Annotated in this window: 195 protein-coding genes, 1 other RNA gene and 7 pseudogenes (1 of these 203 running past the window's edge); 123 read left to right on the forward strand and 80 right to left on the reverse strand. The window is 60.8% G+C overall.

All coding sequences use genetic code 11. The features are described from left to right. Positions 1–139 precede the first annotated feature (139 nt). The 12 genes from ccmA to AB7M23_RS13595 all read left to right on the forward strand — a co-directional run bounded on the left by ccmA (position 140) and on the right by AB7M23_RS13595 (position 9,464). Positions 140–772 carry a cytochrome c biogenesis heme-transporting ATPase CcmA gene (gene ccmA / locus AB7M23_RS13540; RefSeq protein WP_330523238.1) on the forward strand — a complete coding sequence of 211 codons (633 nt, stop codon included), beginning with the start codon at positions 140–142 and terminating at the stop codon, positions 770–772. Further along, a complete protein-coding gene (gene ccmB, locus AB7M23_RS13545) occupies positions 769–1,437 on the forward strand; it encodes a heme exporter protein CcmB (protein ID WP_065759853.1) in 669 nt (222 codons plus the stop codon). The genes ccmA and ccmB overlap by 4 nt, the downstream gene beginning before the upstream one ends. Positions 1,438–1,482: 45 nt before the next feature. Then, a complete protein-coding gene (locus tag AB7M23_RS13550; RefSeq protein ID WP_065759849.1) occupies positions 1,483–2,259 on the forward strand; it encodes a heme ABC transporter permease in 777 nt (258 codons plus the stop codon). Next, positions 2,256–2,432, forward strand: coding sequence for a heme exporter protein CcmD (gene ccmD, locus AB7M23_RS13555; protein WP_102052421.1), 177 nt, complete (start codon positions 2,256–2,258; stop codon positions 2,430–2,432). The genes AB7M23_RS13550 and ccmD overlap by 4 nt, the downstream gene beginning before the upstream one ends. Then, complete coding sequence (gene ccmE, locus AB7M23_RS13560; protein WP_065759847.1) at positions 2,429–2,893, forward strand: cytochrome c maturation protein CcmE; 465 nt, start codon at positions 2,429–2,431, stop codon at positions 2,891–2,893. Before ccmD ends, ccmE begins: the two co-directional genes overlap by 4 nt. Beyond that, complete coding sequence (locus AB7M23_RS13565; protein WP_454241046.1) at positions 2,890–4,878, forward strand: heme lyase CcmF/NrfE family subunit; 1,989 nt, start codon at positions 2,890–2,892, stop codon at positions 4,876–4,878. Before ccmE ends, AB7M23_RS13565 begins: the two co-directional genes overlap by 4 nt. After that, on the forward strand, positions 4,875–5,411 hold the full coding sequence (locus AB7M23_RS13570; RefSeq protein WP_454241047.1) for a DsbE family thiol:disulfide interchange protein: 537 nt from the start codon (positions 4,875–4,877) through the stop codon (positions 5,409–5,411). The genes AB7M23_RS13565 and AB7M23_RS13570 overlap by 4 nt, the downstream gene beginning before the upstream one ends. Continuing rightward, positions 5,408–5,884, forward strand: coding sequence for a cytochrome c-type biogenesis protein (locus AB7M23_RS13575; RefSeq protein ID WP_330523241.1), 477 nt, complete (start codon positions 5,408–5,410; stop codon positions 5,882–5,884). The genes AB7M23_RS13570 and AB7M23_RS13575 overlap by 4 nt, the downstream gene beginning before the upstream one ends. Then, positions 5,877–7,085 carry a c-type cytochrome biogenesis protein CcmI gene (ccmI, locus tag AB7M23_RS13580; RefSeq protein WP_454241048.1) on the forward strand — a complete coding sequence of 403 codons (1,209 nt, stop codon included), beginning with the start codon at positions 5,877–5,879 and terminating at the stop codon, positions 7,083–7,085. Before AB7M23_RS13575 ends, ccmI begins: the two co-directional genes overlap by 8 nt. Positions 7,086–7,097: 12 nt before the next feature. Continuing rightward, positions 7,098–7,511: a hypothetical protein gene (locus AB7M23_RS13585; protein ID WP_454241049.1), complete on the forward strand. Its 414-nt coding sequence runs from the start codon at positions 7,098–7,100 to the stop codon at positions 7,509–7,511. Between the two features lie 48 nt (positions 7,512–7,559). Further along, on the forward strand, positions 7,560–8,498 hold the full coding sequence (locus AB7M23_RS13590; protein ID WP_454241050.1) for a 2-hydroxyacid dehydrogenase: 939 nt from the start codon (positions 7,560–7,562) through the stop codon (positions 8,496–8,498). Between the two features lie 99 nt (positions 8,499–8,597). Beyond that, entirely contained in the window at positions 8,598–9,464 is an 867-nt protein-coding gene (locus AB7M23_RS13595; RefSeq protein WP_454241051.1) for a TylF/MycF/NovP-related O-methyltransferase, read from the forward strand. 14 nt (positions 9,465–9,478) lie between these two features. Here AB7M23_RS13595 and AB7M23_RS13600 read toward each other — a convergent pair whose 3' ends face one another. Next, on the reverse strand, positions 9,479–10,372 hold the full coding sequence (locus AB7M23_RS13600; protein WP_454241052.1) for a LysR substrate-binding domain-containing protein: 894 nt from the start codon (positions 10,370–10,372) through the stop codon (positions 9,479–9,481). A gap of 159 nt (positions 10,373–10,531) precedes the next feature. Between AB7M23_RS13600 and AB7M23_RS13605 the strand changes: the two genes are divergently transcribed. The 10 genes from AB7M23_RS13605 to AB7M23_RS13650 all read left to right on the forward strand — a co-directional run bounded on the left by AB7M23_RS13605 (position 10,532) and on the right by AB7M23_RS13650 (position 20,918). Further along, positions 10,532–11,464: a DMT family transporter gene (locus tag AB7M23_RS13605; protein ID WP_409278252.1), complete on the forward strand. Its 933-nt coding sequence runs from the start codon at positions 10,532–10,534 to the stop codon at positions 11,462–11,464. Between the two features lie 426 nt (positions 11,465–11,890). Beyond that, a complete protein-coding gene (locus tag AB7M23_RS13610; RefSeq protein WP_065759838.1) occupies positions 11,891–12,232 on the forward strand; it encodes an FKBP-type peptidyl-prolyl cis-trans isomerase in 342 nt (113 codons plus the stop codon). Positions 12,233–12,464: 232 nt separating this feature from the next. Then, positions 12,465–14,558 carry a putative bifunctional diguanylate cyclase/phosphodiesterase gene (locus AB7M23_RS13615; RefSeq protein ID WP_454241053.1) on the forward strand — a complete coding sequence of 698 codons (2,094 nt, stop codon included), beginning with the start codon at positions 12,465–12,467 and terminating at the stop codon, positions 14,556–14,558. A gap of 19 nt (positions 14,559–14,577) precedes the next feature. Next, complete coding sequence (locus AB7M23_RS13620; RefSeq protein ID WP_102052423.1) at positions 14,578–14,988, forward strand: hypothetical protein; 411 nt, start codon at positions 14,578–14,580, stop codon at positions 14,986–14,988. 205 nt (positions 14,989–15,193) lie between these two features. Beyond that, positions 15,194–15,820, forward strand: a complete 627-nt coding sequence (locus AB7M23_RS13625; protein WP_099773944.1) for a CDP-alcohol phosphatidyltransferase family protein — start codon at positions 15,194–15,196, stop codon at positions 15,818–15,820. 8 nt (positions 15,821–15,828) lie between these two features. Beyond that, positions 15,829–17,583 carry a bifunctional alpha/beta hydrolase/class I SAM-dependent methyltransferase gene (locus AB7M23_RS13630; RefSeq protein WP_454241054.1) on the forward strand — a complete coding sequence of 585 codons (1,755 nt, stop codon included), beginning with the start codon at positions 15,829–15,831 and terminating at the stop codon, positions 17,581–17,583. After that, positions 17,583–18,908, forward strand: a complete 1,326-nt coding sequence (locus tag AB7M23_RS13635) for a phosphatase PAP2/dual specificity phosphatase family protein (RefSeq protein ID WP_454241055.1) — start codon at positions 17,583–17,585, stop codon at positions 18,906–18,908. Before AB7M23_RS13630 ends, AB7M23_RS13635 begins: the two co-directional genes overlap by 1 nt. Further along, positions 18,898–19,353, forward strand: coding sequence for a hypothetical protein (locus AB7M23_RS13640; protein WP_454241056.1), 456 nt, complete (start codon positions 18,898–18,900; stop codon positions 19,351–19,353). Before AB7M23_RS13635 ends, AB7M23_RS13640 begins: the two co-directional genes overlap by 11 nt. Positions 19,354–19,363: 10 nt before the next feature. Continuing rightward, positions 19,364–19,987, forward strand: coding sequence for a lysophospholipid acyltransferase family protein (locus AB7M23_RS13645; protein WP_065759831.1), 624 nt, complete (start codon positions 19,364–19,366; stop codon positions 19,985–19,987). Position 19,988: 1 nt separating this feature from the next. Then, entirely contained in the window at positions 19,989–20,918 is a 930-nt protein-coding gene (locus AB7M23_RS13650; protein WP_454241057.1) for a phosphatidate cytidylyltransferase, read from the forward strand. Between the two features lie 16 nt (positions 20,919–20,934). Here AB7M23_RS13650 and AB7M23_RS13655 read toward each other — a convergent pair whose 3' ends face one another. Next, positions 20,935–21,372 carry an Lrp/AsnC family transcriptional regulator gene (locus AB7M23_RS13655; RefSeq protein ID WP_065759829.1) on the reverse strand — a complete coding sequence of 146 codons (438 nt, stop codon included), beginning with the start codon at positions 21,370–21,372 and terminating at the stop codon, positions 20,935–20,937. 131 nt (positions 21,373–21,503) lie between these two features. Here AB7M23_RS13655 and AB7M23_RS13660 point away from each other — a divergent pair, with 131 nt between their 5' ends. Together AB7M23_RS13660 and AB7M23_RS13665 are read left to right on the forward strand one after the other, a co-directional pair. Continuing rightward, positions 21,504–22,412, forward strand: coding sequence for a DMT family transporter (locus AB7M23_RS13660; protein WP_454241058.1), 909 nt, complete (start codon positions 21,504–21,506; stop codon positions 22,410–22,412). A gap of 31 nt (positions 22,413–22,443) precedes the next feature. Next, positions 22,444–23,373, forward strand: a complete 930-nt coding sequence (locus tag AB7M23_RS13665) for a class I SAM-dependent methyltransferase (RefSeq protein ID WP_454241059.1) — start codon at positions 22,444–22,446, stop codon at positions 23,371–23,373. On the opposite strand, the gene AB7M23_RS13670 is transcribed toward AB7M23_RS13665, so the two are convergent. The 4 genes from AB7M23_RS13670 to AB7M23_RS13685 form a co-directional block, all read right to left on the reverse strand. Next, positions 23,370–23,693, reverse strand: coding sequence for a DUF3077 domain-containing protein (locus AB7M23_RS13670; protein ID WP_454241060.1), 324 nt, complete (start codon positions 23,691–23,693; stop codon positions 23,370–23,372). The genes AB7M23_RS13665 and AB7M23_RS13670 overlap by 4 nt on opposite strands. 437 nt (positions 23,694–24,130) lie before the next feature. Beyond that, positions 24,131–25,129: a sulfate ABC transporter substrate-binding protein gene (locus tag AB7M23_RS13675; protein WP_065759825.1), complete on the reverse strand. Its 999-nt coding sequence runs from the start codon at positions 25,127–25,129 to the stop codon at positions 24,131–24,133. Between the two features lie 92 nt (positions 25,130–25,221). Then, positions 25,222–26,046, reverse strand: coding sequence for an ion transporter (locus AB7M23_RS13680; RefSeq protein WP_454241061.1), 825 nt, complete (start codon positions 26,044–26,046; stop codon positions 25,222–25,224). A 135-nt stretch (positions 26,047–26,181) separates the two neighbouring features. Then, on the reverse strand, positions 26,182–26,784 hold the full coding sequence (locus AB7M23_RS13685; protein WP_409278245.1) for a class I SAM-dependent methyltransferase: 603 nt from the start codon (positions 26,782–26,784) through the stop codon (positions 26,182–26,184). A gap of 398 nt (positions 26,785–27,182) precedes the next feature. On the opposite strand from AB7M23_RS13685, the gene AB7M23_RS13690 reads away from it, so the two are divergent. Both AB7M23_RS13690 and AB7M23_RS13695 read left to right on the forward strand, forming a co-directional pair. Then, positions 27,183–34,436, forward strand: a complete 7,254-nt coding sequence (locus tag AB7M23_RS13690; protein ID WP_454241062.1) for a hypothetical protein — start codon at positions 27,183–27,185, stop codon at positions 34,434–34,436. A gap of 82 nt (positions 34,437–34,518) precedes the next feature. Next, entirely contained in the window at positions 34,519–36,354 is a 1,836-nt protein-coding gene (locus tag AB7M23_RS13695; protein ID WP_454241063.1) for an O-linked N-acetylglucosamine transferase, SPINDLY family protein, read from the forward strand. A 63-nt stretch (positions 36,355–36,417) separates the two neighbouring features. Here AB7M23_RS13695 and AB7M23_RS13700 read toward each other — a convergent pair whose 3' ends face one another. From AB7M23_RS13700 to gcl, 9 genes and pseudogenes are all read right to left on the reverse strand, one after another. Continuing rightward, complete coding sequence (locus AB7M23_RS13700) at positions 36,418–37,746, reverse strand: TolC family outer membrane protein (protein ID WP_454241064.1); 1,329 nt, start codon at positions 37,744–37,746, stop codon at positions 36,418–36,420. Beyond that, complete coding sequence (locus tag AB7M23_RS13705) at positions 37,743–39,077, reverse strand: HlyD family type I secretion periplasmic adaptor subunit (protein ID WP_454241065.1); 1,335 nt, start codon at positions 39,075–39,077, stop codon at positions 37,743–37,745. The genes AB7M23_RS13700 and AB7M23_RS13705 overlap by 4 nt, the downstream gene beginning before the upstream one ends. Before the next feature lie 7 nt (positions 39,078–39,084). After that, positions 39,085–40,806, reverse strand: coding sequence for a type I secretion system permease/ATPase (locus tag AB7M23_RS13710; protein WP_454241066.1), 1,722 nt, complete (start codon positions 40,804–40,806; stop codon positions 39,085–39,087). 128 nt (positions 40,807–40,934) lie between these two features. Beyond that, on the reverse strand, positions 40,935–41,906 hold the full coding sequence (locus AB7M23_RS13715; protein ID WP_454241067.1) for an urea transporter: 972 nt from the start codon (positions 41,904–41,906) through the stop codon (positions 40,935–40,937). A 111-nt stretch (positions 41,907–42,017) separates the two neighbouring features. After that, on the reverse strand, positions 42,018–43,433 hold the full coding sequence (gene pyk / locus AB7M23_RS13720) for a pyruvate kinase (RefSeq protein ID WP_065759822.1): 1,416 nt from the start codon (positions 43,431–43,433) through the stop codon (positions 42,018–42,020). Beyond that, on the reverse strand, positions 43,423–44,703 hold the full coding sequence (locus AB7M23_RS13725; protein ID WP_099773952.1) for a glycerate kinase type-2 family protein: 1,281 nt from the start codon (positions 44,701–44,703) through the stop codon (positions 43,423–43,425). Before AB7M23_RS13725 ends, pyk begins: the two co-directional genes overlap by 11 nt. 143 nt (positions 44,704–44,846) lie before the next feature. Further along, entirely contained in the window at positions 44,847–45,740 is an 894-nt protein-coding gene (locus tag AB7M23_RS13730) for a 2-hydroxy-3-oxopropionate reductase (protein ID WP_102052434.1), read from the reverse strand. Between the two features lie 66 nt (positions 45,741–45,806). Continuing rightward, positions 45,807–46,589 (reverse strand): hydroxypyruvate isomerase, encoded by a 783-nt coding sequence (hyi, locus tag AB7M23_RS13735; protein WP_099773954.1) that lies wholly within the window; start codon positions 46,587–46,589, stop codon positions 45,807–45,809. 57 nt (positions 46,590–46,646) lie between these two features. After that, a pseudogene (gene gcl, locus AB7M23_RS13740) lies at positions 46,647–48,423 on the reverse strand (glyoxylate carboligase). A 257-nt stretch (positions 48,424–48,680) separates the two neighbouring features. Between gcl and AB7M23_RS13745 the strand changes: the two are divergent. Beyond that, a complete protein-coding gene (locus tag AB7M23_RS13745) occupies positions 48,681–49,121 on the forward strand; it encodes a GlcG/HbpS family heme-binding protein (protein WP_065759817.1) in 441 nt (146 codons plus the stop codon). 57 nt (positions 49,122–49,178) lie between these two features. Here AB7M23_RS13745 and AB7M23_RS13750 read toward each other — a convergent pair whose 3' ends face one another. Next, complete coding sequence (locus AB7M23_RS13750) at positions 49,179–49,799, reverse strand: TetR/AcrR family transcriptional regulator (RefSeq protein ID WP_065759816.1); 621 nt, start codon at positions 49,797–49,799, stop codon at positions 49,179–49,181. Positions 49,800–49,953: 154 nt separating this feature from the next. Between AB7M23_RS13750 and AB7M23_RS13755 the strand changes: the two genes are divergently transcribed. Next, a complete protein-coding gene (locus AB7M23_RS13755) occupies positions 49,954–50,862 on the forward strand; it encodes a DUF808 domain-containing protein (RefSeq protein WP_102052436.1) in 909 nt (302 codons plus the stop codon). A 36-nt stretch (positions 50,863–50,898) separates the two neighbouring features. On the opposite strand, the gene AB7M23_RS13760 is transcribed toward AB7M23_RS13755, so the two are convergent. The 9 genes from AB7M23_RS13760 to puuE all read right to left on the reverse strand — a co-directional run bounded on the left by AB7M23_RS13760 (position 50,899) and on the right by puuE (position 61,269). After that, positions 50,899–52,845: an LTA synthase family protein gene (locus tag AB7M23_RS13760; protein WP_454241068.1), complete on the reverse strand. Its 1,947-nt coding sequence runs from the start codon at positions 52,843–52,845 to the stop codon at positions 50,899–50,901. Positions 52,846–53,134: 289 nt separating this feature from the next. After that, positions 53,135–53,920, reverse strand: coding sequence for an outer membrane protein OmpK (locus AB7M23_RS13765; RefSeq protein WP_065759812.1), 786 nt, complete (start codon positions 53,918–53,920; stop codon positions 53,135–53,137). 506 nt (positions 53,921–54,426) lie between these two features. After that, on the reverse strand, positions 54,427–55,212 hold the full coding sequence (locus tag AB7M23_RS13770; protein ID WP_454241069.1) for an outer membrane protein OmpK: 786 nt from the start codon (positions 55,210–55,212) through the stop codon (positions 54,427–54,429). 127 nt (positions 55,213–55,339) lie between these two features. Then, a complete protein-coding gene (locus tag AB7M23_RS13775; protein WP_454241070.1) occupies positions 55,340–56,695 on the reverse strand; it encodes a nucleobase:cation symporter-2 family protein in 1,356 nt (451 codons plus the stop codon). Between the two features lie 88 nt (positions 56,696–56,783). Further along, positions 56,784–58,094: a urate hydroxylase PuuD gene (locus tag AB7M23_RS13780; RefSeq protein WP_454241071.1), complete on the reverse strand. Its 1,311-nt coding sequence runs from the start codon at positions 58,092–58,094 to the stop codon at positions 56,784–56,786. A 47-nt stretch (positions 58,095–58,141) separates the two neighbouring features. Further along, complete coding sequence (locus tag AB7M23_RS13785) at positions 58,142–58,645, reverse strand: ureidoglycolate lyase (protein ID WP_102052438.1); 504 nt, start codon at positions 58,643–58,645, stop codon at positions 58,142–58,144. A gap of 96 nt (positions 58,646–58,741) precedes the next feature. Then, positions 58,742–59,737, reverse strand: a complete 996-nt coding sequence (gene alc, locus AB7M23_RS13790; RefSeq protein WP_065760394.1) for an allantoicase — start codon at positions 59,735–59,737, stop codon at positions 58,742–58,744. Between the two features lie 90 nt (positions 59,738–59,827). Continuing rightward, complete coding sequence (gene uraD / locus AB7M23_RS13795; RefSeq protein WP_065760393.1) at positions 59,828–60,343, reverse strand: 2-oxo-4-hydroxy-4-carboxy-5-ureidoimidazoline decarboxylase; 516 nt, start codon at positions 60,341–60,343, stop codon at positions 59,828–59,830. After that, positions 60,343–61,269, reverse strand: a complete 927-nt coding sequence (gene puuE, locus AB7M23_RS13800) for an allantoinase PuuE (RefSeq protein ID WP_099773962.1) — start codon at positions 61,267–61,269, stop codon at positions 60,343–60,345. Before puuE ends, uraD begins: the two co-directional genes overlap by 1 nt. Before the next feature lie 386 nt (positions 61,270–61,655). Between puuE and uraH the strand changes: the two genes are divergently transcribed. Both uraH and AB7M23_RS13810 read left to right on the forward strand, forming a co-directional pair. Then, positions 61,656–62,009, forward strand: coding sequence for a hydroxyisourate hydrolase (gene uraH, locus AB7M23_RS13805; RefSeq protein ID WP_065760391.1), 354 nt, complete (start codon positions 61,656–61,658; stop codon positions 62,007–62,009). Positions 62,010–62,181: 172 nt separating this feature from the next. After that, positions 62,182–67,407, forward strand: coding sequence for a hypothetical protein (locus AB7M23_RS13810; protein ID WP_454241072.1), 5,226 nt, complete (start codon positions 62,182–62,184; stop codon positions 67,405–67,407). 45 nt (positions 67,408–67,452) lie between these two features. Here the strand turns inward: AB7M23_RS13810 and AB7M23_RS13815 are convergent, their stop codons facing one another. Together AB7M23_RS13815 and AB7M23_RS13820 are read right to left on the reverse strand one after the other, a co-directional pair. Beyond that, positions 67,453–68,079, reverse strand: a complete 627-nt coding sequence (locus AB7M23_RS13815; protein WP_454241073.1) for a LysE family translocator — start codon at positions 68,077–68,079, stop codon at positions 67,453–67,455. A gap of 65 nt (positions 68,080–68,144) precedes the next feature. Continuing rightward, a complete protein-coding gene (locus AB7M23_RS13820) occupies positions 68,145–69,494 on the reverse strand; it encodes an NCS2 family permease (protein ID WP_065760388.1) in 1,350 nt (449 codons plus the stop codon). A 358-nt stretch (positions 69,495–69,852) separates the two neighbouring features. Between AB7M23_RS13820 and AB7M23_RS13825 the strand changes: the two genes are divergently transcribed. Continuing rightward, positions 69,853–70,620 (forward strand): GntR family transcriptional regulator, encoded by a 768-nt coding sequence (locus AB7M23_RS13825; RefSeq protein WP_454241074.1) that lies wholly within the window; start codon positions 69,853–69,855, stop codon positions 70,618–70,620. A gap of 155 nt (positions 70,621–70,775) precedes the next feature. Further along, the gene (gene aqpZ / locus AB7M23_RS13830) at positions 70,776–71,474 is read left to right on the forward strand and encodes an aquaporin Z (protein WP_454241075.1); all 699 of its coding nucleotides are present in this window, start codon (positions 70,776–70,778) and stop codon (positions 71,472–71,474) included. Positions 71,475–71,478: 4 nt separating this feature from the next. Here aqpZ and guaD read toward each other — a convergent pair whose 3' ends face one another. From guaD to xdhA, 4 genes are read right to left on the reverse strand one after another with little or no spacing between them, the layout of a single operon-like run. After that, the gene (gene guaD / locus AB7M23_RS13835; protein ID WP_102052440.1) at positions 71,479–72,783 is read right to left on the reverse strand and encodes a guanine deaminase; all 1,305 of its coding nucleotides are present in this window, start codon (positions 72,781–72,783) and stop codon (positions 71,479–71,481) included. A 10-nt stretch (positions 72,784–72,793) separates the two neighbouring features. Then, on the reverse strand, positions 72,794–73,639 hold the full coding sequence (gene xdhC / locus AB7M23_RS13840) for a xanthine dehydrogenase accessory protein XdhC (protein ID WP_454241076.1): 846 nt from the start codon (positions 73,637–73,639) through the stop codon (positions 72,794–72,796). Between the two features lie 49 nt (positions 73,640–73,688). Further along, entirely contained in the window at positions 73,689–76,085 is a 2,397-nt protein-coding gene (xdhB, locus tag AB7M23_RS13845) for a xanthine dehydrogenase molybdopterin binding subunit (RefSeq protein WP_454241077.1), read from the reverse strand. After that, positions 76,078–77,532, reverse strand: a complete 1,455-nt coding sequence (gene xdhA / locus AB7M23_RS13850) for a xanthine dehydrogenase small subunit (RefSeq protein WP_454241078.1) — start codon at positions 77,530–77,532, stop codon at positions 76,078–76,080. The genes xdhB and xdhA overlap by 8 nt, the downstream gene beginning before the upstream one ends. Before the next feature lie 239 nt (positions 77,533–77,771). On the opposite strand from xdhA, the gene AB7M23_RS13855 reads away from it, so the two are divergent. The 15 genes from AB7M23_RS13855 to recR all read left to right on the forward strand — a co-directional run bounded on the left by AB7M23_RS13855 (position 77,772) and on the right by recR (position 97,391). Beyond that, positions 77,772–78,431, forward strand: coding sequence for a GntR family transcriptional regulator (locus AB7M23_RS13855; RefSeq protein ID WP_102052444.1), 660 nt, complete (start codon positions 77,772–77,774; stop codon positions 78,429–78,431). Between the two features lie 2 nt (positions 78,432–78,433). Next, on the forward strand, positions 78,434–81,922 hold the full coding sequence (gene smc / locus AB7M23_RS13860; protein ID WP_454241079.1) for a chromosome segregation protein SMC: 3,489 nt from the start codon (positions 78,434–78,436) through the stop codon (positions 81,920–81,922). A 204-nt stretch (positions 81,923–82,126) separates the two neighbouring features. Next, a complete protein-coding gene (gene zipA, locus AB7M23_RS13865) occupies positions 82,127–83,005 on the forward strand; it encodes a cell division protein ZipA (protein ID WP_454241080.1) in 879 nt (292 codons plus the stop codon). Positions 83,006–83,245: 240 nt separating this feature from the next. Beyond that, the gene (gene ligA, locus AB7M23_RS13870) at positions 83,246–85,612 is read left to right on the forward strand and encodes an NAD-dependent DNA ligase LigA (RefSeq protein ID WP_454241081.1); all 2,367 of its coding nucleotides are present in this window, start codon (positions 83,246–83,248) and stop codon (positions 85,610–85,612) included. 111 nt (positions 85,613–85,723) lie between these two features. Continuing rightward, an RNA gene (gene ffs / locus AB7M23_RS13875) (signal recognition particle sRNA small type) lies at positions 85,724–85,820 on the forward strand. Positions 85,821–86,016: 196 nt separating this feature from the next. Continuing rightward, positions 86,017–88,077 carry a DNA polymerase III subunit gamma/tau gene (gene dnaX, locus AB7M23_RS13880; protein ID WP_454241082.1) on the forward strand — a complete coding sequence of 687 codons (2,061 nt, stop codon included), beginning with the start codon at positions 86,017–86,019 and terminating at the stop codon, positions 88,075–88,077. 70 nt (positions 88,078–88,147) lie between these two features. Further along, a complete protein-coding gene (locus tag AB7M23_RS13885; RefSeq protein ID WP_065760970.1) occupies positions 88,148–88,474 on the forward strand; it encodes a YbaB/EbfC family nucleoid-associated protein in 327 nt (108 codons plus the stop codon). A gap of 292 nt (positions 88,475–88,766) precedes the next feature. After that, complete coding sequence (locus AB7M23_RS13890; RefSeq protein WP_454241083.1) at positions 88,767–89,234, forward strand: CS1 type fimbrial major subunit; 468 nt, start codon at positions 88,767–88,769, stop codon at positions 89,232–89,234. Between the two features lie 781 nt (positions 89,235–90,015). Continuing rightward, positions 90,016–90,480 (forward strand): CS1 type fimbrial major subunit, encoded by a 465-nt coding sequence (locus AB7M23_RS13895; RefSeq protein WP_454241084.1) that lies wholly within the window; start codon positions 90,016–90,018, stop codon positions 90,478–90,480. Between the two features lie 169 nt (positions 90,481–90,649). Beyond that, positions 90,650–93,187: a CS1-pili formation C-terminal domain-containing protein gene (locus AB7M23_RS13900; RefSeq protein WP_454241085.1), complete on the forward strand. Its 2,538-nt coding sequence runs from the start codon at positions 90,650–90,652 to the stop codon at positions 93,185–93,187. A 31-nt stretch (positions 93,188–93,218) separates the two neighbouring features. Beyond that, the gene (locus AB7M23_RS13905) at positions 93,219–94,433 is read left to right on the forward strand and encodes a hypothetical protein (RefSeq protein WP_454241086.1); all 1,215 of its coding nucleotides are present in this window, start codon (positions 93,219–93,221) and stop codon (positions 94,431–94,433) included. Positions 94,434–94,472: 39 nt separating this feature from the next. Then, complete coding sequence (locus AB7M23_RS13910) at positions 94,473–95,213, forward strand: fimbrial biogenesis chaperone (protein ID WP_256587581.1); 741 nt, start codon at positions 94,473–94,475, stop codon at positions 95,211–95,213. A gap of 4 nt (positions 95,214–95,217) precedes the next feature. After that, the gene (locus tag AB7M23_RS13915) at positions 95,218–95,754 is read left to right on the forward strand and encodes a CS1 type fimbrial major subunit (protein WP_454241087.1); all 537 of its coding nucleotides are present in this window, start codon (positions 95,218–95,220) and stop codon (positions 95,752–95,754) included. 206 nt (positions 95,755–95,960) lie between these two features. After that, positions 95,961–96,689 carry a pilus assembly protein gene (locus AB7M23_RS13920; protein ID WP_065760961.1) on the forward strand — a complete coding sequence of 243 codons (729 nt, stop codon included), beginning with the start codon at positions 95,961–95,963 and terminating at the stop codon, positions 96,687–96,689. Positions 96,690–96,788: 99 nt separating this feature from the next. Beyond that, positions 96,789–97,391, forward strand: coding sequence for a recombination mediator RecR (recR, locus tag AB7M23_RS13925; RefSeq protein ID WP_065760962.1), 603 nt, complete (start codon positions 96,789–96,791; stop codon positions 97,389–97,391). A gap of 1,715 nt (positions 97,392–99,106) precedes the next feature. On the opposite strand, the gene AB7M23_RS13930 is transcribed toward recR, so the two are convergent. From AB7M23_RS13930 to ccoN (AB7M23_RS14010), 17 genes are all read right to left on the reverse strand, one after another. Continuing rightward, complete coding sequence (locus AB7M23_RS13930; RefSeq protein WP_454241088.1) at positions 99,107–99,562, reverse strand: REP-associated tyrosine transposase; 456 nt, start codon at positions 99,560–99,562, stop codon at positions 99,107–99,109. A 150-nt stretch (positions 99,563–99,712) separates the two neighbouring features. Then, a complete protein-coding gene (locus tag AB7M23_RS13935; protein WP_065761554.1) occupies positions 99,713–100,261 on the reverse strand; it encodes an adenine phosphoribosyltransferase in 549 nt (182 codons plus the stop codon). 56 nt (positions 100,262–100,317) lie between these two features. Continuing rightward, on the reverse strand, positions 100,318–101,052 hold the full coding sequence (gene fnrA, locus AB7M23_RS13940; RefSeq protein WP_330523892.1) for a Crp/Fnr family transcriptional regulator FnrA: 735 nt from the start codon (positions 101,050–101,052) through the stop codon (positions 100,318–100,320). A 110-nt stretch (positions 101,053–101,162) separates the two neighbouring features. Then, complete coding sequence (gene hemN, locus AB7M23_RS13945) at positions 101,163–102,545, reverse strand: oxygen-independent coproporphyrinogen III oxidase (RefSeq protein ID WP_330523893.1); 1,383 nt, start codon at positions 102,543–102,545, stop codon at positions 101,163–101,165. 82 nt (positions 102,546–102,627) lie between these two features. Next, positions 102,628–103,311 carry a sulfite exporter TauE/SafE family protein gene (locus tag AB7M23_RS13950; protein WP_330523894.1) on the reverse strand — a complete coding sequence of 228 codons (684 nt, stop codon included), beginning with the start codon at positions 103,309–103,311 and terminating at the stop codon, positions 102,628–102,630. After that, positions 103,304–103,531 (reverse strand): cbb3-type cytochrome oxidase assembly protein CcoS, encoded by a 228-nt coding sequence (ccoS, locus tag AB7M23_RS13955; RefSeq protein WP_065761558.1) that lies wholly within the window; start codon positions 103,529–103,531, stop codon positions 103,304–103,306. The genes AB7M23_RS13950 and ccoS overlap by 8 nt, the downstream gene beginning before the upstream one ends. Before the next feature lie 13 nt (positions 103,532–103,544). Next, on the reverse strand, positions 103,545–105,995 hold the full coding sequence (locus tag AB7M23_RS13960) for a heavy metal translocating P-type ATPase (RefSeq protein ID WP_454241089.1): 2,451 nt from the start codon (positions 105,993–105,995) through the stop codon (positions 103,545–103,547). 78 nt (positions 105,996–106,073) lie between these two features. Beyond that, the gene (locus AB7M23_RS13965; protein ID WP_099773978.1) at positions 106,074–106,613 is read right to left on the reverse strand and encodes a FixH family protein; all 540 of its coding nucleotides are present in this window, start codon (positions 106,611–106,613) and stop codon (positions 106,074–106,076) included. Between the two features lie 12 nt (positions 106,614–106,625). Continuing rightward, the gene (ccoG, locus tag AB7M23_RS13970) at positions 106,626–108,041 is read right to left on the reverse strand and encodes a cytochrome c oxidase accessory protein CcoG (protein ID WP_454241090.1); all 1,416 of its coding nucleotides are present in this window, start codon (positions 108,039–108,041) and stop codon (positions 106,626–106,628) included. A 273-nt stretch (positions 108,042–108,314) separates the two neighbouring features. Further along, positions 108,315–109,295: a cytochrome-c oxidase, cbb3-type subunit III gene (gene ccoP, locus AB7M23_RS13975; protein WP_454241091.1), complete on the reverse strand. Its 981-nt coding sequence runs from the start codon at positions 109,293–109,295 to the stop codon at positions 108,315–108,317. Continuing rightward, entirely contained in the window at positions 109,292–109,489 is a 198-nt protein-coding gene (locus AB7M23_RS13980; protein WP_065761563.1) for a CcoQ/FixQ family Cbb3-type cytochrome c oxidase assembly chaperone, read from the reverse strand. The genes ccoP (AB7M23_RS13975) and AB7M23_RS13980 overlap by 4 nt, the downstream gene beginning before the upstream one ends. Before the next feature lie 5 nt (positions 109,490–109,494). After that, positions 109,495–110,103 (reverse strand): cytochrome-c oxidase, cbb3-type subunit II, encoded by a 609-nt coding sequence (gene ccoO, locus AB7M23_RS13985; RefSeq protein WP_065761564.1) that lies wholly within the window; start codon positions 110,101–110,103, stop codon positions 109,495–109,497. Next, positions 110,103–111,542: a cytochrome-c oxidase, cbb3-type subunit I gene (ccoN, locus tag AB7M23_RS13990; protein WP_099773980.1), complete on the reverse strand. Its 1,440-nt coding sequence runs from the start codon at positions 111,540–111,542 to the stop codon at positions 110,103–110,105. The genes ccoO (AB7M23_RS13985) and ccoN (AB7M23_RS13990) overlap by 1 nt, the downstream gene beginning before the upstream one ends. Before the next feature lie 495 nt (positions 111,543–112,037). After that, a complete protein-coding gene (ccoP, locus tag AB7M23_RS13995) occupies positions 112,038–112,973 on the reverse strand; it encodes a cytochrome-c oxidase, cbb3-type subunit III (RefSeq protein ID WP_065761967.1) in 936 nt (311 codons plus the stop codon). Beyond that, a complete protein-coding gene (locus tag AB7M23_RS14000) occupies positions 112,970–113,167 on the reverse strand; it encodes a cbb3-type cytochrome oxidase subunit 3 (protein WP_454241092.1) in 198 nt (65 codons plus the stop codon). The genes ccoP (AB7M23_RS13995) and AB7M23_RS14000 overlap by 4 nt, the downstream gene beginning before the upstream one ends. A gap of 5 nt (positions 113,168–113,172) precedes the next feature. Beyond that, positions 113,173–113,781, reverse strand: a complete 609-nt coding sequence (gene ccoO, locus AB7M23_RS14005) for a cytochrome-c oxidase, cbb3-type subunit II (protein ID WP_065761969.1) — start codon at positions 113,779–113,781, stop codon at positions 113,173–113,175. A gap of 10 nt (positions 113,782–113,791) precedes the next feature. Further along, on the reverse strand, positions 113,792–115,228 hold the full coding sequence (gene ccoN / locus AB7M23_RS14010) for a cytochrome-c oxidase, cbb3-type subunit I (RefSeq protein WP_454241093.1): 1,437 nt from the start codon (positions 115,226–115,228) through the stop codon (positions 113,792–113,794). Positions 115,229–115,277: 49 nt separating this feature from the next. On the opposite strand from ccoN (AB7M23_RS14010), the gene AB7M23_RS14015 reads away from it, so the two are divergent. After that, complete coding sequence (locus tag AB7M23_RS14015) at positions 115,278–116,009, forward strand: alpha/beta family hydrolase (protein ID WP_454241094.1); 732 nt, start codon at positions 115,278–115,280, stop codon at positions 116,007–116,009. On the opposite strand, the gene ppnP is transcribed toward AB7M23_RS14015, so the two are convergent. Together ppnP and AB7M23_RS14025 are read right to left on the reverse strand one after the other, a co-directional pair. Further along, positions 116,006–116,290, reverse strand: coding sequence for a pyrimidine/purine nucleoside phosphorylase (ppnP, locus tag AB7M23_RS14020; RefSeq protein ID WP_454241095.1), 285 nt, complete (start codon positions 116,288–116,290; stop codon positions 116,006–116,008). The genes AB7M23_RS14015 and ppnP overlap by 4 nt on opposite strands. Before the next feature lie 70 nt (positions 116,291–116,360). Beyond that, entirely contained in the window at positions 116,361–116,912 is a 552-nt protein-coding gene (locus tag AB7M23_RS14025; protein ID WP_330523899.1) for an exonuclease domain-containing protein, read from the reverse strand. A 224-nt stretch (positions 116,913–117,136) separates the two neighbouring features. On the opposite strand from AB7M23_RS14025, the gene AB7M23_RS14030 reads away from it, so the two are divergent. Further along, positions 117,137–117,883, forward strand: coding sequence for a substrate-binding periplasmic protein (locus AB7M23_RS14030; protein WP_065761240.1), 747 nt, complete (start codon positions 117,137–117,139; stop codon positions 117,881–117,883). 163 nt (positions 117,884–118,046) lie between these two features. On the opposite strand, the pseudogene AB7M23_RS14035 reads toward AB7M23_RS14030, so the two are convergent. After that, positions 118,047–118,812: pseudogene (locus AB7M23_RS14035) on the reverse strand (methyl-accepting chemotaxis protein); the annotation flags it as partial. Further along, a pseudogene (locus AB7M23_RS14040) lies at positions 118,786–119,880 on the reverse strand (cache domain-containing sensor histidine kinase); the annotation flags it as partial. The pseudogenes AB7M23_RS14035 and AB7M23_RS14040, both read right to left, overlap by 27 nt. A gap of 729 nt (positions 119,881–120,609) precedes the next feature. On the opposite strand from AB7M23_RS14040, the pseudogene AB7M23_RS14045 reads away from it, so the two are divergent. The 3 genes and pseudogenes from AB7M23_RS14045 to AB7M23_RS14055 form a co-directional block, all read left to right on the forward strand. Beyond that, positions 120,610–121,581: pseudogene (locus tag AB7M23_RS14045) on the forward strand (GlxA family transcriptional regulator); the annotation flags it as partial. A gap of 238 nt (positions 121,582–121,819) precedes the next feature. Further along, positions 121,820–123,031 (forward strand): M24 family metallopeptidase, encoded by a 1,212-nt coding sequence (locus tag AB7M23_RS14050; protein ID WP_065761236.1) that lies wholly within the window; start codon positions 121,820–121,822, stop codon positions 123,029–123,031. A gap of 114 nt (positions 123,032–123,145) precedes the next feature. Further along, a complete protein-coding gene (locus AB7M23_RS14055; RefSeq protein WP_454241096.1) occupies positions 123,146–124,483 on the forward strand; it encodes an MFS transporter in 1,338 nt (445 codons plus the stop codon). Between the two features lie 422 nt (positions 124,484–124,905). Here AB7M23_RS14055 and AB7M23_RS14060 read toward each other — a convergent pair whose 3' ends face one another. Further along, entirely contained in the window at positions 124,906–125,919 is a 1,014-nt protein-coding gene (locus AB7M23_RS14060; RefSeq protein WP_454241097.1) for a GlxA family transcriptional regulator, read from the reverse strand. 258 nt (positions 125,920–126,177) lie between these two features. Here AB7M23_RS14060 and glyA point away from each other — a divergent pair, with 258 nt between their 5' ends. The 6 genes from glyA (at position 126,178) to pssA (ending at position 134,229) form a co-directional block, all read left to right on the forward strand. Further along, positions 126,178–127,431, forward strand: a complete 1,254-nt coding sequence (gene glyA, locus AB7M23_RS14065) for a serine hydroxymethyltransferase (RefSeq protein WP_454241098.1) — start codon at positions 126,178–126,180, stop codon at positions 127,429–127,431. A gap of 21 nt (positions 127,432–127,452) precedes the next feature. After that, positions 127,453–128,703: a sarcosine oxidase subunit beta family protein gene (locus AB7M23_RS14070; RefSeq protein WP_099773990.1), complete on the forward strand. Its 1,251-nt coding sequence runs from the start codon at positions 127,453–127,455 to the stop codon at positions 128,701–128,703. A gap of 15 nt (positions 128,704–128,718) precedes the next feature. Then, positions 128,719–129,048, forward strand: a complete 330-nt coding sequence (locus AB7M23_RS14075; protein WP_099773991.1) for a sarcosine oxidase subunit delta — start codon at positions 128,719–128,721, stop codon at positions 129,046–129,048. Continuing rightward, positions 129,045–132,062 (forward strand): sarcosine oxidase subunit alpha, encoded by a 3,018-nt coding sequence (locus AB7M23_RS14080; RefSeq protein WP_454241099.1) that lies wholly within the window; start codon positions 129,045–129,047, stop codon positions 132,060–132,062. The genes AB7M23_RS14075 and AB7M23_RS14080 overlap by 4 nt, the downstream gene beginning before the upstream one ends. A gap of 83 nt (positions 132,063–132,145) precedes the next feature. After that, complete coding sequence (locus AB7M23_RS14085) at positions 132,146–132,778, forward strand: sarcosine oxidase subunit gamma (RefSeq protein WP_099773993.1); 633 nt, start codon at positions 132,146–132,148, stop codon at positions 132,776–132,778. 107 nt (positions 132,779–132,885) lie between these two features. Next, positions 132,886–134,229 carry a CDP-diacylglycerol--serine O-phosphatidyltransferase gene (gene pssA / locus AB7M23_RS14090; RefSeq protein WP_099773994.1) on the forward strand — a complete coding sequence of 448 codons (1,344 nt, stop codon included), beginning with the start codon at positions 132,886–132,888 and terminating at the stop codon, positions 134,227–134,229. 80 nt (positions 134,230–134,309) lie between these two features. Here pssA and AB7M23_RS14095 read toward each other — a convergent pair whose 3' ends face one another. The 4 genes from AB7M23_RS14095 to dsbD all read right to left on the reverse strand — a co-directional run bounded on the left by AB7M23_RS14095 (position 134,310) and on the right by dsbD (position 138,345). Beyond that, positions 134,310–134,858 (reverse strand): L,D-transpeptidase family protein, encoded by a 549-nt coding sequence (locus tag AB7M23_RS14095; RefSeq protein ID WP_176717477.1) that lies wholly within the window; start codon positions 134,856–134,858, stop codon positions 134,310–134,312. 165 nt (positions 134,859–135,023) lie between these two features. Further along, the gene (gene dsbG, locus AB7M23_RS14100; protein WP_454242174.1) at positions 135,024–135,788 is read right to left on the reverse strand and encodes a thiol:disulfide interchange protein DsbG; all 765 of its coding nucleotides are present in this window, start codon (positions 135,786–135,788) and stop codon (positions 135,024–135,026) included. Positions 135,789–135,790: 2 nt separating this feature from the next. After that, a complete protein-coding gene (locus tag AB7M23_RS14105; protein ID WP_454241100.1) occupies positions 135,791–136,633 on the reverse strand; it encodes a prolipoprotein diacylglyceryl transferase family protein in 843 nt (280 codons plus the stop codon). Continuing rightward, complete coding sequence (gene dsbD / locus AB7M23_RS14110) at positions 136,633–138,345, reverse strand: protein-disulfide reductase DsbD (RefSeq protein ID WP_099776581.1); 1,713 nt, start codon at positions 138,343–138,345, stop codon at positions 136,633–136,635. The genes AB7M23_RS14105 and dsbD overlap by 1 nt, the downstream gene beginning before the upstream one ends. 189 nt (positions 138,346–138,534) lie before the next feature. On the opposite strand from dsbD, the gene AB7M23_RS14115 reads away from it, so the two are divergent. From AB7M23_RS14115 to AB7M23_RS14175, 13 genes are all read left to right on the forward strand, one after another. Next, complete coding sequence (locus AB7M23_RS14115; RefSeq protein ID WP_454241101.1) at positions 138,535–139,218, forward strand: response regulator; 684 nt, start codon at positions 138,535–138,537, stop codon at positions 139,216–139,218. After that, positions 139,215–140,537: an ATP-binding protein gene (locus AB7M23_RS14120; protein WP_454241102.1), complete on the forward strand. Its 1,323-nt coding sequence runs from the start codon at positions 139,215–139,217 to the stop codon at positions 140,535–140,537. The genes AB7M23_RS14115 and AB7M23_RS14120 overlap by 4 nt, the downstream gene beginning before the upstream one ends. Positions 140,538–140,559: 22 nt before the next feature. Beyond that, positions 140,560–141,621, forward strand: coding sequence for an RNA methyltransferase (locus AB7M23_RS14125; protein ID WP_330523991.1), 1,062 nt, complete (start codon positions 140,560–140,562; stop codon positions 141,619–141,621). Between the two features lie 330 nt (positions 141,622–141,951). After that, positions 141,952–142,179 (forward strand): hypothetical protein, encoded by a 228-nt coding sequence (locus AB7M23_RS14130; RefSeq protein ID WP_065761686.1) that lies wholly within the window; start codon positions 141,952–141,954, stop codon positions 142,177–142,179. A gap of 304 nt (positions 142,180–142,483) precedes the next feature. Continuing rightward, complete coding sequence (locus AB7M23_RS14135) at positions 142,484–144,520, forward strand: type VI secretion system Vgr family protein (protein WP_454241103.1); 2,037 nt, start codon at positions 142,484–142,486, stop codon at positions 144,518–144,520. Then, the gene (locus tag AB7M23_RS14140; protein WP_454241104.1) at positions 144,517–145,365 is read left to right on the forward strand and encodes a DUF4123 domain-containing protein; all 849 of its coding nucleotides are present in this window, start codon (positions 144,517–144,519) and stop codon (positions 145,363–145,365) included. Before AB7M23_RS14135 ends, AB7M23_RS14140 begins: the two co-directional genes overlap by 4 nt. Further along, positions 145,362–148,691, forward strand: a complete 3,330-nt coding sequence (locus AB7M23_RS14145) for a toxin VasX (RefSeq protein WP_454241105.1) — start codon at positions 145,362–145,364, stop codon at positions 148,689–148,691. Before AB7M23_RS14140 ends, AB7M23_RS14145 begins: the two co-directional genes overlap by 4 nt. Then, positions 148,688–149,632 carry a hypothetical protein gene (locus AB7M23_RS14150; RefSeq protein WP_454241106.1) on the forward strand — a complete coding sequence of 315 codons (945 nt, stop codon included), beginning with the start codon at positions 148,688–148,690 and terminating at the stop codon, positions 149,630–149,632. The genes AB7M23_RS14145 and AB7M23_RS14150 overlap by 4 nt, the downstream gene beginning before the upstream one ends. After that, positions 149,625–150,581 (forward strand): hypothetical protein, encoded by a 957-nt coding sequence (locus tag AB7M23_RS14155; protein ID WP_454242175.1) that lies wholly within the window; start codon positions 149,625–149,627, stop codon positions 150,579–150,581. Before AB7M23_RS14150 ends, AB7M23_RS14155 begins: the two co-directional genes overlap by 8 nt. Continuing rightward, positions 150,574–151,524, forward strand: coding sequence for a hypothetical protein (locus tag AB7M23_RS14160; protein ID WP_454241107.1), 951 nt, complete (start codon positions 150,574–150,576; stop codon positions 151,522–151,524). Before AB7M23_RS14155 ends, AB7M23_RS14160 begins: the two co-directional genes overlap by 8 nt. Positions 151,525–152,044: 520 nt before the next feature. After that, positions 152,045–152,911, forward strand: coding sequence for a hypothetical protein (locus tag AB7M23_RS14165; RefSeq protein ID WP_454241108.1), 867 nt, complete (start codon positions 152,045–152,047; stop codon positions 152,909–152,911). A 260-nt stretch (positions 152,912–153,171) separates the two neighbouring features. Beyond that, on the forward strand, positions 153,172–153,657 hold the full coding sequence (locus AB7M23_RS14170; RefSeq protein WP_099776585.1) for a histidine kinase: 486 nt from the start codon (positions 153,172–153,174) through the stop codon (positions 153,655–153,657). 77 nt (positions 153,658–153,734) lie between these two features. Continuing rightward, positions 153,735–155,045, forward strand: coding sequence for an MFS transporter (locus AB7M23_RS14175; RefSeq protein ID WP_065761842.1), 1,311 nt, complete (start codon positions 153,735–153,737; stop codon positions 155,043–155,045). 67 nt (positions 155,046–155,112) lie between these two features. Here the strand turns inward: AB7M23_RS14175 and AB7M23_RS14180 are convergent. Continuing rightward, positions 155,113–156,778 (reverse strand): annotated as a pseudogene (locus tag AB7M23_RS14180) (electron transfer flavoprotein-ubiquinone oxidoreductase). Between the two features lie 554 nt (positions 156,779–157,332). Here AB7M23_RS14180 and AB7M23_RS14185 point away from each other — a divergent pair. The 9 genes from AB7M23_RS14185 to AB7M23_RS14225 all read left to right on the forward strand — a co-directional run bounded on the left by AB7M23_RS14185 (position 157,333) and on the right by AB7M23_RS14225 (position 164,362). Then, entirely contained in the window at positions 157,333–158,082 is a 750-nt protein-coding gene (locus tag AB7M23_RS14185) for an electron transfer flavoprotein subunit beta/FixA family protein (RefSeq protein WP_099774007.1), read from the forward strand. Continuing rightward, positions 158,083–159,012 (forward strand): electron transfer flavoprotein subunit alpha/FixB family protein, encoded by a 930-nt coding sequence (locus AB7M23_RS14190; protein WP_099774008.1) that lies wholly within the window; start codon positions 158,083–158,085, stop codon positions 159,010–159,012. A 134-nt stretch (positions 159,013–159,146) separates the two neighbouring features. Beyond that, positions 159,147–159,953 (forward strand): substrate-binding periplasmic protein, encoded by an 807-nt coding sequence (locus AB7M23_RS14195; protein ID WP_454241109.1) that lies wholly within the window; start codon positions 159,147–159,149, stop codon positions 159,951–159,953. A gap of 9 nt (positions 159,954–159,962) precedes the next feature. Further along, positions 159,963–160,316, forward strand: coding sequence for a DUF4398 domain-containing protein (locus tag AB7M23_RS14200; RefSeq protein WP_454241110.1), 354 nt, complete (start codon positions 159,963–159,965; stop codon positions 160,314–160,316). Then, a complete protein-coding gene (locus tag AB7M23_RS14205) occupies positions 160,313–161,122 on the forward strand; it encodes an OmpA family protein (protein WP_065761904.1) in 810 nt (269 codons plus the stop codon). Before AB7M23_RS14200 ends, AB7M23_RS14205 begins: the two co-directional genes overlap by 4 nt. A gap of 218 nt (positions 161,123–161,340) precedes the next feature. Then, positions 161,341–162,786, forward strand: a complete 1,446-nt coding sequence (locus tag AB7M23_RS14210) for an aminotransferase-like domain-containing protein (protein ID WP_065761905.1) — start codon at positions 161,341–161,343, stop codon at positions 162,784–162,786. A 66-nt stretch (positions 162,787–162,852) separates the two neighbouring features. Beyond that, positions 162,853–163,341 (forward strand): translation initiation factor 2, encoded by a 489-nt coding sequence (locus AB7M23_RS14215; RefSeq protein ID WP_454242176.1) that lies wholly within the window; start codon positions 162,853–162,855, stop codon positions 163,339–163,341. A 127-nt stretch (positions 163,342–163,468) separates the two neighbouring features. Further along, entirely contained in the window at positions 163,469–163,723 is a 255-nt protein-coding gene (locus tag AB7M23_RS14220; RefSeq protein WP_454241111.1) for a YkgJ family cysteine cluster protein, read from the forward strand. Positions 163,724–163,756: 33 nt separating this feature from the next. Further along, positions 163,757–164,362 (forward strand): START domain-containing protein, encoded by a 606-nt coding sequence (locus AB7M23_RS14225; RefSeq protein WP_102053748.1) that lies wholly within the window; start codon positions 163,757–163,759, stop codon positions 164,360–164,362. A gap of 66 nt (positions 164,363–164,428) precedes the next feature. Here AB7M23_RS14225 and gltA read toward each other — a convergent pair whose 3' ends face one another. Then, a complete protein-coding gene (gene gltA / locus AB7M23_RS14230; protein ID WP_065759455.1) occupies positions 164,429–165,718 on the reverse strand; it encodes a citrate synthase in 1,290 nt (429 codons plus the stop codon). A gap of 350 nt (positions 165,719–166,068) precedes the next feature. Between gltA and sdhC the strand changes: the two genes are divergently transcribed. From sdhC to AB7M23_RS14285, 11 genes are all read left to right on the forward strand, one after another. Further along, a complete protein-coding gene (gene sdhC, locus AB7M23_RS14235) occupies positions 166,069–166,455 on the forward strand; it encodes a succinate dehydrogenase, cytochrome b556 subunit (RefSeq protein ID WP_176717419.1) in 387 nt (128 codons plus the stop codon). Further along, positions 166,449–166,817: a succinate dehydrogenase, hydrophobic membrane anchor protein gene (gene sdhD / locus AB7M23_RS14240; protein ID WP_065759454.1), complete on the forward strand. Its 369-nt coding sequence runs from the start codon at positions 166,449–166,451 to the stop codon at positions 166,815–166,817. The genes sdhC and sdhD overlap by 7 nt, the downstream gene beginning before the upstream one ends. Positions 166,818–166,820: 3 nt before the next feature. Continuing rightward, positions 166,821–168,593 carry a succinate dehydrogenase flavoprotein subunit gene (gene sdhA / locus AB7M23_RS14245; RefSeq protein WP_454241112.1) on the forward strand — a complete coding sequence of 591 codons (1,773 nt, stop codon included), beginning with the start codon at positions 166,821–166,823 and terminating at the stop codon, positions 168,591–168,593. An 11-nt stretch (positions 168,594–168,604) separates the two neighbouring features. Further along, positions 168,605–169,309 (forward strand): succinate dehydrogenase iron-sulfur subunit, encoded by a 705-nt coding sequence (locus AB7M23_RS14250; protein WP_065759452.1) that lies wholly within the window; start codon positions 168,605–168,607, stop codon positions 169,307–169,309. 245 nt (positions 169,310–169,554) lie between these two features. Beyond that, positions 169,555–172,386, forward strand: a complete 2,832-nt coding sequence (locus AB7M23_RS14255; RefSeq protein WP_099774012.1) for a 2-oxoglutarate dehydrogenase E1 component — start codon at positions 169,555–169,557, stop codon at positions 172,384–172,386. 42 nt (positions 172,387–172,428) lie between these two features. Beyond that, positions 172,429–173,646, forward strand: coding sequence for a 2-oxoglutarate dehydrogenase complex dihydrolipoyllysine-residue succinyltransferase (gene odhB / locus AB7M23_RS14260; RefSeq protein WP_454241113.1), 1,218 nt, complete (start codon positions 172,429–172,431; stop codon positions 173,644–173,646). A gap of 93 nt (positions 173,647–173,739) precedes the next feature. Beyond that, a complete protein-coding gene (gene lpdA, locus AB7M23_RS14265) occupies positions 173,740–175,176 on the forward strand; it encodes a dihydrolipoyl dehydrogenase (protein WP_065759449.1) in 1,437 nt (478 codons plus the stop codon). A gap of 176 nt (positions 175,177–175,352) precedes the next feature. Beyond that, on the forward strand, positions 175,353–176,519 hold the full coding sequence (gene sucC / locus AB7M23_RS14270) for an ADP-forming succinate--CoA ligase subunit beta (RefSeq protein WP_065759448.1): 1,167 nt from the start codon (positions 175,353–175,355) through the stop codon (positions 176,517–176,519). Then, complete coding sequence (gene sucD / locus AB7M23_RS14275; protein ID WP_065759447.1) at positions 176,519–177,400, forward strand: succinate--CoA ligase subunit alpha; 882 nt, start codon at positions 176,519–176,521, stop codon at positions 177,398–177,400. Before sucC ends, sucD begins: the two co-directional genes overlap by 1 nt. 315 nt (positions 177,401–177,715) lie before the next feature. Continuing rightward, entirely contained in the window at positions 177,716–179,029 is a 1,314-nt protein-coding gene (gene brnQ, locus AB7M23_RS14280; protein WP_099774013.1) for a branched-chain amino acid transport system II carrier protein, read from the forward strand. 195 nt (positions 179,030–179,224) lie between these two features. Continuing rightward, positions 179,225–179,965: a DUF599 domain-containing protein gene (locus tag AB7M23_RS14285; RefSeq protein WP_099774014.1), complete on the forward strand. Its 741-nt coding sequence runs from the start codon at positions 179,225–179,227 to the stop codon at positions 179,963–179,965. A 107-nt stretch (positions 179,966–180,072) separates the two neighbouring features. Here AB7M23_RS14285 and AB7M23_RS14290 read toward each other — a convergent pair whose 3' ends face one another. Further along, entirely contained in the window at positions 180,073–180,345 is a 273-nt protein-coding gene (locus tag AB7M23_RS14290; RefSeq protein ID WP_454241114.1) for a hypothetical protein, read from the reverse strand. A 156-nt stretch (positions 180,346–180,501) separates the two neighbouring features. Here AB7M23_RS14290 and AB7M23_RS14295 point away from each other — a divergent pair, with 156 nt between their 5' ends. The 4 genes from AB7M23_RS14295 to AB7M23_RS14310 all read left to right on the forward strand — a co-directional run bounded on the left by AB7M23_RS14295 (position 180,502) and on the right by AB7M23_RS14310 (position 184,245). Beyond that, positions 180,502–180,978, forward strand: a complete 477-nt coding sequence (locus tag AB7M23_RS14295) for a PaaI family thioesterase (RefSeq protein ID WP_454241115.1) — start codon at positions 180,502–180,504, stop codon at positions 180,976–180,978. Continuing rightward, positions 180,975–181,436 (forward strand): PaaI family thioesterase, encoded by a 462-nt coding sequence (locus AB7M23_RS14300; protein WP_102052599.1) that lies wholly within the window; start codon positions 180,975–180,977, stop codon positions 181,434–181,436. The genes AB7M23_RS14295 and AB7M23_RS14300 overlap by 4 nt, the downstream gene beginning before the upstream one ends. 109 nt (positions 181,437–181,545) lie before the next feature. Beyond that, the gene (gene htpG / locus AB7M23_RS14305; RefSeq protein WP_454241116.1) at positions 181,546–183,450 is read left to right on the forward strand and encodes a molecular chaperone HtpG; all 1,905 of its coding nucleotides are present in this window, start codon (positions 181,546–181,548) and stop codon (positions 183,448–183,450) included. Between the two features lie 69 nt (positions 183,451–183,519). Next, positions 183,520–184,245 carry a dienelactone hydrolase family protein gene (locus AB7M23_RS14310; RefSeq protein ID WP_454241117.1) on the forward strand — a complete coding sequence of 242 codons (726 nt, stop codon included), beginning with the start codon at positions 183,520–183,522 and terminating at the stop codon, positions 184,243–184,245. A gap of 45 nt (positions 184,246–184,290) precedes the next feature. Here AB7M23_RS14310 and AB7M23_RS14315 read toward each other — a convergent pair whose 3' ends face one another. The 5 genes from AB7M23_RS14315 to AB7M23_RS14335 form a co-directional block, all read right to left on the reverse strand. Beyond that, the gene (locus AB7M23_RS14315) at positions 184,291–185,151 is read right to left on the reverse strand and encodes a pirin family protein (protein WP_454241118.1); all 861 of its coding nucleotides are present in this window, start codon (positions 185,149–185,151) and stop codon (positions 184,291–184,293) included. A gap of 155 nt (positions 185,152–185,306) precedes the next feature. After that, the gene (gene fabB, locus AB7M23_RS14320; protein ID WP_409277801.1) at positions 185,307–186,527 is read right to left on the reverse strand and encodes a beta-ketoacyl-ACP synthase I; all 1,221 of its coding nucleotides are present in this window, start codon (positions 186,525–186,527) and stop codon (positions 185,307–185,309) included. 11 nt (positions 186,528–186,538) lie between these two features. Beyond that, positions 186,539–187,054: a 3-hydroxyacyl-[acyl-carrier-protein] dehydratase FabA gene (fabA, locus tag AB7M23_RS14325; protein ID WP_065759437.1), complete on the reverse strand. Its 516-nt coding sequence runs from the start codon at positions 187,052–187,054 to the stop codon at positions 186,539–186,541. Between the two features lie 202 nt (positions 187,055–187,256). Beyond that, positions 187,257–189,188 (reverse strand): ATP-binding protein, encoded by a 1,932-nt coding sequence (locus AB7M23_RS14330; protein WP_454241119.1) that lies wholly within the window; start codon positions 189,186–189,188, stop codon positions 187,257–187,259. Next, the gene (locus AB7M23_RS14335; RefSeq protein WP_454241120.1) at positions 189,185–190,075 is read right to left on the reverse strand and encodes an ABC transporter substrate-binding protein; all 891 of its coding nucleotides are present in this window, start codon (positions 190,073–190,075) and stop codon (positions 189,185–189,187) included. The genes AB7M23_RS14330 and AB7M23_RS14335 overlap by 4 nt, the downstream gene beginning before the upstream one ends. A 308-nt stretch (positions 190,076–190,383) precedes the next feature. Here AB7M23_RS14335 and AB7M23_RS14340 point away from each other — a divergent pair, with 308 nt between their 5' ends. The 14 genes from AB7M23_RS14340 (at position 190,384) to AB7M23_RS14405 (ending at position 204,384) form a co-directional block, all read left to right on the forward strand. Beyond that, positions 190,384–191,409: an NAD(P)H-dependent glycerol-3-phosphate dehydrogenase gene (locus AB7M23_RS14340; RefSeq protein ID WP_065759434.1), complete on the forward strand. Its 1,026-nt coding sequence runs from the start codon at positions 190,384–190,386 to the stop codon at positions 191,407–191,409. Between the two features lie 16 nt (positions 191,410–191,425). Further along, entirely contained in the window at positions 191,426–191,773 is a 348-nt protein-coding gene (locus tag AB7M23_RS14345) for a DUF4389 domain-containing protein (RefSeq protein WP_454241121.1), read from the forward strand. Beyond that, complete coding sequence (sixA, locus tag AB7M23_RS14350) at positions 191,770–192,225, forward strand: phosphohistidine phosphatase SixA (RefSeq protein WP_102052594.1); 456 nt, start codon at positions 191,770–191,772, stop codon at positions 192,223–192,225. The genes AB7M23_RS14345 and sixA overlap by 4 nt, the downstream gene beginning before the upstream one ends. 35 nt (positions 192,226–192,260) lie before the next feature. Beyond that, complete coding sequence (locus tag AB7M23_RS14355) at positions 192,261–192,704, forward strand: hotdog fold thioesterase (RefSeq protein WP_454241122.1); 444 nt, start codon at positions 192,261–192,263, stop codon at positions 192,702–192,704. 139 nt (positions 192,705–192,843) lie between these two features. Then, on the forward strand, positions 192,844–193,638 hold the full coding sequence (locus AB7M23_RS14360) for an alpha/beta fold hydrolase (protein ID WP_454241123.1): 795 nt from the start codon (positions 192,844–192,846) through the stop codon (positions 193,636–193,638). After that, positions 193,635–194,489 carry an alpha/beta hydrolase gene (locus AB7M23_RS14365; protein ID WP_454241124.1) on the forward strand — a complete coding sequence of 285 codons (855 nt, stop codon included), beginning with the start codon at positions 193,635–193,637 and terminating at the stop codon, positions 194,487–194,489. Before AB7M23_RS14360 ends, AB7M23_RS14365 begins: the two co-directional genes overlap by 4 nt. Positions 194,490–194,604: 115 nt before the next feature. Further along, positions 194,605–195,393 carry a DUF4892 domain-containing protein gene (locus tag AB7M23_RS14370; protein WP_454242177.1) on the forward strand — a complete coding sequence of 263 codons (789 nt, stop codon included), beginning with the start codon at positions 194,605–194,607 and terminating at the stop codon, positions 195,391–195,393. Between the two features lie 12 nt (positions 195,394–195,405). Further along, positions 195,406–196,455: an AI-2E family transporter gene (locus tag AB7M23_RS14375; protein WP_102052592.1), complete on the forward strand. Its 1,050-nt coding sequence runs from the start codon at positions 195,406–195,408 to the stop codon at positions 196,453–196,455. 130 nt (positions 196,456–196,585) lie between these two features. After that, positions 196,586–196,675 carry a K(+)-transporting ATPase subunit F gene (kdpF, locus tag AB7M23_RS14380; RefSeq protein ID WP_065759426.1) on the forward strand — a complete coding sequence of 30 codons (90 nt, stop codon included), beginning with the start codon at positions 196,586–196,588 and terminating at the stop codon, positions 196,673–196,675. 8 nt (positions 196,676–196,683) lie between these two features. Then, on the forward strand, positions 196,684–198,378 hold the full coding sequence (kdpA, locus tag AB7M23_RS14385) for a potassium-transporting ATPase subunit KdpA (RefSeq protein WP_454241125.1): 1,695 nt from the start codon (positions 196,684–196,686) through the stop codon (positions 198,376–198,378). A gap of 10 nt (positions 198,379–198,388) precedes the next feature. Next, positions 198,389–200,443 (forward strand): potassium-transporting ATPase subunit KdpB, encoded by a 2,055-nt coding sequence (gene kdpB, locus AB7M23_RS14390; protein WP_454241126.1) that lies wholly within the window; start codon positions 198,389–198,391, stop codon positions 200,441–200,443. A gap of 15 nt (positions 200,444–200,458) precedes the next feature. Further along, entirely contained in the window at positions 200,459–201,019 is a 561-nt protein-coding gene (gene kdpC / locus AB7M23_RS14395) for a potassium-transporting ATPase subunit KdpC (RefSeq protein WP_454241127.1), read from the forward strand. A 15-nt stretch (positions 201,020–201,034) separates the two neighbouring features. Continuing rightward, the gene (locus AB7M23_RS14400; RefSeq protein ID WP_454241128.1) at positions 201,035–203,689 is read left to right on the forward strand and encodes an ATP-binding protein; all 2,655 of its coding nucleotides are present in this window, start codon (positions 201,035–201,037) and stop codon (positions 203,687–203,689) included. Next, positions 203,686–204,384 (forward strand): response regulator, encoded by a 699-nt coding sequence (locus AB7M23_RS14405; protein ID WP_454241129.1) that lies wholly within the window; start codon positions 203,686–203,688, stop codon positions 204,382–204,384. Before AB7M23_RS14400 ends, AB7M23_RS14405 begins: the two co-directional genes overlap by 4 nt. Before the next feature lie 30 nt (positions 204,385–204,414). Here AB7M23_RS14405 and AB7M23_RS14410 read toward each other — a convergent pair whose 3' ends face one another. Then, entirely contained in the window at positions 204,415–205,452 is a 1,038-nt protein-coding gene (locus AB7M23_RS14410; protein ID WP_454241130.1) for a patatin-like phospholipase family protein, read from the reverse strand. Between the two features lie 161 nt (positions 205,453–205,613). Between AB7M23_RS14410 and AB7M23_RS14415 the strand changes: the two genes are divergently transcribed. Beyond that, the gene (locus AB7M23_RS14415) at positions 205,614–205,892 is read left to right on the forward strand and encodes a hypothetical protein (RefSeq protein WP_454241131.1); all 279 of its coding nucleotides are present in this window, start codon (positions 205,614–205,616) and stop codon (positions 205,890–205,892) included. A gap of 17 nt (positions 205,893–205,909) precedes the next feature. Further along, positions 205,910–206,677, forward strand: coding sequence for a CHAD domain-containing protein (locus AB7M23_RS14420; protein ID WP_454241132.1), 768 nt, complete (start codon positions 205,910–205,912; stop codon positions 206,675–206,677). A gap of 23 nt (positions 206,678–206,700) precedes the next feature. Here the strand turns inward: AB7M23_RS14420 and AB7M23_RS14425 are convergent. The 3 genes and pseudogenes from AB7M23_RS14425 to AB7M23_RS14435 all read right to left on the reverse strand — a co-directional run. Next, positions 206,701–206,934, reverse strand: a pseudogene (locus tag AB7M23_RS14425) (terminase); the annotation flags it as partial. 83 nt (positions 206,935–207,017) lie between these two features. Next, on the reverse strand, positions 207,018–208,496 hold the full coding sequence (locus tag AB7M23_RS14430) for a methyl-accepting chemotaxis protein (RefSeq protein WP_454241133.1): 1,479 nt from the start codon (positions 208,494–208,496) through the stop codon (positions 207,018–207,020). Between the two features lie 86 nt (positions 208,497–208,582). Then, entirely contained in the window at positions 208,583–209,389 is an 807-nt protein-coding gene (locus AB7M23_RS14435) for a TatD family hydrolase (RefSeq protein WP_102052586.1), read from the reverse strand. Between the two features lie 402 nt (positions 209,390–209,791). On the opposite strand from AB7M23_RS14435, the gene AB7M23_RS14440 reads away from it, so the two are divergent. Beyond that, positions 209,792–210,100 (forward strand): hypothetical protein, encoded by a 309-nt coding sequence (locus tag AB7M23_RS14440; protein WP_065759414.1) that lies wholly within the window; start codon positions 209,792–209,794, stop codon positions 210,098–210,100. Positions 210,101–210,144: 44 nt separating this feature from the next. On the opposite strand, the gene greB is transcribed toward AB7M23_RS14440, so the two are convergent. From greB to AB7M23_RS14455, 3 genes are all read right to left on the reverse strand, one after another. Beyond that, entirely contained in the window at positions 210,145–210,642 is a 498-nt protein-coding gene (greB, locus tag AB7M23_RS14445; RefSeq protein WP_409277821.1) for a transcription elongation factor GreB, read from the reverse strand. Between the two features lie 69 nt (positions 210,643–210,711). Then, the gene (locus AB7M23_RS14450; protein ID WP_454241134.1) at positions 210,712–213,219 is read right to left on the reverse strand and encodes an ABC transporter permease; all 2,508 of its coding nucleotides are present in this window, start codon (positions 213,217–213,219) and stop codon (positions 210,712–210,714) included. Beyond that, on the reverse strand, positions 213,219–213,902 hold the full coding sequence (locus tag AB7M23_RS14455; RefSeq protein WP_099774037.1) for an ABC transporter ATP-binding protein: 684 nt from the start codon (positions 213,900–213,902) through the stop codon (positions 213,219–213,221). Before AB7M23_RS14455 ends, AB7M23_RS14450 begins: the two co-directional genes overlap by 1 nt. Before the next feature lie 10 nt (positions 213,903–213,912). Here AB7M23_RS14455 and AB7M23_RS14460 point away from each other — a divergent pair, with 10 nt between their 5' ends. The 3 genes from AB7M23_RS14460 to AB7M23_RS14470 all read left to right on the forward strand — a co-directional run bounded on the left by AB7M23_RS14460 (position 213,913) and on the right by AB7M23_RS14470 (position 215,943). Further along, complete coding sequence (locus AB7M23_RS14460; RefSeq protein ID WP_099774038.1) at positions 213,913–214,518, forward strand: arylesterase; 606 nt, start codon at positions 213,913–213,915, stop codon at positions 214,516–214,518. 56 nt (positions 214,519–214,574) lie between these two features. Continuing rightward, entirely contained in the window at positions 214,575–214,856 is a 282-nt protein-coding gene (locus AB7M23_RS14465; RefSeq protein ID WP_065759409.1) for a hypothetical protein, read from the forward strand. 115 nt (positions 214,857–214,971) lie between these two features. Next, complete coding sequence (locus tag AB7M23_RS14470) at positions 214,972–215,943, forward strand: L,D-transpeptidase family protein (RefSeq protein ID WP_454241135.1); 972 nt, start codon at positions 214,972–214,974, stop codon at positions 215,941–215,943. A gap of 123 nt (positions 215,944–216,066) precedes the next feature. Here the strand turns inward: AB7M23_RS14470 and oprI are convergent, their stop codons facing one another. Beyond that, positions 216,067–216,318: an outer membrane lipoprotei OprI gene (gene oprI / locus AB7M23_RS14475; RefSeq protein ID WP_037058464.1), complete on the reverse strand. Its 252-nt coding sequence runs from the start codon at positions 216,316–216,318 to the stop codon at positions 216,067–216,069. Between the two features lie 511 nt (positions 216,319–216,829). On the opposite strand from oprI, the gene AB7M23_RS14480 reads away from it, so the two are divergent. Continuing rightward, positions 216,830–217,111 (forward strand): GNAT family N-acetyltransferase, encoded by a 282-nt coding sequence (locus AB7M23_RS14480; RefSeq protein ID WP_065762041.1) that lies wholly within the window; start codon positions 216,830–216,832, stop codon positions 217,109–217,111. Between the two features lie 69 nt (positions 217,112–217,180). On the opposite strand, the pseudogene AB7M23_RS14485 reads toward AB7M23_RS14480, so the two are convergent. Together AB7M23_RS14485 and AB7M23_RS14490 are read right to left on the reverse strand one after the other, a co-directional pair. Beyond that, positions 217,181–218,259 (reverse strand): annotated as a pseudogene (locus AB7M23_RS14485) (3-deoxy-7-phosphoheptulonate synthase). Positions 218,260–218,429: 170 nt separating this feature from the next. After that, entirely contained in the window at positions 218,430–218,885 is a 456-nt protein-coding gene (locus AB7M23_RS14490) for a PilZ domain-containing protein (RefSeq protein WP_099774043.1), read from the reverse strand. A 112-nt stretch (positions 218,886–218,997) separates the two neighbouring features. Between AB7M23_RS14490 and AB7M23_RS14495 the strand changes: the two genes are divergently transcribed. The 4 genes from AB7M23_RS14495 (at position 218,998) to cysB (ending at position 222,563) form a co-directional block, all read left to right on the forward strand. Further along, positions 218,998–219,948 (forward strand): putative 2-dehydropantoate 2-reductase, encoded by a 951-nt coding sequence (locus tag AB7M23_RS14495; RefSeq protein WP_454241136.1) that lies wholly within the window; start codon positions 218,998–219,000, stop codon positions 219,946–219,948. 18 nt (positions 219,949–219,966) lie between these two features. Next, the gene (locus AB7M23_RS14500) at positions 219,967–220,875 is read left to right on the forward strand and encodes a 5'-nucleotidase (RefSeq protein WP_065759498.1); all 909 of its coding nucleotides are present in this window, start codon (positions 219,967–219,969) and stop codon (positions 220,873–220,875) included. A gap of 92 nt (positions 220,876–220,967) precedes the next feature. Further along, entirely contained in the window at positions 220,968–221,465 is a 498-nt protein-coding gene (locus tag AB7M23_RS14505; protein WP_065759497.1) for a universal stress protein, read from the forward strand. Between the two features lie 123 nt (positions 221,466–221,588). Beyond that, positions 221,589–222,563, forward strand: a complete 975-nt coding sequence (cysB, locus tag AB7M23_RS14510; protein ID WP_454241137.1) for an HTH-type transcriptional regulator CysB — start codon at positions 221,589–221,591, stop codon at positions 222,561–222,563. A gap of 347 nt (positions 222,564–222,910) precedes the next feature. Here the strand turns inward: cysB and AB7M23_RS14515 are convergent, their stop codons facing one another. The 5 genes from AB7M23_RS14515 to rloA all read right to left on the reverse strand — a co-directional run bounded on the left by AB7M23_RS14515 (position 222,911) and on the right by rloA (position 228,299). Next, positions 222,911–223,645 (reverse strand): phosphoadenylyl-sulfate reductase, encoded by a 735-nt coding sequence (locus tag AB7M23_RS14515; protein ID WP_065759495.1) that lies wholly within the window; start codon positions 223,643–223,645, stop codon positions 222,911–222,913. 126 nt (positions 223,646–223,771) lie between these two features. After that, positions 223,772–225,118, reverse strand: coding sequence for an aminodeoxychorismate synthase component I (pabB, locus tag AB7M23_RS14520; protein ID WP_454241138.1), 1,347 nt, complete (start codon positions 225,116–225,118; stop codon positions 223,772–223,774). Between the two features lie 129 nt (positions 225,119–225,247). After that, complete coding sequence (locus tag AB7M23_RS14525; RefSeq protein WP_454241139.1) at positions 225,248–226,228, reverse strand: alpha-L-glutamate ligase-like protein; 981 nt, start codon at positions 226,226–226,228, stop codon at positions 225,248–225,250. After that, positions 226,228–227,757 carry an osmotic stress tolerance membrane protein RloB gene (rloB, locus tag AB7M23_RS14530; protein ID WP_099774047.1) on the reverse strand — a complete coding sequence of 510 codons (1,530 nt, stop codon included), beginning with the start codon at positions 227,755–227,757 and terminating at the stop codon, positions 226,228–226,230. The genes AB7M23_RS14525 and rloB overlap by 1 nt, the downstream gene beginning before the upstream one ends. A 5-nt stretch (positions 227,758–227,762) precedes the next feature. Then, entirely contained in the window at positions 227,763–228,299 is a 537-nt protein-coding gene (rloA, locus tag AB7M23_RS14535; protein WP_099776593.1) for a retropepsin-like aspartic peptidase RloA, read from the reverse strand. Between the two features lie 287 nt (positions 228,300–228,586). Here rloA and AB7M23_RS14540 point away from each other — a divergent pair, with 287 nt between their 5' ends. The 3 genes from AB7M23_RS14540 to prpC all read left to right on the forward strand — a co-directional run. After that, complete coding sequence (locus tag AB7M23_RS14540; RefSeq protein WP_065759490.1) at positions 228,587–229,297, forward strand: GntR family transcriptional regulator; 711 nt, start codon at positions 228,587–228,589, stop codon at positions 229,295–229,297. Beyond that, complete coding sequence (prpB, locus tag AB7M23_RS14545; protein WP_065759489.1) at positions 229,294–230,184, forward strand: methylisocitrate lyase; 891 nt, start codon at positions 229,294–229,296, stop codon at positions 230,182–230,184. The genes AB7M23_RS14540 and prpB overlap by 4 nt, the downstream gene beginning before the upstream one ends. Positions 230,185–230,248: 64 nt before the next feature. After that, on the forward strand, positions 230,249–230,686 hold the start of the coding sequence (gene prpC, locus AB7M23_RS14550) for a bifunctional 2-methylcitrate synthase/citrate synthase (RefSeq protein WP_065759488.1). The gene runs 690 nt beyond the window's last position; only the first 438 of its 1,128 coding nucleotides appear in the window; its start codon is at positions 230,249–230,251; its stop codon lies off the right edge, out of view.

A 230,686-nucleotide genomic window follows, 5' to 3' on the forward strand; every position in this document is an offset into this window, starting at 1 on the left:
GCGGCCCGAACTTTCGGGGAGCCTTGAGCTCGCGGTCTGGTGCTCTTTTGAACAGACCAGTCGGCCGCGTCACCGTTCCAGTATAACGGCCGCGCCGGGACCGACTTGAGACAGTCATCCGAACCAATAAGGCAAACCTGTGACCCCTCAACTCGAAGCGGTGGATCTGGCCTGCGAGCGCGACTGGCGAATGCTCTTCGAGCATCTCGATCTGCAGTTGGCCGCCGGCGACATGCTCCAGATCAGCGGCCCCAACGGCAGCGGTAAAACCAGCCTGTTGCGGTTGCTGGCCGGTTTGATGCGCCCGACCAGTGGCCAGATCCTGGTTCAAGGCAAGCCCTTGGCTGAGCAACGCGGCGAACTGGCCCGGCTGCTGCTGTGGATCGGCCATGCGGCGGGGATCAAGGACCTGCTGACGCCAGAGGAGAACCTTGCCTGGTTGTGTGCCTTGCACCGCCCGGCCGGGCGCGAGGCGATCTGGCAGGCACTGGCGGCGGTTGGCCTGCGTGGCTTCGAGGACGTGCCTTGTCATACCTTGTCGGCCGGTCAGCAGCGTCGCGTAGCCCTGGCCCGGTTGTACCTGGACAGCCCGCCGTTGTGGATCCTCGATGAACCGTTCACCGCACTCGACAAGCAGGGGGTGGCCCAGCTCGAAGCGCATCTGGCACACCACTGTGAAACGGGTGGCATGGTGATCCTCACCACGCACCACACGCTGGAGCGCAAACCCTCCGGTTACCGTGAACTGAACCTGGGGCAGTGGGCCGCATGAGTGTATTTGTCCTGTTGCTGAGCCGCGAAGCGCGGCTGCTGTGCCGTCGTCCGGCCGAGCTGGCCAACCCCTTGGTGTTCTTCGCCATCGTCATTGCACTGTTTCCTTTGGCGGTCGGTCCTGAGACACAATTGTTGCAAACCTTGTCACCTGGGTTGGTGTGGGTGGCTGCACTTTTGTCCGTCCTGCTCTCGCTGGACGGGCTTTTTCGCAGTGATTTCGAGGATGGATCACTGGAACAGTGGGTCCTTTCGTCGCACCCCCTGCCTCTTCTGGTTTTGGCCAAGGTGCTGGCACACTGGGCCTTTTCCGGCCTGGCACTGGTATTGTTGGCACCGCTGCTGGCCTTGATGCTCGGCTTGCCAAGTGCCAGCCTGCCCGTGCTGCTGGCATCACTTTTGCTCGGCACCCCGGTGTTGAGCCTGTTGGGCGCTGTGGGTGCGGCCCTGACAGTCGGCTTGAAACGTGGTGGCCTGCTACTGGCGCTGCTGATTCTGCCGTTGTATATCCCGGTGTTGATTTTGGGCAGTGGCGCGTTGCAGGCGTCGCTGCAAGCGATGCCGGCGACCGGTTATCTGCTCTGGCTTGGTAGCCTGACCGCCCTGGCAGTAACGTTGGCACCCTTTGCAATAGCGGCTGGCCTGAAGATCAGCGTCGGCGAATAATGAGGTCTGGGCTCGCTGCCCAGCAAAGACCCTGGATGTACCGTGATGAAAAGCAGCGCAATCAGCTGGACGTGGTTTCATAAACTGGGTTCGCCCAAGTGGTTCTATTCCATCAGTGGGCGGATGCTGCCGTGGCTGGCGATCGCCGCCGTGCTGCTGTTGACGGTCGGTGTGGTCTGGGGCCTGGCCTTTGCCCCTCAGGATTACCAACAGGGCAACAGTTTTCGCATCATCTACATCCATGTGCCCGCCGCCATGCTGGCACAGTCCTGCTATGTGATGCTGGCAGTGGCCGGCGTGGTCGGCCTGGTCTGGAAAATGAAGATCGCCGACATTGCATTGCAGTGCGCCGCGCCCATTGGCGCCTGGATGACCGCCGTGGCGCTGGTTACCGGCGCCATCTGGGGTAAGCCGACCTGGGGCAGTTGGTGGGTCTGGGATGCCCGACTGACGTCGATGCTGATCCTCCTGTTTCTGTACTTCGGTCTGATTGCCCTGGGGCAGGCGATCAGCAATCGTGAGAGCGCGGCCAAGGCCTGTGCAGTGCTGGCGATTGTCGGGGTGATCAATATCCCGATCATCAAGTATTCGGTGGAGTGGTGGAACACCCTGCACCAGGGCGCAACCTTTACCTTGACCGAAAAACCGGCGATGCCGGCGGAAATGTGGTTGCCGTTGCTGCTCACGGCACTGGGTTTCTACTGCTTCTTCGGCGCGGTACTGCTGATGCGCATGCGCCTTGAAGTGCTCAAGCGCGAAGCCCGCAGCAGTTGGGTAAAAAGTGAAGTCATGAATACCCTGGGTCGGGAGTTGGCACGATGAGTTTCACCTCCTTCAGCGATTTTCTCGCCATGGGCCACCACGGCCTGTATGTCTGGTCGGCCTACGGCATTAGCCTGTTAGTGCTGGCGATCAACGTCGCGGCGCCGATCCTGGCCCGTCGCCGTTACCTGCAAGAAGAGGCGCGCCGTCTGCGCCGGGAGAGCAATCAGTGAATCCGCAACGCAAGAAGCGCCTGTTCATCATTCTCGGCCTGCTCGCCGGCCTCGGCGTTGCCGTGGCACTGGCATTGAGTGCCTTGCAGCAGAACATCAACCTGTTCTACACCCCAACCCAGATCGCCAATGGCGAGGCGCCCCTGGATACCCGTATCCGTGCGGGTGGCATGGTTGAAAAAGGTTCCCTGCAACGTTCCGGTGATTCGCTGGACGTGCGTTTCGTGGTCACCGACTTCAACAAGTCCGTGCCCATTACCTACCGCGGCATTCTTCCGGATCTGTTTCGCGAAGGGCAGGGCATTGTCGCCCTCGGCAAACTGAATGCCGAAGGTGTGGTAGTGGCGGACGAAGTGCTGGCCAAGCACGATGAAAAGTACATGCCGCCAGAAGTGACCAAAGCCCTTAAGGAAAGCGGTCAGGCTGCGACTGACGCTGGCCAGGCCGGAGGCAAACCATGAACGCTGCGTTGGTAATCCCCGAACTGGGCCAATTGGCCATGATCCTGGCGCTGTGCTTTGCTTGCGTCCAGGCCAGTGTGCCATTGCTAGGCGCCTGGCGCGGTGACAGCTTGTGGATGGGCCTGGCACGGCCTGCGGCCTGGGGCCAGTTCGCATTCCTGGCCTTCGCCTTCGCCTGCCTGACCCACGCCTTCATGACCGATAACTTCTCGGTTGCCTATGTCGCCAGCAACTCCAACAGCGCCCTGCCTTGGTACTTCAAGTTCAGCGCGGTGTGGGGCGCTCACGAAGGATCGTTGCTGCTCTGGGCACTGATTCTCGGCGGCTGGACCTTTGCCGTGTCGATCTTCTCCCGGCAGTTGCCACAGGTGATGCTCGCCCGCGTGCTGGCGATCATGGGCATGATCAGCGTGGGCTTCATGTCGTTCCTGATCGTCACCTCCAACCCGTTCCAGCGGCTGTTGCCGCAGGTGCCGACCGATGGTCGTGACCTCAACCCGCTGCTGCAGGATGTGGGCCTGATCGTTCACCCACCCATGCTCTACATGGGTTATGTCGGTTTCTCGGTCGCGTTTGCCTTCGCCATCGCCGCCTTGCTCGGCGGTCGTCTTGATGCGGCCTGGGCGCGCTGGTCGCGGCCCTGGACCATCATCGCCTGGGCCTTTCTCGGCATTGGTATCACCCTGGGCTCCTGGTGGGCCTACTACGAGTTGGGTTGGGGCGGCTGGTGGTTCTGGGACCCGGTAGAGAACGCCTCGTTCATGCCGTGGCTGGTCGGCACTGCCCTGATCCACTCCCTGGCCGTGACTGAAAAACGCGGCGTGTTCAAGAGCTGGACGGTACTGCTGGCCATTGCCGCATTCTCGTTGAGCTTGCTGGGTACCTTCCTGGTTCGCTCGGGCGTGCTGACTTCGGTGCATGCCTTCGCTTCCGACCCGGAGCGCGGTGTGTTCATCCTGATGTTCCTGCTGTGCGTGGTCGGCGGCTCGCTGACCCTGTTCGCGCTGCGTGCGCCAGTCGTCAAGAGTCAGGTTGGCTTTGCCCTGTGGTCGCGTGAAACCCTGCTATTGGCCAACAACCTGATACTGGTGGTCGCGGCCTCGATGATCCTGCTCGGCACGCTGTATCCGCTGGTGCTCGACGCGTTGACCGGGGCGAAGCTGTCCGTCGGCCCACCGTACTTCGATGCGCTGTTCCTGCCGCTGATGGCCCTGTTGATGGTGGTGTTGGCCATAGGCGTTCTCGTGCGCTGGAAAGACACCCCCGGCAAATGGCTGCTGGGCATGCTCACCCCGGTACTGGTCGGCAGCGCCATTCTTGCGCCGATCGGCGGGCTGATCGTGGATGACTTCGATTGGCCAGTACTGACCACTTTTGCCCTGGCGGCCTGGATCGTGCTTGCCGGCGTGCGTGACCTTCTCGACAAGACGCGCCACAAGGGTGTGTTCAAGGGCATGCGAAGCCTCACCCGCAGCTACTGGGGGATGCACGTCGCTCACTTCGGCCTGGCGGTTTGCGCGCTGGGTGTGGTGCTGTCGAGCAACAACAGTGCCGAGCGCGACCTGCGCCTGGCGCCGGGCGAGTCAGTGGAACTGGCGGGCTACCACTTCATTTTCGAGGGCGCCAAGCATTTCGAGGGGCCTAACTTCACCTCCGACAAGGGCACGGTTCGGGTGGTCAAGGAGGGTCGCGAGATCAGCGTCCTGCACCCGGAGAAACGCCTCTATACCGTGCAGCAATCGGTGATGACCGAAGCGGGCATCGATGCTGGCTTCACTCGCGACCTCTATGTTGCTCTCGGCGAACCGCTGGACAACGGCGCCTGGGCTGTACGGGTTCATGTCAAACCGTTCGTGCGCTGGATCTGGCTGGGCGGTCTGCTGACTGGCCTGGGTGGCCTGCTGGCCGCGTTGGATGGGCGTTATCGGGTCAAGGTGAAAAGCCGTGTACGTGAAGTACTGGGCATGTCTGGAGCAACTGCATGAAGCGTTGGATCATGGTGCTGCCGCTGGCGGTGTTTCTGCTGGTGGCGGTCTTCCTCTATCGCGGGTTGTACCTGGACCCGGCTGAACTGCCTTCGGCAATGATCGGCAAGCCGTTCCCGCATTTCTCCCTGCCAGCCGTGGAGGGCGAGAGCACCCTGACCCAGGCCGACCTGCTGGGCAAGCCGGCACTGGTCAACGTCTGGGGTACCTGGTGCGTGTCCTGCCGGGTCGAGCACCCGGTGCTGAACAAGCTGGCCGAACAGGGCGTGCGGATCTACGGGGTCAATTACAAAGACGACAATGCGGCGGCGCTGAAGTGGCTGAAGGACTTTCACAACCCATACCAGCTGAATATTCGCGATGAGCAGGGCACCCTGGGCCTGGACCTGGGCGTGTACGGCGCGCCGGAAACCTTCCTGATCGATGCCAAGGGCATCATCCGTCACAAGTTCGTGGGTGTCGTCGACGAGACTGTCTGGCGCGAGCAACTGGCCCCGTTGTACCAAGGCCTTGTCGACGAGGGCCGGCCATGAAGCGCTGGCTAGCAGCGGCCGTACTGGGCCTGAGCCTGGCCGGTGTGGCCCAGGCGGCAATTGATACCTATCAGTTTGCCGATGATGCTGAACGTGAGCGTTATCGCGACCTGACCAAGGAACTGCGTTGCCCCAAATGCCAGAACCAGGACATCGCAGACTCCAACGCCCCCATTGCCGCCGACCTGCGTCGGGAGATTTTCCGGATGCTGGGCGAGGGCAAGAGTAACCAGCAGATCATCGACTTCATGGTTGACCGTTACGGTGATTTCGTTCGTTACAAACCGGCCCTGACTGCGCGTACCTGGTTGCTGTGGTTCGGCCCCGGTGCACTGCTGCTGGGCGGCGTCGTGGTGCTTGCGGTGATCGTGCGCAAGCGCCGCACGCCGGTTGTCAACGGCACCGCCGACCTTTCTCCCGAGGAGCGTGAGCGCCTCGCCAAACTGTTGGAAAAAGAACAGACCCATGACTGATTTCTGGCTTGCTGCAGGCCTGCTGTTACTGGTAGCCCTGAGCTTTTTGCTGATCCCGGTGCTGCGCGGACGTCGTGCGCAACTGGAAGAAGACCGTACCGCACTGAACGTTGCCCTGTATCAGGAGCGCGTCGCCGAGTTGCAGGCGCAACAGGCTGCCGGTGTACTTAGCGCCGAACAACTGGCGAGTGGGCGTGACGAAGCGGCCCGCGAGCTGCTCGACGATACCGAAAATGCCGAGCCTGCACGGCTGGCTCGCCTTGGCAAACCGCTGCCACTGCTGGCTGCGGTATTGGTGCCATTGATGGCCCTGGGCCTGTACCTGCATTTTGGCGCCAGTGACAAAGTGGCCCTGACCCAGGAATTTGCCCAGGCACCGCAGTCGCTGGAAGAAATGACCGCACGCCTGGAGCGCGCCGTTGCTGCCCAGCCTGATTCGGCCGAGGGCCTGTATTTCCTTGGTCGTGCCTACATGGCGCAAGAGCGTTCTGCCGATGCCGCCAAGACCTTCGAGCGTGCCGTGGGCCTGGCCGGGCGCCAGCCCGAGTTGCTCGGTCAGTGGGCGCAAGCACTCTACTTTGCCAACGGCAAGCAGTGGACCCCGCAGCTGCAGGGGCTGACCGACGAAGCCCTCAAGGCTGATCCGCAGGAAGTCACCAGCCTTGGGCTGTTGGGTATTGCCGCGTTCGAAGGTCAGCGCTATCAACAGGCCATTGATTACTGGAACCGCCTGTTGGCGCAACTGCCTGCCGGTGATGCCTCCCGTGCGGCGCTGGAAGGCGGCGTGGCACGTGCTGCCGACAGGCTCAAGGCCAGCGGTGTTGAGCCCGTAACAACCGCTGCCGTTAGCGACAAGGCACCGGCGCGGCTCAAGGTACGGGTCGAACTGGCGGCAGCGCTGAAGGACAAGGTTCAGCCAGGTGACAGCGTGTTTATCTTTGCCCGTGCGAGCGAAGGCCCGCCGATGCCGTTGGCAGTGAAGCGGGTGACGGTGGCCCAGTTGCCCATCGAGGTCGAATTGGCGGATAGCGACGCAATGATGCCGAGCATGAAACTGTCGAACTTTCCTGAAGTCCAACTGGTTGCGCGCGTCTCTCGCGCAGGCCAGCCGACCAAGGGCGAGTGGATCGGCCGCAGTTCGCCGCTGGCCAGCAGTACCGAGGCGCAGCAGCACCTGACCATCGACAGCCCGGATCCTTAAGCGAGTAGCCTCATGAACAGCACCGTACGCCTCACCCTGATTACCCTGTTTCTGGGCCTGAGTGCGTGTACGGTGCAGCAGCCTTCGACTTACCCTGAACCGCCCATTGAGCGCCAGCCACCAGGGCCGGTGATCAAGCCGACGCCGCGCCCGGGCACAGTGCCGAGCAAGCCGACCGTTACCCCTTCGCAGAAACCGATGCCGCGCACCTCGGCCAGCTTCGCACCGCCGCCAGGCGGTGCCAGCCACTGGGACCCGCGCCTCGGGGTTTACGTGCTCGAAGGCCAGACCAACACCTTCTACCGGCAGCGCACCTACTACCGCTGGAATAACGGCTGGAGCTGGTCGACCAGCCTCCAGGGGCCTTGGCAGGAAACCGACAGCAGCGGTGTTCCGGGTGGTCTGGGACGGGCCTTTTCCAACTAGTCCGTGCTGGCGCACAATGCGCCCTCGCGGACAGTTCTGGAGCAAGGCATGACAAAGACGGTATTGGTGCTGGTAGAAACGGTCGACGACTACCTGCACCTGCTGCGCAACAACGGTTTCAACCTGATTCTTGCGCAGACACCGGCGCTACGGCGCGAGGCCATTGCTCGCCATGGCAGTGAAATCGATGCGGTGCTCACGCGCGGGCCGCTGGGCCTGCATGCCGATGAAATGGCGGCATTGCCACACCTGAAAATCATCTGCGTGATTGGTGCCGGCTATGAGCAGGTTGACCTTGCGGCAGCGGCAGCACGCGGTATCACCGTCACCAATGGGGCGGGCGCCAATGCATCGACGGTGGCTGACCATGCCATGGCCCTGCTGTGTGCGGTGGTTCGCGATATCCCCCGTGCCGATGCTTCAACCCGTCGTGGCGAGTGGAACCGGGTAATCAGCCCGTCGCTGGCCGGCAAGCGCCTGGGCATTCTCGGCTTGGGGGCGATTGGCCAGGCCATCGCCAAGCGTGGCGCTCTTGGTTTCGACATGCAGGTCAGTTACCACAGCCGCCAGCCACGTAGCGGCGTGCCCTACACCTATTGCGACAGTGTACTGGCGTTGGCACAGGCATCGGATTTTCTGGTGGTCGCCACGCCGGGGGGTGCCAGTACCCGGCACCTGATCGGCGCCACGGTGCTGGAGGCATTGGGTGAAGCGGGCTTCCTGGTGAACATCGCCCGGGCCAGCGTGGTCTGTACCGCCGACCTGGTCGATGCGTTGCAGCGAAAGCGCATCGCCGGTGCTGCGCTGGACGTTTTCGATGAAGAGCCTGCGGTACCTGAAGCGCTCAAGGCACTGCCGAATGTGGTGTTGACCCCGCACGTGGCCGGGCAGTCGCCGGAAGCAGCGGGTGATACGGTGCAACTGGTGCTGCGAAACCTGCAGGCGTTCTTTGCTGGCGAGCCCGTGCTGACCCCGGTCACTGCGTGATCATTGCCGGCGGATGGGCCGTCGCTTAAGGTTTTCTGGCGATAGCCGATACGCTCTATGCCTTGATATTCAACGAGTTTTAGACTGGAGTGTCTGCTGATGTTGCCGGATGATTTTTCGCCCGAAGTATATTTGGAGCTGCATGCCGATGTTCGGGCCGCTGGCATGGATCCCACTCAGCACTACCTTAAGTTTGGCAAGAATGAAGGTCGTCCCTATAAGCATGGCGCTGCTGTCACGCGTGACAAAAGCCTGCTTCACCCTAAGCTCGATAGCCCTTATCAGTACGATGGACTGGCCTCCAAGCACAACCATGACTTCATGATTGACCCGTCCTACGTCGCGGCCTACCAGCGAGGCATCGAAGCGACGGGTTGTGATTACAAGTGGTACTGGCGCGTCCATATCGGGCTGTGGGCCGCTCGCTCGGCAGCCAAGCACGAAGGCGATTTTGTCGAGTGCGGTGTCAACTATGGCTTTCTGAGTTCTGCAATCATGAAGGACCTGGATTGGGATACGACCGGCAAGCAGTTCTACCTGCTGGATACGTTTACCGGGCTGGATGAACGCTACCTGTCCGATAATGAAAAAAACGGCGGGGTCATCGAACGCAATCAGAGCGAAATCAAATCGGGCTTTTACACCACCAACCTCGATTCGGTGAAAAAGAATTTCTCCGAGTGGCGCAATGTGCGCATCGTCCCGGGAAGCATTCCTGATACGTTGGAGCACATCGAAGCCACCCGTATTGCGTTTCTGCACATCGATCTTAACTGCACGATACCTGAAGTGGCGGCTATCGATTATCTTTGGGACCGCCTGGTCCCCGGTGCCTTTGTACTGCTCGACGATTACGCCTACTTCGGCTATCAGCCGCAGAAGGAAGGGATGGATGCCTGGGCAAAGAAAATGGACCTTTCTATTGCCAGTTTGCCGACCGGTCAGGGCCTGCTCATCAAGCCTTGATGCCTTAGGCGGGGTCAACCGTTCGCCATCAGCCAGTCCGCAAAGACCTTCGCCGCAGGCGAAGGCATCACCTGTTTGTCGTGCACCAGGTAGTCAGCCTGCCCGGTATGCACGACAAAGTCCGAAACCGTGCGGATCTGCCCACTGTCGATCCGCTCGCGCGCCATGAACTCCCAGCCCAATCCCACACCCATGCCCTGCATCACTGCATCGAACACCAGATTGACCTGGTTGAACGTCACTGCGTCAGCCGGTGCTTTGTAGCGCACGCCCTGATGGTTGAACCAGTCGTGCCAGTCCAGGCAGTTCCAGGCCGAGGCGTCCAGTTGAATCAGGGGCAAGGCCTGCAGCTCACTGAGTGAGTGCACCGCTGGCAGTGGGCGTTGGGCACTGACAATCGGATAGATACATTCGTCAAACAGCTTGCTGGCCTGCAGCGAGCGCCAACGGCCATGACCGTAGAGGATGCCGAAGTCGTAGTCGGCGATCACGCTCTCGCTGATCTCGTTGCTGGCGTGAATGTTCACCGTCAGTTCGGGGTGTTGTTCGTTGAAGCGCAACAGGCGCGGGAACAGCCAGTACTGCGCCACAGCGTGCGTGCAGATAACGCTGACATTGCGGCTGCCATGGCCGCTCTTGAGCCGCAGCACATTAGCCAGCAGGCTCTCCAGCATAGGCTCGACGATGGCATTGAAGGCAGTACCGGCCTGGGTCAAGGCAATACCGCGTGCGCGCCGCTCGAACAACGGCGCCGACAAGTGATCCTCCAGCACCTTGATTTGCTTGCTGACTGCGCTTTGCGTCAGGCATAGCTCGCTGGCGGCGCGGGTAAAGCTGCCGGTGCGGGCGACCGCTTCAAAGGCAATCAGGGTGTCGAGAGGTGGCAAGTGTCGGTTGAAGCGGCTCATGTTCCAGGCCTGCGTTTACGGAATGCCCTGATCATAAGATCGAAGGCTGTAGGGGGGAAAGGTATTCCGTATGGGAATGGCTGCATGCCGAATGATCTTTTGTCGAGGGGCGTGTGAGCGGCTAGCCTGCGCGCATCAATCCATCAAGAGGTGTGTGCGGTGAAACGGGGTGTGGCCTATGCCGGCGTGGCCGGAGCGATGTGGGGAATGGTACTGATGGTGCCGCAGTTGTTGCCGGAGTTCAGCCCGGTGCTGCTCAGCTGCGCACGCTTCGTACTGTTCGGGGTGATTTCGCTGGTGCTTGCCATTCCCCTGCGTCAGGCCTTGCGCAAATTGACCCTGAGCGACCTGTGGATGCTCACGCGGCTATCGGTGATCGGCAACCTGATCTACTTCATCTGCCTGGTGGCCGCGATTCAGCGCCTGGGTGTGGCGCCAGCTTCGCTGATTGTCGGGGTACTGCCCTTGACCATCACCCTATACGGTCGCCATGACAGCGGCGCAATTGCCTTGTCGCGGCTGGCCGGCCCGTTAGGTTTGATCCTCGCCGGCATGCTCTGTATCAACCTGCAAACCTTCGCCGTAGAGCCGGGCGCCATGGCTGACAAGTTTATTGGTGTGCTGTACGCCTTGGGTGCGCTGCTGAGCTGGACCTGGTACGCCGTCCACAACAGCCGCTACCTGAAGCAGTCCGGGCATTTCGACAGCCACCAGTGGTCGGTGTTCTGTGGTGTGGCCACGGGCTTGTTCAGCTTGCTGCTGGTCGCTGCGATCTGGCTGTGGCAACCGGCTCAGTTGCACGTCGAGGCGCCGGCTGGTCGTTGGAACCTGTTCTGGCTTTACAGCCTGGGCAGCGCCTTGTTTGGCTCGTGGTTGGCCGCCTTGCTATGGAACGCCGCGTCCAAGCGGATGCCGTTGACCATGAGCGGCCAGTTGATCGTATTCGAAACGCTGTTTGCCCTGCTGTATGCCTTCATCTGGCGGCACAGTGGCCCGAGTGTGCTGGAAGCTGCCGCGATTGTGCTGGTGATTGGTGGCGTGTGCTGGTCGATGCGTCAGCATGAGCCCCAGCGGGCGGTAAGCGTTGCCTGAACTGAGGGTGTTGCCGGTTTACAGATTGCCGAGATCGGCTGGGACAATGGGGGATGGTGGCACTCGTGCAGAGCGTGGATTTCCTGCGTGGGCTTTGTTTTTCAGTGCGCGAAGTAGCAAGTGCTGATGGGCCATGGATGGCGCGTCCACGCGGGAGCGATGGCATAAGGAAGGAACCCGAAGCGCAGCGTAGGGCCGGATGTCGGGACAGGGCGTTTTGCCCACTTTTGTGCCGTTCAAAAGTGGGTCGCCGTAAAAGGCGAAACCAGCCGGTGGTGCCACTGCAGGGAATGGATAAGTTCACGAGGCAAGTGCCACAAATTACAAACCTGTATCGCCCCTGGTTTTTGTCGGTGCTTGCCAAACGCGCACATTCCTGAGAAAAGGCTGCGGCAATAGCGTACGTACGTTTCAACGAGGACAAGCATGAGCAGCGAACTGCAAATTACCGATATCCAGGTGGGCGAAGGCAAGGCCGTGGTCAAGGGGGCCTTGATCACCACCCAGTACCGCGGCTTTCTCGAAGACGGCACACCGTTCGATTCTTCCTATGAACGGGGCAAGCCGTTCCAGTGTGTTATCGGCACCGGGCGCGTGATCAAGGGCTGGGACCAGGGCCTGATGGGCATGAAGGTTGGCGGCAAGCGCAAGCTGTTCGTGCCATCGCACCTGGCCTATGGCGCACGCAAGATGGGCCCGGTGATCAAGCCTCACTCGAACCTGGTCTTCGAGATCGAATTGCTGGAAGTACTGACCCGCGACGATTGACCGCGGCCCCAGGCTGGCACGGCCATTACCCACCCGGCTGTGCCAGTGCGCGCCCACTCTACCAGCCATCTGTTTTTAGGTTTCCTGCCCCTCCTTTGCGCTGATTTTTTGTCTGTCTGTAGGACAAGATTGGTAGCATAGTGCTATCGACTTGGTCTCGTTGCTCGCGTCTTCGGACACTGGGTTCTTGCTCGGTCGACGTGTTAATGGACGATTGGCGGCAATGAGTGCAATGACCCTAGATAATTCAGATGTGATGTACAGGTTGCTGGTGCAGGGTGTGGTCGATTATGCGATCTACATGCTAAGCCCAGAGGGTACCGTGGCGAACTGGAACGCCGGTGCCGAACGCGCCAAGGGGTATCGGCAAGAGGAAATAGTCGGTCGGAATTTCGCGTGCTTTTACTCCCCGGAGGAACAGGCCGCAGGTGTGCCTCAGCGAGGGCTTGAGATCGCACGTCGTACGGGCCGCTTCGAGGCCCAGGGTTGGCGTTTTCGCAAAGACGGAAGCGCGTTCTGGGCGAACGTGGTCATCGACGCCATTTACGATGAACAGGGCGCGTTCATCGGCTTCGCCAAGGTCACCCGTGATATCACGGAGTTGCGTAACCGAGAGCAGCAACTGCTCGAGGCCAAGGAGCTGGCTGAACGTTACAGTGAACAGATGGCATCAATGTCGATGTTCCTGGATACGGTGATTGCCAATATCCCCTCCAGCGTTGTGGTTCAAGATGCCGTGACGCGGCAAATCCTGTTGGCCAACCGACAGGCTGAAACACTGTTCGATTGCCCGCACGCAGACATGGTCGGTAAGCGCAGTGAGGAATGCCTGGCCCCGCAGATAAGCGAATATTTTGAGCAGCTAGCGGACATAGCCCTGCTTACCGAGGTTGCACACCGTTCTGAGGACCAGCTTGAGACGCCGCGAGGTACTCGCACGCTGCGCTCACGAGCACTGAGCATTCATGGCCATGAGTCAGGCAAGCGCTACTTGATGTTGATTGCCGATGACATTACCGAAGAGAACGCTGCCAATGAAAAGATTCGCTTTCTGGCGCATCACGACATCCTGACGGGCTTGCCCAACCGCGTGCAACTGCGCCAGCGGCTGCATGACGCGTTGCTCCTCGATAACCTGATGTCATGTGTGACAGCAACCCTTTGTCTGGACCTGGACAACTTCAAGAACGTCAATGACGCCCTCGGGCATCAATACGGCGATGAACTGCTGCGCCAGCTTGCCGAGCGATTGCGCAAGGTGTTGCGCGGCCACGACACCCTGGCCCGTCTGGGTGGGGATGAGTTTGCGGTAATTCTTCCGGGCCTTTCAAAACCTGCTGATGCAGCGGAAGCGGCTCAACGGCTGATCGAGGCGGTAGAGCCGGAGTTCCTGATCGATGGGCATCGCGTATCGGTGGGGATCAGTGTGGGGATCGCCTTGGCTCCGAGTGATCACACCACCCCGGAAAAGCTGCTGCGTTATGCCGACATGGCGTTGTATGAAGCCAAGCGCAATGGGCGTAACTGCCATGCGTTTTTCCGGTTGGATATGGATGAGGCGGCGCGTAACCGGCGCACCATCGAACTGGAACTGCGCGATGCGATTGCCAACGAACAGTTGCAGTTGTACTACCAGCCGATCACGGATCAGGACCACACCGAGGTGGTGGGATACGAAGCGTTGATGCGTTGGCGTCATCCTGTCAACGGTCTGGTCGGGCCCCTGGATTTCATACCGATTGCCGAAGAGTCCGGCCTGATTCACGAAGTGGGAGCATTGGCGCTGAAGGAGGCATGTCGTGAAGCCGCCAGTTGGCCGGGCCAGCAGACGGTTGCGGTAAACCTGTCACCCATGCAGTTCAGAAACAGCCAGTTCGTCGCGCTGGTTGAACATGCGCTGAAGAGCTCGGGCCTTGAACCTCATCGGCTGGAACTGGAAATCACCGAATCCGTGTTGTTGGAAAATTCGCTGGGCAACATTGAAGCCCTGCGGCAGATCAAAGCCTTGGGCGTACGTATTGCCCTGGATGATTTTGGTACGGGTTATTCGTCATTGGGCTATCTGCGCTCGTTCCCGTTTGACAGAATCAAGATCGACAAAACCTTTACTCAGGATATGGAGCGCAGCCGTGAGGCGCTGGCCATTGTCAGTGCAATCACCGGTATTGGCAGGAGCCTCGACATCCAGACCACCGCTGAAGGTGTCGAAACCCGTACCCAGTTCAAGGGCCTCGTAGAGCAAGGCTGTTCTCACTTCCAGGGTTATCTGTTTGGCCGGCCTGAGCCTGCCGAGCGGCGCCTGGAGAGCATTTCCTCACTGATCTGACGCAATGGAGACGTATCGCATGGATGCTGTTGTACAGCAGGAACCTACCGGATGCGGCATTGCCGCCTGTGCCGCCCTGGCACAGATTGATTATGGCCAGGCGCGGCAGGTGGCCAATGCGCTGGGTATCTTTGCCGAGGACCGCGCGCTGTGGTCGGACACCCACTATGTTCGCCGTCTGCTCGGCGAACTGGGTATCGTTGCGGCCCCTGAGCAGCACCCCTTTGACGGGTGGGAGGCGTTGCCCGACCGCGCCCTGTTGGCGATCAAGTGGCGGCTGGTGGCTGGCCGGCCTTTTTGGCATTGGGTTGTCTTCGTGCGCGATGCAGAGGGCTGTTTTGTGCTGGACTCAAAAAAAGCCCTCAAGCACAACCGGCGTCAGGATTTCGGGCGCATGAAGCCCAAGTGGTACATCGCCGTGCCTCGTTGAGGTTGATGGCCCTTTGCCTGTTCTGTGACCGTTAGTGTGTCAGGAATGTCGAATGGGGGAATTGTTTCCCTTGTTCGCGATCTCGCCAGGTTAGTCGGGCGTGAAACAACACCCTGTGCGGCATTACGGGCAGTTGCCATGAGGGCAGCGTACGGCCGAGGCAGGGTTCCAGGGTCGTTTTGCATCAGTTAAAGGATGAGTGTTGATGCTTTCGATTTACCACCTCAAACCGCGCTTCCAGCGCGTACTGCGTCCGTTCGTCACCCGCTTGCACCAGCGCGGTGTGACGGCCAATCAGGTCACCGTGACTGCGGCAGTGGTTTCCTTGCTCATTGGGTTGCTGGTGGCACTGTTTGCCAGCCGGGCCTGGCTGTTTGCCCTGATACCGGTATGGATGTTCCTGCGCATGGCCCTCAATGCCGTGGATGGCATGCTGGCCCGTGAGTTCGGTCAGCAGTCCAGGCTGGGGGCTTACCTCAATGAGCTGTGCGATGTGATCGCCGACAGTGCCTTGTACCTGCCGTTTGCCCTGCTGGTTGGGGTGTCGCCATTGCTGGTGGTGTTGGTGGTGGTGTTGGCCGTGATCAGTGAATACGCCGGGGTACTGGGCCTGATGGTCGGGGCTGAGCGCCGTTACGACGGGCCAATGGGCAAGAGTGACCGCGCCTTTGTTTTTGGCGTGCTGGGCGCAGGTGTCGCCAGCGGCCTGTTGAGCAGCGTCTGGATCAACGGCCTGTTGGCCCTGGTATTGGCCCTGCTCGTGTACACCATCGTCAACCGTGTCCGCCAGGGGCTGGCACATCCTTGCACCTCCATCAATCCAACGGAATGAATCAATTGATGCGCGAAGCCCTGCAGCAGTCCTTCAGTACCCATGACAACGTCAGCCTGTTTTACCGCCACTGGCCGGCGGTTCAGCGCGATGAGGCCACGCCTCGCCGAGCGCTGGTGCTGTTCCACCGAGGGCATGAACACGGTGGCCGGATGGCTCACCTGGCCGACGAACTGGACCTGCCGGGCTTCGATGTGTTTGCCTGGGATGCACGCGGTCATGGCGAGTCGCCAGGTGCGCGGGGCGACAGCCCTGGCTTTGCCACCAGCGTGCGCGATGTACAGACCTTCATCGAGCATATCCGTGACCAGTACTGTATTGCGGTTGACCACATGGCGGTGGTTGCGCAAAGCGTCGGTGCGGTATTGATTGCGACCTGGGTTCACGACTACGCGCCGCCAATACGTGCACTGGTTCTGGCTTCGCCGGCCTTCAAGGTCAAGCTGTATGTACCGTTTGCCCGCACGGGCCTGAAGCTGATGCGCGCCTGGCGCGGCAACTTCTTCGTCAACAGCTACGTCAAGGCCCAGTTCCTCAGCCATGACCCGCAACGCATTGCCTCTTACGAGAGCGATCCCCTGATTACCCGGCCGATTTCGGTCAACATGCTGCTGGGGCTGTATGACGCCGCCGAGCGGGTGGTGGCTGATGCGCAGTCGATCCAGACACCGACCCAACTGCTGATCTCCGGTGCCGACTTTGTCGTGCACCGCAAACCGCAGGAGCAGTTCTTCGACCGGCTGGGCAGCGTGTGCAAGGAAAAACACATCCTGCCAGGCTTTTTCCACGACACCCTGGGTGAGCGTGAGCGCGCACAGGCTACCCAGCGTATGCGCCGTTTCATCCTGCGCAACTTCGCCGAGCCCATCGTCAGGCCGTCATTGCTCGACGCCGACCAGATCGGCTGGAGCTGCGCCGAGTCCGAAGCCCTGGCTGCACCCCTGCCGCTGAACTCGCCGCGTGAACTGTATTGGCGGGCGACTCGCGCCGGGCTGAAACTGGGTGCCACGCTCAGTGCCGGGGTCAAGCTGGGTTTCGACACCGGTTTCGATTCGGGCAGTACCCTGGACTACGTCTACCGTAACCAGCCCACCGGCAACTCGCCGCTGGGCCGCCTGATCGACCGCAACTACCTGAACGCTATTGGCTGGCGCGGTATCCGTCAGCGCAAGGTGCACGTCGAGGAGCTGTTGCGCCAGGCGATGGCATCGTTGCGCGAACAGCAGCGTCCCGTGCATATCGTCGACATTGCTGCCGGGCATGGCCGCTATATCCTCGAATCGTTGGAACAGGGCGCGCAACGGCCTGAGTCGATCCTGCTGCGCGACTACAGCGACCTGAACGTACGTGATGGTTCGGCCCTGATCGAGCAGAAAGGGCTGGGTGATATCGCCCGCTTCGTCAAAGGCGATGCCTTCGACCGCGAGGACCTGGCCGCGCTGGAACCCAAGACCCTGGCCGTGGTTTCCGGGCTCTATGAGCTGTTCGCCAGCAATGCCATGGTGAGTGATTCGCTGGCCGGTCTGGCCGCTGCAGTGGAAGCGGGGGGTTACCTGGTGTACACCGGGCAGCCTTGGCACCCGCAACTGGAATTCATTGCCCGCGCCTTGACCAGCCACCGTGAAGGGCAGGCCTGGGTGATGCGTCGGCGCAGCCAGGTTGAAATGGACCAATTGGTTGAGCGTGCCGGTTTCCGCAAGGTGACTCAGCGTGTGGACGAGTGGGGTATCTTCACCGTGTCTCTGGCTCAACGGGTGTCGTGATGGCGCCTGTTGAGGCAAGGGAGGCCGGGCTGTGGAAGCGCGGTGTGCTCTGGCTGTTACTGCTCGGGCCGCTGTTTTTCGCCAGTTACGGCTTCGCCAACCGGTTTACCGGCCAGCGTGATGATGTTGGCAGCCTGTTCTTTGCCTGGGAACAACACCTGCCGTTATGGCCCTGGACAATCGTGCCTTACTGGTCGATTGACCTGCTGTACGGGTTGTCATTCCTGCTACCGGCCAGTCGCCGCGAAATGGACCGGCATGGTCTGCGGCTGCTCAGCGCGCAGGTGATCTGCATTGCCTGTTTTCTTCTCTGGCCCCTGCGTTTCACCTTTGAGCGCCCGCCACTGGAGGGGACGTTCGGGCTGATGTTCGACCTGCTGATGGGCTTCGATAAACCCTTCAATCAGGCGCCTTCGCTGCACATCACCTTACTGGTCGTGCTCTGGGCCTGCTTTGCCCGCTATGCCCGTGGCGTCTGGCGCGTTCTGTTGCACGGTTGGTTCGTGCTGATTGGTCTGTCGGTCCTGACTACCTGGCAGCACCATTTCATTGATGTGCCGACCGGTGTAGCCGCAGGCTTGTTCTGCCTGTGGCTCTGGCCCAGCGAGGGGCAAAGCCCCTTGCGTACGCTGCAACTGGCGACCGACCCGAAACGCCGGCTGTTGGCTGTGCGCTACGGTCTGGGCTGCGCGGTGCTGGTGGCGCTGGCCTTGACCCTGAAAGGCAGCGCGCTGTGGCTACTGTGGCCGGCGCTGTCGTTGCTGTTGGTGGCGCTGAACTATGCCCTGTTCGGTGCCGAAGGCTTTCAGAAGCGTGCGGACGGGCGCCTGTCAGCCGCTGCGCAAGGGTTGCTGGCGCCTTACTTGCTGGCTGCCTGGGTCAACTCCCGGGTATGGACGCGGCAGCACCCACATCCCGTTCAGGTCGCTGACAACGTCTGGCTTGGGCGAATTCCAGCCGCCGGGCAGGCCCAGCCGTTTGCCGCGATCGTAGACCTGTGTGCGGAATTGCCGGTCGACAGCCGTGGCAAGGCCTATCGCAGCTTCCCGGTGCTCGACCTGACGGCGCCAAGCGCAGCCCGCTGCGAGGCGGCGGCGCAGGCCATCGAGGCCTTGCGCCAACAGGGGCCGGTACTGGTGTGCTGTGCGCTGGGTTACTCGCGCAGCGCAACGGCGGTGGCGGCCTGGTTGTTGTACACCCGCCGTTGCCGCGACATCGACAGCGCCCTGGCCTGTGTGCGCAAGGCGCGACCGCAGGTGGTGCTGGCCCAGGCTCAGCGCCAGGCCCTTATGCCTCTTGCAACGGTGGTGTCCGATGGCTACTGAGATGCACCTGAAGCTGGTCGTCAACCTGCTGCGCCGGGGGCGTGACCTGGACCGGTTTTCCACGGTGCTGACGGGGGTGGCGTTGCTTGTCGGGTTGGCGCCGTTGTTTGGGGTTGCACCTTCGTTGTTTGCTGCGCTGCTGGCCTCAGCCTTGCTGTTCTGTGGGTTGGTACAAAAGTACTTCGCCCTGCGGGTTGCCTTGGATGCCGACCTGTTCACCTGCCTGGCACAGCCGCCACAGGCCTTTGACCTGAAGGCCGAGGCCCTTGATAGCGCACTGCACGAGCTGGGCTTGCAGCCCGCGGCAACGGGTTCCAGAAGCCTGTTTGAACGTAGCCGGGGTGCATTGCGCTTGCTTCGGTTCCAGGCGTTATGGGTGTGTGCGCAATGCCTGATCGTGCTCCTGGCGTGCCTGTGCATGCCGTGGCTTTCCCTCATCGCGTAAGGAATTCTCGATGCTTGTTTCTCTGGTTGCCTTCGCCATAACCTCCGGTGCGCGGCTGCTGACCGGCGCACGTGCACTGTGGCTGGGGTGTAGCCCTGAGCCGGTGCAACGTATCTATTTTGCCAACCACAGCAGCCACGGTGACTTCGTGCTGTTCTGGGCCTCGCTGCCCGCCCATTTGCGTCAGCGTACCCGCCCTGTGGCCGGTGCCGATTACTGGCTAACCGGGCGGTTGCGGCGTTTCCTGATCCAGCGGGTGTTCAACGGCGTGCTGATCGACCGCCAGCATGCGCTTCCAGACAGCCAGCCGTTGCAGGCGATGCTCGATGCGCTGGAGCAGGGTGACTCACTGATCCTGTTCCCTGAGGGCACGCGCAACCTCAGCGATGAAACCTTGCTGCCGTTCAAAAGTGGCCTGTACCACCTGGCGCGGCAACGGCCAGACATCGAGATCATTCCGGTGTGGATCGCCAACCTCAACCGTGTGATGCCCAAAGGCCGGGTGTTGCCGTTGCCACTGTTATGCACCTTGAACTTCGGCGAACCGATTTCGCTGGCGGCGGATGAGAGCAAGGCCATGTTCCTTGAACGATCACGGGACGCCTTGTTGGCCCTGGCAAAGGAGGGGGTCTGAAATGGACAGCACAACACTGCAACTGTTTGCCGGTATTGGCGGTATTCTGGTCCTGGCCACGGTCGTCGGCCAGCTCCTCAAATGGCGCGCCTCGGCACCGAACCCGGTGATCGACAATCTTAATGCCCGCATCAATGCCTGGTGGGTGATGGTCGCGGTGATCGGCATCGCCTTCATGATCGGTCAGGTCGGCGTGATCCTGCTGTTCTATGGCGTGTCGTTCTATGCCCTGCGCGAGTTCATGACCCTGACACCTACCCGGCGTAGCGACTATCCGGCGCTGGTGGCCGCGTTCTACTTTGCCTTGCCGGTGCAGTACCTGTTGATCGGGATGGACTGGTACGGGCTGTTCTCGATCTTCATCCCGGTCTACCTGTTCCTGCTGATGCCGATCCTGTCGTCACTGGGCGGTGACACCACGCACTTTCTGGAGCGCACCTCGAAAGTCCAATGGGGCCTGACGATTGCGGTCTACTGCGTGTCTGCCGTGCCCGCGTTGCTGACCCTGAATATTCCAGGCTATGAAGGGCGCAACCTGTTGCTGATCGCCTGGCTGATCCTGGTGGTGCAGCTGTCGGACGTGTTGCAGTACGTCTGCGGCAAGCTGTGGGGCAAGCACAAGATTGCGCCTAACCTGTCGCCGTCGAAAACCACCGAGGGCTTCTTCGGCGGCATCGCGCTGGCGACCCTGATCGGTGCGGCGCTGTACTGGATTACCCCGTTTGCGCCCTGGCAGGCCGCGCTGCTTGCGTTGGTGGTGTGCCTGCTGGGCTTTGCCGGTGGCCTGGTGATGTCGGCCATCAAGCGTGATCGTGGCGTCAAGGATTGGGGGCACATGATCGAAGGCCACGGCGGCATGCTCGACCGGCTGGATTCCGTCTGTTTTGCCGCCCCGGTGTTTTTCCACCTGGTGCGCTACGGCTGGAGTTGAACCGGCCATTGGCTATTCAGTTCATCGGCGGTAAACGGCGCTTGACCGGGGTCTTCTTGACGATGGCGGTGTTGGTCTCGGCATGGCTGTTGAGGCGATCGAGCAGGGTATCGAGCTGTTCCATCGAGCGCACATGCAGGCGGGCAATGAAGCAGTCGTCACCCGTGACCTTGTCGCATTCAGTGAACTCGGGGATGGCCTGGATCTGCCGTTCGACCTCCTGCAACTGGCCCGGCAGGGGGCGGATACGCACGATGGCCTGCAACTGGTAGCCAAAACTGCGTGGGTCGACGTCCACCGTGTAGCCCTTCAGTACACCGCGCTCCTCCAGGCGGCGCAGGCGCTCACTGACACTCGGCGCCGACAGCCCGCTGAGCTGGGCCAGTGCCTTGAGCGAGCGTCGAGAGTCTTCCATCAGGGCGTTGATCAGCAGTTGGTCGATGTCGTCAGTCATATCCGCCTCGTTAGGCAAAAAGGAAAAAGTGCCTTGATAAAAAAGGTTAACGCCAAGTTTAGCCTGCTTTTTCCGCTGGAATGGCCACCTCGGCGCTCGTCATACTTTGTCCATCGTATCGGAGGTGAGTGATGGACAGTTCAATACGTCGTGGGTCGCTGGAAATGGTCGCCGCCATGTTGATTTCGGGGACCATCGGTTGGTTTGTGCTGGTGTCCGGGCAACCGGTGCTGGATGTCGTGTTCTGGCGTTGCGTGTTCGGTGCCGGCACCTTGCTGGTGATTTGCGCGCTGTTTGGTTTCCTGCGCCCGGGTATCCTCAGCTGGGCTACCTTCGCCTTGGCGGTGCTCAGTGGCGTGGCCATCGTCGGCAACTGGGTGTTGCTGTTCGCCTCCTATTCACGGGCGTCGATTGCCATTGGTACAGCGGTGTACAACGTCCAGCCGTTCATGCTGGTGGCACTGGCCGCAGTGTTTCTCGGCGAGAAAATTACCCTGCCGAAAGTGTTCTGGTTGAGCATTGCCTTTGCCGGCATGCTGGCGATTGTCAGCGCTCATGGCGCTCAGCAAGGTTCGGGGGATGACTACCTGGCGGGGATTGGCCTGGCCTTGGGGGCTGCATTCTTGTATGCCGTTGCCGCGTTGATCATCAAGCGTCTGAGCGGCACGCCACCGCACCTGATCGCGTTGATTCAGGTCGGCACCGGCGTGTTGCTGCTGGCGCCCTGGGCCAACAGCAGCGGGTTGCCGCACGAAGCGAGCGAGCTGGCCAGCCTGGTGACATTGGGCATGGTTCACACCGGGTTGATGTACGTGCTGCTGTACGGCGCCATTCAAAAACTGCCAACCGCCCTGACCGGTGCCTTGTCGTTCATCTACCCGATTGCGGCGATCTTCGTCGACTGGCTGGCCTTTGACCATCGCCTGAGCCTGCTGCAGTGGCTGGGTGTCGCCGCGATCTTGCTGGCGGCGGCCGGTATGCAGCAGGGCTGGTGGTTCAAGCCGGCAAGGCCAGCGCCCAGGGTGGGGGAGTCGGGTTAGAATAGGCCGCTTTACAGCCTCGATCCTTGCCATGACTTCTGTTATCGACACCCTGCGCGAACACCTGCTCGACGCCCTCAACCCCGCTCCGGCGGAAACCCGGCGCTTGTTCCATGGCCGCGGTCGCTGCTGGCCGGGGCTTGAGCAGATCACCGTCGACTGGTTGCAGGGCGTGTTGTTGGTGTCATTGTTTCGCGAACCGCCTGAGGGCCAGTTGCCGGCCCTCGAGCAGATGCTGCTGGCGCTGGCGGCAGGCCCGCAGTGGCCCGGGCAGGCGATTCTTATTCAACACCGCTATCTGCCGGACAGCCCGGGGCATTGGTTGTTGGGTACACCGAGCGAGCATTGGCTGATCGACGAAGACGGCCTGCGCTACAAGCTCGACCTGGGCCTGAAGCAGAACACCGGGCTGTTTCTCGACATGCGCCATGGCCGTCGCTGGGTACGTGAACAGGCGGCGGGCAAGCGTGTATTGAACCTGTTTGCCTACACCTGCGGCTTTTCCGTGGCGGCGATTGCTGGTGGCGCCGAACAGGTGGTCAACCTCGACATGGCCAAGGCCGCCTTGAGCCGTGGGCGCGAGAACCACCGGTTGAATGAGCATGAACTGGCGCGGGTAAGTTTCCTCGGCCATGAGTTGTTCAAGTCCTGGGGCAAGGTACGCAAGGGTGGCCCCTATGACCTGATCATCATCGACCCGCCGACCTTCCAGCGTGGCAGCTTTGTCCTGACCCACGACTACAGCAAGATCCTGCGCCGCTTGCCGGAACTGCTGACAGAGCAGGGCGTGGTGTTGGCGTGCGTCAACGACCCGGCCATTGGCCCTGAGTTTCTCATCGAGGGCATGGCCGCCGAAGCGCCACACCTGCATTTCGTCGAGCGCCTGAGCAACCCGCCGGAGTTTCCCGACAACGATCCGGCGGGCGGCCTCAAGGCACTGGTGTTTACCCGAGGGGTCTAGTGGTTTTGCGCGTCACGGTGCGCGTTCAGGTTGTGGGTTTCGATGCCGTCTAGCACGGCATCGACCAGCCCTTTGGCCATTTGCACGGAATGCAGCGTGCTCCAGGCAAAGCCACGGCCCGTTTCGTCGGTGTACTGCACGGCCTGAGGGCACGTGTCGATGGCGCACTTGAGGAAAAGCGCCGCATGGACCAGTGCGTCTTCAGCACTGATGCCCGGTCGCACGGTGAACAACGGTGGGTGGCCTTCGCACTCGCCAAAGGTGGTTTCGGCTGTTTTGGCGAAAAGAAACGCGGGGGGATCGGGGACGATTTTTTTCATGCTGCACTCCTGGAGTCGTAATGGAGCTGCCACATGCTCGTCGCCAAACGAAATGGGTGGCAGCCGTGTGCAGGTTGGCGAACCGGGACGACACCAGGATAACCCGGCAGGGCCGAAGCCCTCCCACACACGGCCACCATAAAAAATGCACTTATGCCTGCTGGCATCTGCGCGCTCTAATGGTTGCTCGTTGGTATCGTTTCCCAGGTCGCCAAACCCGATCGCTGAAACGTCAGCGACCGTTCGAGACTACGTGCGAAGCGCTTCCCCGTGCAATCATTCGAGGTGGACAGAGGTTGTAGGATAATTCCTATGGCTGGGTTCGGCCAATAAGGTGAGAGGGTATATGCGCACCCTGTAGGAGCCGGGCTTGCCCGCGATGCAGGCGCCGCGTACTTGCAGGCAAGCCTGCTCACACAGAATGCAGTGTTCTTCGCTTACTGCCCGGTGTAGATCTGGTCGAAGACGCCGCCGTCATTGAAATGGGTCTTTTGCACGGTACGCCAGTCGCCGAAGGTCTTCTCTACCGAGAGGAAGTCGACTTTCGGGAAGCGGTCGGTGTATTTGGCCAGTACGGCAGGGTCGCGTGGACGCAGGTAGTTGTTGGCGGCGATTTCCTGAGCCTCGGGCGACCACAGGTACTTCAGGTACTCTTCGGCGGCGGCACGGCTGCCTTTCTTGTCGACCACTTTGTCGACCACGCTCACCGGTGGCTCGGCTTCGGCGGAAACGCTCGGGTAGATCACTTCAAACTGATCGCGCCCAAACTCACGGGCAATCATCTCGGCTTCGTTCTCGAAGGTCACCAGCACGTCGCCAATCTGGTTGGTCATGAAGGTGGTGGTGGCGGCACGGCCGCCGGTGTCGAGCACTGGCGCCTGTTTGAACAGTTTGCCGACAAAGGCCTTGGCCTTGTTCTCGTCGCCACCGTTCTTCAGCACATAGCCCCAGGCCGAAAGGTAGGTGTAGCGGCCGTTGCCCGAGGTTTTCGGGTTGGGCACGATCACTTGTACGCCGTCCTTGAGCAGGTCTGGCCAGTCTTTCAGGGCTTTCGGGTTGCCCTTGCGGACGATGAACACGGTGGCCGAGGTAAAGGGCGCACTGTTGTTCGGCAGGCGGGTCACCCAGTTGTCCGGGACCAGTTTGCCGTTGTCGGCCAAGGCGTTGATGTCGGTGGCCATGTTCATGGTGATGACATCGGCAGGCAGGCCATCGATCACCGAGCGTGCTTGTTTGCTCGAGCCGCCGAAGGACATCTGTACGGCGATTTTCTCTTTGTGCTCGGCTTCCCAGTGCTTCTGGAAGGCGCTGTTGTAGTCCTTGTAGAAGTCGCGCATCACGTCATAGGAGACGTTGAGCAGGGGCGGCGCGGCCTGGGCCAGGTTGCCCAAGGCCAGGCCTGCGGCGAGAAGCGAGGCACTGAAGAGTTTTTTCACTGCGCATTCCTTGTTCTAGTGGGGTTAGCGGCATTATGCCTGCGACTATAGCGGTTCGGCCTTAGTCGATAAAAGATTAAAAAGTGATTTGTTTATTCGTTTTTCTTGAACAGTGCATTGCCGCAGCGGGAGCAGAACGCGGCGCTGTTTTCATGGCTGTCCTTGCGGCATACCGGGCAGGGGTGCTGCAGCTTTTCACCGCGCATGGCGTTGGCCAGCTCGGCAGTGAAGATGCCGGTGGGCACGGCAATGATCGAGTAACCGGCAATCATCACCAGTGATGAGAGCATCTGCCCTAACGGGGTCTTCGGCACGATATCGCCGTAGCCGACGGTGGTCAGTGTGACGATGGCCCAGTAGATGCCTTTCGGGATGCTGGTAAAGCCACGGTCCGGCCCTTCAATCACGTACATCAGGGTGCCGAACACTGTCACCAGGGTCGATACGCTGAGCAGGAACACAATGATCTTCTGGCGGCTGCCTTGCAGGGCCGCGAGCAGGTAGTTGGCCTGCTTGAGGTAGGGCATCAGTTTGAGTACCCGGAAAATCCGTAGCATTCGGATCACGCGGACAATCAACAGGTACTGCGCATCGCTGTAGTACAGGGCAATGATGCCGGGCACGATCGCCAGCAGGTCTACCAGGCCGTAGAAGCTGAAGGCATAGCGCAGCGGTTTGGGCGAGCAGTACAGGCGCAGAATGTATTCGACCAGGAATATCGCGGTGAAGCCCCACTCGAGCGTCGTCAGCAGCCCAACGTAGTCGCGATGTATCTCGTCGATGCTGTCCAGCACCACGGTCACCAGGCTGGCGAGGACGATCAGCAGCAGGATGCTGTCGAAGCGCCGGCCAGCGAGGGTGTCGGTTTGGAAAACAATGATGTAGAGCCGCTCTCGCCAGCTCACGGGGGTGTCCATAGGCTCGTTCCGGTAATTAACGGAGCAGAGCCTAGGGGTTGGGTCTTAGCTGTGCAAGCGACGTGAGCCGTGGGCAAGCGGTTGGCGCAGGGTGGTTCTGTATGCCGGACCCACTGCGAACAGGCTCAATGTGGCTTAACCCGGGAAGTGCTGTTTGGCGATCTCTACCACTTCCTGTTCGGTGATTGGAGCAAGTGCCGCCACCGCCCACAGATCGTAGGATGGATGGGCACGCTGTATTGGCAGCACCATGTCGAAGCCGGCCGCTTGAAGGGAGCCGGTCAGTACCTTTTTAGTAAAACCACAACGGTGCGCCATGAACAGGTTGCCGTTGGCCATGGCCGGGCGATGGCCGTAGAGGATGTCGATCGGTGCGATCGGTCCTGCCGGCGAAAGGTAGGCTTCGTCGGTCAACTTGTCTTCGGCAACCAGGGCGCACACCGACTGCAGGTCCGGGCAGGTGATGATCAAGAAGCCGCCAGGCTTGAGGACGCGCTTGAACTCGGCCAGGGCTACCGGCACTTCATGGGGATAGAGATGCTCGATGTTGTGGCTGGAGAACAGCGCATCCACCGAAGCGTCCTTGACTTGGGACATGTCTGTCATGGTGCCGACGATGTCCGGGTTGACACTCTCATCAATGTCGAAGCGCAGCTCTTGCCACTGCTCCGAGGCGAAGCCCTTGGTCGTGCTGTTCTTTCTTTTTGGACCACAACCTACATGGAGGAAGGTTTTCACAATCAGTTACTCGATCAAGGCCCTTGCCGAATGGCAAAAGGGGGAATGGGTGCATGCTTCGCTGGTCAATCCCTGTCGACAGACGAAGTGTCCCGCGCACACTAGGGGAAGTGCAGGGGAGGGGTCAAGGTCATGGCTGCTACAGCCGCGTACGGCTGTATCTTCAGCGCTCAAATAAACGGTTGATGGCGATGTAGCGCTATTGCGTTGCGGCTCAATCCTATAAAGCTTTTGTTTTTTATAACTAAAAGATATTTAAGGGCAAAGAGCCATCAAAAAAGATTCTTAATGTTTCTCCGGATTGTGTCGCTAAAGACTGGTGGGCTACCAAAATTTCCGCCCAAGGCTACGGCGACAACGCTGGCAGCGCAGTTAATGACCCCAGACAGGATGCGTTCATGAGCTTTATCTCTTCGTTGACCCCAGCGCAAGTCGCTGCCTTGAGTACAACAACCATTGCGGGGCTTGCGACTCAGGATATTGCAGCCCTGAGCACCGCGCAGATCGCCCAGATGACGACCGCACAGATTGCGGTTATCACCAAACCGAACATTGCCGTGCTATCGACAGTGCAAGTACCGGCGCTGACGACCGCACAAATCGCTGCCTTGACTACTGCTCAAGTCACCGCACTGAAAACCACCCAGGTTGCCGCATTGACCACTACCCAGGTGGCGGCCATCGAAACAGCTGACATCGCGGCCTTGCCAGTGACTAGCGTCGCTGCTTTGACTACCGCGCAGACGGCTGCCCTGACCACTGCTCAGGTCGTGGCGCTGACTACTGCCCAGGTTGCTGCACTGAAAACCACCCAGGTTGCTGCCTTGACTACCACGCAAGTGGCAGCCCTCGAAACCGCTGATATCGGCGCGCTGACCACCGCGGGCGTCGTCGCCCTGACCACCGCCCAGGTGGCTGCCCTGACCACGGCCCAAGTGGCGGCGCTGAAGCCGGCCCAGATCGCTGCGTTGGAAACTGCCGACGTGGCAGCCTTGACCACTGCTCAGGTGGTAGCACTGACCACGGCTCAGGTCGCGGCGCTGAAGCCGACCCAGATCGCAGCCTTGACCACCACGCAAGTGGCCGCTATTGAAACGGCTGACATTGCTGCCTTGCCAGTGGCCAGCGTTGCGGCCCTGACCACGGCCCAGACGGCCGCGCTGACCACCGCTCAGGTTGTGGCGCTGACCACCGCCCAGGTTGCCGGGCTGAAACCGGCTCAAGTGGCCGCGCTGACCACCACGCAAGTGGCGGCCATGCAGCCTGCTGATGTCGCGGCACTGTCTACCGCTGGCGTTGTCGCGTTGACCACCGACCAGGTGGCGGCCCTGACCACGGCCCAAGTGGCGGCGCTGAAACCGACCCAGATCAGTGCCATGCAGACTGCCGATGTCGCGGCGCTGACCACCGCTCAGGTCGTAGCCTTGACTACCGCTCAGGTTGCTGCGCTGACCACGGCTCAAGTGGCTGCCCTGACCACCACGCAAGTGGCGGCCCTCGAAGCCGCTGATGTCGGTGCGTTGACCACCGCAGGTATCGTAGCCCTGACCACCGCCCAGGTGGCGGCCCTGACCACCGCCCAAGTGGCGGCGCTGAAGCCGGCCCAGATCAGTGCCATGCAGACTGCCGACGTGGCAGCCCTGACCACCGCCCAGGTCGTAGCGTTGACTACCGCTCAGGTTGCAGCGCTGACCACGGCCCAAGTGGCTGCGCTGACCACCACGCAAGTGGCCGCTATTGAAACGGCTGACATTGCTGCCCTGCCAGTGGCCAGCGTTGCGGCCCTGACCACGGCCCAGACCGCTGCCCTGACCACCGCTCAGGTCGTTGCGCTGACCACCGCCCAGGTTGCCGGGCTGAAACCGGCTCAAGTGGCCGCGCTGACCACCACGCAAGTGGCGGCCATGCAGCCTGCTGATGTTGCGGCGCTGACCACTGCGGGTGTTGTTGCGTTGACCACCGCCCAGGTGGCCGCACTGACCACGGCCCAAGTGGCCGCACTGACCCCGACTCAGATCGGTGCGCTGGAAACCGCTGATGTGGCGGCCCTCACTACCGCTCAGGTCGTGGCTTTGACCACTGCCCAGGTCGCGGCGCTGAAGCCGGCTCAGATCGCAGCCCTGACCACCACGCAAGTGGCGGCCATGCAGCCTGCTGATGTTGCGGCACTGTCTACCGCTGGCGTTGTCGCGTTGACCACCGCCCAGGTGGCTGCGCTGACCACGGCCCAAGTGGCGGCGCTGAAGCCGACCCAGATCAGTGCCATGGAAACTGCCGACGTGGCAGCCTTGACCACCGCCCAGGTCGTAGCCCTGACCACGGCTCAAGTGGCGGCCCTGACCACGGCTCAAGTAGCAGCGCTGACCACCACGCAAGTGGCCGCTATTGAAACGGCTGACATTGCTGCCCTGCCAGTGGCCAGCATTGCGGCCCTGACCACGGCCCAGACCGCTGCCCTGACCACCGCTCAGGTCGTAGCGCTGACCACTGCCCAGGTGGCGGCGCTGAAGCCGACCCAGATCGCGGCCCTGACCACCACACAAGTGGCGGCCATGCAGCCTGCTGATGTTGCGGCGCTGACCACTGCGGGTGTTGTTGCGTTGACCACCGCTCAGGTTGCAGCGCTGACCACAGCCCAAGTGGCCGCCCTGACCCCGACTCAGATTGGTGCGCTGGAAACCGCTGACGTGGCGGCCCTGACTACTGCTCAGGTCGTGGCTTTGACCACTGCCCAGGTCGCAGCGCTGAAGCCGACTCAGATCGCAGCCTTGACCACCACCCAAGTGGCGGCCCTCGAAACCGCTGATGTCGGCGCGTTGACCACTGCGGGCGTCGTCGCCTTGACCACCGCCCAGGTGGCGGCCCTGACCACAGCCCAAGTGGCGGCGCTGAAGCCGACCCAGATCGCTGCCCTGGAAACTGCCGACGTGGCAGCCTTGACCACTGCCCAGGTCGTAGCCCTGACCACGGCTCAGGTCGCGGCGCTGAAACCGACCCAGATCGCAGCCTTGACCACCACGCAAGTGGCCGCTATTGAAACGGCTGACATTGCTGCCTTGCCAGTAGCCAGCATTGCGGCCCTGACCACGGCCCAGACCGCTGCCTTGACCACCGCTCAGGTCGTGGCGCTGACCACCGCCCAGGTTGCCGGGCTGAAACCGGCCCAAGTGGCCGCGCTGACCACCACGCAAGTGGCGGCCATGCAGCCTGCTGATGTTGCGGCGCTGACCACTGCGGGTGTTGTCGCCCTGACCACCGCCCAAGTTGCTGCGCTGACCACGGCCCAAGTGGCCGCACTGACCCCGACTCAGATCGCAGCGCTGGAAACCGCTGACGTGGCGGCCTTGACCACTGCCCAGGTCGTAGCCTTGACCACTGCCCAAGTGGCGGCGCTGAAGTCGACTCAGATCGCAGCCCTGACCACCACGCAAGTGGCGGCCCTCGAAACCGCTGATGTCGGCGCGTTGACCACTGCGGGCGTCGTCGCCTTGACCACCGCTCAGGTGGCTGCCTTGACCACGGCCCAGGTGGCGGCGCTGAAACCGACCCAGATCAGTGCCATGGAAACTGCCGACGTGGCAGCCTTGACCACCGCTCAGGTGGTGGCGCTGACCACGGCTCAGGTCGCGGCGCTGAAGCCTACCCAGATCGCAGCCTTGACCACCACGCAAGTGGCCGCTATTGAAACGGCTGACATTGCTGCCTTGCCAGTGGCCAGCATTGCGGCCCTGACCACGGCCCAGACCGCTGCCCTGACCACCGCTCAGGTCGTAGCGCTGACCACTGCCCAGGTTGCAGCGCTGACCACGGCTCAAGTGGCCGCGTTGACCACCACGCAAGTGGCGGCCATGCAGCCTGCTGATGTTGCGGCGCTGACCACTGCGGGTGTTGTTGCGTTGACCACCGCTCAGGTTGCAGCGCTGACCACGGCCCAAGTGGCCGCCCTGACCCCGACTCAGATCGGTGCGCTGGAAACCGCTGATGTGGCGGCCCTGACTACCGCTCAGGTCGTCGCCTTGACCACGGCCCAGGTAGCGGCGCTGAAGCCGACTCAGATCGCAGCCTTGACCACCACGCAAGTGGCGGCCCTCGAAACCGCTGATGTCGGCGCGTTGACCACTGCGGGCGTCGTCGCCTTGACCACCGCTCAGGTGGCAGCCCTGACCACGGCCCAAGTGGCGGCGCTGAAGCCGACCCAGATCGCTGCGCTGGAAACTGCCGACGTGGCAGCCTTGACCACCGCTCAGGTGGTGGCGCTGACCACGGCTCAGGTCGCGGCGCTGAAGCCGACCCAGATCGCAGCCTTGACCACCACGCAAGTGGCCGCTATTGAAACGGCTGACATTGCTGCGTTGCCAGTAGCTAGCATTGCGGCCCTGACCACGGCCCAGACCGCTGCCCTGACCACCGCTCAGGTCGTTGCGCTGACCACCGACCAGGTTGCCGGGCTGAAGCCGGCTCAAGTGGCCGCGCTGACCACCACCCAAGTGGCGGCCATGCAGCCTGCTGATGTTGCGGCGCTGACCACTGCGGGTGTTGTCGCCCTGACCACCGCCCAGGTGGCCGCGCTGACCACGGCCCAAGTTGCCGCACTGACCCCGACTCAGATCGGTGCACTGGAAACCGCTGATGTAGCGGCACTCACTACTGCCCAGGTCGTAGCCTTGACCACTGCCCAAGTGGCGGCGCTGAAGTCGACTCAGATCGCAGCCCTGACCACCACGCAAGTGGCCGCTATTGAAACGGCTGACATTGCTGCCTTGCCAGTAGCCAGCGTTGCGGCCTTGACCACGGCGCAGGCGGCTGCCCTGACCACCGCGCAGGTCGTAGCGTTGACTACCGCTCAGGTTGCAGCGCTGACCACGGCCCAAGTGGCCGCGTTGACCACCACGCAAGTGGCGGCCATGCAGCCTGCTGATGTTGCGGCGCTGACCACCGCTGGCGTTGTCGCCTTGACCACCGCCCAGGTTGCAGCACTGACCACGGCCCAAGTCGCAGCACTGACCCCAGCCCAGATCGGTGCGCTGGAAACCGCTGATGTGGCGGCCCTGACTACCGCTCAGGTCGTCGCCTTGACCACGGCCCAGGTAGCGGCGCTGAAGCCGGCTCAGATCGCGGCCCTGACCACCACGCAAGTGGCGGCCCTCGAAACCGCTGATGTCGGCGCGTTGACCACCGCGGGCGTCGTCGCCTTGACCACCGCTCAGGTCGCTGCCCTGACCACCACGCAAGTGGCGGCGCTGAAGCCGACCCAGATCAGTGCCATGGAAACTGCCGACGTGGCAGCCTTGACCACCGCCCAGGTCGTAGCCCTGACCACGGCTCAAGTGGCGGCCCTGACCACGGCTCAAGTGGCCGCGCTGACCACCACGCAAGTGGCCGCTATTGAAACGGCTGACATTGCTGCCCTGCCAGTGGCCAGCATTGCTGCCCTGACTACGGCCCAGACGGCTGCCCTGACCACCGCTCAGGTGGTGGCGCTGACCACCGCCCAGGTTGCCGGGCTGAAACCGGCCCAAGTGGCCGCGCTGACTACCACGCAAGTGGCGGCCATGCAGCCTGCTGATGTCGCTGCGCTGACCACCGCAGGTGTTGTTGCGTTGACCACCGCCCAGGTGGCTGCGCTGACCACGGCCCAAGTCGCAGCCCTGACCCCGACCCAGATCGCAGCGCTGGAAACCGCTGACGTGGCGGCCTTGACCACTGCCCAGGTCGTAGCCCTGACCACGGCTCAAGTGGCGGCCCTGACCACGGCTCAAGTGGCCGCGCTGACCACCACCCAAGTGGCGGCCCTCGAAACCGCTGATATTGGCGCGTTGACCACTGCGGGCGTTGTGGCCTTGACCACTGCCCAGGTGGCGGCCTTGACCACTGCTCAGGTAGCGGCGCTGAAGCCAAGCCAGATCGCTGCGCTGGAAACCGCCGATGTGGCAGCCTTGACCACGGCCCAAGTGGTAGCACTGACCACTGCACAAGTTGAGGCGCTGAAGCCGACTCAAATCGCAGCCCTGACCACCACGCAAGTGGCGGCCATGGAAACTGCCGATATTGGCGCACTGACCGCTGACCAACTGGCAGCGTTGACCACTGCTCAGGTGGCAGCTCTGACCACCACACAAGTGGCAGCGCTGAAGCCTGCTCAGATCAGCGCACTGGAAAATGCCGATGTGGCTGCGCTGACCACCGCACAAATCGTAGCGCTGACCACGGCTCAGGTTGCGGCCTTGACCACGGCACAAACTGCGGCATTGACCACCACTCAATTGGCGGCCATGGAAACCGCGGACATCGCCGCTCTGACGGTGACCGACGTTTCGAGCCTGACAACTGCGCAGGTGTCTGCACTGACCACCGCTCAAGTGGTTGCCCTGACCACTGCACAAGTTGAGGCGCTGAAGCCGACTCAAATCGCAGCCCTGACCACCACGCAAGTGGCGGCCATGGAAACTGCCGATATCGGCGCCCTGACCGCTGACCAACTGGCAGCGTTGACCACTGCTCAGGTGGCGGCCCTGACCACGGCGCAGATCGTGGCCCTCAAGCCAACCCAGATCAGCGCTCTGGAAACCGCTGATGTAGCGGCCCTGACCACCGCCCAGATCGTGGCAATCGAAACCACAGACCTGGCGGCGTTGACCACTGCCCAGGTAGCGGCCTTGACCACTGCGCAAGCTGCGGTCCTGACCACGGCGCAACTGTCTCATCTGTCGATGACCCAGGTTGACGCGTTCACCACTCCGCAACTGCAGGCGATGAGCGCTACTCAGCTGGATGCGCTGGCCTTGTCCACGCCATTGGTCCTGGACCTTAACGGTGATGGCGTGCAGACCGCGCACCTGAGCACCGGCGTCAAGTTCGACCTCAATGCCGATGGCCTCAAGGAAACGACCGGCTGGGCGACTGGCGGTGACGGCCTGCTGACGCTCGACCTCAATGGCGATGGCAAGGTCAACGATGGCTCCGAGTTGTTTGGTTCCTCGTTCCACCTGCCGGACGGTTCGCTGGCCAAAGACGGCTTCGAGGCGCTCTCCAGCCTGGACAGCACCCATGACGGCGTGGTCAACGCGGCTGACCATCTGTTCGCGGCGCTGCAAGTCTGGGTCGATGCCAACAACGATGGTGTCAGTGATCAAGGCGAGCTGCACAGCCTCTCGGATCTTGGCATCACCCAGTTCAACCTGGATGTGGCCAAGACAACCGAGCTCAACAACGGCAACCTGATCGGTCTGAACAGCAGCTACGAAACCAGCGATGGCCAGACTCACACGATCGCCGACGTCTGGTTCCGCACCGACGGCAATGGCAATCAGTCCATTGACCTGACCAAGCTGGATTCGCAGGCGGTCGATGCTCATTCTCTGGGTGCGATCGATCTGGCGGCTGATGGCGGCAAGGCAAGCGTACTGACGGTTGATGCCCAGGCAGTCAGCAAGCTCGGTCAGGCCGGTCAGGTTGATCTGGCGAGCGGCGCTGCGGCACCGGTGCAGATGATCATCAACGGTGACCACAACGATACGGTCAACATCACTGGCGACAGTGGCGAGTGGCATGCGGCCGGTACCACGACGGTCGATGGCGCCAGCTACAACGTGTTCAACGATGGCGACGTACAATTGTTGGTTGCAACCGATGTGCAGACTTGGATTCACTGATTTTCAGTGGTAAACCTTGACTGACCCGATACCGGGCTCGAAAGAGCCCGGTATTTTTTTATTGGTGGAGACCTTCGCGTAAATGCTTAGAGAGAATCTTGAGAGCCCGGACCTCGATGTCATGCTGGCAGCAGCCCTGCAGCTGGCCGAGGGTGTCGCTCTTGAACCGATGAAGTTGCTCGAAACCGCAGACCGGCTCAATGGCGCGCAACGTATCACTGATGTGGCGGCGCTTTACCAGCGTTGGCTGCAGCACTGCCATTCGTCGGTCAATTACATTATCCAGTTCAACCTGGGTGTCACGCTTTCTCAACTGGGGCAGGTCCAGGCCGCAGAAAATGCCTATCGCGCCGCTATTGCCCAGAACCCGGAGTTCGCCCAGGCCTGGTTCAATCTTGGGACGTTGCTGGAACGTCAGCACAAGCCGCAGGAAGCCTTGGCCACCTGGCAGTCGATGCTCGATAACCGCTTGGTCGACACCGCGCAAAGCCGCGAGCTGTACCTGATGACCTGCAATAACCTGGGTCGCCTGCTGGAAGAAACCCGTCAGTTGCAGGCCTCAGAAGCCATTCTGCGCGCCAGCCTGGAGGCTGACCCAGCCCAACCCAAAGTCATTCAGCACTGGGTGCATTTGCGCCAGAAACAGTGTGTCTGGCCAGTCTATGAGCCGCCGGCAGGCCTGAGCCGTGGTGACCTGCTCAAGGCTTCGTCGCCCTTGGCGCTGCTCGCCGGCAGCGACGACCCCGGGCTGCAACTGGCCGCTGCGGTGCACTTCGTCAAGGAGCGGGTAAATGTGCGGGTACCCGCACTGGCCTCGGCCCAAGGCTATGGTCACCAAAAGCTGCGCATCGGTTTCCTGTCTTCGGACTTCTGCCTGCATGCGGTGTCGTTGCTGACTGTGGAGTTGTTCGAGTTGATCGATCGTCAGCGCTTCGAGGTGTACGGTTTTTGCTGGAGCCGTGAAGATGGCTCGGCCTTGCGCGAGCGGGTCAAGCAGGCCATGGATCACTTTGTGCGTATCGCCGATATGGATGATGCGGCCGCCGCACAATGCATTCGCGACCATGAAATTGACATTCTCATAGACCTTCATGGCCTCACGTCCGGAGCGCGTCCGGACATTCCGGCGTATCGTCCGGCTCCGGTGCAGATGACTTACCTGGGTTTTCCAGGCTCGACTGGCCTGCCTGGCATCGATTACGTGATTGCCGACCGCTACCTGATCCCCGACAGCGAGAAGGCGTACTACAGCGAGACGCCTCTGTACCTGGCGCAGATCTACCAGTGCAGTGACCGGCAGCGGCCGGTTGCGGCATTGCCGACCCGCGCCGAGTGCGGCTTGCCGCAAGAGCGCTTTGTATTCTGCTCGTTCAACAACAACTACAAATTCAACGAAGAGGTGTTCGACTGCTGGATGCGCATTCTAAAGCGCACTCACGACAGTGTGTTGTGGCTATTGGCCGACAATCCCTGGGCGCAGGAGAATCTCTGCGCCAGGGCGCAGGCACAGGGTGTGGATACGTCGCGCCTGTTCTTCGCCCCGCGCGTCGCGCCGGCGCAATACCTGGCTCGTTACAGCGCGGCGGATCTGTTCCTGGACGCGTATCCGTTCAACGCCGGTACCACGGCCAACGATGCCTTGTGGATGGGCTTGCCGGTGCTGACCCGTTCGGGACGTACCTTTGCCTCGCGCATGGCGGGCAGCCTGCTGACTTCGCTGGGGTTGCCGGAGCTGATCACCACCACGCTGGCAGAGTACGAAGAGCGTGCCGTTGAACTGGCGACGCAGGCGGACCTGTTGCGCGGCTTGCGTGAGCGGCTGCGCCAGGGGCGCGAGCATTCTGTGCTGTTCGACACGCCGCGCTTCGTCAGGGATTTCGAAACCGCAATCAGCAGTGTGGCGCCTGGCAGGGTTTAGCCAGGTCGTTCGCGGCTGACGCCCGCCGGATGCCCTCGGGCGGTGGGAGAGCGAAAGGGGTTGTCAGAACAACCCCTGGACCTTTTCAAGCTCGCTGCGGGTCATCTGGCCGGTGCGGGTGTGCAGGTTGACGTAGCTTTGCAGCATCGCCAGCTTGGTATCGAGCAGGTCACGCTTGGCGGAGAACAGGCGCTGCTGGGCGTCGAGGATGTCGACCGTCGAGCGCACGCCGCCCTCATAGCCTTTTTCAGCGGATTTCAGGGCGATCTGGCTGGAGCGTACGGCGGTCACCAGGGCCTTGATCTTCTCGAATCCTGCCACCACACCCAGGTAGTTAAGCTCGACGTCTTCGTTCAGTTGCTGGAACTGGGCATCATAGTTGGACCGGGCGCTGTCCAGGGCGGCTCGGGCTTTTTCGGATGAAGCACTCACTCCGCCGCCTTGGTACAGCGGGATATCGATCACCACACCCAGGTAGTACGTCGACTGCCGCTGGGACATTTCGTTGACGTAGCTCTGGTCGATCTGTGCGAGTCGGCCGCTCAGCGCAACGGTCGGGTAGTGTCCGGCCTTCTGCTGTTTGAGGTTGGCTTCGGCCAATTTGATCGAAGCACGGCTGATGCCCAGTGTAGATGCGGCCTGATCAGCCTTGAGCATCCAGTAATCCAGGTCCTGTTCGGGGGCCAGCAAGGCAGCACGCGGTGCCTGTTCCTGCATCTCTGGGATCTCGCTGACGGCGATACCCGCGCGACCTGCCAGCTTGCGCAAGGCCGCGCGATGCTGGGCCTGCAGTTGGATCTCCAGAGCGAGGATCGAATCGAGCCGGGCCTGCGCTTCTTCGCGGTCGGTGATGGTGCCTTCACCAGCTTCAAACAGGCGCTGGGATTGCTTGGCCAGGGCTGCGATCGAGGCTTTCTGCTGGGTAGTCAGCTTGAGTTCGTTTTCCACCTGTGCGAGGTCGAAATAGGCTTGCACTACGCGGTTGAACAGTTCTTGATCGGCCCCCTCGTGCTGGACTTCGCCGAGTTGCCCGCGAGCCTTGGCCTGCTCATAGGCCGCCCAGCGGGCTTTGTCGAACAGCGGCTGGGTGACCGACAGGGCAGCGCTGTCGGAGGAGTACTGATCGTTCTGGCTGCTGGCCTGGGACTGTTTTTCAAACTGGCCGCCATGGCCATAGCGAGCGTTGATGGCTACCTGCGGCAGCAAGCCGCTGCGGCCGATCGCTTCTTCCTGGCGCGATGCTTCGTAGTCGTGGCTGGCGACCTTGTAGGTCGCATCGTTGAGTCGCGAAGCATCATAGAGGTCGACCAGCGACAACGGCTGCTCACCCGCCATCAGCCGGCACGAGCAGAACATAGAGAGCAGCAAGGCTATGCGTACGGGCACGGTCATTCTTCCTTGAACGCGCCGGCCATACGCTCGGCCACCGGCTGCATCAGGTAATTGGCGAGGGTGCGCTCACCCGTTTTGACCAGGACTTCGGCTTGCATGCCCGGCTTGATATCCAAGCCCAGCTCGCGCAGTTTGATGATGGCCTCGGGGCTGACCGAGACCTCCACCGAGAAGTAGGGCGACCCGGTGTGTTCGTCGATCAACTGGTCGGCCGATACTGTGGTCACCTTGCCGACGATCACAGGGGTGTGTACCCGCTGCAATGAACCGAAGCGCAGGTCAACGGGTAGTTCCGGCTTGAGCCGGTCGGCCATCATCGGCGGAAACTGCGCCTTGACCACCCAGCTGGAGCCTTGCGGGACAATGTCCATCAGGCGCTGGCCCGCCGGTGCGATACCGCCGACGGTATGCACGGTCATGCCCATCACCTGGCCGGCAACGGGCGCGACGATGGCGGCGCTGTTGACCTCGAATTCCAATGACTTGATCTGGTCGATCAGGCTTGAGGTCTGCGCCACGACCTGGGTCAATTGCGACTCTGCCTCGCTGCGAAAGATCTGGCCCTGTTGCAGGGCCTTGAGTTTGCTTTCATTGATCGCCTGGCGCGTGCGGCCGATATCGGAAATGCTCGAGGCCAACTGGGCCCCCAACTGGGCTGCATTGCTTTCCGCTTCAAACAGCCGGTTGCGTGGCAGGTAACCTTCACGGGCCAGTTCGCGCAGGCCGTTGAGCTCTTGCTGCTGGAATTGCAGTTGGGCGGCGTGGTTGCGCTTGATCTCTTCAAAGCCTTTGAGCTGTTCGTTGAGCGAGGCAATTTCGTGCTGGCTGATTTGCATGCGGCTGGCCAGCTCGGCGCGGCGAGTGGCGAACAGATAGCCTTGCAGCTCCATCGCGGCGACGGCACGTGGGTCGCTTGAGCGGGCCAGCAAGGCTGCGGACCACTGCACGCTGTCGCGGCCCATGCGTTCGGCCATCAGACGATCTTCGACCGCACGTGCACTGAGCCATTGGGCCAGGGCAATTTCCAGTTGTGACTTGGCCTGGACGGTATTGAGCTGCACGACAACCTGACCTTGCTGCACTTGGTCGCCTTCGCGTACCAGGATGCTGTCGATCATGCCGCCGGTGCGCGACTGAACGGTCTTGCGTTCGCCGGAAACCACCACGGTGCCGCTACCGACCACGCCGCGGTCAAGCGGTGCCAGGCAGGCCCAAAGCAGGAACCCGCCCAGGCCCAGGAGCAAGAACCAGACACCGATCCGGGCAATGCCTGCGGCATCTGCATCGGGCTTGTTCTCGGGGGGCGAAACATCGCTCGGACTAGCTTGCATTGATGCCTCAGGCTTCTTGATTGCGGGGTTCTACGGCTTTTGGCGGCGCCGGTGGCACCAAGGTCTTGAGCACCTGGTCACGCGGGCCGAACAGGTGTTGTACGCCGTCTTTGAGGAATAACAGTTTGTCGACCGCGCCGAGAATGCTTGGCCTGTGGGTGACCAGCACGACGGTGCAGCCTTCGGCCTTGAGCTTGCGCACGGCCTGCACCAGCGCCGCCTCACCGGCATCGTCCAGGTTGGAGTTGGGCTCATCGAGCACCACCAGTGCTGGGTGGCCATACAGCGCACGGGCCAGGCCGATGCGCTGCTTCTGGCCGCCGGACAGCCCCAGCCCGCCGGTCCCGAGCAAGGTGTCATAGCCTTTGGGGAAGTGCAGGATCATCTCGTTGATGCCGGCCAGTTGCGCCGCGTCGATGACCTTGTTGGCGTCCACCTCGCCAAAGCGTGCGATGTTTTCGGCGATGGTGCCATCGAACAATTCGATGTCCTGCGGCAGGTAACCCAGATAAGGGCCGAGGGCTTCACGTGACCACTGGCTGATTTCGGCGCTGTCCAGGCGTACCGAGCCATGTTTGGCGGTCCAGATGCCGACCATGGCGCGCGCCAGGGAGGACTTGCCCGAAGCGCTCGGGCCGATGATTGCCAGCACTTCGCCCTTGGCCAGGTTGATGGTCACACCGTTGACGACGGGCTTGTGCATGCCTGGTGGGATGATCACCAGGCGGTCGATGCTCAGGGCTCCGGTTGGCGGTGGCAGTGGCATGCGCAGTGCGGTCTTGGGAAATTCGGTGAGCAGGCGGTTCAAGCGTTCGTAGCTGCTCTTGGCGTTACCCATTTGCTTCCATGAACCGATCAGGGCTTCGGCGGGCGCCATGGCACGTCCCAGCAGCACGGACACGGCGATCATCACCCCGGCGGAAATCTGGTTCTCGATCACCAGAATAGCGCCCAGGCCAAGGGCCAGAGATTGCCAGGTCATGCGCACAAAGCGTGACAACGCGGCGATCCGCGAGCTGCGGTCACTGGCTTCGCCCTGCTCGGTAATGACCCGTTGCTGCACGTTGTACCAGCGTCGGCGCAAGGGCGTGAGCATGCCCATCGCCTGAATCACTTCGGCGTTCTGCAAGGTACTGTTCACGTAGCTGGAAGACGAGACGGACAACCGGTTGGCTTCGCTCATGCTTTTGCGGGTGGTCAGTTCGTTCCAGACTGCCAGCCCGGCCAGAATCAGCGAGCCGACAACGGTGAACACCCCGAGCCACGGGTGGAACAGGAACGTCGCGATGATGTAGATCGGCAGCCACGGGGCATCGAAGATGGCAATCAGTGCCGGACCGGTCACGAACTGCCGAATGCTGTTCAGGTCGCTCAACACCTGTGCCGGGTTGGCGCTGTGTTCCTTGAGGCTGCGTTCGAACGCGGCATCGAATACCCGTTCGCCCAATTGGGTGTCCAGGCCGGCGCTCATCTTGATCATGACCTGGCCGCGCACCCATTCCAACGCACAGCTGAGGGCAAAGAACCCGAGCAGTATCAGGCTCAGCATCAGCAGGGTGGTTTCATTTCGGCTGGTGAGGACGCGGTCGAAAACCTGCATCATGTAGATGGACGGGACCAACATCAGCAGGTTGATCACCCCGCTGAACAGTGCCAATACGCCGAAAAGGCGACGATAACGTAGCAGCGCTGCATCGATATCCCGCTGGGGATCTAGGAAAAATCGCATAAGGTCCGAAAGATGAAAAAACATTAGGGAGGAGCGACGGTTGTGCTGATGCCCAGGGTGCATCGCGCGGCGGCAGATGCTAGCACCTTGCCCCTAACTAATGAACTGCTTGAAGCCAGTCAACACCTCTATTCCATCGGCTTTAATGAACCGTTCTTGAACCTGTTTTCAATGTCCCGACGAGCAGTAACCGTGTCTGCTCCTCCGAACGTTGGCATGACCGCCACCGGAGCACCGGGATCAAGCGGTTGGCGCAGTACACGAGTACCGATATGCAGCAGCCAGCACGCCAAAATGAACGGTGCAGTCAGGCTCGGTATGGCGAGGTGGGTGAAGCACGGTTGCAGCAGAATCGCCAGGGCGATGGCCAGCAGTGGGCGCCAGGGCTGGCTTCGGGTCTGGCTGAAGGCGAGCGCGGCGAGTGCGGCGTTGAAGCCATGGAGGCCGCTGAAGGCCGCATGGGGTTCATCGCCAACCAGCAGTGCCACGCTGCCGCCCAGGGCTGAGCCGAGCAAGGCCCAGGCTGCGGCGTAACGGTTGGCGATCAGCAAGCCGAGGGCAATCAGCAGGCCGGCCAGGGGATGATCGAGGAGGAATATCTGGCCCAGGCCACGGACGAGGGCGAACAACGGGTTGCTATCGACCGCGGTGCTGCTTGCGGTCGGTTCACTGATTGCCAGGGCCGCCCAGCCTAACAGTACGAACGGTGTGGTATAGGCCGGCAGCCAGCTGTTGGGGCCCGAGCGCTTGAGCCACTGGTGGACGAGCATGCTACTCAAGCCACCTGCGGCAATGATCAGTGGCGGCAGGATCGCCGTCCAGGGTAGTGCGTAGCTGAGCAGCAGGCCAATCAGGACGCCGTTGTAGCTGTACAGGCCCGCTTGGCGGTCGCTGCGGGTGTAGCCACGGCGCTGGGCAGTGAGCAGCCCGGCCAGCGCTCCCAGCAGGGCGCCGCCAATCAGATCGGGGGCCGTCAGCAGGATGGCCAGCAGGCAGAACAGGCCGCACAGCGGGTTGCGCTGCAGCAGTACCTGGCTGAAGCCGTTGAGCAAGGCCGTGGCCCAGTCGGGGCACGGGTTCACGAAATTCTTGGTGTACATGGCAGTCGGTCTGGGGTGAAACGTATTTTGGGGTTGCCCTATCGCAGACAAGCCTCGCAGGCAATCCAGCGCCAACACACAGGTAGGCGCTGGATTGCCTGCGATTTGTTGTCAGATCAGTGTTTCGATCCGCAGTGAGTTAGTCGATCCTGGCTTGCCGAAAGGCACACCGGCGGTGATCAACAGGGTGTCGCCACGCTCGGCCATGCCCTGCGCCTGGGCGATTTCCAATGCGGTGGAGCAGACTTCGTCAACCTGGCGCAAGCGGTCGTTGACCACCGAATGCACGCCCCAGGCAACGGTCAGGCGGCGTGCGGTGTTCAGGTTCGGGGTCAGGTTGAGAATCGGTGAGCGTGGCCGCTCGCGGGCCGTGCGCAGGGTCGAGTTGCCCGACTCGCTGTAGTTCACCAGGACGGCAATCGGCAGGATGCTGCTGATGCGCCGGATTGCGCAGCTGATGGCATCGGACACGGTCGCCTCGGCCTGGGGCCGGCCAACATCGAGCTGGGCCTGGTAGTCCGGGCCGCTTTCCACCTGGCGGATGATCTTGCTCATCATCTGCACGGCTTCGAGTGGGTAGTCGCCCGATGCGGTCTCGGCGGAGAGCATCACCGCATCGGCGCCTTCGGCTACCGCATTGGCAACGTCGGTGACTTCCGCACGGGTCGGTGCCGGAGAGAAGCGCATCGACTCGAGCATCTGCGTGGCCACAACTACGGGTTTGCCCAGTTGTCGGCAGGTGCCGATGATGCGTTTCTGGATGTGCGGCACGCTTTCGGCGGGCACTTCTACACCCAGGTCTCCCCGGGCAACCATGATCGCGTCACTCAGTTCGGCGATGGCCTGCAGTTGGGTGACTGCCGAGGGTTTTTCGATCTTGGCCATCAGGTAGGCGCGGTCGCCGATCAGTTCGCGGGCTTCGCGGATGTCCTCGGGACGCTGTACGAACGACAGGGCCACCCAGTCCACACCCAGGTCGAGGCCGAAGGCCAGGTCGCGGCGGTCTTTGGCGGTCAGCGGGCTCAGGTCCAGCACGGCCTGTGGCACGTTGACGCCCTTACGGTCGGACAACTCGCCACCGTTGAGCACTTGGGTTTCGATGGCGTCGGCGTGCTTGGCGGTTACTTGCAGGCGCAATCTGCCGTCGTCGACCAGCAGGTCCATGCCCGGCTCCAGCGCGGCGATGATTTCCGGGTGTGGAAGGTTGACCCGGCGTTGATCGCCCGGGGTTGGGTCCAGGTCCAGGCGCAGGGCCTGGCCGCGTTGCAGCTGGACCTTGCCTTCGGCAAAGCGGCCAACACGCAGCTTGGGGCCCTGCAGGTCCATGAGGATGCCCAGCGGGTAGTTCAGTTGTTGCTCGACTTCGCGGATCCACTGGTAGCGTTGAGCGTGGTCGGCATGTTCACCGTGACTGAAGTTGAGACGGAAGATATTCACCCCGGCCTCGACCAGTTGACGAATGTCGTCGATGCCATTGGTCGCAGGGCCGAGGGTGGCGAGGATTTTGACTTTTTTGTCAGGCGTCATGTTGGGCAGTCTCAAGAATCAGGATGGCGCGGAAGTCGTTGACGTTGGTCCGGGTCGGTTCGGTAACGATCAAGGCATCGAGCGCGGCGAAGTAGCCGTAGCCGTTGTTGTTGTCCAGCTCGTCGGCAGCCGACAGGCCCAGGGCCTCGGCGCGGGCATAGCTGTCGGGGGTCATGAAGGCCCCGGCGTTGTCTTCCGAGCCGTCGATGCCGTCGGTGTCGCCCGCCAAGGCGTAGACGCCAGGCAAGCCCTTCAGGCTTTCGGTCAGGCTCAGGAGGAACTCGGCATTGCGCCCGCCACGGCCATTGCCGCGCACGGTCACGGTGGTTTCACCGCCAGAGAGGATCACGCACGGCGCCGGCAATGGCTGACCATGCTGGACGATCTGCCGGGCGATACCGGCGTGAACCTTGGCCACTTCCCGCGACTCGCCTTCAAGGTCGCCGAGGATCAGTGGGTTGAAACCGGCCTGGCGGGCTTTGACCGCCGCCGCTTCCAGCGACTGCTGGGGGCGCGCGATCAACTGGAAGTGGCTGCGGGCCAGGGCGGGGTCACCGGCTTTGACGGTTTCCGAGGCGGGGTTGTTCAGCCAGTCGATGACCGCGGCCGGTGCCTGGATGTTGTAGCGCTTGAGAATCGCCAGCGCTTCTGCCGAGGTGCTGGGGTCGGCCACGGTGGGGCCGGAGGCGATGACCGTGGCCAGATCGCCCGGTACATCGGAAATCGCATAGGTGTACACCGTGGCCGGCCAGCAGGCCTTGGCCAGGCGGCCACCCTTGATCGCCGAGAGGTGCTTGCGCACGCAGTTCATCTCGCCAATGGTGGCGCCGGATTTGAGCAGGGCCTTGTTGATCTGTTGCTTGTCGGCCAGGGTCAGGCCGTCTGCTGGCAGGGCGAGCAGGGCCGAACCACCGCCAGACAGGAGAAATATCACCCGGTCGTCGGCACTCAGGTCACTGACCATCGCCAGCACACGCTTGGCCACTGCCAGGCCGGCGGCATCGGGTACCGGGTGGGCGGCTTCGACTACTTCGATTTTCGAGCAATTGGCGCCATGGCCGTAACGGGTGACGACCAGGCCTGAGACGTCGCCTTGCCAGTTTTTTTCGACCACTTCGGCCATGGCGGCGGCGGCTTTGCCAGCGCCGATGACGATGACGCGACCGCTGCGATCGCTGGGCAGGTGGGGCTCAAGGACATGGCGGGGGTGGGCGGCTTCGATGGCCGTGGCGAACAGTTCGCGCAGAAAGTGTTGCGGATCGACCGACATGGCAGGCTCCCAATCGTGTTGTTCTGTGTCTGTCTGAGAGGGCGGTGTCGTCTGCAATCGCCGCCAGGGCCGGCGCCAGTAGGGCGGCCTTGGCGGCGGTGAGGGCCGTAGTGACGACACCTCATCTCACGGTAGAGCAGGTCTTACTTGTCGCCACGGATCGAGAAGTTGGCCATGTGCTCCAGGCCTTTGATCAGTGCCGAATGGTCCCAGTTTGCACCACCGATGGCGGCACAGGTGCTGAACACCTGTTGGGCGTTGGCAGTGTTGGGCAGGTTGATCGACAGCTCTTTGGCGCCTTGCAGGGCCAGGTTCAGGTCTTTCTGGTGCAGGCTGATGCGGAAGCCTGGATCGAAGGTGCCCTTGATCATGCGCTCGCCATGCACTTCGAGGATCTTCGAGGAGGCAAAACCGCCCATCAGCGCTTCACGCACCTTGGCAGGGTCTGCGCCGTTCTTGGCGGCGAACAGCAGCGCTTCGGCAACGGCCTGGATGTTCAGGGCGACGATGATCTGGTTGGCAACCTTGGCGGTCTGGCCGTCACCGTTGCCGCCGACGCGGGTGATGTTCTTGCCCATGGCCTGGAACAGTGGCAGGGCGCGCTCGAAGGCATTCGGGCAACCGCCGACCATGATGCTCAGGGTCGCGGCTTTGGCACCGACTTCGCCGCCGGAGACCGGTGCGTCGAGGTAGGTGGCGCCGGTGGCCTTGATTTTTTCTGCGAAGACTTTGGTTGCGGTCGGCGAGATAGAGCTCATGTCGATGACGACTTTGTTCGGGCCAACACCCTGAGCCACGCCGTTTTCACCGAACAGCACGGCTTCGACCTGCGGGGTGTCCGGCACCATGACGATGATGAATTCAGCTTCCTGGGCCACTTCTTTCGGGTTGGCCAGGGCGACGGCGCCAGCGGCGAGCAGTTCAGCCGGGGCTGCGTCGTGGTGGGTGGAGACGAACAGGCTGTGGCCCGCTTTCTGAAGGTTCTGAGCCATTGGCAGGCCCATGATACCCGTGCCGATAAATCCGATTTTAGCCATGAAAAATGCCTCTTGTAGTTGTATGCATGCGGCCGGCGCGCAACGCCTCTGGGGCGTGAGTGCGCGTTAGAGTGCGTTGTGGGTCTTCAGCCAGACCAGGCCTGCTTCAGTGGTGGTCAGTGGCTTGTACTCAGCGCCGACCCAGCCCTGGTAGCCAATACGGTCCAGGTGTTCGAACAGGAAGCGGTAGTTGATTTCACCGGTACCCGGTTCGTGACGGCCCGGGTTGTCGGCCAACTGGATGTGGTTGATGCGCGACAGGTGGGTTTCCATCGTGCGCGCCAGGTCACCTTCCATGATCTGCATGTGGTAGATGTCGTACTGCAGGAACAGGTTGCTGCTGCCCACGGCGTCCTGGATTTCCAGAGCCTGTTGAGTGGTGTTCAGGTAGAAACCGGGGATGTCGCGGGTGTTGATCATCTCCATCACCAGCTTGATGCCCTCGGCCTGGAGTTTGTCGGCCGCGTACTTCAGGTTGTCGATGAAGGTTTTCTTCACCGTGGCGCAATCCGGGCCTTGTGGGCGAATGCCGGCCAGGCAGTTGACCTGGGTGTTGCCCAGTACCTTGGCGTAAGCGATGGCCAGGTCGACACCGGCACGGAATTCTTCAACACGGGCCGGGTCGCAGGCGATTCCGCGGTCACCCTTGGCCCAGTCGCCGGCCGGCAGGTTGAACAGCACCTGGGTCAGGCCGTTGGCGTCCAGTTGCTGCTTGATTTCAGCCGAGCTGTAATCGTACGGGAACAGGTATTCGACCCCGGTGAACCCGGCATCGGCGGCCGCTTTGAAGCGGTCGAGGAAGTCCTGTTCGGTGAACAGCATGGACAGGTTGGCGGCGAAACGTGGCATGGTTGTCTCCTTGCAAAGTAGGGCCCGCTGCCACGAGGGCAGGGGCCGCTTGTGCGATCAGTCGAGCAGCGAAATCGCAGTCGGTGCATCGTTGCCGACCAGCGCCAGGTCTTCGAATTCGTTGACGGCGTTGATTTCGGTACCCATGGAAATATTGGTCACACGCTCGAGAATCACCTCGACCACAACCGGTACCCGGAACTCTTCGGCCATCTTCCTGGGCCTTGAGCAGGGCTGGTGCAATCTCGCCCGGCTCAAAGACGCGGATCGCCTTGCAACCCAGGCCTTGAACCACAGCAACGTGGTCAACACCGTAGCCGTTGAGCTCCGGCGCGTTGAGGTTCTCGAACGCCAGCTGTACACAGTAATCCATCTCGAAGCCACGTTGGGCCTGACGGATCAGCCCCAGGTAGGAGTTGTTCACCAGTACGTGGACGTAAGGCAGATTGAACTGCGCGCCGACGGCCAGTTCTTCGATCATGAACTGGAAGTCATAGTCGCCGGACAGTGCGACCACCTTGCGGGTCGGATCAGCCTTGACCACACCCAGCGCGGCCGGAATGGTCCAGCCCAGTGGGCCGGCCTGGCCACAGTTGATCCAGTGACGTGGCTTGTAGACGTGAAGGAACTGGGCGCCGGCGATCTGCGACAGACCGATGGTGCTGACGTAGCAGGTGTCTTTGCCGAACACCTGGTTCATTTCCTCGTATACGCGCTGTGGCTTGACCGGCACGTTGTCGAAGTGGGTCTTGCGGTGCAGGCTGGCTTTGCGCTGTTGGCAGTCTTTCAGCCACTCGCCACGGCACTTGAGCTTGCCGGCGGCTTTCCACTCGCGGGCCACTTCCAGGAACATGTCCAGCGCGGCGCCCGCGTCCGAGACGATACCCAGGTCCGGGTTGAACACGCGGCCGATCTGAGTGGGCTCGATGTCGACGTGGATGAAGCGACGACCTTCGGTGTAGACGTCCACGGAACCGGTGTGGCGGTTGGCCCAGCGGTTACCGATACCCAGCACCATGTCGGACTTCAGCAGGGTGGCGTTGCCGTAGCGGTGCGAGGTCTGCAAACCGACCATGCCGACCATCTGTGGGTGATCGTCAGGGATGATGCCCCAGCCCATCAGGGTTGGAATCACGGGAATGCCGGTCAGTTCAGCGAACTCAACCAGTTTCTCGCTGGCGTCGGCGTTGATGATGCCGCCACCGGCGACCAGCAGTGGGCGCTCTGCGCTGTCGAGCATGGCCAGGGCCTTCTCGATCTGCACGCGGTTGGCCGCAGGCTTGTGCACGGGCAGTGGCTGGTAGGCCTCGATGTCGAATTCGATTTCGGCCATCTGCACGTCGAACGGCAAGTCGATCAGTACCGGGCCTGGGCGACCGGAACGCATTTCATAGAAGGCTTTCTGGAAGGCGTAAGGCACTTGGCCGGGTTCCAGAACGGTGGTCGCCCACTTGGTTACCGGCTTGACGATGTTGGTGATGTCGACGGCCTGGAAGTCTTCCTTGTGCAGGCGAGCGCGAGGTGCCTGGCCGGTGATGCAGAGGATCGGGATCGAGTCTGCCGAGGCGCTGTACAGGCCGGTGACCATGTCGGTACCGGCTGGGCCGGAGGTGCCGATGCACACGCCGATGTTGCCGGCCTTGGTACGGGTGTAGCCCTCGGCCATGTGCGAGGCGCCTTCAACGTGGCGAGCGAGGACGTGATCGATACCGCCGACTTTTTTCAACGCCGAGTACAGCGGGTTGATCGCTGCGCCCGGGATGCCAAAAGCGGTTTCAACACCTTCGCGGCGCATCACCAGAACGGCTGCATCAATTGCTCTCATTTTGCTCATGGTTTTGTGCCTCATTGGTTTTGTAATTGTATACAAATGGCTTTGCGTCAGAGTGTATTCACGGTATGTGGCTCTGGTCAATCCATTTTCATCGGCTGCCAGTGCTTTGCTCGTCGTGCCGCTAGAAAAGGCATTTTGTCCGATTGTGATCATCTGGCGAAAATTATTGTATACAAAAATATTCTCCATTGTGTTCTATTTGTCGTATTGGATTTTCACTTGCCCCTCTGGGCTTCTAACAACAAGAGGACCTGTCCATGAACGCTCTGACCTTGAAAGTCGCTGTCAGCCTGGTAAACGGCGCCATTGCCGCCGGGCGCAAGATCTCGGCTGCACCTTTGACCATTGCGGTGCTCGACAGCGGTGGTCATCTGCTGGCCCTGCAACGTGAGGACGGTGCCAGCCTGCTGCGTCCGCAGGTGGCAATGGGTAAAGCCTGGGGCGCCATTGCCCTGGGCAAGGGCTCGCGCTTGCTGGCGCTGGACGCGCAGCAGCGCCCGGCGTTTTTCGCCGCGCTCAATGGCCTGGGCCAGGGCGCCGTGGTTCCGGCGCCGGGTGGGGTGCTGATCCGTGATCAGAGGGGCGTGGTGCTGGGAGCTATCGGTATCAGTGGTGATACCTCGGACATCGACGAACAGTGCGCGATCAGTGCGATCGAGGAGGTTGGGCTGACCGCGGATGCGGGCGTAGCAGCCTGAGGGTAGCGGCGGGTTGTCAGCGCGTGCGCGGCGCCGGTCTGGTGAACTGCTCCCAGATCAACCGGTGGTGTGCGCGTCGGGGGCGCAGCCCTTGAGTACCAGGCGAATGATGGTCTGTGCCGCGGCTTCATAGTCGGCATCGTCCAGCTTGGCTTTGCCGGTGACGACGGAGATCTGCCAGTCGAAATCGGCGTAGGTCTGGGTTGCGGCCCAGATGCTGAACATCAGGTGGTGTGGGTCGAGCGGGGCGATCTGGCCGCGGTCGATCCAGCGCTGAATGCACGCGATGTTGTGCCGGGCCTGCAGGTTGAGTTGCTCGACCTGTGTCGGGCTCAGGTGCGGCGCACCGTGCATGATTTCACTGGCGAAGACCTTTGAGGCAAAGGGCAGGTCGCGTGATATGCGGATTTTTGAGCGAATGTAGGCGCTCAGCACCTCCTCAGGCTCACCCTCGGCATTGAACGGGGTGGAGGCCTGCATGATCGGCTCGATGATGCTTTCCAGCACCTCGCGGTAGAGGTTTTCCTTGGACTTGAAGTAGTAGTAGACGTTGGGCTTGGGTAGCCCAGCCTTGGCCGCGATGTCGCTGGTCTTGGTGGCGGCGAAGCCTTTTTCGGCGAATTCTTCGCTGGCTGCGCGCAGGATCAGCTCTTTGTTGCGCTCGCGAATGCTGCTCATGATTGGCGCTGTTCCTTGTGTCGGGCCGCAGGCGGCCCAGGCCTGGGCAGGCGGTGGCGCATGGTAGCACCGGGTTTGCGCGAGGCTCAAGGCTGCCACTTTCACGCACAGTCACGCTATGCTTTGGGCCTTTCAACTCTCTGGATACGCAAGCATGGCAGGAAGCAGTCTACTGGTGCTGATCGACGATATCGCCACCGTATTGGACGATGTCTCGGTGATGACCAAGGTAGCGGCGAAAAAGACCGCCGGAGTTTTGGGTGACGATCTGGCGCTCAATGCTCAGCAGGTCAGTGGCGTGCGCGCCGACCGGGAGTTGCCCGTGGTATGGGCCGTGGCCAAGGGCTCGCTACTGAACAAGGTGATTCTGGTGCCTGCGGCGTTGGCAATCAGCGCCTTCATTCCGTGGGCGGTGACCCCATTGTTGATGGTCGGCGGCGCCTACTTGTGTTTTGAGGGGTTCGAGAAGCTGGCGCACAAGTTTCTTCACAGTGCAGCCGAGGACGATGCCGGGCATGCCGCCCTGAGTGAAGCGGTGGCCGACCCTTCAGTCGACCTGGTGGCCTATGAGAAGGATAAGATCAAAGGTGCCGTGCGTACCGACTTCATCCTGTCGGCAGAAATCATCGCCATCACCCTGGGTGCGGTCGCTGGCGCGCCGTTGTCACAGCAAATCGTCGTGTTGTCGGGTATTGCCTTTGTCATGACCGTAGGGGTGTACGGGCTGGTTGGCGGTATCGTCAAGCTGGATGACTTTGGCCTGTGGCTCACGCACAAAACCGGGCGTGCCGCCCAGACGATCGGCAACGGCATTCTGCAGGCCGCACCGTACTTGATGAAGGGGCTGTCGGTCGTTGGCACGGCGGCGATGTTTCTGGTGGGTGGCGGGATTCTGGTGCATGGCGTTGCGCCGCTGCATCACGCTGTCGAAGCCTTCAGTGAAGGGCGGGGCGGGGTACTGACCTCAAGCCTGCTCAATGCGGGCATCGGTATTCTTGCTGGTGCCGCCGTACTGGCCGTGGTATCGCTGGCCAGCAAGCTCTGGCGGGCTGCAAGAGGCTAAGGCGGCGCCCTGTTCACGGGCGCCGCGTCAGCTCAGTCAGTTTTTACCGGCTGTCTTTTCGCTGTCTTCAGGCACCCAGTCGAGCAGGTGGTGCTTGAAGCCGTAGCTGGCTGCCTGGTAGTAGGTAATGGCGCGCTTGATCAGCGGGTTGTTGCTGTCCCCCACCACCTCGCGGCTTTCGCCCAGGGCCTGCTCATGAAGGCGCAGGCCATCGCGAGGGCTTAGGATGGCCAGGTCCTGGCCATCGAACAGGCCCAGGTGCTGGTAGTTACCAATCAGTACGCGCGGTGGCAGTTTGTCTTCAAGCATCAGGTTACGGCCGAAGAACGTCGAGGTGTAGCTCATGTTCAACAGGCCAAGCAGGGTAGGCGCCAGATCGATCTGGCTGGCCAGTTTCGATTCCTCACGCGCTTCGATCAACTTCGGCCCGTAGATGAATAGCGGGATCTGGTAGTTGCGCACCGGCAGGTCCTCTTTACCTGCGCTGCCAGCGGTATGGTCGGCAACGAAGATGAACAGGGTGTTGTCGAACCACGGCTTGCTGCGGGCCTGCTCAAGGAAACGACCGATGGCGTAGTCGGTGTATTTCACTGCACCTTCACGGCCATCGCCAGAGGGGATATCGATACGGCCGTCAGGGTAGGTGTACGGGCGGTGGTTGGAGGTCGTCATCAGTTGCAGGAAGAACGGCACCTGATTGGCGAAATCGGCGTCTGCCAGCTGCATGGCCTGGTTGTAGAGGTCTTCGTCGGACATGCCCCAGGCGTTCTTGAAGCTGATGTCGCTTTCTTTTACGCTGCTCTGGTCAACAACCCGATAGCCGTTGCCGCTGAAGAACGCGTTCATGTTGTCGAAGTAGCCACGGCCACCATAGACGAACACGCTGTCGTAGCCCGCTTCACTCATGTGCTGACCGAGGCTGGCGAAGCCGCTTTCACGGCCCACGCGCTTGACGATCGAGCGGCCAGGGGTTGGCGGAATCGACAGGGTAATGGCCTCCAGGCCACGGTCGGTGCGGGTGCCAGTGGCATAGAAGTTGTCGAAGTACAGGCTCTGTTTGCGCAGGGCATCCAGGTTTGGGGTCAGGTTGCGGTTATCGCCGTTGCTGCCCATGTACTTGGCGCTGAAGCTCTCAATGGTCACCAGGACCACGTTGGGTGTACGCGCCGGTGCGTTGCTGGTGATGGTGCGGCGAATATCCAGGGGTTCCTTGCCGACGAAACTCGCATCGGGTTGGCGCAGCTCGCTCTGGATCTGCGCGTTGACATCCTGCTCAGGCAGGCTGCTATAGAACTGCGGGTAATCGAGTTCGTTGTTGCGGAACGCGGCGAAGAACTGGTAAGGGCCGTTGCTGGCCAATTCATGTTGGTAGGCATTGCCGCCTTGGCCACGCGGGCGGTCCTGGTCGATCACCTGCACGCACAGCCCTGCCAGCACGACCAGTACGGCAAAGCTCATCAGGCGCTGGCGAAAAGCGGGCACCGGTGCATTCAGGGCCCGCTTGAGCGGTGCGCGCAGTGCCAGGCTCAGGGCAATGGCGATAACGGCCAGGATGCTCAGCAGCAGGCCGATCGGGTAGGATTCGAGGATGTTGTTCAACACTTCATCGGAATAGACCAGGTAGTCGACAGCAATGAAGTTGAAGCGCACGCCGAACTCGTCCCAGAACAGCCATTCGGCGACAGCAGTGAACAGCATCACGAACACGCTCAGCACCATGATGCCCTGCAGGAACCCCTGATGTGCTCGCGAGCGCCACAGCCGCGCAGGGCACAGCAGCAGGTAAAGGCCCAGTGGCAGTGCGGCATAGAGCAGGAAGCTCAGGTCGTACAGCAGCCCGATACCGAAGATCGAGAAGACATTGCTCCCGGCCTCGTTCAAGTGGCTGAAAAACAGCACGCCTCGGGTGAGCAGAAAAACCGCCAGCCATACTGAGGTCAGTAGCAAGAGGTAGCGTTGGGGCGCTGATTGTGGAACGCGCATATGAATTCCTTTTGTCTCTCTTCATGCCTGGCCACTACAGGCACAGCAGTGGTGCACCCGCTGTAAATACATTGTGGTGTCGAGTGTTTGTGGTCGCGGCGAAAAGTAGCGACTGCGAAGAGAAAAAAACGTCAAAGCAATGCTAGGCGCGTGTGAAAAGCTGAACGACGACGCGTTAGGCGTAACAAGCACACATCGCTTGCACGCTCTGTTTGTATAGCAGTGACATCGATGCGTGCCAGGGCTGCGCTGTTAAACGCTTTGGCCCTGGCTGTCGCGGCTCAACCGATCAGAAGTGCACTTTGACCAGCAGGCTGGTGGTGTTCTGGTTGGTGTCGAAGGCTGGGGTGTCTTCGATACCGTACTTGTCTTTCCAGTAGTCGTATTCGACACCCACGTACAACTGCTTCTCACCCAGGCTCAAGGCCTTGCCCAGGTCGTATTTGATCTGTGGGTTGAAGTGCAGGTTGGCGTGGTAGGTGCCACGGTTGCGGGTTTCGTCGTTGTCCACGACCCAGTCCATGTAGCCGTCAATCAGAACGTCGGATTTGCCCATCGGGATGGTGTAGGACCATACCGGGGTAATTTGCCAGACGTTATCGCCTGCGCGGCTGCCTTCGGTGTTGCGCTGGTAGAAGTTCAACTGGAAGTAGTCGAAGCCTGGAATCGCCAGGTCGAAGCCCGGGCCGATCAGGTACGACTCGTTGTCGCCTTCACCGAACTCGTAGGTCATGGCCAGCAGCACATCCTTCACTGGGCCGAACTCAAGTTTCTGGTCGAAGATCTTGCCGAACGACAGGCGAGGGGTGAATTCGCCGTAGTAGGTGTTAGGGCCGGCGTTCGAGTCTTTCTTGCCGTTGTAGAAGATCTTGTCGATGAACAGGAAGTTGTCGCCGTACTTCCAGGCGTCCGCATGTTCAAAGGTAAAAGTTTGCTGGATCTCCGGGTTAACGGTGAAATCTTTGCCGTACAGGTAGGTCAGGCTGTTGTTCTGCCATTGCAGCAGGTCGCCGGCCATGGCGCTGCTGGCAGCCAGCAGGCCACCGGCGAGGATCAGGCTATTACGGGTACGCATGGTGTGCTCCAAAGGTTGATTTCTCGTTGTTCTGTTGTCGGCATTCTCGAGTGATGCCGTTTGTTGACTTAATGGTCGGTTTTTCGGTTCGGTGCAGCGACACAGCAAGGGTTGCGCCAACCTTTCGGGGCACGCGCAATCAGCGTGTTCGACCGTGCTGTGAACCGATGGAAAAGAGGCGCTTCAAGCGGGCAAGGCGTCTGTCGAGCGCCTGTATTCGTTGACGGGTGGGTCAGCAAACCCGGGCGCATGCCGTCTTGCCCTGTATAAAAGGGCGCGCAGATTACTGGCTGGGCGGATAGCTGTCCACGCTGAAGTGATGGATGCCGCGAGGAGGAGGTGCGCAGAGGCGCCGACTGACGGCGATATTGACTGAGCCGTCAGCAAACGAGGGCAGGATGCGGCCTGCCCTCGATCGAAGGGCGCGCAGCGTGGGGCTGGCGCGCCGGCCCTTGAGTGCCCTGTTCAGGGGCGCAAGGGGTTGATACTGTGCACTCAGTCAGCTTTTAGAAGTGCATTTTCACCAGGAAGCTGGTGACGCTCTCGTTGGTGTCAAAGCGCTGAGTGTCCTCGATGCCGTACTTGTCTTTCCAGTAGCTGTACTCCACGCCCACGTAAAGCTGCTTGGCGCCCAGGTTCAAGGCTTTGCCCAGGTCGTATTTGACCTGTGGGTTAAGGTGCAGGTTGGCGTGGTAGGTGCCACGGCGAGTGCTGTCGTTGTCAACGACCCAGTCCATGTAGCCGTCGACGAGGATGTCGGACTTGCCTGCGGGGATGGTGTAGGAGAACGTCGGTGTGATCTGCCATACGCGATCGCCTGGGCGGCTGCCCTCGGTGTTGCGCTGATAGAAGTTCAAGGTGAAGTAGTTGAAGCCGGGAACTGCCAGGTCAAAGCCCGGGCCGATCAGGTAGGCCTCGTTATCACCTTCGCCAGACTCATAGGTCATGGCCAGCAACACGTCCTTGATTGGGCCGAACTCGAATTTGCGGTCGAAGATCTTGCCGAACGACAGGCGAGGGCTGAATTCGCCATAGTAGGTGTTGTTGCCTTTGTTACGGTCGGTTGCGCCGTTGTAGAAGGTCTTGTCGACGAACAGGAAGTTGTCGCCGTATTTCCATTTGTCGGCGTGCTCGAAGGTCACCGTTTGCTGGATGGCGGGGTTGACGGTGAAGTCTTTGCCGTAGAGGTAGCTGATGCTGTTGGTTTGCCAGAGCAGCATGTCTCCCGCGACTGCAGGCAAGGTTGCCAGCAGTCCGCCGCCCAGCAGGAGAGATGAAGTGATCCGTTTCATGGTGTGATTCCCGGCTGTTGTTATTGTTTGTTTGCGGTTTTTCGGCGCAAAGCGCCCCGATCGACCCGCTTCTACGGGTCGACGGTCGTGCTCGAGGTATGCCGGGCGGCGAGCGCCGCCCGCTGGTTCAATGCTGGTGGGCGGTTTCGTTATGGGCTGCGCGCTCGACACCACCGAGGATGTTGAACAGCAGGTTCAGGATCAGCGCACTCACGGTGGCCATGGCGATTCCGCTGTGGGTGATGGGCTCCATCCACTGTGGCATTTGTGCAAAAAACTCCGGACGTACCACCGGGATCAAGCCCATGCCGACGCTGACGGCCACCAGCAACTGGTTGCGGCGGTCGCCGATGTCGGCTTCCTGGAGAATCTTGATACCCGTGGCGGCTACCATGCCGAACATGGCAATGGAGGCCCCCCCCAGAACGGCAGGCGGGATCGAGGCAATCAGGAATGCAGCTTTGGGCAGCAGGCTGAGCATGATCAGGAAGGCGCCTGCAACGATGGTGACGTACCGGCAGCGCACACCGGTCATTTGCACCAGACCGATGTTCTGGGCAAACGAGGAGTGGGTGAAGGTGTTGAAGAAGCCCGCGATGAAGGACGCGCCGGCATCACACAGCAGGCCGCGACGAAGCATGCCCGGGGTGACTTCACGGTCGGTGACCTTGCCCAGTGCGAGGAACATGCCGGTGGACTCAACGAAAATGATCACCACCACCAGGCACATGGACAGGATTGGCGCCAGGCTGAATGTGGGCATTCCAAAGTGCAGGGGCGTGACCACCTGCAGCCACGGCGCTTGGTCCAGCCCGGAAAGGTCGACCATGCCGATGGAACCGGCCAGCATGTAGCCAACGCCCATGCCGATCAGCACTGACACATTGACCCAGAAACCACGCATGAAGCGGTTGATCAGCAGGATGATTGCCAGCACCAGGCCAGCAACCATCAGGTAGACCGGTGAGCCGAAGGGTGCGGCACTGGCGCCGCCACCGGCCCAGTTCACCGCGACCGGGAACAGCGACAGGCCGATGGAGGTGATCACGGTACCGGTTACCAGCGGCGGGAAGAACCGCACCACCTTGGACATGAACGGCGCGATCAGCATGCCGAAGAAGCCGGCAGCGATGGTCGCACCGAATATTCCCTGCAGGCCTACACCGGGCATTCCGGCCATGGCGACCATGCTGCCGACGGCGGCGAAGCTGGCGCCCATCATGACCGGCATGCGGATACCCACGGCACCAATGCCGAACGACTGAATGACGGTAGCGACACCGGCAACCAACAGATCGGCATTGATCAGAAAGGCGACTTCTTCACGGGACAGGCCACAGGCCTGGCCAATGATCAGCGGCACCGCGATGGCGCCCCCATACATCAGTAATACGTGTTGCAGACCCACCAGGATGAGTTGCGGCAGTGGCAGTGGCTGTCGTGGGGGCGCAACGGGTATGGACGCCTTGCGTGACTTTGACATGCAACACCTCGGTTTTGTTTTTATTGTTCATTGTTCTGCGACGCCGAGCAGGACGCCGGTGGGCGGCTCTTGCGAGCCGCCCGGTGCATCAGTTGGTTGGAGCGCCCTTGGCGATCCAGGCGCCGACCAGTTCACGTTCTTGCTGGGTCATCTGAGTGATGTTGCCCAACGGCATGATCTGGCTGGCGACGGCCTGGGCCTGGATGCGCGGTGCCAGTTGCTGGATTTGTTGCGGGGTATCGAGCATCACGCCCGCAGGCGCAGTGCTGAACAGTGGGCTGGTCGGCTTGGCCGAGTGGCACACGGTGCAGCGTTCCTGGATGACATTGTGGATCTTGTCGAAGTTCACGCTGTCGATCGACGCAGTGGCAGGCTTGGCCGCTTCCTCGGCTTTGGCCGGAGCCGGCTCTGCGGCTTTCTCTGCAGCAGTCTTGCCGCCCAGTGCGGTTTCCGGCAGCGGTTGGTACTCGATTTTCGCTGCCGCCTGCTCAGGCGCTTTCGGCATCGGCGAAGGGCCGGTGACATAGGCCAGGCAGATCATTGCCAGGGCGCCGACAGGCAGGGTCCAGGCGAACTTGTTGCTGTCGTGACGGGTGTTGAAGTAGTGACGTACCAACACCGCAGCCACCGCGATACCCGCCAGGATCAACCAGTTGTACTGGCTGCCGTAGGTGCTCGGGAAGTGGTTGCTGATCATGATGAACAGCACCGGCAGGGTGAAGTAGTTGTTGTGACGCGAGCGCAACAGACCCTTGGCCGGCAGCACTGGATCGGGGGTGCGGTTCTGCTCGATGGCCGCGACCAGCGCACGCTGGGCCGGCATGATGATGCGGAACACGTTACCGACCATGATGGTGCCGATGATCGCACCGGTGTGCAGGTACGCACCACGGCCGCTGAACACCTGGCTGAAGCCGAAGCAGGCCGCGATAACCAGCACGAACAGTACCAGGCCCAGCAGGGCAGGGCGTTTGCCCAGTGGCGAGTCGCAGAGGAAGTCGTAGATGAACCAGCTGGCGATCAACGAGCCGACACCAATGGCCACGCCTTCTGCGCCACTCAGGCCGCTGCCCGGTGCCAGCAGGTACAGGGTTGGGTTGGAGTAGAACACCACGCACAGCAGGGCCACGCCCGACAGCCAGGTGAAATACGCTTCCCATTTGAACCAGTGCAGGTTCTCCGGCATTTTCGGTGGAGCCAGCTTGTATTTCTCCAGGTGGTAGATACCACCGCCGTGGATGGCCCAAAGGTCACCCGACAGGCCCTCGCGCGGGTTGGCGCGGTTAAGGTTGTTTTCCAGCCAGACGAAGTAGAACGATGCACCGATCCAGGCGATACCGGTGATCATGTGAACCCAGCGCACGCTCAGGTTTAGCCACTCGAACAGATGTGCTTCCACAGTATGTACCTCTTTCCGATCACCGATTTCCGATGATCAGTCTTCTCTTATTGGTGGGGGTTGAGGATCAGCAGCTCATCCTCATTGAAGAAATGTTCGTCGCAGTTGTTGCCGGAACCACTGCGATCAACCACCAGGAAGTCATCCCGCTTTTCGATCGTCAGCACCGGGTGGTGCCAGACGCCGCGATGGTAATTAATGCCCTGCCTGCCATTACTGGCAAAGGCACGGACCAAGCCCGATACAGGTGCATCGCCAAGTGGCGCGACCACGATCAGAAAGGGATTGCCGAGCAGCGGAATGAACGCTTGGCTGCCCAGCGGATGGCGCTCCAGCATGCGGACGGTCAGGGGCATTTCCAGCGCGTCGGCGCGGAAGATGCTGATGATCGCCTTGTCGTCGGGCTGCGCGGTTTCTACCGTGGCCAGACGATGGAAGCGCATGGTCGAGCCGTTGTTGATCATGAAGTGGTCGCTGCCGTCGGTTTCGATCACGTCACCGAAGGGGGCGAAGGCTTCTTTGGTCAAGGGCTCAATCACTAAAGTGCGCATGCGGATCTGTCTCTAATTCTATGTTGTTGGGGCTGTCGCTCTTGCCCACAACGCCGGCTCTCGGGAGCCGGCGTTGTGGGTGATCAGGGCCAGCGCTTACTTCGCGACTTTGCCCAGTACGCGCAGACGGCTGATACCGCCATCCGGGAACACGTTGATCCGGATGTGGGTGATCGGCCCCAGGTCATTGATCTGCTCCTGGAAGCTGTGCTCGGCGTGCATCTGCAGCTTCTGGCTTGGCAGCAGTTCGCGCCAGAACAGGCTCTGGGTTTCGATCTGGCTGTCGGTACCGCCCTTGACGAATGCGCCCTGGATCGAGCAGCTGTCGGGGTAGTTGCCTTTGAAGTGCAGGGTGTCGACGACAACCTGCTCGACCACGCCGGCATGGCCGAGGGCAACGATGACCCAGTCATTGCCTGGGGTGCGGCGGCGCGCGGTTTCCCAGCCGTCGCCCATGTTGATGCCACGGCCCGGGTTGAGGATGTTGCTCATGCGGCCGAAGTGTTCGTCGGAGCAGGCCAGGGCACGGCCACCGTTCAACGCTGCTGCCAGGTCGACTTGCTCGTTGTCGCCTACTGCCGACCAGTCACGGAATGGCACGCCGTAGACACGCAGACGGGCAACACCGCCGTCCGGGTAGATGTTGAAGCGCAGGTGGCTGAAGGCCTGGTCGTTGTTGATTTCGTGGTAGTGGTGGCTGTTGCCTTGCAGCTCGACGGCCGACAGCACTTCAACCCACTGGGTTTGTTCGGTCGGGTCGCCTTCAGCGACGAAGCAGCCTTCCAGGGACGCCGAAGGTGGGAAGTTGCCGGTGAAGAACGAGGTGTCGATGTCGACGCCCTTGATGGTGCCGGGAACGCCCAGGCGGATCACCGCGCTGTCGAAGCCTTCGAAACGCTTGCGGCGCGTTTCCCAGCCGTCCATCCACTTGCCGTTGTCGTCGAACACACCCTCCTTCCACACGGCCGGAGTCGGCTGGAACAGGCGCTCGGCAGCGGCGAACCACTCATCGGTGACCGAAACGATCTTGGTGCCCAGGCGCGCGTCGGCCAGGTTGACGAATTTCTCGAAGGGTACGGCGTATGCTTTCATTTTTTCTTGTCTGCCTTGAATGGGTGGCTGGGGATGCTTGCAAGGCCCTGGGTACGCGCTGCGTTCATGAGCGCACTCGGGCCACGCTCACTAAAGCTGCAGTAATCGGAACAGGGCGATCAGGTTGATCTGCGCCAGCGCTTCCTTGAACTCGGCCTCGACCGAGTTATGGATGCGCGTTTCGAACGCGGCGAGGATCTGATGCCGGTTGCTGCCTTTTACCGCCATGATGAAGGGAAACTTGAACTTGGCTTTGTAGGCGTCGTTCAGCTCGGTGAAGCGTTGGAACTCTTCGGCCGTGCATTGGTGAATACCGGCGCCAGCCTGTTCGTGAGTACTGGCTTCGGTCAGTTGGCCCTGGACGGCTGCTTTGCCGGCCAGGTCCGGGTGAGCGTTGACCAGTGCCAGCTGGCTGGCAGGGTCGGCGCTCAACAGGATATCGCTCATGCGTTGGTGCAGATTTTCGATCTGGTCCAGCTCCTGGCGCTGGCCCAGGTCGAATGCCTTCTCGGCAACCCATGGCGAATGTTCGTAGATATCGGCGAAAGCTTCGACGAACGCGGTGCGGTCGAGGGTCGAAGGCTTCAGCGTCTTGAAGTCGGTCATTATGCGTTCTCGGCGTTGAAAGGGTGGGTGGCATGCCAGTGGCGGGCGATGTCCACGCGCCGGGCAAACCAGACCTGCTCATGGCTTTGTGCGTATTCGACAAAGCGCTTGAGGGCTGCCAACCGGGCAGGGCGGCCGACCAGGCGGCAGTGCAGGCCGATGGAGAGCATCTTCGGCGCCTCGGCACCTTCGGCATACAGCACGTCGAACGCGTCCTTGAGGTACTGGAAGAACTGCTCGCCACAGTTGAAACCCTGAACCTGGGTGAAGCGCATGTCATTGGTGTCCAGGGTGTAGGGGATCACCAGGTGTGGCTTGCCGGTCGGGTTGTTGGGTTCCCAATAGGGCAGGTCGTCGTCATAGGTGTCGCTGTCATAGAGGAAGCCACCTTCCTCCATCACCAGGCGGCGGGTGTTTGGCCCGGTGCGGCCGGTGTACCAGCCCAATGGGCGCTCGCCGGTCAGTTCGGTGAGGATGCGGATCGCTTCGAGCATGTGCTCGCGCTCCTGGGCCTCGTCCATGTACTGGTAGTCGATCCAGCGGTAGCCGTGACTGCAGATCTCATGGCCGGCTTCAACCATGGCACGGATCACGTCCGGGTGGCGCTGGGCGGCCATGGCCACGGCAAACACGGTCAGCGGAATGCCGGTGTCCTTGAACAGTTTGAGCAGGCGCCAGACGCCTGCGCGGCTGCCGTACTCGTAGAGCGATTCCATGCTCATGTTGCGTGCGCCCTGCAGCGGCTGGGCAGCAACCATTTCAGACAGAAATGCTTCCGACTCTTTATCGCCGTGGAGGATGTTGCGTTCGCCACCTTCTTCGTAATTGAGCACGAAAGACAAAGCGATGCGGGCGTTCCCCGGCCAGCGCGGATGGGGTGGAGTATTGCCGTAACCGATCAGGTCGCGAGGATAATCAGCGCTCACTGCAGTCTTCCTTCTTGTACGTGAAAACGGGGGTAGAGTGGCCTGTGTGGTGTATCGACCACGCTGATGGGGTGATTGTATACAACTTTATTGTCAGTTTGTAAGCCTGTTTTTTCGCATTTCTTTCCTGGCCAGCCACCCCATGCCCCTGCAATAAATCTGCCTGAATGGTCAGATAATGACGTGCTCGTCATTGTTCTGCTTGGGTTTGCGACTGATGGCCTGTTTGCTGGGCGAGGCGGCTAAGCTAACAAAGAAGCCGGAATTATTGTGTACAATTTTCAATAAAAATGTCTTAATAATCCAACAGCCGTACGCTGCCGTGCTTGCATGCGGTGCGATACGGGTATTTTTTGCCCACAGATCAAGAAGAGGCGAGCAACCTTATGGGACGTTTGACCACGCATGTACTGGACGCCGCGCATGGCTGCCCTGGCAGCTCGATCAAGGTCGAGCTCTACCGCGTCGAAGGCCAGCAGCTAGAGCTGGTGACCACTGCCCTGACCAACAGCGATGGTCGTTGCGACGCACCGTTGCTGCAGGGTGACGATTACCGCAGCGGTGTCTACCAGCTGCAGTTCAGTGCCGGTGACTACTACCGTGCACGTGGCGTGAAGTTGCCAGAGCCTGCGTTCCTCGATGTGGTCGTTCTGCGTTTTGGCATCAGTGCCGAGCAGGATCATTACCACGTTCCATTGCTGATTTCGCCTTACAGCTACTCGACCTACCGCGGAAGCTAGCAGGTCACCCGACAGAATCTTCGTAGGTCCTTGCCCGCTCACACTGCGGGCTTTTTTTTGCCTGAAGGAAAAGCATTATTTATCTCACATGGTTTGAGCGGCTGTTTTGAAATGTCGGCTGGGTCGCTTGCGCAGGGTGTGCAGGCGCCATTCGATAGCAGGGACACAGACCATGGATGTAGCAATTCCTCCTCACTTGCTCAGCAACACTGAGGCGTTGGCAGCGTTGGAAAAGGCTGCGGCGCTCTGGACACAACAGGGCAGCGCGCTGCCGGACATCGTGCCGCTGCTCGCAACGGCCTTTGATGATGAGCTCAAGCGTCAATACCCGCAGCTTGAACTGGATGCGCGAAACACCTGGGTAAAAACCTTTTCGCTCACGGATAACCCGGAGCACTGCACCTTGCAGACGAACAAGACCCTCGAGCAGGTAATGCGCGAGCGTCTGGTGGGTGCCGCAACGGTGTATGACGAGGGCTTGTCAGGGATTTACGCCGATGGTCGCGAGGATGATCAACCCGGAACGCGCATGGCCGGCACGCGCGGGCTGGAGGGGGCCATCGACACGTTGACGCTCAAGCTGGGTTATCTGTATCGGGATGCAGTTACTGCCTACTGGAACGCCGCGACAGCGGAGCACACCTCACGCGACCAGCAACTGGCTGATGCCCTGTCGCAGGCGTTGCACCTCGACGCGGCACGGCGCTTGAGTAAAGACGAGCAGGCGTTGTTGAGCAGCGCGCTGTCGACCCCGGCGGACAGCCGCAGGGCTTTTTTTGCCTACAGCCTTAGCCTGTTGTTCGAGGGCGCAGAGGCCGCGCACCTGGCCGGTGCATTCATTCTTCGCAGGCAACCGGTGGCCGATGCATCGCAGGCGGACGCTGTTCCGACGCTGCTGTACCTGCCGGGTGAAGGGGTTTCCAGCCATGGCTCATTGGGCGAACTGTTCGATGCACTCTTGCCGCGCCGTGAACAATGGTCGGGCTTGCTGAGCTTGAGCCATCAACGCGCACTGGACGGCCAGCGTCGTATCGAATGGCAGTGCCGGGAGATCGTCGGCCACCTGCTGACTGACGTTGTACAGGCCCAACTGAAGTGTCAGCAGACAGATATCATCGACATTCTGCAAACCCGTCGCACGACCTTCGCGTCGTATCAGGTGCTGTTCGAAGGGCTGGCAGCGGCTACCCAGCGGATCATCGTTAACGGCCCACCCGGCATGGCCGTGGTGTGGCACGCAGAGCACGCGGCCTATGAGGCGTACCGGCAGTTACCGTATTGGATGAAACTGTGCAGTACCGAAGAGCGGCAGCGCTACGTCGACAAATTGCAGGCCTATCAATACGCTCAGGAGGATCTGTGTCAGGCGCTGGGCAAGGCCGAGTCGCCAGAGCAATTTGCCCGTGTCACGGTGGCGTTGCGTCTGCGCGAAGCGCTGGGTGTTGACCTGGACCCCGATCAACTGTGGGTCACCACCGAGCGTCGTTTGCCGGTAACCCGTGAGGTCTATACCGAGCAGGCATCGTTGAGCAGCCTGGCCCTGTACGGGCTGCACCCTGGGGATGAAGCCCAGGCTTCTGATTTCATCACGGGCAGCACCTTGCAGTATCAAGGCCTGCCGGTTGAGCAGGTGTTCGAAGGGTTGACCCCTGCAACGCTTGCCCCAGTGCTTGCCCCGCTGCAACTGAGGAGCACATTTTCTCAACAGTGGCGTGAAGCGATCACGCCAGGTGTTCTCCAGCGCATGCAGGTCGTGATGTCGCTACGGCTACAGGCCTCGCTCTGCGCTGCGGGTTTTCAAGGCATCCTGGCCGAGGATCAGGTTCAGGCAGTCGGGGTGTTGCACACACCGTTTGTCGAGCAGACGGCGCTTCGTGCGACGGCTTACCTGTTAAAGATCAACGGCGCCGAGTTGGCGGATGTCATGGTCTTTTGCTTGACCCAGGCCGATGGCGAAGCTGCCGGCCTGTTGCTTTATGCCCCAGATGTGCCTGGCCGCGAGCCGTGGCTGAAGGTGCTGGATGAGCGCCGCTTGTTGCACGAGATTGTCGGTTGGACCGCTGTGCCGGCACTGCGCGACTACCTGTTGGCACGCGTTCCGCAAGCCGCGCGTAACGCCTTGGGCAACGTGTTGAGTGCCCTGGCGCAGAAGCCGGCTGCCGAGGCCGATTTTCTTACGCTCTCGCCTCAGGTCGACTATCCGACTGCCTTGCAACGCCTGGTCGCGCTAGATGTCGAGCTCACCCAGGCGCGCTTTGACGCTCACACGCCGGCCTGGTACCGCGATGCGCCGCTGGCTGAGCGGCAGCAGTTGCATGCACTGGAGACTCAGGTCGCCGCTGCCTCGCAACGGTTTACCGAGCAGTCCTTGCTGCAGGTTCCGGATTTTGAAAGCTTCGTCAAAGCCCAGGCCACGGAAAAAATCAATCAGCTGCTGGGTACACCCGCGGGCACGGTCGACCCGGACACGATCATTATCACCTCGCCCCGGGAGCGGGCTACGTTCACCCACTTGTTGCGCAATGGCTATGACGACTCGATCAGCCTGACGCAAGCCACGCTGGACACTTCTGCGACGTTTGAAGGCCCGGAAGGTGTTGACCTCTCGCCCCTGCGGCCGGAGAACGTCTCGGGCGCTATTCGCGGCCAATGGGTGGCGGACCGCTACATTCAAGTGCTGCGCGATACGCTGCTAAACCCTGAGCACGAGGGCTATGCCACCCGCCGACAGGCCAGTGTCACGCTGACACAGTTGCAGATGTCGGTTGCAGCCCTGCGCAGCAAGCTGATGGGGCAGATCACTGGCGAGCAGTACGCCTGGTTGAGTCAAACGTTGAGTTCTTTTCAACGCGAGGATGCGCCGACACGCCTGGCGCATCCGGTGCATCTGCTGAACTTCAATCTTGAGGCGGTATTCAATACCGCTGAGTACCCCTGGCTGGCGTACCTGGGCCATCTGTCGTGGATGAACGAGCACTTGGGGACGGTGGAAACCGTCGAAGGCAACTACGTCATGCTGGCGCCGGAGAACACCGGTCAGCCCGCCTTGTTGTACACCCCCGATGCGCCGGATGGCCTGGCATTCCGTGAGTTCCAGTCATTCGAGGCGTCCCTGGCCCATGCCGGCATGGGGGATTATTACAAGGACCGCATGCGCCACAAGCTGGGTCGCTGGATGTCCTACAGGCTGCACGCCGTCAGGCGTGGCGCTGCTGCGGGGCCGGTGCTGTCGAGTGCGCCGATCATGAGCCTGCAGAAGGCCTTCCATGACCAGCGAATCGAACGCAAGATGACCGATGTGGCGGACCTGGAGCTCGGTCGGGCCGACATGATCAGCCGTATTACCTGGACTGGGGTCGAGTTGGTTGCCACGGCAGTCACACTGCCATTTCCACCGGCCAGCTTTGCGGTGGGTGCGTTTTTTGCCCTCAAGGAGTCGGCCTCGGCGATCAAGGCACTGGCCGATGGTGATCGCGCCAAGGCCGTGCAGCACGCACTGTCGTCGGCCTTCAATACCTTGGGGGCCTTGGGCGACATGAAGCACGGGTTCAAGGGGCTGGGCAAGCTCTGGAAAATGCTGCCTCATGCCTCTGACGTCAGCACCACGCGGATCGCCTTGGCGGGTAACGATGCGCTGCACGGTGTTGCGCCGCCGTTGTCGAACAGGGTCATTGATCGCGCGTTTGCGCTCAAGCAGCGGCCTAAAGACCTGACCTTGCGCACCGATGGCGATTTTAACGGCGTGTATGAGGGAGAGGTTGGCGCGGACGGCTTCCCGCACTACTACATTACCGATACGCGGGGCCGCTACTATCAGGTCCAGTACAAGGGTGGCGTGGCCCTTGAACCCTGGCGCATCGTCGAAACGCGACGCCGTGGCTACGGTCCTGCGGTGCGGCGCAATATCTTGGGACACTGGGAAGTGTCGTTTGACGTGGGGTTGCGCGGCGGTGCACCGCAAACTCCGGCTGAAGTTATCCAGCAAGGTTTGCAGACGGTGACGCGCGAAGACGTGCAAGTGCTTGCAAACCAGCTCGGGCTGCCATCGCAATGGACGCTGGAGGCGATCCTGGAGGTTTTCCGTCGCTTTACCCTTGATGAGGCCGCGCAGGTCTTGCGGCGTTTCAGCCTGCCGGCCGATGATCCCGACCTGGCACGTTTGCTGGCCGATCAGTTTGTTCAGCACAAACGCTTTCCTGAGTGGGCCTTGCAGTTCCTGCCAGGTCGCACACCGGACCCGGCCTGGAAGATGATTCAGCGCGCGGAGCCCGGGCAATCGCAGGCAGCAGCCGAGGCGTTCCTGCGTCGTTTCAATTTCACCGAGGGCGAGCGAGCCGCAAAGGAGTGGGCGCTTGCGCTGCACTTCGAAAGCCGAGGCTACTTGCCATTCTGGAGCATCGAGCATCTGCCGCCAGCGACAGGCGCGACAGTACCCGTCATTGCACCCCTTCACGGGGTTTCCAGGGTTCAACAGATGTTCGACTGGCGCAGTTGGAGCACCCCGGTTGATGGCCCGCTGATTGAAACTGCCAGCAACTCGGGCATTTTCGTGAGCGCTCAAAACACAGCGCGGCGTGTGATCCAGGTGGATAATGCGTACTACGAGGTGCTCGACGACGGGGTTGAGCTCGTGGCCGACTGTGCGGTACTCAAGCCGCCTCCGAGCCTGGACGGCGTTCTGCCGCGTTATCATCGGATGCAGCGCGTCAATGGCGTCTGGTCGCTCGGTTCAGGGCTTCGCGTTGATCACATGATGTACACCATCAAGCGCCGTTTCCCGCAATTGACCGATCAGAGCACCAAGCAGTTCTCTCGGCGCCTGATGGAGTCGGCCAGCATAAACGGCAAGCTGACCGCTGCCGGCGTCCTCAAGCTGGACCTGTTGTTGGGTGTGCTGGATAACCCGCTGACTAAAAATGGCGCGTCCGTCGTCGACCCGTTCGGGTGGCTGCGCGGTCGTCCGGAGGTGGCAGCAGGGGCAGGGTTCAGTTTGCACAGTGAAACGGCCCGGTTTACCGCGGTGGAGTTTGTGGTTTCAGAGGAACAGTTTGCACGGGCCCCGCTGCATGCGGTTGTCCGGGATGTGCTGACGGCAAACTATTACACTGTGGGTCAGGTCTTCAGTGACCAGGCCTTCGGGCCGGGGCAACTGCTGGTGCGTTGCAACGGCTCAGACCGGCTCTACCTGGTGATCGTCAGGCCAACGCACGCGTCGCATGTGTACCCGCTCTCGTCCAGCACGCTGAAACGACTGATGACGTCGATGGATGCCGAGACGCGCCAGGCGTTGCGTCAGGCCCGGGCGGCGAAAGAGCTGGTCGTGCTGATGGCGGGCAAGCGCGTCAGTGCTTCTGGCAGGGATGAAGGGCTGGTCTTTATCAGGCCGCAGTTCGCCTGAGGTTCTGCCCCGTTGCCGCCAGGCGGCAGCGGGGCAGGCAGTGGTTTAGCGGCTCAGCAGTGCGGCGACGCCCGCGCCGCCGAACAGCCCGGCGCTGATCCGGTTGAATCCACTCTGCCCCTTGCCGGAGCGCAGGTAGCGGGCCGCACCTTGCGCACCCAGGCCGTAGGCCAGCTTGCACCCCAGGTCGAGCACCGTCCAGGTGGCGATCAAGACCAGCAATTGACTGAGCAATGGCTGCTCTGCACTGAGAAACTGCGGCAGGAAGGCGGCGAAGAACAGGATGTCTTTCGGGTTGCTCGCGCCCAGTGCAAAGGCGCGCAGGAACAGGCCACGAAAGCCTGGCTTCGGCATGGCCTCAGGCACATTGGCGCCCTGCGAGGGTTGGCGCGATTGCTGCCAGCTTTGCCAGGCGAGGTAAAACAGGTAAAGGCCACCGACAATCTTCAAGACGCTGAACAGCTGCTCCGAAGCCATCAACAGCGCCCCCAGCCCCAGTGCCGAGGCGCTGAGCAGGCAGATCGAGGCAATGACACCGCCGAGAAACGCAGGGTAGGAGCGACGCAGGCCATAGTTCAGGCTGTTGCTGATCATCAGCAAGGACAACGGGCCGGGGATCGCAATGACGATCAGTGCCGCGCCACAGAACAACAGCCAGGTTTCCACACTCATTTATTTTCTCCTTATGTGCGAAGGCCTCACCCGAAGGCGAGGCCGTTTTTACTGCGGTACAACCGTTACAAAAACATGAACTTGGCGATGAAAATGGCGCACAGCACCCACAGGCTCGCCGAGATTTCCCTGTATCGCCCTGTGCCGGCCTTGAGGGCGACATAGGTGATGAAGCCCAAGGCAATGCCGTCGGCAACCGAAAAGGTCAGGGGCATCATGATTGCGGTGACGATCGCCGGGATGCTGTCGGTGGCTTCATCCCAGTTGATGTGGGCCATGCTGCCCATCATCAGCATGGCCACGTAGATCAGGGCACCAGCGGTGGCATAGGCCGGGATCATGCCCGCCAGGGGGGCGAAGAACATGGCCGTGATGAACAGCAGGCCAACGACCACGGCCGTCAGGCCGGTGCGCCCGCCTGCGGCCACCCCGGCCGCGCTCTCCACGTAGCTGGTCACCGGTGGCACACCCACCACCGCGCCGAAGACGCTGGAGGCGCTGTCGGCTTTCAGTGCGCGGGAAAGGTTTTCGATGCGGCCCTCGGCGTTCACCAGGTTGGCGCGCTGCGCGACGCCCATCAGGGTGCCGGCGGTGTCGAACATGTGCACGAACAGAAACGCCAGGACCACGCTGATCATGCTGACGTTGAACACCCCGGCCACGTCCATGGCCATCCAGGTGGGGGCGAGGCTGGGAGGCAACGAGAAGACGCCGCCGTATTCGACCAGCCCCAGGCCCCAGCCGGCCAGCGTGACAGTGATGATGCTGATCAGGATGGCGCCGAACACCCGCCGATAGCTGAGTATCGCGATCATCAGGAAGCACACTGCGGCCAGCAGGGGGGCGGGTTCGTGCAGCGAGCCGAGCTTGATCAGGGTGGCAGGGCTGTCGACGACAATGCCGGCGGTTTTCAGGCCGATCAACCCGAGAAACAGCCCGACCCCGGCACCCATGGCGTGGCGCAGGCTGACCGGGATACTGTTGAGCAGCCACTCGCGCACGCGTGACAAGGTCAGCAGCATGAACAGCACGCCGGAAACGAACACCGCCCCCAAGGCCGCTTCCCAGGTGTAGCCCATGGTGCCGACGACCGTGTAGGTAAAGAATGCATTGAGGCCCATGCCCGGTGCCAGGCCGACCGGCCAGTTGGCGTACAGGCCCATCAACAGGCAGCCCAGGGCGGCGGCGATGCAGGTAGCAACGAACGCCGCACCATGGTTGATCCCGGCATCGGCCATGATGTTCGGGTTGACGAAAATGATGTACGCCATGGTGATGAAGGTAGTCATGCCGGCAATCAGCTCGGTCTTGACGGTGGTGCCATGCAGCTTGAGTTTGAAAATCCGCTCCAGCCAGCTCGTTTCGAGCGGTGGGGCAAGATCCAGCGTAGGGGCTTCGGATTTGCGGCTTTCCACAGCATGTACTCCTCAAGTCTTTTCTTGTTTTGCAGAGCCAGGGCCTGCGCACGCACTGGGGGGCTCTGTGAGAGGGTAGGGTGGCAGGCGACCGGACTGCTTTATTGACCTTGAAGTCAGGAAGTTGCACGCTGCGATTATGCTTTTGTATACAAATAAATCAAATAATGTTTTATATGGTGTGTGCATATTATTTGGCAATACAGCTATAAAGGCTATCGCTACCTGCAGAATTGCTGCTGGCTGTGTACAATGTGGCAGTACCGATTCCCTTAAATTTTCTATTCACGGCTTGCCAACGACCTACTGTGCGGTATTACAGTTCGGATCCAATTGCCGGTTATCTGCCCGAGAATCCATGAACGAACAGCTGCAACCCCTCAAGAAACCCGCGCGTGTTGGCAAGGCCGGCCGCAGCGGCACCCAGGACGACATCGTTTACGCACATATTTTCGAGGCTATCCTCGAGCAGCGTCTGGCGCCGGGTACCAAGTTGAGCGAGGAAGCCCTGGGCGAGATTTTCGGTGTCAGCCGCACCATCATTCGCCGCGCCCTGTCGCGCCTGGCCCATGAAAGCGTGGTGCTGCTGCGGCCCAACCGGGGTGCCGTGGTTGCCAGCCCCACGGTAGAAGAAGCCCGCCAGGTGTTCTTTTCCCGGCGTCTGGTCGAGCGGGCGATCACCGAGCTTGCCGTCGAACACGCTACCGCCGAGCAGTTGAACGAACTGCGGCAAATGGTGCGCGATGAGCGCGACAGCTTTTCCCGGGGCGACCGCGGCGCCGGTATTCGTCTGTCTGGCGAGTTTCACCTCAAGCTGGCCGAGGCTGCTGGCAATGCCCCGCTGATCAGCTTCCAGCGCAGCCTGGTGTCGCAGACCTCGCTGATCATTGCCCAGTATGAAAGCGGCAACCGCTCGCACTGCTCCTATGACGAGCACATGCAGTTGATCGATGCCATCGAAGCCCGCGATGCGACGCTTGCGGTCAACCTGATGATGCACCACATGGACCATATCGACAGCAAGCTCAACCTCGATGAGGACAGCGCGTCCGATGACCTGCATGCGGTGTTCTCGCACCTGTTGCAGACCAAGAAACGTGGCAGCGCGGCCTCGACCAAAGGCTGATGCGCCTGCCAGGGTGGGCGCCAGTGATTTCAGCACGCCTGTGATCACTGGCGCTCACGCCATCCTCTGCTAGATTCTCAACTGAACTTCACCGCAAACCTTCATCAAGCAGTTGGGCTTGCGCTTTACGCGTGCAACTACTTGAGGATTGATCTATGTCGATGCCCCTGAGCAAACGCATGGGTGCTGAACTGGTTGGGACGTTCTGGCTGGTTTTGGGTGGGTGTGGCAGTGCTGTGCTTGCTGCGTCTCTTCCCAGCGGTATCGGTCTGGTCGGTGTCTCCATGGCCTTCGGGCTCACCGTGCTGACCATGGCCTTCGCTATCGGTCACATTTCTGGCTGTCACTTGAACCCCGCCGTGTCGGTCGGGCTGGTGGTGGGCGGGCGATTTCCGGCCAAGGAACTGCTGCCCTACATCATTGCCCAACTGATTGGTGCCGTCATCGCGGCCGCGCTGATCTACTACATTGCCAGTGGAAAGGCCGGGTTTGATGTGGCATCGGGCCTGGCTTCGAACGGCTATGGCGAACATTCGCCTGCCGGCTACTCGCTGGCTTCCGGTTTTGCCAGTGAAGTGGTGATGACCGCGATGTTCATCCTGATCATCATGGGCGCGACCGACTCACGGGCACCGGCGGGTTTTGCGCCCATTGCCATTGGCCTGGCATTGACGCTGATTCACCTGATCTCGATTCCCATCACCAACACCTCGGTCAACCCGGCACGCAGTACCGGGCCGGCGTTGTTCGTCGGCGGTTGGGCACTCCAGCAGCTCTGGCTGTTCTGGGTGGCGCCGCTGATCGGTGCAGTGATCGGCGGCGCGCTGTATCGCGGCCTGGCGCGCGAGCCTTAGCGGCTCAGCGTTGATGCACGCTGCGACCGGCCGCAAAGGTTTCGCGGACGGTGCGATCGTCGCCCAGGGTCATCAGCACGAACAGTGTCTCCTCGATGCTGTTCGACTGCTGCAGGCGGTAGGACAGCAGCGGTGTCGCGTTGTAGTCGAGCACCACGAAGTCGGCATCACGGCCCGGCGTGAGGTTGCCGATGCGCTCCTCCAGGCACAGGGCCCTGGCGCCGCCCAGGGTGGCCAGGTACAACGATTTGAACGGGTTGAGCCGTGCGCCCTGAAGCTGCATGACCTTGTAGGCTTCGTTGAGGGTGTTGAGCAGCGAGAAACTGGTGCCGGCGCCCACGTCAGTGCCCAGGCCGACCTTCACCTTGTGCTGTTCGGCTTGCGGCAAGTTGAACAAGCCACTGCCGAGAAACAGGTTGGAGGTCGGGCAGAAGGCCACGGCAGAGCCGGTTTCCGCCAGGCGCTTGCACTCGTCGTCGCACAGGTGCACGCCATGGGCAAAGACGGAGCGCTCGCCCAGCAACTGGAAGTGATCATAGACATCCAGGTAGCCCTTGCGCTCCGGGAATAGTGCCTTGACCCACTCGATTTCCTTGAGGTTTTCGCTCAGGTGGGTGTGCAGGTACAGGTCGGGATACTCGCCCAGCAGTTGCCCGGCCAAGGCCAGTTGCTCTGGCGTGCTGGTCGGGGCGAAACGCGGGGTAACCGCATAGTGCAGGCGACCCTTGCCGTGCCAGCGCTCGATCAGGGCCTTGCTGTCCAGGTAGCTGGACTCGGCGGTGTCGGTCAGGTAATCCGGTGCATTGCGGTCCATCATCACCTTGCCGGCGATCATCCGCAGGTCCAGGCGCTGCGCCTCTTCAAAGAAGGCGTCCACCGATTCGGGGTGGACACTGCCGAACACCAGCGCCGTGGTGGTGCCGTTACGCAGCAGTTCCTTGATGAAACGCTTCGCGACCTGCTCGGCATGGGCCTTGTCGGCGAACTGCCGTTCGCAGGGGAAGGTGTAGGTATTGAGCCAGTCCAGTAGCTGCTCGCCGTAGGAGCCGATCATGCCGGTCTGCGGGAAATGGATATGGGTGTCGATAAAGCCCGGGGTGATCAGGGCATTCTCGTAGTGCACCACGTTCAGGTCGGCCGGCAGTGTAGGCAGCAATTCACTGGCGTGGCCAATGGCGCTGATCTTGCCATCTTCGACCACCAGCAGGCCGTCTTCAAAGTACTGGTAGGACGCGTCCACACCGACTTCGGCGGGGTCGTCGAGGCTGTGCAGGATGGCGGCACGGTAGGCGTTGGGTTTTGCGCTCATGAGGCTCTCGTCAATGGGCTTGGCTGCGCCGCGAGGGCGGCAGCAGTTGGGCAATGGGGCCAGCATTGGCGGCAGCGTCGTGCTGGCCAAAGCTGGCGTTGTAGGTGGCAATGATTTCGGCGGCGATGGACACGGCGATCTCGATCGGCAGCTTGCCCTTCACCTCGGCAATCCCCATCGGGCAGCGCATCCGCTGCAGCCGCTCCGGGGTGAAACCACGTTCATGCAGGCGGTGCTCGAACTTGGCCCGTTTGGTTTTCGAGCCAATCAGCCCGAACCAGGTGAAGTCATTGCGTTTAAGGATGGCCGCCGTCAGCTCCAGGTCCAGTTGATGATTGTGGGTCATGACGATGCAGTAACTGCCGACCGGCAGCTCGTCGACTTCATCGACCGGGTCTTCACTGACGATTTTGCTGACCCCCGCAGGGATCGCCTCGGGGAACTCCTGCTCGCGTGAGTCGATCCAGCGAACCCGGCACGGCAAGGCGGCCAGCAAGGGTACCAGCGCCCGACCGACGTGGCCTGCACCAAATACCGCGATCTGCGCCTGAACCCGGCCCATCGGTTCGAACAGCAACACCGTGGCGCCGCCACAGCATTGGCCGAGGCTGGCGCCGAGGCTGAAACGCTCCAGATGGGGCGCCTGGCGCCCCTCGGCGAGCATCTGCCGGGCGATGTGCAGGGCTTTGTATTCCAGGTGGCCGCCACCGATGGTGTCGAACAATTGCTCGGCACTGACCACCATTTTGGAACCGGCGTTGCGCGGTGTCGAGCCGCGCTCCTCGATGATGGTGACCAGTATGCAGGGTTCACCGCGTGCCTGCAGGTCGGCGAGGGCGTTGATCCAGGTGTGCATGCTCAGTGACCTCCTGGGTGACCGTAAGGCTGTGCGGGCGATAGGGCGTTCATGGTGCTGCTGTCTCGGCTTCGGTGCGCGGGTGCGCCGCCATCGCCTTGCGCATTTGCTCGCAGCCCCAGAGCACGCGCTCCGGTGTGGCCGGGGCGTCGATCAGCGGTTGCTCACGGTAATCGGCCAGGCTGGCCACGGCATCCTTGATGGCACACCAGACGGCGATACCGAGCATGAACGGCGGCTCGCCTACGGCCTTGGAGTGGAACACCGTGTCTTCCGGGTTCTTGCGGTTCTCGACCAGGCGCACCCGCAGGTCGATCGGCATGTCGGCCACGGCCGGAATCTTGTAGCTGGCCGGGCCGCTGGTCATCAGTTTGCCCTTGGCGTTCCACACCAGCTCTTCGGTGGTCAGCCAGCCCATGCCCTGAACGAAGCCGCCTTCCACCTGCCCGATGTCGATGGCCGGGTTCAGTGACGCGCCGACGTCATGCAGGATGTCGGTGCGCAGTACCTTGTACTCGCCGGTCAGGGTGTCGACGATCACCTCGGCGCAGGCCGCGCCAAAGGCGTAGTAGTAAAAGGGGCGGCCACGGGCCTGGCTGCGGTCGTAGTAGATTTTCGGGGTCTTGTAGAAGCCGGTGCTCGACAGTGAAACCTGAGCGAAGTAGGCCTGCTGCACCAAGGCGTCAAAGGTCAGGATCTCATCGCGCACACGCACATGGCCATTGTGAAACACGACGTCCTCCGCGCTGACCTTGTACTGCCGCGCGGCAAATTCGATCAGGCGTTGCTTCAGGATTTCAGCCGCGTTCTGCGCGGCCTTGCCGTTCAGGTCTGCGCCGCTGGACGCCGCAGTCGGCGAAGTGTTGGGCACCTTGTCGGTGTTGGTCGCGGTGATCTGGATACGCGAGATATCGACCTGGAATACTTCGGCCACCACCTGGGCAACCTTGGTGTTGAGGCCTTGGCCCATCTCCGTGCCGCCGTGGTTCAGGTGGATGCTGCCGTCGGTATAGAGGTGTATCAGCGCACCGGCCTGGTTAAGGAAGCTGGCGGTAAAGGAAATACCGAATTTCACCGGTGTCAGGGCCAGGCCTTTCTTCAATATCGGGCTGTTGGCGTTGTAGCGACGAATCGACTCGCGGCGCTCGGCGTAGTCGCTGCTGGCTTCCAGTTCTGCGGTAATCTCTTCGAGCATGTTGTGCTCGACGGTCTGGTGGTAGTGGGTGACGTTGCGTTCGGTCTTGCCGTAATAGTTGGCCTTGCGCACCGCCAGCGGGTCGAGCACCAGATGGCGGGCGATACGGTCCATCACTTCCTCGATGGCGACCATCCCCTGTGGGCCGCCGAAGCCCCGGTAGGCGGTGTTTGAGGCGGTGTTGGTCTTGCAGCGGTGGCCGTTGACCGTGGCGTCGCCCAGGTAATAGGCGTTGTCGGCGTGGAACATGGCGCGGTCGACGATGGACGCCGACAGGTCGGGCGAGCAGCCGCAGTTACCGGCCAGTTCGAAATTGATGCCCTGCAGGCGTCCGCGGTCATCGAAACCGACATCGTATTCGACGTAGAAGGGGTGACGCTTGCCGGTCATGACCATGTCTTCCATGCGAGGCAGGCGCATCTTGGTCGGCTGGCCGGTCAGGTGCGCGATCACCGCGCACAGGCAGGCCGGGCTCGCCGCCTGGGTTTCCTTGCCGCCAAAGCCACCGCCCATCCGGCGCATGTCGACCACCACCTTGTTCATCGGCACATCGAGCACTTCGGCGACCAGCTTCTGCACTTCGGTGGGGTTCTGGGTCGAGCAGTAGACGATCATGCCGCCGTCTTCGGTGGGCATCACCGAAGAGATCTGGGTTTCCAGGTAGAAGTGCTCCTGGCCGCCGATGTGCAGGGTGCCCTGCAAGCGATGGGGCGCATCGCGCAATGCGCTGGCCGAGTCCCCGCGTCGGTGGGTGTGGCTGTCGAGGACAAAGTGCTTTTTGCGCAGCGCTTCGACCACATCGAGCACCGGCTCCAGGTCTTCGTAGGTGATGATCGCTGCCAGCGCGGCGCGGCGCGCGGTGTCGAGGTCGCGTGCGGCCACAGCCACCACCGGCTGGCCGACGAACTGCACGGTGTCGATGGCCAGCAAGGGGTCACCCGGCAGCAGCGGGCCGATGTCTTTCAAGCCCGGTATGTCTTCGTGGGTAATGGCAATGCGCACGCCCTCGAAGGCGTAGCAGGGCGCGGTGTCGATACTGACAATGCGTGCATGGGCGCGGTCGGACAACCGGGCATACACATGCAACTGGTTCGGGAACTCCAGGCGGTCATCGATATACACCGCTTCGCCGGACACATGCTTATCGGCGCTGTCATGCTTGACGCTGCGGCCTACACCGCTGGTCATGTCCTGGCTGAACAGGTCGGCCAGCTCTGCCTGGCTCTTGGCGACGTGAGGATGGTTAGACATAAGCGGTCACCCGAGTCTCGATGTGCGGTGTTTGCAGTTCGATGAAGTATTTGCGCAGCAGGTTCTGCGCACTGAGCAAGCGGTACTCCTTGCTCGCGCGAAAATCCGACAGCGGTGTGAAGTCTTCGCTCAAGGCTTGGCAGGCCTGTTCAATCAGTGCCTGGCTCCAGTGCTTGCCTGTCAGCAGCGTTTCACAGGCCTGGGCGCGTTTCGGGATGGCCGCCATGCCGCCGAAGGCGATGCGTGCCTCGTGGATGACGCCGCCTTCGATGCGCAGGTTGATTGCCGCGCAGACCGCCGAGATATCGTCGTCCAGGCGCTTGGACAGCTTGTAGGCGCGGAACGCCCAACCGGGCGAAGCCTTCGGCACGATGATCTTCTCGATGAACTCGCTCTCCTGGCGGGCGGTGATGCGGTAATCGATGAAGTAGTCTTCCAGGGCCAGGGTGCGCTGGCTGTCGCCTTTGCGCAGGACGATCTGGGCGCCCAGGGCGATCAGCAGGGGCGGGGCGTCGCCAATCGGTGATGCGTTGCCAATGTTGCCGCCCAAGGTGCCCTGGTTGCGGATTTGCAGCGAGGCGAAGCGGTGCAGCAGCTCGCCAAAGTCGGGGTACTCGGCGCTCAGCGCGTCATAGCAGTCGGTCAATGGCGTGGCGGCACCAATCTCGATGCGCTCGTCGACGTGCTCGATGCGCTTCATCTCGGCGACGTTACCGACGTAGATCATCACCGGCAGGGTCTTGTGGAACTGGGTTACCTCAAGTGCCAGGTCGGTACCACCGGCCAGAAGGCGCGCTTCCGGGTGCGAGCCATAGAGCTCGGCCAGGTCGGCCACGGTCAGTGGAACCAGGCAGCGTTTATCGCCGCTGTTGAGCTCGCCGGTTTCTTTGGGCGCAATCGCCTTGAGCCGGGCGATGGTTTGCGCCTCGGCGGCATCGAACGGGTCGGCTGGCGGCTGGCAGCAGGCCTGTTCTGCGGCTGCCAGAATCGGCCGGTAACCGGTGCAGCGGCAGAGGTTGCCGGCCAGCGCCTCCTGGGCCTTGTGCAGGTCCGGGGCGTCGCTGTTCTTCTGCAGGGCGAACAGCGACATCACCACGCCGGGCGTGCAGAAGCCGCATTGTGAACCGTGGCAGTCGACCATTGCCTGTTGAACGCTGTGCAACTGCCCTTGGTGTTTGAGCCCTTCAACGCTGATCAGTTGTTTGCCATGCAGCGCCGACACAAAGGTCAGGCACGCATTCAGGCTGCGATAGCGCAGGCGTTCGAGGCCGTCCTGATCCGTATGGCGCTCAGCGACCACGACAGTGCAAGCGCCGCAGTCGCCGCTGGCGCAGCCTTCCTTGGTGCCGGGTTTGCCCAGGTGTTCGCGCAGGTATTCAAGCACTGTCAGATTGGGGTCCAGGGCGTGCTCACTGCGCAGCTCCTGATTAAAGAGAAACTGGATCACGGAAGGCCTCACAAGCGAATTATTGTTGTTGAGCGGGGTTGTGCTGACTCTAAGCAGGCCTGACTTTTCGGTCAACATCTTTCTGACTTGTGGGTCAGGAAAATGATCGAAATGGCGCCTGGTACGCTCTACACCTGACTTTTTAAGCATAGAACGGGCCGAGAGGCCCTGCGCGAGTGGGGGGCAAGTGCGCTACAATCCCGCCCTTGTGCACCGTTCAAAGAGTTTGAAGGAAAACCATGACGTTCAAGGCGCCGGACAGCCTCTCCGAGCAAATTGCCCATTACCTGGCCGAGCGGATCATTCGCGGCGAGCTCAAACCCGCCGAGCGTATCCAGGAGCTGAAGGTCACCCAGGCGCTGAATGTCAGCCGCGGCTCCGTGCGTGAGGCGCTGCTGATTCTCGAACGCCGGCATCTGGTCACGATCCTGCCGCGTCGCGGCGCGCACGTTACCGAGCTAAACGAGCACAATGTACGCAGCCTCTGCACGCTGATGAGCGAGCTGTACATCCTGTTGGGCAATGCCGTTGCCACGCACCTGCGCAGCGACAGCGAGCTTGCTCCGTTTCTGGTCATTCAGCAGCGTTTGCGCGCTGCCTGCGAGCGCAAGGACATCAAGGCATTCGTTGAAGACAGCTTCGCGGTGATGCGCGCGGCCTATCCGTTTGCCAACAATCCTTACCTGCAGGAAACCGTCGAAAACCTGCAGCCGGCCATGAGTCGCACGTATTACCTGGCGCTGGATCAGCGCAAGGCCGAAATGGATGACTTCCTGGTGCTGTTCGCGCAATTGCTCGAGGCCGTGGTTGCACGTGACCTGCCGCGCATCCGCAGTGTGCTGGTCGAGTATTGTCAGCGCAGTTGCGACCTTGTGCTGACGGCGCTGGTACCTGCCTGAGCATGCGCCTCAAGTGCATTCGCCTGGCCGGGTTCAAGTCCTTCGTCGACCCGACCACCGTCAACTTCCCCAGTAACATGGCGGCCGTTGTCGGGCCCAATGGCTGTGGCAAGTCCAACATCATCGACGCGGTGCGTTGGGTGATGGGCGAAAGCTCGGCCAAGAACCTGCGCGGCGAGTCGATGACCGATGTCATCTTCAATGGTTCGACCAGCCGCAAGCCGGTCAGCCAGGCGAGTATCGAGCTGGTCTTCGACAACAGCGACAACACCTTGGTCGGCGAGTACGCCGCCTATGCGGAGATCTCCATTCGCCGCAAGGTCACCCGAGACGCCCAGAACACCTATTTCCTCAATGGCACCAAATGCCGGCGCCGTGACATTACCGATATCTTTCTCGGCACTGGCCTGGGGCCACGCAGCTACTCGATCATCGAACAGGGCATGATCTCCAAGCTGATCGAAGCCAAGCCCGAAGAGCTGCGCAACTTCATCGAAGAAGCCGCCGGTATCTCCAAGTACAAGGAGCGCCGCCGCGAAACCGAGAACCGCATTCGCCGCACCCATGAAAACCTCGAGCGCCTGACCGACCTGCGCGAAGAGCTTGAGCGCCAGCTTGAGCGCTTGCACCGCCAGGCCCAGGCTGCCGAGAAGTACAAGGAATACAAGGCCGAGGAGCGGCAGCTCAAGGCGCAACTGGCGGCACTGCGCTGGCGCGCACTGAACGATCAGGTGGGCCAGCGTGAAGCGATCATCGGCGATCAGGAAGTGGCCTTCGAGGCATTGGTCGCGGAACAGCGCAATGCCGATGCCAGCATCGAGCGCCTGCGTGACGGTCACCATGAGCTGTCTGAACGGTTCAACCTGGTTCAGGGGCGCTTCTATTCGGTGGGCGGTGATATCGCCCGGGTCGAGCAGAGCATCCAGCATGGCCAGCAGCGCTTGCGCCAATTGCAGGACGACCTCAAGGAGGCCGAGCGTTCGCGTCAGGAAACCGAGTCGCACCTGGGGCATGACCGCACGTTGCTGGCAACCCTGGCTGAGGAGCTGGAGATGCTCGAGCCCGAGCAGGAAATGACCCTGGCCGCTGCCGAAGAGTCTGCCGCGACGCTGGAAGAAGCCGAAGGCACCATGCATGGCTGGCAGGAGCAATGGGACAGCTTCAATACCCGTTCGGCCGAGCCGCGCCGTCAGGCCGAGGTGCAGCAGTCGCGCATTCAACAGTTGGAACACAGCCTGGAGCGTCTGGCCGAGCGTCAGCGCAAACTGGGCGAGGAGCGTGACCAGCTCAGTGCCGACCCTGAAGACGCAGCGATACTGGAGCTGGGCGAGCAATTGGCCGGCAGTGAACTGCTCCTTGAAGACTTGCAACTGGAAGAGCAGCAGGCTGTCGAGCGGCTTGAGGCGCTGCGCGAGCAGTTGCAGCAGGTTGGCAGCGCTCAGCAGCAAGCCCAGGGCGAGTTGCAGCGCCTGGGTGGTCGTCTGGCCTCGCTGGAAGCCTTGCAGCAGGCCGCACTGGACCCAGGCAGCGGCACCGCTCGCTGGTTGCAGGCGCAGGGCCTGGCGCAGCGTCCGCGACTGGCCGAGGGCTTGCGCGTCGAGCCGGGCTGGGAACTGGCGGTCGAGACCGTGTTGGGCGCTGACCTGCAGGCCGTGCTGGTCGATGCGTTCACCGGCCTGGACCTGGCCAGCTTCGATCAAGGCGCATTGCGCCTGCTCGATGTACGCGGCACTGCGGCGAGCCTGCCGGGCAGTTTGCTCGACAAGGTTCAAGGCCGTGTCGACCTGGCCCCGTGGCTGGGGCAGGTACGCCCGGTGGAAGATCTCGATGCGGCGCTGGCGCTGCGTGGCCAACTGGCCGAAGGGCAGAGCCTGGTCAGCCGTGACGGTTATTGGGTCGGGCGGCACTTCTTGCGGGTGTCGCGTGCCAGTGATGCCGAAGGCGGGGTGCTCGCCCGAGGGCAGGAGCTTGAGCAACTGCGCCTTGAGCACGAAGCCTTGCAGGCCGAACTGGAGCGGCTGGACGAGCAACTGCTCACGCTGCGCGAGCAACAGCGCAGCCTGGAGGACGGCCGCGAGCAGATCCGTCGTCGAGCACAGGACGAAGCGCGCCAGCAGGGCGAGCTCAAGGCACAGTTGTCGGCGGGCAAGGCGCGTGCCGAGCAGCTGGCGCTGCGCCGTCGCCGTCTTGACGAGGAATTGAGCGAGCTGCTTGAGCAGCGTGCCATCGAGCACGAAAGCCTCGGTGAATCTCGCTTGCAGTTGCAGGAAGCGCTTGACCTGATGGCCCAGGACACCGAGCAGCGTGAGCTGTTGCTGGCCCAGCGCGACAACCTGCGCGAGCGGCTTGACCGGGTGCGCCAGGAAGCACGGCAGCACAAGGACCACGCACACCAGTTGGCGGTGCGTTTGGGCTCGCTGCGTGCCCAGCACGACTCCACGCGTCAGGCGCTGGAGCGCCTTGAGTTGCAGTCCGAGCGGCTGACGGAAAAGCGTGAGCAGTTGACGCTGAACCTGGAAGAGGGCGAGGCGCCGCTGGAAGAGCTGCGGCTCAAGCTCGAAGAGCTGCTGGAAAAACGCATGAGCGTCGATGACGAAATGCGTCAGGCGCGCCTGCACATGGACGAAGCCGACCGCGAGTTGCGCGAGGCCGAGAAACGTCGCAGCCAGGCGGAGCAGCAGTCCCAGCTGCTGCGCGGCCAGCTTGAGCAGCACCGTATGGAATGGCAAGGGCTGAGCGTTCAGCGCAAGGCCCTGCAGGAGCAACTGCACACCGATGGCTATGACCTGCACGGCGTGCTCGAAACCCTGACCGAGCAGGCCAGCGAGCAGGAAGCGGCGCTTGAGCTGGAACGTATCGACGGGCGTATCCAGCGCCTGGGCGCCATCAACCTGGCGGCCATCGATGAGTACCAGCAGCAGTCCGAGCGCAAGCGCTACCTGGACGCACAGAACGACGACCTGGTCGAGGCGCTGGAGACGCTGGAAAACGTCATTCGCAAGATCGACAAGGAAACCCGTAATCGCTTCAAGGATACCTTTGATCAGATAAATGCCGGTTTACAGGCACTTTTCCCAAAAGTTTTCGGTGGCGGCAGCGCTTACCTGGAACTGACGGGCGAAGATTTACTCGATACAGGGGTGACGATCATGGCGCGCCCGCCCGGGAAGAAAAACAGCACCATCCACCTGTTGTCCGGTGGGGAGAAGGCGTTGACTGCCCTGGCGTTGGTGTTCGCGATCTTCAAGTTGAACCCGGCACCGTTCTGTATGCTCGACGAAGTCGATGCACCACTGGACGATGCCAACGTGGGGCGTTATGCCCGGCTGGTAAAAGAAATGAGCCAGACCGTGCAATTCATCTATATCACCCACAACAAGATCGCCATGGAAATGGCCGATCAATTGATGGGGGTGACTATGCACGAGCCCGGTTGCTCGCGCCTGGTGGCGGTTGATGTGGAGGAGGCGATGGCCATGGTCGACGCCTGATTGGGTGTCATAAGGCGTGAACCTGCGCTTAATGGACCTGTCAGTTGCGACAGACGGTGTAAAGTTATCTTTGGTCGTGCTAGCTTAATGGCAATTTTTATTACGCGTGGGCAAAACGCCTGTCAGAACATAGAGTTGGCGCCACGTTTTAAAGGGCTTTAAGCCCTTTATTTATCAGCATTTTTTACAGAGGCACGGGATTACATGGAAATCGGTCTGCGCGAGTGGCTGATCGTCATCGGCATTATTGTCATCGCCGGTATTCTTTTTGACGGCTGGCGTCGTATGCGTGGTGGCAAGGGTAAGCTGAAATTCCGTCTGGATCGCAGTTTCTCCAACCTGCCTGACGAGGAGAGCAGCCCTGATGTGCTGGGGCCTTCCCGTGTGCTGGACAATCACAAGGAGCCGGAGCTGGATGAGCAGGACCTGCCATCCATGAGTGCGCCGCTGCGTGAGCGTGAACGTGAGAGCAAGCCGAAGTCTTCCAAGCGCAACAAGCGTAACAGCGAGCCGCAACAGGGCGACCTGAACCTGGCCGCTGAGCCGCGTGAGCCGGACCTGTTCGCCGATGCGTCCGATGACTTCCCGGACGAAACGCGCACCAAGAGCACCGGCTTTGGCGCTGCCAATGCAGGCAAAGAGTTGCCACCGGTAGAAGAAGTGCTGGTGATCAGCGTGATTTCCCGTGACGAGGGCGGCTTCAAGGGCCCGGCGCTGCTGCAGAACATTCTTGAAAGCGGTTTGCGTTTTGGCGAAATGGACATTTTCCACCGTCATGAAAGCATGGCCGGTAACGGCGAAGTGCTGTTCTCCATGGCCAACGCAGTCAAGCCAGGTGTATTTGATCTGGACGACATCGACCACTTCAGCACGCGTGCAGTGAGCTTCTTCCTGGGCCTGCCGGGCCCGCGTCATCCGAAGCAGGCATTCGACGTGATGGTGGCGGCTGCACGCAAGCTGGCCCACGAGCTCAATGGTGAGCTCAAAGATGACCAGCGTAGCGTCATGACCGCGCAGACCATCGAGCACTACCGCCAGCGCATCGTCGAGTTCGAGCGTCGGGCGCTGACCCAGAAGCGTTGATCCCAAGCACCCTAAACACTCAAAGAGCAGCCACGGCTGCTCAGGTTGCTGACAGCCCCCCTGTGTGATCTTCGTGGGAGCAGGCGTGCCTGCGAAGCGATCGATGGGGTGCCCGTGAATTCGCGGCGCCTGCATCGCAGACAAGCCTGCTCCTACCGTGAGAAAACCGCTGAAAAGCGGGGGTGTGTCAGCAGCCTGGGCAGCCAGGGTTGCTCTTTTGCATGGCAAGAGAACACGAACATGACCGTCGAAACCCGAATCCTCGCACTACGTGCCGAACTCCAGCAGCACAACCGGCGCTACTACGAGCAGGATGCCCCGAGCATTCCGGATGTCGAGTATGACCGCCTGTTCCGCGAACTGCAGGCCCTGGAAGCCGAACACCCCGAACTGGTGACGGCCGACTCGCCCACCCAGCGGGTCGGTGGCGCAGCGCTGTCGGCCTTCAGCCAGGTGCGCCATGAAGTGCCGATGCTGAGCCTGGGTAACGCTTTCGAGGAAAGCGACCTGCGTGACTTCGATCGACGGGTGGTCGAAGGGCTGGAGCTGCCAGCGGGCGACCTGTTCGGTGGCGGTGCGGCCGTGGAGTACAGCTGCGAGCCGAAGCTCGATGGCCTGGCGGTCAGCCTGCTCTATCGCGATGGCCTGCTGGTGCAAGGCGCAACCCGTGGCGATGGCACCACCGGCGAAGACATCAGTGTCAACGTGCGTACCGTGCGCAACATTCCGCTCAAGCTAGAGGGGGCAGGGTGGCCGGCCGTTTTGGAGGTGCGCGGTGAAGTGTTCATGTCCAAGGCGGGCTTCGATCGGTTGAACGCCAGCCAGATCGAAAACGGCGGCAAAACCTTCGCCAACCCGCGTAACGCCGCCGCAGGCAGCCTGCGTCAGCTCGACTCGAAAGTCACCGCGAGCCGGCCGCTGGAGTTCTGCTGCTATGGCCTGGGGCAGGTCTCGGCAGACATTGCCGACACCCATGTCGGCATTTTGCAGCAACTCAAGGCCTGGGGCTTGCCGATCAGCCACGAACTGAAACTGGCCGTGGGCGTGGCGCAATGCCTGGACTACTACCGCGACATCGGCCGTCGCCGCAATGACCTGCCCTATGAAATCGACGGCGTGGTGTTCAAGGTCAATAGCCTGGCCTATCAGCGCGAGTTGGGTTTTCGCGCGCGTGAGCCGCGTTGGGCGATTGCCCACAAGTTCCCGGCCATGGAAGAGCTGACCGAAGTCCTCGACGTGGAATTTCAGGTGGGCCGTACCGGCGCGGTGACGCCCGTGGCGCGCCTGAAGCCGGTGAAGGTCGCCGGGGTCACGGTGGCCAACGCGACCTTGCACAACATGGACGAAGTCGACCGGCTGGGGTTGCGGATCGGAGACACGGTGATCATCCGCCGTGCTGGCGACGTGATTCCTCAGGTCATGCAGGTGGTGCTTGAGCGGCGCCCGGCAGATGCACGCCCGGTTCACATTCCGCACACCTGCCCGGTGTGTGGTTCGCACGTCGAGCGTACCCAGCTGGTCAAGCGCAGCAAGGGCAAGGAAACCGTCAGCGAGGGCGCCGTCTACCGCTGTGTCGGGCGCCTGGCGTGTGCCGCGCAGGTCAAGCAGGCGATCATCCATTACGTCTCGCGCCGAGCCATGGACATCGACGGGCTGGGTGAGAAAAGCGTCGAGCAACTGGTCGACGAAGGCCTGATCCGTTCGCCTGCCGATCTCTACAGCCTGACCTTCGAACAGATCGTCGACCTGGAAGGGTTTGCCGAGTTGTCCAGCAAGAACCTGCTGGCGGCCATCGAGCAGAGCAAACAGCCCGCGTTGGCGCGGTTCATTTATGCCTTGGGTATTCCCGATGTCGGCGAAGAAACCGCCAAGGTGCTGGCACGCTCCCTGGGTTCGCTGGCGCGGGTGAGGGTGGCGTTGCCTCAAGTGCTGACCTACCTGCCGGACATCGGCCTGGAAGTGGCCCATGAGATCCACAGTTTCTTTGGCGACGCCCACAACCAGGTGGTCATCAACCAATTGCTCGGCGCCGGCATCGCCTTGCAGGATGAAGGCGAGGTGCATGCCGAGTTCGCTGCCAGCACCACCCTGGCAGGCCTTATCGAAAAACTGAACATCCCGGGTATTGCCGCGACCGGCGCCAGGAACCTGGCCGAAAAAGCCGGCAGCCTCGAGCAGGTGATTGCGCTAAGCCGCGACTGGCTCGAACTGAGCGTCATGAAAGGCCTTAACGAAAAGGCCAAGCAGGGCTTGCGTGAATTTTTCGCCGTACCGGACAACGTAGCCCAGGCGCTTGCTATCGAGGCGCAATTGTCTGAGTTCGGCATGCACTGGGCCAGTGAGAAAAAAGTCGCCGAAGGCTTGCCGCTGGCCGGCCAGACCTGGGTGCTCACCGGTACCCTGGAGCGCATGAGCCGCGACGTGGCCAAGGTCAAGCTGGAAGGGCTGGGTGCCAAGGTTGCCGGCTCGGTCTCGGCCAAGACCCACTGCGTGGTCGCCGGCCCCGGCGCAGGTTCCAAGCTGGCCAAGGCCAATGAACTGGGCCTTCAGGTGATGGATGAGGACGCCTTTGTCGTCTTCCTTGCCAGCCGCGGCATCGAGGCATGAAGCCAAGTCCTTGAGAAACGTTGGTTTTTTCTTGAGGCAGAGGTTGTAACTTGGCGCAAGACCGGTACAATGACGCGGCTCGTCGCTTGATGAGCCGCGTAGTGGTGGCCCCATCGGTCCCCCCGCAACGATTACCCGTCAACCTGGTCAGGCCCGGAAGGGAGCAGCCATAGCGGGAACATCGTGTGCCGGGGTGTGGCTGGTGGGGTCGCCTCCATTTAGAAAGTCCCCCTCCTTTTATTTATTCTCTCAGACAGCGCTTTTGCTGTGTGAGCGGTCGGCTTTTCGACGATTGAGCCGCCTGTTGCCTGTCCTCTTGCACAGCGTAGACGACACCGGATGCAATTTTGCCCCCGCTCCGCTAGCATTAGCCCTCTTCAGCTTCTGGATCGCGACGGTTTTCGATGAGTTATCAGGTTCTTGCACGTAAATGGCGTCCGCGCTCGTTCCGCGAAATGGTCGGCCAGACCCATGTGCTCAAGGCCCTCATCAACGCGCTGGACAACCAGCGCCTGCACCACGCCTACCTGTTTACCGGTACCCGGGGTGTGGGCAAGACCACCATCGCGCGCATTATTGCCAAATGCGTTAACTGCGAAACCGGCATCACTTCGACCCCGTGCGGCACCTGTTCAGTCTGCCGGGAGATCGACGAAGGGCGTTTTGTCGACCTGATCGAGATCGACGCCGCCAGCCGGACCAAGGTCGAGGACACCCGCGAACTGCTCGACAACGTGCAGTATGCCCCCAGCCGTGGGCGCTTCAAGGTCTACCTGATCGACGAAGTCCACATGCTCTCCAGCCACTCGTTCAACGCCTTGCTCAAGACGCTGGAAGAGCCGCCGCCTTACGTCAAGTTCATCCTCGCCACCACCGATCCGCAGAAACTGCCAGCCACGATTCTGTCGCGCTGCCTGCAGTTCTCGCTGAAAAACATGACCCCGGAGCGCGTCGTCGAACACCTGAGCCATGTGCTGGGTGTCGAGAACGTACCGTTTGAAGACGATGCGCTGTGGCTGCTCGGCCGCGCCGCCGACGGTTCGATGCGCGACGCCATGAGCCTGACCGACCAGGCCATCGCCTTTGGTGAAGGCAAGGTGTTGGCCGCCGATGTCCGGGCGATGCTCGGTACCCTTGACCACGGCCAGGTCTACGGAGTGCTCCAGGCACTGCTTGAGGGCGATGCCAGGGCATTGCTCGAGGCGGTTCGGCAATTGGCCGAACAGGGCCCGGACTGGAGCGGTGTGCTCGCTGAAATGCTCAATGTGCTGCACCGCGTGGCCATTGCCCAGGCCTTGCCCGAGGCGGTCGATAATGGCCAGGGTGACCGCGAACGCGTGCTGGCACTGGCGCAGGCACTGCCTGCCGAAGATGTGCAGTTTTACTACCAGATGGGCCTGATTGGCCGCCGTGACCTGCCGCTGGCACCCGACCCGCGCAGTGGTTTCGAGATGGTGCTGTTGCGGATGCTGGCCTTCCGTCCGGCCGATACCCCGGACGCACCCAGGCCAACGCTAAAGCCAGTGGGGATCAGCCAGGCCACAGCTGATTCCACGGTAGCAGTGGCTGCGGCCACCGCTATGCCGCCGGTACAGGCGCCCGTGGCTGTGGCCGAGTCACCAGCCCCTGTGCCGGTCTTGCCCGCTGAGCCTGAGCCTGAGCCTGAGCCTGAGCCGGTTGCAGAACCCGCTCCCGTTGTGTCGGTACCGGCTGAGGCCGAGATCGATCTGCCGTGGAACGACCCGCCCATGGCGCAGCCTGCTGTAGAGCCAGAGCCAGAGCCAGAGCCAGAGCCAGTCGCTGAAGCGGACGTGGTCGAGGCCGTGCAGCCTGTTGTTTCAGTAGCGGCGCCGGTGCAGGAAGCGCCACCACCGCATGATGATGCCAGCTACAGCCCGGCGGGCATGGAGCGTGACGACGAGCCGCCGCTGGACGAGGATTACTACGAACCTGAGCTGGACCCAATGGGCTACAGCTACCTGGACGAGCTGGCCAGCGAAATGGTGCCCGCCGTTGCCGAGCCTGAACCGGTAGTCTTGCCGGCCGCCCAGCCGGCCACCGGGCTTGCGCTGCAATGGTTGGAAATGTTCCCTGCGTTGCCGGTTTCCGGCATGACCGGCAATATCGCCGCCAACTGCACCCTGATGGCCGCTGAGGGCGACAATTGGCTGCTGCATCTGGACCCAGGGCAGGGCGCGTTGTTCAACGCCACCCAGCAACGTCGCCTTAACGACGCGCTGAACCAGCACCTGGGGCGCAGCATCAACCTGGTCATTGAACTGATCCAGCCCCAGCAGGAAACCCCGGCCCAGGCCGCTGCGCGTCGCCGTGCCGAGCGCCAGCGTGATGCTGAAGCGTCAATTCATGCTGATCCGTTCATCCAGCAGATGATCCAGCAGTTCGGTGCCGTGGTGCGTGAGGATACTATTGAACCTGTGGACGCTTTGGTTGGCCAAAGCGAGTAACTGAATGACACTGGCGGCTTGGAGCGTGCTCCTGGCCGTATTCCGTAATGTGATACTTGAGGTGATCCCCATGATGAAAGGTGGCATGGCCGGCCTGATGAAGCAGGCACAGCAGATGCAGGAAAAAATGGCCAAGATGCAGGAAGAACTGGCCAATGCTGAAGTGACCGGTCAATCCGGTGCAGGCCTGGTCAGCGTGGTGATGACCGGGCGTCACGACGTCAAGCGCATCAGCATCGACGACAGCCTGATGCAGGAAGACAAGGAAGTCCTCGAAGACCTGATCGCCGCCGCCGTCAACGACGCGGTACGCAAGGTCGAGCAGAACAGCCAGGACAAAATGGGCAGCATGACCGCCGGCATGCAACTGCCGCCGGGCTTCAAAATGCCGTTCTAAGGCATCAGTCGCAAAAAAATGCCAGGCCAATGCCTGGCATTTTTTTGTTTGAACATTAGAGATTGCTTGTAGGCAAATGATGCGAAATTGAAAATCCTGAGGAAAATTCCTACTTCCTTCAAGCTCTGCGCCTACATAAGTGCGGCAGAAGGATGTCGATAATGTGCGCATTGGTTGGCAGCGACTGCGATCTGAATGATAGCGCTGCAGGCCATGAACAGGGGGCGCCGGTTGGCGTTTCTGTTAAGCCTTACTAACCGCTTGAATTCGTACATTATCAAAGGTGCACATCATGAAATACTGGATCATCCCGTTCGCCATGCTCGCTGCCGGCAGTATTTTTGCCAGTAACACCGTTCGCAAGCAAGTTGAAGTCATTGCCCATATTCCGGCCGCTGCGTTTTATGTTGTGGCTGAAAACGGCTGGGATACTCGGGCGCAAGAGTTGAGCTACAACGTTGTAACCGAAACGCTGAGGCCAGTGACTCAGCGCCTGATTGCCAAGAGCACCACCGGTGCCATTGAGGCCCGGCTTGAAGGCCCGGCCCAGATCAATAGTGGCGCTGATGCAATCAACCTTAATGTCAGCATCAATGGGGTTGATCTGGACAGTACCGCCAAGGTTGTGGTGCCTGATAGTCAAAGGGGCAACCAGGTGTTCATTCCGATCGAAATCTCTGCCCAGGCGGGCCCTTATGCGCCGGGTAGTTACTCGGGCATGGTCAACATGACCTTTGAAACACCGCTTGTTTCGCGCTGATTGCTCAGCATATAGCGCTTCTGCCAAACCCGGGGTTCGCACTTGATGCAGTGCGAACCCCAGGTTTTTTCGTTTAGGTCTACGGCACCCCACCGAAGCCATCGTCCTGTAGGAGCCGGGCTTGCCCGCGATGCAAACGCCGCGCACTCACTGACATCCCCGCCGAAGCCATCGCAGGCAAGCCTGCATCCTGTAGGAGCCGGGCTTGCCCGCGATGCAAACGCCGCGTACTCACTGACACCCCACCGACGCCATCGCAGGCAAGCCAGCTCCAACAGAGCCCGCGCCAGCCTGTAGGAGCCGGGCTTGCCCGCGAGGCAGGCACCACGCACTCGCTGACACCCCACCGACGCCATCGCAGGCAAGCCAGCTCCAACAAAAACCGCGCTTGCCCCCGATGCAGGCACCACGGACTCACTGAAACCCCACCGAAGCCATCGCAGGCAAGCCTTGCTCCTACAGAATGACCGTGTTGCCAACAAGTGTGGCAGGCGCTGCGTGCGTGCTGATACCCCACTGATCCTATCGTAGGCAAGGCCTGCTCCTACAAAGGTGTAGTCACGGCTTATGCGCTTATCGCGGGCTTTAGTAAGAATATTCCTACATTTTCTGAGCTTAGTACCTACATCTTGCGTGTAAAGCAATCGCCATACTGTGCGCATTGGTTAGCAGTGATGAATGTCTGACAGAAAGCGCTGTAAGCCATAGACAGAAACTTGCTTATGTAAGGCTGTCGATTGCATCAAACACATCGTTTCTCGAAATTCCCTGTGGAGTTCAAATGAAAAAGTTTATGGTTGTTCCTTTCGCCATGCTCGCTGCTGGTAGCGCCTTTGCTGTTCAGACGGAAAGCAAGGCAGTTGATATCACTGCTAATATTCCAACCGTTGCATTCTATGTTCAGGCCGACACGGGCTGGGATACTGCCCCTCAAGCATTGCCTTATAACGCGATTACGCAGACTTTGACGCCAGTTCAGCAGCGTTATGTTGCCAAGAGCACCACGGGTGCCATTAGCGCCAAACTCGACGGTGTGCCGCAAATCAACAGCGGCGCAGACGCCATTCTCCTTGATGTTGAGTTTAACGGCATCAGACTGACTACTACCAGCACGGAAGTTATCCCGGCTGCTGCTGCCGCTACAGAATCGATCGTGGGGTTCAAAGTTGCTGCCCAGCCCGGTCCATATCAGCCTGGTAACTACAGTGGCACTATCAACATGACGTTTGAAACTCCAGATCCTTGATGTTCTAGTTGTAACCGCTACACCGTCTCTAGTTTGAATGCCTGGGGGTATTGTGTTCCCCCTCGTGCCCCCAGGCTGCTGTTGCGCTTTTCCCGTTTAAACCTCCCCATCTTTAATTGTTCGCGCTTGTTTTTGCGCGAGCCGGGGACTTATTGCCCGAGAGATGATCATGACAACTTTTCCGTACGCCAAAAGTTTGTTAGCGCTTGCACTTGCCGGTGCATTGAGCATTGGGCTGGGTACGGCTCAGGCCAACCAGCAGCCCTCGAGCGCAATCTCGCTGCTGACTCAGGCCCAGGGCCTGCCGGCGGAGTTTCGTGATCATTTCTTTGATGTACCCCTGGCCGTACGGGTCGACCTCGACGGCCGTTTCATGGCAGAAGCCATGCTGATTCTCACCCGTGACGAGAAGGTTCAACTGCTTGAGTACACCGATACCCACGAGTCGGAGGTTTCGGCGCAGGTGTTACAACAGTGGTTGGCCACTTTGAACGAACCGCAGCTGTTGGGCGATTGCACCAAAAAATGCGCCAATGGCCTCTTGGCCCTGCATTACAGCCTGGCCAACTCGCAGCTGTCGATTCTGACCCAGGCCGCCGAGCGTGATGCCAGCCTGGCGCGTTTTCATGCCTTGCCCGAGCAGGGCAGCCACGGCGTGCTGCTGCGCAACCAGTTGAACCTTTCCGGCGGGGAGCGTGACGTGCATGGCACCTACACTCTGGAAGGTGTAGGCAGTGTAGGGCAGTGGACCACCACGGCCCGTGGCCAGGTGGACCGCAGTTCGGGCACCGGCGGCCAGATGCAACGCTACCGGGTCAGTGACCTGCACGCCGACCGCCTGGTCGATGACCGGTTCTACCGTTTGGGCTACTTTGCCCCGAGCGCTCAAGGGCTTACCCGTCAGCCGAACACCCTGGGCAGTCGCCCGGAGGGCATCGTAGGGTTCATGTTCGGCTCGAACGACAGCCTGGTGATCAATGACGGCCAGGCCAGCACCACCCCGATCTACGTCACGCCCAACCGCCCGGCCACGGTCGAGGTGTACCGTGATGGCTCGTTGATCTACACCCAGGCCGTGCAACCAGGCCTGCAAACCCTCGACACGCGCAGCCTGCCGGGAGGTATCTATGAAGTGGAAGTGCGCCTGATTGAAGATGGCGAGATCACCTCGCGTAGCGAAGAGTTCGTGTACAAGCCACGCAACTGGTCGAACCCGGACCAGCGCTGGCGCTACAACGCCTACCTGGGGCAAAGCCAGGACCTGTTGAGCAATTGGCAGGATGACCGGGCCAAAAGCCTTGGCGCCGGGGTGATGGCCAACTACCTGCTGCACCCGCGTGCCGTGCTGGGGCTTTCTACCGAGCGCGTCAACGACGCCATGCAGTACGGCACCTCGCTCGACTGGGACATCAAAGACAACGTCAAGCTGTACGGTAACCTGCATCACACCGAAAACCAGGGCAATGGCTACGACCTGCAAAGCATCTATGCCCACAAAGGCGGCAGCGTGGTCCTCAGCCACAGCCGTTCCTGGATAGAGACCACCACCGGTAACTCGGTAGACCGCCTGAACAGCCGTGCCAAGCGTGAAGTGCGCGAAACACAACAGAATTCGCTCAGCCTGCAGCAGCGCCTGGACGACAAGAACAGCGCCAACCTGCGGGTTAACCACAGCACGGGTGCCAACTCGGGTGTGGGTGTCGACCTGTCCTGGGTGCGCCGTGGCATGGTCATGGGCTCGGATGCGACCTGGCGTTTCTCGGTATTCGACCGCCCCGGCAGTGCCAGCAGCGGTGGGGCGCGTAACCGCGGCGTCGATGTCAGCCTGACCATGAGCCTGGGCAGCGATGGCAGCCGTGCCTATGGCAGCCTTGGCAGCCGCACCGGCCGTGACGGCAGCCGCGAGCACAACGCCTCGCTCAGCTATCAGCAGCAACTCGACCACGGCGTGCTGCGCAGTGTGACCGGTACGCTGAACGCCGACAGCTTCGGCGTGGGCGTTGGTTCCAGTGCAGAACTGCAGGGCCGTGCGATGTCCGGTTCTGCCCACCTGCAAACCTCATCGTTCAACAACGAACTGAGTGGCGGCCTGAACCTGCAAAGCACCGTGGGCATTGGTGGCGGCTCAGTGGCCATGAGCGGCGACACCGGCCTGATGCAGTCGGCCATGGTGGTGGATGTCGAGTCCGACTTCACCGACCTGGAAATGCAGGCCTACGACCAACAGGGCTTGGCCAGCACCCTTAAACCGGGGCGCAACCTGGTCCCGGTGTCGGCGTACAAGTCCGGCAACCTGCAGTTCGACTTCAACGGCGCTGCGGCGCCTGCGGCGGTAATTCAGCCGGCCTCGGCCAGCTACCACCTGAACAAGGGCGGTGTGGCATACCAGAAAGTGCGGATCATGCGCACCGTGACCGTGATCGGTCGGTTGCTCGACAAGAGCGGCGAGCCGCTGCGTGGCGCGATGGTAATCAACCATGCCAGCCGCAGTGTCAGTGAGGCCGATGGGTTCTTCTCGGTGGAAATGAGCGAATCCACGCCTACGCTGGAAGTGCGGCACAAAGGTGGCCAGCAGTGCTTCCTGCGCCTGGACAAAGACCGCTACGAGCGTGAGCACGATGTGCTGCTGGTCGGCGACCAGACCTGCACGCCTGAGCGGGTGGCAGCGGCAGAACCCGCCAAGGCGCCAAGCGCCAAGCGTGGCTAACCTTGACGACAACGACGATGGAGAGGTCGGTATGAAACCGATGAAAACAATGCGCCTGGCGGCGCTTTCGCTGGCGCTGCTGGGTGGCGCCGAGGCCGCGTTCGCATCCGTGGTGACGATTACGGCGGAGTACCGGCCTTCTTCTACAAATACGCGGTTTAAGAATACGACGCCGATTAGTGGGTTTTGTAATGCTTGGCCAAGTTATCCGCAGTGCACGAATGATAATCACTCGATAGCGTTAGGTATTGATTATATTAAAAAAAATTTCAGGCTTGCACCTGATATTCTAGATCGGTTCTATGTTTCTCTGCCCGGGGCAGTGGATTTTCAGGTTAGAAATACTGCTTCCAATGAAACGCATGCATTGAATTTTTCAATAACTAACTTTAGTGCTCATGTTGCTGGTGGGGCTGATGATCTTCCTTCGCCAATTTTAACTGCCTATGTAGATGGGGGGTGTGGTTATATTATGGCGGTAGGTTATTCCGTTTGGGGGCGCGCGCTTTGGAGTGTAAGTAATCCTGCTAACCCGACGCCCTGTCACTCAACTTCTCTTCATGGAGTTGAGGGTGCTGAATTGAATTCACCCGTTACTGAATTTTCTGTCGGCTATGCGCTGACGACACCCAACCCCCTTGCCATGGGTGCCGGTATCTATGAAGGGCAAATTCAATTCAGTGTTGGCAGCAACGGGCAGCCAGGGGATATTGGCCTTGGTAATGGCGTCTCGGGCAGCCCGCCCTCTACCGTGACACTTAACTTTGTGCTCGATGTACAACATGCCTTCGAACTGCAGTTTCCGGCCAACTCCGACAAGGTCATCCTCGAGCCGCCAGGTGGCTGGATGCGCTGGCTGAATGGCGGGCCTGCTCCCGAGAAGTTGGTGCGCGACCTGCCGTTCCGGATTACCAAAACCGGGCCGATGTCTGTTTTCATGGAATGTGAGTACCCAGTCGGCCTCTCATGTGGTGTTCGAAACCCCCGCAATAATCACATTGCTGCGTTGGATATAAAAATGTCGCTGCCCGGAGGCCTTCAGCTCCATAACGGCCAGGCGGTAGAGCGCCACCCGATCCCGACCGGGCGCATGCAGCGGCTGCGTGTCGAGACGGCGACGCCGGTGTTCAACCAGCCCGGGGCGCTACATTTTGCGACGGCCCCCGGTGAGGCGGCAGCGATGGTGCAACACCCGGGAGACACGTACCGGGGGAATGTCACGGTGGTGTTCGATGCCTTGCTCTAGCACCTGGGGTGCGAGGTGAGGCGGCTCAAGAGGAGCGTAATGGCAATGATCAAACGTCAGTTGTGGGCAGCGCTGCTGCTTGGCCAGGCCTGTGTGGCGCAGGCCATGCCCGAGCTTTACGTCGGCACGTTGTATGACTACCTGGGCGCAGAGCGCAGCACGATGCAAAAGCGCTTGAACAACATCGGCAGCTCAACGGCCTTTGTCAGCGTGTCGGTGGCCGAGATGCATTTCGATCACGACGATAAGGTCAAGGAAACCCCGCTGGATGGCCAGGACAGCGGGCAACGGGCGCTGGTGGCAACGCCTTCGCGGTTGATCATTCCGGCGCAGGGCATGCAGAACGTGCGCCTGCTGTTTCGCGGTGACCGGACGGTGGAGCGCTACTTTCGCCTGCGCTTCAAGCCGGTGTTGCCCAAAGGCGAGGATGAGTTTGCCCTGAGTAAAGAAGAAGCCGCCCAGTACCAGAAAACCCTTGCAGCGGACGTCAGTGTGCTCAAGGGCTTTGGCACGGTACTGCTGGTGGCACCGCGTAACGTCCGCTATGCCACGGTGCTGGATGACCAGCCGCGTATGTTCCGGGTGCGTAACAACGGCACGGCGTCGGTGGTGTTGGAGTCGTTCAAGGACTGTGACAGCAAGGGCGAGCAGTGTACTGCCCCGTATACCTACCATGTGCGGCCCGGGAAGGTGCGTGAGTTCACCAAGCAGGCCGGGCGCACGTACCAGTTCGAGCTGCGCGAAGGCGAGGCCCTTAAACCCTACGCGCTTAAAGGCTGAGTGAGTGTTGTTGGCCGGTTATGCAGTGGCCTGGGGTTGGCATTGCCGGGCCTGTATCTGTGAATTTTTTAGTGAGCCTATTATGAAAAAGTACTTGGCTATCCCGTTAGCATTGCTCGTCGCGGGCAGTGCAATGGCAGTGGATGTTCGGAAACAGGTTGAGGTCATTGTTCAGGTTCCGTCGCAGTCGTTTTATGTTCAAGCTGAAGGCGGTTGGGACCAGCGCAGCCAGGCGCTGAGCTATAACGTGATGCAGCAGCGCCTGCGACCGTTGACCAAGCGCTATATCGCCAAGAGCGTTTCGGGGGGCATCCAGGCCAGGTTGGTCCAGCAGCCGGTGATTACCAGTGGTTCGGATTCAATTCCGCTCACTGTGAAGGTGAACGGCAGAGAGCTGAACCTGATCGCTCAAGAGGTGCTTTCGGCCGCCGACAGCAGCGTGCAGGCGTACATGCCGGTGCAGATCTCTGCCGCTGACGGGCCCTATGCGCCCGGCCAGTATCAGGGGTTTGTCAATCTGATCTTTGAAACACCCTTGTGAGTGATGTGGCGCCGGGTGCTGAGCGTGGAATGTGTGGTTTGGCAGTGTCTTTGGTAGTGCCCTTGGTAGGAATAGTCCTACACCTCTAGCGGAATAGCCCGGTATGTCCGCGGCTGTTTGTTTGGAAGAATCTGCCTCGCCGGTTAGGGATCATTGCATGCCGGTTAGTTGGTTGTTTCCAAATACCATTAACAAGGGTTTATGCCATGAAAAAACTACTGATCATTGCCGCTGCGCTGTTGTTGCAACCCTGGGCTGCCCAGGCGATGCCACGCCTGAACATCGGCGCCCTGAACGATTATCTCGATGCCTCCAAGACCACTCAGGTCAAGCGTATCTACAATGGCGGCACCTCAACGGCGTTCGTCAAGGTCAGCGTCTGGGAACTGGTGCGTGGGCCGGACGGCAAGTTCCGTGAAGTGTCCCTCGATGGCCAGGACAGTGCCAGCCGCTCACTGGTGGTAAGCCCCGCTCGGTTGATTATCCCTGCCTCTGGCATGCAGTCGGTGCGTTTGTTGTACCGAGGTGAGCGCGACCGCGAGCGTTACTACCGTCTGCGCTTCAACCCCGTGGTGCCTGAGGTTGGTGATGGCTTTGAGGTGAATGCCGACGGTGCCAAGGACTACAAGGACAGCCTGGAAGCCGGTGTGCAGGTCATGGCGGGTTTCGGTTCGCTGTTCTACGTGCGCCCAACGAACACCCAGTTCAAGGTCGATATAGATGAGCGCCAGGGCAAGCTGGTGGTGCGTAACAATGGTAACGCGACCGTGGAACTGGACCGTTTCCGTGCCTGCGAAAGCAAGGGCAAGAACTGCGCCTCGGCTGTTGTGCACCGTTTGCTGCCAGGGGCTGTGCTTGAGTTCGATAAAACCGGCGGGCGCAGCTATGCCTTCGACCTGATCGAAGGCGAGAAAAAGACCGAAATCGAACGCTAAGTAACCCTTGGGCAGGGTGGCGGGGGGCGTTGCCGTGGATTTGACGCCACCCCGGCAGCCGGGTATAAACCGCGTTTAGTCGCGTTCAGGCCTTTTCCCATGAGCTTCAGCCCACTCATCCGACAGTTGATCGACGCCTTGCGTACCTTGCCGGGTGTCGGTCAGAAAACGGCGCAGCGTATGGCGCTGCACTTGCTGGAGCGTGACCGCAGTGGCGGTGCGCGCCTGGCGCTGGCACTAAGCCAGGCCATGGATGGGGTTGGGCATTGCCGCCAATGCCGAACCCTGACCGAGCAAGAGCTCTGCCCACAATGTGCCGACCCGCGTCGTGACGACAGCCTGCTGTGTGTGGTTGAAGGGCCGATGGACGTGTATGCGGTGGAGCAGACCGGTTATCGGGGGCGTTACTTTGTGCTCAAGGGCCATTTGTCGCCGCTCGACGGTTTGGGCCCTGAGGCTATCGGCATCCCGCAGTTGATGGCCCGCATTGCCGAGCAGAGCAGCGTGCGTGAAGTGATCCTGGCCACCAACCCGACGGTGGAAGGGGAGGCGACTGCTCATTACATCGCCCAGTTGCTGGCTGACAAAGGCGTCGTCGCATCGCGCATTGCCCATGGCGTGCCGCTGGGTGGTGAGCTGGAACTGGTCGACGGCGGTACCTTGGCGCATTCGTTCGCCGGGCGTAAACCAATCTCGCTATAGTCGCTGTACGAAAAGCATCGCACTCACTGGTACCCCACCGACGCCATCGCAGGCAAGCCAGCTCCAACAGGGCCCGCGCAACCTGTAGGAGCCGGGCTTGCCCGCGATACGGACGCCGCGCACTCACTGGTACCTCACCGACGCCATCGCAGGCAAGCCTGCTCCAACAGAGCCCGCGCCAGCTGTGGGATTGGGTCTTGCCCGCGATACAGACGCCGCGAACTCGCTGGCACCCCACCGAGGCCATCGCAGGCAAGCCAGCTCCAACACGGCTCGCGCTGTAGGAGCGGGTCTTGCCCGCGATGCAAACGCCGCGCACTCACGGGCACCGCGCCGAGGCCATCGCAGGCAAGCCAGCTCCAACAGGGCCCGCGCTGTAGGAGCGGGTCTTGCCCGCGATGCAAACGCCGCGCACTCACGGGCACCCCACCGACGCCATCGCAGGCAAGCCAGCTCCAACAGGGCCTGCGCCAGCTGTAGGAGCCGGGCTTGCCCGCGATGCAGACGCCGCGCACTCGCTGGCACCGCGCCGACGCTATCGCAGGCAAGCCAGCTCCAACAGAGCCCGCGCCAGATGTAGGAGCGGGTCTTGCCCGCGATGCAGACACCGCGCACTCACTGGCACCCCACCGACGCTATCGCAGGCAAGCCAGCTCCAACAGGCCCCGCGCCAGCTGTGGGAGCCGGGCTTGCCCGCGATGCAGACGCCGTGAACTCACGAGCACCGCGCCGAGGCCATCGCAGGCAAGCCAGCTCCAACAGAAAGTGCAACCTGTAGGAGCCGGGCTTGCCCGCGATGCAAACGCCGCGAACTCACTGGCACCCCACCGAGGCCATCGCAGGCAAGCCAGCTCCAACAGGAACCGGGCTTGCCCGCGATGCAGACGCCGCGAACTCGCGGATACCCCACCGAGGCCATCGCAGGCAAGCCAGCTCCAACAGGAACCGGGCTTGCCCGCGATGCAGGCGCCGCGAACTCGCGGACACCGCGCCGACGCCATCGCAGGCAAGCCAGCTCCAACAGATCTCGCGCTGTAGGAGCCGGGCTTGCCCGCGATGCAGACGCCGCGCACCCACTGGCACCCCACCGAGGCCATCGCAGGCAAGCCAGCTCCAACGGAGCCCGCGCAACCTGTAGGAGCGGGGATTGCCCGCGATGCAGACACCGCGCACTCACTGGCACCGCGCCGACGCCATCGCAGGCAAGCCAGCTCCAACAGGCCTTGCGCCAGCCTGTAGGAGCCGGGCTTGCCCGCGATGCAGGCGCCGCGAACTCGCTGGCACCGCGCCGAGGCTATCGCAGGCAAGCCAGCTCCAACAGGGCCTGCGCCAGCTGTGGGATTGGGTCTTGCCCGCGATGCAGACGCCGCGCACTCGCTGGCACCGCGCCGAGGCCATCGCAGGCAAGCCAGCTCCAACAGAGCCCGCGCAGCCTGTAGGGGCCGGGCTTGCCCGCGATGCAGACGCCGCGAACTCACGGACACCCCACCGAGGCCATCGCAGGCAAGCCAGCTCCAACAGAGCCCGCGCAGCCTGTAGGGGCCGGGCTTGCCCGCGATGCAGACGCCGCGCACTCGCTGGCACCGCGCCGAGGCCATCGCAGGCAAGCCAGCTCCAACAGGCCCCGCGCCAGCTGTAGGAGCGGGTCTTGCCCGCGATGCAGACGCCGCGCACTCACTGGCACCGCGCCGAGGCCATCACAGGCATTCAGTGGTTCAGAGCCAGACGGCATCCCAGTGAGGGTAGTCGCCAATTTTTTGAACCAGCCCGGCGCGCAGTGGGTTGGCGATGATATAGCGGGCAATGGCCCGAACATCTTCTTCGTGGCGTAACGCGCGGTCATGGACGCCTGCTTGCCATAGCCGGCCCGAACGTAGGCAGGCCTTGTTTATTGTGCAGGTGCTTCGCGATTTGAGCTGCCGCATCACACTGCTCAAGGTTGTCTGTCGCAGTTCCATCAGCCAATGGAAGTGATCGGGCATTACCACCCAGGCGAGTGATCGCGCAGTGCTTGCCTGTTGTGCATGGCGGAACTCAGCGACCAACAGTCGTGCGAGCCTCAGGTCTGTGAGGATAGGTGTTCGATGCTCTGTGACGCTGGTCAACAGATACAGCCTGCCAGGTTCGGAAAACCTGCCCCGACGAAGGCGATGGGCGCTTGGACGGTCCATGTCTGTCTCCTTGGAATTCATGATTCAAAGTAGATGGACGATGGGATACGGGGGTTATATCAATGGCACTGGATGTGTCTGGAAAAGGTATCGCAGGCAGCCTGCTGCCCGGGCTCCTGTGGCAACAGGCTTGCCTGCGAGGGTGCGGGGCTACTGTTCGCTCAGGGAGAAGGTGGTCAGGCAGAACGTCGGAATGCCCGCCGCTTGCAGGCGCTGTGAGCCGCCCAGTTCGGGCAGGTCAATGATCGCTGCGGCTTCAAACACCTGGGCGCCGGTGCGGCGTATCAGGTTGGCCGCGGCCAGCAGCGTGCCACCCGTGGCGATCAGGTCGTCGAAGATCAGTACCGAGTCACCTTCGCACAGGCTGTCGGCATGCACTTCCAGAAAGGCTTCGCCGTATTCGGTCTGGTAGCCTTCGGTCAGCACATCCGCAGGCAGTTTGCCTTGTTTGCGGAACAGGATCAGCGGTTTGTTCAACTGGTGGGCAATGATCGCGCCGATCAGAAAGCCACGCGCATCCATGGCGCCGATATGGCTGAACTCAGCTTCGACGTAGCGTTCGATAAAGGCGTCGGCGACATGGCGCAGGCCTCGGGGCGATTGAAACAGCGGGGTGATGTCGCGAAACACGACGCCGGGCTTGGGGAAGTCCATTACCGGGCGGATCAAGGCCTTGAGGTTGAAAGTGTCGCTGGGCATGGTGCGGGTATCCTGAGGAACAAATGCCCATCAGTATACCCGCTTATACGCGGTGTTCAGCCTTCCAGGGCGCCGCCCGCCAGTGCACACAGCTGGATCGGGTCCACGATGCGCACTTCCTTGCCTTCGGCTTCGATCAGGCCGTTCTGCTGGAAGCGGGTAAACACCCGGGACACGGTTTCCACCGCCAGGCCCAGGTAGTTGCCGATTTCGTTGCGCGACATGCTCAGGCGGAACTGGTTGGCCGAGTAGCCGCGAGCACGGAAGCGCGCCGACAGGTTGACCAGAAAAGTGGCGATACGCTCGTCGGCGGTTTTCTTCGACAGCAGCAGCATCATTTGCTGGTCGTCACGGATTTCCCGGCTCATGACGCGCATCAACTGGCGACGCAATTGCGGCAGTTGTACCGAGAGTTCGTCCAGGCGCTCAAAGGGAATCTCGCACACCGATGTGGTTTCCTGGGCCTGGGCTGATACCGGATAGGCCTCGGTGTCCATGCCGGAAAGCCCGACCAGCTCACTGGGGAGGTGGAAGCCGGTGATCTGTTCTTCGCCGCTGTCGCTCAGGCTGAAGGTCTTCAGTGCGCCTGAGCGTACGGCATAGACCGAGCCGAAGTTTTCGCCCTGTCGAAACAGAAACTCGCCTTTCTTCAACGGACGCCCGCGTTTGACGATGTCGTCCAGTGCGTCCATGTCTTCCATGTTGAGTGACAGGGGGAGACACAGGGGCGCCAGGCTGCAATCCTTGCAATGGGCTTGGTTGTGAGCGCGTTGTTTAACTGGCTCAGACATTTCATCAGTCCTTGTGGTAAAGCACACATAAGCCATAAGGGTAACTCAGCAAATTCCCTGAAGCCAGCGCGCTATACAGGCTGTTGATCGGTGTCTGTGGCCACTCATCGTCAAATGACCCGCGAGAAACGCTGGCGGTTGTGCAGGTCCAGGTAGGCGTCGAAGACCATGCACACCGAGCGCACCAGCAAGCGGCCCGCTGGCAGTACCGTGATGCCTTGGGCGTCGAGGCTGATCAGGCCGTCCTTGGCCATGCCTTCCAGTGCTGGCCATTGGTCCTTGAAGTAGCCGCGAAAGTCGAGGGTGAATGCTTGTTCGATGGTCTCGAACTTCAGCTCGAAATGGCAGATCAACTGCTGGATCACGGCGCGGCGCACGCGGTCGTCCTGGTTGCAGATCAGCCCGCGGCTGGTGGCCAGTTGTGACAGGGTCAGGCTGTTCTGGTATTCGTTCAGGTCGCTGCTGTTCTGGCAGTACAGGTCGCCGATCTGGCTGATCGCCGAAACACCCAGGCCAATCAGGTCGCAGTGCCCGTGGGTGGTGTAACCCTGGAAGTTGCGCTGCAAGGTCGACTCTTCCTGGGCGATGGCCAGTTCGTCGTCCGGCAGGGCGAAGTGGTCCATGCCAATGTAGCGGTAGCCGGCAGCGGTGAGCTGTTCGATGGTGTTGTGCAGCATCTCTAGTTTGGCCGCAGGGGCCGGGAGGTCGTTGGCGTCGATCCGCCGTTGCGGCATGAAGCGCTCGGGCAGGTGTGCGTAGTTGAACACCGAGAGCCGGTCTGGTTGCAGTTTGATCACTTCCTCGACCGTGCGGGCAAAACCCTCCGGGGTCTGCTTGGGCAGGCCATAGATCAGGTCGAGGTTGACTGAACGGAACTGCAGGGTGCGTGCGGCCTCCATGATCGCACGGGTCTGCTCCAGGCTTTGCAGGCGGTTGATGGCCCGCTGTACTTGCGGGTCGAGGTCTTGTACGCCAAGGCTGACGCGGTTAAAGCCCAGTTCGCGCAGCAGGCCCATGGTCGACCAGTCGGCTTCGCGCGGGTCGATTTCGATGCCGTAGTCGCCGGAGTCGTCGTCCAGCAAGTTGAAGTGCTTGCGCAGGTGAGCCATGAGCTGGCGCAGTTCTTCGTGGCTGAGGAAGGTGGGAGTACCGCCTCCCAGGTGCAACTGCTCGACCTGTTGGTTAGGGTCGAGGTGGCAGGCAATCAGCTGGATTTCCTGCTCCAGGCGCTGCAGGTAGGGCTGGGCGCGACCACGGTCTTTGGTGATGACTTTGTTGCAGGCGCAGTAGTAGCAAATATTGGCGCAGAAGGGCACATGCACATACAGCGACAGCGGGCGCACCGCTCGACGGCTGTCACGCAGGGCGTGCAGCAGGTCGAAGGCGCCCACCTGGCTGTGCAGTTGCACGGCAGTTGGGTAGGAGGTGTAGCGTGGGCCTGCCAGATCGTAACGGCGAATCAGGTCAGAGTCCCAACGAAGTACGTCGAGCATGGAGGCAGTCCCTAGAGATGCGGCAATGTCTGAAGTCTAGGGAGCGATTCGCAACGGGGTGTTGATTTGCATCAACGCCGCTTCAGTGGCCCATCAGCCAATGCTGGTGCGGGCCGGGCAGGGTCCAGAGGCCGAAGAGGATCACCAGCAGGCCGCCCGCGATGCGCACGCCCCGTTTACGCAGTACCGCGCGGGTGCGTTCAGCGGCAAGGCCGGTGGCAAGCAGGACCGGCCAGGTGCCGAGGCCGAAGGCGAGCATCAGCAGGGCGCTGTCGAGGGCATTGCCTTGGCTGGCGGCCCACAGCAGGGTGCTGTAGACCAGGCCGCACGGCAGCCAGCCCCAAAGCGCGCCGAGCAGCACGGCGCGTGGCGCGCTGGACACTGGCAGCAGGCGGTTGGCAATCGGCTGGATATGCCGCCACAGGCCACGGCCAAGGCCTTCGATACGGGTGAGGCCGCTCCACCAGCCCGCCAGGTACAAGCCCATGGCAATCAGCAGCAGTGCTGCCACGACGCGCATGCCGGTGGCGAGCGGGCTATTGCCCAGTGCCCAGCCTGCCAGGCCGAGCAGCAGACCGGCGGTGGCATAACTGAGGATGCGGCCCAGGTTGTAGGCCAGCAGCAGGCGCAGGCGACGGCTGCGTTGCTCCTGCGGGATCGCCAGGGTCAGGGCGCCCATCAGGCCACCGCACATGCCCAGGCAATGGCCGCCGCCGAGCAAACCCAGAATCAGCGCCGAACTCAGCAGGGGCAGCAGGTCAGCCACGGGGTGGGGCGCCTTCGTCGTCGGGGCTGGCGGTTTTTTGAGCCGCTTGCGTGGTGTCTACGGCCGCCTGGTGTTTTGGGTCCTGGTCGTCGAACAGGATGCTATGGGCCGGGCCTTCGAGGTCGTCATACTGGCCGCTGTCGACCGCCCAGAAAAAAATGTACACGGCAATGGCAACGATCAGCAGCGCAGCAGGAATCATGACATAGAGCGCGGGCATGGAAATCTCCTGGTCAGGCCGTCGCGGGGCGAGAGGTGGCAGGCGCGGCCTGGGCCGAATCACCGGCGACGCGGGTCAAGCGCAGTGCGTTGAGCACCACGATCAATGAGCTGATCGACATGCCGACCGCCGCCCAGACCGGTGTGATCCAGCCCAGTGCCGCGAACGGCAGCATCAGGCCATTGTACAGGCTTGCCCAGAGCAGGTTCTCGATAATAATACGGCGGGTGCGCCGGGCCAGGGCGAAGGCATGCACCAGTGCGTCCAGCCGATTGGACAGCAACACGGCATCGGCGCTGGTCTTGGCCAGGTCGGTGGCGGAGCCCATGGCAATGCTGATGTCGGCGGCTGCCAGTACCGGCACGTCGTTGACGCCGTCGCCGAGCATCAGCACCTTGTGCCCCTCGCGTTGCAATGCCTTGAGTTTCTCCAGTTTGTCGTCCGGGCGCAGGCCGCCGATGGCCAGGTCGATGTTCAGTTCTGCCGCGACGCTGGCGACCATGGGGGAGCTGTCCCCGGAGAGCAGCAGGGTTTTCCAGCCTCGGGCCTTGCACGCCGCCACCAGGTCGCTGGCGTCATGGCGCAGGCGGTCGTCCAGGCCAAACCAGGCCAGCGGGCCCTCGGTGTCGCCGAGCAGTAGCCATTGCCCGGCCTCATTGGGCATCGACGGCACGGTACTGCCGCTGAGAGCGCAAACAAAGGCGGGCTGACCGATGCGCAGCCGCTGCCCGTCAACCTGGCCCTCAAGGCCGAGGCCGGGTGAGGCCTGGACTTCGTCAGCGACGTGTTGGACGCGACCGAAGGCGCGGGCAATCGGGTGCTCGGAGCGGTTTTCGAGGGCGGCGGCCAGTTTCAGGCAGTGATCGGCATCGGCGTTGCCAAGTGGGCGAATGCTGCGCAGGGTCAGGCGGCCTTCGGTCAGGGTGCCGGTCTTGTCGAAGATCACCGTGTCGATCTGGTTCAGGCCTTCCAGCACATGGCCGCGGGTGAGCAGCAGGCCCAGCTTGTGCAGGGTGCCGGTGGCGGCGGTGAGTGCCGTGGGTGTGGCCAGCGACAGGGCGCACGGGCAGGTGGCAACCAGCATGGCCAGCACGATCCAGAAGGCCCGGTCGGCATCCAGTTGCCACCAGAGCAGGCCGATTGCAACCGAAGCGATCAGGGTGAACAGCAGGAACCACTGTGAGGCGCGGTCGGCGATTACCGCCAGCCGGGGCTTCTCCGACTGTGCCCGCTCCAGCAGGCGGACAATGGCAGACAGCCGGGTGTCATGGCCCAGTGCCTGCACCTCGACGGTGAGTACGCTCTCCACGTTCAGGGTGCCGGCGGTCACGGCATCGCCGGGTTGGCGCGGTTGTGGCAGGTACTCGCCGGTGAGCAGCGATTCATCGACGCTGGACTGGCCGTCAAGGATGCGCCCATCGGCGGGCAGCACGGCGCCCGGGTGGACCAGCACGCGGTCACCCACGTGCAGTTCGCTGAGCAGGATGCGCTCACTGTTGCCCTGTGTATCCAGGCGCAGGCAGGAAGCCGGGAGCAGGTTGACCAGTTGTGCGGTAGCCGCTGCGGTTCGTTCGCGGGCCCGTCGCTCCAGATAGCGGCCGGCCAGCAGGAACAGGGCGAACATGCCGACCGCGTCGAAGTACAGCTCGCCGCTGCCGGTGATGGCCGTCCAGATACCGGCGCCGTAGGCCAGGCCAATGGCCAGTGACACCGAGACGTCCATGGTCAGGTGGCGTGTACGTAGATCACGGGCGGCGCCGCGGAAGAACGGCGCACAGCTGTAGAAGACAATCGGGGTGGTCAGGAACATCGCCACCCAACGCAGGATGGTGTGCAGTTCCGGGCTGAGGTCAATGTTGAACTCCGGCCAGGTGGCCATGGTTGCCATCATCGCCTGGAACCACAGCAGCCCGGCAACGCCCAGTTGGCGCAGGGCTGTACGGTTTTCATTGGCCAGTTGCTCGGCGGCGCGGTCGGCCTGGTAGGGGTGCGCGGCGTAGCCGATCTGGCGCAGTTCGGCGAGCAGTTTTGACAGGGGGAGTTGGCTGTCGCTCCAGTGCACTTGCAGGCGGTGGTTCGACAGGTTCAGCCGGGCCTCGGCCACGCCGGGCAGGTTGCGCAGGTGCTTTTCGATCAGCCAGCCACAGGCGGCGCAACTGATGCCCTCGATCAGCAGGGTGGTCTCGGCCTGTTCGCCGGTGTGGCGCACGAATGGTTTCTGGACGTCGGGACGGTCGTACAGGGCCAGTTCATCGACCAGTTGCAGGGGCAGTGCATCAGGGTTGGCGCTGGCTTCGCTGCGGTGCTGGTAGTAGCTTTCCAGGTTGCCGGCGACGATGGCTTCGGCGACTGCCTGGCAGCCCGGGCAGCAGAACTGGCGCGGTTCACCCAGTACCACAGCGGTGAAGTGGCTGCCGCCAGGGACGGGCAGGGCGCAGTGGTAGCAGGGGGTGGGGCTGGTCATGGTGTCTATCGCAGGCAGTTCAGGACGGGCACGGCCGGCCCCCGCAGGGGCCGAGCGTGCCAGCGATGATGGCGAAACTCATTGTTCCAGGTGTTCGGCGCCCTGAAGGGCTTCATCGCCCAGTACCAGGGTTTTGTCGTGGCCGACCTGCTCTTCCTCGAACAGGCGCCAGACGTGCTCGTCCTGGCTGCCCAGCAATTCCACGAAACGCCGACCTTCTACCTTGTCATTGAGCTGGCCAAGGTAGCGGCCGGGTTCGCTTTCACTGCGTACCAGTTCAATCTTGCGGTCTTTCTCGGGCTGCGTTGGCGAGATCAGGTTCAACTGCAGGCGTTGCGGCTGGCTGTCGCCCTGCAGGCGCAGGTCGACTTCGCCGGTGAGCTCGTCCAGGTGCACGCTGGCCTTGAGCTTGAGCGTCTGCGCCAGCAACTCGCGGTCGAGTGAGCGGTTGATGCCTTTGCCGGCCTCGTAGTAGTTGTCGTTGACCAGGTTGTCCGGGTTGTTTACCGCGATGCCAACCATGGTCAGGCTGAGGGTCACCGATGTGGCCAGGATGCCAATGATGATCCAGGGCCAGAGGTGCTTGTACCAGGGGCTTGCGGCAGTTGCTGAACGCATTGGCAGACTCTCTTATCGAATTTGCGGGCCGATGAATCGGCTCTTGGCTTCAACCTGGACGTTGCTGTCATCGGCGTCGCGCAGGATGAAGGTGACTTCGTTGGTGGTCGAGGGCAGTTGTTCCGGTGCCATCGACAGTTGCACGGGCAGGCTGACGATATCGCCGGCAGCGACGCTGACTTCACGCACGGCTTCAAGCTTGAGGCCTGGCAGGCCGGCGGCATCGAGCACGTACACGTGATCGCGCTGGTCCTTGTTCATGACTTTCAGGCTGTAGACGTTTTCGATCCGGCCCTGGGCGTTTTCACGGTACAGGACGCGGTCTTTGCTGACGTCGAAGCCAACCAGCGAACGCATGACGAAGGCGCTGGTCAGCAGGCCTATCATGGTCAACAGCACAATGGCGTAGCCGATCAGGCGTGGGCGCACCATGTGGGTTTTCTGCCCCGACAGGTTGTGCTCGGTGGTGTAGCTGATCAGCCCGCGTGGGTAGTTCATCTTGTCCATGATGGTGTCGCAGGCGTCGATACAGGCGGCACAGCCGATGCACTCGATCTGCAGGCCGTCACGGATATCAATGCCGGTCGGGCACACTTGAACGCACATGGTGCAGTCGATGCAGTCACCCAGGCCTTTGGCCTTGTAGTCGATATCCTTTTTACGCGGGCCACGGGTTTCGCCCCGGCGCGGGTCGTAGGAGACGATCAGGGTGTCCTTGTCGAACATGACGCTCTGGAAGCGGGCGTACGGGCACATGTAGATGCACACCTGCTCGCGCAGCCAGCCGGCGTTGCCGTAGGTGGCCAGGGTAAAGAAACCCACCCAGAAGTAGGCCCAGCCATCGGCCTGGCCGGTGAAAAACTCTACCACCAGCTCGCGGATCGGCGAGAAGTAGCCGACGAAGGTCATCCCGGTGACAAAACCGATCAGCAGCCACAGGCTGTGTTTGGCCAGTTTGCGCAGGAATTTGTTGCCGTTCATCGGGGCCTTGTCGAGTTTCATCCGCTGGTTGCGGTCGCCTTCGGTGACCTTTTCGCACCACATGAAGACCCAGGTCCAGACGCTTTGCGGGCAGGTGTAGCCACACCACACCCGGCCGGCGAAGACGGTGATGAAGAACAGGCCGAAGGCCGCCACGATCAACAGGCCAGAAAGCAGGATGAAATCCTGCGGCCAGATGGTCGCGCCAAAGATGTAGAACTTGCGCTCGGGCAGGTTCCACCAGACGGCCTGGTGGTTGCCCCAGTTCAGCCAGACGGTGCCGAAATAGAGCACGAACAGGACTGCGCCGCCAACCATCCGCAGGTTGCGGAACAGGCCGGTGAAAGCGCGGGTATAGATTTTGTCACGAGAGGCATAGAGGTCGACGCTGTTGTCGGCTTTCTTGGCAGGCGGTGTGACGTCGTGTACCGGAATCTGGTTGCTCATCATTGAGTCCCACGGCAGTGGAAAAGTGCCACGACCCGTACATGCAGGCCGCAGTCAAAAGCTTGATGCTCTAGGGCGCATGATACGCCTGTACTGGCATTACGGGGGAGGGGTGCGACTTTTGGCCGCGTTGGGTAAAGCTTTGCGATAGTGTAATGGCATGTGTCAATTGACGCAGGTCACGAAGCCGGTGATCGCACAATCCGTCACGCCTCATGGGTGTAAAAAAGCCCCGCCAGCGCAGGCTGGCGGGGCTTTTTTCAGCCGATCGAATTACTTCGCGTCGGTCGCCTTGTCGGCTTGGTGCGACAGGCTGTAGACGTAGGCTGCCAGCAGGTGAACCTTGTCGTTACCCTGCAGGTCCTGCTGGGCAGGCATCTGGCCCTGACGGCCATAACGGATGGTCTGCTGCAGTTGAGCAAAGCTCGAACCGTAGATGAACGCCTGTGGGTGAGTCAGGTTCGGTGCGCCCATGGCCGGGGTACCTTTGCCTTCAGGCCCGTGGCAGGCCACGCAGTTGGCAGCGAAGAGCTTCTGGCCATTGGCCGGATCGGCTTTCGCGCCTTCTGGCAGGGTGCGGCCATCGAGGTTGGTCAGGACAAAGGCCGCCACGTCGGCTACGCCTTGTTCGCCAATCACTTCAGCCCAGGCCGGCATCACACCATGACGACCGGCCATGATGGTGGTCTTGATGGTTTCCGGCTCGCCGCCCCAGCGCCAGTCGTTGTCGGTCAGGTTCGGGAAACCGTAGGAGCCCTTGGCGTCGGAACCGTGGCACACCGAGCAGTTGGAGGCGAACAGGCGGCCACCCATTTTCAGTGCTTGTGGGTCCTTGGCGACTTCCTCAATCGGCATGGCAGCAAATTTGGCGAAGATCGGCCCAAACTTGGCTTCCGAACGCGCCATTTCCTTTTCCCACTCGTGAACGCCGGTCCAGCCAGGCTGGCCGTTGGCGAACTCGGTTTTCTTGTCGTTATCCAGGTACTGATAACCTGGCAACATGCCTTTCCAGTTGCCCAGGCCTGGGTACAGCACCAGGTAGCCCAGGGCAAAGATGATGGTGCCGACGAACAGCATGAACCACCATTTCGGCAGTGGGTTGTCGTACTCCTCGATACCATCGAAGGAGTGGCCCACGGTTTCATCGGTGGCTTCGCTGCGCTGGCCCTTGCGGGTGGACAGCAGCAGCCAGGTCAGGGCGAAGATGGTGCCCAGACTCAAAACGGTGACGTACAGACTCCAGAAGGTAGTCATTCGTTGTTACTCCTAGAAGCTCTCGCTTGCGCTTGCTCGACGTGCTTGATGGCCTCGGGATCATCCGCGAAAGGCAGCAAGGTCGCTTCGTCGAACTCAGACTTGCGTCGAGAACTGAATACCCACAACGCCAGGCCAATGAAGGCCACCATCACCACGACGGTGCCCAGGCCACGAATCATCCCGATATCCATCAAGGTCACCGTTTGCTTTTGATGATGGTGCCCAGCCCTTGCAGGTAGGCAACCAGGGCGTCCATTTCAGTCTTGCCCTTGACCGCGTCGCGGGCACCGGCGATGTCTTCGTCGGTGTACGGCACGCCCAGGGTGCGCAGGACTTCCATCTTCTTGGCGGTTTCCTTGCCGTCGAGCTTGTTCTCTACCAGCCATGGGTAGGAAGGCATCTTCGACTCAGGCACGACGTTGCGCGGGTTGTACAGGTGCGCACGGTGCCAGTCGTCGGAGTAGCGACCGCCGACACGGGCCAGGTCCGGGCCGGTACGCTTGGAACCCCACAGGAACGGGTGGTCCCAGACGCTTTCACCGGCAACCGAGTAGTGGCCGTAGCGCTCGGTTTCAGCACGGAACGGGCGGATCATCTGCGAGTGGCAGCCGACGCAGCCGTTGGCGATGTATACATCACGGCCTTCCAGTTCCAGTGCGGTGCGCGGCTTCATGCCTTCGACCGGCTTGTTGGTGACGTCCTGGAAGAACAGCGGGACGATCTGGGTCAGGCCGCCGATACTGACGGCGATGACCATGAAGAAGGCCAGCAGGCCGATATTCTTCTCGACTACTTCGTGCTTCATCAGTGAGCTCCAACTACGATCTGAGCGGCGGCTTCAGCTTCTGCCGGCTTCGAGGCGCGTACGGTACGGTAGACGTTGTACGCCATCAGCAGCATGCCGGAGGCGAAGAACGCACCGCCCAGTGCACGGACGATGAAGCCCGGGTGGCTGGCTTGCAGCGCTTCGACGAAGGAGTAGGTGAGGGTGCCGTCATCGTTGATTGCACGCCACATCAGGCCCTGGGTGATGCCGTTGACCCACATCGAAGCGATGTACAGCACGGTACCGATAGTGGCCAGCCAGAAGTGGGCGTTGATCAGGCCGATGCTGTGCATCTGCTCGCGACCGTAGACCTTCGGAATCAGGTGGTACAGGGCGCCGATGGAGATCATCGCTACCCAGCCCAGAGCGCCGGCGTGTACGTGGCCGATGGTCCAGTCGGTGTAGTGCGACAGCGAGTTGACGGTCTTGATGGCCATCATCGGGCCTTCGAAGGTCGACATGCCGTAGAACGCCAGCGATACCACCAGGAAGCGCAGGATCGGGTCGGTGCGCAGCTTATGCCAGGCGCCCGACAGGGTCATCATGCCGTTGATCATGCCGCCCCAGCTTGGTGCCAGCAGGATGATCGACATCGCCATGCCCAGCGACTGGGCCCAGTCTGGCAGGGCGGTGTAGTGCAGGTGGTGCGGGCCGGCCCAGATGTACAGGGTGATCAGTGCCCAGAAGTGCACGATCGACAGGCGATAGGAGTAGATCGGACGCTCGGCCTGCTTGGGTACGAAGTAGTACATCATGCCCAGGAAGCCGGTGGTCAGGAAGAAGCCCACGGCGTTGTGGCCGTACCACCACTGGATCATTGCATCGGTGGCGCCGGAGTAAGCCGAGTAGGACTTGAACAGGCTGACCGGCAACGACATGTGGTTGACGATGTGCAGCATCGCGGTGACCACGATGAAGGCGCCGTAGAACCAGTTACCGACATAGATGTGCTTGGTCTTGCGCTTGACGATGGTGCCAAAGAACACAATACCGTAGGTCACCCAGACAATGGCCAGCAGAATGGCGATCGGCCACTCCAGCTCTGCGTATTCCTTGGTCGTGGTGTAGCCCATCGGCAAGGTGATGAGTGCACCGACGATCACGGCTTGCCAACCCCAGAAGGTGAAGGCCGCAAGGCTGTCAGAGATCAGTCGCGTCTGGCAGGTACGCTGCACGACGTAATAGGAGGTGGCAAACAGCGCACATCCACCAAAGGCGAAAATCACCAGGTTGGTGTGCAGCGGGCGAAGGCGTCCAAAGGTCGTCCAGGGCAGGTCCAGGTTCAGCTGGGGCCATACCAATTGCGAGGCAATGAAGACACCAAGCCCCATGCCAAGGATCCCCCAGACCACCGTCATGATGGCGAACTGGCGGACTACCTTATAGTTATAAGCAGTCGGACTGATTGCTGTGCTCATTCTAAGGTTCCACGGTTTGGGTGTTTTTTTAGGGTAAAAATCGGCGCAAGTATGTATAAACCGTGTGGTTATTGCAACGCGATGGCATCCGCGCCGATCCTTGCCAGAGCGTGTGTTGCGGCCCTTTCGAGCTTTTCTGGCGCGAAAATTGTACACAGTTAATTTACTTTTATGTGTACGATTTTTCGGTTTTTATTACCGGACAATCGCGCTGGTACACCGTTTGTCGAAACGGCTGTCGGGTCGAGGATGGCTGACATGAGCCGCCCTATCAGCCTTTGCGCCGAATCGTTGGCGGTGAGTGCCCCAGGAAAGTGCAGCAGGACCGCTCATTCCACCCACTGTGGCAACAAGCTTAGTTCCAATTGATGGCGGTGCAAGGCGAGGGCGTGCTTGGCTGCGACACTTGGTCGCAAGGCGGGAGGGGGAGGGGGATAAGCCGCCGCACCCCTGAAGGTGCGGCGTTTTTAGTCAAGCCTCAGTTACAAAATCATTTCACTTGGCAGAGGCCTGTTCGTTCCCCTTGGACAGGCTGTAGACGTAGGCGGCCAGCAGGTGAACCTTGTCGTTACCCTGGATTTCCTGCTGGGCAGGCATCTGGCCCTGGCGGCCGTAACGGATGGTCTGCTGCAGTTGGGCAAAGCTCGAACCGTAGATGAACGCCTGTGGGTGAGTCAGGTTCGGTGCGCCCATGGCTGGGGTACCTTTGCCTTCAGGCCCGTGGCAGGCCACGCAGTTGGTTGCGAAGAGCTTCTGGCCATTGGCCGGATCGGCTTTCGTGCCTTCTGGCAGGGTGCGGCCATCGAGGTTGGTCAGGACAAAGGCCGCCACGTCGGCTACACCTTGTTCGCCAATCACTTCAGCCCAGGCTGGCATGATGCCGTGACGGCCATTCAGGATCGAGGCCTTGATGGTCTCCGGCTCGCCACCCCAGCGCCAGTCATTGTCGGTCAGGTTAGGGAAGCCATAGGCGCCCTTGGCGTCGGAACCGTGGCACACCGAGCAGTTGGAGGCGAACAGGCGGCCACCCATTTTCAGGGCTTGTGGGTCCTTGGCCACTTCCTCCACTGGCATGGCGGCGAATTTGGCGAAGATCGGTCCGAACTTGGCGTCCGCCTTGTCCATCTCTTTCTGCCATTCGTTAACGCCGGTCCAGCCGTCCTTGTAGCCAGGCAGCATGCCTTTCCAGTTGCCCAGGCCAGGGTAGAGGATCAGGTAGCCGACCGAGAACATCAGGGTGCCAACGAACAGCCAGAACCACCACTTGGGCAGCGGGTTGTCGTATTCCTCGATGCCGTCGAAGCTGTGGCCCATGGTCTGGTCGGTGGAACCTTTGCTTTCGCCCTTGCGTGTGGCCAGTAGCAGCCAGGTCAGGCCAACCAGGCTACCGATTGTCAGTACGCAGATATACGTACTCCAGAAGGTGGTCATTGCCGGGTACTCCTCAAGGCGGGTTCATTGGCGGTAGGGGGCAGGCGATCATCGGCGAACGGCAGCAGGCGTGCCTCGGCAAAGTCACGGTCGCGGCGGGCGTTGAACACCCAGAAGGCCAGGCCGATGAAGGCGATCATCACCAGCAGTGTGCCCAGGCCGCGTAGCTGGCCGATATCCAGTGTGAAGTCCATGGGGCTTACCTCTTGTTCTTGATCGCGGTGCCGAGCACCTGCAGGTAGGCGACCAGCGCATCCATTTCGGTCTTGCCCTTGACTGCGTCGCGGGCACCGGCGATGTCGGCATCGCTGTACGGCACGCCAAGGGTGCGCATGGTGCGCAGCTTGGCCTCGGTGTGCGTGCTGTCGACCTGGTTGGCCACCAGCCATGGGTAGGCGGGCATCTTCGACTCAGGCACGACGTTGCGCGGGTTGTACAGGTGCGCACGGTGCCAGTCGTCGGAGTAGCGAGCGCCGACACGGGCCAGGTCCGGGCCGGTACGCTTGGAGCCCCACAGGAACGGGTGGTCCCAGACGCTTTCACCGGCAACCGAGTAGTGGCCGTAGCGCTCGGTTTCAGCACGGAACGGGCGGATCATCTGCGAGTGGCAGCCGACGCAGCCTTCGCGGATGTAGATGTCACGGCCTTCCAGTTGCAGTGCGGTGTAGGGCTTCATGCCCTCGACCGGCTTGTTGGTGACGTCCTGGAAAAACAGCGGGACGATCTGGGTCAGGCCACCGATGCTCACGGCGACCACCATCAGCAGCACCAGCAGGAAGACGTTCTTCTCAATAGTTTCGTGTTTCATTTCGCTTTCCTCAGGCCAGCTGGGTGGCGGCGTCGGCGTCGGCTTCGGTTTTGGCCGGAGCGGCGACGGTCACGGTGCGCCAGGTGTTCCAGGCCATCAGCAACATGCCAGTCAGGAAGATGGCACCGCCGACGAAGCGCACGATGAAGCCAGGGTGGCTGGCGACCAGGGTCTCGACGAAGGAGTAGGTCAGGGTGCCGTCGGCGTTGACCGCGCGCCACATCAGGCCTTGGGCGATACCGTTGACCCACATCGAGGCGATGTAGAGCACGGTGCCGATGGTGGCCAGCCAGAAGTGGGCGTTGATCAGGCCGATGCTGTGCATCTGCTCACGACCGAAGACTTTCGGGATCATGTGGTACAGCGCGCCGATGGAGATCATCGCGACCCAGCCCAGGGCGCCCGCATGTACGTGGCCGATGGTCCAGTCGGTGTAGTGGGACAGCGCGTTGACGGTCTTGATGGCCATCATCGGGCCTTCGAAGGTCGACATGCCGTAGAACGCCAGCGATACCACCAGGAAGCGCAGGATCGGGTCGCTGCGCAGCTTATGCCAGGCGCCCGAGAGGGTCATCATGCCGTTGATCATGCCACCCCAGCTTGGCGCCAGCAGGATCAGCGACATGACCATGCCCAGCGACTGGGCCCAGTCGGGCAGGGCGGTATAGTGCAGGTGGTGGGGGCCGGCCCAGATGTACAGGGTGATCAGTGCCCAGAAGTGCACGATCGACAGGCGATAGGAGTACACCGGACGTTCGGCTTGCTTGGGCACGAAGTAGTACATCATGCCGAGGAAGCCTGCGGTCAGGAAGAAGCCTACGGCGTTATGGCCGTACCACCACTGGACCATGGCGTCAGTGGCGCCACTGTACAGTGAGTAGGACTTGGTCAGGCTGACCGGCACTTCCAGGTTGTTGACGATGTGCAGGATGGCCACGGTAATGATGAATGCACCGAAGAACCAGTTGCCCACGTAGATGTGCTTGGTGGTGCGTTTCATCAGCGTGCCGAAGAACACCACGGCGTAAGCGACCCAGACGATGGTGATCAGCAGGTCGATTGGCCATTCCAGCTCAGCGTATTCCTTGGAGCTGGTGAAGCCCAGCGGCAGGGATACGGCAGCCAGGACGATGACCAGTTGCCAGGCCCAGAAGGTGAACGCGGCCAGACGCGGCGAAAACAGCGTGGTCTGGCAGGTGCGTTGCACCGAGTAGTAGGAACTGGCGAACAATGCACAACCACCGAAGGCGAAGATCACCGCGTTGGTGTGCAGCGGGCGCAGGCGCCCGAAGCTGGTCCAGGGGAGGTCGAAGTTGAGTGAAGGCCAGACGAGTTGCGCGGCAAGAAAAACGCCGAGTCCCATCCCGACTATCCCCCACACCACCGTCATAATGGCGAATTGGCGGACCACCTTGTAGTTGTAGGCGGTACTGCTGGTTGTGTTCATGTATGGGTTCCCATCCACGGTTATAGGCAGACTTATTAGCGAGGCAAGCATGAGTAATGGGCAATTGGCCGGTATTGACGGGGATCAATGGGCGCAACGGGTGGCGGCACGTGGCTGGCGCTGGAATGCCCCGCAGAATCAGGGGGATAAACCCTGTCGCGACGTGTTGATTCTGGCCCATGGCGCAGGTGCCCCCATGGACAGCGCGTTCATGGAAGACATGGCGCAAAGGCTTGCGGGGCAAGGGTTGGGGGTGTTGCGCTTTGAGTTTCCCTACATGGCTCAGCGGCGGCTGGATGGCGGCAAAAGGCCGCCGAATCCGCAGGCGGTACTGCTCGAATACTGGCGCGAGGTGTACTGTCAAGTGCGACCATCGGTCGCTGGGGTGTTGGCAGTCGGTGGCAAGTCCATGGGCGGGCGCATGGCGAGCTTGCTGGCCGATGAACTGGGCGCCGATGCACTGGTTTGCCTGGGGTATCCGTTCTATGCGACGGGCAAGCCGGAAAAACCGCGGGTAGCGCATCTGGCGGCGCTGAAGACGCCGACCTTGATCATTCAGGGCGAGCGTGACGCCTTGGGCAATCGCCAAACAGTGGAGGGGTATGCGTTGTCGTCAGCCATCGAGCTGTGCTGGCTGCACGCCGCTGACCATGACTTGAAGCCACTCAAGGCGTCGGGATTCAGTCATGCCGATCATTTACAGACGGCGGCAGACCGGGTTGTGCGCTTCATTGATGAAGTGAGTGCCGGGGTCAGGGCAACCCCGGCGACGATTGCTTAACCGCGGTACTCGCAAAGGTAGGCGGTGTCGACAGCGACTTTCAGTTGGAACTTGCTGTTGGCCGGTACATTGAACTGGCTGCCAGCGCTGAAGGTTTCCCAGTTGTCGCTGTCTGGCAGCTTGACGGTCAGGGCGCCGGAGACCACATGCATGATTTCGCGCTGGCTGGTACCGAACTCGTATTCGCCCGGAGCCATCACGCCAATCGTGGCCGGAGCTTCGGCGGTGCCGAATGCGATGGATTTGACCGTGCCATCAAAGTACTCGTTGACTTTAAACATGGGCGACTCCTGAAAAGGGGGGAAAAAGGTTGGCCAGTATGCCCAAGCGCCCGGTTGCCGTCATCCGCTTTCAAATGCCGCTGGCAGGCAGGGTCAACGGTAGCAGGCGCGCCGTGTTGCGGGCATCTTCCAGGGCGCGGTGCTGCTGCCCGCAAAACTGCAGGCCGGCCAGTTGCAGCGCACCATTCAGGCCGAGTGGACGTTGCAGGTGTCGGGCCTTGGCGAAGTGCTGTTTCAGGTTGATATGGGGAATGTTGGCCAATAGGCTGTCGACCTCATGCTGTTGCCATTCCTGCAGCAACTGCTTGCGGTCGTAGTCCCCCCAACTGACCCACCCCTCAAGGTGCGGCTGATGGTGGCTGAGCCAGCGCTCGAATTGCGCCCAGACCTCCATGAACGAGGCTGCTGTATCGACATTGGTCTGGCTGATATGGGTCAGCTCGCGGCAGAACGTGGTCAGCTGGGGGCGACGCCGTGGCCGTATAAACCGCTGGAAGTGGTCCACCTCGCGGCCGTCGCGGTTGACCAGGCTGGCACCGATTTCAATGATTTCCATTTCCGCGACTGGCCAGCCACCGTCGTCAGTGGTGGCTTCCAGGTCGATTACCAGCCAATGCCCCATCATCCGCTTCCCATCCAATATGCTGGCTAGAGCGTAGCCAATGCGCGGCGTTTAGGATATCCCCTGTTTTGGCAGCGGTGGCGCCCTTGCTGGCCTACTCTTTGGTTGTGCAAACGTGGTAAAACGCCTAGCTTAAAGGGCGTCCACGTCCCGTCCCTCGAGAGTGTGTAGCCTTGAAGTCCGTGCCATTGCCGCCGCTGTTGTCTGCTCTGCTGCTGTTTGCCATGGCGTGGCTCGCTCCGTCGGCAAGTGCCTTCGAGGATGTTGAGGTCCGGGTGGGCGCCGCGCATTTCCCTCCTTACACGGTACGCCCCGAGCAAGGCGCTGATACAGGCTTGTTGCCGCAACTGATCGATGCTCTCAACCAACTGCAGCAGCAGTACCGCTTCGTTCTGGTGCCCACGTCGATCCCGCGACGCTTTCGCGACTTCCAGCACGGTCGCATCGATATGGCGATCTTCGAGAACCCTGAATGGGGCTGGCAACAGATTCCTCATGCCAGCGTCGACATGGGGCTTGAGGATGCCGAGGTGTTCGTTACCCATCGCCTGCCTGGCCGTGATCAAGCGTATTTTGCCGACCTTCAGGGCAAGCGGCTGGCACTGTTCAGTGGCTATCACTACGCCTTTGCCAAGTTCAACTCAAACCCACGCGACCTGGCTGAGCTTTACAACGCCACGCTGACCTATTCCCACGACAGCAACCTGTTGATGGTTCAGCGCGACCGGGCGGATATTGCCTTGGTTACCCGTTCGTACCTGTCGGATTACCTGGCGCGTAATCCTGGCAGCGCTGAACAGCTGTTGGCCTCCGAACGAGTGGATCAGGTTTACCATCACTTCGCCCTGTTGCGCCCCGGTGCACCGATCAGCGGCGAAGCGTTCCAGGGGCTGCTGCAGCAACTGCGCGACAATGGAAAACTGGCGGGTATTTTCAAGCCGTATCAAATCCACGTCGCGAAGTCGCGTTGACGCCGTTGCAGGCCTAGCCTGCCAACACACCTGTACAGCACTCAATCGGTGCGGAAGCGCCCCACCAAGGTGTTCAACTCGCTTGAGATCTGGGTCAGCGAGCGCGTGGTGGTCCTGGACACACTGGATACTTCACTGATACGACTGGCATCGCTGTGAATGTCGGCGATATGGCGGTTGATGTCTTCGGCCACGGCATGTTGTTCTTCGGCGGCGGTGGCAATCTGGGTATTCATATCCTTGATCGTCGTCACGGCCTCATGCACACCGGCAAATGCTGCCTCCACCTGAGCCGTAAATTCGACCGATTCGTTTGACTGCACCAGGCTGTGATGCATTTCCATCGCCACGCTCTGGCTGCTGCTGACCAGTTTGCCGAGCAAGCCGTTGATCTGTTCGGTTGAATCGGAGGTGCGCTTGGCCAATGCCCGCACTTCGTCGGCCACTACCGCAAAACCACGTCCCTGATCGCCTGCGCGTGCGGCCTCGATGGCGGCATTGAGCGCCAACAGGTTGGTCTGCTCAGCGATACCGCGGATGGTGTCGAGAATGGCGGTGATACCCTGGGTATTGTGCTCCAGTTGGCTGATCGACTCCGCGGCCTGACGAATACGGTCCCCCAGGCTGCCGACCTGGCTGACCATGAGCCCGATAACCTGCTGGCCTTTGTGCGCCTGGTCCTGGCCGTGCTGTGCGGCTTCAGCGGCGCGATTGCAGTTGATCGCCACTTCATTGGCGGTGGCGACCATTTCATGGAACGCAGTAGACACCATGTCCACCGCCGTCGACTGACGTTGTGCCGTATCGTCGAGCTGGCTGGCCTGGACACCGATAGCCGCAGCGCCTTGTTCGACCTGCGCGCTGGACGCGCGAATATCCTTGATCAAGTTCTGGATACTGTCGACAAAGCCATTGAAGCCCTTGGCCATTTGCGCGGTTTCATCGTTGCCCTTGATCTGTAAACGGCGCGTCAGGTCGGCCTCGCCGCTGGCAATATCGCGCAAGCCCGCTGAGGTTGTGTTGATCGGTGCAATCAGCACGTGGGACAGTGCTACGCCGCACAGCCCGAAGATCATCACCAGGACAGCGCCCAGCAATGTGATCACCCACACCAGGTGCCAGCCGCCAGCGTTGATTTCGCTGCTCTCGATCAGGGCAATGTAGGTCCAGCCCAAGGTTTGCGACTTGTACACGCTGGCGTTGTAGTCTTTGCCATCCAGTTGCACGGTGTAGAAACCTGCTGGTTGGTTGGCAAGAAAGGCATACCCGTCACCCAGGCTCGCCAGGGCTTTGAAATTGTTGGTGGGGTGCATTGGGTCGGCCAGCACGTTGCCATCACTCTCCACTAACAACAGATAGCCGTTGTTACCAAAACGGATCTTTCCGGCCACTTCGGTCAACTTGTTCAGCGAAACGTCCAGCGACACGACACCCGTTCCGCCATCGGCATCGATAAAGGTCTGTGCCGTGGAAACAATAACGGCGTTATCCTCGGCAAACGTATAAGCCTGCGTGCGAACAGGCTTGCCATTGCCCGTAAGGGCGGCCTTGAACCAAGGCCGTTCACGTGGGTCGTAGTGGGCGCGGATATCTGACTCTGGCCAATGCAGAAAATGCCCCTGGCTCGTGGCCGCATAGACGTAGGCGTAACTGGGGTGCGATTTGCCCATCAGTGCGAACAACTCATAGATCGCAGCGCCCACCCCGCTATCAGGGGCGTGCATTTTCGTCACGTGTGATGTTTCGATATAACGCTGAAGGGTGTTGTCGGCGGACTTCAATACTTGCGTCTGACTCAACAGCGTGACGTTTTCTGCAACACTTTCAAGGAAAAAAGAAAAGGCATTATCCACTTCATGGATTTGTTTAACACTGCTCTGGTTGAACTGCTCGTGTTCCCTGTTCATCGCCTGGTTGGCGACAAATAACGTAATCATCAATACGGGAATCAAGGTGACGCTAATAAAGGCGGCTATGAGTTTGAAGCGAATCGTCATACAACCCTCTGCTTTTTTATTATGTGTGTTGCCCGGGTGAATTAGCTATTTCAGAAAAAACGTGGTGGCCCATTGAAATAGCAACCTGAGAGTACCGTCCTTGACAACATGTACTGGGTCATCCCACTGAGCCTTGGAGCTCACGTCGTCGGCGCCGTCCCTTTTCGCTATTTGAAATACGCAAAAACGCCAATCGAGTTGTGTACGTCAGCAGTTTGGCACGCCTGAGCCCAATAAAATCAGCGAGGGCGGATCTGATCAACTTCAGGTCGGACACGTACAAAACGGCGTGTGGGTATCTGCTGCAATGCTTCTCGGGGATCCGTCAATGCTGCGTTGTATGAGGGCATTCAATTCAATGTTTGTGGTGCGGCGGCGAGGCTGAGAGGAAGGGGTGTTGACGATATTCCTCCTCTGTTCGCATACCCAAACAGAAAAAAGCAAGAGGCGAGACCAGAAGGCCAGAAGTAACTTTCTATCACCGAGCAGAGACAATAATGAAAAAAAGCATCGACCTTTCACGCCAGACCTCGCTGGCGCCCTTTATCGCTCAGCTGTATATGGCCTGTTCCCCCTTCGAAATGACATGGGCTCACGCCAGGTGGGCGCCGAATGTAAACAATCGAGGGTCGAATTCAGACAATGTTGGTGGTGTTGTAGATCTGATAATCCACTCAAGCGCGCTTAATTCTTGCGCAGAGGTGGCAGGTTTTGATGACAAATACCACTATGGCAATCGACGATAAACAGCACGGTCCGCATGAACGCGTACTTGAGTCGGTGGGCTTTTTGCTGGTCAACAACTTCTCCCTGATGGCCATGTCTTGCGCCGTTGAGCCGCTGCGCCTGGCCAATCAGTTATCGGGCCAGGAGCTCTACCGTTGGCACACCTTGACCCTGGATGGTCGCCCGGTATGGGCCAGCAATGGCCTGCAGATATCTCCCAACGCGGCTGCCAGTAATGCGCCAGCAATGGACGCACTGTTTGTGTGTGGCGGCAAAGGCATTGAGCGCAGTTGTACTGCTGAACAGGCGTCCTGGCTCAAGTCACAGTCCGAACAGGGGCTGCACTTGGGCGGTGTGTGCTCTGGGAGCTGGGCCTTGGCCGCAGCCGGCCTGCTTGATGGCTACGATTGCAGTGTCGACTGGCCCTACCTGATGGACATGCAGGAGGGTTTTCCAGGGGTCACTTTAAGCGCGCAATTGTTTGTGATTGACCGCGATCGTTACACGGCCTCGGGCGGTACCGCTTCCCTGGACATGATGTTGCGGTTGATTGGTGCGGGGCATGGGTCAGAACTGGTGGCGCAGATCTGTGAGACCCTGGCCTTTGATCACCGGCGCAACGAACAGGGCCATCAGCGCCTGCCACTCAAGCACATGTTGGGGCATGCGCAGCCGAAACTGCAGGAGGTCGTGGCGCTGATGGAAAGCAACCTGCGCGAACCGCTTAGCCTCGATGAACTGGCCAGCTACCTGAGTGTTTCCAGGCGGCAGTTGGAGCGGTTGTTTCTGAAGTATCTCTACAGTACCCCCATGCGCTATTACCAGAAGTTGAGGTTGATGCGGGCACGGCAACTGCTCAGGCAGACGGCGCTGCCGGTAATGCAGGTAGCGACTGAGTGCGGCTTCATTTCAACCCAGCATTTCTCCAAGCGCTACCGCGAGCACTATGGCGTTCCGCCTAAGGATGAGCGCGTGCATCGTCGTCGCATGAGTTCCCCGCCGCTGCATTGAGGGCATTACTGGCGCGACACCTGTCCGGCCCCGAGATTTCTCGGGGCCGGTTTTTTTTGGCCGTAGTGTCCACGATTCGGATCTAACCAATTTCGGGTCGGGCACGTACAAAAGATGCCCCCGGGTATCTGCTGCAATGCTCCTCACGGACCCGGCCAAAAGCGGTGTACCGAATCGCTAACAATGACAAGGAACACAGACGATGCAAATGCCAAAAACAATCCAGATCCGCAACGGCGATAAAGTCCAATCGACCTTTTCCGAGCAGGAATATGCCGATCGCCAGGCCAAGCTGCGTGCTTATATGGCGGCCCAGGATATCGATGCGGCGGTGTTCACTTCCTACCACAACGTCAACTACTACAGCGATTTCATTTACTGCTCCTTCGGCCGCCCTTACGCGTTGGTCGTGACCCAGGACAAGGTGGTGTCGATCAGCGCCAACATCGACGGTGGCCAGCCATGGCGTCGTACCGTGGGCACCGACAACATCGTCTACACCGACTGGCAGCGCGACAACTTCTTCGTCGCCATCGAGCAAGCGCTTCCCAAAGCGGGCCGCATCGGTATCGAGTTCGACCATCTGAACCTGCAGAACCATGCGAAGCTCGCTGCGCGTTATCCGCAGGCGCAATTGGTCGACATCGCCGCACCCTGCATGCGTATGCGCATGATCAAGTCCGCAGAAGAACACGTCATGATTCGTCATGGCGCGCGCATCGCCGACATCGGCGGTGCGGCGGTAGTCGAGGCATTGCGTGACCAGGTGCCTGAATACGAAGTGGCATTGCACGCTACTCAGGCGATGGTGCGCGAGATCGCCCGCAGCTTCCCTGAAGGCGAGCTGATGGACACCTGGACCTGGTTTCAGTCGGGCATCAACACCGACGGCGCCCATAACCCAGTGACCAGTCGCAAGGTCAACAAAGGGGATATTCTGAGCCTCAACTGCTTCCCGATGATCGCGGGTTACTACACCGCCCTTGAGCGCACCCTGTTCCTCGATCATTGCTCCGACGAGCACCTGCGCTTGTGGAACGTCAACGTCCAGGTTCATGAAGCGGGCCTGAAGCTGATCAAGCCTGGCATGCGTTGCAGCGACATCGCTCGCGAGCTGAACGAGATCTACCTTCAGCACGACCTGTTGCAGTACCGTACCTTCGGTTACGGTCATTCATTCGGCACCCTCAGCCACTACTACGGCCGCGAGGCGGGCCTGGAGTTGCGCGAGGATATCGATACAGTACTCGAGCCGGGCATGGTGGTGTCGATCGAGCCGATGATCATGCTGCCAGAAGGCATGCCAGGTGCTGGTGGCTATCGTGAACACGACATCCTGATCGTCAACGAGCAGGGCTCGGAGAACATCACCAAGTTCCCTTACGGGCCTGAGAAGAACATCATCAAGAAGTAAACGCGATACGCCGCACAGGGATGTGCGGCTTTTTTTTCCCTGGCCAACGTTGCCAGGGGAGAAGCGAGCCAGCCCTACATTTCGCCGGAAATAACAATAAAAAGGGTACTTGTCATGTCTACCACCTCCACGCTGACGTCATCCCGTTTTCACTCACGCGAGCAAGACGCTGAACGGCAGGCACTGCGCAAGGCAGCGCGTGCCAGTTTCATGGGTAACTTCGTCGAATGGTTCGATTACGCCGCTTACGGCTATCTGGCCACAGTCATCGCCGCCACCTTTTTCCCGCAAACCGATAAAGCCACGGGTTTGCTGGCAACCTTTGCCGTGTTCGCCTTGTCCTTTATCGTTCGTCCTCTGGGCGGATTGGTATGGGGGCACTTCGGTGACAAGTATGGGCGTCGAAATGCGTTGTCCTATTCCATCCTGATCATGTCCATTTCGACGTTTTGCATCGGTGTCCTGCCCACCTATGGGCACATCGGCTTGTGGGCGCCGGCGTTGCTATTGCTCATCCGACTGGTCCAGGGTTTTTCTGCTTCCGGTGAGTACGCCGGTGCTTCGGCATTTCTTGCTGAGTATGCGCCACAAGGCAAGCGAGGGCTGTACACCAGCATCGTGCCTGCGAGTACTGCCGCAGGGTTGCTGTTCGGCGCGGCCTTCGTTGCGGGCCTGCATGGCCTGTTGAGCAGCGAAGACATGCAAAGCTGGGGTTGGCGCGTGCCGTTCTTGTTGGCAGCACCTTTTGGCCTGGTCGGCCGTTACATCCGCATGAGCCTGCAGGACACCCCCAAGTTCCTGGAAATGGAGCAGCGCCTGGAAAACAAGGAATGTGCCACAGCAGCGCCGATCCGCGAACTGCTGACCGTGCATCGTCGCAGCGTCATCATCGGTATCGGCGTCACCTGCCTCAACGCTGTGGCCTTTTACCTGTTGCTCAGCTACATGCCGACCTACCTGTCGACGGAAATGGGGATGAGTGAGAGCGACTCCTTCATTGCCTCGACCGTCTCACTGGCGACCTACATCGGCCTGATTTTCCTCATGGGCAAACTGTCCGACTTTTTCGGTCGCAAGACCATGCTGGTCATGGCGTCGGTGTTGTTCCTGTTACTGACGTTCCCATTGTTCGGCATGCTGGATCATCAGCCATTGGTGGTCATTCTGATGATCCAGATCATCTTCGGCGCCATGCTGGCCATGAACGACGGTACCTTGCCGAGTTTTCTCGCAGAGATTTTCCCGACCCGGGTGCGCTTCAGCGGCTTTGCCTTCAGCTTCAACATCGCCAACGCCTTGTTTGGCGGTACTGCGCCGTTTATCGCCACGTGGTTGATCCAGCTGACGGGCAACAAGATGGCGCCTGCCTGGTACTTGTTGGCGGCAGCCTTGGTCGCGCTGGTGGCGATGCTGTCGGTGCGGGAAACAGCGCATGCAGCGCTGCGGGACTGATTGATTCACCAGGCAGGCCTGCATCCCACACGATTGAACTACAGCCCTGTTGGAGCAGGCTTGCCTGCGATGCAAGCACCGCGAAGGCACTGGCACCACAGCGATGCCATCGCGGGCAAGCCCGGCTCCTACAGGCGGCTCGGTTTTCGTTGGAGCAGGCTTGCCTGTGATGCAAGCACTGCGAAGGCTCTGGCACCACAGCGATACGATCGCGGGCAAGCCCGGCTCCTACAGGCGACTCGGTCTTCGTTGGAGCAGGCTTGCCTGCGATGCAAGCACCGCGAAGGTACTGGCACCCCACCGATGCCATCGCGGGCAAGCCCGGCTCCTACAGGCGGCTCGGTTTTCGTTGGAGCAGGCTTGCCTGCGATGCAAGCACTGCGAAGGATGCCATTGCAGTTCAAGACTGCGTTCCAAAGACGTTACTGCAATGCGCCTTTTTTGCGCTCGCCCATGGGGGACAGGCCAAAGAATCGGCTGTAACACTTGGAGAAGTGCGCAGGCGAGGCGAAACCGCAGGCCAGGGCGATATCGCGTACCTGGGACTCACTGCGCAGCAGCAACTGACGCGCCCTCGACAAGCGCAATTCCAGGTAGTACTGGCTCGGGGTACGTTGCAGGTACTTGTTAAACAAACGCTCCAGTTGCCGCACCGACACATCGTTCAAGGCGGCCAGTTCATCCAGCCCTACTGGCTCCTCAAGATTGGCTTCCATGATGGCCACCACCTGGCTGAGCTTGGGTTGAGACGTGCCCAGCTTGCTGCGCAACGGTACCCGTTGCTGCTCGCGCGCGCCGCGCACCCGGTCACACAACAGCAGCTCGGCAGCCCGCGCGGCGATCTCTGAGCCGTTGGGTTCGCGGGCGACCAGTTGCAGGATCATGTCCATGGCGGCGACGCCGCCTGAACAGGTGTAACGGTCGCGGTCCAGTTCGAACAACTGATTGGAAATGATGATCCCGGGGAAACGATCCTTGAGTGCTTCGATGTCTTCCCAGTGAATGGTGCAACGGTAGCCTTTGAGCAGGTCAGCGCGGGCCAGCAGGTGGCTTCCGGTACAGATCCCTCCCAATGGGATGTGTTGATGGGCCAGCTTGCGCAGCCAATTGAGCAGTGGTCGGCTGCTGTGGTCGGAAACGATAGGGTTGGCGCCTACCACGAAAAGAATGTCGAGGTCGGGTGCGTCTTCGATGGCGTAGTCTGGCAGCACGCGCATGCCGTTACTGGCGGTCACCGGGTCGTGATTGGCAGCAATGATGACGGTCCGGTACAAGATTTGATGCGCGGCCATGTTGGCGATGCGCAGGGTTTCCACGGCCGACGCGAAACCGATGGTAGTGAAGTTCGGCAGCACCAGAAAACCGATGGTCTTGACCGGCTTTTGCGCCTTGGCCAAATGATCCGCAGCGGCTGTGCCCTTCAATATCTGGGCCATGTTCTTTCCTCTTATGCATCGGTAATGCGTTCTCCGGCATTAGCATCGAGACATCGCAGTACGGGTTATTTTTCTTGTTGTCCCTGCCTGCTTCCAGGCGCTCGGATAGTACACCTTGTGGGGGCTTGGTGCCTGGCCCTTGGAGGGATTGCCGGGCATTTGGATGTCGATATCAGACAAACATGACACCTGTCGTTTTTGCACAATCGGCTCAACAAAAAAAACAGCGACGGAAGGTCTCCGTCATGAGGAGAGAGCATGTTCAGTAAAAACGATCAACTCCAGGGTTATGACGATGCACTGCTGGCGGCGATGAATGCCGAAGAGCAGCGTCAGGAAGATCACATCGAACTGATCGCCTCGGAGAATTACACCAGCAAGCGCGTGATGCAGGCCCAGGGCAGCGGCCTGACCAACAAGTACGCCGAAGGCTATCCGGGCAAGCGTTACTACGGCGGTTGTGAGCACGTGGACAAGGTCGAACAACTGGCGATTGACCGTGCCAAGCAACTGTTCGGTGCCGACTACGCCAACGTTCAGCCGCACTCCGGCAGCCAGGCCAACGCGGCGGTGTTCCTCGCCCTGCTGCAGGCCGGTGACACGGTGTTGGGCATGAGCCTGGCCCACGGCGGCCACCTGACCCACGGCGCCAAGGTCAGCTTCTCCGGCAAGCTCTACAACGCGGTGCAATACGGCATCGACACCACCACCGGCCTGATCGACTACGACGAAGTCGAGCGCCTGGCGTTGGAACACAAGCCGAAAATGATCATCGCCGGTTTTTCGGCCTACTCGAAAACCCTCGATTTCCCACGCTTCCGTCAGATCGCTGACAAAGTGGGCGCTTACCTGTTCGTCGACATGGCGCACGTGGCCGGCCTGGTCGCGGCCGGGCTGTACCCTAACCCGCTGCCGTACGCCGACGTGGTCACCACCACCACCCACAAGACCCTGCGCGGCCCACGGGGCGGCCTGATTCTGGCCAAGGCCAACGAAGAACTGGAGAAGAAACTCAACGCGGCGGTGTTCCCCGGCGGCCAGGGCGGGCCGCTGATGCACGTCATCGCGGCCAAGGCCGTGTGCTTCAAGGAAGCCCTGGAACCCAGCTTCAAGGCGTATCAGCAGCAAGTGATCGACAACGCCCAGGCCATGGCTGGCGTGTTCATCGACCGCGGCTACGATGTAGTGTCCGGCGGCACCGATAACCACCTGTTCCTGGTCAGCCTGATCCGTCAGGGCCTGACCGGCAAAGAGGCCGATGCTGCCCTGGGCCGTGCCCATATCACGGTGAACAAGAACGCCGTACCGAATGACCCACAGTCGCCGTTCGTCACGTCCGGCCTGCGCATTGGCACCCCGGCGGTGACCACGCGCGGCTTCAAGGTCAGCCAGTGCACCGCACTGGCCGGCTGGATCTGCGACATTCTCGACAACCTTGGCGATGCCGATGTCGAGGCCGATGTGGCGAAAAACGTGTCGGCACTGTGTGCAGACTTTCCGGTTTACCGCTGAGTGGTTGAGGAGTAACTGACTATGCAACGCTACTCGGGCTTCGGCCTTTTCAAGCACTCGCTGAGCCACCATGAAAACTGGCAGCGCATGTGGCGCACGCCGACCCCGAAAAAGGTCTACGACGTGGTGATCGTCGGCGGCGGCGGGCATGGCCTGGCCACGGCCTACTACCTGGCCAAAGAACACGGCATCACCAACGTTGCGGTGGTCGAGAAGGGCTGGTTGGGCGGTGGCAACACCGCCCGTAACACCACCATCGTGCGTTCCAACTACCTGTGGGATGAGTCGGCGCACCTCTACGAACACGCCATGAAACTCTGGGAAGGCCTGTCGCAAGACATCAACTACAACGTGATGTTCTCCCAGCGCGGCGTCTATAACCTGTGCCACACCCTGCAGGACATGCGTGATTCGGAGCGTCGGGTCAGTGCCAACCGTCTCAACGGTGTGGACGGCGAACTGCTCAACGCCCAGCAAGTGGCCGACGAGATTCCGTACCTGGACTGCTCGAAGAACACCCGCTACCCGATCATCGGTGCCACCGTGCAGCGCCGCGGCGGGGTTGCCCGTCACGACGCCGTGGCCTGGGGCTTTGCCCGCGCCGCCGATGCCTTGGGCGTGGACCTGATTCAGCAAACCGAAGTCACCGGTTTCCGCAAGGAAAATGGCGTGGTCATCGGGGTTGAAACCAGCAAGGGCTTCATTGGCGCCAAGCGGGTCGGTGTGGTCACCGCCGGTAACTCCGGGCACATGGCCAAGCTCGCCGGCTTCCGCCTGCCGCTGGAGTCGCACCCGCTGCAAGCACTGGTGTCCGAGCCGATCAAACCGATCATCGACAGTGTGATCATGTCCAACGCCGTGCACGGCTACATCAGCCAGTCGGACAAGGGCGACCTGGTGATCGGCGCCGGTATCGACGGTTGGGTTGGCTACGGCCAGCGCGGCTCGTACCCGGTGATCGAACACACCCTGCAGGCCATCGTCGAGATGTTCCCGATCCTGTCCCGTGTGCGCATGAACCGGCAGTGGGGCGGCATCGTCGATACCTCGCCGGATGCCTGCCCGATCATTTCCAAGACCCCGGTCAAGAACCTGTTCTTCAACTGCGGTTGGGGCACCGGTGGCTTCAAGGCCACGCCGGGTTCAGGCAACGTCTTTGCCGCCAGCCTGGCCAAGGGTGAAATGCACCCGCTGGCTGCGCCTTTTTCCATCGACCGTTTCTACAACGGCGCACTGATCGACGAACACGGCGCTGCCGCTGTCGCCCACTAACAGGAGAACCTGACCATGTTGCACATCTTCTGTCCCCACTGTGGCGAGCTGCGCTCCGAAGAGGAATTCCACGCCGCTGGCCAGGCGCACATCCCGCGCCCGCTCGACCCGGATGCCTGCACCGATGAGGAATGGGGCACCTACATGTTCTTCCGCGACAACCCACGCGGCCTGCACCACGAACTGTGGATTCACGCCGCCGGTTGCCGCCAGTACTTCAATGCCACCCGTGACACGGTGACCTACGAAATTCTGGAAACCTATCCAATTGGCGCCAAGCCACAAGTGACCGGCAAAAACACCAGCCCGCAGTTGGCAGTCAGTGGTCAGGGAGAAAAGGTATGAGCCAGGTCAATCGCCTGTCCAACGGCGGTCGTATCGACCGCAGCAAAGTCTTGAACTTCACCTTCAACGGCCAGAGCTATCAGGGCTATGCCGGTGACACCCTGGCGGCCGCGTTGCTGGCCAACGGCGTGGACATCGTCGGGCGCAGCTTCAAGTACTCGCGCCCTCGCGGGATCATCGCCGCCGGTGCCGAAGAGCCGAACGCGATCCTGCAGATCGGTGCCACCGAAGCCACCCAGGTGCCGAACGTGCGCGCTACCCAGCAGGCACTGTATGCCGGCCTGGTGGCCACCAGCACCAATGGCTGGCCGAGCGTGAACAACGACGTGATGGGGATCCTGGGCAAGGTCGGTGGCAAGCTGATGCCACCGGGCTTCTACTACAAGACCTTCATGTACCCGCAGTCGTTCTGGATGACCTACGAGAAGTACATCCGCAAAGCGGCCGGCCTGGGCCGTTCGCCGCTGGAAAACGACCCGGACACCTACGATTACATGAACCAGCACTGTGACGTGCTGGTGGTTGGCGGCGGCCCGGCTGGGCTGGCAGCGGCCTTGGCGGCTGGCCGCAGCGGCGCCCGGGTGATCCTTGCCGATGAGCAGGAAGAGTTTGGCGGCAGCCTGCTCGACACCCGCGAAAGCCTCGACGGCAAGCCTGCCGCGGAGTGGGTGGCGGCCGCCGTGGCCGAACTCAAGGGCATGCGCGAAGTGACCTTGCTGCCACGGGCCACCGTGAACGGCTACCACGACCACAACTTCCTGACCATCCACGAGCGCCTGACCGACCACCTGGGCGATCGCGCGCCACTGGGGCAGGTGCGTCAGCGTATCCACCGCGTGCGTGCACGGCAGGTGGTGCTGGCCACTGGCGCCCACGAGCGTCCGCTGGTGTATGGCAACAACGACGTGCCGGGCAACATGCTGGCTGGTGCAGTGTCGACTTACGTGCGCCGCTACGGCGTAGCACCGGGCAAGAAACTGGTGCTTTCGACCAACAACGACCACGCTTACCGCGTTGCGCTGGATTGGCTTGATGCTGGGCTGACCGTCGTGGCGGTGGCCGATGCCCGTCATACACCGCGCGGTGCGCTGGTAGAGGAGGTGAGGGCACGGGGGGTTCGTATCCTGACGTCCAGTGCCGTGATAGAGACGCGAGGCAGCAAGCGGGTCACCTCGGCGCGTGTTGCGGCCATTAATGCAAGAGCCTTTAGCGTGACCAGCCCAGGCGAGTGGCTGGAGTGCGACCTGGTGGCCAGCTCGGGCGGCTACAGCCCGGTGGTTCACCTGGCTTCGCACCTGGGTGGCAAGCCGGTCTGGCGTGAAGACATCCTCGGCTTCGTGCCGGGCGATGCCCCGCAGAGACGCGTCTGCGTCGGCGGTGTGAACGGTGTCTACAGCCTCGGCGATACCCTGGCCGATGGTTTTGAAGGCGGTGTACGGGCTGCAACCGAAGCCGGTTTCAAGGCGGTCACCGGGGTGCTGCCCAAGGTGTTGGCGCGCCATGAAGAAGCCACTGTGCCGCTGTTCCAGGTGCCGCATGACAAACCCACGGCACGGGCACCGAAGCAGTTCGTCGACCAACAGAACGACGTGACGGCCGCGGCTATCGAGTTGGCCACCCGCGAAGGTTTTGAGTCGGTCGAGCACGTTAAACGCTATACCGCGCTGGGCTTCGGTACCGACCAGGGCAAGCTCGGCAACATCAACGGCCTGGCCATCGCCGCCCGTTCGCTGGGCATTGGTGTGGCGCAAATGGGCACCACCATGTTCCGCCCGAACTACACGCCGATCACCTTCGGTGCAGTGGCGGGCCGGCATTGCGGTCACCTGTTCGAGCCGGTGCGCTTCACCGCGCTGCATGCCTGGCACGTGAAAAACGGTGCCGAGTTTGAAGACGTCGGCCAGTGGAAACGGCCGTGGTACTTCCCGCGCAAAGGCGAAGATATCCATGCCGCCGTTGCCCGTGAGTGCAAGGCGGTGCGTGACAGCGTCGGCCTGCTCGACGCCTCGACCCTGGGCAAGATCGATATCCAGGGCCCAGATGCCCGTGAGTTCCTCAACCGCATCTACACCAACGCCTGGACCAAGCTGGACGTGGGCAAGGCCCGTTACGGCCTGATGTGCAAAGAAGACGGCATGGTCTTCGACGACGGTGTCACGGCGTGCCTGGGTGAGAACCACTTTGTCATGACCACCACCACCGGCGGCGCGGCACGCGTACTGCAGTGGCTGGAGATCTATCAGCAAACCGAATGGCCAGACCTGAAGGTGTACTTCACCTCGGTCACCGACCACTGGGCGACCCTGACCCTGTCCGGGCCGAACAGCCGCAAACTGCTGTCACAGGTCACCGATATCGACCTGGACAAAGACGCCTTCCCGTTCATGAGCTGGAAGGAAGGCAAGGTGGGCGGGGTGCCGGCGCGGGTCTTCCGGATCTCCTTTACCGGTGAGCTGTCGTACGAAATCAACATCCAGGCCAACTACGCCATGGGCGTGCTGGAGCAGATCGTCGAAGCGGGCAAGCCCTACAACCTGACCCCGTACGGCACCGAAACCATGCACGTACTGCGGGCCGAGAAGGGCTTCATCATTGTCGGCCAGGACACTGACGGCTCGATGACCCCGGACGACCTGAACATGGGTTGGTGCGTCGGGCGGACCAAGCCGTTCTCCTGGATCGGCCGTCGTGGCATGAACCGTGAAGATTGCGTACGGGAAAACCGTAAACAACTGGTCGGCCTCAAGCCGGTCAATCCGACCCAGTGGCTGCCTGAGGGGGCGCAACTGGTGTTCGATCCGAAGCAACCGATCCCGATGGACATGGTCGGTCACGTGACCTCCAGCTACGCCGCCAACTCGCTGGGCTATTCGTTCGCGATGGGTGTGGTCAAGGGTGGCCTCAAGCGCATGGGCGAGCGCGTGTTCTCGCCGCAGGCCGATGGCAGCGTGATCGAAGCGGAGATCTGTTCAGCGGTGTTCTTCGACCCGCAAGGCGAACGGCAGAACGTTTAAGGATTGACGCGCACGTGTGGCGCCGGCGCGGCCGGCCCCACACGGATCGCCCTACAGCATTTGATATTTCAGGCAGGTTTGAAATGAGCGCAATCAACGTTTACCAGCAACACCCAGGCAACGCCGCCAAGGCGCAATCGCCGCTGGCCCACGCCGACTTGCCGAGCCTGGTTGGCAAGGGGCGCAAGAACGCCGGTGTCACCCTGCGCGAGAAGAAGCTGCTGGGCCACCTGACTATTCGTGGCAACGGCCACGACCCGGCCTTTGCCGGTGGTGTGTTCAAGGCCATCGGCCTTGAGCTGCCCGTGGCCCTGACCGTGGTCGCCAACGGCGACATGTCGCTGCAGTGGCTCGGCCCGGATGAGTGGCTGTTGATCGTCCCCGGTGGCCAGGAGTTCGCCGTCGAGCAGAAACTGCGCGACGCCCTCAAGGACCAGCACATTCAGGTGGTCAACGTCAGCGGTGGCCAGACCCTGCTGGAACTGAGCGGCCCGAACGTGCGCGAAGTGCTGATGAAGTCCACCAGCTACGACGTGCACCCGAACAATTTCCCGGTCGGCAAAGCGGTCAGTACGGTGTTCGCCAAGTCGCAACTGGTCATCCGTCGCAGCAGCGAAGACACCTGGGAACTGCTGATTCGTCGCAGTTTCTCCGATTACTGGTGGCTGTGGTTGCAGGATGCAGCGAACGAGTTCGGTCTAAACGTTATAGAGTGATGGTTTCGTGGATTAACGTCGCTCCTGCAGGGCATTTCAAAATCCCTGCAGGAGGGCGTTTATCTGAAAAAGCTACACCATCGTAGTACTTCGATCTTGAGAGGCTTATGCGGTTCTACTCTCCAAAAACTGGGCTTGCAGCGCTACGTGGTTTTGATCTATCGGCCGACGCGATCACGATACTGCCAACGGCTGCCGATTATCGACGTTGTCTGCTTGAACATATTGCCTCTGCTCAGCAACGCATCTACATCACCGCCTTGTACCTGCAGCAGGACGAGTCCGGTCAGGAAATCATCGACGCCCTCTATCAAGCCAAGGCGGCCCGTCCAACGCTGGATATCGTTGTGGTGGTCGACTGGTTTCGCGCGCAGCGGGGTTTGCTCGGGGCAGGCAAGCAACCAGGCAACGCGGCCTGGTACCGCGCCGAACGAATGCGTCGCGAGGTGGACGTGCCGGTCTATGGCGTGCCCATCCAAACCCGAGAACTCTTCGGTGTGCTGCATTTGAAAGGCAGCATCATCGATGACTGCGTGATCTACAGCGGTGCCAGCATCAGTAACGTCTACTTGCACAAGTTCGACAAGTACCGCCTGGACCGCTATCACGTACTCCGCAACAAACCGCTGGCCGACTCAGTGCAGACGTTGATTCAAAACGCCTTGCTGGGCTCCAGAGCGACGCATCGACTGGATGTGCCCGCGCCACCCAGATCGCGCACTTTGCACCGGGCCATCAGGGCATTTCGGAGTCGCCTCAAGCGTGCCGCCTATGATACGTCGGCAGGGAGCAGCGAGCATGGTGGGCTGCGGGTGATTCCGCTGCTGGGTGTTGGCAGGAACAACCCCCTGAACCGAGCCCTGTGCCAATTGGTGGCCACCAGCCAAAAGCGCCTCACACTCTGTACGCCTTATTTCAACCTTGCGCCGGTGCTGACGCGCGAAATCGAACGTGCGCTCAAGCGTGGTGTCACCATTGACATCATCATCGGCGACAAGACCGCCAATGATTTTTTTGTCCCACCCGAAGAGCCGTTCACGTTGAGCGCTGCGCTGCCTTACTTTTACGAAAGCAAACTGCGTGGTTTCGCCCGCAAGCATCATGAGGCCATTGCTCGTCATCAGTTGAATCTGCAATTGTGGAAAGACGGCAATCACAGTTTTCACTTGAAAGGGGTGTGGGTAGACCAACGCTATACCCTCTTGACCGGCAATAACCTGAACCCCCGTGGGTTCCGGCTGGACCTGGAAAATGCCTTGCTTATCGACGACCCCAAGGCTGAATGGGCCATGCAGCGTGATGAAGAGCTTGCACAGCTCTCACGCCATACCACACGGGTTGATAGCTACTCGGCATTGGACTCCCTCACCGATTATCCGCCGAAGGTGCGTACGTTGTTGCGGCGAGTCAGGTATGCCCGGATTGGACGGTTGTTGTATGGCATGCTTTGAACGTCGGCCCCAACCCATCGGTTCGCACATGTACAGCCACATCGCGTGCCCTTGATGTGGCTGCAGCATGTCCGCCTGGGTTATGGCGCGATCACAATCGGCGTGCCGTTCGGTACCCGTGACCAGATCTCCCGCACTTCTTCGTTGGTGACGGCGATGCAGCCGTTGGTCCAGTCCCAGCGTCGATGCCACTCGCCGATCCCGCCCCAGCCATTGAGCAGGCCGTGGATCATGATGTTGCCACCCGGCTCGACATTGGCCGCGGCAGCCCGTTGCTTGTCTTCGGCATTCGGATAGGAAATGTGCAGGCTCAGGTGGGCAATCGATTGTTCGTTGCGCCAGTCGATGGTGTAGCGGCCTTCAGGGGTGCGCTCGTCGCCTTCGGCCTGCTTGTGGCCGACCGGGTTCTTGCCCAGGGAAATGTTGTATTCCTTGAGCACCACGCCGTCTTTGAGCAACTGCATGCGCTTTTGCGCCTTGTAGACCATCAGGGTGTCGGCCTGCTCGCTTGCTGTCGCCATGTCAGGCGCAGTGCCGGAGCCGTAGCGCATGGCGTAGCGGGTGTAACCGTAGGCCGCCACCGCCAGCACACTGACAACGACAAGACTTTTCAACAGCAGGGAACGCATGGGGTAAACACTCCGTGTGAAGCATCCTGAGATGCTGGCTCCATGGGCCACGGGTGTTGTACAGGTACCCTGGCCCTGACCGGCTGATTCCGGTCGGGGCGCATTCTGCCGAGGGTTGGGCCGTGACGCAAACCTGTGGCCGCTGCACGGCCCCCGGCTCGCGACTCAGCGCTTGCCGAAGATCTTGCCGAGCATCTCGGGCGCTGGTGCACCTTGTTGTTGCTGCAGTTGCTGATTGTCGTCGAGGTAGAAAATCGCCGGGGTGGCTGACAGGCCCAGTTCATCCATCAGGGCCATGTTGGCGTCGAGCTTGGCCTGTACCTCGGCCGGGATGCTCGGTAGCCCTTTGAGGGTGCTGGCCTTGCCGGCCTTTTCATGTTGTTGCAGGGCGCTTTGTGGGTCTTTGCTGGCCAGCAGTGCCGCCGATTTCGCCGGGCTGTCTTCGCGGATGATGCCGACCATGATGTGCCGCAACTGCACCTTGCCGGATTCGACCCACGGCCGCGCCTGCTGCCAGAACAGGTTGCAGTAGGGGCAGTTGGGGTCGCTGAACATGTAGACGATACGCGGGGCATCGGCCTTGCCATCGGCGATCCAGCTGGCTTTGTCCAGTTTTGCCCAGATCGCTTTGGCCATCGGTGCGTAGACCAGCTTTTCCAGCGGCTCCAGGCTCAGGTCCTTGCCTTGCTCATCGAACAGGCTACCGACCAGCACGTGCTTGCCATCGGGCGTCAGGTACAGAGCCATACCGCGGTTCTGGTACTCGGCGGCGAAACCCCGCATGCCATTGGGCGCGTCGAATTCACCTTTGATGGTTGCGCCTTTGGCCTCGATCTTCTGAATGGCCATGGGCAGTGTTTCGGCATGCACGGCATACGTCGGCAGCAAGCCGAGCCCCAGGGCCAGGCTGAAGGCGAGTGTGGCAGGCATCTTCATGGTGTGTTCCTTGTTGAAACAGTGGAGGCGGCGTTGGCGCGCTCAAAGGATTCCAGGGCGTGGCTCAGGCTGGCCCTGGACAGTTCGCCCAGGTGGCTACCGTGCAGGCGGCCGTCGGCGGTGTAGAACAACGTAGTAGGCAGCGCCATGGAGCCCACTTGCTGGCCCAACTGACCGCCTGAATCGAACAGTACATGGGACAGGTTCAGGCCAGTGGTTGCCAGAAAGTTACTCACGGTTTGTGGCGACTCCCCTTGGTTGACGAACAGAAACAGTACGTCCTGACGTTCTTGCTGGGCGTGTTGCAACACCGGCATTTCCCGTCGGCAGGGCGGACACCAGGTGGCCCAGAGGTTGATCACCAGCGGCTGCCCACGGTAATCGTTCAGCGCCACCGCACGGCCTTGCGCATCGCGCAGGCTGATGGGCGGTAATTGCGTGTTCTGTTCATACAGGTGGCTGGCGAGGCTGGTCAGTGCCCAGAACAATCCGCCACTCAACAGCCCCCAAGCCAGTGGCGTGCGCAGCCGTGGCTGCCGCCAGCCCTGCCAGAGCGCGCCCAGCAGCACCGCGACAATCGCTGGCCAGAGCAGAAAGCCGCCATCGCGAATATCGACTATTTGCAGTGGGTCTTCCTGGTAGATCGACCAGTAGTGAATGACAAATGCCAAGCGTGCTACCAGCACGCCCAGCAAAAACAGGTTGAACAGTGTTGACTCGGGGTTGTCGCCGTTGCGTCGTGCTACCCGCCAGCCGACCAGGGTGGCGATGGCCAGTGCGCCGAACAGCAGCAGGTGCTCGAGGCCAACAGCCAGTGGCCCGATATTCACAGTCAGCATCAGCCTTGGCTCCGGGTTTCAGACCAGTGTTGCAGGAAGTTCAGCGCATCGATTTCACCGGTGATGCGCCGTGCCCGGCGTTCGTCGCCCTCGGGGCCGATCCAGATCAGGCTGGGTGGGCCAGGTACCGCATAGCGCTTGAGCAGTTCACGGCTGGGCGGGGCGTCGGCGGTAACGTCCAGGCGCAGCAAGCGTACGCCGTTCAGCGCTGCCAGCACATCGTCGCGTGCGAACACCTGTTTCTCCATGACCTTGCACGACACGCACCAGTCAGCGTAGTAGTCCAGCAGCACCCATTGCCCTTGTGCGGTGGCGGCGTCCAGCTCTCGCTGCAGGCTCGCCGGGTCGCTGACGGTGGTGAAGGCATCGGCGCGGGTTGCCTGGGCTTCAGCGTTGCTGGCACCGGTATAAGGCTCCAGTGGTCGCCAGGGATCGCTGCCACCGGCTGCCGCACCGACCACCATAAGGCTGCCCCACAGCCCGAACAGCAGTGCCAATGCCTGTAGCGGGCGTTGGGCCTGCAAGGTCGTCCAGGCGGCCCAGCCCAGGGCGATCAGCCAGGCACCGGCCAGGCCCAGCCACAGCGTTGGGTCCAGCACGGCCCGCAGGGTGTAGAGCGCCATGGCCAGGAACACAAAGCCGAAGAACCCTTTCACCCGCTCCATCCAGGCGCCTGGTCGCGGCAGGTAGCGGTTACCCAGGGTGACCAGCAACAGCAAGGGCAGGCCCATGCCAAGGCCGAGGGCAAACAGCACCAGGGCGCCCTGCACGGCATTGCCGCTTTGCGCGATGTAGAGCAATGCGCCGGCCAGCGGTGCGGTCATGCACGGCCCCATCAACAGGCCCGACAGGGCGCCCAGCAACGCAGCACCATACAGGTTGCCGCCACGGGTGTTATGCCCGGCCCGTTCAAGGCGATCTCGCAGCCAGGCGGGTAACTGCAACTCGAAGGCGCCAAACATTGGCAAGGCCAGCACCACGAACAGGGCTGCCAGGCTGCCGAGCAGCCAGGGTTGTTGCAGCCATGCCTGCAGATTGGCGCCCAGCAGGGCAGCGATCACACCCAGGCCGGCGTACACCAGGGCCATGCTCAGCACATACACCGCCGCCAATGCCCAGCCACGGCGAGCGCTGGCGCCGTTACCCAGCACCAATCCGGCGAGGATCGGCAGCATGGGCAGGGAGCAGGGGGTAAACGCCAGCAGTACGCCCAAGCCAAGAAAGGCCAGCAGGCTCCAGAACAGCGTACCGTGTTGCAGGTCGCCGGCCAGGGCCTGGTCGCTTGCCTGTTCGCGCCCTCGATCAACGGCATCGGCGGGGGTGAGGGCCACCGTAGAGGTTTGCGGTGGGTAGCACAGGCCGGCGTCGGCGCAGCCTTGCCAGCCGACGCGCAGTTGGCCACTGGCATGGGCTGGCAAGATCAGTTCAAGTTCACCTCGGTACACCGGGCTTTCACCGAAGAACTCGTCTGTGTGGGTTTGTGCCGCGGGCAGCGCGGGGTGTTGTTCAGTGGGCAAGCCATCGAATTTCAGGCGCTTTTGATACAGGTAATAACCGTCGGTGATCTGCCAGTGCAGGCGCGTCTGGCCAGAGTCGAGCCGTTCGCTGCTGAACACGAAGGCTTTGTCGACCGCCAGGAAGTCCGGTTGAGCGAACGGCTTGGCGAAAGGTTGGGCCAAGCTCAGGTTGCTGAACAGTACCAACAGGGTCATCAGAAAAACGCGCATATCAGGTCCTTGTCAGCGCTATCACTCATTCAGCTTGCCGCCGGGTGATTAACCCAAAGTTAACCGGCTGCAGAAACGGCCGTCGCCCGATACGCGACGGTTCGAGGCTGACGCGGCATAATCCTCGGTTAATCCGCCTGCGCTCCAATGGGCCTTTTATGATCGAGACTGACCATGCACGTATTGCTTTGCGAGGATGATGACCTGATCGCCAGCGGTATCGTCGCCGGGCTTGGCGCTCAAGGCCTGACGGTCGACCGCGTAGCCAGCGCGGCTGCGGCCCAGGCCATGCTCCAGGCCGCCAGCTTCGATGTCATGGTCCTCGATCTGGGCCTGCCCGATGAGGATGGGTTGAAACTACTGCGCCGTTTGCGTCAGCAGGGTGAGACCTTGCCGGTGTTGATCCTCACCGCACGGGACGCGGTCAGCGACCGGGTCGATGGCCTGCAGGCCGGCTCCGATGACTACCTGCTCAAACCCTTCGATCTGCGTGAGCTTGCCGCACGCCTGCATACGTTGATGCGGCGGATGGCGGGCCGTGCGGTGAACATCATCGAGCACGGCCCCTTGAGTTACGACCCGAGCAGTCGCGAAGCCCGCCTGGGCGGGCAGCCGGTGGACCTGTCCCGGCGTGAGCAGGCCTTGCTCCATGCCCTGTTGCATAACCGTGGCCGTGTCTTATCCAGCGAACAACTCAAGGACAGCGTCTACGGGTTCGGCGATGAAGTCGAGAGCAATGCGTTGAACGTGCATATCCACCACCTGCGGCGAAAACTGGGTAGCGGTATTGTCGAAACCGTACGTGGGCTGGGCTATCGTCTGGGGCCCGCCCAACGGCCTGAAGAGGCGGCGCGATGAGCCTGCGTTTACGTCTGAGCCTGATTCTCGGCACGGCATTTGTCGTGATCTGGGCGTTTGCTGCCGCCTGGATGCTGCGCGACCTGCGCCAGCAAATGATGTTTTCCCTTGATCAGCGGCTGGTCGCTTCGGCGCGAATGGTGGCCGGCCTTATCGACCAGTTGCCGCAACCGTTGACCAGCAAGGGCGAGGGCACGCAGTTGAGCGCGGACCAGCTGAGTATCCCCGATGGCATGGCCTGTCAGGTCAGCTCCCTGCGTGGTGAAATCCTGGCGCGCAACCACAGCCACGGCGAGCAACCTCTGGATGACGACCGGGTCGGCTTTCATGATCAGATGATCGACGGCGCCTCCTGGCGCAGCTTTACCTTTGCCCGTGGCGATGTACGTATTACCACCGCGGACCGTCATCAAGAGCGTGAAGCCTTGAATCGCTCGATCCTGCTGGCCGCGTCGGCACCGGTGCTGGTGGCCTTGTTCGGCACCCTGGGCCTGCTCTGGCTGGGCTTGGGCAGGGGCTTGGCGCCGCTGAACCGCATGCGTGATGCCTTGCGTAAACGCAGCCCCGATTCACTTGAGCCCCTGCAGCTACGGGCCATGCCCAGTGAGCTGCAACCGTTGCTGGAAACCCAGAACCAGCTGTTTCTGCGCATTGGCCAGACCCTCGAGCGCGAGCGCAGGCTGACCGACGATGCCGCCCATGAACTGCGCAGCCCGCTGACAGCGATCAAGACCCACTTGCAGGTCGCGCGGATGACCGACGGTGCGGTCCGTGAACAAGCGCTGGAGCATGCCGAGCAAGGTGCCGATCGCATGCACCGTACCCTGGAGCAATTGCTGCTGCTGGCGCGGGTAGAGGGCAGTCTGTCGTTCGACGATGGCGTGCAATGCAACGCCGAACATGTCGCACGGCAGGCGATTCAGGACATCGGCCAGGAGGGCGCCAGGCGTATTGCGCTGCACCTGGCCCCAGGGGCGGGTGAGTTATACCTGGACATGCCATCGCCCCTGGCGGTCGCGGCATTGCGCAACCTGCTGGAAAATGCGCTGCGCCACACCGTTGGCAGTGCGCCGGTGGAGTTGCAGGTGCAAGTGGACGGTGAGCGTGTCGGTTTCAGGGTGCGGGACCACGGGCCGGGTATTCCGGCACAGCACCTGGAGCACCTGACCCAGCGCTTCTGGCGCACTGACCAGAGCGATGGTTGTGGCTTGGGCCTGGCGATTGTTCAGGCGATTGTCCAGCGTTGTGCCGGCTCGCTGGATTTCGACAGTCGCAGTGATGGTTTGCGGGTGTTGTTGCAGATTCCCCGCCGCGTGTAAGCGGTGATAGCATGCGCGCCCCATGACTATCCAAGACTTCCACCAGCGGCTCGCCGCCCTTGGCGCCAAGCCCGTGCATATCGGGCGTATCACCCGTGCCTGGCTGCGCGGCGTGCCGCTCGACACGGGCACCCGTCGCCAGAAAACCGAAGACTTCCTGCCCTTGAGCGTGCGGCAGGCACTGCCACAGCTGAGCGCTGAGCTCGATGGCCTGGCGCGGCTCAGTGCCGAGCACCCCGGTGGCGATGGTTCGGCGCGCCTGCTGGTGGAACTGGCCGACCGACAGCAGGTGGAAAGCGTATTACTGCCACGCGGTGGTTTGTGCGTGTCCAGCCAGGTGGGCTGCGCGGTGGGTTGCGTATTTTGCATGACCGGTAAAAGCGGCCTGCTGCGGCAATTGAGCACCGCCGAGATCCTGGCGCAGGTGGCACTGGCCCGGCGTTACCGTGCAGTCAAGAAAGTGGTTTTCATGGGCATGGGCGAACCCGCCCATAACCTCGACAACGTGCTGCAGGCTATCGACCTGCTGGGAACTGAAGGCGGTATCGGCCAGCGTAACCTGGTGTTCTCCACCGTGGGCGACCTGCGCGTGTTTGAGCGCCTGCCGCAACAGCAGGTCAAGCCGGCGTTGGCGTTGTCGCTGCACACCACCAATGCGGCGCTGCGCCAGCAGTTACTGCCCCGCGCGCCGCGGATCGACCCAGAAGAACTGGTCGAGTTGGGCGAAGCCTATGCGCGGCAAATCGACTACCCGATTCAGTACCAGTGGACGTTGCTCAAAGGCATCAACGACAGCCAGGAAGAAATGGACGGGATTCTGCGCTTGCTCAAAGGCAAGTACGCGATCATGAACGTGATCCCCTACAACAGCCTGGAAGCCGATGAGTTCCAGCGGCCTGACGCGGACCGCATCGAGCAGATCATGCGCTACCTGCACAGCAATGGCGTGTTGACCAAAGTACGCAACTCGGCGGGGCAGGACATTGACGGTGGTTGCGGCCAGTTGCGGGCACGGGCGGCAGACCTGATGCAGCGCAAGCGTGCGCATGCATCACCGTCGCTGCTGCTTGCTGGTGAGCGATAGTGAAAAATCGCTGTTTCAAGTAGGACATTTCCCAAGCATACTTTTCCGGCGTTCTTGCCGTTGTGCCTGTCATTGGTGCGGACTAGTCTTGCCGAGTCGTTGCCCATTCAACGACCGGATTTAGCAGTCCGAACATGAAGTCAGGCGCAACACGCCTCCATAGTCATTGCAACGCTTACGTCTGCGATGCTGCTCTATGGCGGCTGTGCGTGGGGCACCCTCGGGTGCGCCGGGTACCTGACTTCCCGGTCTGCTAACCCGCGTACAGCTGCCACCTAACTCGTTTAGCAGCGATTCGTGGCAGCTCCACTGAAAGTCAGGAGTTGCGCCATGATCAAGCTCACGCCCGATCCTCCCGTATTGCGTGTTCGTCAGGACCTTCCTTCAGAGGTCGCCTTGCTGCATGCCTACAAACACCTTGCGTGTGCGGTTGCGGCCACGCGACAAGCCCTTGAACACAGTGGCTCGCGGGCCGAGGTATTGATTCAAGGCGTCTTCCACCAGGTTGAAGTGGCTAAAGAGCTGGTTGAAGTTTCGCTGAAAAACCTTCGGCATTAGCGTAAGGCTGTCAGGAGGCTGCACTCTCTGGGCTTGCCTGCGATAGTCTCAACACGGTGCCAGTGAGCACGCTGCGTTTGCATCGTTGGCAAGCCAACTCCTACAGGTGTAGGAGCGGGCTTGCCCGCGATGGAATCGACTCGGTACCGTTGGCAAGCCTGCTTCCCACAAAAAGTGCACAAAATCACTCGATCCTCGAGTGCTTTTTACGGCCCTTTCGATCAATTTCGGAAGCGTCCTACATCCATCCCGTGGCTTGATTTGTTAGCGTCCGTGCCTCGCAGCAGCCACCGGGGGACCAGGGATGTTCTCAGCCGCCAATCACGCGCACTTCAGCCTGACGATCGATGACCTTCAGCACGACCTTCAGGTGCTGTCATTCACCGGCACGGAAGCCATCAGCACACCCTATGGCTTTGACGTGGCCTTGGTCAGCGAGCGCGCAGACCTTGAGCTTGAAACCTTGCTGCACAAGCAGGCTTTCCTGGCGTTCAACGCGCAGGGCGCCGGCATTCATGGGCAGGTTTACCGCGTTTCGCAGGGCGATGCGGGCAAGCGCCTGACCCGCTACAACCTGAGGCTGGTGCCGCAACTGGCCTACCTCGGGCTGCGCCGCAACCACCGGATTTTCCAGCAGCGCACGCTGGCGCAGATCATCGCCCAGGTGCTTGAGGAACACGGCATCCTCAGCGATGCCTACCAACTGCACCTGGAAAAGACCAGTACCCCACGGGAGTACTGCGTGCAGTACGGCGAGTCCGACCTGCACTTTCTGCAGCGCCTGTGTTTCGAGGAGGGCGTCAGTTATACCTTCCGGCACAGCCGCGCCGGGCACACGGTGGTGTTCAGTGACCACCAGACCTTTTTCCCCAAACTCGGCCAGCCCACCCCTTACCAACAGGACAGCGGCCTGGTGGCCGACGAGCCGGTAATCAGCCGTTTCAACCTGCGCGTGGAAGCGCGCACCCGGCGTACGTTCTGGCGCGACTACGACTTCGAGAAATCCAGTTTCGTGCTCGAGGCCGAGCGTCAGGCCGATACGACCTACCCGGAGCCGAACCCGGAGGATTACACCTACCCCGGTGGTTTTCTGCAGGGCGAGGAGGGCAAGCAACTCAGCCAGCGCGCCCTGGAACGCCACCGGGCCGAGCACCGAGTAGCGGAGGGCCGAAGCGACCAGCCGAGCCTGGTGACGGGCCATCTGCTGGAGCTGTCCGGCCACCCGTGCCAGGCCTGGAACGACCTGTGGCTGCTGACTGAAATTCAGCATCAAGGCAAGCAACCGCAAGTGCTGGAGGAGAGCATGACTGCCGACTGCGCGGCGGCGGATGACGGCTTCTCGCAGGGCTATCGCAACCACTTTACCGCCACCCCCTGGGACGTGTTCTACCGTCCGCAGCAGGCGTACCACAAGCCCCGTGTACTGGGCAGCCAGACGGCCCGGGTTACCGGCCCGAAAGGCGAAGAGGTCTATTGCGACGCCTATGGCCGGGTCAAGGTGCAGTTCCACTGGGACCGCGAGGGCCAGCACAACGACCAGAGCAGTTGCTGGCTGCGGGTCGCCTCGGGCTGGGCCGGCAATGGCCACGGCAGCGTCAGCATTCCACGGGTGGGCATGGAGGTATTGGTGGTCTTTTTGGAGGGCGACCCGGACCGTCCGCTGGTCAGCGGTTGCCTACCCAATAGCCTCAACCCGGTGCCCCATGCCTTGCCGGCGAACAAGACCCGCAGCGTGTTTCGCAGCCGCAGCACACCGGGTGGTGGTGGCTACAACGAACTGCATGTGGAGGACCGCAAAGGCCACGAACTGATCTACCTGCGCGCTCAGCGAGACCTGGAGCAGAAGGTCGAGCGTGACAGCCGGCTGGAGGTGGGCGGTGAGTACTCGGCCCGGGTCACGAGCAACAGCATCACGGTACTGGAGGCGGAGGAGCACCACACGGTCAAGGCGGATCGCAAGGTGCAGCTCAAGGCCAATGAGTACCTGGAGGTGGAGGCCAGCAGCCACACTCGGGTTGGGCAGACGCTGGCGACAGAGGCAGGGCAGGAGGTGCACCTCAAGGCGGGCGCAATGATGGTCCTCGACGCAGGGGTAAGCCTTACGCTGAAAGCCGGTGGCCAGCACATCGTGATTGGCGCGGGCGGCATCTTCAGCAGCAGCGAGATTCAAGTGGGCGGCGCGCCAGTGACGGGCACGGCGGTGGCTTTGGCACAGGCGGAGCAGGTAGAGGCATTGGTGGCCATGGCATTGGATTCACAGCAGCAGGCGCTGCAGCGAGCGGCGCAAAAAACGGCGGGTGTCTGTGCCATATGCCAGAAACTGGCGGCGCTCAAAGCATGAGCGGCGCTTACCTGTTGCTCGACAGCCTGCAGATTCAGCACCTGCCTACACGCCTCGCACAGCTGGCGCCTGATGCCCCGATGCACCTGTTGTACCTGAACACGGCGTATGCCGACCTGATCGACTGCAGCCCGATACTGATCCCGGTTGTGCCGGACAGCGACCTGGCGCGCACCTTTGCCATGACCTGGCGAGCCAGTGCCGGCCTCTGGCTGGAAACCGACGTGGATGAGTATGAACTGCTCGAACACCTGCGCAGCCTGGTACATGTACAGCTCGATGGCGGGTGCAGCGCGTTCTTTCGCTACGTCGACCCGCGTATCGCTCGCTTGTGGCTAACGGGCCTGACGCCTGCCGCCCGTGATCGGGTAATGGGGCCGATCCGCTGTGTTCAACTGCCTGAGGCCGATGGCAGCGAATTACGGATTACCCAGCAAAACCCCGAACAACCCAGTGCCCGTTACGCCAGCACACCCTGGCTTCACCTGAGCAGCGAGCAACTGGCACATATCGTTCAAGCCCAGCGGGAGGGCTTCGATCATCGGCTTGTCGAGCACGGCCTGCGCCATTTCCCCGACTGCTTCGAGGGCCTGGATGAGCCGGCTCGGCGTCAGTGGGCAATGGCCTGCCGCCGCAGTGCCGAGCGCCAGGGGTTCAGCGCGGAAGACGAGGTGATGCGCTGGGTCGCGCTTTACGCCCGATTTGGCGAGGCATTTCCCGATGGCCCGGAGCACGGTGTGTACCGAAAGCGCCTGAAGGAGCCAGGCCTGCTGCCTGAACAGCGCTTGAGCAACTTGCTGACTGAACTGCCCCAACACCCCCTCAACAAGGAGCGCATGGAATGAGCGCCGAAAAGAAAGCCTATGTCTGCCAGTTGGCCGAAGCCGACCGTGCCGCCAGGGCTCATCCCCATGTCGACATCAACAGCCCCGTCGAGCTTTGCCAAGCCTCGCAGCCCGAGATCTTCGTCGTCCCGGTGCGCTACGCCTTGGCCGAGGAGTGGGCCGGCCACCCGTGCTGTGATCCTGGGGTTGTGCCGCAAAGCCATGCCATGGCGGCGCGCCGGCTGCGTTGCGGTTACCTCTACCTGTGGCACCACGAAGGCCCGCTCAAGCGCTACGCGGTGGCCGACAACGGCCTGCTGCTGGAACAGGCACTCCACGACGCGCCTGGCCGTGTGGCCAGCGGCACCCGTGTCGGCCTGGCGCTGGATAAACACCACGACGCCTGGATGAGCTTTACCGAACACCCCATCGGGCCTGAACAGTGTGCCCGGCTGAGTGAACGCAAGGTGCGCGACCGGCACATGCGTCACGTGGACTTGCGCCAGGTGGCCGACACCCTGCAGGCGCCGCATTGCCCGCCCTGGGAACACGCCGACCAGGTGCTCGCCGAGCTACTGCCCGAGAGTTACCTGCGGGCATTGGCCATTGAGCATCAGCGCAAGGAGTACGCACAGCACGCCGAAATCCTCGGTGATCAGATGATCGCGGACCCCACACCGGCCAGCATCAAGGCCTACACCGATGCCATGTACCACAACCAGGAGCGGGCCAAGGCGGCGGAGCAGTACGCCGAAGTGAGCGCCGACACCCCGCCCACCGGTGAATGGAGCGCCGAGCGCTGGGACGCCTTGCAGGTCAAGGACTGGCTGGCGACCATCCACGCCCAGGCCCGGGCCCTGTACCGCGTATTTGCCTGCCTGGACGATGAGTTGGGCGTGCTGCGCGACATCAACCATGAGCAGGAGCAGGTGCAAACCCGCCATGAGCAGTGGACCCAGGACAACACCCTGCGCTTGAGCGTGGGGGGCTTTGTTCGCAGCCTGATCACCGAGGATGCCGCGGAAGTGGCGGGCCGGCTGCGTTACGTTTACCACAAGAGCAACGACAGCGGCCCGGGCCGGGAAATCGAGTTCAGCACCGAGCAGGGCGACATTCTGCTCAAGGCTCACCGGCGCCTCGACGAGTTGCTCAAGGAAGAACAACTGATCGAACAACAACGCGGGCACACCTACAGCTCCCGGCAGGCGGATGAAAAACTCTGGGCGCTGCGCGAGCAAATCGCCGAGGCCACCGCCCCGGTTCGTGCTTTCATTCCGATTGACCTGTACAACGAAGTCGAAACCCTGGTTAGCCAGTACCGCGCTGAAAAAGTCACCCACCTCACGGAGCGGGCGGGCGCCCGGGTCGAGGAATACATCGACCTGCCGGCCCTGAACACCTGGCTCGACCACACCGCACCGGCCCACTACGCGCAGGTCAACGAGCGCCATGCGCTGCTGTATGCCGACCGTGACCTGTATTTAAAGCGTCACCACCGTGCGACCTGGTGGGTCGATTATGACGACAGCGGCACTCGCGCCTGGCTCGACCGCCTGGCCACCGCCTGCCTCAGTGCCCAGTGCCTGCACGATAAAGGCGCCGAGCAATACGCCGACTATGTGCGCAGCCCCGACCCCGGTGTGCTGCGCCAGCTGTTCTTCGCCTGGAGCCCAAGCCTGGAAGCGGCGCTGAACAGCGCCACGCGCCACAGCGAGATCCTCGGCGCCCTGGCCCAGGAAAACCGCGGCAACGCCTATGAAGCCCTGGCCAAGGCCCTGGCGCCGCTGAGCCGGGCGGTCCTGGATGATATCGGTGCGCGGGCCAGTACCCCCCATGGCGAATGGAACACCCTGGTCAAACGCCTCGGCGCGGCCTTGCTGCGGCTCAGGGGCGAGGAAGCCATGGCCCTGAGCCCGACCTGGAACAGCCTGCTGGTGGCGATCAAACTGGGCACGGGGGCCGGGGCGCGCTGGGGCATCGAAGCTGGCAAACCGGTACTGCGCCTGTTTGGTGACTCGGCCGAGGAACTGTGGCGCTGGGCCCAGTCGACCGGGCGGGCCATTAGCCTGGGGCAACCGGCGGGCATCTTCAACAGCAAGGTGGTGCAAAACAGCGGCGGCTTGATCGCCCTGATGGTGCTCCTGCTCAACAGCTGGAATGCCAATAGCTACCTGAGCCAGGCCAGTGCGCTGGAGGGGATGGACAATCAGCGGATCAACGACACGATTTCCGCGACGCTGTATGCCGGGGCGGCGTTGACGGCGGTGGTGGATATGCAGATTCGGAAGGGGTTGGGGGTTAAGGAGTTCAACCTGCGCTTATCAGCTGCGCCGACGCTGACGCTATTTGGTGGTGTTATTGGTGGGTTGTCTGCAACTGCTGCACTCAAAGAGTTCAAGTCGCTGCAAATCCAGTTGGAAAATTCCCAAGGTTCTGTAGATCCATGGCTGGATATGCGCCACTCCGTTGTCGGGGCTCAAGTGGCGGCTTTTGGCGCGCAGGCTCTACTGGGTATTACTTACACCGCGCGGGCCATTTTTGGCATCATGACCGTCGATGCCGCAATTGCAGGTTTTTCACTCTGGATGGGGCCGGTCACGATCCTGATCGCCGGGCTGGGCGTGCTGTACCTGATCGCCTGGTTTTTCCAGCAAAAGCCCTTGCAGACTTTTCTCGCCAACTGCTGCTGGTCCAAACAACGGGCGCGCTACCTGGGGCCCGTTTCGCCCGAGGCGCAGCAGCAGGAACTTGCCCAGCTGTACCGCCTCCTGTATGCGCCGAAGGTCAGTGTTGAGGTGCTCAACACGCTGACCTATTCAGCTCATCCCTACATTAAACGCAGCCTGTCGGTCATCAGAAGCCTGACCCTCGACCTGCCGGGTGCGGAACCCCACAGTACCTACCTGGCGCTGGCCATGATCGGTGACCCGGTCGATCGCGATACCTGGGATATGCAACTGGAGATGAATCCGCTCAGCACAGCGGCACCGCCGCGCTTATGGTGCGATGTCGGTAAATACTGGCTGGCGGAAAGCCGGTGTAGTTGGATACCCCACAAGGAGGGGCAAGGCCTGCGTTTGTGTGGTGAGTTTCGCCTGTCGAACAACCTCAGTTCGCACCCCGCCAACGTTTCACTGCGCGTGTACTACCGGACACCACTGATCTCGCTGCTCGGCGAGGGCGCCTTTGTCGGCGGCGAACGGGGCATGGCCTTTACCATCACCCACAAAGATGGCCTCATCGCCCTGCGTGACGATCCTACTCCCGGTTTGGACAGTGCCCGGCATTACCTGTTGAGTGACCAGCAGCAATGCTCGCGCTACCTGCAGCCGACGTGGCGAAAATGAGCAGACCTGCAGCTGGTAAGACCAGGAAGCGCTTGTTCTCACAACGTGACTACCTGGCCCCCCTGCCGATCCCGACCGGTGAACAGCCGGCGGATGTGCTCAACACCATCTGGCGCAAGAATGAGGTGTATCTCGATATTGGGAGCTACAGCATTGGGTCAGGGGTCATGGTGTTGTGGCCGCTTGTGATGATGTTTCTAGCCCTCGCTTACTTTTTGAATGATGCAGATATTTTTTGGCTTGGCGTCTGTATCACAGGTATTCCGCTGCTCATCTTGATTCAAAGCCTATTCCGCCCAGTCCCCTTGCCATTGCGTTTCAATCGCCAGCGTCGCGAAGTCTGCGTCCCTCGCGAAGACGGTGAGTACTGGATTGTGCCGTGGGAGTCGGTGACCGCAGCAGCCGTCCAGCATTCGACCGTCAGCCAAGGGGGCCGAATGGAAATGGGGCTGTTATTCATCGGCTTTGACAACCCCGATCCAAATGCACAGGAAGGCAACCAGCATTTCAGCCTGGGTTTCAACTGCGGCGGTGGTACCACGGCGATGGCCTTGTGGGAGTGCATGCGCAGTTACATGGAGGTCGGGCCGCAGGCGGTTGTTGACCGTACCGCTCGGTTTCATCGCCCCAAGGGCATCCTGGCAACATATATCGACGACTGTTTTGAGGCCGCAAAGCGCAAGGGCTGGTTCTTGACGCTGCTGTGGGAAGGTTTTTTCGGCCTGTTTATTTTCAACACACTGCTGATTGATGTGTTGGAACGCTGGAAGCTCTCTCCACCCCCCGACCTGCCGTACCCCGAAATCAGCGAATGGTCAAAACCCCTGCCACCCGAACAGTGGGCCAAGCCCTCACCTGAGCTGGAAGCGGCCATTGCTGAGCGTGAGGCGGAGCTGGCGGCGAAGTTGGCATCTGCGTCGAGCCGGGAACGGCATGAGTAGACCTGCAGCCGGTACAACCCAAAAACGCTTGTTCTCACAACGTGACTACTTGGCGCCCCTGCCGATCCCGACGGGTGAACCACCGGCGGATGTGCTCAACACCATCTGGCGCAAGAATGAGGTGTTTCTCGATATTGGGAGCTACAGCATAGGGGCGGGGGTGATGGTGTTGTGGCCGCTTGTGATGATGTTTCTGATTATGGGGTATTACTCTTGGGATGATGACCTCTGGTACATCTTCGCTATCGGAGCAGGACTCATCGTTGGTGTTCCATCATTTGTTTTGATCCAAAGCCTGTTCCGCCCAGTCCCCTTGCCGTTGCGTTTCAATCGCCAGCGTCGCGAGGTCTGCGTCCCTCGCGAAGACGGTGAGTACTGGATTGTGCCGTGGGAATCGGTGACCGCAGCAGCCGTGCAGCATTCGACCGTCAGCCAAGGGGGCCGAATGGAAATGGGGTTGTTATTCATCGGCTTTGATAACCCCGATCCCGATGCACAGGAAGGCAACCAGCACTTCAGCCTGGGTTTCAACTGTGGCGGCGGTACCACGGCAATGGCCTTGTGGGAGTGCATGCGCAGTTATATGGAAGTCGGGCCGCACGCCGTTGTTGACCGTACCGCTCGGTTTCATCGCCCCAAGGGCATCCTGGCAACATACATCGACGACTGTTTTGAGGCCGCACAGCGCAAGGGCTGGTTTTTGACGTTGCTGTGGGAAGGTTTTTTCGGCCTGTTTATTTTCAACACACTGCTGATTGATGTGTTGGAACGCTGGAAGCTCTCACCACCCCCCGACCTGCCTTACCCCGAAATCAGCGAATGGTCAAAACCCTTGCCGCCCGAACAGTGGGCCAAGCGCTCACCTGAGCTGGAGGCGGCCATCGCTGAGCGTGAGGCGGAGCTGGCGGCGAAGTCGACGCCTGTCTTGAGCCGGGGAAATGATGAGTAGACCCGCAGCCGGTACGACCAAAAAACGCCTGTTCTCACAACGTGACTACCTGGTGCCCCTGCCGATCCCGACCGGTGAACAGCCGGCGGATGTGCTCAACACCATCTGGCGCAAGAATGAGGTGTTTCTCGATATTGGGAGCTACAGCATTGGATCAGGGGTGATGGTCATATGGCCCCTTGCGATGATGTTTCTGATTATGGGGTATTACTCTTGGGATGATGACCTCTGGTACATCTTCGCTATCGGAGCAGGACTCATCGTTGGTGTTCCATCATTTATTTTGATCCAAAGCCTATTCCGCCCAGTCCCCTTGCCCTTGCGCTTCAACCGCCAGCGTCGCGAGGTCTGCGTCCCTCGCGAAGACGGCGAGTACTGGATTGTGCCGTGGGAATCGGTGACCGCAGCAGCCGTCCAGCATTCGACCGTCAGCCAAGGGGGCCGAATGGAAATGGGGCTGTTATTCATCGGCTTTGACAACCCCGATCCCGATGCACAGGAAGGCAACCTGCATTTCAGCCTGGGTTTTAACTGTGGCGGCGGTACCACGGCGATGGCCTTGTGGGAGTGCATGCGCAGTTACATGGAGGTCGGGCCGCAGGCGCTACCTGAAGCCAACGACTTTGCAGGTGCCCGCGCAAGGCTTAAAGGGCGAAACGTCTTCTGGGGCGAATGTTGCAATTACATGGACGGCATTCGCGAGTACGCCGTCACTGGGCGCATGCACAAGGCACTATGGCTGGTGTTTGCCCTGTTCGTGTTCGGCGCGCCGTTGGCCTTCATGCTGCAAACCTGGAAGCTCTCTCCACCCCCCGACCTGCCGTACCCCGAAATCAGCGAATGGTCAAAACCCCTGCCTCCCGAACAGTGGGCCAAGCGCTCACCTGAGCTGGAAGCAGCCATCGCTGAGCGTGAGGCTGAGCTGGCGGCAGCGGCCTTGTAACAACTTTCGGAAGCGTCCTACATCCCTCCAGAAGGCCATCTGCTAGCGTTCGAACCCTTCGTATTCGAGGCGCTACGGCAGGCGCGAGCATGTCGTTTACTGCTACTGCAAAAAGGACAGGGACTGTTTGCAACCACCCATCACGTGCGATTCGGTCAGGCCTTCAGTCGCCTGGGCACGGCTTTCAGGTGTTGACCTCTAGCGCGGCAGTCGGGGCGCAAAAATACGGGCGTGAGTGAAGTACGGCCAGAAAAGCCAGGTGAGGGATCAAGTGTTTTTTGCCGGAGGGATTGCTTTGGATGATGGGGTCAAGCACAGCGCAGCCGAGTGGGATGACAACCCATTGCTTCAGCGCTTGCCACGCCTTCGTGCGGCGATGGTGCGGTTGGGGCTTGTGTGTCTGGATCGCGAGTGGCGAGGCCAGGAGGCCGCGTATCGGTTCCGGTGCAGTCGCAACCACGTGTTCAGCAGGGCGCTTCTGGTCATTTCGAGCCCGCGGTCAGGAGGGTGTCGGGTGTGTGTGGCACAGGATCGTGATCGGCGCTTGTTTGCCCGGGCCGAATGCGCGGGTGTGACCTGCCTGGAGTCGGCGTGGCTGGGCATTGATGCAATGCACCGCTTTCGTTGCCCGCAGGGGCATGAATGGCGCCGCAAGGGGTCTCACGTGCTGCGCAGTGCCAATTGCCCGACCTGCGGGCACGAGAAACACAGCCAGCGCATGCGCCGCAAGGATGGTCTGCTCAGGTTGCAGCAGGTAGCTGCTTCGCACGGTGGAGTCTGCCTGGCCGAGGTCTACGCGGGTGGGCATCAGGCCTACGCGTTCCGTTGCGCCCAGGGGCATGTGTGGGCGTCGGTGGGTAATGAAGTGTTGAGGCGCACCTGGTGTCCGGAATGTGCCCGGCTGCGCAAGGTGGTCGAGTATCGTCTACGGGATGGCCTGGCGCGGTTGCAGCGCAAGGCGGCAGAGCGGGGCGGCGTTTGCCTGGCCGATCGCTATGAGGGGTCCGCTGCCCGCTACCTCATGCGTTGCGCAAAGGGGCACGAGTGGCGTGCGACGGGTAAGCGGCTTCTTCGCGGAACCTGGTGCACGTTGTGCGTCCATGATGCCAAGCGCTTGAGCATTCGTGATGCTCAGCGGGAGGCGCAGGCGCGTGGCGGGCAATGCCTGTCCACGACGTACGTCAACAACAGTACCAAGCTTCATTGGCTGTGTGATCGCGGGCATAGCTGGCATGCCCCGCTGGCAACCATCAGGGCCAGGCACTGGTGCCCGGAGTGTGCATGCATGTCGAGGATCAGCAGTCGCAAATCCAAGGCTCGATCACGCTATGTCGAGGCGTCGGCGTCCGTTGCCGATGAGTGGCTATTTGCCGCTTCCCAGGAGTAGCGCCCGATCTTCGCTGCTTTCATGCCCAGGCAGTCTTCAGGCCGTAATCGTCTAACGCAGTATCGGTTGTCGCTCGTCCAACGGGGTGGAGGATGCCTCGACTGGGTATCGGGCGGTGTCGACTTGATTTCCTCGGGTTTCCCGACTTCTATCAATACAGACCCATCATTTGGCGATGTGCTCGCCATAGCCAGCCATTGAACACCGGCGCTGTAATGGTCAAGGAGTTGTCACTCAGTCCTCAACCTTGGTCGTTGATGATGCCAAACAAAGCACTGCGAATCCTGATTGCCGATGAACACCCCACGCAACTTCTGCAATTGGAGAAGATGCTCAATGGCATGGGCTATTACCGGATCGCGCCTGTGCGCACCTTCGAAGAGTTGCAGCACCTGGTGCAGAATGCGTTGCAGCCCTTCAACCTGTTGATCGGCAATATAGACCTGGCAAGCCATGCGGGGGTTGATCTGGAGCGCTTTTGCCGTGTTCATGCGCAGATCCAGCACGCCTTGCTCTATGAATCGCAGCATTTGAAAATTCCCGCTGTGCCCGCCGGGAAGCGCCAGGCGGTGAGCGTGAGGCTGCCGAGGGTGCCAGACAACGAGTCGCTGGAGGCGTTCATGGCGATCATCGACGCCCCGATGGTGATCGCACGTCTGCCGGGCCCTGGAGGCAGTGCCAGCGTGCCCAAGCATACCGGGCGTGGCTCCAGCCTGGGACCGACGGTCTTTTCCCGGCAATCCTGAAACTGTTTTTGCTATCCTCTTGCGCCTGCCCCGCGCGCCAGGATGCGCGTCGACTGTTTCTCGACCACGGACCTGCCATGACTGCCTCCCACCCTGTGAGCCCGCTGCGGCTGTCGCGTAGCGACCACAAGACCCTCAGCCTGGCCGCCCTTGGCGGCGCGCTGGAGATCTACGATTTCATCATTTTCGTGTTCTTCACCCTGACCCTGAGCCAGCTGTTTTTCCCGCCGCAGATGCCAGAGTGGCTACGCCTGCTGCAAAGTTTCGGCATCTTTGTCACCGGTTATCTGGCTCGTCCATTGGGCGGCATTCTGATGGCGCACTTTGCCGACCATCTGGGGCGCAAGAAGGTGTTCAGCCTGAGCATCTTGATGATGGCGCTGCCCTGCCTGCTCATCGGTGTGATGCCTACCTATGCCGAGATTGGCTACTTCGCGCCCCTGCTGCTGTTGGCCTTGCGCATCTTCCAGGGGGCTGCGGTCGGCGGTGAGGTGCCCAGTGCCTGGGTGTTCGTCGCTGAGCATGCGCCACCCGGGCGCCGTGGCTATGCCCTCGGCTTTTTGCAGGCGGGGTTGACCTTTGGCTACCTGCTGGGCGCTCTGACCGCAACGGCGCTGGCGCAGCTGTTCAGCCCCCAGGAAATACTCGATTACGCCTGGCGCCTGCCGTTCCTGCTCGGTGGTGTGTTTGGGGTGATCGGCGTGTGGCTACGTCGTTGGCTGAGTGAAACGCCGGTGTTCCTGGCCCTGCGCGAGCGCCGTGAACAGCCAGTGGCGTTCCCCTTGCGTACGGTATTGCGTGAGCATCGCCAGGCGCTGGTTCCGGCGGTGCTGCTCACCTGCGTGCTGACCTCGGCAGTGGTGGTGCTGGTGGTCATCACCCCAACGGTGATGCAGCAACGGTTTGGCATGACGGCCGGCCATACCTTTGCCCTGAGCAGCATCGGGATTGTCTTTCTGAATATTGGCTGCGTACTGGCTGGCCTTTTGGTTGATCGGATCGGTGCCTGGCGCGCCTTGACGATCTACAGCCTATTACTGCCGCTGGGCATCGCCGGTTTGTATGCCAGCCTGATCGGTGGCTGGAGCTGGCCCGGGTTAGCCTACGCCTTGGCGGGCTTGAGCTGTGGCGTGGTCGGCGTCGTGCCTTCGGTGATGGTCAGCTTGTTCCCGGCTCAGATTCGCGTGTCGGGCATTTCCTTCACCTACAACATCGCCTATGCCCTGTGGGCCAGTGTCACGCCGCTGATGTTGATCGCCTTGATGCCTTGGAGCCCTTGGGTCTGTGCCGGTTTTGCACTGGTCATGGGTACGGTCGGTGCCGCCGCGGCGGTGTATTTTGGCGCCAGAAACGATGGGGTGTTTGCCGACGAGGCGTTGCAGTGTTAAGCGGGCAATGAGCAACAAAAAAGCCCCCTCGACCTGAACGGTGAGGGGGCTTTTTTAGGCGTGCGGCTTACATGTTCGGGTAAGTCGGCCCGCCAGCACCTTCCGGTGCGACCCAGGTAATGTTCTGCGAAGGGTCCTTGATGTCACAGGTCTTGCAGTGTACGCAGTTCTGGGCGTTGATCTGGAAGCGCTTGTTGCCGTCTTCCTGGGTGACCACCTCGTAAACGCCGGCAGGGCAGTAGCGTTGAGCGGGCTCATCGTACAGCGGCAGGTTGGTCTTGATCGGGATGTTCGCGTCCGCCAGTTTCAGGTGGCACGGTTGCTCTTCTTCATGGTTGGTGCTGGAGAGGAACACCGAACTCAGTTTGTCGAAGCTGAGTTTGCCGTCTGGTTTCGGGTAGTCGATCCTGGTCGAGTCGGCGGCCAGCTTGAGGCAGGCGTAGTCCGGTTTGGTGTCGTGCAGGGTGAACGGCAGCTTGCCGCCGAACCAGTTCTGGTCGACATAGTTGAAGGCGGCGCCCAGCAGCGGGCCGAACTTGTGCATGGCCGGGCCGAAGTTGCGGCTGGCGAACAGTTCTTCATAGAGCCAGCTGGCCTTGAACGCATCGACGTAGGAGGTCAGCTCATCGCCGCCTTCCTTGCCTGCCAGCAGTGCTTCGGCCACGGCGTCGGCGGCGAGCATGCCGGACTTCATCGCGGTGTGGCTGCCCTTGATCTTGGCAACGTTCATGGTGCCCAGGTCGCAGCCGATCAGTGCGCCACCCTTGAAAACCATTTTCGGCAGCGAGTTCAGGCCGCCCTTGGCCAGGGCGCGGGCGCCGTAGCTGATGCGCTTGCCGCCTTCGAGGTACTGCTTGAGTACCGGGTGATGTTTCAGGCGCTGGAACTCGTCGAACGGCGACAGGTAGGCGTTGCCATAGGACAGGTCGACGATCAGGCCAACCACCACCTGATTGTTTTCCAGGTGATAGAGGAAGGAGCCGCCGGTGTTTTCGGTCGCCATGATGTCCAGCGGCCAGCCAGCGGTGTGAACTACCAGGCCTTGTTGGTGCTTGGCCGGGTCGATTTCCCAGATTTCCTTCAGGCCGATGCCGTAGTGCTGCACGTCGGCTTCGCTGTCCAGGTTGAAACGCTTGATCAGTTGCTTGCCGATATGGCCACGGCAGCCTTCGGCGAACAGGGTGTATTTGCCGCGCAGTTCCATGCCCGGGGTGTACAGGCCTTCTTTCGGGTTGCCTTCGCGGTCGACGCCCAGGTCGCGCGGTGATGATGCCGCGAACCACGCCATTTTCGTCGAACAGCGCTTCCTGGGCGGCAAAGCCCGGGTAGATTTCTACGCCCAGGTTCTCGGCCTGCTGCGCCAGCCAGCGGCACAGGTTGCCCAGCGAGATGATGTAGTTGCCTTCGTTGTGCATGGTTTTCGGCACAAACAGGTCAGGTACCTTGACCGCGCTGTCAGCGTTCTTCAGCACGTAGATGTCGTCGCGCTTGACCGGCGTGTTCAGTGGGGCGCCCAGTTCTTTCCAGTCTGGGAACAGCTCGTTCAGTGCGCGCGGTTCGAATACGGCGCCGGAGAGGATGTGTGCGCCGACCTCGGAGCCTTTCTCGACCACGCAGACGCTGATTTCGCTACCGGCTTCGGCGGCCTTCTGCTTCAGTCGGCAGGCGGCGGACAGGCCTGCCGGGCCAGCGCCGACGATGACCACGTCGAATTCCATGTATTCGCGTTCCACAGGTTCTCTCCTACTCAAGGCTCATCGTTTTTTCTTTATTGGCGGGTGCCAGGCGGTCACCGATCAGGCGTAAGGGGCGATGCCTTCGCTGTAGCTCGGGCGATGACGGACTACACCGCTTTCTCTTGGCCGCGCATTATATCTACACCACTTGCGCGGTCCAATACAAACGTTTGTTTGAATTTGCCGCAGGCCAGTAAAATCAAAGAGGCGCGGCTTGAAGCTGGCCGGTTTGCCGTATTGACCGGATTGGGTGTTACGGTCAAGATACGAGCGGTTTTACGCTCGCCGTAGGCTGATCGTAGGATGCAGGAGCACCCCTAAAACCTGGCAAAAAGCAGGGCAGTTAAGCCAAAACCCGCTTTGTAGTGGAGTTTACACGCCACGACACAGAATGACCCACGGGTTTTGCTATTAAAAGGTCAAAAAAGGACTGATCAGTCAGTTCCGCTTGGCCTGCCCGAAATCGTTTTTAGAGGTGCCCTTGTACCCACGCGCAATCGCCGGGCCCGCCCCAGGCGACATTCTTTTCACCGGAGAGTAACGAGGAATCCATGAAGGTTCTTGTAGCTGTCAAACGAGTGGTCGACTATAACGTCAAGGTTCGCGTCAAGGCGGACAACTCCGGCGTCGACCTTGCTAACGTCAAGATGTCCATGAACCCCTTCTGCGAGATCGCTGTGGAAGAGGCCGTACGCCTGAAGGAAAAAGGCGTGGCGACCGAGATCGTCGTCGTTACCATCGGTCCGAGCACTGCTCAGGAACAACTGCGTACGGCGCTGGCGCTGGGCGCCGACCGTGCCATCCTGGTCGAGTCCGCTGAAGAGCTCAATTCCCTGGCCGTGGCCAAACTGCTCAAGGCGGTTGTCGACAAGGAGCAGCCACAGTTGGTGATCCTTGGCAAACAGGCCATCGACAGTGACAACAACCAGACCGGCCAGATGCTGGCAGCGTTGAGCGGTTTCGCTCAGGGCACCTTCGCTTCCAAGGTTGAAGTTGCCGGTGACAAGGTCAACGTCACCCGTGAAGTCGACGGCGGCCTGCAGACCGTTGCGCTGAACCTGCCAGCCATCGTTACCACCGACCTGCGCCTGAACGAGCCACGCTACGCTTCCTTGCCCAATATCATGAAGGCCAAGAAGAAGCCGCTGGAAACCGTTACCCCGGACGCCCTGGGCGTTTCCACCGCTTCCACCACCAAGACCCTGAAAGTCGAAGCGCCTGCTGCACGCAGCGCGGGTATCAAGGTCAAGTCGGTTGCTGAACTGGTCGAGAAACTGAAGAACGAGGCGAAGGTAATCTAAATGACTATCCTGGTTATCGCTGAACACGAAAACGGTGCCGTTGCCCCGGCCACCCTGAACACTGTTGCCGCTGCTGCGAAAATCGGTGGTGATATTCACGTACTGGTTGCTGGCCAGGGCGTTGGCGCCGTAGCGCAGGCCGCTGCGAACATCGCTGGCGTCAGCAAGGTGCTGGTCGCCGACAACGCTGCCTACGCGCACCAGTTGCCAGAGAACGTTGCGCCGCTGGTTGCCGAGATCGGCAAGGCCTACAGCCACGTGCTGGCACCTGCTACCTCCAACGGCAAGAACATCCTGCCGCGGGTTGCCGCACTGCTGGACGTTGACCAGATCTCCGAGATCATCTCGGTTGAGTCGGCCGACACCTTCAAGCGTCCGATCTACGCAGGCAACGCCATTGCCACCGTGCAGTCGAGCGCTGCGGTCAAGGTCATCACCGTGCGTGCTACCGGCTTTGACGCCGTTGCTGCAGAAGGCGGTTCGGCGGCTGTCGAAGCGGTTGCCGCTGCCCACGATGCCGGCAAGTCGGCGTTTGTCGGTGAAGAGCTGGCCAAGTCCGATCGTCCTGAGCTGACCGCTGCCAAGATCGTCGTTTCCGGCGGCCGTGGCATGCAGAACGGTGACAACTTCAAGCACCTGTATGCGCTGGCCGACAAGCTGGGCGCTGCGGTCGGTGCTTCCCGTGCCGCAGTCGACGCCGGTTTCGTGCCCAACGACATGCAGGTCGGCCAGACCGGCAAGATCGTTGCGCCACAGCTGTACATCGCTGTCGGTATCTCCGGTGCCATCCAGCACCTGGCGGGTATGAAAGATTCCAAGGTGATCGTTGCGATCAACAAGGACGAGGAAGCGCCGATCTTCCAAGTGGCCGACTATGGCCTGGTGGCGGATTTGTTCGAAGCCATCCCAGAGCTGGAGAAGCTGGTTTAATCCAGCGGCTTCACTTATAAAGAGCCCGGTTGTTGCGTGCTGGACAGGTTATCCTGCCCAGCCCGCGATAACCGGGCTTTTCATTTTTCGGCGGGTGCAGTCAAGGAGAGGGTGGCATGGGGTGGTTTGGCCGGATGAGTGCAGTCACTGCGCTGAGTGTTGCGTTGATGCCGACATGGGCGCTCGCAGTCGGCAAGTGTGAGCGCCTGGTTGCCACCGGTAGTCCGGATGCACCTCCGTACCTGTGGCAAGACCCACAAGACCCACGGCACCTTATCGGTGCCAGTGCCGATCTGCTCAAGCAGGTGGCGGATGAGCTGGGCCTGAAGATCGAGATTTTGAGTGCCGGCAAGCGCAGTCAGGCGCTTGAGGAAGTGCGTAGCGGCCGGATGGATATCCTCGTGGATGCGCCGCTGACGGTCGCCGAGCTCACCTCGATGGACTTTATCCATCCTCCGTTGCTGCAAAACGAATACCTGGTCTGGACGCGCCATGATGCGTCGTTGGCTTATGAAAGCCTGGCAGATTTGGCGCTGCACCCTGGAGCGATTTCGCAGAAGGCGCGCCTGACCCCAACCTTTGAGGCGTTTACCAAGACACACTTGAAGCTGGAGGTTGTGGAAAATCTGACGCAGGCGTTTCAGAAACTCTTGCTGGGTCAGGTGGACTACGTGCTGGCAGGGCGTTATGCCGGCATGGCCATGGCGCAGACATTGGGCATGGGCAAGGACCTGACGGCGCGTGATGTGCCGGTCGACCGCCCGGGGCTCTATTTGGCTATATCGCATAACTCAGCGTGTAACGATGCCTGGTTGCGCGGACAGCTGGCAAAAAAACTGACAGAATTGCCGGTTTCTGGTGTAACCCAGGCTGTACTGCAACGCAATGTCGAGCGCTGGAAAGCGCAATTGCAGCAACCGCTCGATGCCCCCAAACCGTAGGAAGATTGTGTGAGAACTCGACCGCTATTCGCGGCCTTGGCCATCATGGCCCTGGCCGGTTGCGCCGCCGACCCGGCACCCCATGAGCAACTTCGTTTGTCCGAGCAGGCGCTGGAGCAGGCCAAGGCCGTTGGCGCCACTGACGAGGTGGCAGAACTCAAGCTTGCCGAAGCCAAGCTGGCGCGGGCGCGGGTCAATATGTCCAACGAGTCCTTTCGTGACGCGCGGGTTCGTGCCGAGCAGGCCGAGCTTGATGCGCGTTTGGCTGAAGCACGCGTGTTGACCGCCAAGAGTGAAGAACAGCTCAAGGTGCTGCAGTCGCGTGTTGATCGTCTACGTAAACAGTTGGGGGAGCAGCAGTGAGTTCGATCAAGCCTTTGGTGGCGCTGCTGGTGTTGGGAGCCGTTGGCCTGCAGGGGTGCGCCAGTCAGCGCAGTGAAGCGTCGCTTGAGCAGGCTGCAGCCAGCTTTCAACAGGTCAAGAATGACTCCAGCGTGTTGCGCAGTGCGCCGCGTGATGTGATTCGTGCCGGTGAGTCGCTGGGGCGCGCAGAGCGTCTGTCGAGTTATTGGGGGAGCGGCGCGGACGTGCGCCATTACGCTTATCTGAGCCAGCGTTACAGTGAAATCGCGCGTGAGCACACGAACCTGGTGCTCAATCAGGAGCGCCAGGCCAAGCTGGAACTAGAGCGCCAGCGTTTGCAACTGGCCTTGCGCGAGGCCAAATTGGCCAGTGTTCAGCAGCAAGGTAAATGGCTGGAGGCGCAGATTGTCAGCCTGGCGACCATGCAGAGCGATCGTGGCTTGGTAATGACGCTGGGGGATGTGCTGTTCGATACCGGGCGCGCCGACCTGAAGAACTCCGCCAATCGTACGGTGCTCAAACTGGTGCAGTTCCTTCAGCTCAACCCCAAGCGTACGGTACGTATCGAGGGTTATACCGACAGCACGGGCACCCCTGAGGACAACCTGAAGCTGTCGCGAGATCGCGCTCAGTCGGTTGCCGATATGCTGATTGATCTGGGTGTGGACGAAAAGCGCATTCAGGTCGAGGGTTATGGCGACCAGTACCCGGTTGAGGCTAATGCCTCGGAGCGGGGCAGGGCGCAGAATCGACGGGTCGAGATCGTGTTTTCCGATGAGCAGGGGCGTCTCGGCGCTGAGCGCTGAAGCTGAGCGCTATGCACAAAGCCCGGTGGCGATTACGTCATCGGGTTTTTTTTCGGCAGCGGTTGATGGGCCAGGGCGCACGTTACAGGTGCTGTCACGCAACTGTATTGTTGACTATTCTGTAATCTGTGCCAGTACACTTCGCAACTGTTACGGTATTCTCTTGCCAGAGAGTTCGCCTAAAAATAACGAGATCGTCCGCGTGCCGAGAGTTCACCATGACCAACCTGTTGCTCTACCAGCGTATTGCCCAGCAACTGGCGGAGGATATCCGTCGGGGTGTCTATCAGCCGGGTGAGCGGGTGCCGTCGGTGCGCAAGATGAGCGCGCAGCTCAATGTCAGTCATGCGACGGTGCTTCAGGCGTATGCCAATCTTGAAGACCAGGGTTTGATCCGGGCGCGTCCGCAGTCAGGTTATTACGTTCACCAGACGCCGGCGCTGACGGCGCCGACACCGGATATCGCCAGGGTCGAGCGGCCGGGGTTGGTTACCCGTAGCAGCATTATTCAGCAGGTTCTGGTAGAGGCACGCCGTGATGGGGTATTTCCGCTTGGTGCGGCAGTACCCCATGTCGATTACCTGCCGGTGCGGGCATTGCACCAGCAGTTGGCCAAGGTTACCCGCTTCCATAGCCCGCGGGCCTTTAGCTACATGTTCAGCCCGGGTTTTGAGCCGCTGCGCAGGCAGATCGCCATTCGCATGCGCGATGCGGGTGTGGTGGTCGATCCCTCCGAAGTCGTTGTCACGCATGGCTGTGTCGATGCCTTGCAGATGAGTCTGCGGGTGTTGACCCGTCCTGGTGATCTGATCGCTGCCGAGTCGCCTACTTACTATGGGTTGCTGCAGTTGGCTGATCTATTGGGGCTGAAGGTCATCGAAATTCCCAGTGACCCATCTACCGGTATCAGTCTGGAGGCGCTGCAGTTGGCCGCCAACCAGTGGTCGATCAAGGCGCTGGTACTGACTGCGCGTTTGAGCAATCCATTGGGTGGGACCATTCCTGAGGACCGCCAGAAACAATTGCTGCGGCTATCCTCGGACTTCGATATACAGATCATCGAAGATGACATTTATGGCGAACTGATGTTCGAGCAGGGGCGTACCAAGGCACTCAAGGCGTTTGATCGACTGGGGCGGGTTATCTACTGTTCGAGCTTTTCCAAGACGCTGTCGCCCGGTGTGCGGATTGGCTGGATGATTGCCGGCAAGTACCAGGACGAAATCCAGCGCCTGCAAACCTTCACTACCCATTCAGCTTGCAGCGTGACGCAGATGGGTGTTGCTGCGTATCTGGAAAATGGCGGGTATGATCGGCACTTGCGTTTTATCCGTCATGAGTATCGCAAGAACCTCAGTGCCTATCAGTTGGCTGTGCAGCAGTACTTTCCCGAAGGTACCCAGATGACGCGGCCTACCGGTGGCTTCATCCTTTGGGTTAGCCTGCCGGGGCGGGTCAATACCCAGGAGCTGCATGTGCGGGCACTCCAGCAGGGCATCAGTATTGCACCAGGGCTGATTTTCAGTAATACCGAGCAGTTCAACCATTGCATTCGTTTGAACTGCGGGATTCCCTGGAATCGTGAGTCGGAGCGGGCGCTGATGACCCTGGGGATGCTGGCCACTCAGCTTTGCCAGGAGTCGGGTAGCAGTAGTTTCTTCTAGGGATGGGTTTGTCAGTTTTCAGGGAACGCAGAGCATTATCCTTTTTTCGAGTGTCCGTTGTTGCCTATGAAAGCCTTGTGTTGTGCCGGTTTGTTGTTGATGTCGATGGCCGGTTCTCTGGTTCCGGTGCATGCCTGGGCGAGGGCGGACGCAGTCGCGGAATCGTCGCATCCGACGGGCGCTGCCAAGGTGGCGAGCAAGCCTGTCGCAAAAGAGGCTGTGCCGCATGCCAAGGCGGGCTCTGCGTCCACTCAGAAATCTTCGGGCAAGACCACCAAGCGCAAGCATGCGGATGTCATTGCGGCGCCATTGCCCACGCCTCGATTGGACCTTAGCCTGCCTTTGAGTATGGTTGGCGAGCTGCAACCGGGCAGCGCAAGCGAAGCTCAGTTGCATCGCCCGCTGTTGCCGGCCATGTTTGGTGAGAAACCCAAGGAAGAAAGCCCGTTTCAGCTCAATGGTCGTCTGCTCAGCAACGAAATGCAGTTGCAGCTGCGCAACGACAGCCGTCAGGATGTCGAAGGTGCGGCCATCGAATTCGAGTTCAAGCAGTAAGCTCGGGCCTGACTGGTTGGTCTGTTTTCGTCCTGTGATATTTCATCCTGCCGGTAATTTCAAACGACCGTTTTAGCGGTTACTATCCCGACGTGTTCATCCATTTTGATTCCGAGGTACTGCCGTCATGAAGTGTCGTGAAGGCTGTGGCGCCTGCTGCATTGCTCCGTCCATCAGTTCGCCGATACCAGGAATGCCCAATGGCAAGCCTGCTGGCGAGCGCTGTATCCATCTGTCTGTCGTCAACCTGTGTGGATTGTTCGGTAAGCCCGAGCGCCCAGTTGTGTGCTCGGCGTTCATGGCGGACGTGGAGGTGTGTGGCGGTGATCGCGATGAGGCGATCAGGATCCTGGGGTGGCTGGAGCAGATGACAGCAGCTTGAATACGTAGATCTTCGACAATAAGGAACAAGAGCATGGGATCGTTTAAGCGGATGGCGTTGGTGTGTGCTGTAGGTGCGTTGCTGGCGCCTCTGGCGCAGGCGGAAAGTTGGCAGGTGGCAAAGGATGAGCAGGGCATCAAGGTGTCCCTGAGTGAAGTGGCGGGGTCCAAATACAAGGCTTACCGTGGGGTGACCTTGATCAAGGCCAATGTCGCCAAGCTGCGTGCGTTGCACGAAGATGTGGTCGGGGCCTGCGCCTGGATACATGAATGCAAGGTGCAGAAGTTGCTCAAGCGGGAGGGTAACCAGACCTGGACCTACACCCAGTTCAATACGCCTTGGCCGGTGACGCCGCGTGATTCAATTCTCAAGGTAACCACCGAAGATGCGGCGGATGGCAGTGTTGTGCGCAAGCTGGAAGGTTTGCCCAGCTATTTGCCTGAAGAAAAAGGCTTTGTGCGGGTGGCTCAGGTCGAGGGCTTCTGGAAGTTCGAGCCTAAGGGTGACAGCACCGAAGTCACCTATCAGGTGCACACCGAGCCGGGTGGTAGCGTGCCGTCCTGGTTGGCGAACAGTTTTGTCGTAGAGGCACCGTTCAACACGCTGAAGGCATTGAAAGAGAAAGCCGAGAAGCCCTGACTTCACGGGAACAAAAAAGGCTGCCCGAGGGCAGCCTTTTTTGTGTTCAGCGCTGCAGGGCAGGGCTTACTTGCGGTCGGACAGCTTGACGATGTCGCGTGCTTCGTAGCCGGTGTACAGCTGGCGCGGACGGCCAATCTTGTACGGGCTGGAGAGCATTTCTTTCCAGTGCGAGATCCAGCCGACGGTGCGTGCCAGGGCGAAGATCACGGTGAACATGCTGGTCGGAATGCCGATCGCCTTGAGGATGATCCCCGAGTAGAAGTCGACGTTCGGGTACAGCGAGCGCTCGATGAAGTAAGGATCGGTCAGGGCGATCTCTTCCAGGCGCATGGCCAGTTCCAGCTGCGGATCGTTGGTGATGCCCAGCTCGCGCAGGACTTCATCGCAGGTCTTTTTCATCACGGTGGCGCGCGGGTCGCGGTTTTTGTAAACGCGGTGACCGAAGCCCATCAGTTTGAACGGATCGTTCTTGTCCTTGGCCTTGGCGATGAACTTGTCGATGTTCGAGACATCGCCAATTTCATCGAGCATGGTCAGTACGGCCTCGTTGGCGCCGCCGTGGGCAGGGCCCCACAGTGCAGCGATACCGGCGGCAATACAGGCGAACGGGTTGGCGCCCGAGGAGCCTGCCAGGCGCACGGTGGAGGTCGAAGCGTTCTGCTCGTGGTCGGCATGGAGGATGAAGATCCGGTCCATTGCCTTGGCCAGTACCGGGCTGATCGGTTTGATCTCGCACGGGGTGTTGAACATCATGTGCAGGAAGTTTTCCGCATACGACAGGTCGTTGCGGGGGTACATCATGGGTTGACCCATGGAGTACTTGTAAACCATCGCCGCCAGGGTCGGCATTTTCGCGACCAGGCGTACCGCGGAGATTTCGCGGTGCTGCGGGTTATTGATGTCCAGCGAGTCGTGATAGAACGCCGACAGGGCGCCAACCACGCCGCACATGACCGCCATTGGGTGCGCGTCGCGACGGAAGCCGTTGAAGAACGACTTCAGTTGCTCGTGAACCATGGTGTGGTTTTTCACGGTGCTGACGAACTGGGCCTTCTGCTCGGCGTTCGGCAGTTCGCCGTTCAGCAGCAGGTAGCAGGTTTCCAGGTAGTCGGATTGCTCGGCGAGCTGTTCGATAGGGTAGCCGCGATGCAGCAGGATGCCCTTGTCGCCATCAATATAGGTGATCTTCGACTCGCAGGATGCGGTCGCCATGAAACCGGGGTCGAAAGTGAAGTGACCCGTGGCCCCCAACCCTCTAACGTCGATAACATCGGGACCAACGGTGCCGGTTAAAATGGGCAGCTCGACGGGGGCTGCGCCCTCGATGACCAACTGCGCTTTTTTGTCAGCCATGTGGCCTCCTATTAATGCTTGAAATCATCAGACAGACCCCCCACGCAGGGCCCGCACCACTATAGTGAGATAAATTCGAATGTCAATTTGCCTAAAGCACGGTTGTAAAGGGCTCTGGGCGCTGTTTTTCCTCGAAATTGCTGCCCATTTACGCCTTTTGTCGGGTAAAGGCAATGAGCTATTTGGGCTAGGCCTTTTCGTTGTCATTAGTAGCCTAACTGTCTATACTCGGCACCCGACCGCCAGGGGCTTTGAAGCCTGTGTTGCTGGGGTCGTCACTCCCTGGGTGGTGGGTACCTGACCAGTACACTTACCAACAACTTTGCCCTGCTTGCTAGGGGCTCTTCAGTGTGAAAAAAGCCGTGAAAAGCCAACGACCTGTAAACCTCGACCTAAGGACCATCAAACTCCCTGTCACTGCTTACACGTCCATTCTTCACCGCATCTCCGGTGTCATCCTTTTCCTGGGCCTGGCCATCATGCTTTATGCATTGGGCAAATCCCTGGGTTCCGAGGAAGGCTTCGGCGAGGTGAAAGCGTGTTTGACCAGCCCGCTGGCCAAGCTTGTGATTTGGGGTCTTCTGTCCGCCTTGCTGTATCACTTGGTTGCCGGTGTGCGCCACTTGATCATGGATATGGGCATCGGTGAAACGCTGGAAGGCGGCAAACTGGGCTCGAAAATTGTCATCGCCGTCTCCGTGGTGGTGATTGTTCTGGCAGGAGTGTGGATATGGTAACCAACGTCACGAACCTCTCGCGTTCGGGCCTCTATGACTGGATGGCGCAGCGCGTTTCTGCGGTCGTTCTCGCGGCTTACTTCATTTTTCTGATTGGCTACCTGGTCGCGCACCCGGGAATGGACTACGCCCAGTGGCACGGTCTGTTCTCCAACAATGCGATGCGTATCTTCAGTCTGCTGGCACTGGTGGCTCTGGGCGCTCACGCCTGGGTCGGCATGTGGACCATCGCGACGGACTACTTGACGCCAATGGCGTTCGGCAAGTCGGCGACTGCAATACGTTTCCTGTTCCAGGCTGTATGCGGTGTTGCGATGTTCGCGTACTTCGTCTGGGGTGTGCAGATTCTCTGGGGTATCTGATTCATGGCTAACATTCCTACGATTTCTTTCGACGCCATCATCATTGGTGGTGGCGGTGCCGGCATGCGCGCTGCGCTGCAGCTGGCTCAAGGTGGTCACAAGACTGCTGTAATCACCAAGGTCTTCCCGACCCGCTCGCACACTGTATCGGCCCAGGGTGGTATCACCTGTGCAATCGCTTCGGCTGACCCGAACGACGATTGGCGCTGGCACATGTACGATACCGTCAAGGGTTCCGACTACATCGGTGACCAGGACGCTATCGAATACATGTGTCAGGAAGGCCCGGCTGCGGTCTTCGAGCTGGATCACATGGGCCTGCCGTTCTCCCGTACTGAAACCGGTCGTATCTACCAGCGTCCGTTCGGTGGTCAGTCCAAGGACTTCGGTAAAGGTGGTCAGGCTGCACGTACCTGTGCTGCTTCCGACCGTACCGGTCACGCACTGCTGCACACCCTGTATCAGGGCAACCTGAAGGCAGGCACCACCTTCCTGAACGAGTGGTATGCCGTTGATCTGGTCAAGAACCAGGACGGCGCGTTCGTCGGTGTGATCGCGATCTGCATCGAAACCGGTGAAACCGTTTACATCCGTTCCAAGGCTACCGTACTGGCCACTGGTGGTGCGGGTCGTATCTACGCATCGACCACCAACGCCCTGATCAACACCGGTGACGGCGTTGGTATGGCTCTGCGTGCCGGTGTGCCGGTGCAAGACATCGAAATGTGGCAGTTCCACCCGACTGGTATTGCCGGCGCTGGTGTACTGGTTACTGAAGGTTGCCGTGGTGAAGGTGGTTACCTCATCAACAAGCACGGCGAGCGTTTCATGGAGCGTTATGCGCCGAACGCCAAAGACCTTGCCGGTCGTGACGTTGTGGCCCGTTCCATGGTCAAAGAGATCATCGCCGGCAACGGCTGTGGCCCGAATGGCGACCACGTGATGCTCAAGCTCGACCACCTGGGTGAGGAAGTGCTGCACAGCCGCCTGCCAGGTATCTGTGAGCTGTCCAAGACCTTCGCCCACGTTGACCCAGTGGTCGCGCCGGTGCCGGTCGTTCCAACCTGCCACTACATGATGGGCGGCGTTGCCACCAACATTCATGGCCAGGCCATCACCATGAACGCTGACGGTGCAGACACCATTATCCCGGGCCTGTTCGCGGTCGGTGAAGTGGCGTGCGTATCGGTTCACGGTGCAAACCGTCTGGGCGGTAACTCGCTGCTCGACCTGGTGGTATTCGGTCGCGCTGCTGGCCTGCACCTGGAAAAAGCCCTGAGCGACGGTATCGAATACCGTGACGCCAGCGATACCGACGTCGACGTCGCGCTGAACCGTCTGCGCAAGCTCAATGAGCGCAACACCGGTGAAGACGTTGCTACCCTGCGTCGCGAGCTGCAAAGCTGCATGCAGAACTATTTCGGTGTATTCCGTACTGGCGAATACATGCAGAAAGGTATCAAGCAGTTGGCTGATCTGCGTGAGCGTATCGCTAACGTCAAGATCAACGACAAGTCCCAGGCCTTCAACACCGCGCGTATCGAAGCGCTGGAGCTGCAGAACCTGCTGGAAGTTGCCGAAGCGACCGCTATCGCTGCTGAAACTCGTAAAGAGTCTCGCGGTGCTCATGCCCGTGAAGACTTCGAAGATCGCGACGACGAAAACTGGCTGTGCCACACCCTGTACTTCCCGGGTGAGAAAAGTGTCAAGAAGCGTGCAGTCAACTTCGCGCCGAAAACCGTGCCTGCTTTCGAGCCTAAAGTCCGGACTTACTAAGGGTGGCCGCCATGTTGCAAGTCGAAGTTTATCGTTACAACCCTGATACCGACTCTGCGCCTAAAACTCAGGTGTTCCAGGTCGATACCGGTGGCAAGGATCTGATGGTGCTGGACGTATTGGCACTGATCAAGGAACAGGACGAAGGTTTCTCGTATCGTCGCTCCTGCCGCGAGGGCGTTTGTGGCTCCGACGGCATGAACATCAACGGCAAGAACGGCCTGGCGTGCATTACGCCGCTGTCGTCGGTGGTCAAGGGCAACAAGCTGGTGATTCGCCCGCTGCCTGGCCTGCCAGTCATTCGTGACCTGGTCGTCGATATGAGCATCTTCTACAAGCAGTACGAGAAGGTGAAGCCTTACCTGCAGAACGACACGCCGGCTCCGGCCATCGAGCGTCTGCAGTCGCCAGAAGAGCGTGAGAAGCTGGACGGTCTGTACGAGTGCATCCTGTGCGCTTGCTGCTCGACTTCCTGCCCTTCGTTCTGGTGGAACCCAGACAAGTTCCTCGGTCCAGCTGCACTGCTGCAAGCCTATCGTTTCCTGGCTGACAGCCGTGACACCAAGACCCAAGAGCGTCTGGCGTCCCTGGATGACCCGTTCAGCGTGTTCCGTTGCCGTGGAATCATGAACTGCGTAAACGTTTGCCCGAAAGGTCTGAACCCGACCAAGGCAATCGGTCACGTACGTAACATGCTGCTGCAAAGCGGTACCTGATTTTAAAATGTTGTACCCGTAGTACGCCGAGGTGCGGGCCATTGCCCGCACCAAGGTGAAACCCGAGCGAAGGCCCAAAAAGCCCTAGCTTTTACCTATGAAGATATGAGACCAGCAGGGGCTTCCGGGCTGGTACCCGGAAAATCTGTAGGATCCTCGGTGGCTTGGTTCGGTCGCTGTACTCGGACTTTTCCAGGCTTTCTGTGGCTCTTGCCGATCTGTCCCCTAACCGAGGGTGACCAAGCATGCAAGAAAGCGTGATGCAGCGCATGTGGGATAGCGCCCACCTTTCAGGTGGTAACGCTGCATATGTGGAAGAGCTCTACGAACTCTACCTGCACGACCCTAACGCTGTGCCAGAAGAGTGGCGCACTTACTTTCAGAAGTTGCCCGCCGAAGGCAGCACTGCTACCGATGTATCGCACTCTACAATCCGCGACCATTTCGTTCTGCTGGCAAAGAACCAGCGCCGCGCTCAACCGGTTTCTGCCGGCAGCGTGAGCAGCGAGCACGAGAAGAAGCAGGTTGAAGTACTGCGACTGATCCAAGCCTACCGTATGCGCGGCCACCAAGCTGCCAAGCTCGACCCTCTGGGGTTGTGGCAGCGCCCTGCGCCTGTAGACTTGTCGATCAATCATTACGGCTTGACCAATGCCGATCTTGATACCACTTTCCGTGCCGGCGACCTGTTTATCGGCAAAGAGGAAGCGAGCCTACGCGAAATCTTCGACGCTTTGCAGCAGACATATTGCCGCACCATTGGCGCCGAGTTCACTCACATCGTCGACTCCGAGCAGCGCAGCTGGTTCCAGCAGCGTTTGGAGAGCGTACGTGGTCGCCCAGCTTTTTCTGCAGACGTTCAGAGCCACCTGCTCGAGCGCGTTACTGCAGCTGAAGGCCTGGAAAAATACCTGGGCACCAAGTACCCAGGCACCAAGCGTTTCGGCCTGGAAGGCGGCGAGAGCCTGATTCCGATGCTGGACGAGCTGATCCAGCGCTCCGGTTCCTATGGCACCAAGGAAGTCGTGATCGGCATGGCCCACCGTGGCCGCTTGAACGTTCTGGTCAACACCTTCGGTAAAAACCCGCGCGACCTGTTCGACGAGTTCGAAGGCAAGAAGAAGGTCGAACTGGGTTCCGGTGACGTTAAGTATCACCAGGGCTTCTCCTCCAACGTAATGACCGCCGGCGGTGAAGTTCACCTGGCCATGGCGTTCAACCCATCCCACCTGGAAATCGTCTCGCCAGTAGTGGAAGGTTCGGTACGCGCCCGTCAGGATCGCCGTAACGACAGCGTTGGTGACAAGGTTCTGCCAATTTCCATCCACGGTGACGCGGCATTCGCCGGTCAGGGCGTGGTCATGGAAACCTTCCAGATGTCGCAGACCCGCGGTTTCAAAACCGGCGGTACTGTTCACATCGTGATCAACAACCAGGTTGGTTTCACCATCAGCAACCCGCTGGACTCGCGTTCCACCGAGTACTGCACCGACGTCGCCAAGATGATTCAGGCGCCGATCCTGCACGTTAACGGTGACGATCCGGAAGCGGTCCTGTTCGTGACTCAGCTGGCTGTCGACTACCGTATGCAGTTCAAGCGTGACGTGGTCATCGACCTGGTCTGCTACCGCCGCCGTGGTCACAACGAAGCTGACGAACCAAACGGCACTCAGCCGCTGATGTACCAGCAGATCGCCAAGCAACGCACTACGCGCGAGCTGTATGCCGAGAGCCTGATTCAGGCCGGTCGTCTGGACGTCGAGCGCGTACAGGCCAAGGTTGACGAGTACCGCAATGCGCTGGATAACGGCCTGCATGTGGTCAAGAGCCTGGTCAAAGAGCCGAACAAGGAACTGTTTGTTGACTGGCGTCCGTACCTGGGCCATGCCTGGACTGCGCGTCACGACACTCGCTTTGACTTGAAGACCCTGCAGGAGCTGTCGGCCAAGTTGCTGGACCTGCCGGAAGGCTTCGTGGTTCAGCGTCAGGTTTCGAAGATCTACGAAGACCGTCAGAAGATGCAGGCCGGTGGCTTGCCAATCAACTGGGGCTACGCCGAAACCATGGCCTACGCGACCTTGCTGTTCGAAGGTCACCCAGTGCGTATCACTGGTCAGGACGTTGGTCGCGGCACCTTCTCGCACCGCCATGCGGCGCTGCACAACCAGAAGGACGCCAGCACCTATCTGCCACTGCAGAACCTGTATGCCGGTCAGCCGAAGTTTGACCTGTATGACTCCTTCCTCTCGGAAGAAGCGGTACTGGCCTTCGAATACGGTTACTCGACCACCACGCCTAACGCGCTGGTGATCTGGGAAGCCCAGTTCGGTGACTTCGCCAATGGTGCCCAGGTCGTTGTCGACCAGTTCATCACCAGCGGTGAGCACAAGTGGGGCCGTCTGTGCGGTCTGACCATGCTGCTGCCTCACGGTTATGAAGGGCAGGGGCCTGAGCACTCCTCGGCACGTCTGGAGCGTTACCTGCAGCTGTGCGCCGAGCACAACGTTCAGGTTTGCGTACCGACCACCCCGGCTCAGATCTACCACCTGCTGCGTCGCCAGGTCATTCGTCCGCTGCGTAAGCCGCTGATCGTCCTGACGCCGAAGTCGCTGCTGCGCCACAAACTGGCCATCTCGACGCTGGAAGAACTGGCCGAAGGCTCGTTCCAGACTGTAATCCCGGAAATCGATACCCTCGATCCGAAAAAGGTTACCCGCCTGGTTCTGTGCAGCGGCAAGGTCTACTACGATCTGCTGGAAAAACGTCGTGCCGAAGGTCGTGAAGACATCGCCATCGTGCGTATCGAGCAACTGTATCCGTTCCCTGAGGACGATCTGGTCGAAATCCTCGCGCCTTACACCAACCTGAAGGATGTGGTGTGGTGCCAGGAAGAGCCGATGAACCAGGGCGCTTGGTACAGCAGCCAGCACCACATGCGTCGCATCCTGACCCGTCACAACAAGGACCTGGTCCTTGAGTACGCTGGTCGTGACGCGTCGGCAGCACCTGCCTGTGGTTACGCTTCGATGCATGCCGAGCAGCAGGAAAAACTGCTGCAAGATGCTTTCACTGTTTAATGCCACCGCGCACAAGAAACCGAATTTAAGGAACCATTGATAATGGCTATCGAGATCAAAGCCCCTACTTTCCCGGAATCGGTTGCCGATGGCACCGTAGCCACCTGGCACAAGAAACCGGGCGACGCAGTCAAGCGTGACGAGCTGATCGTTGACATCGAGACCGACAAGGTCGTTCTGGAAGTGCTGGCCACTGCCGACGGCGTGCTGGGCGCTATCGTCAAGAACGAAGGCGACACCGTTCTGTCCGATGAAGTACTGGGTTCCATCACTGAAGGTGCTGCTGCCGCTGCTGCTCCGGCCGCTGCTGCCGCGCCTGCCCAGGCTGCTGCTGTCGAAGCTGGTGAAGAAGACCCGATTGCTGCGCCTGCCGCACGCAAACTGGCCGAAGAAAACGGCATCGACCTGGCCAGCGTTGCTGGCACGGGCAAAGGTGGTCGCGTTACCAAGGAAGACGTTGTAGCTGCCGTTGCTGCCAAGAAATCCGCTCCGGCCGCTGCTCCAGCTGCCAAGGCTGCTGCCCCAGCCGCTGCCGTACCGGTCATGGCCACTGGTGACCGCACCGAGAAGCGCGTACCGATGACCCGCCTGCGTGCCAAGGTTGCCGAGCGTCTGGTTGAAGCTCAGTCCAACATGGCGATGCTGACCACCTTCAACGAAGTCGACATGACCGAAGTCATGGCACTGCGTTCGAAGTACAAGGATCTGTTCGAGAAGTCCCACAACGGTGTTCGCCTGGGCTTCATGTCGTTCTTCGTCAAGGCTGCTACCGAAGCGCTGAAGCGTTTCCCAGCGGTCAACGCCTCGATCGACGGTAGCGATATCGTTTACCACGGCTACGCCGACATCGGTGTTGCCGTGTCCAGCGACCGTGGTCTGGTGGTACCGGTTCTGCGTAACGCCGAACTGATGAGCCTGGCTGAAATCGAAGGCGGCATCGCCACTTTCGGCAAGAAAGCCCGTGACGGTAAGCTGTCGATCGAAGAAATGACCGGCGGTACCTTCACGATCACCAACGGTGGTACATTCGGTTCGATGATGTCGACCCCGATCGTTAACCCGCCACAGGCGGCGATTCTGGGCATGCACAACATCATTCAGCGCCCAATGGCAATCAACGGTCAGGTCGTGATCCGTCCGATGATGTACCTGGCGCTGTCCTACGATCACCGTTTGATCGACGGTAAAGAAGCCGTGACCTTCCTGGTGACTATCAAAAACCTGCTGGAAGATCCGGCTCGTCTGCTGCTCGATATCTAAAAACAGCTGCTCGTTGCAAGGGGCCAGCTTCCTTACGGAAGCGGGCCTTCTTGCAGCCTGAAGCTTGTGGCTTGTAGCTAAAAGGAATCCTTTATGACCCAGAAATTCGACGTAGTAGTTATCGGTGCGGGCCCTGGCGGCTATGTAGCCGCCATCAAGGCTGCACAACTTGGTCTGAAGACTGCCTGTATCGAGAAGTACACCGACGGCGAAGGCAAGCTGGCCCTGGGCGGTACCTGCCTGAACGTTGGCTGCATTCCTTCCAAGGCGCTGCTGGACAGCTCCTGGAAATACCACGAAGCCAAGGACGCCTTCGGCGTTCACGGTATCACCACCGGCGAAGTGAAGATGGACGTTCCTGCGATGGTTGGCCGCAAGGCGAACATCGTCAAGAACCTGACCGGCGGCGTTGCTACCCTGTTCAAGGCCAACGGCGTTACTTCGATCCAGGGCCACGGCAAACTGCTGGCTGGCAAGAAAGTCGAAGTCACCAAGGCTGACGGCACCGTTGAAGTCATCGAAGCCGAAAACGTGATCCTGGCTTCCGGCTCGCGTCCGATCGACATTCCACCGGCTCCGGTTGATCAGAAAGTCATCGTCGACTCCACTGGCGCCCTGGAATTCCAGGCAGTGCCTAAGCGTCTGGGTGTTATCGGTGCTGGCGTTATCGGTCTGGAACTGGGCTCTGTCTGGTCGCGTCTGGGCGCTCAGGTTACCGTTCTGGAAGCGCTGGACACTTTCCTGATGGCTGCTGACACCGCCGTCTCCAAGGAAGCCCTGAAGACCCTGACCAAGCAAGGTCTGGACGTCAAGCTGGGTGCACGTGTGACTGGCTCCAAGGTCAACGGCGAAGAAGTCGAAGTGACCTACACCGACGCCAACGGCGAACAGAAAATCACCTTCGACAAGCTGATCGTTGCGGTCGGCCGTCGTCCAGTGACCACTGACCTGCTGGCAGCTGACAGCGGCGTGACCATCGACGAGCGTGGTTTCATCTTCGTCGACGACTACTGCGCTACCAGCGTACCGGGCGTCTACGCCATTGGTGACGTGGTTCGCGGCATGATGCTGGCGCACAAGGCGTCGGAAGAGGGCATCATGGTTGTCGAGCGCATCAAGGGTCACAAGGCCCAGATGAACTATGACCTGATCCCTTCGGTTATCTACACTCACCCGGAAATCGCGTGGGTCGGCAAGACCGAACAAGCCTTGAAGGCTGAAGGCGTTGAGGTTAACGTGGGCACCTTCCCGTTCGCGGCCAGTGGTCGTGCGATGGCTGCCAACGATACCGGTGGTTTCGTCAAGGTTATTGCCGACGCCAAGACCGACCGCGTACTGGGTGTACATGTGATTGGCCCAAGCGCCGCCGAACTGGTGCAGCAGGGTGCAATCGCGATGGAATTCGGCACCAGCGCCGAAGACCTGGGCATGATGGTTTTCTCCCATCCGACCCTGTCCGAAGCGCTGCATGAAGCCGCGCTGGCTGTGAATGGCGGTGCCATCCACGTAGCGAACCGTAAAAAGCGTTAAATAATAAGAAACCACGGCGGACGGCCCGTCGTGAGTCTTGCTTGCATGACTCACCGCGGAAAGTTCGCCGGACTCGAGTCTGGTGAGGCAACTTTCCAGGCAAGCAGTCACAGGTGGCGCGGCACCCGAAAGGGCGCAGCGCCGAAGCGCAGTACCTAACGAAGACGGTAAAAAGAATGAATCTTCACGAGTATCAGGGTAAGCAGCTGTTCGCTGAATACGGCCTGCCAGTTTCCAAGGGTTTCGCAGTCGATACCCCTGAAGCTGCAGCAGAAGCTTGCGAAAAGATCGGCGGTACCGAATGGGTTGTAAAAGCCCAGGTTCACGCTGGCGGTCGCGGTAAAGCGGGTGGCGTTAAGCTGGTTCGCAGCAAAGAAGACGCAAAAGCGTTCGCTGCACAATGGTTGGGCAAGCGTCTGGTGACCTACCAGACTGACGCCAACGGTCAACCAGTCACCAAGATCCTGGTCGAATCCTGCACTGACATCGCCAAGGAACTGTACCTGGGCGCTGTAGTCGATCGTTCGAGCCGTCGCATCGTGTTCATGGCGTCCACCGAAGGTGGCGTGGACATCGAGAAAATCGCTCACGATACCCCTGAGAAAATCCTCAAGGCTACTATCGATCCACTGGTTGGCGCTCAGCCATTCCAGGGTCGTGAACTGGCGTTCCAGCTGGGTCTGGAAGGCAAGCAGGTTGCTCAGTTCGCCAAGATTTTCACCGGTCTGGCCAAGCTGTTCAAAGACCATGACTTGGCACTGCTGGAAGTGAACCCGCTGGTGATCAAGGCCGACGGCGATCTGCATTGCCTCGATGCCAAGATCAACATCGACGCCAACGCCATGTACCGTCAGCCTAAGCTGAAAACCTTCCACGACCCGTCGCAAGACGACGCGCGTGAAGCCCATGCTGCCCAGTTCGAACTGAACTACGTGGCACTGGAAGGTAACATCGGCTGCATGGTCAACGGTGCTGGCCTGGCCATGGGTACCATGGACATCGTCAACCTGCACGGCGGCAAGCCAGCCAACTTCCTCGACGTAGGTGGCGGCGCAACCAAAGAGCGCGTAACCGAAGCGTTCAAGATCATCCTGTCCGACAGCAATGTCGCTGCAGTATTGGTCAACATCTTCGGCGGTATCGTTCGTTGCGACATGATTGCCGAAGGCATCATCGGCGCAGTGAAAGAAGTCGGCGTCAAAGTGCCGGTCGTTGTTCGTCTGGAAGGCAACAACGCCGAACTGGGCGCTAAAGTACTGGCAGAAAGCGGTTTGAACATCATCGCGGCAACCAGCCTGACCGACGCTGCTCAACAAGTTGTCAAAGCTGCGGAGGGCAAGTAATGAGCGTCCTGATCAATAAAGATACCAAAGTCATCTGCCAGGGCTTCACTGGCTCGCAGGGTACTTTCCACTCCGAACAAGCCATCGCCTACGGCACCAAGATGGTCGGCGGCGTGACCCCAGGCAAGGGTGGTACCACCCACCTGAACCTGCCGGTGTTCAACACCGTCAAGGAAGCCGTTGCTGCCACTGGCGCCGACGCTTCGGTCATCTACGTTCCAGCGCCTTTCTGCAAGGACTCGATCCTGGAAGCGGCGTTCGGCGGTATCAAGCTGATCGTCTGCATCACCGAAGGCATTCCTACCCTGGACATGCTGGACGCGAAGGTCAAGTGCGACGAACTGGGTGTTACCCTGATCGGCCCTAACTGCCCAGGCGTTATCACGCCGGGCGAGTGCAAGATCGGCATCATGCCAGGTCACATTCACTTGCCAGGCAAAGTCGGTATCGTTTCCCGTTCCGGCACCCTGACCTATGAAGCCGTCAAGCAGACTACTGACGCCGGTTTCGGTCAGTCCACCTGCGTTGGTATCGGTGGTGACCCGATCCCAGGCTCCAACTTCATCGACATCCTGAAACTGTTCCAGGAAGACCCGAAGACCGAAGCGATCGTCATGATCGGTGAGATCGGCGGTTCCGCTGAAGAAGAAGCTGCTGCCTACATCAAGGCTCACGTGACCAAGCCAGTGGTTTCCTACATTGCTGGTGTGACTGCTCCTCCGGGCAAGCGCATGGGCCATGCTGGTGCAATCATCTCCGGCGGTAAAGGCACTGCAGACGAGAAATTCGCTGCCCTGCAAGACGCTGGCGTGAAAACTGTCCGTTCGTTGGCGGACATCGGCAAGGCCCTGGCCGAGCTGACCGGTTGGGCTGTCAAGTAAGCTTCGGCTGACTGACTGCTTCAACCACAAAGGCCACCCTCGGGTGGCCTTTGTGCGTTCTGGGCGATGCGCTAGCGGCGGGGGATATCAATCCCGGCATTTCCAGACGACCTGCACATTCGCACATCGGACAGGCGCCCCTGCAGCCGTGCGTTTCCGGCGTAAATTCGTTAACCTATGCACTCATTTTGTGCCCGCTCCTCAAAAGGGAACGACACGCTAAACGGGTCTGGCTAATCCGGTCAGACAGCATTTCCCTCACCCAAGGGGAAGTCCCTCTCTAAATCCCGATTTCAGTAGTGTGGTATTTCCTTAATGAAAGTGTTGAAAGGCCAGGACATCCTGGCGCTTGGCTTTATGACGTTCGCGTTGTTCGTCGGAGCTGGCAATATTATTTTCCCGCCTATCGTTGGTTTGCAGTCCGGCCCTCATGTCTGGATGGCAGCGCTGGGTTTCCTGGTTACCGCGGTTGGTTTGCCGGTGATCACCGTGGTTGCACTGGCCAAGGTCGGCGGCGGTATGGACGCCCTGAGCAGCCCGATCGGCAAGGTCGCAGGTGGTCTGTTGGCGGCGGTCTGCTACCTGGCTGTTGGCCCGCTGTTCGCGACCCCACGTACGGCTACCGTATCGTTTGAAGTGGGTATCGCGCCATTGGTGGGTGAAAACCCGGTTGCGCTGTTCCTGTATAGCCTGGTGTATTTCCTGGTCGTGCTGGCCGTGTCGATGTACCCCGGCAAATTGCTGGACACCGTAGGCCGCTTTCTTGCGCCGCTGAAGATTATCGCCCTGGCAGCGCTTGGCATCGCGGCATTCATGCTGCCTGCCGGCACGATTGGCGAGGCTCAACCCGCTTATGTGGCCGCACCGTTTTCCCAGGGCTTCATCAATGGTTATCTGACCATGGATACCCTGGGTGCGTTGGTGTTCGGTATCGTCATCGTCAACGCCATCCGCTCGCGGGGTGTCGAGTCGCCGCAGCTGATTACCCGTTACGCCATTATCGCTGGCCTGATTGCCGGCGTTGGCCTGGCGCTGGTGTATGTCAGCCTGTTCCGTCTTGGCGCAGGCAGCCACGACATCGCCATGGGTGCCACCAACGGCGCCGCCGTACTGCATGCCTATGTGCAGCATACGTTCGGCTCGCTCGGTAGCACGTTCCTGGCCGTGTTGATTGCGCTGGCCTGTCTGGTGACTGCGGTTGGTCTGACGTGTGCGTGCGCTGAGTACTTCAGCCAGGTGCTGCCTCTGTCCTATCGTACCCTGGTGGTCATTCTGGCAGTGTTCTCGCTGGTGGTGTCGAACCTGGGGCTGACCAAGTTGATCCTGTTCTCGATTCCGTTGCTGACGGCCATCTACCCGCCGTGCATCGTGCTGGTGGGCCTGAGCTTCTGCAAAGAGCTGTGGCATTCGTCGGCGCGTATTCTGGCACCCGTGATGCTGGTATCGCTGCTGTTTGGCCTGGTCGATGCCATCAAGGGCACGTCGCTGGCAAGCTGGCTGCCGGAGTCACTGGCGAACCTGCCGCTGAGCGAGCAGGGCCTGGCCTGGTTGGTGCCGAGTGTGGCGACCCTGGTCGTGGCGGTGGTCTGTGACCGCCTGCTGGGCAAGCCGCGCGAAGCCCTGGCCTGAGCCGATAGCGTTCGCCCAAGGTTGACGCCGGCCACAAGCCATCGTGCGTCAGCTTAGGCAGATGCCCAACCCCACATCTGATAAAGATGTGGGGTTTTTCGTTTATGGGGTGTGACGTGTCTTTTTTTGTGATAAAGCGTCGAAAGGCCATCGACGCACTTTACTGTGCGCGAAACCTCTTGATCAGGACCGTCCATGAGCTTCATTCAAAGCAATCTGATTAATCTGCTGGCTGTTTGCTGGTTCGTTGTCTGCTGGGGTGGCTACACCCGTTATGCCACCTGGAAAGGCCGTGACACGGCGTGCCTGGCCAGTGTTCTGCACCTGTACCGCGAAGATTGGATGCGCCGCATGTTGTTGCGCGACAACCGGATTGCCGATGCCAGTGTGATCGGTAACCTGGAGCGTAACGCCTCGTTTTTCGCTTCCAGTACGCTGATCATCCTCGCCGGCATCCTGACGGTGCTCGGTGCATCGGACCGGGCGTTGTCGTTGCTGGCTGATTTGCCGTTGGTGCAGCAAGCGTCGCAGAGCATGTCCGAGATCAAGTTGCTGTGCCTGGCAATGGTCTTTATCTATGCCTTCTTTACCTTCAGTTGGTGCATGCGCCAGTACAACTTTGCGGCCGTATTGGTGGGGTCTGCGCCGATGATTGGCGAGCGGCATGTCAGTGAGCAGGAACGTAAAGCGTTTGCCTCGCGTGCGGCACGGGTTGTTTCCCTGGCGGCCAACCAGTTCAACTTCGGGTTGCGCTCTTACTACTTTGGCCTGGCCTTGCTCAGTTGGTTCATCAATCCCTGGTTATTCATGGCGACGAGTGCAGGTGTTGTGTTGGTACTTTATCGTCGGGAATTCCATTCCGATGTGCTCGAAGTTATGGTGTTTACCCCGACAGAAGCACCCATGCCTGAGGTCAATAAGGAACCTCTGGTTTGAACCGCTAGTGTGTTGTGCATTGTTGTTGATGTTCAGGTCGACGTTGCACAGGTTTTGACAGGCATAAAAAAACCCGACAGTGTCGGGTTTTTTTGTCAGGCGGCTGCTTAGTTAGCAGGCTTGGCTGGCGTTGCTTCTGGTGCTGGGGCAGCAGGCGCAGCAGCTTCAGCTTGATCTTTGGCAGCTTCGACGGTTTCTTTAGCAGCTTCGACAGTTTCTTTAGCCGCTTCGTTCACTTTATTCTGAGCTTCTTCGACTTTCTGTGCAGCTTGCTCAGCAGCCTTAGGTGCTTCTGGTGCTTTGGTTTCTGCAGCTTTGTCACAAGCAGCCAGACCCAGGGTAGCGGCCAGCATCAGGGCATAAGCAAAAGGTTTACGCATGGGGTGTTTCTCCTGGTGGAATACAGTTACTTGAACCCTTTGAGTTCAAGGCTGAGGAATAAGTTCCGCATACGATACAGATATATAACAGTTGGATCCAGATAGACTTTTTTCTAGGCTTGTGCATCGGCGCAGATAACGACGGGGCTGAAGAAGATGAGTGAGACACCATTAATGGCGCAGGCTCAGCGCTTTCTTTCTGCACTGCGTCATTGTCAGTTGCTGGACATGCGTGTCGAGCGTGCCGATGCTGACGGTATGACACTGGTTCTGCCCTACGCACAGAAAATTGTCGGTAATCCACAGACCGGTGCGATTCATGGCGGCGCCTTGACCACCCTGATGGATACCACCTGCGGCATGGCCACGCTGTGCGTGTTGCCGGTGTTCGAGGTGTGCCCGACCCTTGATCTGCGTATTGACTACATGCATCCCGCGGAAGCGGGGAAGGATATCTACGGCTACGCACAGTGCTATCGCGTCACCCGGGACGTGATCTTCACCCGAGGCATGGCGTACCAGGATGATCCGCAGCGACCGATTGCGCAGGTGGTGGGTACCTTTATGCGCCTGGGTAAAGGCGTCAAGGGCGGGCAGGGGTTCGCCAGTCAACTCAAGGACGGTCTACTGTGATTCCGCGTGAGGTTCATCAGCAACTGCGCGCGGCCCATGCCGAGGGCAACTATGCGCCACTTCTGGATCTGATCCCCTATGCGGGGTTGATCGGTATCGAGTGCAGCCGTCAGGGCGAAGACCTGTTGTTTCGTCTGCCTGCCAACCCCGACAACATCGGTAATCCCTTGTTGCCCGCCATTCATGGGGGCGTGATTGCCGGGTTCATGGAGCTTTCGGCCGCCCTCTATCTGCTGATTTTCAGTGAAAGCGCGGCCATACCCAAAATCATCGACTTCTCGGTCGACTACCTGCGGGCCGGGTACTTCCGTGATACCTATGCCCAGTGTCAGCTCTGGCGTCAGGGGCGACGAGTGACCAATGTCGCGATTACCGCTTGGCAGGGCAGTCAGGCCGAACCCATCGCCACTGCTCGCGCGCATTTCAAGATCGAAGAATTATTGCCGCCCTTGAAATAGTGCGCAGTGCCCCCATCTGTTGTTCATCCCGCTGCAACGGCCAGGCGAGGGTGCCTATCGCGCTTGCCTGGTCAGTGGCCACTGTCAATAGATTGGAGTTTTGAAGACCATGAGTGTGGAAACTCAAAAAGAAACCCTGGGCTTCCAGACCGAGGTGAAGCAGCTGTTGCACCTCATGATCCATTCGCTGTATTCGAACAAGGAAATTTTCCTTCGCGAATTGATTTCCAACGCCTCCGATGCAGTGGACAAGCTACGTTTCGAAGCCCTGTCCAAGCCTGAGCTGCTTGAAGGCGGCGCCGAGCTGAAAATCCGTGTGAGTTTCGACAAGGAAGCGGGCACCGTTACCCTCGAGGACAACGGTATTGGCATGAGCCGCGAGGATGTGATCACGCATCTGGGCACCATTGCCAAGTCTGGCACCGCCGATTTCATGAAAAACCTCACCGGTGACCAGAAGAAAGATTCGCACCTGATCGGTCAGTTCGGTGTGGGCTTCTACTCCGCATTCATCGTCGCCGACAAGGTTGATGTGTTCAGCCGTCGTGCCGGCCTGTCTGCTGCCGAGGGTGTTCACTGGTCCTCCAAAGGTGAAGGCGAATTCGAAGTTGCCACTGTCGAAAAGGCCGAGCGTGGTACCCGTATCGTCCTGCACCTGAAGAAGGACGAGACCGAGTTCGCCGATGGCTGGCGCCTGCGCAACGTCATCAAGAAGTACTCCGACCATATTGCCTTGCCGATCGAGCTGCCCAAGCAGGTCGAGGTTGCCGAGGGTGAGGAAAAGCCGGCCGAAGCATGGGAAACCGTCAACCGTGCCAGCGCCCTGTGGACCCGTCCGCGTACTGAAATCAAGGACGAGGAGTACCAGGAGTTTTACAAGCACATCGGTCACGACTTTGAAAACCCGCTGGCCTGGAGCCACAACAAGGTCGAGGGCAAGCTTGAGTACAATTCGCTGCTGTACGTACCGGCCCGTGCGCCGTTCGATCTGTACCAGCGTGAAGCACCGCGTGGCCTGAAGCTGTATGTGCAGCGTGTGTTCATCATGGACCAGGCGGAGTCCTTCCTGCCGTTGTACCTGCGCTTCATCAAGGGCGTGGTCGATTCCAATGACCTGTCGCTGAACGTGTCGCGGGAAATCCTGCAGAAGGACCCGATCATCGACTCGATGAAGTCGGCACTGACCAAACGCGTTCTGGATATGCTGGAGAAGCTGGCGAAGAACGAGCCTGAGCAGTACAAAGGCTTCTGGAAGAATTTCGGTCAGGTCATGAAAGAAGGCCCGGCTGAAGACTTCGCCAACAAGGAAAAAATCGCCGGTCTCCTGCGTTTCGCTTCCACCCAGGACGACAGTGGCGAGCAAAGCGTTTCCCTGGCCGACTACCTGGCGCGCGCCAAGGAAGGTCAGGACAAGATTTACTTCCTCACCGGCGAGTCGTACGCGCAGGTCAAGAACAGCCCGCACCTGGAAGTCTTCCGCAAGAAAGGCATCGAAGTGCTGCTGCTGACCGATCGTATTGACGAGTGGCTGATGAGCTACCTCAGTGAGTTCGACGGCAAGCAGTTTGTCGATGTTGCGCGCGGTGACCTGGACCTGGGCAAGCTGGACTCCGAAGAGGACAAGAAGGCTCAGGAAGAAATCGCCAAGGAAAAAGAAGGCCTGGTCGAGCGCCTGAAAGGTGCGCTGGGCGACGCCGTCAGCGAAGTACGGGTTTCCCATCGTTTGACCGACTCGCCGGCCATCCTGGCTATCGGTGAGCAGGACCTGGGCCTGCAGATGCGTCAGATCCTCGAGGCCAGTGGTCAGAAGGTTCCGGACTCCAAGCCGATCTTCGAGTTCAACCCTAGCCATCCGCTGATCGAAAAACTGGACAACGAGCAGAGCGAAGACCGTTTCGCCGACTTCTCGCATATCCTCTTCGATCAGGCTGCACTGGCCGCGGGTGATAGCTTGAAGGACCCGGCGGCGTATGTACGCCGTTTGAACAAGCTGTTGGTTGAGCTGTCGGCTTAATCCGATGTAAGAGAAAACCCGCTTCGGCGGGTTTTTTCATGGGCGCCCTATGCAATTTCGGAGGTCGTGATGAGCGCAGTTGTTATCGAATCGCTGGTGTATCAGCTTGATGGCAAACCCTATGAGAGCCGTTTGCTGTACACGCCAGGCAGTGGCGCACAACCGGGGTTGATAATGGCCCCGAACTGGATGGGTGTCGGGGCTGGCGCTGAAGCTATTGCCCGTGCAGTTGCGGCGCGCGGTTATGTGGTGTTGATTGCTGACCTGTACGGGCAGGCGGTACGCCCCGGCAATGCCGAGCAGGCCGGTGCGGCGATGATGCCGCTGAAAAATGACCGGCTCGAACTGCGCAAGCGTATGCAGGCGGCGCTGGCGCAGTTGCGTGAACAGACGCGCGCTGCGCTGCTGCCTGGGCAGTTGGCGGCGTTCGGCTTTTGTTTCGGCGGTTGCTGTGCGTTGGAACTGGCCCGTGATGGCGCTCCACTGAAGGCGGCGATTTCCTTCCATGGCACACTGGACACTCCGCGCCCGGCTGATGCAGCCAACATCAAGGGCGCGGTGCTGGTCTTGCATGGCGCGGACGATCCGTTGGTGCCCAGGGAGCAGTTGCCGGCATTCGAGGCTGAAATGAATGCGGCAAAGGTCGACTGGCAGTTGCTCAGCTACGGTGGAGCGGTGCACTCGTTCACCGATCCGGCAGCGAATACCCCAGGCATGATGATGTATGACGCCAGGACCGCCACGCGGGCGTTCCAGGCCATGCATAACCTGCTCGACGAGGTGTTCCAGGCGTAAGCGCTGGAAACGCGCCAGGCAGCAGTCTGCGGCTTGGCGCGCGCTTTACGGCAGCGCAATGCGCTCGTGCTCTCCGGGTACGGTCGGCCAGTCGCCGGCTGCCCAGCGTGCTCGGGCCTGCTCGATCAGCGCCGGGTCGCTGGCAACGAAGTTCCAGTTCATCCGTCTCGGCCCATCCAGCGGTGCGCCGCCAATCAGCACCAGATGGCATTCGCCTTCGGCGCACAGCGTCATTTCCTCGCCTTCCGGCAGAACCAGCAGGCTGCAGGGCTCTATCGGCTCGCCGTTCAGGCTCGCTTCGCCTTCAAGCAGGTATACCGCACGTTGCTCATGTTCCGTCGGCAGGGGCAGTGTGGTCGCCGCCTGCATACGCACATCGGCGTAGAGGGTGGGCGAGAGCACCGGAACCGGAGACTCCAGGCAAAAGCCGTTACCGGCGATCAGGCGGATGCTGACCCCCAGGGTGTCATGCGTTGGCAGGCTGGTGGCGGTGTAGTGGCTGTAATGCGCTGGGCCCTGTTCGGCATGTTTCGGTGAGGCCAGCCAGACTTGCAGGCCGTGCAGGCGTGAGCCGCTGGCGAGCAGGTCCGCAGGCGTACGCTCGATATGGGCTACGGCGCTGCCTGCCGTCATCCAGCTGACCTCGCCAGGTTTGACCCGTTGCTCTGAGCCAAGGCTGTCCTTGTGCAGAATCTCGCCTTCAAACAGGTAGGTGAGGGTGGACAGGCCGATGTGCGGGTGTTGGCGTATGTTCATGCCGCTACCGGGAGCGTAGTCGGTCTTGAGCATGTGGTCGAAAAACACGAACGGCCCGACGCTGCGGCACCTGGCCGATGGCAGTGGGCGCAAGATGGGCTGGCCTTCGACGTCTTCGGCCTTGGGGTGAATGATAAGGGGAGCGCTCACGGTGTACTCCATGGCTGTCGGATAGCCTAGGCAGCATAGCGTGTCTACAGGCGTGTCCGTTGGCAGCGTTAAAACGGATGCAATATGGCTTTTGGGTGTAGCAGAAACAAAAACGCCCCGAACCAGTCGGGGCGTTTTGCGTAAGGTGTTAAGCCTTACTTGCCTTGCCAGCGCTTGAGCACCAGGGTGGCGTTGGTGCCACCAAAGCCGAAGCTGTTGCTCATGACGGTGTCGATCTTGGCGTTTTCGCGGGTTTCGCGCAGGATCGGCATGTCGGCCACTTCTGGGTCCAGTTCGTCGATGTTGGCGGAACCGGCCATGAAATTGCCTTCCATCATCAGCATGCAGTAGATCGCTTCGTGAACGCCTGCGGCGCCCAGGGAGTGACCCGACAGGCTCTTGGTCGAACTGATGGCAGGTGCCTTGTCGCCGAAGACTGCACGAACGCCCTTGATTTCTGCGACGTCGCCAACAGGTGTCGAGGTGCCGTGGGTGTTCAGGTAGTCGATCGGGGTGTCGACAGTGGACAGTGCCTGCTGCATGCAGCGAATGGCGCCTTCACCACTTGGCGCAACCATGTCGTAACCATCGGAGGTCGCGCCGTAGCCAACGATTTCCGCGTAGATTTTTGCGCCACGGGCCAGAGCGTGTTCCAGCTCTTCAACCACGACCATGCCGCCACCACCGGCGATGACGAAACCGTCACGCTTGGCGTCGTAGGCACGGGAGGCTTTCTCCGGGGTTTCGTTGTACTGGCTGGACAGGGCGCCCATGGCGTCGAACAGGAACGACTGGCTCCAGTGTTCTTCTTCACCACCACCGGCGAAGACGACGTCCTGCTTGCCCATCTGGATCTGCTCCATGGCAGCGCCGATGCAGTGTGCGCTGGTAGCGCAGGCCGACGCGATGGAGTAGTTCAGACCCTTGATCTTGAATGGTGTCGCCAGGCACGCAGAAACGGTGCTGCTCATGGTACGGGTTACGCGGTACGGGCCAACACGCTTGACGCCTTTTTCGCGCAGGATGTCCAGTGCTTCCATCTGGTTCAGGGTCGAGGCGCCGCCGGAGCCTGCGATCAGGCCGGTACGCGGGTTCGAGACCTGGTCTTCGGACAGGCCGGAGTCCTTGATCGCGTCCTGCATCGCCAGGTAGGCGTAGGCAGCGGCGTGGCCGACGAAGCGGTAAACCTTGCGGTCGATCAGTTCTTCGAGGTTGAGGTCAATGGAGCCGGAAACCTGGCTGCGCAGCCCCATTTCCTTGTATTCCGGGTTGAAACGAATGCCCGGGCGGCTTGCACGCAGGTTGGCGGAGACGGTCTCTTTGTCATTGCCCAGGCACGAAACGATGCCCAGACCAGTGATAACGACGCGGCGCATGCGAATAACCCTTAGAAATTGTCAGTGGAGGTGAATACGCCGACCCGAAGGCCTTCGGCGGTGTAAATCTCGCGGCCATCGACTGCCACCGAACCATCGGCAATGGCCATGTTCAGCTTGCCCTTCAGGACGCGCTTGATGTGGATGTTGTAGGTGACTTTCTTGGCGGTCGGCAATACCTGGCCAAAGAACTTGACCTCACCCGAACCCAGGGCGCGGCCGCGACCTGGCAGGCCTTGCCAGCCCAGGAAGAAGCCAACCAGTTGCCACATGGCGTCAAGGCCCAGGCAGCCAGGCATCACCGGGTCACCTTCAAAGTGGCAGGCGAAGAACCACAGGTCCGGGGTGATATCCAGCTCGGCGACCAATTCACCTTTGCCGTACTTGCCACCCTCTTCGCTGATATGGGTGATGCGATCCACCATCAGCATGTTCGGGGCGGGCAGTTGCGCGTTACCTGGGCCGAACAGCTCACCGCGACTGCAGCGCAGCAGGTCTTCCCGAGTAAAGGCGTTTTGTTTGGTCATGCGAGCTCCTCAATAATCCGGTGCGGCAGGGGCGAATCTTCCCGGCCGACCCAAGGCGTTTGGGCCTGGGGCGGCAGCCTACACATAGACTATTGCGTTGTAGTGAAAGTCACAGCACAGGGACGAAGATGTACACTTGTGCACTGAAATTTTTTTTCAAGACCTCAATCGGCCTTGATTCAGTCTCTAAGACTGCCGCAATTTAGCATTTATCGCCAGTCGCCGCTGCGTCAGCGGGTAACCAACGTTGCAGAATTTGCTGTAAATCTGTGCGTTTGAAGGGTTTGGTCAGGTAATCGTTCATTCCGGCGGCCAGGCAACGTTCGCGATCACCCAGCAGCGCATTGGCAGTCAAGGCAATGATCGGCAAGGCTTTGTCCTTGGGTTGCTGGCGAATTCGACGGGTGGCTTCGTAGCCATCGATCACCGGTAGACGGCAATCCATCAGCACGGCAGCAAAGCGCTGACGAGCGGCCTGGGTCACAGCCTGAGCACCGTCGACGGCCACGCACACTTCATAGCCCAGGCTGCGTAGCATGGCTTCGATGACCGTCTGGTTGACCGGGTTGTCCTCTACCAGCAGGATTCGCCGGCCCTGACCGTTGTCCTCACCGACATGCACGCTGGGTGGCAGTGTGGGTTGCGGTTTTACCGCCAGGGTCAAGGGGATCTCAAGGGTGAAGGTTGAGCCCTGGCCTTCGCGACTTTCGGCGCGCAGGTTGCCGCCCATGCGCTCTGCCAGGGTTCGGGCAATCGACAGCCCCAGGCCCGTACCGCCATAACGCCGGGAAATCGAGCTGTCCGCCTGTTGGAAGGCGACGAACATCATTTCCAGGTGTTGGCTGTCGATGCCGATACCGGTATCGCGTACTGCACAACTGAACCAGATCAGTTGGCGGTCGAGCACTTGCCAGCGCGGTTCGATTTGCACCGTACCACGTTCAGTGAACTTCAAGGCATTGCCAATCAGGTTGACCAGTACCTGGCGGATGCGCGTCGGGTCGCCGACCACCTGCAATTGCTCGATGCCGGGCGGCATGTGCAATTGCAGCTCCAGGGCGCGCTGCTGGGCCGTGTGCAGGAACGCCTGGGTGCAACTGCCGATCAGTTCGGCCAGGTTGAAGGTAATGTGTTCAAGCTCAAGCGTAGTGCTCTCGATCCGCGAGAAATCAAGAATGTCGTTGATGACCTTGAGCAAATGGCCGGTTGACTCCGTGGCCACGGCGGCATAGTCGGCCTGTTCTTCGCTCAGTGGGGTGGTTTCCAGTAACTGCAGCATGCCCAGCACGCCGTTCATCGGTGTGCGCAGCTCATGGCTCATCATTGCCAGGAAGTCTGATTTGGCCTTGTTCGCCTGTTCGGCTTCTTCGCGGGCCTGAACCAGTTGCGCGATGGCCTGTTGCTGTTCGTGGCTGGCCTTGGCCATGGCGCTGGCCAGGTTGTTGATGTGCCGGGAGAGGTTGCCCAGTTCGGTGTCGTCCAGCACCGGCAATGGTGAGGTGAAGTCGCCTTGCTGGATCGCCTTGACGGCCTGGCTCATGTCGCTGATGGGTTTGGCCAGGCTGAGGGCCAGGCGGCGGGCCAGCAGGAAGGTGAAGATCAGGGCGAACAGGGCGAGTATCGCCGCCTTGATCACGATTTCCTGTTGCCGTTGGCTGAAGGCGTCGTTGGACATACCGACGATGACCCGGCCCAGGTAGTCGTCCCCTGGGGCCGAGGCAGGCAGGCTGCTGTTATGCAGGAAGTCGTTGTCCAGGGGGATCTGTTGCAAGCGTATTGGCGCCTGGAACACTTCAACCGGTTTTGTGGGTTTGTCGTTTTCGTCGGGTTGCTCGACATGCACCAGAATATGGTTGGCGCTGTCCTGAACCTCCAGAAAACGCACGTGGGGGATGCTCAAGGTGGCCCGCATCAGACTTTCGAGCACGTCCTCGTTACCTGCGATCACGCCGTACTCCGATGCGGGAGCCAACTGGTTGGCGATCAACTGGCCGGTGTGGTTGAGTTCCTGGCGCAAGTCCTGGATCCGCACGAAGGTAAAGAAACCGATCAGCAGCAAGGTCAGCAGCAGGGCGGGGCCAAGGCTGATCATCTGCGTGCGGGTATGAATGTCCCGGCTCAGGCGCAGGTTCATGGGGTGGGCTCTCCTTCGGCGACGACCTTGGTTGCCGCCGCCGGTTCAATCGGCTCAATCCCCAGGGCGCGGGCCACTTGAGGGTTGCCGATGACGCCAAAACGCTCAGGGTAGTGGGTGCGCGGCCATTTGGCCGGTGCCTGGTCGAGCAGGCGGTCCAGCACCCGCAGCCAGTCGTGCTTGTTGCTGAAGGTGCTGGCCAGGCCGCCGGCCTTGACGAACCCGGCCGTGGGGCCGATCAGGGGCATCTGTCGGGCGTAGCTGCTGAGCAGGAGGTTCTTGACGGTACGCGGGTTGTACAGGCCTGGATCGTCCAGGCCGAGCACGACGTCACTGCCCTGCAGCAGCGCTTGCAAAGGGCGATTGTCGCGAGGATCTGGCCAGGCTTGGGCGTTGATGTGCAGGCCCAACTGCTGTGCGCTCTGGTTCAGCTCATCGAGCAGGAAACGGCTTTGCTCGCTATAGAGCACGCCGACCCGTCGAGCGTGTGGCAGCAGATAGCGAATCAGGCGCAGTTGGCGTGCAGGCGACGGGTCGCTCCACAGCAGGCTCAGGTAGTGTGGGGGCACACGCCCAAACCGTTGGTTGGCCTGCACTCGGCTGATGCGCATCACCAGTGCCGGTGGCCCGGCGGTTTCACCAAGGCGCCAGTCGAGGGCGGCGGTGTCGAGCAGAATCAGCCGGGTTGTCGGCTTTATGCGTCCCGGCGCAGGCAACTCGGCCACCGGCAGGAAACGTACCTGGTCAGCACTGCGCCGTTGTTCCAGTGAGTGGACAAAGGCGCGCACGCCCGGGCTTTCTGTCGCGGCCGTCAGCAGGATGTCGTGTGCCGTTGCCGTCAGCGGCCACAGCCAGGCCAGCAGCAGTGCGCCCAGAAGCCTGCGCATCAGCGTGCGGGCTCCGCGTCGACAGGGCGATCCTGAGCTGTTACCTGGTTGCCCAGAGGGCGTTTTTCAGGCAGGTGCTGACCGCTCACCGCGAGGGTCGGCAGCATAAGAGCGCATGAAGGAAGAGGGCCAAGTGACACGGCGCGGCCTTATTACGGATATAAATCGGGCATGTTAACCGAGTAGCCGGCATTTTCCAGTTGTCTGAGGACAACCCCGGCGATGATTCGCGTATCTGGCGCTGGCTCTGGCACTATCGCGCCGTATAATGCGGACGTCGCCACATTTTTGGCATTAACGGATTGAATATGACTGAACAGCAACCGGTTGCAGTTCTGGGTGGCGGTAGTTTCGGCACCGCGGTGGCGAATCTGCTGGCCGAAAATGGTGTCCGGGTACGCCAGTGGATGCGCGATCCCGAACAGGCCGAGGCCATGCGTTGCAATCGAGAGAATCCGCGTTACCTCAAGGGCATCAAACTTCACCCGGGGGTAGAGCCGGTTACTGACCTGTTGGCGACCCTGCAGGGGAGCGAGCTGATCTTTGTCGCGCTGCCTTCCAGTGCATTGCGCTCAGTGCTGGCCCCCCATGCCGGGCTGCTTAGCGGCAAGATGCTGGTCAGTCTGACCAAAGGTATCGAGGCCCAGAGCTTCAAGCTCATGAGCCAGATCCTCGAGGAAATCGCCCCGCAGGCGCGTATTGGCGTGCTGTCCGGGCCGAACCTTGCGCGCGAAGTGGCCGAGCATGCGCTCACTGCGACGGTGGTTGCCAGCGAAGATGAAGCGCTCTGTCGCAGCGTTCAGGCCGTGCTCCATGGTCGAACCTTTCGTGTCTACGCCAGTAGCGACCGCTTCGGTGTCGAGCTGGGCGGGGCCTTGAAGAACGTCTATGCCATTATTGCCGGCATGGCTGTGGCCCTGGGTATGGGCGAGAACACCAAGAGCATGCTGATCACCCGTGCACTTGCGGAAATGACCCGCTTCGCCGTCAGCCAGGGCGCCAACCCGATGACCTTCCTTGGCCTTGCCGGGGTGGGGGATCTGATCGTCACCTGCTCCTCGCCCAAGAGCCGCAACTATCAGGTGGGGTACGCACTGGGCCAGGGCTTGAGCCTGGAGCAGGCAGTCAGTCGACTGGGCGAAGTGGCCGAGGGCGTCAATACCCTCAAGGTGCTCAAGGTCAAGGCCCAGGAGTTGCAGGTCTACATGCCGCTGGTGGCAGGGCTTCATGCGATCCTGTTCGAGGGGCGTACCCTCAATCAGGTCATCGAGTTGTTGATGCGTGGCGAGCCGAAGACTGATGTCGACTTCATTTCCACCAGCGGTTTCAACTGAACGACAGGAGCAGTAGATGAACGAATCCCCGAAACAGGCCCAGTGCGAATCGATCGGTCTGCGTATCCTTTGGATGCTGGTGTTCCTGATTGTGTGGCAACTGGCCGAGCTGCTGCTGGGTGGTCTGATACTGGTGCAGTTGATCTATCGACTGATCTACGGCGCGCCAAGTGCCAGCCTGATGAATTTTGGCGACAGCCTCAGCCAGTACCTTGCGCAAATCGGTCGTTTCGGCAGCTTCCACAGTGACCAGAAGCCGTGGCCATTTGCTGACTGGCCAAGCCCACGTGCGCCGGAAGGTGAAGCACCCCACAGCGTACCTGCGGCTGCCCATCCGGTGCGTGATGAGGAGCCGAAGCTATGAAGCTCTGGGTACTGCGTCATGGTGAGGCCGAGGCGCGGGCCCACAGCGATGCCGAACGCCGTCTGACCGCGCATGGTCGTGAGCAGGTGTTGCGCAGTGCCGCGCAGTTGCTCGGGCAGCCGCTGCAAGCCGTCCTGGCCAGCCCTTATGTGCGCGCGCAGCAGACAGCCCAGTTGGTCTGTGACGCGTTGTCCTTCGACAAGCCCTTGATCACCGTACCGTGGTTGACCCCGGAGAGCGAAGCCGACCAGGTGATCGCCGAGTTGGACAAGCTGGGCCTGGAACATGTGCTGTTGGTCAGCCATCAGCCCTTGGTTGGCACGCTGGTGGGGATGCTTGAACAGGGGCATCGACGCGATCCGCAGCCGATGAGCACTGCCTCGCTCGCCGAGCTTGAAGGTGACTGGCCGTTGGCTGGGTTGATGACCTTGCGTAGCCTGAGCCATGCTTGAGCTTTGCTCAACCCAGAACAATAAAGGACTCGCCCATGAGCATCTGGTACACCCAGCCTGATATCGACCAGCTTAATCACCAGCAAAAGAACACCATTGGCGAGGTACTGGACATCCGCTTCGAGTCGTTCAGCGACGATTCGCTGACGGCCAGCATGGTGGTCGATCACCGTACCCGCCAACCGTTCGGTTTGCTTCATGGTGGTGCTTCAGTGGTGCTGGCCGAAACCGTCGGCTCCATGGCCAGCTATTTGTGTATCGATCCGCAGAAGTTCTACTGCGTGGGCCTGGAGGTCAATGCCAACCACCTGCGTGGCTTGCGCAGTGGTCGGGTCACGGCAACGGCGCGGCCGGTGCATATCGGGCGCAGCACCCACGTCTGGGACATTCGATTGAGTGCCGAAGAGGGCAAGACCAGTTGCATTTCACGGCTGACGATAGCCGTCATCGCGCTGGGCGAGGCTGTCCCCAGCCGTTGAAGGCACGGGTGATTCAGGCTGTTGCGCCGGTATCACCGTCCTATTGACTTGATTGCCGTCTCTGATGGCTTTTCCGGACATTGCCCCGCGCCGAGTCGGCGCGGACAATGACGCCATTACTCCTCTCGGACAGGCGGCCATGTCGCAGCAGATCTTCTTCGCTCATGCCAATGGTTTCCCCTCGGCCACCTACGGCAAGCTATTCGCTGCGCTGGCGCCGGACTATCAGGTCAGCCACCTGCCTCAGCATGCCCACGACCCGCGCTTCCCGGTCAACGATAACTGGCAGAGCCTGGTCGACGAGTTGATCCACCATCTGCAACAACAGCCTGCGCCGGTCTGGGGGGTCGGGCACTCCCTGGGCGGGGTTCTGCACCTGCATGCGGCAATGCGCTGCCCACAGTTCTACCGCGGCGTGGTGATGCTGGACTCACCGGTACTGACGCGCGCTGATGAGTGGCTGATTCACACGGCCAAGCGCTTTGGCTTTATAGATCGCCTTACCCCGGCCGGGCGTACGCTGGGCCGACGTGAGGCGTTTCCGGATCGAGAAACCGCACGGGCCTACTTCACAGGCAAGAGCCTGTTTCGCAACTTCGACCCCGACTGCCTCGACGCCTATGTGCAGCATGGGCTGCAGGAGGCGGACGACGCGTTGCGCCTGCGCTTCGATCCGGCCACCGAAATCAGCATCTACCGTAGCTTGCCCCATATCAGCCCAGGGCAAGTCCGTCAGGTTTCGATCCCGCTGGCGATGGTGCGGGGCAGTCATAGCCGGGTGATCAAGCGTCATCATGCCTATGCGGTTCGTCGCATGCCGCGCGGCGAGTTTCACAGCGTGCCGGGTGGGCACATGTTTCCATTGGAGCGACCGACCGACACCGCCAGCCTGCTCAAGGGGCTGTTCGACCGTTGGCAGGAGCACAGTGTATGACCGGCCCAATCGAACAGGTGCGTCTGAACCTGGGGCATGTCGAGTTGGCGGCGCAGCTGTTTGGCCCGGCCGATGGACGCCCAGTGATTGCGTTGCATGGCTGGCTGGATAATGCCAACAGCTTTGCACGGCTGGCACCGAAGCTGACGGGGGTGCGTATCGTTGCGCTGGACCTGGCCGGGCACGGTTTGTCCGGCCACCGCCCGCCAGGGGCCAGCTATGCCTTGTGGGACTATGCCTTCGACGTGTTGAGGGTTGCCGAACATTTGGGCTGGGAGCGCTTTTCCCTGATGGGGCACTCCTTGGGGGCGATTGTCTCAGTGGTGCTGGCGGGGGCCGTGCCTGAACGTATCGCTCGTCTGGCCCTGATTGATGGCGTTGTCCCGCCGACCGCCGGGGTTGAAGACACTGCCGAGCGCATGGGCATGGCCCTGCAGGCGCAACTGCGCCACGGCAAGAAGCCCAAACCGGTGTATGCGGCACTGGAGCAGGCCGTTGAGGCGCGCATGAAGGGTGTGGTGGCGGTGAGTCGCGAAGCGGCAGGGCTGCTCGCCCAGCGAGGGTTGGAGGCCGTGCCGGGTGGTTTTACCTGGCGCAGCGACAGTCGCCTGACGTTACCTTCAGCGCTACGCTTGAGCGATGAGCAAGCGCAGAGCTTTGTGCGCCGCATCGCTTGCCCTGCACAATTGATCGTGGCCGCCGACGGTATGTTGGTGTGGCACACTGCCTTGCTTGAGCAGCTACCCTTTGAACAGAAACAACTGCCGGGTGGCCACCACCTGCACCTGAACGATGAGGCGGGTGCGTCCCTTGTCGCAGACTGTTTCAATCGCTTCTTTGCCATTCCTTGACTTGTAGTAGGCAACTGTCGAGGCTTGGCGGGTTGAACAGGGAGACAACCATGACCACGTGTGACACTGCCTCACCTCGCGGCGCCCTTCAGGGCGTGGCGTGCCGATGAATATGATGACGAGCCTGAAATCTGCTGTTTCCGCTCTGGCCTTGCTCGTTGCCTGGCCGCTGGTTGCCGCCGAACTGCCGGTGCCAACGGATGCCAAAGCCGTTGATCAGCACGCGGCGACGGAGCAGGAACGCGTCTACCCGCTGGGTGCCCTGCGCAAGATCAGTGGCCAATTGCGCATGGAGAACAAGATTGAGGGCCGAGGCCAACTCAGCTCGGTGACCTGGCAGCTGCCCGTCGAGCGGACCGCCAGCGAGGCGTTCACTCAAGCGCGAGAAGCCTTGCAGGCAAAGGGCGGCTATGCGCTGTTCTGGTGTGAGGCGCGTGACTGCGGTGAGAGCAACCTGTGGGCCAATGAGGTGTTCGGTAATGCGCGGCTCTATGGCTCCGACGAGCAGCAAGCCTTTGTGCTCCTGCGTCTGGCTGCGCCAGCTCAGGATACCTTGATCGCCTTGTACGGCATCACACGTGGAAACAAGCGGGCCTACCTGCATGCCGAGCAGTTTGTTGCCAATGCGCCCCTGGCGGACGTTTTACCAACCCCGGCAACGGTGCTACGTGAACTGCGCAGTACCGGCAAGCTGGACTATCCCGACCTTGGAGGGGAGCCGCCAGCAGACTGGGTTGTACTGCTTGGGCGAAGTTTTAACCTGGACAGCACCCTGCGTGTCACACTGGCTGGCGCCCAGGCTGAAGCCTGGCGCGAACAGTTGATCAAGACCGGTGTGCGCGCGGCGCGGCTGGAAGTTGGTCAGGGCAGCGCAAGCGGCCTGCACGTTGAATTGATTCGCTGATCAGGGAACATCATGCTGAGTAACGACCGCCTGCTGGTACAGATCCTCCTGCTGGGATTGCTTGGGGCTGGCCTGTGGGTCATGGCGCCATTTTTCTCTGCGTTGCTCTGGGGGGCGATCCTGGCGTATGCCAGCTGGCCGTTGATGCGCCTGTTGACGCGGCTGCTGGGGGACCGAGAGACCCTGGCAGCGGCGTTCCTGACCTCGCTGTGGATTTTACTGGTGGCCTTGCCGCTGGTCTGGCTGGGGTTCAACCTGGTGGACCACGTTCGCGATGCTACGGCGTTCATTCGAGACGTACAGGTTGACGGCCTGCCTGATGCGCCGAGCTGGTTGGGCAGTATTCCATTGATCGGCGGGCGCCTGGTGGGTGTCTGGGTCGCTGTCGACCAGCAGGGTGTGGCCATGCTGGCCAATCTCAAGCCGTACTTCGGTCAGGTCGGGAACTGGCTGCTGGCGCGCAGTGCCCAGATTGGCAGCGGTATGCTCGAAATTGCCCTGAGCCTGGTGTTCGTGTTCTTTTTCTACCGTGACGGGCCGCGTCTTGCGGCGTTTGTCCTGAGCTTGCTGGGCCGCCTGATCGGTGAGCGTGCCGGCTACTACCTCGACCTGATTGCCGGCACCGTGCAGCGTGTGGTCAATGGTGTGATCGGCACGGCGGCGGCCCAGGCGTTGCTGGCATTGATCGGATTCTTGATTGCAGGCGTACCGGGTGCGCTGGTGTTGGGCATCATTACCTTCATGCTCAGCCTTATCCCCATGGGCCCACCACTGGCCTGGATACCCGCCACCGCGTGGCTGGTCTGGAAGGGGGAATACGGTATGGCGGTGTTCCTGGGCATGTGGGGCACGTTCATCATCAGTGGCGTCGACAACGTGCTCAAACCCTATCTGATCAGCCGTGGCGGTGACCTGCCGCTGGTGATTGTCCTGCTCGGTGTGTTTGGCGGTCTGTTGGCGTTCGGTTTCATCGGCCTGTTCATTGGCCCAACCCTGCTTGCGGTGGCCTACAGCCTGCTGCTGGACTGGGTGCACAGCAAGCCGGACCAGCCGCGCGCCTGACCCGCTGCAGCACCGCCGGTGATCTTTACGCACTCTTTATGCCTTCATCGGGCACTCGCTCTCGTTCCTTTACAGCCTCTCTTCCGACAATGACCGTCAGCGGCACTGTGCTGCGAGACGGAGAGTTGTGATGAGCATTCTGGACGGGGTGTCACTGCTGCTGGCAGTGGCGTTGTGGGTTTATCTGATGGCCGCGCTGTTGCGCGCGGACAGGGGCTAGGAGTGGCCATGCACAGTTACGATTACGCGTTGCTGTTGGCATTTTTCGCCATCGTCTTGTTGCCGGCACCTTGGCTGGGCCGTTTCTATTACAAGGTGATGGAAGGGCAGCGTACCTGGCTGACGCCGATTCTGGGGCCAGTGGAGCGGGGTTGTTATCGCATCGCAGGTGTCGATCCGGGCCGCGAGCAGAGCTGGCAGAAGTACGCGCTGGCCTTGCTGGCGTTCAACCTGGCTGGTTTCCTGATGGTGTTCGGTGTACTGCTGCTGCAAGGTTACCTGCCGCTCAACCCGCAGCATTTGCCGGGACAAGAGTGGTCGTTGGCATTCAACACTGCAGTCAGCTTCATGACCAACACCAACTGGCAGTCCTACAGCGGTGAGGCGTCAGTCAGCTACCTGAGCCAGATGCTTGGCATGACCGTGCAGAACTTTGTCAGTGCCGCGACGGGCCTTGCCGTGCTGGTCGCGCTGTGCCGTGGCATTGCCCGACGCTCGGCGAGCACGGTGGGTAATTTCTGGGTCGACATGACCCGTGCAACCCTCTATGGCTTGCTGCCGCTGTGCCTGGTACTGGCGTTGTTGCTGGTCTGGCAGGGCGTGCCGCAAACCTTCAGCGACTACGTCAAAGCGCTCACCCTGCAAGGCGTCGACCAGCTTATTCCGCTGGGGCCGGCCGCCAGCCAGATTGCAATCAAGCAACTGGGTACCAACGGCGGCGGCTTCTTCGGGGTCAACTCGGCGCATCCATTCGAGAACCCGAGTGCCTGGAGCAACCTCTTCGAGGTGTCTTCAATCATCCTCATCCCGGTGGCCCTGGTGTTCACCTTTGGCCATTACGTCAAAGACCTGCGCCAAAGCCGGGCGATCATCGCCTGCATGCTGGCGCTGTTCCTGATCGGTGGGGCGACTGCGCTGTGGTCCGAGTACCAGGCCAACCCGGCATTGAGCAACCCTCAGGTCGAACAGACGGCACCGCTTGAAGGCAAGGAAAGCCGCTTCGGTACCACCGGTAGCGTGCTGTGGACGGTCACTACGACAGCGGCGTCCAATGGTTCGGTGAACAACATGCACGACAGCCTCAACCCGATCAGCGGCATGGTGGCGATGGTCAACATGATGGTGGGCGAGGTGATTTTTGGCGGTGTGGGTGCCGGGCTCTACGGCATGCTGCTGAACGTGTTGATCGCTGTGTTTCTGGCGGGCCTGATGATTGGCCGCACACCGGAGTACCTGGGCAAGAAACTGCAGGCGCGTGAAGTGCAATTGCTGGTAGCAACCTTGCTGGTGATGCCACTCGGGGTACTGGTGCTGGGTGCGCTGGCAACCAGCTTGCCTGGCCCTGCAGGCGCGGTGAGCAACCCGGGTGCTCATGGCTTCAGCCAACTGCTGTATGCCTACACCTCGGCCAGTGCCAACAACGGTTCTGCCTTCGCTGGGCTGGGTGCGAATACCACGTTCCACAACGTGATGCTCGGCCTGGGCATGCTGATTGGCCGCTTTGGCTACATTCTCCCGGTACTGGCCCTGGCCGGCAGCCTGGCGCTCAAGAAAACCGCGCCGGTAGGGCAGAACAGCTTTCCGACCCATGGTCCGCTGTTTGTCACCTTGCTGTTGGTCACCATCCTGTTGATCGGTGGCCTGACCTTCCTGCCGGCCCTGGCCTTGGGCCCGGTCGCTGAACACCTGAGCCTGGGCTTCTAAGGAGTGAATCATGAACATGCCGATTCCTGATGTGAATGCGGTGCCGGCCGAACAGGCTCGGACGACTTTTGCTGCGCTGTGGCGGCCAGCCCTGGTGCAGGCGTTCGTCAAACTTGATCCGCGCCAGTTGAAACGTGCGCCGGTGATGCTGGTGGTCGAGCTAACGGCGGTTTTCACCACCGTGCTCTGCCTGTTGCCCGACAGCGCTGTGCCGACCCATGTGGCGCTGCAAATCGCCCTGTGGCTGTGGTTCACCGTGCTTTTCGCCAACTTTGCCGAAGCGTTGGCCGAGGGGCGTGGCAAAGCGCGCGCCGACAGCCTCAAGGCGGGTAGCCAGGGCCTCAGTTGCCGGCGTCGTAACGCTGCTGGCAGCTATGAAGTGATACCGGCCACGGCGCTGCGAAAGGGTGATGTGGTCAAGGTGCTGGCCGGTGAGATGATCCCTGGTGACGGCGAGGTGCTTGAAGGTATCGCCGCTGTCAACGAAGCAGCCATTACCGGTGAGTCTGCGCCGGTGATTCGTGAGTCGGGCGGCGACCGCTCGGCAGTTACCGGCAACACCCGGCTGGTCTCTGACTGGTTGTTGATCAAGATCACCAGCAACCCCGGTGAGTCGACCCTGGACCGAATGATTGCCTTGGTCGAAGGTGCCAAACGGCAGAAGACGCCCAACGAGATCGCGCTGGACATCCTGCTGATCGGCTTGACCCTGATCTTCCTGGTGGTCGTGGTGACCCTGCAGCCGTTCGCCTATTTTGCCGGCGGTGCGATTCCGTTGGTGTTCCTGGTGGCGCTGCTGGTGACCTTGATTCCGACCACCATTGGCGGCTTGCTCTCGGCCATCGGTATCGCCGGCATGGATCGCCTGGTGCGGCTGAACGTGATTGCCCGCTCCGGGCGTGCAGTGGAGGCCGCCGGTGATGTGCATGTGTTGATGCTCGACAAGACCGGCACCATCACCTTCGGCAACCGTCGTTGCAGTGCCCTGCATGCCGCGCCAGGGGTGAGCGCTCGTGAACTGGGCGAAGGCGCCTTGCTCGCTTCGTTGGCCGATGACACCGCTGAAGGCAAATCGATCGTTGAATACCTGCGGCAGTTGCACGACTTCAGCGAGCCGCAAGCCAATGCGATGACGGTGGTGCCGTTCAGTGCCGAGACACGCTTGTCGGGGGTTGATTACCAGCAACGTTCTTACCGCAAGGGTGCAGTGGACTCGGTGCTGGCTTTCGTCGGTATGCAGCGTCTGGAGATGCCTGTTGCGCTGTCCAAGGAAGTCGACAAGATCGCCCAGAGCGGCGGCACGCCGCTTCTGGTTTGCATGGACAAGCGCCTGCTTGGCGTCATCCACCTCAAGGATGTGGTGAAGCCAGGTATTCGTGAGCGTTTCGCCGAGCTGCGCCAGTTGGGCATCCGCACGGTGATGGTGACGGGCGACAACCCCCTGACCGCCGCGGCCATTGCTGCTGAAGCCGGGGTGGATGATGTGCTGGCTGAGGCCACGCCAGAGAAAAAGCTGGCGCGCATTCGTCAGGAGCAGAATGACGGGCGCCTGGTCGCCATGTGTGGCGACGGTGCCAACGACGCACCGGCACTGGCACAGGCAGATGTTGGCATGGCCATGAATGACGGCACCCAGGCCGCGCGCGAAGCCGCCAACATGGTCGACCTGGACAGTGACCCGACCAAGCTGCTGGATGTGGTGCAGGTGGGCAAGGAGCTGCTGGTCACCCGTGGGGCGTTGACCACCTTCTCGATTGCCAACGATGTGGCCAAGTACTTCGCCATTCTTCCGGCCCTGTTTGCTGCCATCTATCCGCAGTTGGGGGTGCTGAACCTGATGCAACTGGCCAGCCCACAGAGCGCAATTCTGTCGGCGATTGTCTTCAACGCCTTGATCATTGTCGTGCTGATCCCGCTGGCTCTGCGAGGGGTGCGGGTGAAGGCTGCCAGTGCCGCTCACTTGTTGCGTCGCAACCTGCTGATTTATGGGCTGGGCGGGCTGATCGTGCCGTTTGCCGGGATCAAGTTGATCGACCTGCTGCTCAATGCGTTGCAACTGGTCTGAACCGAGGAATTGAACATGACTACGCTAGTACGTCCGGCCTTGAGCCTGATGCTGTTGATGACGCTGATCACCGGCGCGGTTTACCCACTGGTGGTCACCGGTGTCGCCCAAGTGGTTTTTCCCGAGCAGGCCAATGGCAGTTTGCTGCGCGACGATCAGGGGCAGGTGCGCGGTTCATTGCAGATTGCCCAGGCGTTCCAGGGTGATGCCTGGTTCCAGTCACGGCCTTCGGCGGCGGATTACGCCACCGTGGCCAGTGGCGCCAGCAACCTGGCGCCGAGCAACCCGGCACTGGCTACCCGTGTGAGCGAGGCGGCTGCAAGTGTCTTCACGGCTCAGCAGGGGCCCGTGCCCCTGGCATTGCTGACCACCTCCGGTAGCGGGCTGGATCCGCACCTGCCACCGGCGGCAGTGGCTTATCAAGTGCCTAAGGTGGCGGCGGCGCGGCAGGTTTCGGTGCAGGCCTTGCAAGGTTTGGTCGAGCAGTTCACCCTGCAGCCGCTGGTTGGCCCGCCGGTGGTCAATATCTTGGCCCTCAATATGGCACTGGACCGACTGGCACCTGCGTCGAAATAAGGACAAGCCGTAACCATGAGTGATTCCGAACGCGCCGATGCGTTGTTGGCCGAACTGCCGCGTGACGGTCGTGGCCGACTGAAGGTGTTCCTGGGGGCCGCACCCGGGGTGGGTAAGACCTATGCAATGTTGCAAGCCGCACACGCCCAACTGCGTCATGGGGTCAAGGTGCTGGCGGCGGTGGTCGAAACCCATGGTCGTGCCGAAACTGAAGCGTTGCTTGGCGGGTTGCCCCAGCAGCCGCGTGTGCGCTCGGAATACCGTGGTGTAGTGCTTGAGGAAATGGACCTGGACGGCCTGCTCAAGGCCGCTCCGCAACTGGTGCTGGTGGATGAGCTGGCCCACAGCAATGCGCCGGGCAGTCGTCACGCCAAGCGCTGGCAGGATGTGCAGGAGTTGTTGGCGGCCGGCATCGACGTCTACACCACGGTCAACGTGCAGCATCTGGAAAGCTTGAATGACCACGTGCGTGGCATCACCGGTGTACAGGTGCGCGAGACGCTGCCGGACTGGGTACTGCAAGAAGCCTTTGAACTGGTACTGATCGACCTGCCGCCGCGTGAGCTGCTGGAGCGCTTGCGCGAGGGCAAGGTGTATGTGCCGGAGCAGGCCCGCGCGGCCATCGATGCCTTCTTCACCCAGACCAACCTTACCGCGCTGCGCGAGCTGGCCATGCAGACGGCTGCCGCCCAGGTCGATGCCGATCTGGCACACGGTTACCGCAAACTGGGGCAGGATGCACCAGCGTTGCGTGGGCGGTTGTTGGTCGGTGTCGATGGCGATGCGCAGGCTGAGCGGCTGGTGCGTCATGCCAGTCGCGTTGCACAGCGTCGACACCTGCCCTGGAGCCTGGTGCATGTCGACAATGGCCGTTTGCGCGATGAAACAGCCCGTCAACGTCTGCAGGCTGCTCAGCGGTTGGCCGAGCGCCTGGGGGGCGAGGTCGTGGTGCTGCGCGCCGGCGAGGTGGCCAATGCCTTGATCCAGCATGCGGCCGAGCGCCGGGCCAGCCTGGTGCTGGTCGGGCAGTCGCGTGATCGGCTGCGCCGACGCCTGTTTGGTGCCGGGGTCGCTGCACGGCTGTTGCGCGAAGCCCATGGCCTGGAAGTCAACGTGCTCAACCGGGATACCCAGCCCGAACCTGTGCGGTTGCCTGTGCAGGGGGAGTGGGTCTGGCGACATTACCTGTTGGCGCTACTGGCCACGGTCTTGGCGAGCGGCCTGGCCTGGGCGGTCGCCAGTGTATTGGCGTTGCCGAACATCTCGTTGGTGTTTCTTGCCGCCGTGCTGCTGGTGGCAGTACGCAGCAGCCTTGGGCCTGCGCTGGCCTGCGCCGTGCTGTCGTTTCTGAGCTATGACTTCTTGTTCATCCCGCCGACATTCTCCTTCAGCATCCAACGTGAAGAGGATGTCCTGACCTCATTGTTTTTCCTGTTGATGGCGGCCTTGACCGGCAACCTGGCTGCCCGTCAGCGTCGGCAGCTACAGGCGCTGCGTGAGACCCAGGAACAGACCAACCAGTTGCTCGGCCTGTCGCGTAAATTGACGGCAGCGACTGATCGCCAGGCGGTGTTCACTGCTGCCGGTCAGTACCTGGACAGCCCGCACGATTTGCAGGTGTGCCTGCTCGAACGTGATGCCGAAGGTGCCCTGCGGGTGGCCAGCGGAGGTGCATTGCAGTTCAGCGACAATGAACGTGCCGCTGCCGATTGGGCCTGGCAGCACGATCAGGCAGCCGGGCTTGGCAGTGACACCTTGCCCAATGGGCGTTGGTGGTGGTGGCCGTTGTCTGCAGAGGAGGGGCCCTTGGCCTTGCTCGGCGTACGTCCACGTGAGGGGTATACGCTGACGCCGCAGCGACGACGTATGCTCAAGGCCCTGAGCCAGCCACTGGCGCAGGCGCTGGCGCGTGCTCGCTTGGCCGATGAGCTGGAAGCGGCGCGTCTGCACGGTGAGACCGAGCAACTGCGCAGCGCCTTGCTTGCCTCGGTCTCCCACGACCTGCGTACCCCGCTCACCGCCATGCGAGGCAGCATCGACAGCTTGCTGGCACTGGGCGAGGCCATCCCTCTGGAAGATCGTCGTGAGTTGCTTGAAGGCACTCGCGACGAAGCCGAGCGGCTGGACCGTTACATCCAGAACCTGTTGGACATGACCCGGCTGGGCCACGGCGGGCTGACGCTGGCCCGCGATTGGGTCGCTCCGGCAGACATCGTCGGCAGTGCATTGAACCGCCTGCGCGTGGTGCTGGCGCCGTTTCAGTTGCGTGCTGAAGTTCCGGCGGGCCTGCCCTTGTTGTACGTTCATGCGGCACTGATCGAACAGGCGCTGATCAACGTACTGGAAAACGCTGCACGCTTTTCACCCCCTCAGGGGCGACTCGAACTGTGTGTAACGGTCGAGGAAAAGATGCTGTGTTTTGCTGTCAGCGACCAAGGCCCTGGCATTCCACCGAATGAACGTGAACGGATTTTCGACATGTTCTATACCGCCGCCCGGGGGGATCGTGGCGGGCAGGGCACCGGCCTTGGCCTGGCGATCTGCCAGGGCATGATCGGCGCCCATGGTGGGCATATACGGGTTGCCGAGGGCATTGATGGCCAGGGCACCTGTATCACTCTATGCTTGCCGCTCCCGACCCAACCTGAACTGGACAGCGACACGCCATGACCCAGACCGCGACCTTGCTGGTCATCGACGACGAACCACAGATTCGTAAATTTCTGCGCATCAGTCTCAGCTCCCAAGGCTACAAGGTAGTGGAGGCTGCGACGGGCAGCGAAGGGCTGAGCCAGGCGGCATTGACCCGCCCGGACCTGGTGGTACTTGACCTCGGGCTGCCGGACATGGATGGGCAGCATGTGCTGCGCGAGTTGCGCGAATGGAGCCAGGTGCCGGTGCTGGTGCTGTCGGTGCGGGCCAGCGAAGTGCAGAAGGTCGAGGCGCTGGATGCGGGTGCCAATGACTATGTCACCAAACCCTTTGGTATCCAGGAGTTCCTGGCGCGGGTTCGCGCGCTGCTGCGTCAGGTGCCACAGTCGGTGGCACAGGAATCGGCGCCCTGTTTCGGGCCGTTGACTGTTGACCTGGCGTTTCGTCGGGTGACCCTCGACGGTGTAGAAGTGGCATTGACGCGCAAGGAGTATGCGCTGTTGGCGCAGTTGGCCAGCCATCCGGGGCGGGTGATTACCCAGCAGCAACTGCTCAAGGATATCTGGGGGCCAACCCACGTCGACGACAGCCACTACCTGCGGATCGTGGTTGCCCATGTACGACAGAAGCTGGGTGACGACCCCACCTCGCCGCGGTTTATCGTGACAGAACCCGGCGTGGGCTATCGATTGATTGGTCCAGACGGGATATGAGCGCCTGGGTTTTGTAGGTGCCGGCCGCGCTTAGCGCCGCTCCCCTTCATAGTTGTCCAAGGTATCGCTGGCGATCTGCCGTCCCAGCGCAATCAGCTCCGGTGCTTTGTAGAACTCAAAGAAGCGGCAGACCCGCTTCGGAACGTTGATCAGTACATCCGGCGGGTAACCGGCGATTTTGTATTGCGCCAACGACGTCTGCATCACCTCGAAGCTCTGGTTGATCAGGTCCAGCAGCGATGCGGGGCCAACGTTATCGATGATGAAGGAGCCACTGGCGGATTTCGGCGCGCCATCGATTTCTGGAGCGGCTGCCGGTTGCTGTGCTTCAGGGTCGGCGGCTTCGCTGAGCCAAGGGTTGGGGGCTGGTGTGATCGGGCTGATTTCCTGATCCAGTTGCATCAGGTGCTCGGCCTGTTTACGCCGAAATGGCAGGTGCGAACCCAGCGAACTGATCAGGTTGTCAAAGCGCATTTTGAAGGCAGGGGGGCGCTCAATGATCGGTAACTGGTAGTGTTTCTGGTTGGTTGCATTGAGGTTGACCGCTATGATCAGGTCGCAGTGGCTCGACACCACGGGAATGATCGGCAACGGATTGAGGATGCCGCCGTCGACCAGCATGCGGTTGCCTTGCACGACAGGTGTGAACAAGCTGGGAATTGCCGCCGAGGCACGCATCGCCTGGTGCAGGCAGCCTTCCTGAAACCAGATTTCCTGCTGGTTGGTCAGGTCAGCAGCGACGGCGGTGTAGGGGATTCGCAATTCTTCGATGTTGATCTCGCCGACGATCTTGCGGATTTGGCCGAACACCTTTTCGCCCCGAATTGCCCCGAGACGGAAGCTGACATCCACCAGACGCAGCACATCCAGGTAGTCCAGACTTTCAATCCAGTTACGGTATTCATCGAGCTTGCCCGCTGCGTAGATGCCGCCAACCACCGCACCCATGGAGCAGCCGGCAATACAGGCGATATCGTAGCCGCGACGTTCGATTTCCTCGATGACGCCGATATGTGCATAACCTCGAGCACCACCCGACCCTAACACCAGTGCTACACGTTTACTCATGGTTGCTCCTGGGCGGCATTCGACCGTCAATGGTCTAACAATGCACCTAATCGTAGCTGTGCTTCAATCGATAGATGCGCTGCGATAGGCTGAGCGCGGCACTTTTGTACAGCTGTGCCGTCGAAGTCTCCAACTTGATTTTTTTTGTTGAGGTATTGCTGATGAAAGCTTGGATTACCCTGCCGCTGATTGCCCTGGCCCTGAGCGGTTGTGCCGGTAAAACGGCCTATCGCGACAGTTGTGCCACCCAGCTCGACGCAGCCTGGAAAGAGCTCGACCTGGCCAAGGCCGAAGGCTTTGCCGGCACGGTAAGCTACTCTAAGGCTTTGTCACTGTTGACCGGTGCCAAGACCCAGCAACAGTTCGAGGCATTTGAAGGCTGTACCAACAAAGCCGAGAAAGCCCGCTTCTATATCCGTGAATCCCGCGCTGGACGTTGACCCCTCAGGAGTAGGACATGGCGGCAATGCTTGATCATGTAATCGTCCAGATGCTGAGCCTGCAGGTTCGCTTGATGGCCTGTCAGGCGCGTCTTGAGGCTAATACCGACAGCGAGGCGTTGCATGATTTGCGCATCGGTGTACGGCGTCTGCGTAGCCTGCTAAGGCCCCTGCGGGGCTTGCCCGGGGTTGATCAGCTGGAGCATGCCGCTGGCAAACTGGGCGAGCTGACAACCCCGTTGCGCGACCGCGAGGTATTGGCCGCTCAACTGCTGGAGCGTGGTCAGTATGCTGCTGCCCAGCGGCGCCTGGAGAAAGAGGGCGAGGTGTTCGCGCAGGTAGCTGTCAGTGCTGAGCTGCAACGTGTGCAGGCAATCATTGATGCGTTTCCCATGTTTTTACGTGCCGCGCAGCGTCAGAAGCTGATTCGCCGCTTGAGCCAGCGCATCGACAAGCGTTTGCGGGGGCAATGGAAAGACGTCCACAAGGCGCTCAACGACCCTGCCCATGATCGTCATCGCCTGCGCTTGTTGATCAAGCGGGTGCGCTATGGCGCTGAGGTGTATCCGCAGCTGGAGTGCCTGAGTGATCGGCTTCAGCGGCAACTGAAGGGCGTACAGGGCGATCTGGGCGACTGGCACGACCTGGTACAGTGGTTGTCACAGGCCGAACAGCAAGGCGACCTGGCACCCTGCGTCACGCACTGGCAGAACCAGTTACGTGAGGCAGAGATCCGCGCCGACCAGAGCCTGGCGAAACTGCTGGCTGACATGGAACGTCGCTAAGCCGATCAATTGCCATGGCCTGAATCGCTTTGCCTGGCGTCAACGGCGGTGCCCTGGCGTTGCAAGGCAAGCGCGGCGAGGAGGGCGATCACCCCCACGGCCAGTACGCCCAGGTCCACATTGAACAGGCCGGCCAGCACCATCAGCGTGCCAAGGATGAACAGCGGCACGGCAATCAGGTGGAGCGCCAGTTTGGTTGGATGGTGGTGGTAGTGTCGCCATTGCCAGGCGTGCACGTTGGGTAGGCGTTTGCTCATCGCAAGGCTCCTCAGGCAGTTACGTCATACCTGAAGAATAGTTTGGCCCCCGAAGGGGGGCCAATGCGACCTCTCTATTGAGGTTATAGCTTGAGCTGGCCGATGGCTTTGCTCAATTCGCCGGCCAGGGTCGCCAGTTCGCTACTGGTGGTGGCCGAATCGACGGTCTGCTGCACGGTTTCTTCGGTCACGTCGCGAATACTGACCACCGCGCGGTTCATTTCTTCGGCCACCTGGCTTTGCTGTTCAGCCGCGACAGCAATCTGGGTGTTGCTTTCACGCATTTGTGCCACGGCACTGGTGATCTCGGCCAGGGCTTCACCGGCTTCCTGCGCTTGCTTGACGCAATCGTCGGCCTTGTACGAGCTTTCCTGCATGAAATCCACAGCATCGCGGGTGCCGGCCTGCAAGGCGGCGACCATGGTGGTGATCTCGTCGGTAGAGGTTTGTACGCGCTTGGCCAGATTGCGCACTTCGTCGGCGACCACCGCGAAGCCACGGCCCAGGTCACCCGCACGTGCGGCCTCAATGGCCGCGTTGAGGGCCAGCAGGTTGGTTTGTTCGGCGATGCTATGGATCACGCTCACCACACCGTTGATCTTCTGGCTGTCTTCGGCAAGCTGGTGGATCATCTCAGCGGTCTGCTGCACGCCACTGGACAGCCCGGCGATCGAGGTTTGTACCCGGCTGACCACTTCCTTGCCGCTGCCTGCGAGGGTGTCGGCAGTCTGCGACAGGTCGCGTGTGGCGCCGGCATGCTGAGCGATGTGGTACACGGTGGCGGACATCTCGTTGATCGCTGTCGCGGCCTGGTCGGTTTCACTTTGCTGGCCGAGCATGCCGTGGCGTACCTCGCTCATGCTCGTGGCCAGGCGTGCGGCGCCGGAGTCAAGCTGCGCTGCCGTGCGCGCGACAGTGTTGACGACACGGTGGTAGGTGGTCTGCATGGCGTTGAATGCCGAAGCCATCTGCCCGACCTCATCACCGCAGGCCAGGGGTACCCGGGCCGAAAGATCACCGGTTTTCTCCACGTGGAGCATCACGTCCTTGAGTGTGTTGAGCTGGCTTAGCAGGAACCGGATCAGCAGTTGCGAGGCGCAGAGCATGGCCAGCATCAGGATCAGTACGCACACGGCATAGTTGGCGAAGCGGTCGCTGAACACTTGAATCAGGCTCGGGGCCTGGGCCAGCACGGCGACCTGTTGACCGTCGCGGCTGATGACCTGGGCACCAATCAGTGGGTTGTCACCCAGCACCGGGAAGCGGTTCAGCGCGACCCAGCCTTGTGCAGTGCTCAGGGCGGGCAGGGCTTCACCATTGAAGCTCGGGGTTTGCCCGGCACTGATGCTCAGATAACGCTGGTCCTGGGGCAAAGGCTGACCGGCAGGCCAGGCGGCCAGCAGGCGAGCCTCCACCTGAGCCTTGTTCTGGGCTTCCTCGGCCCGGGCCTGTTGTTCCAGATGCACGGCATACAGCACCAGAAACAATGTTGTAACGAAGGCGACAGCGTTGACGGCCCAGAATTTGTACTTCAGGGAGATATTGCTAAGCCAGGCACCCATGGTAGGTCTTCTCTGATTGAGCGGAAATATTTTTGGCAAGGTGCCATCATTTTGCCTTCGCTTTTACGGGTAAGTCTTGATATGCGTCAAGCAATCACTGGCAGGTTGAAGAAGGCCCGGGCGCAGTCGGTGGTATGGGCGGCCAACTGTTCCGGTGTTTCGCCGCGATGACGCGCCACTTCATTGAGCACTTCGGGCAGAAAGGCCGGCTCATTGCGACCGCTTTTCGGCTTGGGCCGCAGGCTGCGCGGTAGCAGGTACGGGGCATCGCTTTCCAGCATCAGTCGCCCACGGGGAATGCTGCTCACCAGCGGATGGAGGTGGGTGCCTCGGCGCTCGTCACAGATCCAGCCGGTGATCCCGATATGCAGGTCCAGGTCAAGGTAGCCGAACAGCGCAGTGCGCTCACCGGTGAAGCAATGCACCACGGCGGCAGGCAGGCGATCGCGGAAATCCTTGAGGATCTGCAGCAGACGCTCGCTGGCATCGCGTTCGTGCAGGAACACGGGCATCTGTAGCTCAACTGCCAGGCTCAGGTGTTCCTCCAGGACTTTTTCCTGTTGTGGGCGCGGAGAGAAGTCGCGGTTGAAGTCCAGCCCGCATTCACCCACGGCACGTACCCGTGGTTGCTCCAACAGTGCGCGCAGTTGCCGTGCACTGTCTGTTGTCCAACTGCTGGCGTCGTGTGGGTGGATACCGGCGGTACTGAACAAGCGCAGGCCCGGTTCATCAAGTTGCTGGCACAGCTCCAGTGCCTGTTCGCTACCCGCCAGGCTGGTACCTGTCACCAGCATCTGACATACACCGGCGGCTTGGGCACGCTCAAGCAATGCCGCCTGCTGGCCGGCAAAGCTCGGGTTGGTCAGGTTGACGCCGATGTCGATGAGTTGCATGGTCCTACCTCGGGGTATTGGCTTTATATGCCTGAAAATGCTGAAAAATAACAACAAATCAAAGATTTTCAACAATGCTTGATCGTGTTCTGCGCGGATCCCTGTGGGAGTTGGCGTGCCGACGATGCAGGCGCCTTGAATGCCCTGACACCCCGCCGATGTCATAGCAGGCAAGCCTTCATCTCACCTGGAACACACAAGGCCTGCTTCATAGGTCTTTTGTTTCTGAGTGTGTTGACAGCCCGCCCGCCGCTTCTCTAGGATGCTGACTTGCGCCGATTTAAACAGCTACTTGCGGGGCGCAGGACACTCCCTGATGGGTGACCGAATACCGCTAAAACGCTGGTTCGGTGACGCCTCCCACCGCAGCCCAGCGGGATCTGCGAGGCGGAGAAATACTCCATGAGTTGCCCACGTACCAGTGTTTGCCTAAGCCCTCTTCCTGCCAGCCAAGCGGCGCGTACGCCACGTATTCTGCTCGGTGGCCAGCATCAACCGACACTCCTGCGTTACCTCGATGGCTGGCCACGCCGCAAAGGTCGCGCTACGGCCTTCCTGATCCAGTTTGCCGCCAACAACGTTGCACTGAGCGGCTTCGCTAATGACCGTTTCGATTTGGCAGTGGTGCAGTCGCCCTCGGCTGAAGAGGCCGCAGAGGTCATCGGCCATCTGACCCGTATCGCTCGCCAAGGCCTGATTACCCGCGCCTGACCCGCCTTTGTCCGCGCCGTGACCTCAAGGTGCGGCGCTGGTGTTCAGGGGTAGTCGATTTCGACGATGTAAACGAGTTGCTCACCGGTGGGTGTCTGCACCCGTACTTCGGCGTCCAGCGCCTTGCCGATCAGGGCTCTGGCCAGCGGTGAGTCGATGCTGATCAGGCCCAGTTTCAGGTCCAGTTCATCCGGGCCGACGATACGGTATCGCGACTGCTCCCCGTCCTCGTTCTCGATGGTGACCCAGGCGCCGAAATACACTTTGTTCGGGTCGCTGGGGCGCTCACTGACAACCTTCAGGTTCTCCAACCGTTTGGTCAGGAAGCGTACACGGCTGTCAATTTCGCGCAGCATTTTCTTGCCGTAGGTGTACTCCGCGTTTTCCGAACGGTCGCCTTGAGCTGCCGCCTCGCTCACGGACTGGGTGACCTGGGGGCGGCGCACGTGCCACAGTTCATGTAACTCAGCACGCATACGTGCTTCGCCTTCAGGCGTGATCAAAGCGGTGCCGGCAGTGCGCGGCGGGCGATAACGACTCATGGGGCAGGGTGTCTCTTGGTGATTGCCTGGTACAGGTAGCGGTCTGTTGATATGAGCATCGCGAGTCTATCAGCCCTCGCGCAGCACGGTCAGTGGGCTGGCATTCAGCGCACGGCGCGTGCCGTATACCCCTGCGCTACCAATCAGCAACGCGCCCAGTACCGGTAGCACCAGCAGCCAGGGATGCGGGCTCCATTTCAAGTCAAAGGCATAGTGGTACAGCAGCAGGCTGATCAGTTCAGTGCCGAGTGCGGCAAGCAGGCCGCTGGCAGCACCGAGCAAGCCGAACTCGATACGTCGGGTCTTGGTCAGCAAGCGGCGACCGGCCCCCAGTGCCCGCAGCAGTGCACCTTGGTGAATGCGTTCGTCGAGTGTCGCCTGCAGGCCGGCGAACAGCACTGCCAACCCCGCAGCCAGAACAAACAACAGCACGTACTCCACCGCCAGGGTCACCTGGCCAAGGATGCTGCGCAGTTGATTGAGCAAGGCGTCGACCTGAAGGATGGTCACCGCCGGAAAGGCGCGGGACAGGGCCACGAGTTGCGCGTCATGGCCAGGCGCCAGGTAGAAGCTGGTCAGGTAGGTGGTCGGCAGGTTTTGCAGGGTGCCGGGCTGGAAGATCATGTAGAAGTTGGGCTGGAAGCTGTCCCAGTTGACGGTGCGTAGGCTGCTGACCAGCGCCTCGCGTTCCATGCCGCCAATGCTGAACGTCAGGTGGTCACCGAGCTTGAGCTTAAGGCTGGCGGCCAGGTCGGCTTCAACTGATACACCGGGCAGGGCGTCTGCCGGGGGCGTGGCCTGCCACCACTGACCGGAAACGAGGGCGTTGCCCTGTGGCAGATCGGCTGCCCAGGTCAGGCTCAGGTCACGCTGGATGGCGCGATCGCCGGTGGAGTCCTTGCTGACGATTTGCTGCACCGCTTGGCCGTTGATGTGTGTCAGGCGGCCGGGAATCACTGGGTACAGCGGTGCTGCTTGGGCGGAGAACTCGCTCAGGCGGTGGGCGAAGTCAGCTTTGTCATCCGGCAGGATGTTCAAGGCAAAGTAGTTCGGCGCGTCTTTGGGCAACTGGTTTTGCCAGGTGTCGAGCAGTTCGCCGCGCAGCAGGGCGATCAGCGCCATGGCCAGGAGGATCAGGCCGAAGGCCAGTGACTGGCCCGCCGCGCCCAGCGGATGGCGCAGCAGCTGACCGAGGCCCAGACGCCAGGCCAGCGGTGCGTTGGCCAGCAGGCGGCGCAGGCTGCGCAAGCCAAGCAGCAACAGGCCGCCGAGCAGCAGGGCAGCGATCAGACCGCCGCCCAGCAGGGCAAAGGTCAGCAACAGGTCCAGGCTCAGCCGCCACATGATCAGGCCCAGGGCGAACAACGCTGCGCCATACACCAGCCAACTGCTTGACGGGACGGGCAACAGGTCGCGGCGCAGCACGCGCAACGGCGGAACCCGGCCCAGGGCGGCAAGGGGAGGCAAGGCGAAGCCCGCCAGCGCCACCAGGCCGGTGGCAATGCCGGCCAGTGCCGGGGCAATACCGCCTGGTGGAATCTCGTTGGGTAGCAAGCCTTTGAGTAGTTGGAACAGGCCAAACTGGGCGAGCCAGCCCAGCAATGCGCCGCTGAGGGTCGCAGCGCCGCCAAGCATTGCCAGTTGCAGGCAGAACAATGAGAGCGCCTGGCGCCGCGAAAGGCCCAGGCAGCGCAGCAGGGCGCTGGCATCGAAGCGCCGGCTGGCGAAACGGCTGGCCGACAGGGCCACGGCCACGCCTGCCAGGAGCACGGCCACCAGGCTGGCCATGTTCAGGTAGCGTTCGGCCTTGCCCAGCGCACCGCCGATCTGGCGGTTGCCGTCACGTGAGTTCAGCAGTTGCTGGTGGGCGGCCAGCGCCGGTTTGATAGCCTGCTGATAAGCGCTCAGCGCGGCCGGTACGCCGCGCCACAGGTCGCGGTAGGTGACCCGGCTGCCGGGCTGAACCACGCCGGTAGCGTCAAGGTCGGCCAGGTTGATCAGTACCCTGGGGGTCAGGCTGTAGAAGTTGCCGGCGCGATCCGGTTCGTAGGTCAGCACCCGGCTCATGCGCAGGCTCTTCATGCCGACGTCAATGCTGTCGCCGATTTTCAGGTTCAGCGCTGCCAGCAGGCGTGACTCGACCCAGGCCTCGCCCGGTGCCGGGCCTGTGCCAGGGGTTTCTGTGGCATGGGGCTCTGCCGCGCTGCGCAGTTCGCCGCGTAGCGGGTAGTTGTTGTCTACTGCCTTGACGCTGGAGAGCTGGATACCGCTGTCGGCAGCGATAACACTGGAAAACTCAACGACACGGGCATGTTCGAGGCCTTGGTCGATACCGGCGTTGATTTGCGCTGTACTCGCCGGTGCGCTGCCTTGCAGCACCAGGTCGGCCCCCAGGAACTCGGTGGCGCGTAGCAACATGGCACCGTTCAGGCGTGCGCCGAAGTAGCCGATGGCGGTGCTGGCGGTCACCGCAATGACCAGGGCAAAGAACAGCACGCGCAGCTCGCCTGCACGGGCATCACGCAGTAGCTGACGAAACGCCAGGCTCAGCAGACGGAAAAACGACAGATGTGCCATCAGGGCTCCAGGGGGGTGACCAGGTGACCGGCATCCAGGTGGATCAGGCGACGGCAGCGTTTGGCCAGGCGTTCGTCGTGGGTGACCAGTACCAGCGTAGTGCCACGTTCCTTGTTCAGTTCAAACAACAGGTCGCTAATGCGTTCGCCGGTGTGGCTATCGAGGTTGCCTGTCGGTTCATCGGCAAACAGCACGGCAGGGTCTGCGGCAAAGGCCCGGGCGATGGCCACTCGCTGCTGCTCACCCCCGGAAAGCTGGCGCGGCGAATGGCTCAGGCGCTGGCCCAGGCCAACCCGTTCCAGCAGGCTGCGAGCGTGTTCGCGGGCGTCGCGACGGCCGTCGAGCTCCAGGGGCAGCATGACGTTCTCCAGTGCACTCAGGCTGTCCAGCAACTGGAACGACTGGAAAACAAAACCGACATGTTCGGCACGCACCTGGGCGCGTCGGTCTTCGTCCAGGCTGCCAAGATCATGCCCGGCCAGGGTGACAGAGCCGGCGCTGGGCAGGTCAAGGCCGGCAAGCAGGCCGAGCAGGGTCGACTTGCCTGAACCCGAGGCGCCAACGATGGCCAGGCTGTCGCCCTGTTTCAGGTCCAGCGACAGTTCATGCAGGATAGTCAGATCGCCTTCCGCGCTGGGAACCACTTTGCTAAGGTTCTGCGCAATGAGAATGCTGGGGCCCATGGAGAATCCGATGCGAGTGTGGATATTGAGTGCCGGTCTGGCCTTGCTGTGCATGGCACAGCTTGCCACGGCGGGTACCGTGTTGATCGTCGGGGATAGTATCAGCGCGGGTTTCGGCCTGGATACCCGTCAAGGGTGGGTGTCGTTGCTGCAGGCGCGCCTGAAAACCGAGGGATTCGACAGCCAGGTGGTTAACGCGTCAATCAGTGGCGATACCAGTGCAGGGGGCCAGGCGCGCCTGCCAGCGCTGCTTGCAGAGCACAAGCCCGCGCTGGTGGTGCTTGAGTTGGGCGGCAACGATGGCCTGCGCGGGCAGTTGCCGGCGCAATTGCAACAAAACCTTGCTGCGATGATCGACAGCTCCCGCGCTGCGGGCGCCAAGGTGGTTCTGCTGGGCATGCGCTTGCCACCCAATTATGGCGTTCGCTACACCGAAGCGTTTGCCAGGGTTTATGACAATCTGGCCAAGGATAAACAGGTCCCTCTGGTGCCGTTTTTTCTTGAGGGTGTGGGCGGCGTGCCCGAGCTGATGCAGGCCGATGGGCTGCATCCGGCACAGGGAGCACAGCAGCGGCTGCTGGATAATGCCTGGCCGGTGATAAAACCGCTGCTTTGACGCTTTTCTAGTGACCGGCTTTCGGCTAATGTTGCGCCCCCGATTTGGAGCCCTCAATGCCGCGTCCCGCCTGGTCCCTGTATGCCTATCAATTGATCGAGCCCGACGAACAGCTTGATCTGTTCGCCTGCCAGGAGATCCGCGTTCATCTGGTGGCCCGTCAACTGGAGCTGGGGTGTTCGGCAGACCGTACCTTGTGCGGTACGTTGCTGCCCGCTCAGCCGCGGTGGTCCGGGGTAGAGCGTTCGATCTACCGTGACCGGCGTCTGTGTCCGCTATGTCGGGCGATTCTCGATGCCCAGCGGCGTGGCACACGGCCGGTGTGGCCGCAACTCTGACAGCATTTGCCTGTCATATGCGCACGTAACCGTTCACCCCGATGTCTCCCGGTCAGGCGGGGGCGGGTGTACAATCGCTGTCTTGCCCCTATTGAATTAGCGAAGGATTTTCCGGATGTTGTCGCGCTTTCCCGCCGTCACCCGTTGCCTGTCTATTGCCGCCGTGCTGGCGACAGGTTCCGCCACTGCCCTGGAGCTGCCTCTGCCGCCGCCCGGGGAAGACGTCGTTGGCCAGGTCCAGGTTATCAAGGCCAAGTACGAAGACACCTTCGCCGACATCGGCACTGCCAATGACCTGGGTTACCTGGAGATGGTTGCTGCCAACCCCGGTGTCGACCCATGGCTGCCGGGTGTGGGTACCGAGATTGTTCTGCCAACCCGTTACGTCCTGCCGCCAGGTCCGCGTGAGGGTATCGTGATCAACCTGGCTGAGTACCGTATGTACTACTTCCCGAAAGGGCAGAATGTGGTGCATACCTTCCCGCTGGGTATTGGTCGTGAAGGCTGGGGTTCGCCAATTGCACAGACCAAGATCACTGCCAAGACGCCAAACCCGACCTGGACGCCACCGGCTTCGATTCGGGCCGAGCACGCGGCCGATGGTGATCCTCTGCCGAGCATTGTACCGGCCGGGCCGGACAACCCACTGGGGCCGTTCAAGTTCACCCTGGGCGTACCGGGTTACCTGATTCACGGTTCCAACAAGAAGTTCGGTATTGGCATGCGTACCAGTCACGGGTGTTTCCGCATGCTCAACAACAACGTGCTGGCCCTGTCGAAGATGGTGCCGGTCGGCACCCCGGTGCGCATCATCAATGAGCCTTACAAGTTCGGCATCAGTGCGGGCAAGGTTTATCTTGAAGCGCATACGCCGCTGGATGACAAGGGCAATCCCTCGGTGGTCGACAAGCACACTGCGGTCATCAATGCCTTGCTCAAGCGTCAGGATCTGGCCAATAACCTGCGCATGAACTGGGACATGGTGCGCGATGTTGTTGCCGCTGAAGATGGCATGCCAGTGGAGATCGCTGTACCGGGCGCAGCCCCCGCGCCGATGGTTTCCAGCGTGCCGCTCGAGATCCAGTAATACGCCGGGGTGCTGCAAGGGCCTGCCGTTGTGCAGGCCTTTTTATTGGTGTTCAACTTTAGTCTAGGCAATAAAAAAGCCGGCCCACAAGTGGGCCGGCTTCATAACAATCCCGAAAGATTATTATTTGCGGCTGGCTTTTTCCAGCATGCGCAGAGCGCGCTCGTTAGCTTCATCAGCAGTCTGTTGAGCTTTTTGAGCTGCAGCCAGAGCGTCGTCAGCTTTACGATAGGCTTCATCAGCACGAGCTTGTGCACGAGCTGCTGCGTCTTCGGTAGCAGTCAGACGAGCTTCGGTTTCTTTGGATACGCTGCTGCAACCGGTAGCCAGAACTGCGGCCAGAGCCAGAGCAGAGAATTTCAGAACGTTGTTCATCGTGTTCCCCTTCAAGGACTTTCTATTAAAGAGCCATCTCTCAACAAAGAGAAACTGGCCGGCGTACATACTACCCATTACTTGTAGTAAGTAAACTGACACAGCGCAAGAACTGGAAAAAAATTACGCTTCTGTCGAAACCGACACAGTCGCTGTATGAAAAGCATTCAGCTGTAGACGTTTCAGGTTGCAGTATCTAGTGTAAGGCGTTGTTTTTTGTTGAACTAAAGGTGACTTTAACGGTCATCCTTCGTCACAGGACTAGAACATCCGGTAACTGTCAGTGCCATTGAAGGGTACGACGTTGGCGTGCTGCTAGTGCGCGAATTTTACGATCAAGCGCCTTGAGCATCTGTACCCAGGGCGCCTACTATTTGTGACGTGCTCAGCTGCCAGAGAACGACCAGGCTCTTCTCCTTGTCCAACTGGGGCACGGGGTGGCGTAGAGGTTCCTTCGCCGGACAAACATCGGTAAGGTAGGGGTCAAATACAAGACCCGCGAGGAGTAGTGATGAGCGAGGCGTTGTCCATCCACCATGACCAGGCTGGTCATCAGTTCGAGACCAATGTGGACGGTCATCGTGCGTACTTGACCTACATGGATCTGGGGAAGCAGACCCTGGATATCTACCGTACATTCGTGCCCAACGCGTTGCGCGGTCGCGGCATTGCAGCGGCACTTACCGAGAAGGCGCTTGAGTACGCCGATACCATGGGCTACACGGTGATTCCGTCCTGTTCCTATGTCGAACGCTATATGGAGCGTCATCAACGGCAGTCGTCGAAAGCCTGAATACCTGCCAGCAACCGCGGCAAATACAAAAACGCCGGGCATTTGCCCGGCGTTTTTGTGTGCGTGCTACTAGCCCCGTTGACGCTTGGGCAGTACATCCTTGAGCTTGGCGTGCATGCTGCGCAGCGTGTTCGCCGTGGTGTCCCAGTCGATGCAGGCATCGGTGATCGAGACGCCGTACTGCAGTTCGTAGAAAGGTTTTTCGGAATAGCCTGGCAACCCCAGTTCAGGTGGCTCTCGACCATCAAGCCAATGATCGACTGATTGCCTTCGAGGATCTGGTTGGCCACGTTCTCCATGACCAGTGGCTGCAGTGCCGGGTCCTTGTTGGAGTTGGCATGGCTGCAGTCGACCATGATGTTCGGCTTGATCTTGGCTTTGGTCAGGGCCTGCTCGCAGAGTGCCACGCTGACCGAATCGTAGTTTGGCTTGCCGTTACCGCCGCGCAGTACCACGTGGCCGTAGGCGTTGCCTTTGGTGGTGACGATGGAAACGCCACCTTCCTGGTTGATACCCAGGAAGCGGTGGGGGCTGGAGACCGATTGCAGGGCGTTGATCGCTACGGTCAGGCCACCGTCGGTACCGTTCTTGAAGCCGACGGCCGAGGACAGGCCCGAAGCCATTTCTCGGTGGGTTTGCGATTCAGTGGTGCGTGCACCAATGGCCGACCAGCTGATCAGGTCCTGCAGGTATTGTGGCGAAATCGGGTCGAGCGCTTCAGTTGCGGTCGGCAGGCCCATTTCCGCCAGGTCCAGCAGCAGTTGGCGGCCGATGTGCAGGCCGTCCTGGATTTTGAACGAGTCATCCAGGTACGGGTCGTTGATCAGACCCTTCCAGCCCACGGTGGTACGCGGCTTTTCAAAATACACGCGCATGACCAGATACAGGGTGTCGGACACCTCTGCAGCCAGTACTTTCAAGCGTTCGGCGTACTCGTGGGCGGCCTTGATGTCGTGAATCGAGCAAGGGCCGACGACCACGAACAGGCGGTGGTCCTTGCCGTCGAGGATATTGCGCACCACTTCGCGGCCCGCAGTCACGGTTTTCAGCGCGGTGGCACTGAGAGGTATTTCCTTCTTGAGCTGATCGGGGGTGATCAAGGTCTCGTTGGAGGCAACGTTAAGGTCATCGATCGGTAAATCAGCCATCGTGTTACTCGTCAGGTCACGGATGCCGGCCGCCAGCGATCCCCGTGCGGCGGAGCAGCATGATTTAACGCAGCGGGGGAGCCGAACCTTAGCGCGTTACACCGTGGCTCGACAATGGGCAAGGCCCGCTTTCCTGTGTGGGAACGCGCATAAAGACCGGTCGAGTGCGACTAAAGTGGCAGCGGGCGTGGTTGCAGCACCCGGTTCGCCTCCAGGCTGGCTTCCGAGAACTCGGTGGCGTGCCGGGCTATCCACTCCTGAGCCAGGACTTGCAGGTCGATGTCTTGAGCTTCATCGCCGGCGTGTTGTTGGCAATAGTGCTGGATCTGGCAGACCTGTTCGCTCATTCGTGCACCGAACAGCGCTTGCTCATCAACAAAGGCAATGCCGACCCGGTAGCCTTGTGCCTGCTTCTGACACCAGGCGACGTAACCCGGGTAGCGGGCATCTTCGCCGAGGGAAGGGATGATCATTTCAACCGCCATGCCGCGGCGGTAGGCCCGTGGATGGTTGCAGGCTACGCCGCCCAGGCTGATAGTGTGGAGTCGCTGGCGGAACAGGCTGGGTGACGAGCGCAAGGTCAATTCGACCGGAACGTCATCGGGGTGAGGCAGGAATCCACGCATATCGACTCCGTGTCGATTATTTGACCTTGTTTGGCTGAGTATAGTGAAGGAAAGTGAAGCGGTTGATTTACGTATGAAAGCTGATCAAAAAACAATCAGTCCAGGGGTGGTGATGGAAAGGGCGCAACAACGCATCGGTATTATTGGTACCGGCGCCATCGGTGGTTTTTATGGTGTGATGCTGGCTCGTGCCGGGTTCGACGTGCATTTTCTGTTGCGCAGTGAGTTTGCGGCGGTCAGTGAACAGGGGCTGCAAATCGACAGTGATGTTCACGGGGTGTTACGCCTGCCGTCGGTGCAGGCCTATAGCGATGCTGCTGAAATGCCACCCTGCGACTGGCTGCTGGTCGGTGCCAAGACCACCAGCAACCCGGCCCTGGCACCCTTGATCGCTCGGGCGTGCAAAGCGGGTGGCAGCGTCGTGCTGCTGCAGAACGGGTTGGGTGTCGAAGAGGCGTTGCGGCCTCTGTTGCCCGCTAACCTGCACCTGCTCGGAGGTTTGTGTTTTGTCTGCCTCAATCGCACGGCGCCGGGGGTGGTTCGGCATCAGGCGTTGGGTGCGGTGAACCTTGGCTATCACAGTGGCCCGGCGCAGGATGTATTGGCACGTCAGGCGCGAGTGGAGTCAGCTGTGGCGCTGTTTCATGCGGCGGGTATCGAGTCCCGTGGCATGCTCAACCTGGCTCAGGCGCGTTGGCAGAAGTTGGTGTGGAACGTGCCGTACAACGGCCTTTCGGTGTTGCTCAAGGCCAGCACCAGCGCGCTGATGGCGGATGCGTCCAGCCGAGCACTGAATCAGGCGTTGATGTGCGAGGTGGTGGACGGGGCGCGTGCCTGTGGCCATGTCCTGCCAGAGGGGTACGCTGAGGATCTGTTTGCCATCACTGAGAACATGCCGGATTACTGGCCGAGCATGTACCACGACTACGCTCAGGGGCGGCCGCTGGAGTTGGATGCCATCTATGCTGAACCACTGGCGCAGGCGCGTCAGGCCGGTTGCCAGCTGCCGCGAATCGAAGCGCTGTATCAGGCGCTGGCCTTCATCGATCGGCATAACCATTGATACCCCCAGGAGTGCAGCATGAGTAAAGGTCTGGTCGACAAGCTGGTGGTGGCCATTTCCTCGCGGGCGTTGTTCGACCTGAGTGAAAGCCATCAGGTGTTTCTGGCGCAGGGTGTGGAAGCCTACCGGCAGTACCAGATCGACCATGAGGATGAGCTGCTGGAGCCGGGCGATGCGTTCCCGCTGGTGCAGAAACTGCTGGGTTTGAATGACAGTCTCGGTCAGCAGCGGGTGGAGGTGGTGCTGGTGTCGCGTAACAGTGCCGACACCGGCTTGCGTGTGTTCAGTGCCATCGAACATCACGGCCTGGGCATTTCACGCGCCGCCTTTGTCGGCGGCCGCAGCCCTTATCCGTATCTGGCGGCATTTGGTTGCCACCTGTTCCTGTCGACTGATGCCGAGGACGTGCGCCGTGCGCTGGAGGCCGGTTTTGCCGCCGCGACCATTCTGTCTGGCGGTGCCCGGCGAGCGGCCAGCGATGAACTGCGTATCGCGTTTGATGGCGACGCGGTGTTGTTTTCCGATGAGTCGGAGCGCGTCTACCAGCAAGGAGGGCTAGAAGCCTTCCAGGCCAACGAACGCCAGGCGGCTCGCCAGCCGTTGGGTGGCGGCCCGTTCAAGCCGTTCCTGGCCGCGTTGCATGTGCTGCAGAAAGAGTTTCCGCAAGGCGCCTGCCCGATTCGTACGGCACTGGTTACCGCGCGTTCTGCACCCGCCCATGAGCGGGTGATCCGTACCTTGCGCGATTGGGACATCCGTCTGGACGAGTCGCTGTTTCTCGGCGGCCTGGACAAGTCGGCTTTTCTTGAAGCGTTCGCCGCCGACGTGTTCTTCGATGATCAGGCTGGGCATTGCGAGCGCGCCCGAGGTGTGGTCGCGACGGGGCATGTGCCTCATGGTGTCAGCAACGAGCACGCGCCCGGTTGAGCCCGGCGGCGCTCGCCGGACGGGGGCTGCGCATCACCTTGACGCTGCTAAGCTGAAGCGTGCGCTGCCGATTCGGCAGTCGAGGAGGGCAAATGATCCATTCGATGCTGTATGCCACAGACCTCGGTGTGTACGCGCCTTATGTCTTGCAGCATGCGCTGGCGTTGGCGCGAACCTTCAACGCGGAATTGTATGTGATTCATGCGGTTGAGCCGATGGGGCAGTTCGCTGAATCACTGCTGCAGAGCTACCTGGACGAACAGACCCTGGATGAACTGCATAGCCAGGGTGTGAACACGGTGATGGCCAATATCGAACAGCGGGTGCTGGATACGTTTCGTGATGAATTGGGTGGGCATGAGGACCTGGCCCTGATCCGTGCCGTGCGGGTGCGTCAGGGGGATCCTGCTCAGGTCATTCTGGAGCAGGCTCAGCGGCTGAGTGTCGATTTGCTGATTGTTGGCAGCCATTCCCGTGGCGCAGGGGTGTCGATTCCGCTGGGTCGGACCGCGGCGCGTGTGTTGCAGCTTTCGCCAGTGCCGGTGTACATGGTCCCCTTGGCCCAGCATCTGGGCCGGCGCAAGGGGTGAGCGGTACGTGAGCGAGGCTGTAGGAAAACCGGTGAAATAGTTCTAGATTTATTCTTCAAACCACTAATATAGTTATAACCCGTCGCTGCTGCCGGTGACGCCCAGCTGATTTGAGGGATACCTATGAAGCTTCAACAATTGCGCTACATCTGGGAAGTGGCGCACCACGACCTCAACGTCTCCGCGACAGCACAGAGCCTGTATACCTCCCAACCTGGTATCAGCAAGCAGATCCGTCTGTTGGAAGATGAGCTGGGTGTTGAGGTTTTCGCTCGTAGCGGCAAGCACTTGACGCGCGTCACGCCGGCGGGTGAGCGGATTATTACCACGGCTGGGGAAATTCTGCGCAAGGTCGAGAGCATCAAGCAAATCGCCCAGGAATTCTCCAATGAGAAAAAGGGCACCCTTTCGATCGCAACGACGCACACCCAGGCGCGTTACGCGTTGCCGCCGGTGATCAGTAACTTCATCAAGCAATACCCGGAAGTAGCGCTGCACATGCACCAGGGTTCGCCGATGCAGATTGCCGAGATGGCGGCTGATGGTACCGTCGATTTCGCCATTGCCACCGAGGCCCTGGAGCTGTTCGGCGACCTGGTGATGATGCCGTGCTATCGCTGGAACCGTTGTGTGGTCGTGCCGCAGGGGCATCCGTTGACCAAGCTGCCCAAGCTGACGCTGGAAGTGCTGGCGGAATATCCGATCGTGACCTACGTCTTTGGCTTTACCGGTCGCTCAAAGCTCGACGAAGCGTTCAGTCACCGTGGCCTGACCCCGAAAGTGGTCTTTACCGCCGCTGATGCTGACGTGATCAAGACCTATGTTCGCCTTGGCCTGGGTGTTGGTATTGTCGCCAAGATGGCTGTTGATCCCAAGCTCGACAGCGATCTGGTGGTGCTCGATGCCAGCGAGTTGTTCGAGTCCAGTGTGACCAAGATCGGTTTCCGCCGCGGCACGTTCCTGCGTGGGTTCATGTGCGACTTCATCGAGAAGTTCGCCCCGCACCTGACGCGTGAAGTAATGGCCAAGGCCATTCAGTGCCACAACAAGCAGGAACTGGAAGAGCTCTTTGACGGTGTTGAGCTGCCGGTCCACTGACCACAACGTGGTGCCACAAAAAAACCGGCCATGGGTGCCGGTTTCAGTGCTGAGAAAGCCAGCCGCGCAGAGCATGTGATTTTTGTGTCAGGCTCGCCTGCGGTGGTATCGGCGGGGTGTCAGTAAGCGCGCGGCGCCTGCATCGCGGGCAAGCCCGGCTCCTACAGGTTACGCGGGCTCTGTTGGAGCTGGCTTGCCTGCGATGGCGTCGGTGAGGTGTCAGTACGTGCGCGGCGTTTGTATCGCGGGCAAGCCTGGCGCCTACAGCTTGCGCGGTCTTTGTTGGAGCTGGCTTGCCTGCGATGGTGTCGGTATCGCAGGCAAGTCCACAAGGGGTACCCTTCAGATCAGCCCTTGCTGATCAGGTTGCCTGCATGCAGGCCGCATTCTTTCTGGGTTGACTCTTCCCACCACCAGCGGCCTTCACGCTCATGCTGGTTCGGCAGCACCGGGCGGGTGCAGGGCTCGCAGCCGATGCTGATAAAGCCGCGTTCATGCAGGCTGTTGTAGGGCAGCTCCAGCATGCGGATATAGCCCCAGACTTCTTCGCTGGTCATCTGTGCCAGTGGGTTGAACTTGTACAGCGTGTGCGCTGCTGTGGAGAAGGCACCGTCGATTTCCAGCGCGGCTACCTGGCTGCGGGTGCCTGGGCTTTGATCGCGACGCTGGCCGGTGGCCCAGGCGCTTACTGTGGCCAGTTTGCGGCGCAGTGGCTCGATCTTGCGGATACCGCAGCATTCGCCGTGACCGTCTTTGTAGAAGCTGAACAGGCCCTTTTCCTTGACGAAGGGTTCTAGCTTGCTGTGGTCGGGCGAGAGGATTTCGATCGGCAGCGAGTAGTGCTCGCGCACCTGATCAATGAAACGGTAGGTTTCCGGGTGCAGGCGACCGGTGTCGAGGCTGAATACCTTGACCTGCTTGTTCAGTTTCCAGGCCATGTCCACCAGCACCACGTCTTCGGCGCCGCTGAAGGAGATCCACAGGTCGTCACCGAAGTGCTCGAAGGCAAGTTTGAGGATGTCTTGCGGGGACTTGCTGGCGTAGGTCGCGGCCAGGGCGGCGACGTCGAAGGGTTGGCTCATCAGGCGGCTTCCGGTCTGTGAATGGCGCTTGGCGCTCGTTTAGGCTGATCTTAACAAAAAATGTCTGGCTAGACGGTTTGCATTGAATGACTGGCCGGGCTGTCGACAGAAGAAGGCAGATGTGCTTCAGAGTTGCCCCAAGGTATCGAGCAGTACCTTTACCTTGGTGATCGACTCTTGGTACTCGGCTTGCCAATCCGAATCGGCGACCACTGCGCCGCCGCCCCAGCAGCAGGCCTGGCCGTCCTTGATCAGCAGGCTGCGGATCGCAATGGAGCTGTCCATTTCGCCGCGCACGTCGATGTAAATCAATGAGCCGCAGTACAGCGCCCGTCGGCTGGGTTCCAGTTCGTCGATGATCTGCATGGCGCGGATTTTCGGGGCGCCGGTGATCGAACCGCCGGGGAAGCTACCGGCGATCAGGTCCAGCGCGTCCTTGTCGGCTGCGAGTTTCCCGGTGACGACACTGACCATGTGGTGGACGTTGGGATAGCTTTCCAGGCTGAACAGTTCCGGGACTTTAACCGTACCGATTTCACAGCTGCGGCCCAGGTCGTTGCGCAGCAGGTCGACGATCATCAGGTTTTCTGCACGGTCTTTGCTGCTGGCCAGCAATTGGGCGGCATTCTCGGCGTCTTCGACAGTGTCCTGGCTGCGCGGTCGGGTGCCCTTGATCGGGCGTGTTTCTACCTGGCCGGCGTGTACCTGGATGAACCGCTCGGGCGAGAAGCTCAGCAGGGCGCTGCCGTCTGCCAGTGCCTGGAACCCGGAGAACGGGGTAGGGCAGGCGCTGCGCAGGGCGCGATAGGCGCGCCAGGGATCGCCCTGGCACGGTGCCCGGAAGCGCTGGGTGAGGTTGATCTGGTAGCAGTCGCCCGCATGGATGTAGTGCTGCACGCGCTCGAACGCCTGGCGATACTGCTCGGGGGAAAGATCGCCGCGCATTGGCGCCTTCAGCGTGAAATCGGCCTTGTCGTCGGTGACAGCTGGTGCGTGGAACAGGCGCAGCAGGCGCTGTGCTTCGTCAGGTGCCAGGCTTGGGTGAAACACCAACTGGGTGGTGCCGCGCTGATGGTCGCTGATCAGTGCCCAGGCATACAGCCCCAGGCCGGCATCCGGCAGGCCCAGGTCATCCACTGCCAGCGCTGGCAGTGTTTCAAGGCGTCGCCCGAAGTCATAGCTGAGGTAGCCTATGAGGCCCCCGGCGAAGGGCAGTTGCAGATCATCGGGCAGGTCTGCAGTACCGAGGCGCTTCAGGCTGTCGCGCAGGCGCTGGAGATAGTCAATGCCGGTTTCGCCATCATGGGGTGACAACTGCTCTACTGGCCAGGCGCTCAGCAGGTCATAACGCCCTCGGCTGGCGTTCGGGCGGGCGCTGTCGAGCAGGATGGCGCCAGGTGCCTGGCGGACACGGGCAAAGTAATCGGCAGGGTCGGCCTGGTAGGGCAGGGGATGAACGGTGCAGGTGGGCATTCGCATCAAGAGCTGTCAGGGCGGGGAACGGATTGTAGTCCTCCGCAGGCGTTGCTCCTAGAGGTGTGCGCGCAATTGAGGCACCCGGTGTCGCCCTGAGGGTAGGTTTGTACCCCTCAGGGCGTTACATCAGTTGTTCGGCACGTGGCCAAACAGCTCCTGGGTGAAGCGAACCCGCTCTTCCACGGTTTCCTGCACGCCATTCTTCGCCAGGGCTTCCAGGTGGGCCTCGATGGCGTGGGTGCGCTGTGTCAGGCCGCAATCGTTGGCGATCTGGATGTTCAGGCCGGGGCGAGCGTTGAGCTCAAGGATCAGCGGGCCCTTGTCCTGGTCCAGCACCATGTCGACACCGATGTAACCCAGGCCACACAGCTCATAACAACCGGCGGCCAGCTTCATGAAGCCGTCCCAGTTTGGCAGTTGCACGCCGTCTACCGCGTTGGTGGTGTCCGGGTGCTTGCTGATGATGTTGTTCAGCCAGGTGCCGCGCAGGGTGAGCCCGGTGGCGAGGTCGACCCCGACCCCGATGGCGCCCTGGTGCAGGTTGGCCTTGCCGCCAGACTGGCGCGTCGGCAAGCGCAGCATGGCCATGACCGGGTAGCCCATCAGGACAATGATGCGGATGTCCGGTACGCCCTCGTAGCTGATGCTCTTGAAGATCTGGTCAGGGGTGACCCGGTACTCGATCAGTGCCCGGTCGCGGTGCCCGCCCAGGGAGTAGAGGCCGGTCAGGATGCTGGAGATCTGGTGCTCGATTTCCTCGTGGCTGATGATCTTGCCCGAGACGGTCCGGTAGCGGTTCTCGAAACGGTCGGCGATGACCAGAATGCCGTCGCCACCGGCGCCTTGGGCCGGCTTGATCACGAAATCACTACGCCCGCCGATGATCTCGTCGAGCTTTTCGATCTCTTTCTCGGTGGAGATGATCCCGTACATTTCCGGCACATGAATGCCGGCCTTGATCGCACGCTCCTTGGTGATGATCTTGTCATCGACGATCGGGTACAGGTGGCGCTTGTTGTACTTGAGGACATAGTCCGCATTGCGCCGGTTGATACCCATGATGCCCCGGGCCTCCAGGGCTTTCCAGGTTTTCCAGAGACCGAACATCAGGCGTCCTTCACAAAGGCTTTGAAACGGACCAGCTCCGTCAGGCGATAGCCGCGATAACGGCCCATTGCCAGCATGAAGCCCACCAGAATCAGCAGTACCGCCGGGAAGGTGAAGACGAAGTACACCAGTTCCGGCACGCTCATCAGCAAGTGCGCTAGCGAGGCTGCGAACAGGGTGCCGACGGCCACTTTCATCGCATGGCCACCACCACGCTCTTCCCAGGTAATCGACAGGCGTTCGATGGTCATGGTCAGGATCACCATCGGGAACAATGCGACCGACAGGCCACGCTCCAGGCCGAGCTTGTGGCTGAACAGGCTGATGGCGGCAATCAGTACCACGACGAAGGTCAGTACCACCGACAGGCGTGGCAGCATCTGCAGCTTCAGGTGCTCAAGGTAGGAGCGTAGCGACAGGCCCAGCGCGGTAATGATGGTAAACAGGACGATGCCGAAGCCCAGTTGGGTTTCGCGGAAGGCCAGGGCGATCAGTACCGGGGTAAAGGTGCCGAGGGTCTGCAGGCCGATCAGGTTGCGCAGGACCAGGATCACCAGTACGCCAATCGGGATCATGACCATGATCATGAACGTCTGCTGGGTCTGCAGGGGCAGGCCGTACAGTGAGTACTCCAGAAAGTCGGCGTCGGTATTCTCGTCGGTCAGCTTGGCCAGGCGGATGGCGTTCATCTCGCTGTTGTTCAGGCTGAAGCTGACGTTGGCTTTCTTGCCGCCATCGACGGTGATCAGGTTGTCATCGCCCGTCCACCACAGCAGGCGGTCGCTCGGCAGGCCCTGTTCGCCGGTGTCCGGGTTGAAGTACAGCCAGTCGGTGCCGTTGAAGCTGCGCAGCCACAGTTCAGGGGTTTGTGGTTGGTCGGCCAGCAGGCGGATGGTATGGACTTTTTCAATCGGTACGTGGGCAATCGACAGCAGCAGGTCGATGATCTTGGCCTTGTGCAGGCTTGAGGTATCGCCGGCCAGCAGCAGCTTGACGTTGTCATCGTTGACGTTGTTGACGCGCTTGATGGTCTCGCTGACAAAGGTCTCGACGTCTGCCGAATGCTGGCGGATAGGAGCCATCAGCGCTTCGGCGGCGATCTTCTCCGGGCCTTCGACGGGCAGGCTGTCACGGAAGGTGGGACCTTTGGCCTTGGGTTTTTCGGCGCTGTAGCGCTTTGTCAGTACCAGGCGGTAGTAGAGGGTCTGGTTGCCGCTGGCGCGGCGTGCCGACCAGGTCACCTTGCGGTTGCCATCGACGCGGTTGACGCTGACGCCGTAGTTGTTGGAAATGAAGCTCTCGTTGAGGCTGACGTAGTCACTGCTCAGCGGTGGCACGAACATCTGGACCTTGACCGGGTCTTTGGCGCTGGCGACGAACTCGACCTTGGCGTCGATGTTCCACAGGTCGTCCGTCTCGTCTTCGGTGACCGGGATGCCGAGGAAGAAGATCTGGTAGGCCGTGACCAATACGCCCAGCAACACCAGAACGGTGATCAGGACTTTGAGGTGGAGGGTAAGAGAGCGCATCGGTTTTACTCTGCGGTGTGAGCGGCGGTGGCGCAGGCGGGTTTGCCGGCAGCGTATTTAAGGCTTGGGTCGACCAGGGCATCGAAGTGTTTCAGGGCTTCGGAACCGATCAGCAGCGGGTATTGGAACGCGCTGCGGTCAGTGAGGTTCACTTCAATGGTGCGCAAGGCGTTCCCCATGCAGATATTCAGGGCAATGACAGGGCGAGCTGTGTACGCCTTGCCTTCATCCGGGTTGTAGTCGCCAGCCCGTCGCTTGATTTTGCTGACGCGGGCCAGTGGGCGTTCTATCGGATGCGAATGCGCCGCATCGATGGCCAGGTAGAAGCGCACCCAGGATTCGCCATTGCGCTTGAAGCGCTTGATGTCGCGAGCGCTGAGCGAGGCGGTCTTGGCGCCGGTGTCGAGCTTGGCGGCAACCTCAAGGTCGATGTCGGCAAGGCGGGCGTATTCGTTAAGGCCGTAGACCGTCTTGTCATTGGCTTGGCTCAGCGCCGGCAATAAAGAAAGGCTGAGCAACAGTAGAAGGGGCGTGAGTCTCATAAATCCTGGCGCGGTGCTGTGCGATGTTCGGGTCAAGGCGACTGGCAGTACTGCGCAACCTTCCTCGTTCATCTGCCATAAAAAGATGACAGACACACTATCCATGCCCCAAAGGAGGCGGCGGCATTCTATCACGCTGGTGTGCATGTGCCAGCGGCTGGCATAAGACAACATGGAAGACCTCCATGTTCGTTATTAGACGATTGTCGACAATGTTTATTTTGTCTTTGACTGGCGAGCGTTATTTGGCTAGTTTTGGCCCTATTGATTTTGAAGGTGTCGACAATATGCTGGACGCAAGCCAAGCACCCGGCGTTACGCAGGATGACTCGGAAACCCTTTCCGAAAACGTTTTCCGGCGCATTCAGGCGGCCATCGTCAAGGGCGAGATCGCCCCGGGCAGTAAAATTTCCGAGCCCGAGCTGGCGCGCACCTACGGTATCAGCCGTGGGCCATTGCGTGAGGCGATTCACCGCCTGGAGGGCCAGCGCCTGCTGGTGCGGGTTCCTCATGTCGGCGCACGGGTGGTTTCGCTCAGCCATGCCGAGTTGATCGAGCTGTACGAAATTCGCGAATCCCTGGAAGGCATGGCCTGTCGCCTGGCTGCCGAGCGAATGAGCGTAGCCGATATCGACGAACTGCGCCGGGTGCTTGATACCCATGAGCGCGACGCTACCTTCCAGGCCGGGCTGGGTTACTACCAGCAAGAAGGCGATTTCGACTTCCATTACCGAATCATCCAGGGCAGTGGCAACCGCACCCTGGTGCAGATGCTCTGTGGCGAGCTGTATCAACTGGTGCGCATGTACCGCATCCAGTTCTCCGCAACGCCCAACCGGCCACGCCAGGCGTTCGCCGAGCACCACCGTATTCTCGATGCCATCGCCGACCGTGACGGTGAACTGGCCGAGCTCCTGATGCGCCGCCATATCGGCGCCTCCAAACGCAATATCGAGCGTCATTACCTGGACGCCAACAGCCCACGAGGTGAGTCATGAGTCAGAAAAGCAGTCCCGGCCAGCGCTTTCGCGACGCGGTCGCTACCGAGCATCCTCTGCAAGTGGTAGGGGCGATCAACGCCAACCATGCTCTCTTGGCCAAGCGTGCCGGTTTCAAGGCGATCTACCTGTCCGGTGGCGGTGTTGCGGCCGGCTCCCTCGGCCTGCCTGACCTGGGTATTACCGGCCTGGACGACGTGCTGACCGACGTACGCCGTATTACCGATGTGTGCGACCTGCCGCTGTTGGTGGATGTCGACACCGGTTTTGGCTCTTCGGCGTTCAACGTGGCGCGTACCGTCAAGTCGATGATCAAGTTCGGCGCGGCCGCGATTCACATCGAGGACCAGGTGGGTGCCAAGCGCTGTGGTCACCGCCCTAACAAGGAGATCGTCTCTCAGCAGGAGATGGTTGACCGCATCAAGGCCGCTGTTGACGCCCGTACCGATGACAGCTTCGTGATCATGGCGCGTACCGACGCGCTGGCCGTAGAAGGCCTGGAATCTGCCCTGGACCGCGCAGCGGCCTGCATCGAAGCGGGTGCTGACATGATCTTCCCTGAGGCGATCACTGAGCTTGAGATGTACCGTACCTTCGCTGCCCGGGTGAAAGCGCCAATTCTGGCCAACATCACCGAGTTCGGCGCGACCCCGCTGTACACCACCGAAGAGTTGGCCTCTGCCGATGTTTCGCTGGCGCTGTACCCGCTGTCGGCGTTCCGTGCCATGAACAAGGCCGCTGAAAACGTCTACAACGCACTGCGTCGCGACGGCACCCAGAAGAATGTTGTCGACACCATGCAAACCCGCATGGAGCTGTACGACGCCATCGATTACCACGTGTTCGAGCAGAAGCTCGATGCCCTGTTCGCTCAGAAAAAGAGCTGAATCAAGGCTTGAACCTGTAATCAGCTTACGTTTCCCATAACAAATTCAAGATTGGAGAAAAGCAATGGCCGAAGCAAAAGTACTCAGCGGTGCCGGCCTGCGCGGTCAAGTTGCCGGGCAAACCGCACTGTCTACCGTAGGCCAGGCCGGTGCCGGCCTGACCTACCGCGGTTATGATGTGCGCGAGCTTGCCGAGCACGCTTTGTTCGAAGAAGTTGCCTACCTGCTGCTCTACGGAGAGCTGCCGACCAAGGCGCAACTGGCTGCCTATCAGAGCAAGCTTAAGACCCTGCGTGACCTGCCGCAGGCGTTGAAGGAAGTGCTGGAGCGCATTCCTGCCGCCGCCCACCCTATGGATGTCATGCGTACCGGCTGCTCGGTACTGGGCACCCTGGAGCCTGAGCTGACGTTCGAGCAGCAACGTGAAAAGACCGATCGCCTGCTGGCGGTGTTCCCGGCCATCATGTGCTACTGGTACCGCTTCACCCACGACGGCGTGCGC

This window comes from Pseudomonas sp. HLS-6 TE3448 (assembly GCF_053629555.1).

Coding starts and splice junctions, on each gene's coding strand:
- ccmB (WP_065759853.1), top strand. CDS start 769: ATGAGTGTATTTGTCCTGTTGCTGAGCCGCGAAGCGCGGCTGCTGTGC.
- AB7M23_RS13550 (WP_065759849.1), top strand. CDS start 1,483: ATGAAAAGCAGCGCAATCAGCTGGACGTGGTTTCATAAACTGGGTTCG.
- ccmD (WP_102052421.1), top strand. CDS start 2,256: ATGAGTTTCACCTCCTTCAGCGATTTTCTCGCCATGGGCCACCACGGC.
- AB7M23_RS13565 (WP_454241046.1), top strand. CDS start 2,890: ATGAACGCTGCGTTGGTAATCCCCGAACTGGGCCAATTGGCCATGATC.
- AB7M23_RS13570 (WP_454241047.1), top strand. CDS start 4,875: ATGAAGCGTTGGATCATGGTGCTGCCGCTGGCGGTGTTTCTGCTGGTG.
- AB7M23_RS13575 (WP_330523241.1), top strand. CDS start 5,408: ATGAAGCGCTGGCTAGCAGCGGCCGTACTGGGCCTGAGCCTGGCCGGT.
- ccmI (WP_454241048.1), top strand. CDS start 5,877: ATGACTGATTTCTGGCTTGCTGCAGGCCTGCTGTTACTGGTAGCCCTG.
- AB7M23_RS13585 (WP_454241049.1), top strand. CDS start 7,098: ATGAACAGCACCGTACGCCTCACCCTGATTACCCTGTTTCTGGGCCTG.
- AB7M23_RS13590 (WP_454241050.1), top strand. CDS start 7,560: ATGACAAAGACGGTATTGGTGCTGGTAGAAACGGTCGACGACTACCTG.
- AB7M23_RS13595 (WP_454241051.1), top strand. CDS start 8,598: ATGTTGCCGGATGATTTTTCGCCCGAAGTATATTTGGAGCTGCATGCC.
- AB7M23_RS13600 (WP_454241052.1), bottom strand. CDS start 10,372: ATGAGCCGCTTCAACCGACACTTGCCACCTCTCGACACCCTGATTGCC.
- AB7M23_RS13610 (WP_065759838.1), top strand. CDS start 11,891: ATGAGCAGCGAACTGCAAATTACCGATATCCAGGTGGGCGAAGGCAAG.
- AB7M23_RS13615 (WP_454241053.1), top strand. CDS start 12,465: ATGACCCTAGATAATTCAGATGTGATGTACAGGTTGCTGGTGCAGGGT.
- AB7M23_RS13620 (WP_102052423.1), top strand. CDS start 14,578: ATGGATGCTGTTGTACAGCAGGAACCTACCGGATGCGGCATTGCCGCC.
- AB7M23_RS13625 (WP_099773944.1), top strand. CDS start 15,194: ATGCTTTCGATTTACCACCTCAAACCGCGCTTCCAGCGCGTACTGCGT.
- AB7M23_RS13630 (WP_454241054.1), top strand. CDS start 15,829: ATGCGCGAAGCCCTGCAGCAGTCCTTCAGTACCCATGACAACGTCAGC.
- AB7M23_RS13635 (WP_454241055.1), top strand. CDS start 17,583: ATGGCGCCTGTTGAGGCAAGGGAGGCCGGGCTGTGGAAGCGCGGTGTG.
- AB7M23_RS13640 (WP_454241056.1), top strand. CDS start 18,898: ATGGCTACTGAGATGCACCTGAAGCTGGTCGTCAACCTGCTGCGCCGG.
- AB7M23_RS13645 (WP_065759831.1), top strand. CDS start 19,364: ATGCTTGTTTCTCTGGTTGCCTTCGCCATAACCTCCGGTGCGCGGCTG.
- AB7M23_RS13650 (WP_454241057.1), top strand. CDS start 19,989: ATGGACAGCACAACACTGCAACTGTTTGCCGGTATTGGCGGTATTCTG.
- AB7M23_RS13655 (WP_065759829.1), bottom strand. CDS start 21,372: ATGACTGACGACATCGACCAACTGCTGATCAACGCCCTGATGGAAGAC.
- AB7M23_RS13660 (WP_454241058.1), top strand. CDS start 21,504: ATGGACAGTTCAATACGTCGTGGGTCGCTGGAAATGGTCGCCGCCATG.
- AB7M23_RS13665 (WP_454241059.1), top strand. CDS start 22,444: ATGACTTCTGTTATCGACACCCTGCGCGAACACCTGCTCGACGCCCTC.
- AB7M23_RS13670 (WP_454241060.1), bottom strand. CDS start 23,693: ATGAAAAAAATCGTCCCCGATCCCCCCGCGTTTCTTTTCGCCAAAACA.
- AB7M23_RS13680 (WP_454241061.1), bottom strand. CDS start 26,046: ATGGACACCCCCGTGAGCTGGCGAGAGCGGCTCTACATCATTGTTTTC.
- AB7M23_RS13690 (WP_454241062.1), top strand. CDS start 27,183: ATGAGCTTTATCTCTTCGTTGACCCCAGCGCAAGTCGCTGCCTTGAGT.
- AB7M23_RS13695 (WP_454241063.1), top strand. CDS start 34,519: ATGCTTAGAGAGAATCTTGAGAGCCCGGACCTCGATGTCATGCTGGCA.
- AB7M23_RS13700 (WP_454241064.1), bottom strand. CDS start 37,746: ATGACCGTGCCCGTACGCATAGCCTTGCTGCTCTCTATGTTCTGCTCG.
- AB7M23_RS13705 (WP_454241065.1), bottom strand. CDS start 39,077: ATGCAAGCTAGTCCGAGCGATGTTTCGCCCCCCGAGAACAAGCCCGAT.
- AB7M23_RS13710 (WP_454241066.1), bottom strand. CDS start 40,806: ATGCGATTTTTCCTAGATCCCCAGCGGGATATCGATGCAGCGCTGCTA.
- AB7M23_RS13715 (WP_454241067.1), bottom strand. CDS start 41,906: ATGTACACCAAGAATTTCGTGAACCCGTGCCCCGACTGGGCCACGGCC.
- pyk (WP_065759822.1), bottom strand. CDS start 43,433: ATGACGCCTGACAAAAAAGTCAAAATCCTCGCCACCCTCGGCCCTGCG.
- AB7M23_RS13725 (WP_099773952.1), bottom strand. CDS start 44,703: ATGTCGGTCGATCCGCAACACTTTCTGCGCGAACTGTTCGCCACGGCC.
- AB7M23_RS13730 (WP_102052434.1), bottom strand. CDS start 45,740: ATGGCTAAAATCGGATTTATCGGCACGGGTATCATGGGCCTGCCAATG.
- hyi (WP_099773954.1), bottom strand. CDS start 46,589: ATGCCACGTTTCGCCGCCAACCTGTCCATGCTGTTCACCGAACAGGAC.
- AB7M23_RS13745 (WP_065759817.1), top strand. CDS start 48,681: ATGAACGCTCTGACCTTGAAAGTCGCTGTCAGCCTGGTAAACGGCGCC.
- AB7M23_RS13750 (WP_065759816.1), bottom strand. CDS start 49,799: ATGAGCAGCATTCGCGAGCGCAACAAAGAGCTGATCCTGCGCGCAGCC.
- AB7M23_RS13755 (WP_102052436.1), top strand. CDS start 49,954: ATGGCAGGAAGCAGTCTACTGGTGCTGATCGACGATATCGCCACCGTA.
- AB7M23_RS13760 (WP_454241068.1), bottom strand. CDS start 52,845: ATGCGCGTTCCACAATCAGCGCCCCAACGCTACCTCTTGCTACTGACC.
- AB7M23_RS13765 (WP_065759812.1), bottom strand. CDS start 53,920: ATGCGTACCCGTAATAGCCTGATCCTCGCCGGTGGCCTGCTGGCTGCC.
- AB7M23_RS13770 (WP_454241069.1), bottom strand. CDS start 55,212: ATGAAACGGATCACTTCATCTCTCCTGCTGGGCGGCGGACTGCTGGCA.
- AB7M23_RS13775 (WP_454241070.1), bottom strand. CDS start 56,695: ATGTCAAAGTCACGCAAGGCGTCCATACCCGTTGCGCCCCCACGACAG.
- AB7M23_RS13785 (WP_102052438.1), bottom strand. CDS start 58,645: ATGCGCACTTTAGTGATTGAGCCCTTGACCAAAGAAGCCTTCGCCCCC.
- alc (WP_065760394.1), bottom strand. CDS start 59,737: ATGAAAGCATACGCCGTACCCTTCGAGAAATTCGTCAACCTGGCCGAC.
- uraD (WP_065760393.1), bottom strand. CDS start 60,343: ATGACCGACTTCAAGACGCTGAAGCCTTCGACCCTCGACCGCACCGCG.
- uraH (WP_065760391.1), top strand. CDS start 61,656: ATGGGACGTTTGACCACGCATGTACTGGACGCCGCGCATGGCTGCCCT.
- AB7M23_RS13810 (WP_454241072.1), top strand. CDS start 62,182: ATGGATGTAGCAATTCCTCCTCACTTGCTCAGCAACACTGAGGCGTTG.
- AB7M23_RS13815 (WP_454241073.1), bottom strand. CDS start 68,079: ATGAGTGTGGAAACCTGGCTGTTGTTCTGTGGCGCGGCACTGATCGTC.
- AB7M23_RS13825 (WP_454241074.1), top strand. CDS start 69,853: ATGAACGAACAGCTGCAACCCCTCAAGAAACCCGCGCGTGTTGGCAAG.
- aqpZ (WP_454241075.1), top strand. CDS start 70,776: ATGTCGATGCCCCTGAGCAAACGCATGGGTGCTGAACTGGTTGGGACG.
- guaD (WP_102052440.1), bottom strand. CDS start 72,783: ATGAGCGCAAAACCCAACGCCTACCGTGCCGCCATCCTGCACAGCCTC.
- xdhC (WP_454241076.1), bottom strand. CDS start 73,639: ATGCACACCTGGATCAACGCCCTCGCCGACCTGCAGGCACGCGGTGAA.
- xdhB (WP_454241077.1), bottom strand. CDS start 76,085: ATGTCTAACCATCCTCACGTCGCCAAGAGCCAGGCAGAGCTGGCCGAC.
- AB7M23_RS13855 (WP_102052444.1), top strand. CDS start 77,772: ATGACGTTCAAGGCGCCGGACAGCCTCTCCGAGCAAATTGCCCATTAC.
- smc (WP_454241079.1), top strand. CDS start 78,434: ATGCGCCTCAAGTGCATTCGCCTGGCCGGGTTCAAGTCCTTCGTCGAC.
- zipA (WP_454241080.1), top strand. CDS start 82,127: ATGGAAATCGGTCTGCGCGAGTGGCTGATCGTCATCGGCATTATTGTC.
- ligA (WP_454241081.1), top strand. CDS start 83,246: ATGACCGTCGAAACCCGAATCCTCGCACTACGTGCCGAACTCCAGCAG.
- dnaX (WP_454241082.1), top strand. CDS start 86,017: ATGAGTTATCAGGTTCTTGCACGTAAATGGCGTCCGCGCTCGTTCCGC.
- AB7M23_RS13885 (WP_065760970.1), top strand. CDS start 88,148: ATGATGAAAGGTGGCATGGCCGGCCTGATGAAGCAGGCACAGCAGATG.
- AB7M23_RS13890 (WP_454241083.1), top strand. CDS start 88,767: ATGAAATACTGGATCATCCCGTTCGCCATGCTCGCTGCCGGCAGTATT.
- AB7M23_RS13895 (WP_454241084.1), top strand. CDS start 90,016: ATGAAAAAGTTTATGGTTGTTCCTTTCGCCATGCTCGCTGCTGGTAGC.
- AB7M23_RS13900 (WP_454241085.1), top strand. CDS start 90,650: ATGACAACTTTTCCGTACGCCAAAAGTTTGTTAGCGCTTGCACTTGCC.
- AB7M23_RS13905 (WP_454241086.1), top strand. CDS start 93,219: ATGAAACCGATGAAAACAATGCGCCTGGCGGCGCTTTCGCTGGCGCTG.
- AB7M23_RS13910 (WP_256587581.1), top strand. CDS start 94,473: ATGGCAATGATCAAACGTCAGTTGTGGGCAGCGCTGCTGCTTGGCCAG.
- AB7M23_RS13920 (WP_065760961.1), top strand. CDS start 95,961: ATGAAAAAACTACTGATCATTGCCGCTGCGCTGTTGTTGCAACCCTGG.
- recR (WP_065760962.1), top strand. CDS start 96,789: ATGAGCTTCAGCCCACTCATCCGACAGTTGATCGACGCCTTGCGTACC.
- AB7M23_RS13930 (WP_454241088.1), bottom strand. CDS start 99,562: ATGGACCGTCCAAGCGCCCATCGCCTTCGTCGGGGCAGGTTTTCCGAA.
- AB7M23_RS13935 (WP_065761554.1), bottom strand. CDS start 100,261: ATGCCCAGCGACACTTTCAACCTCAAGGCCTTGATCCGCCCGGTAATG.
- fnrA (WP_330523892.1), bottom strand. CDS start 101,052: ATGTCTGAGCCAGTTAAACAACGCGCTCACAACCAAGCCCATTGCAAG.
- hemN (WP_330523893.1), bottom strand. CDS start 102,545: ATGCTCGACGTACTTCGTTGGGACTCTGACCTGATTCGCCGTTACGAT.
- ccoS (WP_065761558.1), bottom strand. CDS start 103,531: ATGCCCGCGCTCTATGTCATGATTCCTGCTGCGCTGCTGATCGTTGCC.
- AB7M23_RS13960 (WP_454241089.1), bottom strand. CDS start 105,995: ATGACCAGCCCCACCCCCTGCTACCACTGCGCCCTGCCCGTCCCTGGC.
- AB7M23_RS13965 (WP_099773978.1), bottom strand. CDS start 106,613: ATGCGTTCAGCAACTGCCGCAAGCCCCTGGTACAAGCACCTCTGGCCC.
- ccoG (WP_454241090.1), bottom strand. CDS start 108,041: ATGAGCAACCAGATTCCGGTACACGACGTCACACCGCCTGCCAAGAAA.
- ccoP (WP_454241091.1), bottom strand. CDS start 109,295: ATGACTACCTTCTGGAGTCTGTACGTCACCGTTTTGAGTCTGGGCACC.
- AB7M23_RS13980 (WP_065761563.1), bottom strand. CDS start 109,489: ATGGATATCGGGATGATTCGTGGCCTGGGCACCGTCGTGGTGATGGTG.
- ccoO (WP_065761564.1), bottom strand. CDS start 110,103: ATGAAGCACGAAGTAGTCGAGAAGAATATCGGCCTGCTGGCCTTCTTC.
- ccoN (WP_099773980.1), bottom strand. CDS start 111,542: ATGAGCACAGCAATCAGTCCGACTGCTTATAACTATAAGGTAGTCCGC.
- ccoP (WP_065761967.1), bottom strand. CDS start 112,973: ATGACCACCTTCTGGAGTACGTATATCTGCGTACTGACAATCGGTAGC.
- AB7M23_RS14000 (WP_454241092.1), bottom strand. CDS start 113,167: ATGGACTTCACACTGGATATCGGCCAGCTACGCGGCCTGGGCACACTG.
- ccoO (WP_065761969.1), bottom strand. CDS start 113,781: ATGAAACACGAAACTATTGAGAAGAACGTCTTCCTGCTGGTGCTGCTG.
- ccoN (WP_454241093.1), bottom strand. CDS start 115,228: ATGAACACAACCAGCAGTACCGCCTACAACTACAAGGTGGTCCGCCAA.
- AB7M23_RS14015 (WP_454241094.1), top strand. CDS start 115,278: ATGAGTAATGGGCAATTGGCCGGTATTGACGGGGATCAATGGGCGCAA.
- ppnP (WP_454241095.1), bottom strand. CDS start 116,290: ATGTTTAAAGTCAACGAGTACTTTGATGGCACGGTCAAATCCATCGCA.
- AB7M23_RS14025 (WP_330523899.1), bottom strand. CDS start 116,912: ATGGGGCATTGGCTGGTAATCGACCTGGAAGCCACCACTGACGACGGT.
- AB7M23_RS14030 (WP_065761240.1), top strand. CDS start 117,137: ATGGCGTGGCTCGCTCCGTCGGCAAGTGCCTTCGAGGATGTTGAGGTC.
- AB7M23_RS14050 (WP_065761236.1), top strand. CDS start 121,820: ATGCAAATGCCAAAAACAATCCAGATCCGCAACGGCGATAAAGTCCAA.
- AB7M23_RS14055 (WP_454241096.1), top strand. CDS start 123,146: ATGTCTACCACCTCCACGCTGACGTCATCCCGTTTTCACTCACGCGAG.
- AB7M23_RS14060 (WP_454241097.1), bottom strand. CDS start 125,919: ATGGCCCAGATATTGAAGGGCACAGCCGCTGCGGATCATTTGGCCAAG.
- glyA (WP_454241098.1), top strand. CDS start 126,178: ATGTTCAGTAAAAACGATCAACTCCAGGGTTATGACGATGCACTGCTG.
- AB7M23_RS14070 (WP_099773990.1), top strand. CDS start 127,453: ATGCAACGCTACTCGGGCTTCGGCCTTTTCAAGCACTCGCTGAGCCAC.
- AB7M23_RS14075 (WP_099773991.1), top strand. CDS start 128,719: ATGTTGCACATCTTCTGTCCCCACTGTGGCGAGCTGCGCTCCGAAGAG.
- AB7M23_RS14080 (WP_454241099.1), top strand. CDS start 129,045: ATGAGCCAGGTCAATCGCCTGTCCAACGGCGGTCGTATCGACCGCAGC.
- AB7M23_RS14085 (WP_099773993.1), top strand. CDS start 132,146: ATGAGCGCAATCAACGTTTACCAGCAACACCCAGGCAACGCCGCCAAG.
- pssA (WP_099773994.1), top strand. CDS start 132,886: ATGCGGTTCTACTCTCCAAAAACTGGGCTTGCAGCGCTACGTGGTTTT.
- AB7M23_RS14095 (WP_176717477.1), bottom strand. CDS start 134,858: ATGCGTTCCCTGCTGTTGAAAAGTCTTGTCGTTGTCAGTGTGCTGGCG.
- dsbG (WP_454242174.1), bottom strand. CDS start 135,788: ATGCCTGCCACACTCGCCTTCAGCCTGGCCCTGGGGCTCGGCTTGCTG.
- AB7M23_RS14105 (WP_454241100.1), bottom strand. CDS start 136,633: ATGCTGACTGTGAATATCGGGCCACTGGCTGTTGGCCTCGAGCACCTG.
- dsbD (WP_099776581.1), bottom strand. CDS start 138,345: ATGACCCTGTTGGTACTGTTCAGCAACCTGAGCTTGGCCCAACCTTTC.
- AB7M23_RS14115 (WP_454241101.1), top strand. CDS start 138,535: ATGCACGTATTGCTTTGCGAGGATGATGACCTGATCGCCAGCGGTATC.
- AB7M23_RS14120 (WP_454241102.1), top strand. CDS start 139,215: ATGAGCCTGCGTTTACGTCTGAGCCTGATTCTCGGCACGGCATTTGTC.
- AB7M23_RS14125 (WP_330523991.1), top strand. CDS start 140,560: ATGACTATCCAAGACTTCCACCAGCGGCTCGCCGCCCTTGGCGCCAAG.
- AB7M23_RS14130 (WP_065761686.1), top strand. CDS start 141,952: ATGATCAAGCTCACGCCCGATCCTCCCGTATTGCGTGTTCGTCAGGAC.
- AB7M23_RS14135 (WP_454241103.1), top strand. CDS start 142,484: ATGTTCTCAGCCGCCAATCACGCGCACTTCAGCCTGACGATCGATGAC.
- AB7M23_RS14140 (WP_454241104.1), top strand. CDS start 144,517: ATGAGCGGCGCTTACCTGTTGCTCGACAGCCTGCAGATTCAGCACCTG.
- AB7M23_RS14145 (WP_454241105.1), top strand. CDS start 145,362: ATGAGCGCCGAAAAGAAAGCCTATGTCTGCCAGTTGGCCGAAGCCGAC.
- AB7M23_RS14150 (WP_454241106.1), top strand. CDS start 148,688: ATGAGCAGACCTGCAGCTGGTAAGACCAGGAAGCGCTTGTTCTCACAA.
- AB7M23_RS14155 (WP_454242175.1), top strand. CDS start 149,625: ATGAGTAGACCTGCAGCCGGTACAACCCAAAAACGCTTGTTCTCACAA.
- AB7M23_RS14160 (WP_454241107.1), top strand. CDS start 150,574: ATGAGTAGACCCGCAGCCGGTACGACCAAAAAACGCCTGTTCTCACAA.
- AB7M23_RS14170 (WP_099776585.1), top strand. CDS start 153,172: ATGCCAAACAAAGCACTGCGAATCCTGATTGCCGATGAACACCCCACG.
- AB7M23_RS14175 (WP_065761842.1), top strand. CDS start 153,735: ATGACTGCCTCCCACCCTGTGAGCCCGCTGCGGCTGTCGCGTAGCGAC.
- AB7M23_RS14185 (WP_099774007.1), top strand. CDS start 157,333: ATGAAGGTTCTTGTAGCTGTCAAACGAGTGGTCGACTATAACGTCAAG.
- AB7M23_RS14190 (WP_099774008.1), top strand. CDS start 158,083: ATGACTATCCTGGTTATCGCTGAACACGAAAACGGTGCCGTTGCCCCG.
- AB7M23_RS14195 (WP_454241109.1), top strand. CDS start 159,147: ATGAGTGCAGTCACTGCGCTGAGTGTTGCGTTGATGCCGACATGGGCG.
- AB7M23_RS14210 (WP_065761905.1), top strand. CDS start 161,341: ATGACCAACCTGTTGCTCTACCAGCGTATTGCCCAGCAACTGGCGGAG.
- AB7M23_RS14215 (WP_454242176.1), top strand. CDS start 162,853: ATGAAAGCCTTGTGTTGTGCCGGTTTGTTGTTGATGTCGATGGCCGGT.
- AB7M23_RS14220 (WP_454241111.1), top strand. CDS start 163,469: ATGAAGTGTCGTGAAGGCTGTGGCGCCTGCTGCATTGCTCCGTCCATC.
- AB7M23_RS14225 (WP_102053748.1), top strand. CDS start 163,757: ATGGGATCGTTTAAGCGGATGGCGTTGGTGTGTGCTGTAGGTGCGTTG.
- gltA (WP_065759455.1), bottom strand. CDS start 165,718: ATGGCTGACAAAAAAGCGCAGTTGGTCATCGAGGGCGCAGCCCCCGTC.
- sdhD (WP_065759454.1), top strand. CDS start 166,449: ATGGTAACCAACGTCACGAACCTCTCGCGTTCGGGCCTCTATGACTGG.
- sdhA (WP_454241112.1), top strand. CDS start 166,821: ATGGCTAACATTCCTACGATTTCTTTCGACGCCATCATCATTGGTGGT.
- AB7M23_RS14250 (WP_065759452.1), top strand. CDS start 168,605: ATGTTGCAAGTCGAAGTTTATCGTTACAACCCTGATACCGACTCTGCG.
- AB7M23_RS14255 (WP_099774012.1), top strand. CDS start 169,555: ATGCAAGAAAGCGTGATGCAGCGCATGTGGGATAGCGCCCACCTTTCA.
- odhB (WP_454241113.1), top strand. CDS start 172,429: ATGGCTATCGAGATCAAAGCCCCTACTTTCCCGGAATCGGTTGCCGAT.
- lpdA (WP_065759449.1), top strand. CDS start 173,740: ATGACCCAGAAATTCGACGTAGTAGTTATCGGTGCGGGCCCTGGCGGC.
- sucC (WP_065759448.1), top strand. CDS start 175,353: ATGAATCTTCACGAGTATCAGGGTAAGCAGCTGTTCGCTGAATACGGC.
- sucD (WP_065759447.1), top strand. CDS start 176,519: ATGAGCGTCCTGATCAATAAAGATACCAAAGTCATCTGCCAGGGCTTC.
- brnQ (WP_099774013.1), top strand. CDS start 177,716: ATGAAAGTGTTGAAAGGCCAGGACATCCTGGCGCTTGGCTTTATGACG.
- AB7M23_RS14285 (WP_099774014.1), top strand. CDS start 179,225: ATGAGCTTCATTCAAAGCAATCTGATTAATCTGCTGGCTGTTTGCTGG.
- AB7M23_RS14290 (WP_454241114.1), bottom strand. CDS start 180,345: ATGCGTAAACCTTTTGCTTATGCCCTGATGCTGGCCGCTACCCTGGGT.
- AB7M23_RS14295 (WP_454241115.1), top strand. CDS start 180,502: ATGAGTGAGACACCATTAATGGCGCAGGCTCAGCGCTTTCTTTCTGCA.
- htpG (WP_454241116.1), top strand. CDS start 181,546: ATGAGTGTGGAAACTCAAAAAGAAACCCTGGGCTTCCAGACCGAGGTG.
- AB7M23_RS14310 (WP_454241117.1), top strand. CDS start 183,520: ATGAGCGCAGTTGTTATCGAATCGCTGGTGTATCAGCTTGATGGCAAA.
- fabB (WP_409277801.1), bottom strand. CDS start 186,527: ATGCGCCGCGTCGTTATCACTGGTCTGGGCATCGTTTCGTGCCTGGGC.
- fabA (WP_065759437.1), bottom strand. CDS start 187,054: ATGACCAAACAAAACGCCTTTACTCGGGAAGACCTGCTGCGCTGCAGT.
- AB7M23_RS14330 (WP_454241119.1), bottom strand. CDS start 189,188: ATGAACCTGCGCCTGAGCCGGGACATTCATACCCGCACGCAGATGATC.
- AB7M23_RS14335 (WP_454241120.1), bottom strand. CDS start 190,075: ATGCGCAGGCTTCTGGGCGCACTGCTGCTGGCCTGGCTGTGGCCGCTG.
- AB7M23_RS14340 (WP_065759434.1), top strand. CDS start 190,384: ATGACTGAACAGCAACCGGTTGCAGTTCTGGGTGGCGGTAGTTTCGGC.
- AB7M23_RS14345 (WP_454241121.1), top strand. CDS start 191,426: ATGAACGAATCCCCGAAACAGGCCCAGTGCGAATCGATCGGTCTGCGT.
- sixA (WP_102052594.1), top strand. CDS start 191,770: ATGAAGCTCTGGGTACTGCGTCATGGTGAGGCCGAGGCGCGGGCCCAC.
- AB7M23_RS14355 (WP_454241122.1), top strand. CDS start 192,261: ATGAGCATCTGGTACACCCAGCCTGATATCGACCAGCTTAATCACCAG.
- AB7M23_RS14360 (WP_454241123.1), top strand. CDS start 192,844: ATGTCGCAGCAGATCTTCTTCGCTCATGCCAATGGTTTCCCCTCGGCC.
- AB7M23_RS14365 (WP_454241124.1), top strand. CDS start 193,635: ATGACCGGCCCAATCGAACAGGTGCGTCTGAACCTGGGGCATGTCGAG.
- AB7M23_RS14370 (WP_454242177.1), top strand. CDS start 194,605: ATGACGAGCCTGAAATCTGCTGTTTCCGCTCTGGCCTTGCTCGTTGCC.
- AB7M23_RS14375 (WP_102052592.1), top strand. CDS start 195,406: ATGCTGAGTAACGACCGCCTGCTGGTACAGATCCTCCTGCTGGGATTG.
- kdpF (WP_065759426.1), top strand. CDS start 196,586: ATGAGCATTCTGGACGGGGTGTCACTGCTGCTGGCAGTGGCGTTGTGG.
- kdpA (WP_454241125.1), top strand. CDS start 196,684: ATGCACAGTTACGATTACGCGTTGCTGTTGGCATTTTTCGCCATCGTC.
- kdpB (WP_454241126.1), top strand. CDS start 198,389: ATGAACATGCCGATTCCTGATGTGAATGCGGTGCCGGCCGAACAGGCT.
- kdpC (WP_454241127.1), top strand. CDS start 200,459: ATGACTACGCTAGTACGTCCGGCCTTGAGCCTGATGCTGTTGATGACG.
- AB7M23_RS14400 (WP_454241128.1), top strand. CDS start 201,035: ATGAGTGATTCCGAACGCGCCGATGCGTTGTTGGCCGAACTGCCGCGT.
- AB7M23_RS14405 (WP_454241129.1), top strand. CDS start 203,686: ATGACCCAGACCGCGACCTTGCTGGTCATCGACGACGAACCACAGATT.
- AB7M23_RS14410 (WP_454241130.1), bottom strand. CDS start 205,452: ATGAGTAAACGTGTAGCACTGGTGTTAGGGTCGGGTGGTGCTCGAGGT.
- AB7M23_RS14415 (WP_454241131.1), top strand. CDS start 205,614: ATGAAAGCTTGGATTACCCTGCCGCTGATTGCCCTGGCCCTGAGCGGT.
- AB7M23_RS14420 (WP_454241132.1), top strand. CDS start 205,910: ATGGCGGCAATGCTTGATCATGTAATCGTCCAGATGCTGAGCCTGCAG.
- AB7M23_RS14430 (WP_454241133.1), bottom strand. CDS start 208,496: ATGGGTGCCTGGCTTAGCAATATCTCCCTGAAGTACAAATTCTGGGCC.
- AB7M23_RS14435 (WP_102052586.1), bottom strand. CDS start 209,389: ATGCAACTCATCGACATCGGCGTCAACCTGACCAACCCGAGCTTTGCC.
- AB7M23_RS14440 (WP_065759414.1), top strand. CDS start 209,792: ATGAGTTGCCCACGTACCAGTGTTTGCCTAAGCCCTCTTCCTGCCAGC.
- greB (WP_409277821.1), bottom strand. CDS start 210,642: ATGAGTCGTTATCGCCCGCCGCGCACTGCCGGCACCGCTTTGATCACG.
- AB7M23_RS14450 (WP_454241134.1), bottom strand. CDS start 213,219: ATGGCACATCTGTCGTTTTTCCGTCTGCTGAGCCTGGCGTTTCGTCAG.
- AB7M23_RS14455 (WP_099774037.1), bottom strand. CDS start 213,902: ATGGGCCCCAGCATTCTCATTGCGCAGAACCTTAGCAAAGTGGTTCCC.
- AB7M23_RS14460 (WP_099774038.1), top strand. CDS start 213,913: ATGCGAGTGTGGATATTGAGTGCCGGTCTGGCCTTGCTGTGCATGGCA.
- AB7M23_RS14465 (WP_065759409.1), top strand. CDS start 214,575: ATGCCGCGTCCCGCCTGGTCCCTGTATGCCTATCAATTGATCGAGCCC.
- AB7M23_RS14470 (WP_454241135.1), top strand. CDS start 214,972: ATGTTGTCGCGCTTTCCCGCCGTCACCCGTTGCCTGTCTATTGCCGCC.
- oprI (WP_037058464.1), bottom strand. CDS start 216,318: ATGAACAACGTTCTGAAATTCTCTGCTCTGGCTCTGGCCGCAGTTCTG.
- AB7M23_RS14480 (WP_065762041.1), top strand. CDS start 216,830: ATGAGCGAGGCGTTGTCCATCCACCATGACCAGGCTGGTCATCAGTTC.
- AB7M23_RS14490 (WP_099774043.1), bottom strand. CDS start 218,885: ATGCGTGGATTCCTGCCTCACCCCGATGACGTTCCGGTCGAATTGACC.
- AB7M23_RS14495 (WP_454241136.1), top strand. CDS start 218,998: ATGGAAAGGGCGCAACAACGCATCGGTATTATTGGTACCGGCGCCATC.
- AB7M23_RS14500 (WP_065759498.1), top strand. CDS start 219,967: ATGAGTAAAGGTCTGGTCGACAAGCTGGTGGTGGCCATTTCCTCGCGG.
- AB7M23_RS14505 (WP_065759497.1), top strand. CDS start 220,968: ATGATCCATTCGATGCTGTATGCCACAGACCTCGGTGTGTACGCGCCT.
- cysB (WP_454241137.1), top strand. CDS start 221,589: ATGAAGCTTCAACAATTGCGCTACATCTGGGAAGTGGCGCACCACGAC.
- AB7M23_RS14515 (WP_065759495.1), bottom strand. CDS start 223,645: ATGAGCCAACCCTTCGACGTCGCCGCCCTGGCCGCGACCTACGCCAGC.
- pabB (WP_454241138.1), bottom strand. CDS start 225,118: ATGCCCACCTGCACCGTTCATCCCCTGCCCTACCAGGCCGACCCTGCC.
- AB7M23_RS14525 (WP_454241139.1), bottom strand. CDS start 226,228: ATGTTCGGTCTCTGGAAAACCTGGAAAGCCCTGGAGGCCCGGGGCATC.
- rloB (WP_099774047.1), bottom strand. CDS start 227,757: ATGCGCTCTCTTACCCTCCACCTCAAAGTCCTGATCACCGTTCTGGTG.
- rloA (WP_099776593.1), bottom strand. CDS start 228,299: ATGAGACTCACGCCCCTTCTACTGTTGCTCAGCCTTTCTTTATTGCCG.
- AB7M23_RS14540 (WP_065759490.1), top strand. CDS start 228,587: ATGCTGGACGCAAGCCAAGCACCCGGCGTTACGCAGGATGACTCGGAA.
- prpB (WP_065759489.1), top strand. CDS start 229,294: ATGAGTCAGAAAAGCAGTCCCGGCCAGCGCTTTCGCGACGCGGTCGCT.